This is a genomic window from Rhodococcus sp. ARC_M5 (genome assembly GCF_022810405.1).
Classification (GTDB): domain Bacteria; phylum Actinomycetota; class Actinomycetes; order Mycobacteriales; family Mycobacteriaceae; genus Rhodococcoides; species Rhodococcoides navarretei.
Genome location: NZ_JALGQE010000008.1, coordinates 1 through 230686, shown reverse-complemented (window position 1 = coordinate 230686; position 230686 = coordinate 1). Strand labels below are relative to the sequence as shown.

Below are 230686 nucleotides of genomic sequence, written 5' to 3'. Positions count from 1 at the left end.
ACTGCACGTACATCATCGATCCGCCGACGATGATCGGCCGCAGCCCCCGGGATCGGATGTCCTCGACGTCGGCGACGGCAGCTGCTTGGTAGCGCGCAACGGTCGCGATCTCGGTGACCTCGAGCACATCGAGTTGATGGTGTGGAATCCCCCGTCGCTCCGCGACGGTCAGTTTCGCGGTCCCGATGTCCATGCCCCGGTACTGCTGCATCGCATCGATGTTGACGATTTCTCCGCCGAGTTCCTCGGCCAGATCGAGGGCCAGATCGGATTTGCCCGCAGCCGTCGGCCCGATCACCGCGATGGGTGCGGTGGCCGAATCGCCCGCCCTGTCAGTCACGAGTCCAGGTTCCCACGAAGTACCCGACGCCGAAGGGCGCACCTCGGTAGAGCTCCGTCGCCGTTGCCGTACCGGTTCCCTCGAGCGCAGCCAGTACCTGCCACGCCGCTCTGCCGCCGACGCCGAGTGATGCGCACAGATCCGGATCCAGACCTGCCAATACATCGATGTCGGCCGTCGCGAGGGCATCGTCGACCCGCGTCTGGACCTCCTCGGCCCGCTCGTCGAACGACCCAGGAGCTTTCCGAGTCAAGGTGTTGGCCCCGTCCGCCAGCACCAGAACGCCCCAGCTCTCCGCCGAAGCGTCGAGCTCCCGGCGCAGTTCTTCACCGAACTCGGCGCACCACTCGGCGCTCGCATCGGTCGGGATCGTGCGGACCTCGATCGCATCGTCGGGTGCAGCCACCCCGCGCAGCCACCCGGCGATCAGAACGGCCAGCGGTAGGTCCGGATCCGGCGCAGTCGGCGCGGTGCCGCCGGACAGACTCACCACCACGTCGACTCCGAAGCCGCGCACAGTACCGATCGTGCTGTCGCCGTATGTCGCCCTGGTGTGATCGACGCCGAGGGCGAGCCATCGGTCGGCCACCGACGTCAGTCGCGTCATCGCGTCTACGGCGGCGGCTCGAAGATCGGCCGTCTCGGCCGCGCCGGCACCCGTCAGCTCGGGGATCAGCAACGGCGGAGTGGGCACCAGGGCCGCGACACGGAACACGAGCATCACGCTAGTCGGTGGCGCGACTTGGCCGGACGAGTCCACCTCGAGTCGTCTGAGCTGTTTCAATGGTCCGATCGGTCGTCACCTAGTTCAATGGTGTCCAGATCGCGAGTGAAGGCAGCCGTGACGCGCGGCAGAGATGAGGAACAATGACCGACCCGAACGCCGGCACCCCCACCGCCCCCGAGGCGGCATCGACAGATGCGCCCGACCGGACTCCCGGGGCGTCGAATCCCGACGGACCCAAGCCGAGCGGGGGGCCCAAGCCCGGCGGCGGCCCCAAGCCCGGCGGCGGCCCCAAGCCGGGTGCTGGAACCAAGCCAGGGGTACCCGGTCCCGGCTCTCCTCGTCCCGGTGGTTCGGCCGGAGCAAAGCCGCACCCGACTGCATCACACGTTCCCACCGTCGTTCCCACGGTTGCGCCGGCAAGCGATCCCAGCAAGTTCGGCCGAGTCGACGACGACGGCACCGCCTGGGTGAAGACCGCCGACGGCGAGCGGCAGATCGGATCCTGGCAAGCCGGCGACGCGGCCGAGGGGCTCGCGCACTTCGGTCGGCGCTACGACGACCTCGCCACCGAGGTAGGTCTGCTCGAAGCTCGCCTGACCTCGGGCACCGGTGACGCCAAGAAGACCAAGGCCGCAGCGTCGGCGTTGTTGGCGAGCCTGCCGACTGCGGCAGTGATCGGCGACCTCGATCTGCTCGCTCGGCGACTCGACGCGGTCGTCGAACACTCGGATGCAGCAGCGGCCGTGGCCAAGCACGAGAAGGAACTCGAACGCGCCGAGCACACAGCACGCAAGGAGGCGCTCGCGGCCGAAGCCGAGCAGATCGGCAGCGAGTCGACGCAGTGGAAGCAGGCCGGAGATCGGCTGCGCGAAATCCTCGACGAGTGGAAGACGATTCGCGGGGTCGACCGCAAGATCGACGATGCCCTGTGGAAGCGGTACTCGAAAGCCCGGGAGAACTTCAATCGTCGTCGCGGCGCGCACTTCGCCGATCTGGACCGCGAGCGCGGTGCCGCGAAGACGCGCAAGGAAGAGCTGGTCGAGCGGGCCAAAGCGCTGTCCTCGTCCACGGATTGGGGCCCGACCGCCGCCGCATTCCGCGATCTGCTGGTGGAATGGAAAGCGTCCGGCCGAGCCCCGCGCGACGCCGACGACGCACTGTGGAAGAACTTCAAGGCCGCACAGGACGTGTTCTTCTCTGCCCGCAACGCCGCGGCATCCGAGAGGGATGCCGAGTTCGAGGCCAACGCCGAGGCCAAGGAGGCCCTGCTGGCCAAGACTCACATCGATCCGAGCAAGGACCTCGACGCCGCTCGCTCGGCACTGCGTGATCTACAGGACAAGTGGGATGCGATCGGCAAGGTTCCGCGGGAGAAGATGCAAGACCTCGAGGGCAAATTGCGGGCGATCGAGAAGTCCGTGCACGACGCAGTGGAATCGCAGTGGCGTCGTTCCGATCCCGAGGCGGTCGCCCGCGCAGCTCAGTTCCGCGAGCGGGTCGCCCAGTTCGAGGATCAGGCCGCGAAGGCCACGGCAGCAGGCAAGACGAAGGACGCGGAACGCGCACTCGCACAGGCACAGCAGTGGCGCGAGTGGGCCGACGCGGCAGAAAGTGCCGTCGACGAGTTGTGATTCGCCGGCTCCACTCGTGAGTGGGGACGGTCGGCTCGGCCTACGGGGTCGAGCGGCCGTCCCACAGTCGCAGTTTCGGTTCGCCCGACGCAGCGGCAACACGGCGCTGCTCCTGCGCGGCGAGCTGCGAGTTGGTCTTGTTCCACACCGCTTTGAGCCAGTGGAACGTGAGCGCGATGACGGCGAGCCACGCGATGATCAGTCCGATTCCCGGCCCGGCACCTTGCAGGGTGTCCGGCACGGTCTGGCGTGTCCAGATCGACAGCATGCCGTACACCGACGACACTGCGCATCCTGCTAGGGCCGCCCAGGCCAGCGCCCAGATGCGGGTGACGAGTGCGAGGACCGACATCACCACACCGAACGTCAGCACCAGTACGACGAAGACGCGCGACGGGAGGGCGATCGATTCGGCCGCGGCTGCGTCGCTGCCCGAGAGCACATCGAATCCGCTGGCAGATCCGGTGTGCGGTAGCGCGAAGGTGACCAGCAGGACAAGCACCAGCCCGGCCACGACCATGGCACGTGCGCCGGGGTCCAGCTCGGTCATCACCGCTCTCTCGGTTCGTCCGAGTTCCTCGGCAGTTCGAGAGGGTACGACGCGATCGGGTCCGTCTTTTTCTGTCATGCGGTGCATCCTGTCTGTGCCGGTAGCGGCGCCGGTGCGCCGATCGAGGGAAGTCCGAGGCCGACGCCGATCGGTGCCGTCTTCGGCATCACGCCTCGTTCGTGAGCGTCTCCTGCAGCCGTACGGCGGTGAGTGAGCACTCCGGCGTCGGCGATCAAGTGGTACGGGGCTGCGGCGGTCAGTGTGGTCGTGACGACGTCGCCCGGGCGAATATCGCCCGCCCGCTCGGCATCGACGGCGAAGTGCACGAGTCGACCGTCCCTGGCTCGCCCGCTCATCCGATGGGTTGCCGCGTTCTTCCGACCTTCACCGGTGGCGACGAGCAGTTCTACGTCGGTACCGATCAGGGCCTGATTGGCCGCGAGAACGATCTCCTCCTGCAGGGCGATCAATCGCAGGTACCGTTCTTGCACAACCTCTTTGGGCACCTGGTTGGGCATGTCGGCGGCCGGTGTCCCCGGACGCTTCGAGTACTGGAACGTGTAGGCATTGGCGAACTTCGCCCGACGCACCACGTCGAGCGTCTGCTCGAAATCCTCTTCGGTTTCACCGGGGAATCCCACGATGATGTCGGTGGTGATTGCCGCGTGCGGCATCGCGGCACGCACCTTGTCGATGATGCCCATGAACTTCGTCTGCCGATAGGACCTGCGCATCGCCTTGAGGATTCGGTCCGAGCCGGACTGCAGCGGCATGTGCAACGTGGGGCAGATGTTCGGGGTGGATGCCATCGCGTCGATGACGTCATCGGTGAACTCGGCCGGATGCGGTGAGGTGAATCTCACTCGTTCGAGTCCCTCGATCGAGCCGCAAGCGGTCAGCAGCGAGGCGAACGCGCCGCGGTCACGAGGCATGTCCGGATCGGCGAACGAAGCACCGTACGCATTGACGTTCTGGCCGAGCAACGTCACCTCGAGTACACCCTGATCCACCAAAGCCTGTACCTCGGCGAGGATGTCGCCCGGCCTGCGGTCGATCTCCTTGCCGCGCAGGGCGGGGACGATGCAGAAAGTGCAGGTGTTGTTGCATCCCACCGAGATGGACACCCAACCGGCGTACGCGGATTCGCGCTTCGCGGGCAGTGTCGACGGGAAGGCCTCCAGGGATTCGAGGATCTCGACCTGCGCCTCGTCGTTGTGTCGGGCGCGCTCGAGTAGCACCGGCAGCGACCCGATATTGTGGGTGCCGAAGACGACGTCGACCCACGGTGCCTTCTGGACGACGGTGTTGCGATCCTTCTGCGCCAGGCAACCGCCCACCGCGATCTGCATGTTGGGGTTACGCGTCTTGGCCGGGCGCAGCATGCCGAGATTGCCGTACAGCTTGTTGTCCGCGTTCTCGCGGACTGCGCACGTGTTGAACACGACCAGATCTGCGTCGGTGCCCGCATCCGCTGGAACGTAGCCGGCCTCCTCGAGCAATCCGGACAGTCGCTCCGAATCGTGGACGTTCATCTGGCAACCGTGCGTACGCACTTCGTAGCTGCGGGGACTTGTCGCCGACCCGTCGGTGACCGGCACGGGCTCGGAAACCCCGTGTTCTGTCACGTCCACGGTCGGAAAAACACTCGTTTGCACCCCTCCAGGGTACGTCCATCGCGCGGACCGACACGCCGGGGTCACGAGGCTCACCGGTGACTGTCCAGGGCCGATGCCGACCCTCAGTAAAGTTTCCATTACATAATCGAAGATGGCGGGCGAAAACGCCGGTCGGCGAGGAAACTACGCATAGGGTTTCGAGCTATGACGCACGCCACCGACGCGCCGGCATCGACACCCCCGCCGGGCGCACCCTCGATGATCTCGCTCAAATCCGTCGACAAACATTTCGGTGATCTGCACGTTCTCAAGGACATCAACCTGGAAGTGCCGGCCGGTCAGGTCGTCATCGTCGTGGGTCCCTCCGGATCGGGCAAGTCGACCCTGTGCCGGACGATCAATCGGTTGGAGCCGATCGATTCCGGTGCCATCGAAGTCGACGGAGACCTGCTCCCCGCCGAGGGCAAGGCCCTCGCAGCACTGCGCGCCGACGTGGGCATGGTGTTTCAGTCGTTCAACCTGTTCGCACACAAGACGATTCTGCAGAACGTCATGCTCGCGCCGATGAAGGTCCGCAAGCAGAAGAAGGACGAGGCGGAGAAGAGCGCCCTGGCCCTCCTCGAGCGCGTGGGCATCGCCAACCAGGCAGACAAGTACCCTGCTCAGCTGTCCGGTGGTCAGCAGCAGCGCGTCGCCATCGCTCGCTCTCTCGCCATGAACCCCAAGGTGATGCTGTTCGACGAGCCCACCTCGGCCCTCGACCCCGAGATGGTCACCGAGGTCCTCGACGTCATGACCTCGCTCGCGAAAGAGGGAATGACGATGCTCGTCGTCACCCACGAGATGGGCTTCGCCCGAAAAGCCGGTGACCGCGTCATCTTCATGGCCGACGGTGCCGTCGTCGAGGACACCGATCCTGAGACCTTCTTCAAGTCCCCGAAGTCCGAACGCGCCAAGGACTTCCTCGGCAAGATCCTCGGACACTGACCCGATTCACCGCTCGTCCCCGCAAGAACGACCTATCCAAAGGACATTCACAGTGAGAATCACCCGACCGCTTCGCTTCGGTGTTGCCATCGCCGCTCTCTCCATCGTCGCCACCGCATGCGGCGGAGGCGAAGAGGCGCGCAGCGTCTCTTCCAGCGCCGAAGCCGGCAACCTCGTCGTCGGCATCAAGTTCGATCAGCCCGGTCTCGGACTTCGTAACCCCGACGGGTCCTTCACCGGATTCGACGTCGAGGTCGCCAAGTACGTCGCCGGCCAGCTGGGCGTCGATGAGGGCAACATCGAATTCCGCGAGGCACCGTCCGCTCAGCGCGAAACGCTGATCGAGAACGGCGAGGTCGACATGGTCGTCGCCACCTACTCGATCACCGATACCCGCAAGGAGAAGGTCAGCTTCGCCGGGCCGTACTTCGTGGCCGGACAGTCGCTGCTCGTCAGCGAGGACAACACCGACATCACCGGACCCGACACCCTCGAAGGCAGGACCCTCTGCTCGGTGACCGGATCCACTCCGGCACAGAACATCGCCGACGAGTACCCCGGAGTTCAGCTGCAGCCGTACGACACGTACTCCGCATGCGTCGAAGCACTTCGAAACGGCACCGTCGATGCGGTCACTACCGACGACATCATTCTTGCCGGCTACGCGGCGCAGTCGCCCGGACAGTTCAAGGTCGTCGGCGAGCCGTTCACCACCGAGAACTACGGAATCGGCTTGGCCCTGGACGACACCGAGGGACGTAACCAGATCAACGACGCGATCGAAGAGATGGTGTCGAGCGGTGCCTGGGAGCAGGCCTTCAACGAGACCGTCGGCGATTCCGGCTACGAACTTCCGGCCGAGCCCACCGTCGACCGCTACTGATCGATGACCCCGTCGGTCCGCTGCACTCGGTGTAGCGGACCGACGGGGTCGAACTCGCCGAGCCGTGAGGACCTGAAGCACCTTGAACCTACTGAGCAAATACGGCGATGAGCTGATAGACGCATTTCTCACCACCATCTATCTCACTGTGGCGTCGTTGATCGGTTCGCTCGTCATCGGAACCATCATCGCCGCGATGCGCGTATCCCCCGTTCCCATCGCCCGCGGCATCGCCACCACGTACGTCACCATCTTCCGCAACACACCGCTGACTCTGATCATCCTGTTCACATCTTTCGGCCTCTATCAGACGTTGGGTGTGTCGCTGGCCGAGGACGCTTCGCCGACGTTTCTCGCGGACAACAACTTTCGTCTCGCCGTTCTGGGTCTGAGCGTCTACACCGCGTCGTTCGTGGCGGAGTCGCTCCGATCCGGCATCAACACCGTTCCTGTCGGTCAGGCCGAGGCCGGACGTTCGCTGGGGATGACGTTCACTCAGAACATCTCGATCGTCGTACTCCCTCAGGCGTTTCGCGCGGTCGTCGGACCCTTGGGCAGCGTGGTGATTGCACTGACGAAGAACACCACGATCGCCTCCGTCATCGGTGTAGCAGAGGCATCGTTCCTGATGAAGGAAATGATCGAGAACGAGGCCGCGATCTTCGTGGTCGGTGGCATCTTCGCCCTCGGCTTCATGTGTCTGACACTTCCGACCGGGCTGCTGTTCGGTTACATCAGCAAGCGATTGGCGGTGTCCTGATGAGTGACGCAGTAGCAGTCCTCTATGACGTTCCCGGACCGAAAGCGATCCTGCGGTACCGCATTCTCACAGCTGTCGTGGCTGTGATCTCGCTGGTAATCGCAATCTTCATCTATCGGGCCCTCGATTCCCAAGGTCAGCTGACCGCCGAGAAGTGGGATCCGTTCCTCCAAGCGACGACCTGGACCACCTATCTCCTGCCCGGCATTCAGGGAACACTCATCGCTGCTGCGATGTCGATCGTGCTTGCGCTGATTCTCGGTGCGATTCTCGGCATCGGACGCTTGTCGGATCATCGCAGCGTGCGCGCGATCAGCGGTGCGGTCGTCGAGGTGTTCCGCGCTGTACCGGTGCTGATCTTGATGATCTTCCTGTACGCGGTATACGCGGACTATCAGGTCTTCAAAGTCCAGTACTTGGCGTTGGCAGCGGTTGTCACCGGATTGACCTTGTACAACGGGTCGGTCATCGCAGAAATCGTGCGCGCAGGAGTCAATTCGCTTCCCAAAGGTCAGCGTGAGGCTGCGTCAGCGCTCGGTATGCGTAAGAGCCAAGTCATGCTGTTGGTACTCCTCCCCCAGGCGGTGACGGCGATGCTACCGGCGATCATCTCGCAGATGGTCGTCGCGCTGAAGGATTCAGCGCTCGGTTACGTCATCGGATACATCGAGGTCGTGCGATCGGGACAGCAGGTAGGTGCGTTCTACAGCAACTACCTACCGTCGCTGATCATCGTCGCAATCATCATGATCATCATCAACTCCGCGTTGACGAAGCTGGCCACCGTGGTCGAACGTCGTTTGCGTTCGCGTAAGCGCAAGGCCGGCGCGACTGAAGTGGTTCCGGCTCTCGACGGCGGTCAGGCAGCCTGATCACGTATCGCTAGCAACAAGTAAGGCCCGCAACACCGATGGTGTTGCGGGCCTTACTTTTTCTCGACTGCACCGGCTCGAGGTGGACGATCACATCGAGTCGGGGCCGTCGAAGTCTTCGGTGTCGGCACCTGCGCGGTCGAGTTGTTCCTTGACCACCGCGAACGCCATTCCCTGGGAGTAGCCGCGACGGGCGAGCATGCCGACCAACTTGCGCACTATCTTGTCTCGCTCCACGCGGGCGTCCGGTCCACTCGGATCGGGTAACTGCAGTGAGCGACATCGCTTGCGTACCAACTCGGCTGCTCGCTGTCGCTCGTCGTCTGCATCGATCAGATCCAGTGCATGGACGGCGAGCTCGTTGCTGACACCCTTGTTGCGAAGCTCCATACTCAGTGCACGTTTGCCCTTGCCGGAGTATTTGTGTCGAGATTGGACCCACTGCTGCGCGAAAGACTCGTCGTCGACCAGTTTGGCCTTCTCGAGCCGGTCGAGAACGGCGTTCGCGATCTCAGTGGTGAAGCCCTTCTTGGCCAGGCTGGCTTCGAGTTCGTGCCTGCTGCGCGCTCGGTCGGTCAGCAGCCGGAGGCAGACATCTTTCGCCTGCGCCTCGGTGCCGCCGCCTTCGTCTCGCTGCTGCACAGCGACGACAAGTTAGAAGTCGACCGGAGCAGCTGCGGGCTCTTCTGCGGTGACGTCCGCGCCGATCTGCAGCTTCTCCATGATCTTCTTCTCGATCTCGTCCCGCACGTCGGGATTCTCGAGCATGAACTTGCGGGCGTTCTCCTTGCCCTGGCCGAGCTGATCGCCTTCGTAGGTGAACCACGAGCCCGACTTACGAATGAAGCCGTGCTCCACACCCATGTCGATCAACGAGCCTTCGCGGCTGATGCCCTTGCCGTAGATGATGTCGAACTCGGCCTGCTTGAACGGCGGCGCAACCTTGTTCTTGACCACCTTGACCCGGGTGCGGTTGCCGATCGCGTCGGTTCCGTCCTTCAGGGTCTCGATGCGGCGGATGTCGAGGCGAACCGAGGCGTAGAACTTCAATGCCTTACCACCGGTGGTGGTTTCGGGAGAGCCGAACATGACGCCGATCTTCTCGCGCAGCTGGTTGATGAAGATGACGGTGGTACCGGAGTTGCTCATGGCACCGGTGATCTTGCGCAGCGCCTGGCTCATCAGGCGGGCCTGCAGACCCACGTGACTGTCACCCATCTCGCCCTCGATCTCGGCGCGCGGTACCAGTGCCGCCACCGAGTCGATCACGAGGATGTCGAGAGCACCCGAACGGATCAGCATGTCGGCGATCTCGAGAGCCTGCTCACCGGTATCGGGCTGCGACACCAGCAGTGCATCGGTGTCGACACCGAGCTTCTTCGCGTAGTCCGGATCCAGAGCGTGCTCGGCGTCGATGAAGGCGGCGATGCCGCCGGCCCGCTGGGCGCTGGCCACTGCGTGCAGGGCGACGGTGGTCTTACCCGAGGATTCCGGACCGTAGACCTCGATGACACGTCCACGCGGCAACCCTCCGATGCCGAGTGCCACATCGAGCGCGATCGATCCAGTGGGGATGACGGCGATGGGCTGGCGGACCTCGTCACCGAGGCGCATCACCGAACCCTTGCCGAAGTTCTTATCGATCTGCGCGAGTGCGAGATCGAGTGCTTTGTCGCGATCGTATGCAGCCATCGTGAGCTCCCTGTGTCGTATCGTTCAGCTGTGTCGTGTCGATCAGCTTTGTCGTCGGTAACGCTAGATCGGGGTACCGACAAGAAGTTTCTCGAGACCGCCCGGCAACCGTTGACACAAGCATAGGGGAACACGTGTTCGAGTCAACTACCGCGGCTCTCGACACGCCGACAGGATCGAATCGACCCGGGAGCTACCAGCGTTCTCTCGGCACGTCGAACTCGTAACAGATCGATCGCCACACTTCCCGTGGATCGACGCCGTCCTCGATGGCCTGCGCCCCGGTGCGACCGATACCGGACAGCACGTGATCGGTCAGCAGGGAATCGCCTCGAACGGAGCCGAACTCGTCGGTGAGCAATTCACGAAATTCGGTCAGACGCACACCGACAACCCTAACGCTCGCGCTGTTGCGCTCCGCGGGCGAGCACCTCGTGACACACCGACACCGGATCTGCGACGGACCGTGCTCCGCCCGCCGCCGCCCTCGCCGCCCGGGCGAACTTCGGATCGGACAGTACGGTCGCCACCGCGTCGGCTATGGATGTTGCGGTCGGGGGTCGCACGATGACGGCACTCCCCTGCCTGCCTGCGCGATTCGCCAGTTCCCACTGGTCACCGCCACCTGGCACCGTCACCACCGGCACGCCGTGAATGAGTGCCTTGGCCAACATTCCGTGACCACCGCCGCACACCACCACATCGGCGCGACGTAGCAGTTCGTCCTGGCGGCCCAGGCCTGCGTTCGCCCAGTCCGGCAGCACGTCGGGGCCGCCATCGAGAACGGATGCCACCACCCGGACGCCTCTGCCGTCCAACCCTTTCAGCGCCATCTCGAGCATTCCCTCCGCACCGGTGAATGCGGTCGACGGAGCGACCATCACCACGGGCGACACACCGTCGGGAATATCGAGCAGGTTCTTCGTCGGCTCCCACAGCAACGGGCCGACCACGTGAGCGTCCTCCGGCCAGTCGGGGCGGTGCACCTCGAGCGCGGGAATGGTGGCGATGAGCCGAGCGGCCGGGCCCGGGTCATCGGCAGGCAGCCCGATGCTCGTCCGCGCGAGTGACCGTTGAGTTCGGCCCTGAGCGATCGAGCGTGACGTCAACGCGCGCATCACGGTATCGCGCAGCCTGCCGCGAACCCCGGTACCGGGAGCCAACCCACTTCCGATGGGCGGCAACCCTTTCGAGGGTGAATACAGCGGGTGGGGCGACAGCTCGACCCAGCTGATGCCGAGCCGCTCGGCGGCCATGCCGCCCCCTGCGGTCAGGATGTCGGATACGACGAGATCGACGTTCTCCCGCTCGAGGTCGGGCAGCAACTCGGTCGAGACGAACGCCGCCCGCGAGTGGATACGTTGCCCGGCATCGAGATCGTCGTCCTCCGGCCGCGGCGCAAGACCGCCCAACGGAAGCGCGCGCAGCCCCGCGGCGTGCGCGTCGGGCACCCACCTGCTACCGGTGAAGAGGACCGGTTCGTCGCCGGCCGCGCGGAAGAGCAGAGAGAGCGCGATTGCCGGGAAGGCATGCCCCGGATCGGGCCCGGCCACCACTGCTACTCGCATCGACCCAGCGTGCCACACTCGAGCCGGGCCGCCATCGACGCAGCCTCGGTCACTCGCTCTCGGGCCGCAGATACCTGTCGACTGCACACGCCATCTCGCGCACCACCTCGGGACCGGGCACGCGCTCGGACACCATCTCCGCGGACTGAACTGCGGACTGCACCATCAGCAGCACCAGGGTCGCCAGCGTGGTGGGATCCCCAGCACGAATCGACGAATCACGTTGCCCTGCAAGCACAAGCGAAGTCAACGCATCGATGATCAACGACTGGCTCGTGCCGAGTCGATGAAGAATGTACGTGGCGAGCACATCGGAATCGGACCGCAGAATTTTGACGAACAACGGGTGCAGACGAATACTGTCGGCAACGCCACCCACTGCCGTCACGATCTGATCGCGACCCGACGCCGTGTCGTCGAAACTCGGAATCAGGGCACCGATCTCGCGAGTGAGCAGACTCGACACCACTGCCCGCGTATCGGCCCATCTCCGATATACAGTGGGCCTGCTGACCTTGGCACGACGGGCGATCTCGGCCAGGGTCGTGCGCTTGACCCCGTGTTCGAGGATGCACGACCGAGCTGCGTCGAGAACATTGTCCTCGACCGACTTCTCGGGGACATCCGTCACGGACGCCGACAGCAAGGGCTCGGTCGAGGCTGGACTCGACACCGGCTGCTCGATCACGTGCCATCCTTCACAATTCGGACAAAGCGACTGTTCCGCGGGTTCAAGCAAACTTTTCGTTACAGTACCTCACGATTACGGGCACATTCGGCCGCCAAGACCCCGATAACACGCACTGAAAATGTACGCCGCAGCCGGCTGACGAGGAATCGACTCGGTCACCGACACGGCAATCGTCAACCCTGGCAAGCTGATCGATGTGACCGACGAATGGATACGACCATGACCCGTTCGGTGACGGTGTTGACCAATCCGGCGGCCGGTGGTGGGCGTGCAGCGCAGCTGGGACGGTGCGCTGTCGCACGCCTGCGTGAGCGCGAACTGAACGTCACGGCCATCGAAGGGCGCACGCCGGGGGACGCATTGGCATTGCTGGAGAAAGCCGTCGGAACCGGCACGGACGCCGTGGTCGCGGTCGGCGGCGACGGACTGGTCAACCTCGTGCTTCAGGTGCTCGCCGCCACCGATACCCCGATGGGTCTCATTCCGGCCGGCACCGGCAACGATCTGGCCCGAGCACTGGGACTGCCACGAGACGACGCTGCCCGCGCAGCCGACATCGTCGCCGACAACCTCACTCGCACAATCGACCTCGGTCGGATCGGCGAACGCTGGTTCGCCACCGTCCTGTCCAGCGGCTTCGACTCGCTGGTCACCGAGCGGGCAAGACTACTGCGATGGCCCCGTGGACCTCTGCGGTACAACGCCGCCATGGTCTTGCAGCTGGCTTCGCTCCGAAAGCTCTCGTACGTGATCGAAATGGACGATGCCGAGCTCCGTCTCGACGCCACCTTGGTGGCCGTCGGAAACGGCAGCAGTTACGGCGGAGGCATGGCCATCTGCCCGTCCGCGCGGCTGGACGACGGTCTCCTCGATATCACCGTCGTCCGCGGAGTGAGTCGAACCCGGCTGGTCGGACTGTCACCGACTCTCTACCGGGGAACACACGTCGACCTGCCGGAGGTCGACACCTACACCTCGACGCGAGTCACCCTGCGGTGCGAGGGCATCGTCGCGTACGCAGACGGTGAGCGCATCGCCGAACTGCCTGTCACCGCGTACTCCGTACCGCAGGCGCTGCGGGTGTTCGTCGCTCGGGGTTCCGCGCCCGGCGCACGATGAGCGGCTTGCCGATCAGAACTTCGAGGAGGAGCGATCGTTGTCGGACGAGATGACCCTGTACAACCACACCAGACCCAGCACGAGTGCGCCTGCCACCACCAGCCAGAACACACCCTTGATGATGCTGCCCAGAAGCGCGAGCGCAATCCAGATCAGAACGATGAATCCGAGTACTTTCCAGAACATGAAGTGCTCCTGCCGTCGCCGCGCACCGTGTCGTATCGCGTACTTCGATACTCGCACCGGAACCCGCCGACCACATCCGGGTGAACCCTGAAATCCTCAGCGGTGCCGCGAGCGGATCTCCTCGATTTCGGTGAGCGCCTCCGCCCATCCCTGCAGTCGATCCGTCGCGGACGACAGCTCACGTCGGTGCGATTCGACCACTGTCGTCGACGCCGATCCGGCCGGCCCGGTCATCCGCGCTGCTGCCGCGACGAGCTGTTCGTACTGATCGACTCCGGTCGCGAGTTGGGCTGCAGCCGAGGCGATTCCGTCACGCAGATGTTCACGGGTGAAGGCGCTCGCCGCACCGGCACGCTCCAGAGCCGCGATGTCGACAGCGACCCCTTCGAGACTCCGGGCCGCAGCGGAGGTCACACCGATCATCTCTTCGACATCGTCGGCCCCGATCGTCTCGGACCTGGCCAGGATTCCCAGCAGCTCGAACAAGCTCTGCTCGGCCCCGGCCAACCGGCTCATGGACCCGTACGCAGCAGATCCACGCTGCGGCAACGCGCGCTTGGTCGGTAGGCCCACGGGCACCGGTTGCGACCGAAGACGCCGCAACCGCGTGACAGCGAACGCCGCTGGGACGGCCATGAGCGCAGCGCCACCGCCGCCGACGAACAGAGTCCACTCCGGGGCCGACAGAACGGCCATCCCCGCGGTTCCCACTGCCGTCGTCGTGGACGCTGCCCCGAATCTGATTCCGCGGCTTCTGGCCCGACGGATCTTCTTCAGATGCTTGACGCGGGGGTCCTTTCGCCGACCGGCAGCGTCGAGAATCGAGGTGCCGACACTACGTGCGGACTCCGCCAAGGATTTCACCACTGCGCCGGACTCCGTGACCGCAGCGGTCACGGAGTCTCGATCGAGCGAAACGGCCGGCCGCTTACGCGACCGGCCGGGTTCGTGTTCTCTTCTACCCATGTCCGCGGTGCCGTCAGGAGGGCGAACTCTTCGTTCGATCGATCACGCCTGAGCCGGAGGCTCGGGCGTCGAGTCCGGGGACTTGGCAATCGATGGCTTCGCCGCGGCATTGCCCGACGGGAGAGAATCGCCTGCCATCGATGCACGGATCTGTTCCAGTCGACTGTGACCCGCCATCTGCACGGATGCCTGCTGGACCTCCATCATGCGACCGGACACCGTGTTCTGGGCCAGCTCAGCGGATCCCAGTGCATCTGCGTACCGACGTTCGATCTTGTCGCGCACAGCGTCGAGGCTCGGGGTGTTACCGGGCGCGGACAGGGTGCTGTCCATCGACCGCAGGGATTCGCTGACCTTCTCCTGCATCTTCGCCTGCTCGAGCTGGCTGAGCAGTTTGGTGCGCTCCGCGACCTTGGACTGTAGAGCCATGGCGTTCTGCTCGACGGCCTTCTTGGCCTGGGTGGCAGCCTGCAGAGACTGGTCGTGCAGGACTTTGAGGTCCTCGACGCTCTGTTCCGCGGTCACGAGCTGCGCGGCGAATGCCTCGGCGGCGTTCGTGTATTGCGTGGCCTTCTCGATGTCGCCTGCGGTGGCGGCCTGATCGGCCAGCGTCACCGCTTGTCGAGCGTTGGCGTTGAGCTTCTCGACCTCGTCCAGCTGCCGGCTGAGCTTCATCTCGAGCTGGCGCTGATTACCGATGACGGACGCGGCCTGCTGGGACAGAGCCTGATGCTGCCGCTGTGCGTCTTCGATAGCCTGCTGGATCTGAACTTTGGGGTCGGCCTTCTCGTCGATCTTGGAATTGAAGAGCGCCATCATGTACTTCCAGGCTTTGACGAAAGGATTAGCCATGGGGTGGTCCTGCCTCCATCTGTTGCGCCGCGGTGGCCGCGTACGGGTCGGCTGCTCTCGCAGTGACCGAAATTAACCTGTCCGTGCTGAGAAAAGTCGGGTGCGTGGTCTGAGTCGAGAATGGAAACTGGGTACTTTTCCGATCTTAGGCGGCAGCGAGAGCTCTGGCAGCAGGTGCCGGAATCACGACGCGAGTATCGCCATCGATGCGGGTCGCTACGACAGCCTCGTCGCGTAGTGCCGCGGCGGTGGATGCGTCGGACAGTGTCACGCTGACATCGCTCATGACATCCGCGAGCGGGACGGCGAGGGCATCGCAGATCGCGGCGAGGAGTTCGCTCGACGCCTCCTTGCGGCCACGTTCCACCTCGGAGAGGTAACCGAGGCTGACGCGCGCGGTGTTGGAGACTTCACGCAGGGTTCGGCTCTGTGCGACGCGAGTACGCCGCAGACTGTCGCCGAGTGCTTCACGCAATAGCAGCGCCATCTCGCTCCTCCTCGTTGGTGTTCGTGTCGACGGCTGTGCCGTCGCGACGACAACGTTCATATCTCGTTCGTCCGGAGCCGTCACGATGTTCAACGTCCCACTCGGTCCGATTGGTTCCCGACCCTATATCCCCATTCACTCCAACATGCGCCGAAGCTGCTCCGACACGGCTGTCACGACTGTATCCCGGCGAAACGTCCGACGGCGCGCTCGCACACACTCCGGCCGCCACCGCCGCTCCCCCACGTCCGCTCACGTCGAGGACACGCCTCGGCGCAAGCGAACCGCCTGCACCACGTAATCCAAGCCGGTGTAAGCGGTCAGCAGTACCGCCAGAGCCATCAGGGCAACCGCGACGGGATCGACGACGGACGGCAGCGGGCACAGATACACACCGATCGCGAATGTCTGCACCAGCGTCTTGACCTTCCCACCACGTCCTGCGGGGATGACGCCGTGGCGGATGACGGCGAACCGCACGGCCGTGATGCCGATTTCCCGCACCGCGATGATCACCGTCACCCACCAGGAGAGCTCGCCCAACATCGACAGTCCGACGAGCGCAGCACCGATCAAGGCCTTGTCCGCAATGGGGTCGGCCATCTTCCCGAAATCGGTGACGAGACCGTACTTGCGAGCCAGCTGGCCGTCGATGCGGTCGGTGATGGCGGCGACAGCGAAGATCGCGGTTGCGCCGAGCCGCCACGACGTGTCGTGGCCGTCGCCGACGAAGAGCGCCGCAAGAAAGACTGGAACCAAGGCGATACGGAGCACCGTCAGTACGTTGGCGATATTGAGCAACGGTACGTCTGTCACCGGTCCGGAGGTGGCGTTGCCGTGAGGTAGTTCCGAGCCTCGCGAGACACTTCCAGTACCGGGTTCACCGTTGCCTGGCACTTTGCCGCTGGTCGGGACACCGTGATCGGGCGCTACCGGCCCGTTCATCGCCGAACTCCCGAGCCGCGGACGGCGCATCCGCCGATGTGTCGGCTTTCGCGCAGCACCGACCCGCCGAGACGGGGACACACCTCACAGAACCACACACGAAAAGTTTATCGGTTGAGGGAATGACTACTGTTCACCACATGACTTCTGGGCCGAATCGGGCGAGTCGCGACACCGCGCATCCCGAATCCGACGTGCATTCCGACATCGCGAATCGTGGGTCCGCGCACGACGGCACCCTCGTCGTGCGCCGAGCCAGGACCTCCGACATTCCCGAGATCAAGCGGTTGATCGACATTTACGCCGGACGCATTCTCCTCGAGAAGAACCTCGTCACCCTGTACGAGGCGGTGCAGGAATTCTGGATTGCCGAGCGTGACGGCGAGATCATCGGCTGCGGAGCGCTGCACGTGCTCTGGGCCGATCTGGGCGAGGTTCGTACCGTCGCCGTCGACCCCGCAGCGAAGGGGCACGGTGCCGGCCACCTGATCGTCGCGAAACTCATCGAGGTCGCCCGGGAACTGGCGCTGCAGAAGGTGTTCGTGCTGACCTTCGAGGTGGACTTCTTCTCCCGGCACGGGTTCGCCGAGATCGACGGGACCCCCGTCACCGCCGAGGTATACGCGGAGATGTGCAGGTCGTACGACACCGGCGTCGCGGAATTCCTCGACCTGAGCTTCGTCAAACCGAACACACTGGGCAACACGCGAATGTTGCTGTCGCTCTGACAGAATTTTGCGGACCACCCCCGAATTCGGAAGAGAGCTCATGCCCCTGATCGCCGTCAGCTACACCTACTCGCCCACCACCACGGACGGTCGCGACACTCACCGCGCTGCCCATCGTGCATGGTTGGCCGACCTGCTCGAACGCAAGACCTTGGTCTCGAGCGGCCCGTACGCCGACGGCAGCGGAGCGTTGCTGCTGGTGGACGGCCCCGATGCCGCCACCGTCGAGACACTGTTCGCCCAGGACCCGTTCGCAGTCGAGAATCTGATCGAGTCGGCGACGTTCCACGAGTGGACACCTGTGATGGGCACATTCACGTCCTGATCGGCCTGCTCACCCGGCTCGGGTGAATGGACCACTGCCCCGCCGAGACGGCTGCAGTGGTCCATTCACCACGATCGAGGCGAGATCAGAACTCGTCGGACGCCGGTTGTTCGTCCGGGTCGCCGCCCTTGATCGACCACAGCAGACCGTCGAGCTCGTCGGGTTTGACGAGCACCTCGCGGGCCTTCGATCCCTCGCTCGGTCCCACCACTCCTCGGTTCTCCATCAAGTCCATCAATCGCCCGGCCTTGGCGAAGCCGACTCTGAGCTTGCGCTGCAGCATCGACGTCGAACCGAACTGACTCGTCACGACCAACTCGACCGCCTGCAACAGCACGTCGAGATCGTCACCGATGTCCGGGTCCACATCCTTCTTGTCGGAGACCTTCGCCGCGGTCACGGTGTCGTTGTACTCGGGCTCGGCCTGGTTCTTGGCGAAGTCGACGACGGCAGCGATTTCCTCGTCGGTGATGAACGCACCCTGTAGACGCGTCGGCTTGCCCGCACCCATCGGCAGGAACAGCGCATCGCCCATACCGATCAGCTTCTCCGCCCCCGGCTGATCCAGGATGACGCGGGAGTCGGTCAGTGACGAGGTGGCGAAGGCCAGACGCGACGGCACGTTCGTCTTGATCAGACCGGTGACGACGTCGACGGACGGGCGCTGGGTGGCCAGTACCAGGTGGATGCCGGCGGCGCGCGCCTTCTGTGTGATCCGCACGATCGCTTCCTCGACGTCGCGCGGGGCGGTCATCATCAGGTCGGCGAGCTCGTCGACGATCGCGAGGATGTACGGGTACGGCCGGTAGACGCGTTCGCTGCCCAGCGGCGCGGTGATCTCGCCGGAGCGCACCTTCTTGTTGAAGTCGTCGATGTGCCGAACCTTGTTGATCTGCATGTCCTGGTAGCGCTGCTCCATCTCCTCGACGAGCCAGGCCAGGGCCGCAGCAGCCTTCTTCGGCTGCGTAATGATCGGGGTGATGAGGTGCGGAATGCCTTCGTACGGCGTCAGCTCCACCATCTTCGGGTCGATCAGGATCATTCGCACTTCGTCCGGCGTCGCTCGCGCCAGCAGCGAGACGAGCATCGAGTTCACGAAACTCGACTTACCGGAACCGGTGGATCCGGCCACCAGCAAGTGCGGCATCTTCGCGAGGTTGGCGCTGACGAAGTCGCCCTCGATGTCCTTGCCCAGTCCGATCACCAGCGGATGGTGATCCTTGCGCGTGGACGGCGCAGTGAGCACGTCGGCCAGGCGGACCATCTCGCGATCGGAGTTGGGCACCTCGATCCCGACCGCCGACTTGCCCGGGATCGGCGCGAGCAGGCGCACGTTGTCCGTGGCCACCGCATAGGCGATGTTGCGCGCAAGCGCCGTGATCTTCTCGACCTTGACGCCGGGTCCGAGCTCCACCTCGTAGCGCGTGACCGTCGGTCCGCGGGTGAAACCGGTGACGGCAGCATCGATCTTGAACTGTTCGAGTACCTCGGAGATGGCCTCGATCATGGCGTCGTTCGCCTGGCTGCGGGTCTTGGGCGGGTCACCGTCGATCAGCAGCGACAACGACGGAAGCGTGTAATCACCGTCGACGACGCGATCGACGACGATCTTGTCGTCCTCGGCCGCCTGCTTCGGTTCGGCCGCCTTCACGATGGGCTTGGGCTTCGGCCGCGGGGGCGTGACCGGCTCGGGGGCAGGTGCGGGGACAGCGACGGCGGGCGCGATGACCTCGGTGGCGGCCTCGGGCGGCGGGGTCTTGCGCGCACGCGACGGCTTGGCGACCGGGATGTATTCCTCGGTCGGGTAGTTGTCGTGCGGGTCGACGGTGCCGTGGACCGGGTAGCCGTCGGCATCGAAGTTGCTGTCGTAGTCGCCGTAGCCTTCGTCACCGAACTCGGAGCCGAAGTCGGCCGGGTCGTACTCGTCGTATTCGTCGCCGCGGCTGTCGGTTCCGAACAGTGCACGCATCCGGTCAGGCACGTCGCGCACGGTGGTACCGGTGAGCAGGAGCACTCCGAACAAAGCGGCGAGCAGCAGCAACGGCACGGCCAGCCACACGGTGAGGCCGTCGGCGATGGGTCCGCCTGCGACGTATCCGATGAAGCCCGCGCCCTCGGATCGGCCTGCGGCGTCGGTCGGTGAACCGGCGGCCATGTGCCACAGTCCGAGGATCGGCAAGCCGAGCAGGATCGAGCCCAGGACCAGCCGCGGACGCACCTCGGGATTCGGTTCGGAACGCATCAGAACCACGGCGATTGCGACACCGAGCACGGGTGCGACGTAACCGGCCTCGCCGATGACGGCGCGGATACCCACCTCGATCCATGTGCCGACCGGTCCCCCGGCGCTCAACCACACACTCGCGGCGACGACCACACTGACGGCGATCAGTCCGAGAGCGATTCCGTCCCGACGGTGGCCGTGCTCGATGTCGGCAGCTTTGCTCACGGTCCGGGTCGTGGCACCGACTCCACGGGCCGCCATCGACCAGGTGGACGCAATGCCTCGCCCGATCGCATCGAGGGCACCGCGTGACTTCTTCTTCGCCGCAGGCCGCCGAGCCGTCGACGAGCCCCTGGCGGGGGCCTTGCCGCGGGAGGATGCGTTCGCCCGAGACGTCGCCGGGTTGCGCGGCGCGGTCGGCTTCTTCGGCGTGGTGACGGTGCGCGCGGTGCGTACACCGCCGGATTTACGGGCGGTGCCGGACGCGCGCGAGGAGCCGGATCCGCTGGATCCGGCCCTGGCGGTGGAGGTGCTGGTCTTTCCTGCCATGCCCCCAGGCTAGTCGCAACAGCCCCGTCGAAACCATCCGCAACACCAGTAACAGCGGAGGCGAATGTGTCAGAAGCTCAGATCGAGCGCCTTCACAGCGGCGACATCATCTGCCGAACCCTCGTACAGCACCTCGATCTGGTCCCGCCCGAACGCGTAGAGCAACAGTTCCGACGGCTCCCCCACCACGGTCACGCCCGGGCCCGACCCACCCTTGAACGTGGCGGTGCGGCCGTCCGGGGTGCGGACGTGCACCGGAATCGGCGCGGAGCGGTGTCCGGCCCGTCCTATCAAACGAACCTGCGGCCACAGACGCGTTTCCACCGCGGTCGGCAGTACTCGACGCGTCCAACTCTCGCCGGCCCGGCGCAGATCCTCGTGATGAACGAACATCTCACCGAGATTGATCAATGGATCGAGCAGTGCGAACGGCGACCACATGGGCGGCCCCGTCCGTACGTCCTCCACCACGGAGGTGAACGGCTTGTTCGCCACGGATCGCTGGACCCGCTCCGTGTACCCCGCGAGCGGCGACAGGAATATGCCCGGCGAGGCGTCCAGGCGTCGCTCCCGGACGACGAGATGCGCCGCCAGATCGGCCGCTGTCCACTCACCGCACAGCGTCGGCGCATCGGGACCCACGTCGAGAAGGGTCTGGACCATTTGAGAACGTTCATCCTGGGCAAGGCTCACGCGCTCCAGGCTACGGCCAGACGGAACCAGCGGCATCCTGCCGCGGGATCCCATCCTTTGTCTGGGTAACCTCCCAACAGTGCCGGTATCGGAAATTCTCGTCATCCTGCTCGCCGGACTCGGAGCCGGAGCGATCAACGCCGTCGTCGGCTCCGGGACACTGATCACGTTTCCGACCTTGGTCGCATTCGGCTATCCCCCGGTGGTCGCCACCATGTCCAATGCCGTGGGACTGGTCGCGGGAAGCGTCTCGGGTACGTGGGGATATCGCCGAGAACTGCGTGGGCAGTGGCATCGCCTGCGGTGGCAATTGCCTGCCTCGTTCTTCGGAGCGCTCGGTGGTGCCTGGCTGCTGCTGCATCTGCCCGAAACCGTCTTCGCCGCAGTGGTTCCGGTGTTGCTCATCGGCGCGCTGATTCTCGTTGTCACACAACCGCGAATTCAGGCCTGGGCCAAGCGGCGATCGGAAGCCGCGGGCAAGGCCGCGAACCACATAAGCCGTACCCGGATGGCGTTGGTCACCGGCGGCACCCTACTGGTCGGCGTCTACGGCGGCTATTTCACTGCTGCACAAGGCATTCTGCTCATCGGAGTGATGGGGGCACTGCTCCCCGAAACCATGCAGCGGATGAACGCAGCCAAGAATCTCTTGTCGCTGGTCGTCAATGTCGTTGCCGCAGTGACGTACACGATCTTTCGATTCGACGACATCAGCTGGCAAGCAGCCGGACTGATCGCCATCGGCTCCTTGATCGGCGGAGCGGTAGGAGCACGCTACGGCCGCCGGCTCTCGCCGGCGGCCCTGCGTGGTGCCATCGTCGTTCTCGGTCTGATCGGACTCTGGCGACTGCTCGTGCAGTAGATCTACTGCGGCTGCGGCTTGACCGCGATGATGGTCGGAACGATCATCGGCTTGCGGCGGTACTTGTCCGCTACCCACCGACCCACGACGCGGCGCACGGCCTGCGCGATGCGGTGCGTATCGGACACGCCGTCGGACGCCAGACGCTGCAACTCCGACTCCACGAGTTGCCCGGCTTCCTTGAGAGCGGCCGGATCGTCGGAGAATCCGCGACCGGACACCTCGGGTGCGGTCACCGCGCGACCGGTGGCCGAGTCGACGGCGACGCTGATCGCGATGAATCCACCCTCGCCCAGCACGAGCCGATCGGAGAGCGTCGAATCGCCCACGTCACCGACCGAGAGGCCGTCGACGTACACGTGCCCCACGGGCACCTGTCCGACGATCTCGGCGAGACCGTCGACCATGTCGACCACCACGCCGTCCTCGGCCAACACCACACGCTCCTCGGGGACACCCGTCGCCTTGGCCAGAGCCGCGTTGGCACGCAGGTGACGCCACTCGCCGTGCACCGGCATGGCGTTGGTGGGCCGTACCGCGTTGTAGAGGTACAGCAGCTCACCCGCCGAGGCGTGGCCCGAGACGTGGACTTTCGCATTCTGCTGCGTCACGACGGTCGCGCCGCGCTTGGCGAGGCCGTTGACCACCGCGAACACCGAATTCTCGTTGCCGGGGATGAGCGAGGACGCCAGCACCACGAGATCGTTCGCCTTGACGTTGATCTGGCGATGCTCGCCGCGGGCCATCCGGGACAGCGCCGACAACGGCTCGCCCTGCGAACCCGTGGAGATGAGCACCAACCGGTCGTCGGGAAGCGTTGCGGCAGTGTCGACAGTGACCTCGAGACCGTCGGGCACACGCAGGTAGCCGAGATCCTGAGCGATCTGCATGTTGCGGACCATCGACCGGCCGACGAACGCCACCCGGCGGTTGTACCGCTCGGCGACGTCGATGACCTGCTGAATGCGGTGCACGTGACTGGCGAACGACGCGACGATGACGCGCTGCTTCGCCTTGCCGATGACGGTGTCGAGCACGCCGCCGATCTCACGTTCCGGCGTGACGAACCCGGGTACCTCTGCGTTGGTGGAATCGACCAGAAAGAGGTCGACTCCCTCGTCGCCGAGCCGCGAGAAGCCGGCCAGGTCGGTCAGGCGACCGTCGAGCGGCAGCTGATCGAGCTTGATGTCACCGGTGTGCAGCACCAGACCGGCGTCGGTCCTGATGGCAATGGCAAGCGCATCGGGAATCGAGTGGTTCACCGCGAAGTACTCGCAGTCGAACGGGCCGTGCTGCGTGTGCTGGCCCTCGATCACCTCGACGAGGTTCGGACGCAACCGATGCTCACGGCACTTGGCCGCGACCAGAGCGAGGGTGAACTTGGAACCGACGACGGGTAGGTCGGGACGCAGGCGGAGCAGGAACGGGACAGCACCGATGTGGTCCTCGTGACCGTGCGTCAGCACCACGGCCTCGACGTCGGCCATGCGGTTCTCGATGTGCCGGAAGTCCGGCAGGATGAGGTCGACACCCGGCTGCTGGTCCTCGGGAAACAGGACGCCACAGTCGATGATCAGCATCTTTCCCTGATGCTCGAACACCGTCATGTTGCGACCGATTTCGCCGATCCCACCGAGTGCGACCACGCGCAGGCCCTTGAACGGGGCCTTCGGCGGCGTGCCGAGACGCTCCGTCGGGTCGAATTCACGACGCTTGTCGGGACGCTGTGTGCGCGCCGAGTTCTGCACCATCGGCTTGCCCTGCCGAGCTCCTGCCGGTTGGCCCTGCTTCGGGGCCGGACGCTCGGAGGGTGGTCCGGCGTTTCGGGTTGCGCGTCCGCGCGATCTGTTCGGTCGTGTCATACAAGAACTCCTGCCGCCCGCAGCTCCGCTGCGAGCAATTCGATGTGATCGATGCTCGGTGGCACCTGGGGAAGTCGTGGTTCGCCGACATCGAGTCCGATGAGGCGAAGGCCGGCCTTCGAGGCGCTGACGCCACCGAGGCGCGCGACCGAACGAATGACCGGAATGAGACTGACGTTGATCGCCTGTGCACGTGCGATGTCGCCCATCATGAAGGCGGTGTGCAACTCACGGAGCCGAGCCGGGACGAGGTGGCCGATGACGCTGACGAAGCCGGTCGCACCGACGGAGAGCCAGGGCAGGTTCAGTGGGTCGTCGCCGGAGTAGAACTGCAACCCGGTCGATGCGATCAGTTCGGCACCGGCGTTCAGATCGCCCTTGGCGTCCTTGACCGCGAGGATCCGCGGATGCTCGGCGAGCCGTCGCAGCGTCTCGGTCTCGATGGGAACGACCGAGCGCGGCGGAATGTCGTAGAGCATCACGGGCAGGTCGGTGGCATTGGCGACCGCGGTGAAGTGGGCGTACAGACCCGCCTGCGGCGGCCGGGAGTAGTACGGCGTGACGACCAGTAGACCGTGCGCGCCCGCACGGGCTGCGTCACGGGCGAGTTCGACGCTGTGCGCAGTGTCGTTGCTGCCTGCCCCGGCGATGATGCGAGCTCGGTGACCGACCGCTGCGATCACCGCGCGAAGCAGTTCGAGCTTCTCGTTCTCGGTGGTGGTCGGTGATTCACCCGTCGTGCCGGCCAGAACCAGTCCGTCGTTGCCCTGTTCGACGAGGTGATGCGCCAGGCGAACGCCTGCATCGATATCCAACTTACCGTCCGCTGTGAACGGGGTCACCATGGCGGTGAGCACCGTACCGAACACAGGCGCAACGGAAGGAGTGGCGTCACCGTAGGTCATGGCAGCAGATTACCCGGTGCTTTACCCACTCTCGCGCAGCGGGACTCCCCGCCGACACCGTGTTCCGAGACCCGCTCGCGGTCGCCACCGAACCTCGTCGTCAGACCTCGGTCACGAACGGGCTGCGAGCCACTTCCGTGCCGTCGTGCAGTGTCGAGATCTCGAAGTCACCGAATACGTCCGGCGCCACTGACACGAGCTTACGCAGACATTCCACGGCGACGCGTCGAATTTCGACGTCCGCATGCTCCGATGCGCGCATCGATACGAAATGCCGCCATGCCCGGTAGTTGCCGCTCACCACCACGCGAGTCTCGGTCGCGTTCGGCAGCACCGACCGAGCGGCCTGCCGTGCCTGCTTGCCGCGCAATGCCGCATTGGTGACCGATTCCAACTTGCCCTCGAGCGCACCGAGCAGTTCGGTATATGCCGCACGGCTCGCTTCGGTTGCCGATGCGAACAGCGCCTCCAGCTCAGGATCACCTTCGACAGCCGGTGGAAGAACCACGTTGGCGTCGTGCTCGGGAACGAATCGCTGCGAGAGCTGCGAGTAGGAGAAGTGCCGGTGCCGGATCAGTTCGTGCGTGCACGATCGCGAGATCCCGGTGATGTAGAACGTCACGCTCGCGTGCTCGAGAACCGAGAGGTGCCCGACGTCGAGCAGATGACGCAGATACGACGCATTGGTCGCGGTCCGAGGATTGGGCTTGGACCAGCTCTGATAGCACGCCCGACCGGCGAACTCGATCAACGCCTGCCCGCCGTCCGCGTCGGTTTCCCAGGGAATGTCGGCGGGCGGAACGAACTCGGTTCGGGCGACCAGCTGCACCTTCAGCGCAACCGTCCGCGGCACAGCTCTACCTTCGTTTTCTGCTGACACCGCACAACCCTAAACGCGGTATCGACGCTCGGCGAACGATGGCGTCACGGTGCTGTCACATGACGCCACCAGGGATGCTTGACCGACGTCATGTATGACGTCACACTGGCGTCATGGAACTCGACAAGTACACCGCGTCGCTACGGACGGATCTACTCGCGGCAGCCGCTCTGGGCGACGAGCACACTCGGCAGACTGCCGAAGCACTCGGCAAGACGGCGGAGGCCTCCGCCAGATTGATGCTGCTCACCGCGCTGTCGGACTTTGCGGCCGAGGTGTCGAACGACCTGGACGGTCATACGGTCACCGTCCGCCTCGACGGTACGCAGGCGCACGCCGATGTTCGACGCGACAGCCCGGTGCTCGGTCTGCACGACGGCGATCCGGCGGAGCACGTCACCGAGGACTACCCGACCATGGACGATGTGTCCGGTGAGGTGCGACGGGTCACGCTACGACTGGTCGAGCAGATCAAGGAACGCGCCGAGGACGCCGCGAACAACAGCGGAGTGTCACTCAATTCGTGGTTGTCGCAGGCCGTCCAAGGCGCACTACGTGATCAGATGCGCAAGGATCGCGGCTGGAACAACTAGCGTCTACTTCTTCTCGCGCCACTCCCGCTCGAACGGCAACCGCCATGCGTGTGGAGCGATGAGCTGGTGAATGGCGTTGGGCCCCCACGAACCCGGTGCGTACAGGCGCACCGGGGGCGGATCGGCGAGCAGCGGCTCGGACACCTTCCACAGCCGCTCGATGCCCTCGGCTGTGGTGAACAGTGTGTGGTCGCCGTACATGGCGTCGAGAATCAGCCGTTCGTAGGCTTCGAGTACGTCGCCGACTCGCTCGGTTTCGTGGACGGCGAACTGCATGCTGAGTTTGTCCAGGTGCATGCCGGGCCCCGGCCGTTTGCCGTAGAACGACAACGACACCTTCGATGCGTCCGCGAGATCGAAGGTCAGGTGGTCGGGGCCATGCGCTCCGACTCCCGAGCCCGCGGGAAACATACTCTTGGGCGGCTCGCGGAACGCAATGGAAATTATTCGTTGACCTTCGGCGAGGCGTTTTCCGGTGCGCAGGTAGAACGGAACGCCCGCCCAGCGCCAATTGTCGATCTCGCATTTGAGCGCCACGAAGGTGTCGGTATCGGAGTCGGGTGCAACACCCTCCTCCGCTCGATACCCTGTGTATTGGCCTCGCACAACGTTTTTCGGTTCCAGAGGCATCATCGACCGGAATACCTTGTTCTTCTCCTCGCCGATGGCGCGGGGCTCGAGCGCTGTCGGCGGTTCCATCGCCATGAACGCGAGCACCTGGAACAGATGCGTAACGACCATGTCCTTGTACGCGCCGGTGGCCTCGTAGAATCCGGCTCTACCGTCGAGAGCGAGTTCCTCCGGTATGTCGATCTGCACGTGGTCGATGAAGTTTCGGTTCCAGATCGGCTCGAACAACCCGTTGGCGAAACGGAAGGCCAGGATGTTCTGCGCCGGTTCTTTACACAGAAAGTGATCGATGCGGAAGATCTGGTCCTCGTCGAACGTCCCGTGCACCCGAGCGTTCAACGCGATCGCGCTCTCGAGGTCGGTGCCGAACGGTTTCTCCATGATGATCCGAGAGCGCTTCACCAGATCTGCCGATGCGAGCGTATCCACAACGGCCAGAGCAGCTCTCGGTGGAACGGACAGGTAGTGCAGGCGTTTGGCACTGCCGCCGAGTTCGATCTCGGCCTCGGCCACGGCCTCTCCCAGCGCCGCTGGTCCTGCCTTCTGCGACACGTACGTCAGTCGCGAGGCGAAACGACTCCATTGCTCGTCGCCGACTTTGCGACTCGAGTAGGTGTTGATCGATTCGCGAGCGAGAGCGCGGAATTCGTCGGTCGACATCTCTTCGAGCGACGTGCCGACGACGCGGATGTTCGGCGCGAGATCGGACAACGCCAGATGCATCATCCCGGACAGCAATTTTCTCTTGGCCAGGTCTCCTGTCGCCCCGAACAGGACGACGACCTGGGGTGGCAGTTCGGTGGCAGTATCCGTCCGGGGCGAAGTCACGGTTCGATAGTGGCACCGATTCTGCCCGAGTGCACGTCGGCAGAACGCCGGCCCTCTCGACAGAATTCAACGAAGCGCGGCAACGAGGTCTTTCCTGTCCCCCACCACCACACGTTCGAGTTCGAGCCAGTCCGCCATCTCCCGAAGCACGTCTCGCAGTCGAGGCGCAATGTCACCGGCATTGCGGTCGCCTTCGACGTACGCCGCGATCACGTGCAGTTCGGACTGCGCCCGCACCGCTTTGAGGTCGAGGCGGGCCACCAGATGCCCGTCGAGCAGGAACGGAAACACGTAGTACCCGTGAATCCTCTTGTGCTGCGGGGTGTATATCTCGATTCGATAGTGGAAGCCGAAGATTCTCTCCACTCGCGGCCGGTAGAAGATCATGGGATCGAAAGGACACAGCAACGCGGCAGCGGTGGCGGTTCGCGGAGTCCTGGCCTCGCGGTGGAGGTACGCCGGAGCGTTCCAGCCTCGGACGGTCACCTCCTCGAGAACGCCGTCCTCCAGGAGGTCGGCGACGGCCGCCTTGGCCTGCTTCTGCGAAAGCCGGTAGTAGTCTCTCAGATCCGGTTCGGTAGCGACTCCCAGTGCCCGAGAAGACTTCTCGATCAGTGCACGCACCGCGTCCGATTCGTCCACCCGTCTGAGCAGAACGTCCTCCGGGATCACCCGTTCGCTGAGCTCGTACCGACGCACGAATCCCGTTCGTGCCGGCACGGTCACCACGCCGGCCGCGAACAGCTGCTCGCAGACGACCTTGACATCACTCCGATCCCACCACGGCCCCTTGCCACCGGGCGTGTCCACCTCGAGGTGCTTCTCGATCTCACCCGCGCTGGCCGCACCGTTGTCGCCGATCACCGCGAGGACGTCGTCGACGAGCGTTGGTTCGCGCTCGAGAATGCGGGCAGCTCCGCCCCACCGCCCGTGCCGATACAACTCCATCCGCCATCGCATGAGTGGCCAGTCCTCGACGGGCAGCAGAGCGGCCTCATGAGCCCAGTACTCCACCAAACGACGAGGTCGACGCGGAGTGTCGGCCCACGCGGCGTCGTCGACGATCGTGCGGTCGTAGGCACCGACACGGCTGAACACCGGTGCGTAGTGCGCTCGGACCACCACCGACACCGAGTCGATCTGCAGCAACCCGGTGGTGTCGATGGCTGCGTGCACCGCGGCCTTGCTCGCCGGCCGAGTACGCGACCGCCTCGACGCCAACCCTTGGGCGGCCAGGGCGGTGCGACGAGCGGCGGCGGCACTCATCTCCTGCATCGGGCCAGCCTGTCACGGCCCACCGACTCGTCCACTCAGGTGCTGAACAGGTTCGCCGCCTTGAGGATCAATTCGTACAGTCCGTAGGCGAACGGCACGGCAACCCACGCCCATGCAACCGCCATCGTGACCTGCTTCTTTCCGCCGCTCATGCCTTCGCTCCTGTGGTGGCTGCCGAACCCGTGTGATCCGATTCGTGGTACTTCGAGGCAACCGGCTTGATTGCTTCGTTGGCCAGGAACCCGACCGCCAGCAGTCCGATCATCACGTAGAACGCCGGCAGGTACCGGCCGGTGGTTCCCGGCTCCCCGGCGTCGGCGATGGCATTGACGATCAGTGGTCCCAGTACACCGGCGACCGACCACGCGGTGAGGAGCCGTCCGTGGATTGCGCCTACCTGGTACGTGCCGAAGAGGTCCTTGAGATAGGCCGGAACCGTCGCGAATCCCGCGCCGTAGAAAGACAGGATCAGCAGGGCCGACACCATGAACAGGATCTTGTTGGTGTTCGTGAACAGAGCGATGTAGAGGTACAGCAGTGCGCCGACGCCGAGATACATCCGGTAGATGTTCTTGCGCCCCACCACATCGGATACCGACGACCAGACGAACCGTCCGATCATGTTGGTCAAGGAGAGGAACGCGACGAAGCCGGCGGCCGCGGCGGCCAAGGATTCGGGCGAGGTCGCGTCGGGAAAGAAGTCCTGGTAGATACCCGATCCGCGTTCGAGAATGCCGATCCCGGCAGTGACGTTGAAGCACAACACGACCCACAGCAGCCAGAACTGCGGCGTCTTCACCGCGTTCGCGGCCGAGACGTTGTGCGTCGACACCATCGCCGACGACGCGGGCGGGGTCCACCCGGCCGGAGTCCATCCCTCGGCGGGCACTCTGATGAGCACAACTCCCAGTGCCATGAACACCGCGTATCCGATGCCCAGCGCGAGGAACGTCTTGGCGATGGAACCGTCGGTGAAGCCGCCGAAATTCACCATCAGCTGGCTGGTGAGCGGGGACGCGATGAGTGCGCCGCCGCCGAAGCCCATGATGGCGATTCCGGTGGCCATGCCCGGCCGGTCCGGGAACCACTTCATCAGGGTGGACACCGGAGAGATGTAGCCGATTCCGAGGCCGATACCGCCGACGAATCCGTAACCGAAGATCACCAGCCAGAACTGTCCGAGCGCCATGCCGAGCGCCGACAACAGCAGTCCGGACACGAAGAACACCAGCGAGACTGCCATGGCCCACCGTGGGCCGTTCTTCTCGACACGAGTTCCGAAGATCGCGGCGGACAGCCCGAGCATCACGATGGCGAGCTGGAACGGGATGGCGGTCACGGTTCCGCTGAGTCCGAGCGCGTCGGGTTGGGAGATGGCGTTCTTGAACACGCTCCAGGCGTAGGCGGATCCGATCGCGAGGTGGATGGACAGCGCCGCCGGGGGTATCAACCAGCGACTCCACTCGGGTGTCGCGACGATGGCGGAGCGATCGAGAATGCGGAGGGTCATCGAAATCCCTTGGTATCGAGAGCGGTACAAACATCAACTATCTCCTGCAGTCAAACACGGCATCGACTTGCCTGCTCACATTCGGGAATAGTTTCTTCACCGAACTCACCGAATCGCTCGCGTAACCTCGAGAGTGTGGACATCGAGCGGTGGCGCAGCAGATTGCCGGTGAGACGAGCCTCCGACGGCGAGGTGATCGGATGGACCGTCGCACACGACACGAATGCACAGGACGAACACGACGAGAATTATCTGGTCGACGCCGTCAATCCCGTCGGAATCATCGTTGCGCGGGGCGTTCCGATCGAGACTGCGATCGACCACCTCGAGGATCGCGGTCTGGCATCGCTGTCGGCTCCACATTGGACGAAGGCACCCCTGCCCCTGGAGTCGATGACCGATTTGTCTGCACCGCAGGATGATTGGCCGTGGCGGCGGGTGCTGATGACGCAACTCGACGACAACCGGGTGTGGATTCGGCCCGCGTACCCGAGTTGGCCGGAACGTCTGCTCGAGATTCCGCTGCAGATTCCCGCCGACGACATTCTGCGCGCGGACTCCCCCGCCGAATCCGACTGAGTCAGTAGCTCCGAAGAAGTGCCCTCAGGGCGTCTGCGAGTTGGGTCGATCCGGGTTCCTCGACGGGGTGAGTCAGCACCGGCCGACCGTCGTAGTCCCCGGGGGCACCGATCGACACCGCTCGGGCAGGAACCGGGCGAAACGGTCGAAGTCCATGATGGAACGTAACCGTCAGTCGGACAGTCCGGCCGCGACTGTGCCGCCCAATTCGTAGCATCGCTCACGTGTGGGCTTGCCGCTCTCCGCGATATGCACGGTGCCGAAGACCTTCTCGAGACCCCAACCCGATGCGATCTTCTCGATGGCCCGTCCGGCACCGACGGTGTCGTCGTTGCCGTGAACCCAGGCGGCGTAGGGCTTTCCGGCCACGGCATCGAGGCACGGGTAGTACACGGTGTCGAAGAAGTGCTTGAGCGCCCCGCTCATGTAGCCGAAGTTCGCCGGTGTACCGAAGAGGAAGCCGTCGGCTTCGAGTACGTCCGGGACGGTCGCGCCGAGAGCAGGCACACTGCGCACGTCCACGCCGGTGATCTCGGGATCACGTGCTCCGGCGAGAACCGCCTCGAGCAGCTCGCGGGTGAGCGGGCTCGGCGTGTGGTGAACCACCAACAGGGTGCGCGTCACGCTACGTCAGCTCTCTGCACGTTCCAGTGCCACAGCACGTTTCATCGTCTCGCGCGCCCGTCCACGGTCGCCGGCGTAGTCGTAGGCGCGAGCCAATCGGTACGAGTTGCGCCAGTTGTCGGGATCCTTCTCCCACTCGGTCTTGATCTGCTGGAAAAGCTCGTCCGCCGCGTCGCGTTCGATCCGACCCGACGGCCTTCTCGGAAGCTCGGAAACGTCGAGTTCGAGGCCTTCGTCCCGGATGCGCGAGGCCAGTCTCTGATGGTCGAACCCCGCTTTGAGGGTGGCCCACACGATCCACAACCCGAGGATCGGTAGCAGCAGAACCCCGATGCCCAGGGAGATGCTCGCCACGCCACCGTTCTGGATAAGCGTCACACCGCGCTGGCCGAGCAGGAAGAAGTAGAAGCCGAGGATCAGCACCATCACCGTGATGATGGCGAGTACCTTCGTCGTTTTGTTCACCGTCGATCAGCTCACAGATCCAGCAGCGGATCGAGGCCGACGGTCAACCCCGGGCGTCCGGCGATCTCGCGGACTCCGAGAAGGACTCCGGGCGCGAAGGACGTTCGATCGAGCGAGTCGTGCCGAATGCTCAGGGTCTCCCCCTGCGTGCCGAGCAGAACCTCTTGATGCGCAACGAGTCCCGCGAGCCGGATCGAGTGCACACGCACGCCGTCCACATCGGCTCCGCGTGCGCCGTCGAGTTCGGTCGTCGTCGCATCGGGGCTCGGTGCAGTGCCAGCGGCGGCGCGCGCCTCGGCGATCAGGGCGGCAGTGCGATACGCCGTGCCCGACGGAGCGTCGGCCTTGTTGGGGTGGTGCAGTTCGATCACCTCGACCGAATCGAAGAACCGCGCGGCCTGCTGCGCGAATCGCATCGACAGCACCGCGCCGATGGCGAAGTTCGGTGCGATCAGGACACCCGTCTGCGGCGATCCTGCCAGCCATTCGCGGACCTGCTCGAGCCGCCGGTCGTCGAAACCGGTGGTGCCGACCACGGCATGAATGCCCTGCTCGATCAGGAACTGCAGGTTGTCCATCACCACGTCGGGATGGGTGAAATCCACGACCACCTGGGCGTTCGCATCGACCAAGTTCGCCAGCGGATCGCCCTGGTCGACAGTAGCCACGAGCTCGAGATCATCAGCTGCTTCGACGGCGGCACAGATGGCCTGACCGACCTTGCCGCGTGACCCCAGTACCCCTACTCGAACAGGTGCCGTTGCACTCACGTCGTACCCACACTCGTTTCGTCGTCTTGTCGGTTCTACCGACCTCAGAGCCTACTTCTCCGCGATCCACCCCGGCAGCTACGGTCGTCCGGTGACCTCCAGCGTCCTGTTCGCCGACCGAGTCGATCTCGTCCGCGGCGGCCGATACCTGCTCAGCAACGCCAGTGTGCGGGTGGAGGAGGGTGAACACTGGGTGTTGCTCGGTGCCAACGGCGCAGGCAAATCCACCCTCCTCGGCCTGCTGGGCGCGCTCGTTCATCCCACGCAGGGTTCCGTGCACGTCCTGGGTCATCGCCTCGGGCGGGTGGACATGCGCGAGTTGCGGACGCACATCGGCCACGTCGATCCCCGTCTGAAGGTCGAGGCTCCATTGACGTTGCTCCAGGTCGTGTTGACCGGACTGACCAACACCCCCGACCTGATCCCACGATGGTCGGCCACCGACAGCGAGATCGCACGGGCTCACCGGCTGATCGAGTCGCTCGGTGTCGCTCATCGACTCGACGCGTCGTGGCACACCCTGTCCCAGGGCGAGCGAGGTCGAGCGCTCATCGCGCGCGCTCTGCTTCCCGACCCCGCACTGCTGTTGCTCGACGAGCCCGCCACCGGGCTCGATCTCGCTGCCCGCGAACAACTTCTGAGTGCACTCGACTCGCTGCGCACCGAACACCCGACCCTGGCCAGCATCCTGGTCACTCATCACCTCGAGGAAATCCCGACCTCGACCACCCACGCCCTACTCATCCGCGACGGCGCAGTGCAGGCGCAGGGAACCGTCGACGCGGTGCTGACCACAGACAACATCAGTGAGTGTTTCGACCACCCCATCGACATCTCGAAGCAGCGCGGCCGGTGGGTCGCCACAGCAGCCCACCGCTGACGATCAGTCGAAGACGATGACCTGACGGATTGCGTTGCCGTCGGCCAATTCGTCCATGCCGCGGTTTATCTCGTCCAACGTGATTCGCGACGAGATCAACTTCTCGACGGGAAGCCTTCCCTCACGCCACATCTGGGCATAGGTCGGGATGTCGCGTGCAGGCACAGCGGAGCCCAGGTAGCTGCCGATGATCGTGCGAGCTTCCGCCACCAGGCCCAAGGGTGAGATGGACGAGCGGGCGTCGGGTGCGGGGAGGCCGACCGTGATGGTCTTGCCTCCCGGAGCCGTTGCCGCGACCGCAGTTTCGAAGGCGCGTGCGTTACCTGCCGCCTCGATGACGATGTCTGCCTTGATTCCCTTCTCGGCGAGCTCGGCGGGTGAGTAGACCTGTGTGGCACCGAGTTCGGTTGCAGTGGACAGCTTGTCCGGGACGCCGTCGACACCGATGACCTCACCGGAACCCACCGATACGGCCGTCAGAACGGCTGCCATGCCGACGCCACCGAGGCCCACCACCATCACCGACTGTCCGGGCTTCGGAGTTCCGGCGTTGAGCACCGCGCCGCCGCCGGTCAATACCGCACAACCGAGGACTGCTGCGATATCGGCCGGGATGTCGTCCTCGACCGGCACCACCGACTTACGGCTCACCACCGCGTGTGTGGCGAATCCGGAGACGCCGAGGTGATGCTTGACCTCTTCCCCGTCCCGGTGCAATTTGATGCCGCCGCCGAGCAGTGTGCCGGCATTGTTCGACGCACTTCCGGTGACGCAGGGCATCTGGCCGTCGGTGGCGCAGCCGGCGCATTCGCCACAGCGCGGCAGGAACGTCATGACGACCCGGGTGCCGACCGCGATGTCGTCGACGCCTGGTCCGACTTCCTCGACTCGGCCTGCGGCCTCGTGGCCGAGCAGCATCGGGACCGGACGAACTCGATTGCCGTCGACCACCGACAGGTCCGAGTGGCACAGCCCTGCGGCTTCGATTCTGATCAGCAGTTCGCCCTCGCCCGGCGAGCCGAGCTCGAGGTCCGAGACGGTGATGGGATGCGAGTCCGCGAAGGGACGTGATCGGCCGATTTCTTCGAGTACTGCGCCGCGAATCTTCATCCCGCCAGACTATGCGGCTCCGCCGCATGTGCGCGGAACTTCGTAGCCCACTACGAATTTTCGTGCACGTGGGCCGCAGGCCCTCACAGCGGCAGACGTGGCCTGAGCAGGTGCGCAACCAGAGCGGTCCAGCCAGTTTGATGGGTGGCCCCGAGTCCCTCGCCGGTGTCTCCGTCGAAGTACTCGTTGAAGCTCGGGTGCTCGCTCCACAGCGGATCGGCACTCGATTCGATGCGATTACCGTCGGCAGGTCTCTTGCCGTCCACCGGCCGGAACAGTCCGGCGAGACCGTTGTCGATCAGGTCGGCGGCGTCGGTGAGAGTGCGATGGTTTCCCGAGCCGGTGGGGATCTCGATGGTGAACGAGTCGCCGTAGTACCGGCCGTACGCGCGCAACTTGTCGGCCAGCAGCACGTTCACCGGGAACCACACCGGACCACGCCAGTTGGAGTTGCCACCGAACATCCCGGTACGCGACTCCCCCGGCTCGTACTCGATGGACAGGCTACGGCCGTCGACGTCGAAGGTCACCGGCTCGCGATACGAGGCCGAGAGCGAACGAATTCCGAAGTGCGACAGGAACTCCTCGGAGTCGAACATGCGGGCCAGGATGCGCTTGAGCCGTTCGGGTTGGACGAGTGTCAGCAACATGCGCACCTCGCCGCCCTCACGCCGAGCCAGCAACGGGCTGACCATCTCCGGTCGCCGGCGTTGGATCCATCGCAGGCGAGCGGTGAGGTCGGGGCATTCCTCCTCGACCCACGGCGGAATCTCGGTAGCACCGAGGATGGGCAGCAGACCGACCATCGACCGAACCCGCATCGGCACCGCGTCACCCTCGGGTTGAACCAGGACGTCGTAGAAGAACCCGTCCTCCTCGTGCCACAACGAAATATGCTGCGAACCGAACGAATTGACGGCTTTCGCGATCGAGAGGAAGTGTGAGAAGAACTTGGTCGCGACGTCGTCCCAGGCGCTGTCGTGACGCGCGAGTTCCAGTGCGATCTTGAACATCTGCTGGCAGTAGAACGCCATCCAACTCGTCGCGTCGGACTGCTCGAGCCGGAAGCCGGGAGGCAGCGGAGCAGAGCGGTTGAACAAGCCGATGTTGTCCATGCCGAGGAATCCGCCCTCGAAGATGTTCGAGCCCTCGGAGTCCTTGCGGTTGACCCACCACGCGAAATTGAGCAGCAGCTTGGTGAACACCCGCACCAGGAATTCGCGATCCCGATAGCCGTCGATGCGATAGACGTGCCACGCCGCCCACGCGTGCACGGGCGGGTTGACGTCACCGAACTCCCACTCGTACGCGGGCAGTTGGCCATTGGGGTGCATGGCCCATTCCCGGCACATGAGCACCAATTGTTCCTTGGCGAAATCGGCGTCGACGTGCGCCAACGGAATTGCATGGAAAGCCAGGTCCCAGGCCGCGAACCACGGGTATTCCCACTCGTCGGGCATCGAGATCACATCGGCCAGCGCCAGATGACGCCAGTGCGCATTGCGTCCACCCGGGTCCTGCCTCGAGTCCGGTGCCGGGGCGCCGACCTTGTCGCCCTCGATCCACTCCTCGACGTCGTATCGATAGAGCTGCTTGGTCCACAGCAACCCGGCATAGGCGCGCCGTGCCACATGTCGGTCGACATCGGTGAGGTCGGCACCGATCACCGCGCCGTAGAACTCGTCCGCCTCGGCCTGGCGATCGATGTTCACCGCATCGAATCCGGTCCCGAACGTCTGCTCGTCAGGACGGTTGGGCGACAATCGCAGCTTTACCGATTCGGTTGCACCAGGAGCGATATCGTCGAATCGGTACCAGAACGCCGCCTTCGTTCCGGTCTGCTCGGGGTTGACCGCATCGAGATCGTCGTCGACGACGCGGCGGCCGATGCCGTCCTTGGGATAGGCGGAGATGTTCTCCTGTCCCCACAGGGCTTCGGCATTGGTTTCGTTGTCGCAGAACAGAACTGCCGGCGTTCCTTCGGCACTGAGGTAGTAGCGACCGAGAAATCCGTGATCGACGGCGATGGCTTCGAGTCCACCTGCCATGAGGTCCGGTGGAGTCAGCTGAGCCAGTGAACCACCTCGGTCGTCGCGCCCCCACGACCACGTGTTGCGCAGCCACAGGTGCGGCAGTAGGTCGACCGAGGCCGATTCGGGTCCGTGGTTGGTGATGGAAATGGTGATGCAGATGTCGTCGGGCGAGGCCTTCGCATACGTGACCTGGACGTCGAAGAATCTGTTCTCGTCGAGGATCCCGGTGTCGGCCAACTCGTACTCGCGGTCGTCACGGCCGCGTCGGGCATTCTCTTCCCTCAGTTGGGCATAGGGATATTCCGCGTGCGGATAGCGGTAGAGCCACTGCATCCAACTGTGTGTCGGTGTTCCGTCGACCGCCCAGAAGTACTCCTTGACGTCCTCGCCGTGATTGCCCTCTTCGTTGGCGAGACCGAACAACCGTTCCTTGAGGATCGGATCCTTGCGATTCCACAGTGCGAACGAGAAATTCAGGAACCCGAAGCGATCGCAGATTCCCCCGATGCCGTCCTCACCCCAGCGGTAGGCCCGCTTGTGCGCCTGATCGAACGGGAACGACGCCCAGGCGTTTCCGTCTTCCGAGTAGTCCTCACGAACCGTCCCCCACTGCCGTCCCGCCAGGTACGGTCCCCACTGCCGCCACGGGCCGCTGACCCCGGGCGATTCCGCCAGCCGATGGTGTTCGACGGTGGACGGGATGGGAACGCTCACGGGATTGGTGGTCACGGCACACAGTCTGGTCGTTCGCGCTCAACGATGCACGCCGACGTTGGCCGCCAGATACCCGACGCGGCGCTGCACCGCGGCGATCTCGCGGACACCGTCGGTCAGCAGGCTTCGTTCGAGCGGCGACAGATCGGCCATGATCAGCACGTCCCCGGGGCGATGGCCTGCCGTGATCTGGTCGATCTGATGCGACAGTCGCAGCCGCTGCAGCAGGACGAACACCTCGGTCAGGGCGGCGACATCGCGTTCGGAGAGCATGCCGTTGCCCGACGCCGCCGCGAGCCGCGCGGGAGTCGAAGACGAGGCGATGCCGACCGACAACCCACCCCACCGAGCGAGGTTGACGATGGGAGTCAGCGCATGGGCCTTGAGGTCGAACGTGCCGCCGCGCCGAGCCAGCACGTCGCGCAGCGAACGCAACCGCGCGCGGCCGGCGAGCGCATCACGCAGTTGCAACCGCAATGCGTCGGGGTGATCGACCAGGAGTCGACGGTAGGCCTCGGGCACGGTGTGCAGTGCCCTCGGGCCGCACACCACTCTGCCGTCGATCATCAGAGAGGACATGATGAGGCCGGAGTCCCCAGCCGGAGTGAAGCCTGCGGAACGACCAGAGGTTCCTGCTTTTCCTCGATCGCCGAATGGGTTGCTGAGCCAGTGAGCCGCGGCCCTTTCCCACTGACCGGCCGAGCGTGCGAATCGGGGCGAGCTCGCGACCGCGCCGTTGGTATCCGACGGCAACCCGGCACCGTCGAGGCTCAGGTGCACGCGAGCCGCCAGATCCATCAGCGCCTCGTCGCGGGTTCTCGGCACCGCGTTCGATGTCCCTCGCACATCGGGGTCCGCGGTTGCATCCGACCAGGTCAATGCGCTGTCGACGTCCGAGGAGGGCATGGCTTCTCGACGGGCCACGCTGCCGAGCGTGATCCAGGCGAAGTGGTCACGGGGTACGTCCGGACGTGCGGTCCATTCGATCTCGACGGCCCGGCGGACGAGGCTGTCGACCACGACGGAGAGAATCGCGCTGACCGCCATCGCATCGGTTCCGCCCTTGAACAGATCCACCACCAGGCGGGGCACGAGCCTGCCTGCGTCCGCGAGTTCGGCGGAGGTCGATGCCGATGCCACCGCTCGACGGACCACAAAACTGCGTCGGGTGGATGCGGCGTGCAGATCCGAATCCTCGACGACGCCCAGCACCTCACCGCGAGCGGACACCACCGGCATGTGGCGCATGCCTCGCTCGAGCATGTCCATCAGCACGGTGCCTGCCAACCGGTCCGCAGTGACGGTCTCGGCGGGCGAGGTCATGACCTTCTCGATAGGAGTGTCGACGCCGATACCGGCGGCCACCACACGAATTCGGAGGTCGCGGTCGGTGAAGATGCCGTGGCGTGAACCACGCAGCGGAACCAGAACGTAGGAGCTGCCCTGCTCGGTCATCTGCCGGACGGCATCTCGAACAGTGGTGCCGACGGGCGTGAACACCGCGGGCGCAGAGACCAATTCGCCGACGGTCCTTCCGGCGCTGCCCTCCACCGGTCCCCCACGGTATGCAGAGGAGGAGTTGACGGCATCGGCCAGAAACGCCAGACCGGTGGGCGTTGCGAACAACGGCCGAACCAGCGCACCGGGTAACTGCAGAACGACACTCGGTTCTATTGCTCGCGCACAGAATTCGACCGTCCCGCCGGCAAGCAGCGCCGAGAAACCGAAGACTCCACCCGGACCGATGGTGTCGATCGGTACATCGGCGGGCGAGGTGTCGTCGGGGTGCACGATCACCACCAGACCGGTAAGCACCACCCATACGATGTCGGCCCCGTCGGGCTTCGACGTCGGGCCCACAACCCATGCGCCACCGCGGTACTCGCGTTCGACGGCGGCTGCGGCGATGTCGGTCAGTACCGCAGGTGACGCGCCTTGGAATGGTGGGTGCGCGCCGAGGAAGTCGGCAAGCTCCGATCTATCCGCCACGGATCAGGTCGGCGCACTTTTCCGCCATGGTCATCACCGTGATGTTGGGATTGACGTAGGGCAGCTTCGGCATCGCCGACGCGTCGACCACGCGTAGGTTCGAGATGCCCTTGACGCGCAACTCGGGATCGAGCACGGCCATGGTGTCGTCCACCGATCCCATCCGCGCCGTGCCTGCCGGGTGGTAGACCGTGTTGTGGGTCTTGTGTACGTAGTCCAGCAGGTCGTCGTCGGTCACGGCGTCGGGCCCGGGGGCGAGTTCGCGTTCGATCCACCCGGCCATCGGCCCATTCGCCGCAATCCGCCGGGCCAACTTCAGACCGGCGAGCATCACCGCGTCGTCGTGACCGTCGACGTCGGTGAAGTAACGCGGGTCCACCTTTGCCCGATCACGAAAGTCTCTGCTGCGCAGACGAACAGTCCCTCGCGAGCGCCCCTGTGTCACGTTGGGCGTCAGACAGAACCCGTTGTCGGTGGTCGGATAGCCCCAGCGGAGGGTGTTCATGTCGAACGGCACACTGCCGTAATGCATCATGATGTCCGGGTAGTTCAGCGACGAATCGGTCTGCGCGAACACCCCGATCTCCCACCATTGCGAGGACGTGGTGACCATCGGCTTGCTCGCCTCCCAGAACACCAGGCCTTCGACGTGGTCGTCGAGGTTCTCGCCCACTCCGGGTGAGTCGACCCGAACGGTGATACCCATCTCCTGCAGCTGGGCTGCCGGTCCGATTCCGGAGAGCATCAACAACTTTGGAGTGTCGATGGCACCGGCGGTGACGATCACCTCGCGCCGCGCCGAGACGGTGTCGTAGCCGGTCAGGTCGGGGCGCTGGTACCGCACTCCGGTCGCGGTCAGCGATTCGTCGATCAGGATCTCGCTGATCCAGCAGTCGGTGCGCACCTCGAGGTTCGGCCGCGTGCCGATGATCGGATGCAGGTACGCGTGGGAGGTCGACATCCGCGAGCCGTCCTCTCCCGCGTTGATCTGGAACCAGCCGGCACCGTTGAGTACAGGCGTTCCGCGGTTGAATGCGACCGTGGGAAGACCTATCCCGGCGGCCGATTCGAGCACTGCCGCGCCGCACGGATCGTTCGGTGGCACGTCGCGAATCCGCACCGGTCCGTCGTGTCCACGGCCGGTGTCGTTGTTCTCCACTCGGGCGACGAACGGCAGGATCTCCGACGCGCCCCACCCCGTCGCGCCCGCAGCCGCCCAATCGTCGAGGGTTTCGGCCGGAGGATGAAAGGCGATGCAGGAGTTGTGCGACGAGCAGCCGCCGAGCACTTTCGCCCGCGCGTGCCGCATGAAGCTGTTGCCGCGCTCCTGTGGTTCGACGGGATAGTCCCAGTCGTAGCCGGAGTCCAGCAGATGCATCCAGTCCACCAGTTCGAGAATCGCCTTGTCGCCGACGTCGGTCGGACCTGCCTCGACCAAACAGACACTGACGGAGGGGTCCTCGCTCAGCCGCGCAGCGAGGACACACCCCGCCGTCCCGCCACCTGCGACAACGTAATCGAACTGGGTGTCTGTCACTGCACGCTCCTTCTAGTCGCCCGTGGAGGCATGTGATTTCAGAGTGCCGATGTGCTTGCGTCCCTTGACTGCGTACCACAGCAGGCCTACGCCCAGGATGCCGCCGATGTAGACGAACGCACCGAACGTGTTGTACCAGGGGGTTCCGTACACGGCCTCGCGCGGCCAGGCGAGGTTGAGCGCCATCCCGGCACCCCACACCACCGCCGCAATGTTGACCGGCAGGCCGAACTTACCCATCGTGAAGTACCCGCCGGGTTTGAGATCCTCCGGCGGCCACTCGCCTTTGATGCGCTTGACCAACAATGGTCCGGTGACCATCAGATACGCGAGGTAGATCATGATGATCGCGATCGAGGTGAGGACCGTGAAGATCTGCGGCTGACCGATGTTGACGACGAGAATGACGATGGCCAGCACGCCGATGGTCACCGCGGGTACCACCGGGGTCTGGGTCTTCGGATTCACCTTGGCCAGACTCTCACCGAAGGGCAACGCGTTGTCTCGCGCCATGGCAAACGTGAGCCGGATCGCCGCGGTGTGCACTGCCAGTGAGCAGACGAAGACCGCAACGACGATGCAGATGAGGAAGACGGTGCCCAGCGGGCCCCACATCACCGCTTCGACGATCGACTGCAGGCTGCCGTCGGGGCTGCCGAGGGAAGGATCGTTCAAGTCCGGCGCGGCCATGACGGCGAACACCAGGATGGCTCCGCCGATGACGAACGAGGCGAGGATGGCGCGAAAGATCGCTTTGGGGGCGGTGCGCCGCGGTTCGACGGTTTCCTCCCCGAGCGAGCTCGCGGTGTCGAATCCGTACATGACGTAACCCGACGCCAGCGACGCGACCAGGAAGGCACCGAGGTAGCCGCCGCTCTCACCGGCACCGTAGCCGTTGGAGGAGAAGAACACCTCGGGCCCCCGAGTGATGTTGGCCGCGAGCAGGATCGCGATGAGAACGGCAGCAATCAGTTCGATGAACACACCCGCACTGTTGATCATGGCCATCAGTCGAACGCCGAGCGCGTTGATCGTGGTGGTGATGGCGATCAGAATCGCACCGAGCAGCACTGCGTTGGCCGCGAAGTCGGAGGCACCCGAGCCGTCCCCGATGATCTGGAACCCGCTCCAGATGCGTGGCAAGTTCAGCTGCAGAGCCAGGGCAACGGCGGCCAGTGTCACGATCGACGCCGTTAGCATCAACCAGCCCGCCGACCAACCGACGATTCTGCGGCCCAACAGCTTCGCCCAGTTGTACACCGATCCCGCCACCGGATACTTCGCGGCCAACTCCATGAAGCACAGTGCCACGCAGAGTTGGCCGACGAACACTGCAGGCCACGACCACAGGTATGCCGGCCCGGCGGTGCCGAAACCGAAGTAGAACAGTTGGAACGTGCCGGTGAGAATGGAGATGTAGCTGACGCCTGCGGCGAAGCTGGCGAATTTGCCGAGACTTCGATCGAGTGACTCCTTGTAGCCGAAGTCGTCCATTCCGCTCGAATTGTCGTTCAGTAGTGCCATGCCTGTGGCCTTTCCCATCGTGCTCTATCGGGTACCGAACCACCCCGCCGCCGTGGGTGAGGTGTTGTGCCAAATATGCTTCGCTTCTTGATATTCGGACATTCCGGACGGGCCGAGCTCGCGTCCGTTCCCGGACTGTTTGAAGCCGCCCCATTCCGCGGCCGCCGTGTAAACACCGAAGTCGTTGAGCCACACCGTGCCATGGCGCAGCCCACGTACCATTCTTTCGCCTCGTGCGGCGTCGGACGTCCGAACTCCCGCGGCGAGACCGTAATTCGTATCGTTACCCAACAGGAGTGCTTCGGCCTCGGTGTCGAAGCGCTCCACAGTGAGTATGGGCCCGAATGTCTCCTCCTGCACGATATTCATCGACCGATCGCAGTGGTCGAAAATCGTCGGTAGAAAATAGCTGCCCTCGTCCAGAGCCGAATTGTCCGGTTTCGTTCCGCCGATGACCAGTGTTGCGCCCTCCTCGATGCCGCCCGCGACGAAAGCTTCGATCTTCTCGCGCTGCGCCTGCGACACCAGTGGACCGGTCTCGCTCGCCGGGTCCATTCCAGGACCGATCACGATGGCCTTCGCGCGTTCGGCCACGGCTGCAACGAAGCGGTCGGCGACCGATTCTTCGATGATCAGTCGAGTGCCGGCCGAACACACCTGACCCGAATGCAGAAAGACTCCGGTCAGGACGTTGTCGACGGAGTCGGCGAAGGCCTGATCGTCGGCTACGGCGTCGGCAAAGACGATGTGCGGGTTCTTGCCGCCGAGCTCGACGGCCACCTTGGTGACGTTCTCGGCCGCCGCTGCCAAGATGTGCCTGCCTGTAGCCAGACCGCCGGTGAACGAGATGAAGTCGACGTCGCGGTTCCTGGTGAGTGCGTCCCCGAGAACGGCACCACTGCCCTGCAGCAGGTTCACCACACCCGCCGGCACTCCGGCTTCTTCCACCAGCTTGGTGAACGCGATGGTGCTGAGCGGAGTCACCTCACTCGGCTTGAGGACCATCGTGCAGCCGGCCGCCAGAGCGGGGGCGATCTTCCACGAGATCTGAAGCAGCGGATAGTTCCACGGCGCGATCATGACGCAGACGCCGATCGGCTCGTGTACGACGCGGCTGAGAATTTCGGGTCGGTCGACGTCGATCAGACGATCCGCCTGCACCACTGCAAGATCGGCGTAGAAGCGGAAGACCGACGTCACGTCGTCGATGTCGATTTCACTCTCGCCGAGGGTCTTTCCGGTATCGAGAGTCTCGATACGCGCGAGTTCGGCCTTGTCCCTCTGAAGTAGATCTGCGATGCGGTTCAGTAGATCGCTGCGCTCACCGACGGTCACCGACCGCCACGGTCCATCGTCGAACGCCGACCGTGCCACTGCCACCGCGCGTAGCGCATCGTCGGGGGTGGCCTCGTCGACGACGGCAACCGTGCTGCCGTCCGCGGGGTTCACGATGTCTCGGGTTCCACCGTCACTGGATCCCTGCCACTGCCCGTCGACGAACAACGACGGACGCAGCGACGTCGGGTCGAATCCTGCATCGGAGTCGGTCACTCCGCACCTTCTTCCGTGTGGGGGCCTGATCGTGTGTCTACGTTATGCCCTCAGCACCCGGTGGCTCCATCGATCTGTTCGCGAATGATGTTCGTGTGCCCGTTGTGCCGGTATCTGAGCCTGCTACACGACCAGCGCGAATCCGGGAGCGGAGCCCGAGCAATGACCCATTCGGACAATTCGCATTACGGTGGGGTGCATGACTATCGAAGATGTGGGCGGCAGACGGACGGTGACGGCGGACGAGCTTCTTCTCCTGGTGGGTGATCATCTGCTCATCGAGGAGGGTGTCGCGACCGGATTCATCGAAAGCGCGGGCCAGGTTGCGGAGAGCGTGGCGGTGACGGTGACCGATGGCGTCGACGGAACCACGACGACGGAGCGAGTTTTCCTTCCCGATGCCGAGGTGACCATCGAACCCGCCGATCGCGGACGCGCCCCCGTCAGTCTGTGACGGCAGAGTTCCTGTACAGAAGTACATTCGTGTAACTCGAACAACTCTGCTCACACCAGTCACACTGACCCCGAACTGAGCTAGGGTGACGGAAACCCGTCACCTTCGGAAGGACGTCAGTGGTGCGACAAGGCCGAGTACGCCCGACCGTTCGCGTTGCCGTCGTTGCTTGCGCCGCAGCGCTCGCTGTCGGTTTCGGCTCGATCACGGCGATGGCCGAGCCCGAGGCGTCGGCCCCGGCGATCGTCGCCGAGTCGGTTCGCTCGGCAGACGCGGACCAGTACAACGACGCACAGGATGCGTTGGTGAAGGGTCGCTACGACGCCGGGTTCGCCGCACTCGGTGCGCTCGAAGCCGCCGCTCCGGACGATGCCAATGTGGCAGCGCTGCAGACGTTCTATGCCAACGCGACCGCCGATACCGCCGCCCTGGCAGAGCATGGATCTCGCCTACGCGGCCTGTCTCCTACCGTCGCCGACGAAGTCGAACGAGCCATCGCCATCATCGACGAAGCCGCCACGGAGACAATCGACTTCGCGCCGACCACCGACGGACCCCGCACCGCGATCGTAGTACTCGGGCTAGGCTTGAACGGCGACGGCAGCATGACACCCGAGTTGGTGGCGCGTCTACGGTCGGCCGTCGCCGCGGCGGAGCGCTCCCCCGAGTCCCCCATCATCGTCACCGGCGGGAATCCGCAGAGCGGCATCACCGAAGCCGACGCGATGCAGCGGTGGCTCCTCGAAGAAGGCATCGCGGGCGACCGCATTCACACCGAATCGACCGCGAATTCGACGGTGCAGAACGCACAGCGCGCCACCGACCTGGCAGCCGAGATCGGTGCCCTGAATCTGATACTGGCAACGACCCCGAGCCATCTACGACGCGCAATATCCGACTTCGAGATCGCCGGCTCCGACGTGATCGGCGCTGCGACATCGACTCCCGACGATCTCCCGGATCTTCCTGCGCTCGCCCCGACGGCACGGTTGGGTATGACCGTCGACGCCACCAAGATCCTCGGGATACCGCGCACCTACTGACGCGTCCATCCTCGGAGCACCGACTCCGTCCCGGCGTCGAACATCGCTCCGCGAATCTCCTCGTCGGGGTTCGTGGGCATCGCCAACTCGAGCGACACCAACCCGTGCACGATCGCCCAGAACGAATGGCTGATCAAGTCGACCGACGCGCCGGTCATGATGCCGTCCGCGACGGCACGCGCTACCGCCGCCCGAAGCGGGTCCATCGCAGCCTCGGCGAGTTGCGCCTCTTCGGATACATCGACCGAACCGAGTACGCCGCCGAACATCACCGCGTACAGATGTGGGTTGTGCAGAGCCCAGTGCCGGTAGGCAACGGCAAGTGCGCGCAGATCGACCTCGGGGTCGCTGGTGACCGGCACCTGCCGCTGGGCGTCACCGAAACTCGAGAACGACGCAGCGAACAGGGCGACCAGCAACTCGGCGCGACCACCGAAGAGAGAATAGATCGCCGTGGTCGAGGTGCCCTGCGCAGCCGCCAGCTTACGTAGAGACAGCGAGTCGACGCCGTGTCGAGCAACGCCTTCCGCCGCGGCCTCGAGTAGCCGGGTCCGCAGTTCGGCATCGTGAATTCTCGGTCTCGCCACTTGCGAAACTTACCACAACAGTGTTTTATAACAGTGTCACAGAAAATGCTTCTTCCCCGAACTGACGGGAACACGTCATGCAACCCATCATCGACGGCCGCGCCACGGTCGACACCGAGCGAGACACCGTAGCGGTCTTTCTCATCGGAATGCGCATCAACAATCCGGTGGCCGTTCGTTCCTGGCTACCCGCGGTGCGCGCAATGCCGCGGATGCTCAGCCATCTCGAGCAGGATCCCGCCTCCGGGCTGCTCGGCTACCACTCGTGGTTGGGCCGCACCACCATGCTCGTCAGCTATTGGCGCAACGCCGAGGACCTGACACGATTTGCCTCCGATCCCGACGCACCCCATGCACCCGCCTGGCGCGCCTTCAACCGATCGGTAGCCGCAACCCGCAACGTCGGCGTGTGGCACGAAACCTATACCGCGACAGCACAGAACAGTGAGGCGATCTACGTCAACATGCCCAGATTCGGTCTCGCGGGAGCCATCGGTGGAATCCCGGTCGGCACAGGCTCACACACGTGGAAGCAGAGAATGAAGTCCGCGAAGTAAGGACTCGATGTTCACACGAAGTTTCCGGCACGCGAAGCAAGATCCAGAACGGGCTGCGGAAAGACTCCGAGCGCTACGGTGACCACAACCGAAACCCCGATCGCGCACGACACCGACGCGGTCGGACGCACGATCGTGGCGGTCCTCTCGCCCGGATCGGTGAAGAACATCAGCACTATCACCCGCACGTAGAAGAATGCTGCAATCGCGCTGCACACCACCCCGACGACGACCAGGGCCGCTCCTCCGGCACCCGAGGCAGCGCTGAACACCGCGAACTTGCCGATGAACCCACTGGTGAGCGGAATGCCGGCGAACGAGAGCAGGAACAATCCGAACACCGCAGCCACCAGCGGTGACCGACGACCGATTCCCGCCCATCGTTCGAGATCACTCACTTCACCGCGTTCGTCGCGAGCCAACCCGATGATGGCGAACCCCCCAAGAGTGCTGAAGGCATACGCCAACAGATAGAACATCGTGGCCGACACACCGGAATTACCCAGCGCGGTCACTCCGGTGAGGATGAATCCGGTGTGTGCAACGGACGAATACGCAAGCATGCGTTTGACATCCGTCTGCGTCACCGCGACAACCGAACCCAGCACCATCGTCGCGATGGCGACGACCCACAGCATCGGGCGCCAGCTCGATTCGAGACCGGGTAGCGCCATCCCGAAAATGCGGAGAATCGCACCGAATGCCGCGACCTTGGTCACCGTGGCCATCAGAGCCGTCACCGGAGTGGGGGCACCCTGGTAGACGTCGGGAATCCACGAGTGGAAGGGCACCGCGCCGACCTTGAACAACAGACCCACTGCGAGCAAGGCGGTTCCGATCAACGCAAGCGATCTGCCCTGACCGTCCACCGCGATGGCGTCGGCGATTCCGTCCAACCGAACGGTTCCGGCATATCCGTACAGGAATGCAACACCGAACAGGAAGAACGCGGACGAGAACGCGCCCAGCAGAAAGTATTTGAGAGCCGCTTCCTGCGAGAGCAACCGCCGCCGTCGGGCCAGTCCGCAGAGCAGATACAGCGGCAACGACAGCACTTCGAGCGCAACGAACATCGTGAGCAGATCCGTGGACGCCGGAAACAGCAACATGCCGCCGATCGCGAACATCGCCAGAGGAAACACCTCGGTCTGCGCGACGCCTGCATCGATGGCCTCCTTCTCCGCCACGCTGCCCGGAGTGGTCGACGCCTGCGAAGTGAAAGAATCGATGCGGCGCTCGGCACCGGCCCCGGTGACGGCAACGGTGCGCTCGGCCATCAGTGCTATGGCCGGAATCGAGACCAGCACAATGGTTCCCTGCAGAAACAGGGTCGGCCCGTCGATCGCGACTGCCCCGGACATCGCCGACGCCTCGGTGCCTACCAGACCGAGGATCGCCGCCAACGCCGCAACCAGTCCCCCGAGAGCAAGCCCCAGATGCGTGGCGCGGCGCGCCCGCGGCGGTACGAACGCCTCGACGAGTACGCCCAGAACTGCGACCGCGAACACGATCAACATCGGCGCGAGCAGACCGTACTGCACGTCTGGTGTGGTCATCGCTGACCTCCTGCATTGTCGACGATCGTGGATTGCACTGCTGGAGTGATGACATCGAGCGCTGGTTTCGGATACACCCCGAGGACGATCAGCAGCGCGATCAACGGCACCACCACGGTCAGCTCGCGGCGAACGAGATCGGACACCTTCCCGTTGCCCTCCCGGACCGGCCCGGTCATGACGCGCTGGTAGAGCCACAGTATGTAGATCGCCGACAGCACAAGGGCTCCGGCGGCAACGATCGCGGCGACTCCGTATCGACCGAACGTGCCGATCAACACCAGGAATTCGCTCACGAACGGGGCGAGACCGGGTAGCGAGAGCGTGGCGAGTCCCGAGATCAAGAAGGTTCCGGCAAGCACCGGTGCCACCTTCTGCACACCGCCGTAGTCGGCGATCTGTCTCGACCCTCGACGCGACACGAGGAAGCCCGCGATCAAGAACAGAGCGGCCGTGGAGATTCCATGGTTGACCATGTAGAGCGTGGCACCGGCCTGACTCTGACCGGTCATGGCGAAGATGCCGAGGATGATGAACCCGAAGTGCGAAATCGATGTGTAGGCAATCAGTCTCATCATGTCGGTCTGGCCGATCGCGAGTATCGCGCCGTAGACGATGCCGATGACCGCAAGAGTGATGATCCACGGGGCGAACGTCTGCGACGAGCCAGGGAAGAGTTCGAGACAGAACCGCAGCATCGCGAACGTGCCGACCTTGTCCACCACCGACATCATCAGCACCGCGGTCGCGGGTGTGGACTGCACTGCGGCGTCGGGGAGCCACGAATGGAACGGCCACAACGGTGCCTTGATCGCGAAAGCGAACATGAAGCCGAGGAACAGCGCGTTCAGCACCATCGGATCCACACCGAGCCCGCCCGATGCCGCCGCGTCGGCGATCGCGCGCAGATCGAACGTCCCACCTTCGAAAGGCCCGTCGGGTCGCGCGGTCACCACGTACAGGCCGATGACGGCCGCCAACATCACCAGACCGCCGAACAGGTTGTACAGCAGGAACTTCACCGCGGCGCGCGTGCGATGGACTCCCCCGAAACCACCGATGAGGAAATACATCGGAATCAGCATCGCCTCGAAGAAGATGTAGAACAACAACACGTCCAACGCGGTGAACGAGACGAGCACCATCGACTCGACCACCAGGATCAACGCCATGTACGTGTGCGACACCCGACGGGAGCCGTAGTTCGCGACGCGACTGCCGTCGTACCAGCCCGCGACGAGCAGCAACGGCGTGAGGACGGTGGTGAGCAACACCAGGACGAGGCCGATTCCGTCCAGGCCGAGGGTGTACCGCGCACCGAACGCCGCTATCCAGGCGTGGTCTTCGACGAACTGGTACCGATCACCACCGGAGTCGAACGACACCGCCAGTGCGACCGACACGACCAAGGTCCCGGCAGCGAAACCCACTGCGGCACTGCGCGCTACCGTCGGACGAGCGGCAGGCACCAGGGCGACGACGATCGCACCGAGCATCGGGAGCACCCACAGGACGGTCAACCAGGGAGTCGTCACAGAATCACCACCATCAGTACCACGAGAACGGCTCCGGCCAACATCGCCAACGCATACGACCGCACATATCCCGTTTGCAGCTGCCGGGACCGCGTCGATGCACCGCCGATCGTGCTCCCCACCCCGTCCACGACTGCGTCGATACCGTTGTCGGCGTGCACCAGTGCACGCGTCAGTGTCTGCCCGGGACGCATGAAGGCCGCCTCGTTGACGGCATCTCCGTAGAGATCGGCACGTGCAGCTCGGGTCAAGGGTGACACGTCCGCGGGTGGTATCGGCGGAACCTCACCCACGATGTACTTGCGGTAGGCGACGGTAGCGCCGGCCAGCACCACCACCAGCACGGCGACGGTGACCACCCACGCCGGAATCGCGTGCTCCTCGTGTGCCGATCCCACCACGGGTTCCAGCCATTCCTCGAGTCGTCCGCCCACCGCGAGGAAAGCTCCCGAGGCCACCGAACCGACGGCCAACACGATCATCGGGGCAGTCATCGTCGCCGACGCCTCGTGCGGATGTGCCTGTGCGGACCAGCGTTTCGGACCGAAGAACGTCATCAGCATCACCCGGGTCATGTAGAAGGCCGTCAGGCCTGCACCGAGCAGTGTCACGCAGCCGAGAATCGGACCGGCCACTCCCCCGGCGGCGAATGCGACTTCGATGATCGGGTCCTTCGCGAAGAAGCCGGAGAACGGCGGCAGTCCGATGATGGCCAGGTAGCCGAGGCCGAACGTGACGAATGTGATCGGCATCGCGGCGCGGAGTCCACCGAACTTCCGCATGTCGGTCTCGTCGTTCATGGCGTGCATCACCGAACCCGCGCCCAGGAACAGGCCCGCTTTGAAGAAGCCGTGCGAGATCAACAGCACGATGGCGTAGGCGTACCCGGAGGGGCCGAGGCCGGCCGCGAGCACCATGTACCCGATCTGACTCATCGTCGACGCCGCGAGCGCCTTCTTGATGTCGTCCTTCGCGCAACCGATGACGGCACCGAACAGCAGGGTGACCGCCCCGACGGCGACGGTCGCCGCGCGGGCGGCAGGCGACGCCTCGAACACCGGACCCGAGCGCACGATGAGATACACCCCGGCCGTGACCATCGTGGCCGCGTGAATCAATGCCGACACCGGTGTCGGGCCCTCCATGGCGTCGCCGAGCCACGACTGCAGCGGCACCTGCGCCGACTTTCCACACGCGGCCAACAGCAGCATCAGCGCCATGGCGGTGGCCACCGATTCACTCGCCTCGCCGATACCGGCGAACACGACGTCGTACTGCACGGAGCCGAAGTTGACGAACATGATCATCAGTGCGACGGCCAACCCGATATCGCCGACTCGGTTGACCACGAACGCTTTTCGGGCAGCCGATGCGGCCGACGGTTTGTGCTGCCAGAAGCCGATGAGCAGATACGACGCCAGACCGACACCCTCCCACCCGAGATAGAGACCGAGGAAGTTGTCGGCCAGAACCAGCAGCAGCATGGCTGCCAGAAACAGGTTGAGGTACGCGAAGAAGCGTCGCCGCTCGGCGTCGTGGCTCATGTAGCCGATGGAGTACACGTGAATGAGCGACCCGACCCCGGTGATCAGCAGGACGAAGCAGATCGACAATTGGTCTGCGCGCAAGCCGAATTCGACCTGCAGTTCGTCTACCGGAACCCACCGGAACAGTGTCTGGGTGAGAGCACGGCCGGACTCCGCGCGCCCGAGCATCGACCCGAACACCACTGCGGCAACAGCGAACGAGGACACCGCAGTTGCCGTCGCGACGAGGTGCCCCCACCGGTCGGTGCGCCTGCCACCGAGCAGCAGGAACGCCGCACCGAAGGCCGGCAGAGCCGGCAGAAGCCACAGTATCGACATCATTTCTGCGCCCCCGTCAATTCTTCATCAGGGAGTTCTCGTCCATCGAAATCGACCGACGGGATCGGAAGATGGCCATGATGATGGCCAGGCCCACCACCACCTCGGCGGCGGCGACCACCATGGTGAAGAACGCGAACAACTGTCCGTCGAGATTGCCGTGCATGCGGGAGAAGGTGACGAACGCGAGATTGACTGCGTTGAGCATCAATTCGATGCACATGAACACGATGATGGCGTTGCGTCTGACGATGACACCCGCCGCTCCGATCGTGAACAGCAGTACGGAGAGGTACAGGTAGTTCTCCGGATTCATCGCTGGTCACCCCCGTCCACCTTGTACTGGCTCCGAGGATCGGCGAACATGGCGTTGACGGAGGACTCGGATTCGGTTCCGTCCGGCAACAGGGCGCGGCGATCGACGCCGTTGTGTCTGGCGTAGACGCCTGGGCTCGGCAGCGGTGTCACTCTGGAGCCGTCCCGGAATCGGTCCTGCGACATTTCGCGTTGACCTTTGACCGGCCCCAAAGCTTCCCGGTGCGCCAGAATCATCGCTCCGATGGTCGCAGTGATGAGGAGCGCCCCGGTCAACTCGAATGCCCACACGTACTCGACGAAGATCAGCTCGGCCAAGCCCTCGACGTTGCCGGTGGAGTTGGCGGCGTCGAGCCCGGCGAAGTCGAGCCGCCCGCTCTGGACCGAATCGCGGAGCAGTACGCCGATGATCAACAGCCCGAAACCGATTCCGATGACTACGGCCGCGATGCGATGCCCGCGCAGGGTCTCCGTCAGCGATTCCGAGGTGTCGACTCCCACGAGCATCAGGACGAACAGGAAGAGCATCATGACCGCGCCGGTGTAGACGACGATCTGCACGACACCGAGGAACAACGCACCCTGCGCCATGTAGAACGTCGCCAGCACCACCATCGTGGCGGCGAGGAACAACGCCGAATAGACGGCCTTCGTGCTCATCACCACGCCCAGCGCGCCGATGACGGCGACGACACCGAGGGTCCAGAACTGCACGGCTTCACCGGTGGACGTGGCGTCGAGGGTAAGCAGCACAGTGGCGTCCCGGGTGCTCATCGCGCCGAGCCAGCCTCGGGTTCGGCTGCGGGTTCGGCAGCGGACTCGGCCGTGGCCTCGTGGCCGGTGACGGTGCCCCGGTAGTAGTCCTCGGCCGAAAGGCCCGGTGCCATCGCGTGCGGCGCTGCCGTCATGTCCGGCTCCAGCGGTGCCAGCAGCGCGTCCTTCTCGTAGATCAGATCGGCTCGGTTGTCACCGGCCAACTCGTACTCGTTCGTCATCGTCAGAGCGCGTGTAGGACAGGCCTCCACACACAAGCCGCATCCGATGCACCGGAGGTAGTTGATCTGGTACACCGCGCCGTATCTCTCGCCCGGAGAGAATCTTTCGGTCTCGGTGTTGTCGGCCCCTTCGACGTAGATGGCGTCGGCCGGGCAGGCCCACGCACAGAGCTCGCAACCGATGCACTTCTCGAGGCCGTCGGCGTACCGATTGAGCTGATGCCTACCGTGATAGCGAACCTCGGTCGGCTTTTTCTCCTCCGGATACAGCTCCGTCTCGGCCTTCTTGAACATCGTCGCGAACGTGACACCGAAACCGGCGATGGGACCGAGGAATTCAGGCATCTGCGTTCTCCTTCGGTGATCCGGCGGCGCGAGAGCGCACGCCGGCGTGCCGGCTCGGAACAGTCGAGCCCAGGCCGGGAATGGGGGGTACCGGGAAGCCACCTGCCAGAGCATCGAACTCGGCGACGGGAGCGGGAGGCGGCACGTTCCGCTCCCGTGCACGACGGCGCACCATGAGCAGCAGGGAACTCAGCACCGCCACCGCAAATGTCATCGACACGAAGAAGGTGACCAGAGGTACGTCGTACCGATCGGCCCCCAGCACCCGCACCGTCGCGATCACCATGACCCAGATCAGGGCAACGGGAATGAGAATTTTCCAGCCGAAGTTCATGAACTGGTCGTAGCGCAGCCTCGGCAATGTCGAACGCAGCCAGATGAAGACGAACAGGAACACCCAGACCTTGAGGGTGAACCACAGCACCGGCCACCACCCGGAATTGGCACCGCTCCACAGACTCAACGGAATCGGAGCCTGCCAGCCGCCGAGGAACAGCGTGGTCGCGAGGGCCGACACGGTGACCATGTTGATGTATTCGGCGAGCATGAACATCGCGAAACGCAGCGACGAGTACTCGGTGTGAAATCCGCCCACCAACTCGCCCTCCGCCTCGGGCAGATCGAACGGCGCGCGGTTGGTTTCACCGACCATGGCCGTGACGTACACCAGGAACGACGGCAACAGCAGGAAGATGTACCACGTGTTCTGCTGCGCTGCAACGATTCCAGACGTCGACATGGTGCCCGCGTACAGGAACACCGCAGCGAACGACAAGCCCATTGCGACCTCGTAGGAGATCACCTGCGCCGTCGACCGCAGTGCGCCCAACAACGGATACGTCGAGCCCGACGCCCACCCCGCCAACACGATCCCGTACACACCCACCGAGGTGACCGCGAGAATGTACAGAACTCCCACCGGCAGGTCGGTCATCTGCAGCGGCGTCGTCGTACCGAACACCGACACCTCGGGCCCGAACGGAATCACAGCGAAGGCCATGAACGCGGGAACCACCGAAATGATCGGAGCCAGAATGTAAATCGGCTTGTCGACGCCGGTCGGAGTGATCCCCTCCTTCAGCGCCAGCTTGATACCGTCCATCAAGGACTGCAACAACCCCCACGGACCCACTCGGTTCGGACCCACGCGCATCTGCATCCACGCCATGATCTTGCGTTCGGCATAGATCGCAACCAGCGGCGTCAGCACCAGAAACACGAAGACCGCCAAGGCCTTCCCGACAACCAACCACCACGGGTCGTTGCCGAACATCGACAGATCGGTCGGCGCGGCCACGATCATGACTGCCCACTTTCGGGTCGTTCCGCAGAACCGCGACGAATGCTCACCACCGCGCCCGACTGCACCCCGAGCGAGCGATACACCGCCGACCCGGGCGAGTTCATCGGTACCCACACCACGGCGTCGGGCAGATCGGTGATCGTCAGCGGCAACGTGATCGAGCCGCGGTCCGTCACAATGCTCACCAGGTCTCCGGTGTCGGCACCGATGGACGCGGCTGTTGCCGCCGACAATCGAATCGTGGGCATTCGACCGGTTGCGGCAAGGTTGTCCTCACCGTCCTGCATCCGTCCCGCATCGATGAGCATCCGCCACGTGGCCAGAATCGCCTCCCCTGGTCCGACGGTCGGAAGGTCCGCGCGGGGCGCAACCCGGGCCACCGCGGTGCGCGGGCCGTTCCACACACCGAGGCGAGCCAACTCGGCGCGTGCCGCAGCCGCGTCGGGCACGGACAGTTCGACGCCCATCTGTGCGGCGATGGCGTCGAGGATGCGTTGATCCGGCATCACCGCACCGGCACCGAGTGCGGTGTCGAACGTGCGAGGTCGTCCTTCCCAGTCGACGAAAGTTCCCGGTTTGTCGACGACCGGTGCCACCGGGAACACGACGTCGGCCCGGTCGGTCACAGCGCTGCGGCGAAGCTCGAGGCTCACCACGAATGCAGATCGGTCCAGTGCATCGAGCGCACCGCGGGGGTCCGGCAGATCGTCGACATCGATTCCGGCAGTGACCATGGCCCGATCCGGTCCCGCGTCGGCCAGGATCGCTGCGGTGTCACGGCCCACCCCCGCAGGCAGCTCGGGCACTCCCCACACCGCCGCTACCTCGGCGCGCGCAGCCGCGTCGGTCACCGGACGCCCGCCGGGCAGGACGTTCGGCAGCGCCCCTGCATCCAGGGCACCGCGTTCGCCGGCGCGTCGCGGAATCCAGGCCAGGCTCGCCCCCGTGTCGTCCGCCAGTTTCGAGGCAGCCGACAGACCCCCAGGAACGGAGCCGAGCCGCTCGCCCACGAGAACGATCGCACCGGGCTCTCGGAGGAGGTGCGCAATCGATTCGGTGTCACGATCGCCGACGTGCAACGCATCGAGCCACCCCGGTTCGTCACCGGGATACGCCTGCAGCAGGATGCCGTCGAGCTTCCGTAGGCCTCTACTGGAGAACGGCGCAATCGACGCCACCACGACTGTGCCTGCGCGGCGCGCCTTACGCAGCCGCAGGAACACCAGTGGTGATTCTTCCTCGGGCTCGAAGCCGACAAGGAGCACCAACGGGGCGTTCTCGAGGTCGGTGTAGGTGACCCCGAGCCCGGTCGCGGCGATCCGTCCGGCCAGGAAGTTCGCTTCCTCTGTGCTGTGACTGCGATTGCGGAAGTCGATATCGTTGCTGTGCAATACGGTTCGGGCAAATTTGGAGTATGCGTAGGAGTCCTCGAGAGTCGATCTTCCGCCGAGCAGTACCGCAGCTCGACCGACCGCTGCGGCCAGGCCCTTTGCCGCAGCGGCTACCGCAGCCGACCACGACGTTTCGATCAGTTGACCCGAGTCGTCTCGGATCATCGGGGCGGTGATGAGATCGGGTTCGGTGGCATATTTGAACGCCCACCGTCCCTTGTCGCAGTTCCACTCTTCGTTGACCTGCGGGTCGTCCCCCGCCAGCCGGCGCAGGACCTTGCCGCGTCGATGGTCCGTGCGTTGGGCGCAGCCACCGGCGCAGTGTTCGCACACGCTAGGCGACGACGTGAGGTCGTACGGCCGCGCCCGGAACCGATATTCGGTGTTGGTCAGGGCACCGACCGGGCAGATCTGCACGGTGTTGCCCGAGAAGTACGAGTCGAACGGCTCGTTGCCGAAGATGCCCACCTGTTGAACAGCACCGCGTTCGAGCAGATCGATCGAGGGATCTCCGGCCACTTGAGCCGCGAAGCGAGTGCATCGAGCGCACAGCACGCACCGTTCCCGGTCGAGCAGAATCTCGGCCGAGAGCGGAATCGGCTTGGGGTAGGTGCGTTTGGCCTCGGTGAACCTGGACTCGGTGCGGCCCGCAGCCATCGCCTGGTTCTGGAGCGGACACTCACCGCCTTTGTCGCACACCGGGCAATCGAGCGGATGATTGATCAGCAGCAATTCCATGACGCCGCGCTGCGCCTTCTCCGCCGACTCCGATGTCACCTGAGTGCGCACGATCATGCCCTCGGCCGCCGTCGTCGTGCAGGATGCCAACGGCTTGCGTTGGCCCTCCACATCGACGAGACATTGCCGGCACGCCCCCACCGGGTCGAGCAGCGGGTGATCGCAGAAGCGCGGGATCTGTACGCCCATCAGCTCGGCTGCGCGAATCACCAACGTGCCCTTCGGAACACTGATCTCGTGGTCGTCGATGGTCAGCGTCACCATCTCGACTGGAGTGACCGACTGTTCAGACTGTGCCGTCACGACGTCAGCTCCTCTGCCATCAAGGTCGATCGGTGTGGATCGAACGGGCAACCCTGTTCGGTGACGTGTCGGATGTATTCGTCGCGGAAGTACTTCAGCGAGGACACGATCGGGCTTGCGGCTCCGTCTCCCAACGCGCAGAACGACTTTCCGGCAATGCCGTCTGCAATGTCGAGCAGCGTCGTGAGGTCCGCTTCGGTGCCGGTTCCGCCGTCGAGGCGGCGCAGTATCTGCACCAGCCAGTAGGTTCCTTCTCGGCACGGCGTGCATTTGCCGCAGGATTCGTGTGCGTAGAACTCCGTCCATCGCAACACCGCGCGCACCACGCACGTCGTGTCGTCGAAGATCTGCAAGGCCTTGGTACCCAACATCGACCCGGCGGCACCGACGCCCTCGTAGTCGAGCGGAACGTCCAGGTGCTCGCCGGTGAACATCGGCGTCGACGATCCTCCCGGTGTCCAGAACTTCAGCTCGTGACCGGGCCGGATGCCACCCGCGTAGTCCAGGAGCTCCCGCAGGGTGATGCCAAGCGGGGCCTCGTACTGGCCGGGCCGACACACGTGGCCGGACATCGAGTACAGAGTGAATCCGGGTGACTTCTCGCTTCCCATCGACCGGAACCATTCGATTCCCTTGCGCAGGATCACTGGGACGCTGGCGATCGATTCCACGTTGTTGACCACGGTCGGGCGTGCGTACAGACCTGCCACCGCGGGGAACGGTGGACGCAGTCGGGGTTGACCTCGTCGCCCTTCCAGCGAATCGAGTAGCGCTGTCTCCTCGCCGCAGATGTATGCCCCGGCCCCCGCATGGATCACCAACTCGAGGTCGAACCCCGAGCCGAGAACGTCCTTGCCCAGGTAGCCCGCGGCGTAGGCGTCGGCCACCGCGGCCTGCAGTCTGCGCAGCACCGGTACCACTTCGCCGCGAACGTAGACGAATGCGTGCGATGCACGTATTGCGTAGGCCGCAATGATGATTCCTTCGATCAACGTGTGCGGGCTCGCCATCATCAGTGGCATGTCCTTGCACGTACCCGGCTCCGACTCGTCGGCGTTGACCACCAGGTAGTGAGCTTTTCCGTCACCCTGAGGAATGAAACTCCACTTCGTTCCGGTCGGGAATCCTGCACCACCGCGGCCGCGCAGGCCGGAATCCTTGACGAATGCGATGAGATCGTCGGGGTCCATGGCAAGGGCCTTCTCGAGCCCTCGATATCCGTCGTGGCTGCGGTAGGTGTCGAGAGTCCACGAGTCCTTCTCGCCCCAGAACTCGCTCAGCACCGGCGTCAGGGCCATGTTAGTTCCCCTTCGTCGGTGGCTCTGTTTCGGTGGTGTTCGGCTGCGGTGGAACGGTCGCCGAGGGTGCCGGAGCCGGTTTCTCGCGCACCGTCTCCGCCACGGCCTCGGCACCCAGATCGGGATGATCGTCCGGGTAGCCGGTGACGGCCTCGGGAGCAGACATCGAGTGCTCTCGGGCGTACCGCAGGCCGGCGAGAGTGGCTTCGCCTGCGCTGCCGGAGGATTCGAGTGCCCCGGGGCGGTCGTCGGCGAACCCGGCCAGAATTCGCTCGGTCTCGCGGAACGTGCACAGCGGAGCGCCGCGGGTCGGGGTCACCTGCGCACCGGATCGAAGCGCGTCGACCAGGTCCCGCGCCGACGCCGGAGTTCTGTTGTCGAAGAATTCCCAGTTGACCATCATCACCGGCGCGAAGTCGCACGCGGCGTTGCACTCGATGTGTTCGAGGGTGATGGCACCGTCGGCGGTGGTTCCGCCGTGGTCGATCTCGAGGTGGTCCCGCAGGGCGTCCATGATGGCGTCGCCGCCCATGACCGCGCACAGGGTGTTGGTGCACACTCCGACGCGATAGTTTCCGGTGGGCTCGCGGCGGTACATCGAGTAGAACGTCGCGACCGCGGTCACCTCGGCACCGGTGAGATCGAGGACGTCGGAGCAGAATTCGATTCCGGCCGGCGTCAGATAGCCGTCCTCGGATTGCACCAGGTGCAGCAGCGGTAGCAACGCCGATCGCGCCTGAGGATAACGAGCGAGGATGATATCGGCGTCTTCGCGCAGGCGTGCACGGACGTCGGCGGGATAAGACGCGCGTGCGTCGGGGCCGACCAGTTGTACGGCTTCTTCCGGGCGGGCTCCGAGTTGGACGAGCACCGGCTCCGAGCGTGGTGCGGTCATCGGTCCACCCCGCCCATCACGGGATCGATACTGGCGACGGCAGCGATGACGTCGGAGATCATGCCGCCCTCGCACATCGCGGCAACCGCCTGCAGATTGGTGAACGAGGGGTCTCTGAAATGCACTCGGTACGGCCGAGTTCCGCCGTCGCTGACGATGTGCACACCCAGTTCACCTCGCGGCGACTCCACCGTGGACAGAACTTGTCCTGCCGGCACTCGCATTCCCTCGGTCACCAATTTGAAGTGGTGGATCAACGACTCCATCGAGGTGTTCATGATGGTGCGCACGTGGTCCTGAGAATTGCCGAGACCATCGGGTCCGGAAACCAGTTCGGCCGGCCAGGCGATCTTCTTGTCGTCGATGACCACCGGTCCGGGCCGCAGGCGATCGAGGGTCTGCTCGACGATCTTGAGCGATTCCTTCATCTCTTCGACGCGAATCAGATAGCGCCCGTAGCAATCGCATCCGGTGTCGGTGACAACATCGAACTCGTAGTTCTCGTACCCGCAGTAGGGGTCGGACCGGCGCAGATCGTAGGGAAGTCCGGTCGATCGAAGCACCGGACCGGTGACACCCAGGGCCATGCACCCCGTGAGGTCCAGGTAGCCGACGTTCTCGGTTCTGGCCTTCCAGATCGGGTTGTCGTTGAGCATGAGTTCGAGATCGCGTAGCCGTCCGGGAAGAACCCGCAAGAGCTCGCGGACCTTGTCGATCGCGTCGGCAGGCAGATCCTGAGACAAGCCGCCGGGACGGATGTACGCGTGGTTCATGCGAAGTCCGGTGATGGCCTCGAAGACGTCGAGAATCAGTTCGCGTTCTCGGAAGCCGAACAGCATCGCCGTCACGGCACCCAATTCCATTCCACCCGTGGCCAATGCCACGAGGTGCGACGAGATCCGATTGAGCTCCATCAGCATCACCCGGACAACCGTCGCCCGCTCGGGAATGTCGTCGGTGATGTCGAGCAGCTTCTCCACCCCGAGGCAGTACGCGGTCTCGTTGAAGAAGGGTGACAGATAGTCCATACGAGTGACGAACGTGACGCCCTGAGTCCAGTTGCGATACTCGAGATTCTTCTCGATACCGGTGTGCAGGTAGCCGATTCCGCACCGGGCCTCGGTGACGGTCTCGCCTTCGATCTCGAGAATCAACCGCAGCACACCGTGCGTGGACGGGTGTTGTGGACCCATGTTGACCACGATGCGTTCGGTGGTGGACCCGCGCGCCAGTTCGACCACGTCGTCCCAGTCCTGGCCCGACACTGCATAGATGGTTTCGTCCGTTGCGCTCATCAGTTGTACGACCTGCGCTCGTTGGGAGGCGCAACCCGGGCACCCTTGTACTCGATGGGAATTCCGCCCAGGGGATAGTCCTTGCGTTGCGGGTGGCCGACCCAGTCGTCGGGCATCTCGATTCGCGTCAGTGCGGGATGACCGTCGAAGACGATGCCGAAGAAGTCGTAGACCTCGCGCTCGTGCCAGTCGTTGGTCGGATACACCGCGCAGAGCGAAGGTGTGTGCGGATCTGCATCGGGCACAGCCACTTCCAGTCGCAGACGGCGTCCGTGGGTGATGGACACCAGATGGTAGACCGCGCGCAATTCCCGGCCGATCTGATCCGGGTAGTGCACACCCGATGCCCCCGTGCACAATTCGAATCTCAGTTCCTCGTCGTCACGCAGAGCACGGGCCACAGCGGGCACATGCTCCCGAGAGAGATGCAGTGTCAGTTCATCGCGAAAGATCACCGCACTCTCGACGGCGTCCTCGAACGGCACGGCCGCGTCACCGGCCTGGAGAACAGTGGCCAATCGATCCACCAGTACGTCGAAGTAGCTGCCATAGGGCCGGACAGCCGTGTCCGCCGACGCCACCGGCGGCTGCAACCTGCCGTAGCCGGAGGTGTCGCCACTCCCCCGGACACCGAACATCCCGCGGGATCCGCGCGCCGTCATCGCAGCAGCCCCTTCAAGTCGATGGTCGGGGTTGACGTCAGCGCTGCAGCCTCGGCAGCCGCGCGTACCTGCTCGCGATTGACACCCAGTGGCATCTCCTGAATCTTTTTGTGCAGCTCCAAGATTGCGTTGAGCAGCATCTCGGGTCGAGGTGGGCAACCGGGGAGGTAGATGTCGACGGGAACGATGTGATCGACACCCTGAACCACCGCGTAGTTGTTGAACATTCCGCCCGAGGACGCGCAGACTCCCATGGCCAGGACCCATTTCGGCTCGGCCATCTGGTCGTACACCTGCCGCAGTACGGGCCCCATCTTCTGGCTGACACGGCCTGCCACGATCATCAGGTCCGCCTGGCGGGGAGACGCACGGAACGCTTCCATACCGAATCGCGCGAGATCGAACCGACCGGACGTGGTGGCCATCATCTCGATCGCACAGCACGCGAGACCGAAGGTCGCGGGCCACAACGAACCCTTGCGTGCGTAGCCGGCCAACCCCTCGACGGTGGTCAGCAGAAATCCGCTGGGTAGCTTCTCTTCGAGTCCCATCGATCACGCTCTTTTCGTATCCGCTCGAGGTGAGAACAGTGCATCGTGCCGTCGTCGATCAGTGTTCGTGCATCAATCCCATCCGAGCCCGCCTCGCCGCCACTCGTAGATGTAGGCCACCGACACGTTGACGACGAACAGGGCCATGGCCACCAGCCCGAATGCGCCCAGTACGTCGAGGTGGACGGCCCACGGATAGAGGAAGACGATCTCGATGTCGAAAATGATGAACAGCATGGCGGTCAGATAGAACTTCACCGGAAATCGTTGGCCCGTAGGCGCATGCATCGTGGGCTCGATGCCGCACTCGTATGCGTCGAACTTCGCTCGGTTGTGCCGCGCCGGCCCCACCATGGTTCCGACCATCACCGAGAACACTGCGAACAGGACCGCAATGGCACCGAGAACGAGGATCGGAACGTAGGCGTTCATCCCGGCATCTGCTCCCTCGATCGACTACCGCGCCGACGCGTAGTAAATGCGACGGCCGTACCAATGTGACCTGAACCACACAGTATGGGTTCGGTGTCGATCTCGCGGGATTTCGAGGAGTCCAGTTTCGTAATCCGTTGACGCGCATGGGGCACTCGATCTCGCCCACATGACAGCAGTGTGACTCAGATCACTCATTGCCCCCATGCGATCCGCTACCAGGAAAACGACAAACTTCCCGACGATCGAGGCCGGCCGAAACGAGGCCGCCGACATGAACCAGGAGAACTGATGAAGTCTATTTCCGTCTCGGCGCTCGCCGCCGAGGGACTGGGAACTGCCCTGCTCGTGATCTTCGGCGTCGGCACCGCCGTCATCGCGGGCGACACCGTCGGAACCCCGGGTATCGCCCTGGCGTTCGGGCTCACACTGCTTGCCCTCGTCTACGCGATCGGCCCGATCTCGGGATGCCACATCAACCCGGCCGTGACGATCGGAGCCCTGATAGCTCGCGCCATCACCCCGATCAAGGCTGCGTTCTACATCGCCGCCCAGGCCGTCGGTGCACTGATCGGCGCGCTGATCGTACTGGCGGTTGCGTCCGGCCGTCCCGGATACGACATGGCGTCGGACGGTTTGGGCACCAACGGATTCGGCGGCTCCTCGCCCGGAGGGTACGGGTTGGTATCGGTGGCGGTGTTCGAGACGATCGCGACCGGCCTGCTCGTCCTCGTCGTGCTGGCCACCACGGCCCCCACCGTTCACCCCGTCGTGGCGGCCGGCATCCCGATCGGCCTGACCCTGACCGTGGTTCACCTGCTGGGCATCGGAATCGACTCGACCTCGGTCAACCCTGCTCGGTCCTTCGGCCCCGCCCTCGTCGCCGGCGGCCCTGCCCTCTCACAACTGTGGGTGTTCGTGGTGTTCCCCGTGCTCGGAGCTGTTATCGCCGGCTCGATCCACCGGTTCGTGCTGACGGTGCCCGCATCGGAAAAAACGGTCTGATCTACCGCGATCGCAAGACCCCGGTACCGACGCGTCCCGAGTGCTGCCTCAGCAGATCGACCACCGCGCGCCCGAGCCGGATCGGATCCAGCGGGTGCGGAACCGCAGCCTCGGCGCGCGACCACTCGGCCAACCATGCATCGTCAGGACGTCCGATGAGCACCAACACCGGTGGACAGTCGAGGATCTCGTCCTTCAACTGTTTCGCCAGACCCAGACCGCCGACAGGTGAGGACTCGCCGTCGAGAATCGCCAACGAGACACCGCCTGCATCCATGTTCTCGATGACCACGGCTGCCGTAGCGATGTCCACGTACTCGATGTCACCGAGCGCGGGATCCGGCCGAGTTCCTACCGCAGAGCGCACCTGGGCACGGGTCGCGGCATTGCTGCTGTACACGAGCACGCGCACACGACCGGATGGACTCTCTCCAGCTGTGGCGTCGGACACACCGCGATGCTACCGCGCGTTCCCCGGGAAACGGATCGAAACAGCCACGGCCGAAGTGCATTCGACGTTCCAGCGCCGGTCAGGGCTCGACGGTGACGATCACGGCGGCGGGTTCCTCGGTGGTGACCACCGTGAAGTCGGGTCGATCGGCTGCAACTCCGATGAAGGCCTGCGAGATTCCGCCGGGATCGGCCAGAAAGTCGACCGAGACGACCCCGGAATCCGCATCGCCTCGGATCCGTTCGGGCCCGGCGTACAGAGAGAGGGTGTCGCCGGAGTCCGTCGACGTACCCGACAGATCCACCTGGAGAACGGATCTTCCCGGCACAGCCATCGGTTCACTCGTGGCGTAGCGGACGGCCTCGTCGACGCACCGCACGGTGTAGGACACGGGCCCGTTGCCCGCCAACCGGGATTCGACCGTCGACGACGCCCCCAACACCACGTCGGTGACACCGACCGGCGACGCCCCAGGGAATCGCGCGCCCTCGAGGCTCGGAGGTAGCTCTGCGACCGCGGGCGGCAGAGCTTCGGTGGGTGGCACTGGGCCGGACCTGGGATCACCGACGACCAACGATCCCGCGATCGTGGTGTAGTTCGTGCCGGCCGAGACCTCCTCGACCGGATCGCTGCCGTCGTCACCGGAACAGCCTGCGAGGACGCCGATCAGCAGTGATCCGACGGCCGAGAGCGCGAGTGAAGCCCTGCGGTGGCCGTCGTACATCGCCATACCGTACTGAACGAACCGATCGGTTCGGTAGTGCAGTCCCGACGCAATTCGGTCACTACTACGCAACCCTCCGATCCTGCTAGCGTCGTCGGGTATGGAGCCGAAGAGCTATTCGTCCGGTGAGCGTGTGTTCGGTCCACCCAACGGGACGTTCGATGCGGATTGGGCTGCGACTGCACTGCGCTCGAACCGCCCCGAGTTGGACCATCCCACCTCGGTGCGCCTGGTCGAACAGGCCTGGGAGCTACTCCGAACGCAGGGACTGCGCGGAGAACGACTCACAGCCGCACTGGACCTCGAGCCCGGTCTTGCCGCTGCAGTGTCCGCGGTCGCCACCGAGACCGCAGAGCTGTACCTGGATCCTCGGTAACTCCGGGTCTCAGCTCGGACCGAACTGAGCGACCGCGAAACCGGCCACGAGCACAGCTGTACCGCCGATTTCGCCGACGATCAACGACACCATGAACAGATGCGTGCCCGGGACGGGATCCACGAACTAGTTCTCGGTGTCCCGACGAAACCCGTGCACGGTGTAGCTCACGACGGCAGCGACGAAGAACACCAGCACCACCGCTGCGGCGATCAGATCCACCGCGACCGACCACGCGCTGAACTGCGCCAACACAGCAAGCACCAGGGCGGCGAACGAGTACATCAGTGCCGCCCGATGGGCGATGTCGACATAACGATGCGCAGTGCCATCCGGCGACGTCGACATCTGGTGATACTTGACGACCCCCAACCCCAATGCCCACAGCAGCAGGAGACCGGCCACGAGGACGATCACCTTGGTGTCGAGCTCCAACTGCATGTCTACCTCCCCCACTCGATCCCGCGCCGGCGGTATCACCGGCACCGGACTTGCTACCGTTCCGCAATGCCGGCCGACTCCGTACTGTCCCAGAACGCATTCGGCCTCCGCTTCGACTGGGGTCTTGCTGGAGCCGACGCCATTGTCGACGGCGCGGACATCGCCGTCGTCGTGGACGTCCTGTCTTTCACGACGACTCTCACGGTTGCTGTGGACGCGGGCATCGACGTCATCCCCAGTCAGTGGCGCGACGACCGAGCCACACAGTTGGCCGAGCAGTTCGACGCAGTCCTCGCAGTCGGCCGATCGGCCGCCGCACCGGGCCGGATCAGCTTGTGCCCGGCCACCGTGCGGGCCGCGCCTGCCCCCGCTCGGCTGGTACTGCCGTCACCGAACGGGTCCACCATCGCCCACGAGCTCGCGAGCACGGCCCCGCTGTGTATGGGAGCGTCGCTGAGGAACGCATCCGCGGTAGCGCGGTGGATACGAGCCGACAACCGAAGTGCCGTGACAACCGTCATAGCGGCCGGAGAACGGTGGCCGGACGGATCCCTCCGGCCTGCAGTCGAGGACCTGTGGGGTGCGGGTGCAGTCATCGCCGCCCTGCTCGATGCCGGAGCTTCCGATGCCTCCCCGGAGGCGCGAACGGCCGCGGCCGCGTGGCGAGCCGTCGAGCACGACGTGGGCTCCGAGCTGCAGCAATGCAGCTCCGGCCGCGAATTGACCGGGATGGGACACCCCGAAGATGTAGCCATTGCAGCCGAGGTCGATTCGAGTTCCTGCGTCCCGATTCTGCGCGACGGCGTATTCGTCGACGCGACTCGGTCATGAATCGACGGGCGCTCGAAAACGACCCACGATGCCGACCCGACACGGCCGGTCGTGTCCGATATTTGGATCGGACACCCGAATCACGGATCATACGGTGGTGAGTACGGAACGAGTCGCCCCGAAGACCACCGTCGTTGTGCCGACGTACAACGAACGTGAGAACCTGCCCAAGCTCGTCCAGCTGCTGGCCGGGTTGCAGGTAGAGGGGCTCGGTGTGCTGGTGGTCGACGACAATTCGCCCGACGGCACCGGGGACATCGCCGACAAGTTGGCCATAGACGGCCCCATCGACGTCAGCGTCCTACACCGCACCGAGAAGAACGGTCTCGGACGCGCATACGTCGCAGGCATGACGAGGGCGCTCGACGAGGGTGCGGACATCGTCATTCAGATGGACGCCGATCTTTCGCACCCCACCGAGGTCATCCCGGCGATGATCGACAAACTGAACACCACGGATGCGGCCGTGGTGCTCGGATCGCGATACGTACCCGGCGGGGCGGTCGCCGCCGATTGGCCCTGGCACCGCAAGGCCCTGTCCGCGTGGGCGAACTTCTACGTCGACACCATCCTGCGCCTCGGCGTCAAGGATGCGACAGCGGGATTCAAGGCGTGGCACGCGCGCACCCTGCGCACCATCGATGTGGCCTCGGTCGAGAGCAACGGATACGCATTCCAGGTCGAGATGAACTACCGAACCGTCAAGCACGGCCTCACTCTCGCCGAAGTGCCGATCACCTTCGAAGAGCGCAGCGAGGGCGAATCCAAGATGAGCCTGTCGGTTCAGCTCGAGTCGGCGCTGGTGCCCTGGAAGTTGTTGCTGCGCAAGAAGAAGCTCTGACCGAAGCGTCACGGCGTGAAGCGTCGGAATCCGCCTTCGGCACCGATGACCTGACCGGTGATCGAGCCGGAATCGGGCGAGAGCAACATCGCCACGACGGCCGCGGCCTCGTCCGGTGAGTTCCACCGACCGCGCGGCATGTGGCGTGAGACGAACTCGTCCAGATCGGCACTCGCCCAACCGGTGTCGGTCGGACCCGGATTGATCGTGTTGACGGTGATGCCCCGTTCGATCAGCGAATCGGCCAAGGTCGGTGTGATCGCGGCGACGGCCCCTTTGGTCACCGCATACGGAATTTCGGTCGGCATCGGCCCCTCTCCCTGCCCGGACGTGAACAGCACGACGCGTCCGCCGTCTCGGTGATCGACGTACCGTTGCGCAAATTCCTGCACCAGAAGCAACGACGCGCGCACGTTCACCGCCCACGTCAGGTCGAGGTTCTCTGCCGTCAGAGAACCCAGGTGGCCAAGCTGTGATCGCGCATGGTTGATCACCAACGAGTCGAGGGCACCGAACCTGGATTCGGCAGCATCGAACAGGGCGGCAGGTGCGTCGGCATCGGAGAGATCGATGTCGAGATGCCCGAGTTCATCTGTTGTGGTGGACAACTCGGCGAGTACCTGCACTGCTCCCGGCGTCCCTGCTCCCCACGGTTCGCTCGCGTCGTAGGCATCGCAGGATTGCGCAAAGACGCGAGTGCTCTCGTCACGTAACAGCCGGCGGGTGATGGCGTAGCCGATACCGCGGCGTCGACCCACACCGGTGACAAGGACGGTACGCCCATCGCTCATGCTGCATTGTCGACCGTACGGGCATGCACGTCAACGTCGAATGCGCGGTCCATGCCGTCGCGCCGGAGAATCCACAGTTCACCGCCCTACGACTGTGGACCTCCGTGCACGGAATAGCGGCGCTCAACTCCACTCACGCATTCGAGCCGATCGTCTCCCCGCCGCGCAGTGAGCGACGTCATCGCCTGCGCTAGCGAACCAGAGACTTGACCGACGCCGGCAGCTGGCGGACGTTCTTGTAGGGGCCGACCACCGCGGCACCGAAAGGACGGTCGAGCAACACGGCAGCGACCTCGCGTACCTCGTCGTTGCCGACACTGTCGATCCGCGCCAACGTGTCGGTGATGTCGCGGTGATTGCCGTAGTTCAGTTCACTACGACCGATCCGGTTCATCCGAGAGCCCGAATCTTCCAGTCCCAGAACCAACCCACCACGCAACGAACCCTTGGCCCGCGCACACTCCGCGTCGGTGATGCCCTCGGAGGCGACCTTGGCCAGCACTTCCCTGATCACCGTGGTCACTTCGCCCAAGTTCTCGGGCTGACAACCGGCGTAGACGGAGAAAGCGCCACTGTCGGCAAACGTGTCCACCGACGAGTACACCGAGTACGCCAGGCCCCGCTCTTCCCTGATCTCCTGGAACAGACGGGAACTGAGCCCGCCTCCCACTGCGGAGTTCAGCACGGACAACGCCCAGCGATGCCCTTCGTGCCGGCCGAACGCCCGCACACCCAGGCACAGGTGCGCCTGCTCACTGTCGCGAGTGGTCAGGCTCAACGTAGGAGCAGTACGCAATCGTGCTGTGCCGGACCTTCTTTCGGCCGGTCGTACGCCCTTGACCAGATGGCCGGAGAACGCTCGGCGCACGAGCGAGACGATCTGCTTGTGATCGACATTGCCCGCAACCGCAACGACCATGCGCTGCGGCGTGTATCGGCGAACGTGGAACGAGTGCAATTGTGCACGGGTCATCGACTCGATGGATTCGACGGAACCGATGATCGGGCGTCCGATCGGATGATCGCCGAACATCGCTTCCAGGAACGCATCTCCCAGGAGATCCTCGGGATCGTCGTCGCGCATGGAGATCTCTTCGAGGACCACCTGACGCTCGACGTCGACATCTGCCGATCGGCATCGGCCGCGTAGCACCACATCGCTGACCAGATCGATGGCAAGCGCTACGTCCTCGTCGAGCACGTGCGCGTAGAAGCAGGTGCTCTCCTTCGAGGTGAACGCATTCAGCTCTCCGCCGACACCGTCCATCACCTGAGCGATCTCGAGTGCACTGCGTGTGGGAGTCGACTTGAACAACAGATGTTCGAGGAAGTGAGCTGCTCCGGCAACACTGGGTTGCTCGTCCCGTGAACCGACTCCGACCCACACACCGACCGAGGCCGAGCGAACGCCGGGCACGAACTCGGTGACGACCCGAAGACCGCCGGGCAAAGTGGTGCGTTGCACGCCGGTGTCGATACCAGTGCTCTCTGGAACGGCCGAACGGTACGTCCCGAGGGGACGTACCGTTCGGCTCGGTTGCTTCTTACTCAGCGCTGACCTCGGCGGGTGCCTCGGGAGCGTCGGCGGGAGCAGCCGCGTTGTCGTCTTCGACGGGGACGAGGCTGATCTTGCCGCGGTTGTCGATATCGGCGATCTCGACGCGCAACTTCGATCCGACGCTGACGACGTCCTCGACCTTGTTGATGCGCTTGCCGTTACCGAGCTTCGAGATGTGCACCAGTCCGTCGCGGCCCGGGAGCAGCGAGACGAATGCACCGAAAGCCGTTGTCTTGACGACGGTTCCGAGGAATCGCTCGCCGACCTTCGGCAGCTGCGGGTTGGCGATGGCGTTGATCATGTCGATCGCGGCCTGTGCGGACGGGCCGTCCGCTGCACCGACGTAGACAGTGCCGTCATCTTCGATGGAGATGTTGGCACCGGTCTGCTCGGTGATGGAGTTGATCATCTTGCCCTTGGGCCCGATGACCTCGCCGATCTTGTCGACCGGCACCTTGATCGCGGTGACGCGAGGTGCGTACGGGCTCATCTCGTCCGGGGTGTCGATGGCCTCGGCCATGACCTCGAGGATCGTCGTGCGTGCATCCTTGGCCTGTGACAGCGCGCCGGCGAGCACCTTGGAGGGGATGCCGTCGAGCTTGGTGTCCAGCTGCAGTGCCGTGACGAAGTCCTTGGTTCCGGCGACCTTGAAGTCCATGTCGCCGAACGCATCCTCGGCACCGAGGATGTCGGTGAGGGCGACGTAGCGGGTTTCGCCGTCGACCTCGTCGGACACGAGGCCCATGGCGATTCCGGCAACCGGGGCACGCAGCGGCACACCGGCATTGAGCAACGACAGGGTCGATGCGCAGACCGAGCCCATCGAGGTCGAGCCGTTGGAGCTCAGTGCCTCGGAGACCTGGCGGATGGCGTACGGGAACTCTGCCTGGCTGGGCAGAACCGGCAGCAGGGCGCGCTCGGCGAGTGCACCGTGGCCGATCTCGCGACGCTTCGGCGAACCGACGCGGCCGGTCTCACCGGTGGAGTACGGCGGGAAGTTGTAATGGTGCATGTAGCGCTTGGACGTCTCGGGTCCGAGCGAGTCGACCTGCTGCGCCATCTTGACCATGTCGAGGGTGGTGACGCCCAAGATCTGGGTCTCGCCGCGCTCGAACAGGGCCGATCCGTGGGTACGCGGGATGATCGCGACCTCGGCGGACAGCGACCGGATGTCGGTGATGCCGCGGCCGTCGATGCGGAAGTGATCGGTGAGGATGCGCTGGCGAACCGACTTCTTGGTCAGTGCGCGGAATGCGGCGCCGATCTCCTTCTCGCGGCCGGCGAAGCTGTCTCCGACCGAGGTGAGGACCTGAGCCTTGACCTCGTCGAGCTTGCTCTCGCGCTCGGCCTTGCCGGCAATGGTCAGTGCCTCGTTCAGCGGGATCTTCGCGGCGTTCTCGACGGCCTCGAAGACGTCCGTCTGGTACGCCGGGAACACCGGGTAGTCGCCGGTGGGCTTGGCAGCCTTGGACGCGAGCTCCTGCTGTGCGGTGCACAGGGCGGCGATGAAGGGCTTCGATGCCTCGAGGCCCTCGGCGACGACCGCCTCGTTGGGGGCGGTGGCACCACCCTCGATGAGCTCGATGACGTTCTCGGTGGCCTCGGCTTCGACCATCATGATCGCGACGTCTGCGTCGGCACCGGAGCCGGAGACGATGCGACCGGCGACGACCATGTTGAACACGGCCTTCTCGAGCTGCTCGTTGGTCGGGAACGCGACCCACTGCTTGTCGATCAGTGCGACGCGAACGCCGCCGATCGGGCCGGAGAACGGCAGTCCGGCGATCTGCGTCGAAGCCGAGGCCGCGTTGATCGCGACGACGTCGTACAGATCGGCCGGGTTGAGGCTCATCACCGTGATGACGACCTGGATCTCGTTGCGCAGTCCGTCGACGAAGGTCGGACGCAGCGGCCGGTCGATCAGTCGGCAGGTGAGGATGGCGTCGGTGGACGGACGGCCCTCGCGGCGGAAGAACGATCCGGGGATTCGTCCCGCGGCGTACATGCGCTCTTCGACGTCGACCGTCAACGGGAAGAAATCGAATCCCTCGCGGGGGTGCTTGCCTGCGGTCGTAGCCGACAGCAGCATGGTGTCCTCGTCGAGGTACGCGGCGACTGCGCCTGCGGCCTGCTGTGCGAGGCGGCCGGTCTCGAAGCGGATGGTCCGCTTGCCGAACGTGCCGTTGTCGATGATCGCAGTTGCTTCGTAGACGCCTTCTTCGACGTCCACGGTTGTTGTCTCTGTCATATGTTCTGTTCTCGTCCTCTCGTCTTTGCCGTGCCCGCGCGGACACACCACGAGCCCTCCTGGCTGTGGCGGCATACCTGTGCCGTCCATCCGACGAGATCTTCTCTCGGGACGCGGCTGCGCGGAGGCGGCCATCGATCGAAGCCCACCGGATCTCGTATCCGAAAGGCCACTACCGAAGACCGTCACCACGGCGTGACAGGCATACACGGCGGTGTGCGGATGCCGTGCATCCACTTTGTTCTGCTGGCGTAACTGTTCTTGCGGTACAAACACAGATAGCCAACGAGGAACAGTCTAAGCACTGCCTCGTTGGCTACTGCACTATTGCTGCGAGTCGGGTGCGCACCGGCGCGTCGAACCGTGCATCGGTGACATCCTCGCGTCGATGCGAATTATCGACGCAGACCCAGACGCTCGATGAGCGAACGGTAGCGGGTGACGTCGACCTTCGCGATGTACTTGAGCAGGCGACGACGACGTCCGACCAGCAGCAGCAGGCCGCGGCGGGAGTGGTGGTCGTGCTTGTGCATCTTGAGGTGCTCGGTCAAGTCGACGATGCGCTTGGTGAGCATTGCAACCTGCGCCTCGGGCGAGCCCGTGTCGGTGGGGTGCAAGCCGTACTCGCCGAGAACGGCCTTCTTCTGTTCGGTGGTCAATGCCACTGGTACTACTCCTGATCAATGACGTCCGCGTGAAAGGAAGCAACGCGCCCCGTGGTCGAGACCACGGGATGGAAGCCGGTACAGCCGCCGCGGACCGCAGCGAGCACCGAGGGGACAGCCTATCAGGCCGTGCTGGTCGCCAGGATCGAGCGGGCTCGCTCGGCGTCGCGTCCCATTTCCTCCACGAGCGCTTCCATCGAGTCGAACTTCTCCATTCCACGCAGCCGGTCGACGAAGTCGACTGCCACATGTTGCCCGTAGAGGTCGGCCTCGCCGTCGAGCACGAACGCCTCGACGGTCCTGGTACGACCCGAGAACGTGGGATTGGTGCCCACCGACACGGCGGCCGGATGCCGCTCCCCCGGCGTCACGGTCCCCATGATCGGCCCGGGCCCGAGCACGGTGAACCACGCCGCATAGACGCCGTCCGCTGGGATGGCGGAGTACATGGGCGGCGCGACATTGGCTGTGGGATAGCCCATTTGACGACCTCGGCCGTCGCCGTGCACGACGACACCCTCGACGCGGTGCGGTCGCCCGAGCGCGGCAGTGGCCGCGGCGACGTCTCCGGCGTCCACGCACGATCTGATGTACGTCGAGGAGAACGTCACGGCATGCTCGGCGAGCAGATTGACTCCGTCCACTGCGAATCCGGACCGCTCGCCGATCTTGCGCAGCATGGGCACGGTGCCGAGCGCCTTTTTTCCGTACGTGAAGTTCTCGCCGACGACGACCTCGGCAACGTGCAGGCGTTCGATCAGGATCTCGTGCACGTATCGCTCGGGGGTGAGCTTCATCAGCTCGGGCGTGAACGGCATCACGCAGAACACGTCGATTCCCAATTCCTCGGCCAGTTCGGCTCGCCTCGTCAGGGTGGTCAACTGAGCAGGATGGCTCCCCGGCCGCACTACTTCCATCGGATGGGGATCGAATGTCATGAGCACGCTGGGAACGCCGCGCTTCTTCGCAGCGGCCACCGCTCGCCCGATCAGTTGTGCGTGTCCGCGATGAACGCCGTCGAAGACGCCGATCGTCAGCACGCACCGACCCCAGTCGGCAGGTACATCGTCGAGACCTCGCCATCTCTGCACACTGCGAAGCCTACGGCCCGACGGCCGCTCGGTCACTCTCGGACAGGCGTGTCGCATGTGGCGGGTATGGACAAAAAGGTATCCCCACGGTAAATATTTCGGGGTGCCTAACTTATTTCTTCGCCTGCAAGGATCTCGCACTCGGCGGATCCTCGCGAGCTGGGCCGTGGTGGGACTACTGGTAGCGGCGTCGACCAGCTGCGCCCGCGCTGTCGGAGAAGAAGATCCGCCGTTACTCGACGACGGCAGACCTTTGGTGCTGACGACCTTCACCGTTCTTGCCGACATGGCCGCCAATGTCGCCGGTGACCACCTTCGAGTGGAATCGATCACAAAAGCCGGTGCCGAGATCCACGGCTACGAGCCGACACCCGGAGACTTGCGCACCGCAGAGCAGGCCGACCTGATCCTGGACAACGGTCTCGGGCTCGAGGCCTGGTTCGAGAAATTCGTCGAGCGCATCCCCGCACCCCACGCCGTGGTGAGTGCGAACGTGGACCCGATCTACATCCGCGACGACGCCTACGCGGGCAAAGCGAACCCCCATGCCTGGATGTCCCCCGTCGTCGCCGAGACGTACGTCGAGAACATCTCCGACGCGTTCGTCGCGCTCGACCCCGCCAACACCGACGACTACCGCGCGAACGCAGCCGCGTACATCGAACAGCTCCGCGAGGTCGGTGCCGAACTGGACGCAGATCTCTCCGGGCTGCCCGATCGTCAACGTGCGCTCGTCACCTGTGAGGGCGCATTCGGTTATCTGGCTCGTGACTTCGATCTACAGGAGGCCTACCTGTGGCCGGTCAACGCCGAGCAGGAAGGAACGCCGAAGCAGGTGGTCCGCACCATCGACTTCGTCCGTGACAACGAGGTACCCGCCGTGTTCTGCGAGTCGACCGTCTCGGACAAGGCGCAGCTGCAGGTCGCCGAGGACACCGGGGCTCGGTTCGGCGGACAGCTCTACGTCGACTCGCTCAGCGACGCGGCCGGCCCCGTCCCCACATACCTGGATCTACTGCGCTACGACGCACGGTTGATCGCCGACGCACTGGTAGGAGAACGATGACCCCGCACACCGGTGCACCACACCACAGGGCCCCACACGAGACCGGGGCAGCGCTGACGGTGGACACCGTCAACGTTCGATACCGCGACGTCGTGGCTCTCGTCGATACCAGCCTGACGCTCGCACCCGGCCGGGTGTGCGGACTGGTGGGCATGAACGGATCGGGCAAGTCCACGCTGTTCAAGGCGGTCATGGGCGTGGTCAAGCCGAACTCCGGCTCGATCACCGTGTTCGGCGGCGACCCGGCCCAGGCGCGCAAGGCAGGCACGGTCAGCTACGTGCCCCAGGCGGAATCCGTCGACTGGACGTTCCCGATCAGCGTGCGCGACGTGGTGATGATGGGCCGATACGGGAAGCAGAACTTCTTTCGTACTCCCCGAGCAGCCGATCGACTGGCCGTCGACGAGGCTCTTCAGCGCGTCGACCTAGCTCAACTCGCGGACCGACAGATCGGCCAGCTCTCCGGCGGTCAACGCAAACGTGCGTTCGTCGCCCGCGCCATCGCCCAGGAGGCGTCGCTGCTCTTGCTCGACGAGCCCTTCGCCGGCGTGGACAAGAAGACCGAAGCCACCATCACCCGACTGCTCCGCGAGCTCGCCGCACACGGTGCCTCGGTTCTCGTGTCCACCCATGATCTTCATGCCCTACCGGAGCTGTGCGACGAAGCGATCCTGCTGCAGCAGCGGGTGCTGATGCACGGCAGTCCAACCGAAGTACTGCGACCGGAGAACCTGGCTCTGGCCTTCGGCATCGACCCGTCGAAGGTCGACCAACTGGGTGCGGGCACGCGAACTCCGGCAACCCGAACTCCGGAAGCGAGCTGAACCGTGTACCTGATCGACTTTCTCGTGGACCCACTCGAATACACCTTCATGCAGCGGGCGCTCCTGGTGACCGTCACCGCCTCGATCGTGTGCGCGGTACTCAGCTGCTGGCTCGTCCTCATCGGCTGGTCACTGATGGGCGACGCCGTCTCGCACGCAGTCCTTCCCGGCGTTGCGCTGTCGTACCTGTTCGGGGCACCGTTCGCGATCGGAGCTCTTCTGTTCGCTCTCATCGCGGTCGGTGCCATCGGAGTGGTCCGCAACACCACCATCGTCAAGGAGGACGCCGCGATCGGCGTCGTCTTCACCACTCTGTTCGCGCTCGGCGTCGTTCTGATCTCGAAGTTTCCGAGTCAGATCGACCTCAACCACATCCTGTTCGGCAATCTGCTCGGAGTCTCGCAGGCCGACATGGTCCAGGTGTTCGTCCTCGGCGGAATCGCGCTGGCCGTCATGATCGTCAAGCGTCGCGACTTCACTCTCTTCGCCTTCGACCGCACCCAGGCGCGCGCCGTCGGCATCAACCCGACGGTGATCTCGGCCGTGATGCTGACCCTGCTCGCGCTGACCACCGTGGTCGCACTTCAGGCCGTGGGCGTCATCCTCGTGGTGGCGATGCTCATCACTCCCGGTGCGTCCGCCTATCTGCTCACGCACAGCTTCGGCCGGATGCTGGTGCTCGCACCGCTCATCTCGGTGGGTTGCGCGCTGGTGGGGATCTACGCCAGCTTCTATCTCGACGTGTCCTCCGGCGGCAGCGTCGTGCTGACCCAGGGACTCGTCTTCGTGCTCGCGTACCTCTTCAGCCCCTCGCAGGGCATCGTGGTCCGCGCTCTCCGGCAACGCGGACAGGTGCCGGTAGCTCCGGCCGGGTGAGGTGTCTTTTTCCATTGGATTGCCTAAGCTCGGCGACGTGGCGCAACAAAAAACCGATTCCGCACCGGCCGACGAGGGCGTCCAGCTGTCGGCGGTTGCGCAGGATTACCTCAAGGTCATCTGGACGGCCAGCGAGTGGAGCGAGGACTCCGTCAGCACCAAGATGCTCTCCGAGCGCATCGGTGTCTCGGCATCGACGGTGTCCGAGGCGATTCGCAAGCTCGCCGACCAGGGCATGGTCGACCACGCCCGGTACGGGGCGATCTCGCTGACCGAGAAGGGTCGTCTGGCTGCCATCGGCATGGTTCGTCGGCACCGTCTGATCGAGACCTACCTGGTTCGCGAACTCGGATACGGATGGGACGAGGTGCACGACGAGGCCGAGATCCTCGAACACGCCGTCTCCGACCTGATGATGGACCGCATCGACGCGAAACTCGGCCACCCCGAGCGAGATCCGCACGGCGACCCGATTCCCTCGGTCGACGGCGCAATAGACACACCGTCCGCAACCCGCCTGAGCGAGTACATCGACGGACAGTCCGGCCGCGTTGCCCGAATCTCCGATTCCGACCCGGCAATGCTTCGCTACTTCGATTCCGTCGGCATCACGCTCGACCTGCCCATCACGGTGGTCGAACGACGCGACTACGCCGGTACCGTGGCCATCGAATTGGCCCGCACCGACGCCACCGATTCCATCGACCTCGGCCACCGTGCCGCCGAGGCGATCTGGATGGTTCCGGCGAACTGATCTTCGGGTCCGTGCCGCACCCGTGCCGAATGTTTCAGTGCCCGCGCAACGTTGCGGGCCGCACGACCATGACCGAACTGGCGCGCTTGCCCTTCTCCTGGAGCAGAGCGATGGTGTGACCCGTGGGATCGACGGCCGCGTACACCCCGTCGATTCCGATCGGATCCAGCCACCGTCCCTGGCTCAACGATTCAGCTTCCGAGGCGTCGATCTGCCGGTGTGGAAAGGCCGTTCGCGCGGCCTCGTCGATGTCCAGGCTCACGGCTGGATTGTCGGCCAGTTCCTCGAGTGTGCGTGCGTGCTCGAGAGTGAAGGGCCCGACACGAGTGCGACGCAGCACTGTCAGGTGCCCACCCACTCCCAGCGCCGCACCGAGGTCGCGTGCCAGGGCCCGAACATACGTCCCCGACGTGCACTCCACCTCGATATCGAGGTCGACGAACGCGGATTCGCCGTCGGCCACATCACGTCTGGCCATCACGTCGAATCGGGTGACGCTGACCTTCCGGGCGGCGAGGGTGAACTCCTCGCCGGCTCGAGACAGCTTGTGGGCTCGCTGTCCATCGACCTTGATGGCGCTGACACTGGCAGGCACCTGCTCGATGTCACCGGTGAGGGCGGCGATCGCGGTCGAGATTTCCGAATCGGAGACGTGCGCGGCCGAGGCATCGGCCAGGACGTCACCCTCGGCGTCGTCGGTCGTCGTGCTCCGGCCGAGCCGGACGGTCGCGGTGTACGACTTGGTGGTCAGCGAGAGCAAGCCCAGCATCTTGGTCGCACGCTCCACGCCGAGCACCAGCACGCCGGTCGCCATGGGGTCCAGCGTCCCCGCATGGCCGACCTTTCTGGTGCGCAACAGTTTTCGGCACGAGGCCACCACATCGTGGCTCGTCACTCCCGGCCCCTTGTCGACCACCAGCAGGCCGGCACCGACGAGACCGGACGAGATCTTTTCGCGAGCACTCACGAGAGAGCATTGTGCCAGGCTCGCGGAGCCGGTCGTCACATCACCGAGATCGCGGTCATCACCAGACCGCCCGCCACCATCCATCGACCGTCGAAGGCCCGCAACGGCGGCCCGGACACCGTATCCCCGGGCACCAGCAGCTCGGAGTGGAACGTTCCCGAGATGTCGTCACCCGAGCCGGTGCGCTCGAACGTGATGTGCGCGTCCTCGAAGCCGAGCCACCGTCCGGTCAACGGCTCCCAGGCCTTGTACGTGGCTTCCTTGGCGCAGAACAACACTCGATCCCAATGCACGTCCTCACGGCCTGCGGTCTCGAGCCAGTCCCGTTCGGCCGCCAAGCTCACCGCCTCGAGCACCCCGTCGGGCAAGGGTCCGTGCGGCTCGGCGTCGATCCCCACCGAACGCACCTGCATCGAGTACGCCAATACCGCACCGCGATACCCGTCGCAGTGCGTCAACGATCCGACCACACCCTTCGGCCACTGCGGTGCACCGGACTTGCCGCGCATGATCGGTGCCGGCTCCACACCCAGCTTCTCCATCGCCACCCGTGCGCAGTGTCGAGCCGAGGTGAACTCCCGCTTGCGTTTGTCCACCGCCTTGGCGACCAGCGGCGCTTCGAGCGGATGCGGCGTCAAACCCGGCGGATCGGCGAACAACTCGGCCGAGACTACGCCGTCGGGAAGTATGGATTCGATCACTTGCCGGCCCTCATCTTCTCGACCTCTGCCTCCATCTCGGGCGTCACGGTGAAGTGTCCGCCCCACTTGTTCAACGCGCCCGGCGGATACTCGGGGACCGGAAGGATCTGTCGCAGAACGTTGTTCGGCAGTCCACGCCGCTGCCATTCGCGCGGGTAGCCCACCGACACCTCCTCGAAGCGAACGCCGTCGTAGTAGGTGGTCCGCGGGATGTGCAGGTGCCCGTACACCGAGCAGATCGCGTTGTACCGCGTATGCCAATCCGCCGTGAGGGTGGATCCACACCACAGCGCGAATTCCGGGTAGAACAGCACCTCGGTCGGCTGCCGAACCATCGGGAAGTGATTGATCAACACGGTCGGAACAGAGGTGTCCAGCGTGTCGAGGCGCTCCCGGGTGGCCTCGATCCGCGCATGACACCAGGCGTCGCGCGTCGCGTACGGCTGCGAGGACAGCAGGAATTCGTCGGTGGCGACGACGTTCTTCTCACGTGCGATCGCCAGCCCGTGCTCCTTGTCGCGCGCTCCCTGCGGCAGGAACGTGTAGTCGTAGAGCAGGAACATCGGCACGATCGTCGCCGGGCCACCCTCACCCTCCCACCGCAGGTACGGGTCTTCCGGGGTGACGACGTCGATCTCGCGGCACAGGTTGACCAGGTACTCGTACCGAGCGGCTCCGTGAATCTGGACGGGGTCTTTCACCGTCGTCCACAGTTCGTGGTTTCCGGGAACCCAGATGACCTTCGCGAAGCGGCTACGCAGCAGTTCGAGCGCCCACTTGATGTCGTCGGTCTTCTCCGATACGTCGCCGGCCACGATCAGCCAGTCGTCGGGCGACTCGGGAAAGATGTCCTCGGTGACCGGTCGGTTGCCTCGATGTCCGACGTGTATGTCGCTCACTGCCCACAGCTTCGCTGCCACTGAAAATCCTTTCGATGCGCTCGGCCGCCGGCTTCGAATCGCCAGAACCGTCCGAGAACGTACCAACGTCCAATACTCCCCGCAGATTCCGCGGCGCCTCCCGGCGGGGTGACGCGGCTACCCGGTCGCCGGCCGGGTGGTTCCGGTCGTCGAAGACACAATCGGGTCGGTATCTCCGCAAATTCGGGTATATGGTGCTCCATATGACTTGTTTGCGGACATCTGCTCTGTCGGCGCTTCGATGACAGTGCCCCCGGTTCGCGTTCGAGATGCCGCAGCGCTCCTCGGCGTCAGTGACGACACCGTGCGCAGATGGATCGACAGCGGCGCGCTCCCCTCGCTCGAGGACGAGACCGGACGCAAGGTCATCGCCGGCCGGGACCTGGCCGACTACGCACGCGAGCATGCTGTCCCCCCGCCGGAGATCTCGTCGGGCGGCAGCTCTGCCCGCAACCGGCTCGTGGGTTTGGTCACCGAGGTCGTCTCGGACGCGGTGATGAGCGAGGTGAGCATGCAGTGCGGGCCGTTCACGATCGTGTCGTTGATGAGCACCCGATCGGTTCGCGAACTGGGGCTCGAGCCCGGCAAGGTCACCGTCGCCGTCGTCAAGGCGACCACCGTCATCGTCGAGACACCGTAGAACGCTGGAGATGTTCATGAAGACAATGCGCTCGGCATCCGCAGTTCTGGTTGCAGCCACCCTGATGCTCGTGGGGTGCAGCTCGCAGTCCGACCCGGGCACACCCGATGCGGCCTCGGACGGCAACGCGGTCGGAGGCGAGATCACCGTCTTCGCCGCGGCATCGCTTCGCGCGACGTTCACCGATCTCGGTGCTCGATTCGAGGCCGAACACCCCGGCACGTCGGTGGAGTTCAGCTTCGCGGGCTCCTCCGATCTGGCCGCACAGCTGATCTCCGGTGCTCCGGCCGACGTCTTCGCCTCGGCAGACACGAAGAACATGACCGAGACGGTCGACGAGGGCCTGGTCGCGGGAGAACCGGTCGACTTCGCCTCCAACACGCTGACCGTCGTCACCGCCCCCGGAAATCCGTTCGGCATCGCATCCTTCGCCGACCTGACGAACCCCGACGTCCTCACCGTGATCTGCGCACCCCAGGTGCCGTGCGGCGCGGCGACGGCAACCGTCGAGTCAGCGACGGGTAGGACGATTCCGGCGGTGAGCGAGGAATCTTCGGTCACCGACGTGCTGGGCAAGGTCACCTCGGGGCAGGCCGATGCCGGACTGGTCTACGTCACCGATGCTTCCGGGGCAGGCGCAGCCGTGACCACGGTGCCCTTCGAGGAGTCCAGTGAGGCCGTCAACACCTACCCGATCGCGACGTTGAGCGGTTCCGGCAACCCGGACACAGCGCGAGCATTCACCGAGTTCGTCGCCGGACCCGTCGGGCGAGATGTGCTCGGTCGAGCCGGCTTCGCGGCACCGTGACCGCTCGAGCCGCCGACGGCGGGCGGTCCACCGCAGGGCACCGTCCGACCGTCGGAGTACCGGTGTGGATATTCGCACCGGCTGCTGTGGGAGCACTCGTCGTCGTTCTGCCGCTGGCCGCGCTGTTCACCCGAATCGACTGGTCGAACTTTCTCGAACTCGTCACCTCCGAATCGGCGGTTGCAGCACTGATTCTCAGTCTGAAGACGGCGACGACCAGTACCGCTGTGTGCGTGCTTCTGGGCGTGCCGATGGCCATCGTGCTCTCGCGCAGCTCGATTCGTGGCCTCTCGATCCTTCGCTCCCTCGTCGTACTGCCCCTGGTTCTGCCACCGGTGGTCGGCGGCATCGCGCTGCTCTACACCTTCGGACGCCAAGGGCTGCTGGGCGAACATCTCGAGGCCTTCGGGATTCGGATCGCCTTCACCACCTCGGCCGTGGTGCTTGCGCAGGTCTTCGTGTCGCTTCCGTTTCTCGTCGTCAGCGTGGAGGGCGCGTTGCGCACCGCCGGTGACCGCTACGACGTGGTGGCTGCCACCCTGGGAGCCACACCGACGACCGTCCTACGGCGAGTGACCGTTCCGTTGATTCTTCCCGGGCTGATATCAGGAACCGTTCTCGCCTTCGCGCGCGCACTCGGAGAATTCGGGGCGACGCTGACTTTCGCCGGCTCCCTCGAAGGCGTGACCAGGACACTGCCTCTGGAAATCTATCTGCAGCGCGAGAGCGACCCCGATGCCGCAGTAGCGCTGTCGCTGGTGCTGATTCTCGTCGCGGCACTCGTCGTCGTGACCGCGCGCGGCACACGGTCGTCGGGAACGTTGTGAACTCACTCCACCTCCGGGCCACCCTCGGCAGTCGCGGCATCGATCTCGAACTCGATGCACTCGAGGGTGAGACGGTCGCCGTCCTCGGGCCGAATGGGGCAGGCAAATCGACACTGCTGCAACTGATCTCGGGCGTCGTGGCACCCGACGACGGTATGGTCCGACTCGGCGAGGACGTGTTGACCGACACCGCCTCGAACACCGTAGTGCCGATTCACGCCCGAGGCGTCGCGACCCTCGCTCAGGAAGCTCTGCTGTTTCCTCATATGGACGCGCGCACGAACGTGGCTTTCGCACCACGAAGCACCGGCGCGAACCGCGCCACCGCGCGGGCCGTCGCCGATACCTGGCTGGATGCGGTCGGAGCCTCCCACCTGGCAGATCGCCGCCCTGCGCAGCTGTCGGGCGGTCAGGCCCAACGTATCGCCATTGCGCGCGCTCTGGCGGCCGATCCACGACTGCTGTTGCTCGACGAACCGCTGGCGGCGCTGGATGTGGACACGGCACCGGGCATTCGGCGAGTGCTGCGCACAGTGTTGCGCGAGAGCGGCCGCACGGCCCTGATCGTGACCCACGATCTGCTCGACGTCGTTGCCCTCGCAGATTCCGTCGCGGTCGTCGATGGTGGACGCGTCGTCGAGCGAGGGTCGGTCACCGAGGTACTGACCGCCCCTCGCAGCGAATTCGGTGCCCGCATCGCCGGGGTGAACCTGATCTCGGGACGGGCGGTCGATGCCGAGGACTCGACGTCCCTGACCACGAACTGGGGAGTGTCCGTCCATGGCTCCGGGCGGCACACCACCGGAACTCCATTGGTAGCGGTGTTCTCCCCCGCCGCCGTCTCGGTACACCCGACTGCACCGCACGCCAGCCCCCGGAACGTATTCGAGGTGGTGATCGAGGAGATGGAGGTACAAGGCTCCGGCATACGCGTCCGCTCACGTCCACAACCCGACGGGTCTCCCGGCATGGCCGCCGACATCACCCCTGCTGCAGTCTCGGATCTCGGGCTCGAGCCCGGCCGCAGCGTGTTCTTCGTCGTCAAGAGCCGTGAGGTGGCATTGCACCCCGCATTGCCGTCGGCCGCCAGGACCGGTGGCTATCGGCGTAGTTGACGGTCGCTGCCGATGACCAACCATTTCCCGGACAGCACCCGGCCTGCGACGGCGAGCATCCGAAGGCCGACGAAGACGCCGAGGCCTGTCCAGATGCCGACCAGCCCCCAGTCGAACACGAGCGCGCACCAGATGAACGGCAGAAAGCCCACTACTGCACACGCCAGGGTCGCGTTCCGCAGGAAAGCCGCGTCACCACTGCCGAGCAGCACTCCGTCCAACGCGAACACCACCCCCGCAATGGGAATGATCGCGACGAAGATCCACCAGATCGCATGCATCTCACCGATGACCGACGCGTCGGTGGTGAACAGCTGCGGGACGAACGATCGCCCTACTGCGAACACGCCGGCGAGGACGACCGCGAACACCGTCGACCACGCCGTCAATCGCCACGCGAGTGCGCGCGCGTCGTCGATCCTGCTCGCTCCCAGGGCGGCTCCCACCAGCGTCTGAGCGGCGATCGCCAGAGAATCGAGCATCAACGACACCAGGTTCCACACATGCAGAACCACCTGGTTCGCGGCAACCGAGGCCGCTCCGAACCTCGATGCGACCGCAGCAGCCGAGAGGAAGCAGGCTTGAAACGCGAGGCTGCGCACGATCAGGTCACGGCCCAGTACCAACTGCGCGCGCATCACCGACCAGCGCGGGCGCAGCTCGTCGCTCGCCCGCACTACCGCGACGACGAACAACGCACCGGCAACGCCCTGCCCGATCACGTTCGCCACGGCAGATCCCACCAGCTCCAGACGCGGAAATCCGAGCAACCCATGGACCAGAAGCGGACACAACACCGCCGACACCCCGAAACCGAACACCACGAAACGCAGTGGCGCCACCGTGTTCTGGACACCGCGCATCCATCCGTTTCCGGCCAGCGACACCAGGATGAACGGCACACCCAGCAGAGCCACCCGCAGCCACGCGACGGCCTCGACGGCGATGTCGCCGCCGCCGGTCAGCACCGACACCACGGGCTCGGCGGCGAACTGCATCACCGCGACGATGCCGAGCCCGATCGCGAAGGCCAACCAGGTTGCCTGCACACCCTCACCGACGGCATCGCGTTCCCGACCGGCACCGTGCATGCGGGCCGCTCGCGCGGTCGTTCCGTAGGACAGAAAGGTCAGCTGGGTGCTGACCTGGGCCAGCACGAGACCACCTATCGCCAGGCCTGCGAGGGCCAAGGCACCGAGCCTGCCGATCACGGCGGCGTCGAACAACAGGTAGAGGGGTTCGGCGGCGAGGACGCCGAGGGAGGGCAGCGACAGGCCGAGAATTCTTCGAGCGGTGACCGGAGTGGAACTCACGATGCCGAGAGGGCCCCGCGCAGCGCATCGATCACATCGGGCAGGTCGCCGTGTGCGGTGTAGCCGGCCGCATTGCGGTGTCCGCCGCCGCCGAGTTCGCACGCCACCGCCGAGACGTCGACCTCGGTCTTCGAGCGCAGGGAGACCACCCAGACCGAGCCGAAGTCCTGTTGCTTGAGCACTGCGGCAACCTCGGCTTCGGACGTGGTGCGCACGATGTCGATCACGCTCTCGACCTCCTCCGACCGCAGTCCGGCCGAATCCTCGCTGCGAATGACGGCGTACACCAGCCCTCGCCCGTCGGCCGCGTCGGGAATCAACGTTGCCGAACCGAGTACGGACCCGAGCATCGGCAGCCAGTCGAACGGATGGGTGTCTAGGAGCTTGCGGGCGATGTGAGCGCCGTCGATCCCCGTGGCCAGCAATCTCTCGGCCAGCAGATGAGACCCCGGACGAACCCAGCGGAACGATCCGGTGTCGGTGACCAAGCCTGCGAACAGCAGGTGGGCCAGATCGGCATCGATCTCGACGCCCCACTGGTCGAGCAGTCGCGCGATCACGGCGGTGGTCGACTCCGCGGACGCATGCACCACGTTCACCGTCCCGAAGCGAGTGTTGCTGCGGTGGTGATCGATGACAAGGGTGGCCGACGCGGTATCGAGTCGGTCGCCCAGTGAACCCAGCCGACCCCGACTGCCGGCGTCGACCGTGACCACCAGGTCGACGGTGTCGGTGACCTTGTCGGCGTCGACCAGAAGGTGCCTACCGGGCAACTCGTCCATGGACTCGGGCAACGACGCCGGTGCTGCGAATGCCACCTGAACCGTCGCGCCGCGACGTTCGAGTACCGAACCGAGCGCAAGCCCACTCCCGATCGTGTCGGCGTCGGGCTGAACGTGGCACAGAACGGTCACCGAGGATGCACGTTCGAGCATCTCGATCGCCTGCGCCAAGCCCTGTACGGTCTCCGACTCTGTCCCCGAACCAACGGACATGTCAGTCGGCTTCGGCAGGCTCGACGTCTGCAGGAGTGGAGCCTGCGGAACGACCATCCAACCCAGGAGTGGAGCCTGCGGAATGACCATCCAAGTCTGCGACTTCGCGTGGGGCCTTGTACGGGTCCGGGTCCCCGGCGGGCTTGGCGTTCGCTCGGGCGCGTGCCAGTTCCTCGTCGGCCACGCGTGCGCGTTCGAGAAGGTCTTCCATGTGGCGCGCGGTGTCGGGCACAGTGTCGGTCACGAACGTCAAGGTCGGTGTGTACCGCACACCCGTTCCGGCTCCGACTTTCGAGCGCAGAACACCCTTGGCCTTTTCCAGTCCCGCTGCGGCAGCCTGCAGATCCGGCGGAGTGTCGAGGTCTTCACCCATGACGGTGTAGTACACCGTGGCATCGTGCAGGTCGGCGGTCACCTTGGTGTCGGTGATGGTCACGAAGGCCAGCCGCGGATCCTTGATCTCGTGATCGATCGCCGTCGCAACGATGGCGGCGATTCGCTTGGACAACTTACGAGCCCTGGCCTGGTCCACCACGACAATCACACTCCTCTTTCATGGCCGATGCCCGATCTGATCCGACGCATCGGCGGTTGTGCACGTCACATCCGCCGACAGTGCTCGGCGGATCTTCCGGATCAATCCTCGGGTCCGAAGATTCTCCGGCGTACTGCCAACAGTTCCAGATCGTGGCGTTCGGCGACGTGCCGTTCGCACTCGTCCAGCTTGTCGTGCAGCAGGTCTACATCGGTACCGGCCGCGGCAACCCCCAACAGGGACCGCCGAATACGTTCTCGCTCACCGGTTTCGGCGGCCGAGACTCCCATCCTGTGCAAATCACCGAGCACCGGTTCCATCATCGACCGTTTCTCGGCGAGCGAACGTACATCCCCCAACAACACGTCCAACTCCAGAGCACCCAGATACACGCTGACGTCCTTCGATCAGCTTCGACGACAAAGCCGGTGGCGGTACATCTGTCGTACCACCACCGGCTCGAAAGTCGGAGCGCAGTGTCACTCCCCTGGCTTCACCACCGAGCCGACGCGACCGGATGCGGAGCCGAACGGCTCCGCATCTGTTCTAGTCGCGCGGCTTTTCACGGAGTTCGTACGCCTCGATGACATCGCCCACCTTGATGTCGGAGTACGTCACCGTCAAACCACACTCGTAACCTTCACGGACCTCCGTCGCGTCGTCCTTCTCACGGCGGAGCGAGGAGATCGTGACGGTTTCCGCAACGACAGCGCTGTCTCGAATGAGTCGCGCCTTCGCGTTGCGACGGATCGTACCGGAGGTGACGAGGCAACCGGCGATGTTTCCGACCTTGGAGGAACGGAACAGCGCGCGGATCTCGGCCTGCCCGAGGGCGACCTCCTCGTACACCGGCTTGAGCATGCCCTTGAGGGCCTTCTCGATCTCGTCGATCGCCTGGTAGATCACCGAGTAGTACCGGATGTCGACGCCTTCGCGGTTGGCCAGCTCGGTGGCCTTGCCCTCCGCTCGAACGTTGAACCCGATGATGATCGCGTTGGATGCCGACGCCAGGTTGACGTTGGTCTCCGTGACACCACCGACACCGCGGTCGATGACGCGCAACTCCACCTCGTCGTCGATCTCGATACCGAGCAGCGCCTCTTCGAGCGCTTCCACGGTTCCCGAGTTGTCGCCCTTGAGGATCAAGTTGAGCTGTGAAGTCTCCTTCAGAGCTGCATCGAGATCGTCGAGGCTGATGCGCTTGCGGCTCTTGGCCGCCAGAGCATTGCGCTTGCGCGCATTGCGACGGTCGGCGATCTGACGGGCGATCCGGTCCTCGTCGACGACCAACAGGTTGTCGCCTGCACCGGGCACCGACGTGAAGCCGATGACCTGGACGGGGCGCGACGGCATTGCCTCGGTGACGTCGTCACCGTGCTCGTCGACCATTCGCCGGACGCGTCCGTATGCGTCGCCGGCGACGATCGAGTCACCGACGCGCAGGGTTCCGCGAGCGATGAGCACGGTCGCGACCGGGCCACGTCCACGGTCGAGGTGCGCCTCGATGGCGACACCCTGGGCTTCCATGTCCGGGTTCGCTCGCAGATCGAGCGATGCGTCGGCCGTCAGCAGTACCGCTTCGAGGAGGGCATCGATGTTGGTGCCCTGCTTGGCGGAGATGTCGACGAACATCGTCTCGCCGCCGTATTCCTCGGCGACCAGACCGTATTCGGTCAGCTGCTGCCGGATCTTGTCCGGGTTCGCGCCTTCCTTGTCGATCTTGTTCACCGCGACGACCATCGGAACGTCGGCCGCCTGAGCGTGATTGATGGCCTCCACCGTCTGCGGCATGACACCGTCGTCGGCCGCGACCACGAGAATCGCGAGGTCGGTGGCCTTGGCACCGCGGGCACGCATGGCCGTGAAGGCCTCGTGACCGGGGGTGTCGATGAACGTCACGAGGCGTTCGTTGCCCTCGAGCTCGGTCAGCACCTGGTACGCACCGATGTGCTGCGTGATTCCGCCTGCCTCGCCTTCGCGCACCGTGGTGTTACGAATCGAGTCGAGCAGTCGCGTCTTACCGTGATCGACGTGGCCCATGACGGTGACCACCGGGGGACGCTGTTCCAGATCTTCTTCGCCGCCGGCGTCCTCGCCGTAGGTGAGGTCGAACGAATCGAGCAGCTCACGATCTTCGTCCTCGGGGCTGACGACCTGGACGACGTAGTTCATCTCGCCGCCGAGAAGCTCCAGCGTCTCGTCGTTGACGGACTGGGTCGCGGTGACCATCTCGCCGAGGTTGAACAGGGCCTGCACGAGAGCGGCCGGATTCGCGTCGATCTTGTCCGCGAAGTCCGACAGCGATGCTCCGCGGGCGAGACGGATGGTCTCACCGTTACCGCGGGGCAGCCTGACGCCGCCGACTGCGGGAGCCTGCATGCTCTCGTACTCGGCGCGTTTTGCCCGCTTCGACTTGCGACCACGACGAACTGCTCCGCCGGGACGACCGAATGCACCTGCGGCTGCGCCGCGCTGACCGGGGCGTCCACCGCCGCCGGGACGGCCACGGAAACCACCTGCGGGAGCGCCGCCTGCGGGGGCACCGCCGGGAGCACCGGGGGCGCCACCACCGCGGTAGCCACCGCCACCGCCGCCACCCGGACGTCCGCCGGGAGCGCCGCCGGGACGACCCGGCCGACCTGCAGCGGGACCTGGACGTGCCGAACGGGTCGGCATCGCACCCGGGTTGGGGCGAGGAGGCATCGAGCCGGGGCTCGGACGAGGTCCGGCCTGACCCGGTGCGGGACGAGGCCCACCCTGCCCGGGTGCCGGACGACTACCGCCGGACGGTGCGGCGGGGCGAGGCCCACCCTGCCCGGGAGCGGGGCGTCCGCCTGCGGGACGTGGCGCACCGGGAGCGGGCCGGGGAGCCGGTCGTTCCACGGGTGCCGAGGAGTACGGGTTGTTGCCCACGCGCGGTGCCTTGGGACCGGGCTTGGGGCCGGGACCTGCGGGCTTGGGAGCTGCCGGGGCCGGAGCGGCGTCGCTGCTGGTGGCCGACGCGGCCGGAGCCTGCTCGACCGGAGCAGCGGGCGCTGCGGGCGCGGGGGTGGGAGCTGCCGGGGCCGGAGCCGGAGCGGCAGCGGGAGTTGCGGGTGCAGCCGGTGCAGCCTCCGCGGGAGCTTGCGCTGCGGGTGCTTCCGGCTCTGCCGGACGGGGGGCCGGCTTGGGGCCGGGACGGGGTCCGCCCGGTTTCGCTGCACTCGGCTTCGCGGTGCTGCCTGCAGCGCGATCGGCCGCTGCGCGGCCGTTCGGTGCAGATGCGGTCGCCGCCGGTGCGTCGGCGTTGTCGGACGGGAAGGATTCACGCAGTCGACGGGCCACGGGGGCTTCGACTGTGGATGATGCGGACTTGACGAACTCGCCTTGCTCTTTGAGCCGTGCGAGTAGTTCCTTACTGGTGACACCGAGTTCTTTAGCCAACTCGTGCACGCGGGCCTTGCCTGCCACTGCTCTCCTCACTGAGAGGCCGAGCGAGGCTTGGTGCCCGCACGACCTCGGGTTATCTCCGATGGACGTTCATCGTTGGTGCTTCACGGTGTGCTCATCAGTGCTGTTGCCTGTTCTTGTCGACGGGTGTTGCTCTTGTCGTGACCTCGGCCTGCAGCTTCTCGTACTCGTCGAGCACGACTGCCACTGCGGACGATTCCACATTTCCCGATATCCGAAACGCACGACCGAAGACTCGGCGTCGTTCCGCATTGTGCAGGCACTCTCGGCTGTAGTGCAACCACGCACCACGGCCGGACATCGAATGCCGGACGTCGGGGACGAGAGCGAATTCGTGCGAACCAGCTTCTCGAACCACGATCCTCAACAGATCGGTGGCCGGCACTCGCTCCCTGCACCCGACGCATGTGCGAATCGGCCGGCTTGTCACTACCGGATTCTCGCGTTCATACCCCTGGGCGGAGAGGTCGTTACCGAACCATCGACCACTCTACCGCTGTATTGCCTCGAACTCCGCATTCCGGCCCTACGCGCTGGTCGTCTCGGGTGCCGCCGCATCGCTGCGGATGTCGATACGCCAACCGGTCAATCGAGCGGCCAGTCGCGCGTTTTGCCCTTCCTTGCCGATTGCCAAGGAGAGCTGGTACTCGGGAACCACGACACGGGCCGCCCGTGCAACGGCGTCGACCACCGTCACCGAGACAACCTTCGAGGGGGAGAGAGCATTCCCGACGAACGTGGCCGGGTCCTCGTCGAAGTCGATGATGTCGATCTTCTCGCCCGCCAGTTCGCTCATCACGTTGCGCACGCGCTGACCCATCGGTCCGATGCAGGCGCCCTTGGCGTTGAGACCGGACACGGTGGACGCGACGGCGATCTTCGAGCGGTGCCCCGACTCGCGGGCCACTGCCACGATGTCGACCGAACCGTCGGCGATCTCGGGCACCTCGAGGGCGAACAACTTGCGCACCAGATTCGGATGGGTGCGCGAGAGGGTGATCTGCGGGCCGCGATTGCCCCGGGCGACTCCGACGACGTAACACTTGATGCGCTCGCCGTGCTCGTAACTTTCGCCCGGCACCTGCTCGGCGGGTGGGAGGAGGCCGTCGGCACCGTTGGCGTCACTGCCGATGCGGACGATGACCGTGCCCTTGGCGTTGGCGCGCGTGTCGCGCTGAATGACACCGTTGACGATCTCACCCTCGTGCGTGGAGTACTCGCCGAACGAACGCTCGTGCTCGGCGTCGCGTAGGCGTTGCAGAATGACCTGGCGCGCCGTGGTCGCTGCAATTCGTCCGAAGCCCTCGGGGGTGTCGTCCCACTCGGAGATCAGATTGCCGTCGGCGTCGAGCTCCTTGGCCATCACCCGAACGGATCCGGTCTTGCGATCGACGTCGATCCACGCGTTGGACTGGTGCCCTTCGGTGTGCCGGTAGGCCGTCAGCAATGCGGTCTGAATCGTCGAGATCACCATCTCGATCGGAATTCCCTTGTCCGCCTCGATGGCACGCAATGCGGCAATGTCGATATTCACTTGTCCGACCCTTCTTCCGGTGCTTCCACATCCACGATCTCATCGGTGTTCGCGGGCGACGGCCGACTGCCGACCACACCACCCGCCAGGTCCATCTCCTCAGCGCTGGGACGCAAGAACTCAACCTGCACAACAGCTTTCACAACATCGGCAAGCGCGACCGACCGCGTCGACAGAATGCCTTTCTCCTTGACCACCACGGTCACCGAATCGCCGTCGAGGACACCGACGCGACCGTCGAACTTGCCGTCGGCGAGTTCGACACGCACCTTGCGCCCGCGGGCCCGACGCCAATGCCGTGCCTCGGTCAGCGGGCGATCGATTCCGGGGGTGGTGACTTCCAACGTGTAGGGCGCTTCCCCGAAATCCGTCACGGCATCGAAGGCATCCGAGATCTCGCGGCTCAGTTCCGGGAGCGCGTCGAGGTCGATTCCCTCTTCGCGATCGACCATGATGCGCACTGCACTGTGCTTTCCTGCGGCGACCACGTTCACGTCCTCGAGGTCGTAACCCTGATCTCGAACGAGGTCGGCGAGCAGTTCGACAACCCTTTCCTTGGACGGAACAGGCATGTCGCGAACTCCTCGTGTGTAGTTGTGGGCGACCCGGCGTAGGGCAGCCGGACTGCGTTTGGTGAACCAACAGCCTACCGCCCCGCAGACAGTGCTCGTGACCACGATCGGCCGACGCGACACACGGGCACGGCGAGTGCAAGCGCTGCGGTCTGGCACGATATCGGAGTGCCAACGCCGACCGTCCCCTTCGCGCTCAGTCGCCGTGGGCTGTTCCGACTCGCCGGTGTGGCCGCTCTGTCCGCGGCCACCGTGTCGAGTGTTGCGGCCTGTGGCCAGGAGACGATCTCGGGTCCTGCCCTCGATACCCTGACCGCGCAGTTGCGCGCTGCCCGCGCGGATGCGGCGGATGCCACCGCGGCAGCGACGGTGATCGCCGATTACGCAGCCGCACTGGGGATCGTTGCGGCGCAACGGACCGAGCACGCCGATGCGCTCGAAACCGAGATCGCCCGCGCCACCGGTGCCTCGACCGGTACGTCCACTACTGCGAGCACCACAACGCCCGCTCCCACGACGCCGCCGCCCGATCTCGCGGCCGTGCGGGAGATGTTGACCTCCTCTGCCGACAGTGCAGCGAATGCGGCTCGTAACGAAAGCGGTTACCGGGCCGGCCTTCTCGGTTCGATCAGCGCTTCGTGCACGGTCTCGGCCCTGGTGGTGCTGGCATGAGCGATCTCGGTCCGGAACAGCAAGGCCTCGTCGATGCACTCCACGCCGAATATGCGGCGGTGTTCGCCTACGGCGTCGTGGCGGCGTTCTCCAACCCCACGCGCGCCGAGGTGGTGGCGTCGAACACCGCTGCCCATCGCGCGCGTCGAGATTCGACGATCGACGCCCTTCAGGCGGCGAGCGTTTCTGTGCCGCTGCCCGATCCGGCGTATGCGTCCCCGTTTCCCGTGACCGACGCGATCTCGGCTGCGCAGTTGGCCGCGCAGGCCGAGATCGACACGAGTATCGCGTGGCGTTCGCTGATCGAACGCAGCCAGTCCGGAGCCACTCGCGAGATGGGGGTGCAGGCACTGACCGACGCCGCGGTTCGCCTCGCGACGTGGCAGCAGATTCTGGGCGTCAGTCCGTCGTCGACGGCATTTCCCGGCCAACCGTGAGCGCTTCCACCGGTCCGACGGAACGCCCCGGCATGAACAGCGCCGCCACCAGTCCGATCGCCACTGCGCCTGCGCCGACGAGCAGAGCGGGTGCCAAGGCGTCGGTGTAACCGGTGGGCGTCAGTGATCCACCGGCCCCGATGAACACCGCTGTCAGTACTGCGATGCCGAGTGCGATACCCACCTCTCGCACAGTGGAGTTCGCACTGCTCGCGGTGGCGTGATCGTCGTCCTTCATGTCCCGCAGCACTGCGGTGGCGGACGGAGCGAACGTCAGTCCCATGCCCACTCCGGCCATCAGCAGCGCCGGGACCATCGACGGATACTCGGTGTCGGGGCCCAGAATCAGCGCCATCCACACGAGCGAGACCGACTGCAGCGACAAGCCGGCGACCAACAGTCCACGCAGCCCGACGCGCTCGGCGAGCACACCTGCGATCGGTGCGACCACCATCGGTGCCGCAGTCCACGGCAACGTGCGTAGGCCTGCCTGGAACGGCGTGTAGTTCATCACGATCTGAAGGTATTGCGCGAGGAGGAACACAGCCCCGAACATGCCGAGCGAGAACGTGATTCCAATGATGTTGGCGATGGTGAAGCTGCGCGAACGAAAGAGCGCAAGCGGCAACACCGAGTGCCTGGTGCGCGATGCACGCAGAACGAAGGCGACGAGCAGCACCGCCGAGCCGATGAAGCCGGCGAGCACCGTGGCCGACGCCCACCCGTCGTCGTTGCCGTGAACCACCGCCCACACCAGAAGGAAGACACCGCCGCCTGCGAGGACCACGCCGGGCAGATCGAGCGGTTGGATGCGGCCTGCTGTTTCCTTCAGCGCGACGTACGCCAGCGGAACTGCGACGAGGGCCACCGGAACGTTGATCCAGAAGATCGCCTGCCAGGAAATTCCGTCGACGACGGCTCCGCCGACCACCGGCCCCAGCGCGACGCCGAGTCCGGAGACTCCACCCCAGATCCCGATTGCCATCGCGCGCTTGCCCACCGGCACCACCGCGGCGAGCAGCGCAAGGGACAACGGCATGATCGCGGCGGCACCGATTCCTTGCACGGCCCGCGCCGCGATGAGCATCGCTGGGCTCGCAGCGAGCGCGCTGGCCACCGAGGCGGCAGTGAAAACGGTGATCCCGCCGAGGAACACCGTGCGTCTGCCCCATCTGTCGCCGAGCGTCGCCGCTGTGAGCATGAACGTGGCGAAGCTCAGGGTGTAGGCGTTGAGGAACCACTGCAGCTGGCCGACCGACGCGTTCAGATCCTGCTGAATGACCGGTAGCGCGCTGGTCATCACCAGATTGTCGAGTGTTGCCATGAACATCGGCAGGGATGCTGCGAGGATGCCGAGCCACACGGGAACGTTCCGATTGGCGGGCTGCACTGCAGGTGGAGAGGCTGTAGCGGTCATTGTGGCCGTCCCGTCTCGGGCTTGTAAGCATCGAATGATTACTTATTCGAGCACCGTAAGTTATCGACTGATAACCTGTCAACATGTCCGACACGTCAGCACCCAAGCCCAGAGCCACCCGGATGGATGCGGCCGACCGCCGAGAGCTCGTCCTCGACGCGGCAATGCGAGCGTTCGCACGCGGGGGCTACGCGGGCACCAGTACCGATGCGGTCGCAAGGGAAGCAGGGGTCTCTCAGCCGTACGTGGTCCGCATGTTCGGCACCAAGGTCGAATTGTTTCGCCTGGTGTTCCAACGCTCCATCGACGGCATCATGGCTGCGTTCGATGCCGTGCTGGCGGCGGGCCCGCTCGATCCCGAGGACGACAGCACCTGGGCGAATCTCGGCTCTGCCTACGCGGATCTGGTGGCCGATCGCGACCTGCTGATGGTCATGATGCACGGATTCGGCGCAGGCGCGGTGCCCGAGATCGGCCGCCAGGCACGAGAAGGAATGGGCGCGATCTACAGCCAGATCCGCAACGGAACCGAGTGTTCGGAAGATCAGGCTCGACAGTTCATCGCGCACGGAATGCTGCTCAACGTCTTGATATCGATGCAGGCACCGGAGCATCCGGAGGACAGCGCCGGACTGCACGAGATGACGATGTGCGCGTTCGGAACCACGCTCGTTCCAGCCGATTCCGGACAGCTGTGACGACTAGGGACGCATCTCGTACCGACCGTCGTAGGTGACGACCTCGTCCCAGACCGTCTCGAAACGGCCCTCATCGACCACCGGCTTACGAATGGCATCGAGCGCCCATTGTTGTTGCGCCGCGGTCGACGACGGCTTTCCGTACAGCGCGACGGCGTAACCCGAGAAGTCCCTGATCTGGAAATCGAAGATCTGGTCCATCATCTCGGTCGAGATCTCGTCGGCCTGCTCGAGCAGGAGGTGACCGTAGACGACGAGCGAGAACAGGTGACCCACCACGAGCAGGAAGTCGAGGTCCTTCTGCTGCGCTTCGTCGGGCGCGCACTCGGCGAGAAATGTCCTGAACGCCTGCGCCTGCTCGTAGAACCGTCCGACGTTGGGTGTGCCGGAATGCTTCTGATACACCGGATTCCAGTCGTGGAAGCGCACCGAGCTCGCACCTCTGGCCGGGCCTTGAGCGAAGAAGAAACTGTCGTCCACCGGCTCGGTCCGAGTGCCGACGTCGGGGTAGTCGGTAGGCGAGAACATGTACGCAGGCATGAACTTGAGCATGAGTGCAACGTTGACGTGCACGGTGCCCTCGAGCTTGGGAAGCGTTCCGATCAACTGGGCGGCCTCGCGGAAGTAGGTGTTCTTCTCGTACCCCTTGGCTGCGATGACGTCGTGCAACAGCCGGACGACGGTTTCGCCCTCCGAGGTGACCTTGGCCTTGGTCATCGGATTGAACAGCAGGTAGCGCCGGTCCTCTGGTCCGGCAGCGCGGAAGTAGTCCACCGCCCGGGCGCTGAAGAGCTTCATCGCGATCAGGCGCGAGTAACCGTCGACGAATGCGCTGCGCACGTGCGGAAAGTCGGTGACGCGATTTCCGTAGAGGATCCTGTTGTTGGCGTGCGTGATCGCCTCGTAGAACGCGTGCTCGCAGATCCCGATCGAACCGGTACAGAGATTGAACTTGCCGACGTTGACCGTGTTCAGTGCCGCCGAGAAAGCATCGGCCCCGGTGTGCAGGATGTCCTGCTTGCGGACGGGGTAGTTCTCGAGCGAGAACGTGCTGACGTACATCTGACCGTGCACGACGCTGTCGCGGAGTCGATAGGCCGGGTGCCCACTGTCGGCCACGAAGAAGACGTACGAATCGGGCCCCTCGATGTCGGTGCGTCGACCGAACACCGACACCATGCCTGCCACGTTGCCGTTTCCGATGTAGTACTTCTCCCCCGACGCGGTGAACTCGACGTCCGCGTCATCGGTCGAGGGCGTCAACAGCATGTCGGTGGAGTACACGTCGGCACCGTGCGCCCGCTCGGACAGGCCGAAGGCCATCACTCCGCCGCGGTTCAGTTCGGTCGCTGCGCGCCGCTTGGCGTCGTCGTTGGCGCTCATCCAGATCGGGCCGAGACCGAGGACCGTGACCTGCCAGGTGTACCAGTACGCCAGACCGTAGAACCCGAGAATCTCGCTGAGCGCGGCATTGCGTGCAGCGTCCCACCGCGTGTTCGGCACACCATCGGCGAAGGCGGCGGGCGTGGAGAACGTTGCGAACAACTTCTGCTCGGCGACGAATTCGAGGAAGTCGGCGGGCCAGACGCCGTCGAGGTCGTCCGCCAAGAGCCTGCCTTTGCCGCGACTCTCGAACCACTCGATCAATGCACGCAGTTGCCGGCGAGATTCCTCGTCGAGCTCGGCGGGATCGAACGTTGTCGGATCGAACAGCGCATACTGAGCCACGGTGTGACCTCTCCTAGTCGTTGACCCGAAGCTACCAGCGGGTACACGACCGCGCAGAGAGATCGACGGACTGTTCTACGGGGTGTTCCGCACTGCCTTCACGATCTCCTCGACCGCCGAGTCGATGTCCAGTTCGCGGCTCTCACCGGAGAAGCGATCGCGGATCTCGACCTTGCCGTCGGCCCAGCCGCGGCCGAGGACGACCACCAGTGGAACACCGATCAGCTCCGAGTCCTTGAATTTCACTCCCGGCGAGGCCTTGCGATCGTCGAAGAGCACCTCTATTCCCTGCGTATCGAGTTGTGTCGCAATCGATTCCGCGCCGGCACGAGCGGCGTCGTCCTTGTTCGCGATCACCAGGTGAACGTCGGCGGGCGCCACCTCCGACGGCCACCGCAGGCCCTTGTCGTCGTGCATCTGCTCGGCGATCACAGCGACCAGACGAGAGACACCGACTCCGTAGGAACCCTGGACCAGACGGACGGGCTTACCGGTCTCGCCGAGTACGTCGACCGAGAACGCGTCGGTGTACTTGTAGCCGAGCTGGAAGATGTGCCCGATCTCGATTCCGCGTGCACTGACCAGCGGACCACGACCGTCGGGAGACATGTCGCCGTCCCGCACCTCGGCCGCTTCGATGGTGCCGTCGGGAACGAAGTCACGACCGGCGACGAGGTTCACCACGTGCTTTCCCTTGACGTCCGCGCCGGTGATCCACGACGTGCCGTCGACCACCCGCGGGTCCACGAGATAGCGAACTCCGTTCGCCTGCAACCCGCGAGGTCCGATGTAACCCTTGACCAGGAACGGGTTGGCAGCGAAGTCGGCGTCGGTCAGCAGAGCGAACTCGGCGGGCTCGAGCGATGCTTCGAGCCGCTTCTCGTCCACCTCGCGGTCACCGGGCAGCCCGATCGCCAACAGCTCCCACTCCCCCTCGGCGCCCCGAACCTTGAGCAGAATGTTCTTCAGCGTGTCGGCCCCGGTGACGGTGCGGCCCAGATCAGCGCCGTTGGCCCATTCGACCAACGTCGCGATGGTCGGAGTCTCACCGGTCTCGTAGTCGACGGCGGCCGGTTGGCCTTCGATCGGAAGCGGCTCGGGCGCAGGCGTGGTGACTGCCTCGACGTTTGCGGCGTAACCCGATTCGACGCATCGGACGTAGGTGTCCTCGCCGATGTCGCTCTCGGCCAGGAATTCCTCGGATGCGCTGCCGCCCATGGCACCCGACGTCGCGGCGACGATGACATACGAGACGCCGAGCCTGGCGAAGATGCGCTGGTATGCCTCGCGGTGGGCGTCGTAGGACTTCTTCAGACCGTCCTCGTCCATGTCGAAGGAGTACGAGTCCTTCATGACGAATTCGCGGCCGCGAAGGATGCCCGCGCGGGGACGCTCCTCGTCCCGATACTTGGTCTGGATCTGGTACAGCGTGACCGGCAGATCCTTGTACGAGTTGTACTCGGCCTTCACCGTCAGTGCGAAGAGCTCTTCGTGGGTGGGCCCCAGCAGCATGTCGTTGCCCTTGCGGTCCTGCAGGCGGAACAGCGCGTCGCCGTATTCGGTCCACCGGTTGGTGGTCTCGTAGGGCTCGCGCGGCAGCAGTGCGGGCAGCGATATCTCCTGCGCACCGATGGCGTTCATTTCTTCACGCACGACGCGTTCGACCTGCCGAAGCACGCGCAGTCCGAGCGGCAGCCAGGAGTAGACACCCGGCGCGATACGACGAACGTAACCGGCGCGAACCAACAGCTTGTGGCTGTCGACCTCGGCGTCGGCCGGGTCGTCGCGAAGGGTGCGGAGGAACAGCTGCGAAAGACGGGTGATCACGGGTTGTCAGACTAGTCGGTTGCGCAGCGCCTGTGAGCAGGCGGCCGTGCAGTGAGTAGCCTTGACGATCGTGTTGATTCTGCTGCCTCCCTCCGAGACGAAGTCCGACGGCGGTTCCGGGGCACCTCTCGATCTGGACCGACTGTCGTTGCCGTCGCTCCTTCCGCTTCGCCGAAAGCTCGCCGATGCGCTGGTCGAGCTCGCCGACGACGTCGACGCGTCCGTCACCGCACTCGGACTCGGTCCCACCCAGGTAGACGCGATCGAACGCAACGCCCGGTTGTGGACCTCACCCACCACGCCTGCCTCGCAGCGGTACACCGGGGTGCTCTACGACGCTCTCGACGCGGCGTCGTTCACCCGAGCCGGTCGCGCCCGGGCGGACGCGCGGCTGTGGATCGGCTCGGCATTGTTCGGAGCCGTCCGCGCATCGGACCCCATCCCGTCCTACCGACTCTCCGGCGGATCGACCATTCCGAACTTCGGCACTCTGCGATCACACTGGAAGCCGGAACTCTCCGATGCCATCGAAGCCGAGGACGAAGGGGTTGTCGTCGACCTCCGATCGGGCAGCTATCAGCAGCTCGGGCCCGTCCCCGGCGCGATCACCGCGACGGTGCTCACCGAGAAGCCCGACGGCAGCCGATCGGTGGTGAGCCACTTCAACAAGCATCACAAGGGCCTGCTCGCGCGCGCGTTGACCCTGACCACCGCCGAGCCGAAGGACGTGAAAGCCGTTGCGCGCGTGGCATCGAAGGCGGGCCTACGCGTCGAAGTGGCGTCGAGCACCGAATTGATCGTGCTCACCGAATGAGCGAGATTCCGGGACTGCTCCGCCGCGGTGCCGATGCCTCGGTCGGCAAGACCAAGAGCCAACGCGTCGCCGACGACGTCGCAGATCGACTGGTGTCGATGGACGCGACCGAACTCGGCTCTCGGGCGCTGACGAACATGATCGAGACGATGTACGAAAACGGCTGGCAGCCCTTGGATCTGGTGCACGTCGTGCGGCGTCAGCACACGGTGGGCGTGGCCGATCTCGCTGCCGCGGTTCTGCTGCATCAGGCCGATCTCACCGACGCCGACTCGCGGGCCCCGCAGGACTGGGTGGACCAGATGTCCACTATCTGTGAGCAGTTCCCCCGGGTTGCGGCCCGGGTCGAGGCCACACCCGACTTCCTGACCGCGTACCTGATCTCCTCCGGCAAGTCCGATTACATCGCTGCCAGTGATCAGTGGCTCGACGTGCTCACCCTGCTCGGTCGATGGCAGACACTCCCCCGGTGGCCTCGGCTCGGCCCCACGCCGTCCCAGTGGCCGCGCACGCGTCCCACAGTGACGGGTGCCGCCGGCTCCGACTCACCGAACACCAAGATGCTGAGCAAGATTCGCGGCCTACTTGCCAAGGCCGATGCGACGGACTTCGAGGAGGAGGCCGAGACGCTGACGGCCAAGGCACAGGAGTTGATGACGCGCTACTCCATCGACACCATGCTGCTCTCGCAGGGCCACATCGATATTCACGGCCGACGCGTTCATGTCGACGGCCCGCACGCCCCGGCCAAGGCGCAGCTGCTGCATGTGGTCGGAACCGCCAACCGTGTGAAGGCGATCTGGGACCCGGAATTCGCCGTCGCAACACTGGTCGGAGCTCCGGTGGACGTGGAGCAGACCGAGTTGCTGTTCACCTCTCTGCTGGTCCAGGCAACTCGCGCCCTCGGCCATTCGCCGGAAGCGAAGAAGCGCAAGAAAGCCGGCTCGGCTGCCTTCGGTAAGGCATTCCTGTACGCGTATGCCATCCGTATCGGAGACCGTCTGACCGACGCCGATGCGCACGCCCTGGAGGAGGCGCGTCACGAATCCGGTGATCTGCTACCGATTCTCGCCGCGCAGACCGTCGCCGTAGAAGCCGAATTCGATCGATTGTTTCCGACGGCGAAGCCGATGCGGGGTCCACGCCTGGACGCCGAGGGCTGGGACTCGGGCCAGGCAGCTGCCGATCGCGCCGACCTCTCGCGCTGAGGTGTGATGTCACTGCTGGTTCGCAAGGCAAAATGATTCTGTGCCCGAAACTCTCGACGACATCATGACGCGAACGTCCGAACTCCTGACCGACCGCGACATGGCCGCACTGTCCACTCTGATGGCCGAGCTGTCTACGACCGATGCGGTGCGCGTGCTCGAGCGTGTCGACTCGTCTCGACGCGCGGTGTTGTTTCGGCTTCTGCCCAAGGACGAGGCGGTGGCGGTCTTCGAGCGCTTCGACGCCACGGTTCGCGGTGAGTTGTTCGAGAGTCTTCGCAGCTACGATGTGATCGCTCTGTTCGAGGAACTCGACCCGGACGACCGTGTCGAATTGCTCGACGAACTCCCTTCCAACGTCGCGCATCGACTGCTGGTGGGCTTGTCCCCCGACGAACGCGCACTCACCGCCCCCATGCTGGGATACGACCGCAGATCGGTCGGCCGCCGCATGAGTCCGGAGTTCGTTCGGCTACGGACCGCTGCGACCGCCGGCGACGCCCTCGATGCCGTGCGTCGTACCGGCTCGAACGCCGAGTCGGTGTATCTATTGCCGTTCACCGACGATCACCGCACTCTGTTGGGGGTGGTGACGCTCGCCGATCTGGCGACAGCGGCACCGAGCACTCCGGTCGGCGATCTGTCCTCGGATCATCCGGTGGTCGAGGCCGATTCGTCGGCGGAGGAGACTGCACGGCTGTGCTTCGAGCACCGTAGTCCCGCGGTGGTGGTGGTCGACTCCGAGCAACGGCTGATCGGGATACTCACTCTCGAGCAGTCCGCGCGCATCCTCGAGGAGGCGGAGGACGAGGATGCCGCCCGGGCGGGCGGCTCGGAGCCGCTACGGCGCCCCTACCTGTCCACGCCGGTGCTCGCCATCGTTCGCTCCCGTGTGGTGTGGCTGCTGGTGCTGGCGTTGTCGGCGATTCTCACGGTGCAGGTACTGGAGATCTTCGAGCATGCCCTTGCCGCCGTGGTCACTCTCGCCCTGTTCATCCCTCTGCTGACCGGAACCGGAGGCAACACCGGCTCGCAGGCCGCGACCACTGTCACGCGGGCACTCGCGCTGGGTGACGTGCGACCGCGGGACATCGCCGCGGTGCTGTTCCGCGAGGTTCGGGTCGGAGCGACGATGGGTGCGATGCTCGGCACGTTGGGCTTCGTCATCGCCGGGCTCGTCTACGACTGGCACCTCGGCGTCGTCATCGGAACGACGCTGCTGTCGATCTGCACACTTGCGGCCACAGTCGGCGGCGCGATGCCGCTGATCGCGAAGAAGATCGGTGTGGACCCGGCGGTCTTCTCGACACCTTTCATCTCCACCTTCTGCGACGCGACGGGGTTGATCGTCTACTTCCTCATCGCGAAGGCCGTGCTGGGCGTGTGATCAGCCCTGCTCATCAGCCTTTCTGAGCGTCTTCCTGCGCAGCCTGGGCCTGAGCGACCTCCTGCGGGGTGAAACGAATGAACACCGCAGCGATTCCCGCGACCACGGCGCAGACGGCGCAGCAGAACAGCGCGAACATGTAACCCGAGCTCAATGCATCGAGCTGATTGTCGTTCATCAGCGTCGCCGGTCCCGAGATGCCGCCCAGCGAGAGGGTGCGCGAGGTGACCAGAGCGCCGATCACGGCCAGCGCAAGCGGTCCGCCGAGGGTCTGAGCAACCAGGGCGATAGCGGTCAACGGACCGATCTCGGTGGGGCTCACTCCGGCGATGGCGCACAGCGGGAGCGGCACCACCGTCAGGCCGACACCGAAGCCGATGCCGATGACGGGGAAGAACAGTCCGGGGAAATACGACGAGTCCGCGTTCATCGTCGCAACCGACACCATCAGCCAGCCGACCATGATGACGGCACCGCTCAGGATCAGCCAACGAGGAGCGATGCGCGTCACCAACTGCGAGGCCAGGAATGCGGCGGCTCCGAGTCCGAAGGCGAACGGCACGAAAGCCAGGCCCGCGTGCAGTGGGCTGTATCCCAGGATGTCCTGAACGAACAGTGCCACGTAGGCGGCGAGGCAGAACATCACGCCACCGGCGAAGAAGATGGCCACGAAGGTCGCGACCCGATCCCGGTTGCGGAACAGCGAGAACGGGAGCAGCGGATTGTCGGCGCGCCGCTCGACCAGCAGGAACAGCCCGAGGAAGAGCAGACCGGCGAGCAGCGAGACGACGACGATCGGATTGGTCCAGCCCAGCTCGGTACCCTCGCTCAGCGCCAACACCACGCCGGTGCAGCCGAGCGTCGCCAGAATCGCTCCCGGAACGTCGAGAGGCAGCCGCGTCCCCACCGTCTCCTGCAAGGACACGACTGCGAGCACCACGATGACGGCACCGATCGGCACGTTGATCAGGAAGATCCATCGCCACGACACCTCGGTCAGCGCACCGCCGATGATCAACCCGGCGATGGAGCCCACACCCGTCATGGCCGCATAGATCGCGATGGCCTGGTTCCGGACCGGTCCCGGCGCGAACGTGGTGGCCACCAACGCGAACGCCGTGGGCGACGCCACCGCGGCTCCCACGCCCTGAAGCGCGCGGGCCGCTACCAGCGTGGCCTCGTTGACCGCAAGCCCGCACAGCAGTGACGCGATCGTGAACAGCACGACGCCGGCCAGGAACATCTTCTTGCGGCCGAACGCATCACCGAGTCTGCCGCCGAGGAGCATCAGTCCGCCGAACGCGAGTGCATACGACGTGAGCACCCAGTTGCGTCCGGCATCGGACAGGCCCAGATCGGCCTGCAAGGGTGCCAGGGCCAGGTTGGCGACGGTGCCGTCGAGCACCACCATCAGCTGCAAGCCGCTCAGGACGATGATCGCCAACCCGAACGCTCGGGTCGTGACCGGGTACTTGACCTCGGTGCTGGAGGTATCGGACATCGATGATTCAGGCACGGGCGTTCACGTTACCGGCGTGTACAGAGAAACCGGCAACGGTTCCGATGACCACGATGGCCGGAGGCCTGATCTCTGCGTCACGAACCGCGTCGGCGACGGTGCTCAGGGTCGCGCGAACTTCACGCTGGGTGCGCATGGTGCCCTCCTGAACGACGATCACCGGAGTGTCCGACGGTCGACCCCCGGCGATGAGAACGTCGGCGAACAGGCCGATGCGCTCGACGGCCATCAGCAACACGATGGTGCCCTTGAGCTTGGCCAGCGCGTTCCAGTCGACGAGCGAATCGGGATGGTCGGGTGCCACGTGACCGCTCACCACGACGAACTCGTGGGTGACGGCGCGGTGCGTCACCGGGATCCCGGCGGACGAGGGCACCGAAATGGCACTGGTGATGCCCGGCACCACGGTGACCGGAATGCCCTCGGCGGCGAGTGCTTCGAGCTCCTCGTATCCCCGACCGAACACGTAGGGGTCGCCGCCCTTGAGCCGAACGACGAACTTGCCCGCTTTCGCACCGTCGATCAACGCCTGATTGATCGCCTCCTGCGCCATCGCGCGGCCGTACGGAATCTTCGAGGCGTCGATCACCTCCACATGTGGACCCAGTTCGGCAAGCAGCTCGGGCGGTGCGAGCCGGTCGGCCACCACGACATCGGCGTACGCCAGCAGCCTGCGGCCACGGACTGTGATGAGGTCCGGATCGCCGGGTCCGCCGCCGACCAGTGCGACGCCGGTCAACGGAGCATGAGCGGAGTCGGCGACCACTCCCGACTGCAGCGCCTCGATCACGGCATTGCGTACCGCGGCCGACCGGCGGTGCTCGCCGCCCGCCAGCACACCGAGAGTCAGCCCGTCCCATTCGGCCGACGCCGGGGTGACCGCGGTGCCGTCCTTGGCGATGTCGGCTCGCACACAGAAGATCCTGGACGCGGTGGCCTCGGCGACGATGGCGATGTTGGTGTCGGCCTCGTCGGTGCACGCGACGGCGTACCAAGCATCGGCGAGGTCGCCCTCGCGATAGTCGCGCAACTCGATCGTCACCTGACCGCTGGTGGCCATCGCTTCGACAGCGGGCGTGGCCTCGCGAGTGATGACGTGCACCACGGCACCGCAGGAGATCAGCAGCGGCAATCGACGCTGCGCGACGGTGCCTCCACCGACCACGACGACGCGTCGACCTTCCAGATTGAGGCCGACCAGATAGGGAGAGTCAGTCGCGTTCACGAGAGGGAACGCTACCGCGCGCGCTGCACCCGCTTCTCGTCCCATACGGGCTCATCGGACTCGTAGGCCTGGCCGGTGCTGCCGAACACCAGGAATCGATCGAAACTGCGCGCGAACCAGCGGTCATGGGTCACGGCGATGACCGTGCCGTCGAACGCTGCGATCGCGTCTTCGAGTGCGTCGGCGGACATGAGATCGAGGTTGTCGGTCGGCTCGTCCAACAGCAGCAGGGTGGCACCGGACAATTCGAGCAGCAGAATCTGCACGCGCGCCTGCTGGCCGCCGGAAAGGTTGTCGTAGGACTGTTCGGCGGCGCGCGCCAGACCGTAGCGGTCCAGTGCCCTCCCGGCGGCCTCTCGCCCCATGCCGTCTCGGTGCTCGTTGCCCATGTGCAAGATGTCGAGGAGCGTGTTGCCCGCGAGATCCGGACGTGTGTGGGTCTGCGCGAACAGGCCGGGCCTGACGCGAGCCCCGAGCACCGCGGTGCCGGTGTGCGGCACCGGATCGAGAGCCAGTTCCTGAACCGGCTCGTGCTCCTTCTCCGGATCCGTGCCACCGTTGGCGAGCAATCGCAGGAAGTGCGATTTGCCGGAACCGTTGGAACCCAGCACGGCGACGCGATCTCCGTACCAGATCTCGGTGTCGAACGGCTTCATCAGTCCGGTCAGTTCCAGACCCGTACAGACCAACGCACGCTTGGCTGTTCGGCCGCCACGCAGACGCACGGTGACATGCTGCTTCAACGGCACCGCTTCCGGCGGTCCTGCCTCCTCGAACTTCGCCAACCGAGTCTGGGACGCGTGGTAGCGAGCGGCGACCCCGTCGTTGAATTTGGCCTTCTCCCGCAGGCGAAGCACCAGCGCACGCAGTTTGACCAGTTCCTCGTCCCACCGTCGACGCAGTTCGTCGAGCCGAGCATTCCGGTCCTCGCGCGCGGCGTGATACGTCGCGAACCCGCCGCCGTGCACCCAGGAGGTGGCACCGCTGACCCCTGGCTCGAGTGTCACGATCCGGTTCGCGGCATTGGCGATGAGCTCCCGGTCGTGGCTGATGAACAGGACGGACTTGTCGGAATCGCGAATGGTCGCTTCGAGCCATCGCTTGCCCGGCACATCGAGGTAGTTGTCCGGCTCGTCGAGAAGCAACAGATTGTCCGAGCCGGCGAACAGCGCTTCGAGTACGAGACGCTTCTGCTCACCGCCACTGAGGGTCGACGCGGCGCGCCACTTCGCGCGGTCGAACGGCATTCCGAGTGCTGCCGTGGTGACCTTGTCCCAGAACGGCTCGAGGTCGTAACCGCCGACATCGCCCCAATCCGACAGGGCCTGCGCATATTTCATCTGGGTCTTCTCGTCGTCGACCTCGATCATCGTGTTCTCGGCGGCGTCGAGGGCGGCAGCGGCCGTCTGCACGGCCGGGGAGGCAACGGACAGCAGCAGATCACGCACGGTCGAGTCGTCTCGCAGCTGGCCGACGAACTGCCGCATCACCCCGAGCGAGCCGGAGCTCGACACCGACCCCTCGTCCGGGGTCTCGTCCCCCGCGATGATGCGCGTCAGCGTCGTCTTGCCCGTCCCGTTGGGCCCGATCAGGGCAGTCTTGGCACCGTCGCCGACGCGAAACCCGACACCGTTGAGCAACTGCCGTCCGTCGGGCAGGAAGTAGACGATGTCGTTCAGTTCGAGGTGGGCCACAACGAACCAGCCAACCTCATCGGCCCGGCGATGGCCAATCGTTTACCCGTCGGCCAGGCGAGTGCCCGCGTCTTCTCTAGGCGAGGGCCAGGGTCGACGTCTCGGTGAGAACCTGTGTGCCCGCATCGTCGACGTGGGCGTGGTGCACTCGCAACCGAGCCGAGTCGCCGTGCAGGGTCAGCAGCATGACGCCGTTGTCGAACCACGGGCCTGCCTCGGCCTCCCATTCGACACCGGAGGGGCCCACGTGTGCGGCTCGAGCGAGTTTCGACAGGATTCGGGCTGCCGGACGTTTGATGGCCAGCTTGTTGACCGCGCGGATAGGGAGATCGAGCGGATTGCGGAACGGCGACATGGTCAGTTGATACGTGGCAGGTACATCGCGCCCGCCGACCCCGAAATTCGCGTTCGCCACGTACGAACAGTGCACGTCACCCGAGAGCCACATGATCGAAGCAGGCTTGTTCTCACCGCGCGAGAGCTCACGCGTCAGGGCGGCCATGTCGTTGAACGAGTTGGTGAAGGCTGCCCAGTGTTCGAGGTCGAGGCCGATCCGCATCTTCTCGGCCACCTTGGCCGGCATGGCACCCCAACTCCCCTGCGCCACAGCCTCGTTCCATTGCTCCAGGTAGTGCAGCGCGGGCAGCATGAGGTAGGGCAGCGACGAACCGAAGAGCAGGTGCCGCGGGCTCTGTTCGAGCGCCCGTTCTCGTACCCACGCCCACTCCTTCTCGTCGACCATCTCTCTGTTGTTCGGATCCAGGTTTCGCGAGCAGCGCGAATCGATCATGATCAGCCGCGTATCGCCGAAATCGCGGTAGAAGCTCCACCGTCCGGTTTCGGGTTTCCGGTCGACGCGTAAAGCGAAGTCGGACAACAACTTCTCTCGCTCGGCATCGGTGTCGGCAGACCGAACGGCGGCGTACATCTCGTCCTGCGCCAGTTCCTTGGGCGAAAGGTTACCCAGGTGCTGGTACACCCAGTACGACGAGTACGCGCCGACCACACGATCGTTCCACCAGGGCCGCGTCACGATGTCCCGCCGCCACGACGCGGACGAGTTCCAGTCGTCGCGCAGATCGTGGTCGTCGAGGATCATGCACGACGGGATACTCGACATCAGGGTCCGGACCGGCTCGAGTCCCCACGATTCTCGGTACAGCCAGGAGTACTCCTCGAAATCGCAGATCTCGTTCTCGGCGTCGGTTCCGATCGCACTGGAGGGACCATCGCCCGAGCGTCGGCGCGCCTGGAGCCGTTCGACGATCTCCGGCGACGGGTCATCGGCGTACACCTGATCACCGAGGAGCAGCAAGGCCTGCGGCCACCGACTCGGATCCTGCTCGATCAGCGCGTTCCCCAGCCCGGCCAAGGCGTCGGCGCCGATCTGTTTGAGGGATTCGTCGCTGTAGTTGTCGCCGCGTCGACACGATCCGAAGGCGAGTGTGACAGGCCCTTCGGCGTCGACCGTGTGGATGGCGGCCGTCCGCCCCTCCGGCGGCCACACCCGACTGTCGTCGACGAACACCTCGTAGTGCACCGTCGAATTCGCCGGCAGGCCTTCGAGCGGCACCAGCGCGTAGTGGTGGCCGTGCACTCCCCACGTTTGTTCGGAACCCTGGACGCCTACGTCGGTCACGACCGAAATCTTCGACGATTCGGCCATCTCGAACCACAGGGTCGCAGTCTCGGTACCGACGTATCGAACGATCGGGCCGAGCAGGACAAGGCTGTCGGAGGTCATTCGATCCACAGTGCCCGCGTCGGCCGGCTTTCGCCAGTCAGTCGAGCAGATCGGCCGTCACCGGCGGGCAGCGACCACGACCTTCCCCCGTACGTGCCCGGTCTCGACCAACCGATGTGCTTCGCGAAGTTGCTCGGCATCGATCGGAGACAGAACCGTCGTGGCAGTGGTGCGCACCGAACCCGCATCGACGAGCTCGGCCACCCTGGTCAGTAGCTCGTGCTGACGAATCAGGTCCGCAGTCTCGTGCATCGGGCGAGCGAACATGAACTCCCAGTGCCACGAGATCGCCTTCGTCTTCAGCGGGAGAACGTCGAGCGTCTCGGGATCGTCGATCGCCACTATGTGCCCGAACGGTGTCAACAGGTCTGCATAGATCTCGACCTGGCCGGCGGAATGGGCAGTGAACACGTAGTCGATGCCGTCCGGTGCCACTCGGCGTACTTCGTCGCGAAGATCGCGGCGGTGATTCACCACCTCGGCTGCACCGAGAGAACGAACCCACTCCACTGCGTCCTCGTCCGCTGCCGTCGCGATCACGCGCACACCGGGAACGAGTTCCCGAACCAGCTGCAGCACAACAGATCCCACGCCTCCGGTGGCCCCCACCATCAGCAAGGTCCCGGTGGTCTCGGCAGTGATGCCGAGCTTGTCGAACAGTCCTTCCCAGGCGGTGATCACGGTCAGCGGCAACGCCGCAGCATCGGCGAAATCGAGTGTCGTCGGCTTCTTCGCCACAATGCGTTCGTCCACCGCATGAAACTGCGAGTCGGTGCCGGGTCTGCCGATGTCTCCCGCGTAGTACACCTCGTCCCCCGGTGCGAACATGGTGACGTCGGCACCGACGGCGCGCACCACACCTGCCGCGTCGAACCCGAGAACCTTCGGGACGCCCTGCGGATCGTTGCCGGCACGGACCTTGACATCCACCGGGTTCACCGACACTGCTCTCACGTCGACCAGCAGGTCTCGCGGCCGCACGGTGGGCACGTCGACGACCACGTCCGTGAGGCTGGCGGAATCGTCGATCGGAAGCGAGCGGGTGTAGGCAACGGCTTTCATCGTCTCGGTCATACCTACAGGATGGCCCGAACCCCCTGTCCACCGTCAAGGCAGAGCTCGACAACGGCAACAGTGACACCGTCCAGACCGAGCCTGGGTACCGTCAACTCCGTCGAACCGCCGGCCAGTAGTGCCGCTGCTTCGGCGACGCTGGCACTTCCGACGGCACGGAGCACTCGGACCGACACGGTGGGCGTGACGACGGTCGACAGTTCCCTCGCCGAGTAGGTCACGCCCCGAACCCCCATGCTCGACGCCACCGCGACCACCAGTTCTGCTTTTCGGTCGATCGAGGCGATGGCCTCGACATGCCAGTCCGGTTGCAGCACTGCGGAGATCGCGGCCACGACGTCGGCGGCATCGACGCCGGCTCGCGCACCTATTCCGACGACCACCCGCATTCTGGGCCGGCTCTACACGCGCGCGTAGTCGACTGCGGCGGAGACGAATCGGGTGATCGACTCGGGATTGCCCGCGGCATGGGTGTGCAGGTAGGACGCGTGCACTCCGCCGCGGACGAAGCCTTCGCGAGCGGCGGTTCTGCCGTCCGATCGCTGCCGATGCCAACCCCAGGCCGCCGACGCCGCCTCGCGCACTGCGACGAGCTTCGTGCGATGGAACTCGTGACCGGTGACACGGGTGCCCGCGTCGAACAGTGTCGACGGTTCGAGGGCAACCGCATCGCGGTATCCCAGTGTGAGGGTGTTCCCGAATTCCGCGTCCACGTCGATGACTCCGGCCATGGCGTGACCGTCCAATCGCCCTGCTAGATAGAGCAATCCGGCGCACTCGGCATGGATCGGCAATCCCTGGGCTGCCGCTGCTCGAATGTCCGCGAGCAGTAGCTCGTTCGCCGACAGTGCGGCCGCGTGTTCCTCCGGGAATCCGCCGGGGAGGACGACTCCTGCTGTGCCGGGTGGTAATCCGTCACGCAGCGGATCGAACACGGCCACGTCGGCCCCCGCCGCGCGGAGCAGTTCGACGTGTTCGGTGTATCCGAAAGTGAATGCCGGGCCACCGGCCACAGCGATCACGGGCGATCCGGCGGAGATGCGTACCTCGTTCTCCGGCGACCACGGCGGCGCAGTCACCGACGATCGAGCCAAGGCGCTCACGGCCTCGATATCGACGAACCGAGAGACGAGGGCGCTCATCGCGTCGACGGCATCGGTTGCGGCACCACCGTGTTCGACTGCGGTGATCAGCCCCAGGTGCCGTGACGGGACCACCAGTTCGCTCATGCGCGGCAACGCGCCGAGTACCGGAACTCCCACCCGTTCGCACGCTTGACGCAACACGTCCTCGTGCCGCTGACTGCCGACGCGATTGAGAATCACTCCGCCGATGCGGACGCTGGCGTCGAACGTCGAGAACCCGTGCAGCACAGCGGCAAGCGATTGACTGTGTCCGCGGGCGTCGACCACCAGGATCACCGGGGCACCGAGCATCGCGGCCACTCGTGCGGTCGATCCCTCGGCGGAGGCCTCCCCCGGTCCGGTCATGTCGATCTTGCCGTCGAACAGTCCCATGACGCCCTCGACGACCGCGATGTCGCACCCCCGACTGCCGTGTCGGAACAGGGGCCCGATGCGGTCGGCGCCGACCATCACGGCGTCGAGGTTGCGGCCCGGGAGCCCGGCCGCGAGCGAGTGATATCCGGGGTCGATGTAGTCCGGCCCCACCTTGAACGGTGCGACGGTACGGCCTGCGCTGCGCAGCGCACCCATCAGCCCGGTGGCCACCGTCGTCTTTCCGCTGCCCGACGCGGGGGCCGCGATCACCACTGCGGGACAGGACTGGTTCACCATTCGATGCCTCGCTGACCCTTGCGTCCCGCGTCCATCGGATGCTTGACCTTGGCCATTTCGGTGACCAGGTCCGCCGCCTCGATCAGTTCACGAGGTGCATCGCGTCCGGTGATGACGACGTGCTGATTTCCCGGTCGATGGGTCAGGACGTCCACCACTTCGGCAACGTCGACCCACCCCCACTTGAGTGGGTAGGTGAACTCGTCCAATACGTAGAAACGGTGCGACTCCTGCTCGATTCGCCGAGCGATCTCCTGCCAGCCCTCTGCAGCGGCCTCGGCATGGTCGATGTCGCTGCCCTTCTTGCGAGTCCACGACCACCCCTCGCCCATCTTGTGCCATTCGACGGCTCCGCCGACCCCGGTGCTCTCGTGCAGTTCGCCGAGTGTGCGAAACGCCGCTTCCTCGCCGACCTTCCACTTGGCACTCTTGACGAACTGGAACACTCCGACATCGAACCCTTGATTCCAGGCGCGCAACGCCATTCCGAATGCGGCCGTCGATTTCCCCTTGCCCGGTCCGGTGTGGACGGCGAGCACAGGCAGATTGCGGCGCTGACGCGTCGTGAGGCCGTCCTGCGGAACGGTTCCGGGAGCGGGTACACCCTGAGGCATCGCGTACCCCCTACGCCGCTGCGCGAACGACTGCGGCGACCTGCTCCGCCGACAGATCCGCGAGGGCCACGTAACCGCCGCCGAGGCACGCCGCGAAATCGGCAGCGAGTCCGAGGCGGACCATTCCCGATTCGCAGTCGACGACGACGGAGGCGATCTTGTCCGACGCGATGCGTCCCGCGGCAATGCGGGCCCGGCCGACGGGATCGGTGCCTCCGGTGGCCCGTCCGTCGGTCAGTGCAACCACCAGAGCACGGCGCAGCGGATCGCGAACACGTTCTCGCACAACCAGATCCCGGGCCTTCAGAAATCCCTGTGCCAAGGGTGATCGACCACCGGTCTTCATGTTGCGCAGCCGCGTCACGGCCACGTCCACCGACGACGTCGGCGGCAACACCGTCTCGGCTTCCGTACCGCGCACGGTGATCACGGCGACCTTGTCGCGGCGTTGATACGCATCACGCAGCAGCGACAGCACCGCACCGGTCACCGCGGAGAGTCGATCTCGTGCAGCCATCGATCCCGAGGCGTCGACCACGAAGACGATCAGGTTGCCCTCGCGCCCCTCCTTGATCGCGCCCCGCAGGTCTGCGGGCTCGAGCTTCAACCGGCCGGCGGTGCGGCCGCGAACGACCTGCTGCTCGGCCGCGGCGAACAGGGTGCCCACCAGGTGCAGACCCTTGCCTGCCTCGGCGGTGGGCCGTACCGACCGTCCGTGCGAGGACCGTGACCGCGAGCGCCGACCCGGCGCTCCCTCGCCCACTCCGGGAACCTCGAGCAACCGCGCTCTGAACTGTGCTCCAGGGGTACCTGCCTGCTTTTCGCTGCCGGTACCCGAGGGCGGCGGTGGTTGCGTCGATTCGCCGTGCGGATCGGAGGACTGCGGATCGGAGGACTGGGACTGGGAGGCGTCGCCGGGAGCTTCGGGCTCGGGCGCTCCCCCGCCGCCGTCGGGGTCGGGCTCCGGGTCGGGTTGCTGTTCGGCCTGTTCGGCGGCGTCCCGCATGGCCTCGTCCAACTGTTTGTCGTCGATGCCCGGCTCGTCGAAGGGGTCGCGCCGACGCCGGTGCGGCAGTGCCAGTTCGGCGGCGATCCGCACGTCCTCCTCGGCCACGTCGCTCGCGCCTCGCCAGGCTGCGTGGGCGGACGCGGTACGAGCCAGCACCAGGTCGGCGCGCATACCGTCGACGTCGAAGGACGCGCACAGAGCGGCGATACGCCGAAGTTCCTTGTCGCTCAACACCACATCGTCGAGAATTTTCCGGGCGGCCAGAATCTGCTCGGCCACCGCGATGTCGTCGTCGCGGTATGCGGCGGCGAATGCATGCGGATCGCGCTCGTAGTTCATCCGGCGGCGGACGACGTTCATTCGGACGTCCACGTCGCGTGATGCGGTCACTTCGACTGCCAGACCGAACCGGTCCAGCAGCTGCGGACGAAGCTCACCCTCCTCGGGATTCATCGTGCCGACCAGGACGAATTGCGCTGGGTGTGAATGAGATACGCCGTCCCGTTCGACGTGAACCCGACCCATCGCGGCCGCGTCGAGCAGCACATCTACCAGATGATCGTGCAGCAGGTTCACTTCGTCGACGTAGAGGACACCACGGTGCGCGGCTGCGAGGAGACCGGGTTGGAACGCACGTTCACCGTCGCGCAGAACCTTCTCGAGGTCGATGGAGCCCACCACTCGGTCCTCGGTTGCCCCCACCGGAAGTTCGACGAGCTTCGCCGGGCGCGAGCCGTTCTCGTCCTCCACCGCGGGTAGCAGTGTCGCGAGTGCGCGCACCACCGTCGATTTCGCGGTGCCCTTCTCTCCGCGCACCAGTACACCGCCGATACCGGGGTGCACGGCGCACAGAATCAACGACAACCTCAGCTGATCCTGGCCGACGATCGCACTGAACGGATATCCCGGTTCGGGAACACTCCCACTTCGCTGCACAGCCAATTCCCTTCGTGCCCGGAGTTCCGCGCCGGACGTTCGGTCGAGATACGCGAAGCCGGGCGGCGATCTGGCTGACAGGGGAATCTCCTGATCGAAGAAACTCCTGAACACAGTGGCGGGACCGCGCCTGATTGACACAGGACTTCTCCGCGACCGACTTCGAACGGAACACTACCGCCGAACGAACGAATGCCACACACGGTAGGGCCGTGTGTGGCATTCGTTCCGGGAGTGGAGCCTGCGGAATGACCTCACTGGTAATCGATTACTGCAGGAGGTCAGGTCTCGCTCCAGGCGGTGCCGCCGCCCCGACGCATCGGCGTGTGCGGAATGCCGTCCTCGAGAACTTCCTCGCCGTCGGGCAGGAAGCCGTGCTTGGCATACATGTCGACGAGGTAACTCTGAGCGTTGATCCGGCACGGCGCAGAACCGACCTCGGCAAGCGCGGCCCGCAGAATCCGGGTGGTGTGGCCCTGCCCCCTGGCCGAGCGCTGCGTACACAGTCGGCCGATACGGAACGCCTTCTCGCCGTCGTCGTGCTCTTCGAGCAGGCGGAGTGTGCACACCACTTCGCCGTCTCGCTCGAGCCAGAAGTGCCGTGTCTCGGTCAGCAGGTCACGCCCGTCCAACTCCGGGTACGCACACGCCTGCTCGACCACGAACACCTCGACACGCAGCTTCAACAGGTCGTACAACGTGCTGTTGGACAGGTCTAGTGCCCATGATCGTTTGAGAGCTGCTGCTTGCGTATTCATACCTTTTGCTATCACACACCCGTGGGCTGTGCGAGCTCACGCGAGTTTTCCAACTCCAGTGTCTTCGAGGTCCAGGCCCAGACCTCGTCGAACAACGAGCTGTTCTGGGCCAGCTTGACCCCGAGCGACGGGACCATTTCCTTGAGCTTGGGCTGCCAGGCGTCGTACTTGTCGCCGAAGCACCGCTGCAGTACGTCCAGCATGGCGGGGACCGCGGTGGATGCGCCGGGAGAAGCACCGAGCAGTCCCGCGATCGAGCCGTCAGCAGCGTTGACCACGGCCGTTCCGAACTCGAGCACGCCGCCGCGCCCCTTCTTGCGGATCACCTGGACGCGCTGACCCGCGGTGACCAGCTCCCAGTTCTCGCCGAGCACCGAGGGCGCGAACTCGCGCAGCGTCTCGACACGATCTGCCTGTGACTGAGCCAGCTCACTGACCAGGTACTTGACGAGTCCGAGTTCGGTCACCCCGACTCCGAGCATGGACATCAGGTTGCCTGGCTTGACCGAGCTGGGCAGGTCGGTGATCTTGCCCTGCTTGAGGAACTTGGGCGACCAGCCGGCGTACGGTCCGAACAGCAGACCCTGCTGGCCGTTGATCACGCGAGTGTCCAGGTGCGGCACCGACATCGGCGGAGCGCCGACCGACGCCTTGCCGTACACCTTGGCCGAATGCTGCTCGATCAGTGCGGGGTCGGTGCACCGCAGCCACTCGCCGCTGACCGGGAAGCCGCCGAATCCCTTGATCTCCGCGATCCCGGACTTCTGCAGCAGGTGCAGTGCGCCGCCGCCTGCGCCGACGAACACGAACTTGGCGTTGACGGTCTTCTTGACTCCGGTGCGATTGTTGGCGACCTTCACGTCCCAGGTGCCGTCGGACTGCTTGGTGATGTTGCGCACATCGTGCCCGAAGTGCACGGTGGCACCCGCGGACGACAGATAGTTCAGCAACTGCTTGGTGAGCGCCCCGAAGTCGACGTCGGTGCCTTCCTGGCTCCAGTTCAGTGCCACGGGGTCGGAGAAGTCTCGGCCCTTCGCCATCAAGGGCAGCCGCGCCGAGAACTCGTCCTGGGAGTCGATGTACTCCATGCCCGCGAACAACGGGTTCCCCACGAGCGCCTCGTAGCGCGCCCGCAGGTACTTCACGTTCTCGTCCCCGTGCACAAAGCTCACGTGTGGAATCGGATTGATGAAGTTCTTGGCGTCGGAGAGGACGCCGGTCTCGATGCCGTGGGCCCAGAACTGCCGCGAGACCTGGAACTGCTCGTTGACGTTGAGCGCCTTGGCGATATCGACGCTGCCGTCCTTGTTCTGCGGCGTGTAGTTGAGCTCGCAGAGCGCCGAGTGGCCGGTGCCGGCGTTGTTCCACGCGTCGCTGCTCTCGGCCGCTGCGGCGTCGAGACGTTCGTAGACGTCGATCGACCAGTTCGGCTCGAGCTGACGGAGCAGCGCACCGAGGGTGGCGCTCATAATTCCGGCACCGACCAGAACGACGTCGGTCTTGATCCGCTTACCCTGCTCTTCTGTGGACACTGGAGAATCGACTTCCTTGTCTGTAAAGGTCTCGGCCGGTGGCGGTATCGGTCCGAGAACTCTTCTGTAGAGGGCTACTCACCCGATGCGGTCAGGTTACTAGCTGGGCCTACCCCATCGGACACCACGTCAACCTGCTCACGATTGTGCTCCTCGGACGCTGTCGGCGGCGCCCACTACAGTTGTGATCTGTGACTACCTGGGTTCCCGATGTCCTCGGCGACGGCTACGAACAGACGACCATTCCACTCGGTGACGATCCGGACGGCGAGGGCCAGGTCGAGGCCACTCTGGTGCGGTACCAACCGCCGGGTGTCGCCAACTTCGACCGAGCTGTGATCTACGTCCACGGATTCACCGACTATTTCTTCCAGCGACACATCGCCGAGCATTTCGCCGCCAAGGGATACGCGTTCTACGCGCTCGACCTGCGCAAATGTGGACGATCACGCCGCGAGGGGCAGACCGCACATTTCGTGACCGATCTGGCGATGTACGACGCCGAGCTGAACGAGGCGCTGAGCCTGGTGCGCGCCGAGCGCGCGGACGCCCCGGTACTGCTGATGGCGCACTCCACCGGTGGCCTCGTGTTGCCGCTGTGGCTCAACCGGCTCAACCGTCGGGAAGGCGGCTCGTCAGGGCTGGGCTTGGCAGGCGTCGTCCTCAACAGCCCCTGGTTCGACCTGCAGGGTCCGCCGGCCATTCGCAGCGTCGGCACCGCGGCGATCGGCGTCATCGGCAGATTTCGGGCGAAGACACCGGTTCCCGGGGGCGGCTTGGACACCTACGGGCTTTCCCTCGCGGCATCGGAGCAGGGCGAGTGGGACTACGACCTGGACTGGAAACCCCTCGCCGGCTTCCCCATCACCTTCGGCTGGATCCGTGCGGTCCGGCACGGGCACGCGGAACTGCATCGGGGCCTCGACATCGGCATCCCCTCGCTGATCCTCCGCTCCAAAGTGACCCACTTCTCCCGCCGCTACAGCTCGGCCGTCGACGCCGCGGATGCCGTTCTGGACGTTCGCCAGATTGCCCGATGGGCCGGCTGCCTGGGCGACCGCACGACGATCGTGCCCATCGAGGGAGCCCGCCACGACGTGTTTCTGTCCACCGAGGACCCTCGGGCGCGCGCCTTCGAGGAAATGGACGAGTGGCTCGAGTGGTTGCACCGAGGCGACAGCACCGACCATGCGTCGGGCAAGGACCACAGCGAAAGCGGGCATATTTCATGAGCGAGCATTTCGACGTCGCGATCATCGGCTCCGGATCTGGCAACTCCATCGCCGATTCGCGCTTCGACGACAAGAAGATCGCTCTGATCGAAGAGAACTCGACGTTCGGTGGCACCTGCCTCAATGTCGGCTGCATCCCCACCAAGATGTTCGTCTATGCCGCCGAGGTCGCTCGCACAGTGCGTGATTCGGCCAAATACGGCGTCGACGCCCACGTGGACGCTGTGCGCTGGCCGGACATCGTCGACCGCGTGTTCGGACGGATCGACCCCATCTCCGAGGGCGGCAAGCGCTACCGCGCCGAGGGCAGCCCCAACGTCACCCTCTTCGAAGGCCACGCAACGTTCGTCGGCCCGCGCACCATCGATACCGGCACTGGTACCGTCATCACCGCCGACCAGATCGTGATCGCTGCCGGATCACGTCCAACAGTGCCGGAATCCATAGCCGACTCGGGTGTCACCTACCACACCAACAGCGACGTGATGCGCCTGCCGGAGCTGCCCGAGCACCTGGTGATTCTCGGATCCGGTTACATCGCAGCAGAATTCGCGCACGTGTTCTCGGCCCTCGGCTCGAAGGTGTCCATCATCGCCCGCAAGGACGCGCTGCTGCGTGCGCTCGACGCCGACATCTCGAAGCGATTCACGTTGCTCGCCCGCGCCAAGTGGGACGTCCATCTCGACTCCGGTGATACCCGCGCCGCATCGGAGGGCTCATTGCACGGCGTCGAACTGGCCGACGGCACCAGGGTTCTAGGCGACGCGTTCCTCGTCGCCGTGGGCCGGGAACCGAACGGTGACCGTCTGGATCTCGGCACCGCAGGCATCGAGCTCGACGACGAAGGCCGCATCGTGGTCGACGAATTCGGGCGCACCACGGCCGAGGGAGTGTTCGCGCTCGGTGACGTCTCGTCGCCCTACCAGCTCAAGCATGTGGCCAACCAGGAAGCACGGGTCGTCCAGCACAACCTGCTGCAGGACGCGTGGCACGGTGACACCTCGGCTCTGCGCAAGAACGATCATCGATTCGTTCCCGCGGCCGTCTTCACCGATCCGCAGATCGCCGAGGTCGGCATGACCGAGGAACAAGCCCGCGACGCGGGGCTGGATATCACCGTCAAGGTCCAGAACTACGGCGATGTCGCCTACGGCTGGGCCATGGAGGACAGCGAAGGTCTGTGCAAGATCATCGCCGAGAAGGGCACCGGAAAGATCCTCGGCGCACACATCATCGGCGCGCAGGCCCCGACCCTGATTCAGCCCCTCATCCAGGCAATGAGCTTCGGGCTGTCCGCCCAGGACATGGCACGTGGCCAGTACTGGATTCACCCCGGCCTGCCCGAGGTCGTCGAGAACGCTCTGCTGGGGCTCGACCTGTAGTTCCGATTACCAGGGGCTGGTGCGGAGCACGATCTCGGTAGCCAGCGCGGCCGGCTCGGCGGCGACGACATTCGCGCTGCCGTCGAGTTGGACCACCCGGAAGTCCGAGTAGACGAACCGACCGCTCGCGTCGGCGGATGCGCGCCGCAACGAGGACCCCACGACCAGTGTCGTCGGCAACTCGACCGGCGGGCAGTCCGCGGCGCGCACGGTGCCCTGCTCGTCGGCGATCGCGGGGTGGCAACGGTTCACCACGATCAGACTCGCGAAGCGACCGAAAGTCTTGGCAGCCAGCGTCCAGGCCGACTCGGCACCCGCGCCGCTGCCGACGAGATGCACCCACGACAGCTTCAGCTCGTCGAGAACCGTCAGGATCGCGTCGTCGCTGACACCGTCGATGCTCTCCAGCGCAACGGTTTTCAGATCCGAATTGTGCAGCCGTTCACTGACGGCGTCGTACACATCCACCGGATCGCCTGCATCGGGCAGCAAGAGAACGGCGTGCCTGCTGTCCGGGCCTGCGACCCGTACCGAACATTGCCCACCCGCAGCACTCACATGCGTGAACTCCATGGGGACGACGGTACTGCCTCTTGCGCCGACCCCACATCGGTTCTATGGTTAGTTACATGAGTAATGAACCAGTGAGGCAACCAGCCTCGACGCACCGGCGGTGGTTCTGATGGACGAGGGCAGGCCGATCTTCCTGCAGATCGCCGAGATGGTCGAGAACTCCATCATCGACGGCTCTCTCGCAGAAGAAGAACAGGTTCCCTCGACCAACGAACTGGCCGCATTTCATCGAATCAATCCGGCCACTGCGGGCAAGGGACTCGCCAAGCTCGTCGCCGACGGCGTCGTCTACAAGAAACGAGGAATCGGAATGTTCGTCACCACAGGCGCTCGGGACGCTCTTCGCTTCCGTCGCCGCGACCTCTTCGCTCGCCAGTACATCGATCCACTCGTCACCGAGGCTCGCAAGCTCGGCATGACCGTCGACGAACTCAAGACCTTGCTCGACAACTGGGAGGAAGCACGATGAGCGTCCACACTCTCGGCTCTATCGGCGAATCCGGCACCATAGCCGCGTCGGCCACTCACCTGACCAAGAAGTTCGGCTCGTTCACGGCTGTCGACGATGTCAGTTTCCAGATCGAACAGAACAAGATCTACGGCTTTCTCGGCCGCAACGGCGCGGGCAAGACCACCGTCATGCAGATGATGACCGCACAGATGCGACAGAGCGCGGGTGAGGTTTCGATATTCGGGCAACGTCCGTGGGAGAACCCGCTCGCACTGAGTCACATGTGCTTCGTCAAGGAGAGCCAGAAGTACCCCGACGACCTGAAGGTCAAGAACGCCATCTCGCAGGCTTCCCACATCCTTCCGCACTGGGAAAACGACTTCGCCGCCGAATTGCTGCGCGACTTCGACCTGCCCCTCGGCCGCAAGATCAAGAAGCTTTCGCGGGGAATGACGTCGGCTCTCGGAATCGTCATCGGACTCGCATCGCGCGCACCACTGACCTTTTTCGATGAGCCCTACTTGGGACTGGACGCGGTCTCTCGACACATGTTCTACGACAGATTGCTGGCCGACTACGCCGAGCACCCGAGGACCGTAGTTCTGTCCACTCACCTCATCGACGAGGTCAGCGATCTGATCGAACACGTGATCCTCATCGACAAGGGCAAGATCGTGCTCGACGCCGACTCGGATACGCTGCGCGAGAGCGTATTCGAGATCACCGGACCGGCCCGAGCGGTCGACTCGTTCGCCTCGGGACACCGAACCCTGCGCCGAACCGCACTCGGCGCGAGCGCGCGGGCGACGATCGACGGCCGACTCATCGAAAGTCAGAAATCGGACGGTGCCGCAGCAGGGCTCAGCATCGAACCGGTTCCGCTGCAGCAGTTGATCATCGAACGCACCACCGCCGAAACCGAGGAGGCAGTGTCATGAAACGAATACTGGACGTCGCTCGAATCCACAACACCTCCTGGGCAACCACATTCGCGTGGCCACTCGGCATTCTCGCCATAGTTTTCGTCGTCACGTACGGCCTGTTCTCCGTGGTCCCGGACACCGAATCGGAATCCAATTTCACCGGCGGAGTCTTCGCGGTGTATGGCTTCGCCCTCGCTTTCTACCTCTCTGCCATCACCCAGGTCTTTCCGTACGCGCTCGGCTTGAGCATCACCCGGCGCGAATTCCTCACGGCGACCGCGTTGGTGGGTATCGCACAATCCGTCGCGATCGGCACGATCGTCTACGTGCTGTCGCTCATCGAGTCCGTCACGGGTGGTTTCGGTAAGAAGATCCGAATGTTCGGCATTGCCCGCTCTGCCACGGACAACCCTGTGCTCCAGTGGGCGGCACTCGTGACGGGACTGCTGGTGATCGGCGGCATCGGCGCATTCATCGGCGTCGTCTATCGGCGGTACCGCGTCAATGGATTGTTCACCCTCGGACTCGGTACGCTCGTATTCTTCGGCGGCGGATCGATTCTCGTGACCTGGCAACGGTGGTGGCCCGATATCGGCAGCTTCTTCACCGACACTCCGCGCATACTTCTGCTCGTGGTCATCCCCTTGGTCATCACCGGCGTGTTGGCGGCCGCCAGCTGGGTCGGCCTACTCAAAGCATCTGCGTGACAATCTTTTTTGTCACAGAATCGACGCCGTGCTCGATGAGATCGAGCACGGCGTCGACGTCGACGTTGCGCTCCACCAGATCCGCCAGCAGATTCAACTGCTGCTCCCGCAACGCCGCGACCGACGTATCGGGTGCCACCTCGAACCCTGCGCGACCCGATTTCTCCGCCACCCAGGTGAGAAACGAACGCCGGAAGTCGTCGGATTCGAGCAGGCCGTGCCAGTGCGTTCCCACGACACTGCCGCGCACACTGCCCTCGCGAACGCCCGAAGACGCAGTCAGCAATGCATCGTCCCCGCTACGAACAACCCGACCATGATGAATCTCGTACCCGGACACCGAATATGCATCGAACAGCTCTGCCCGACCCGACACCTGCGCGAGTACCTTGTCGGCTGCGAACTCGATATCGAGATCGAACAGACCGAGTCCCTCGACCACACCGACACCCGACTCCACCGCGTCCGAGATGGTTCGGCCGAGCATCTGGTAGCCGCCGCAGATACTCAGAACCGGCCGACCCGCCGCCGCGCGCTCGGAAATGGCACGAGCAAGACCGGTGCGCCGCAACCAGTCCAGATCCGACACCGTGGACTTGCTGCCCGGAACCACCACCAAATCCACGTCCTCGAGCCGGGACGGCTCGGTGACCCAGTGCACCGACACCCCGGGCTCACACGCCAGCGCCTCTACATCGGTGGTATTGGAGATTCTCGGCAACCGCACCGCCGCCACCCGTAACCACTGGGATCCGACGGGAGGACGCGGCCTTCCCACCGGAGCATCGGCAACTGTTCCGAGTGAATCCTCGGCGTCCATCCACAATCCGTCGGCGAACGGAACGACACCGTATGTCGGACGTCCCGTCAACGCGCGCAACTGATCGAGACCGGGTGCCAGCAATGCAGGATCACCGCGGAACTTGTTGATCACGAACCCGGCAACGAGCGCCTGATCCTCCGGAGACAGCACGGCCACGGTGCCGAACAGATGAGCCAGCACTCCCCCGCGATCGATGTCCCCCACCACGATCACCGGAAGCGCTGCCGCCGTCGCCAACCCCATGTTGGCCAGGTCGGTCGCGCGAAGATTGATCTCGGCGGGCGAGCCCGCCCCCTCGCAGATCACCACGTCGTATTCCGCACGTAGAGAGGCCAATTCGTCTGCCACCACGGCGCGCAACGACTGTCGATGCTCGATGTAGTTGCTCGCACTCACCTGCGCCACAGCCCGCCCGCGCACCACCAACTGCGAGGTCCGATCACTTCCCGGCTTCAACAACACCGGGTTGAACCGCACACTCGGCTCGAGGCCACAGGCCGCCGCCTGCATCGCCTGGGCTCGACCGATCTCGCCGCCGTCGAGCGTGACCACAGAATTGTTGGACATGTTCTGCGCCTTGAACGGAGCCACCCGCACGCCCCGCCGCACCAACATCCGGCACAAACCGGCAACCAACACACTCTTTCCTGCGTCCGAGGTGGTCCCGGCGACCAGCAGAGCGCCTTTCACGGCAGTGTCAGGATCTCGCTACCTGTCTCGGTCACCACGAGGGTGTGCTCGAACTGCGCAGTCCACTTTCGATCGTGCGTGACCACCGTCCAGCCGTCGTCCCACATCTCGGCGTTGATCGTGCCCAGGTTGATCATCGGTTCGATCGTGAACGTCATTCCCGGCTCGATGACGGTGTCCACCGACGGCTGGTCGTAGTGCAGAACGACCAGACCGTTGTGAAAGGTCGTACCGATGCCGTGGCCGGTGAAATCCTCCACCACGCCGTAGCCGAACCGGTGCGCATACGACTCGATGACGCGGCCGATCACGTTGAGCGCGCGCCCCGGCTTGACCGCCTTGATGGCACGCATGGTGGCCTCGTGCGTGCGTTCGACCAGCAGGCGGGCTTCCTCGGAGACGTTGCCGGCCAAGAAGGTTGCGTTGGTGTCACCGTGGACACCGTCGATATACGCGGTGACGTCGATGTTGACGATGTCGCCGTCCTGAATCACCGTGGAATCCGGGATTCCGTGGCAGATGACCTCGTTCAGGGAGGTGCAGCAGGACTTCGGAAACCCTCTGTAGCCCAACGTGGACGGGTACGCGCCGTGATCGATCATGTACTCGTGGGCGATGCGGTCGAGCTCGTCGGTGGTCACTCCCGGTGCCACTGCCCGGCCCGCTTCCTGCAATGCTCCGGCCGCAATCTTCGACGCCACCCGCATCTTCTCGATGACCTCGGGGGTCTGCACCCACGGTTCGCTGCCTTCGGCGACGGTCGACTTCCATGCGTACTCGGGGCGCTCGATCGACGTCGGCACTGCGAGCACGGGCGATACGACGCCGGGTACGAGTGGCTGACGGGGCTTGCTCTCGGCGGTCACAGACATGAGGCCCAGAGTAGTCGGCCGGTCCTCGGCACCGGACCACAGCGCGGTGCCCGTGCCAGTCGAAACAGCGTCCACCGGTGCGGATATGATCTGGATCACGTTCGTCGCTCGTGCACCCGACACGAGGAAGGAAGCACCGTGGTCCATTCGAATCTGTTGCGGCCCCGTGACGGCGATGCTCTGCGCGCAGAACTGCGCCAGGTGGCAGCGACGTCCGACGTCCCCGTCGTGTTCGGCGGCGAGGTCTCCTCGGAGACCCTGTACCTGAGCGAATTCCACGGGACCAGAACCCGCGGTCTGGACGGACTCGCCATTCCACCCCGGTCGGGTCTCGGCGGACGCGTCATGGAACAGCGCAGACCGGCGGCCGTGAGTGATTACGGATCGTCGATGTCGATCACCCATCACTTCGATCGACCGGTGCTCGGCGAAGGCCTCAAATCGATCCTCGCGATGCCCGTGGTGGTGGCGGGAGTCGCTCGGATAGTGATGTACGCAGCGGTACGCGAGCGCGGCCCGCTGGGCGATCGGGTCGGCGACATCATGACAGCGGCCGCGCGACGCCTCGGCCAGGAGATCGCCGTGCGCGACGAGGTCGATCGCAGAGTCCGTCTGTTGGCGACCACCCGTTCGATGCTCGACTCGGATGTTTCGCGTACGGCCGAGCTGCGCAGCGTCCACGAGGAGCTGTCCGATCTCGCCCGGTCGATCGGTGACGCAGCGATCCGGCGCAGACTCGACGCGGTCGCAGCGCGGGTGGCCGCGTCACTCGGTCAGGAGATGCCCCACGACCCACGGACCCTGGAGGTGTCGCAGTCGTTGACGCCACGCGAGATCGACGTCATCTCGCAGGTTGCTCTTGGCTGCACCAATATCGAGGTCGCCGCGCGCCTGTCGATCGGTGCCGAGACGGTCAAGTCGTACCTGCGCAGCGTCATGCGCAAAACCGAGTCGCACACCCGGTACGAGGCCGTGGTGGCGTGCCGTCGGCTCGGCGTGCTGCCGTCCTGAACCAAGCGCCGCAGCGCGGTCAGTACCCGGGCGGCAGTTGCTCGAACATCTCGCGGGTCACCGCGACCGCGTTGTCCGAGCTGCCGCCGCGCACCACGAGGGTGGCGAAGGCGATGTCACCGCGGTAACCGACGAACCACGAGTGCGAACCGCCGTCGACCTCCGCTTCGCCGGTCTTGCCGTAGACCTCGCCCTGGTCTGCGATGCGTTCGGCCGTACCGCTGGTGACCACCGAACGCATCATCCCGCGCAGTCCGTCGACCATCGCCGGTTCGATCGGAGGATGATCTCCGTCGATCACGGTGTCTCGTCCGATCAAGAGGTTCGGCACCGGCGTCGAGCCATGGGCCACCGTCGCGGCGGCCAGGGCCATACCGAACGTCGACACGACCACTCTGCCCTGACCGAAGCCGTCCTCGGTCCGCTGGACGAGCTCTTCGGCCGGTGGCACCGAACCCGAGTCGGTCGGCAATCCGACGACGTCGTAGTCCGGGCCGACGCCGAACTGAGAGGCCGCGACGGTCAATGCGTCGGGGGCCATCTCGCTGGCCAGCTTGGCGAACGAGGTGTTGCACGAACGAGTGAACGCAGTACTCATCGTCACGTCACCCAGGGCGAACTCGTTGTAGTTGGGCACACTGCGCTCGCCGATCACGATGCGACCCGGACACGGGACGGTGCTGCCCGGAGTCGCGAGTCCACCGGAGATGGCGGCACCGGCGGTGACGATCTTGAACGTCGAGCCGGGTGGGTACAGGCCTGCCGATGCGACCGGCCCGTCCCGATCGGCAGCCGGGTTCTGTGCCACCGCCAGGATGGCACCGGTCGACGGCTGGATGACCACGGTCATCGCCTGCTCGGTGCGCGCATTCACCGCTCGCTGCGCCGCGACCTGAATGTTGCGATCGAGACTGATCGAGAACGACGGAGAGGGCTCCGGCGGGGTGTCGGTGAGGACATCGATGTCGACGCCGTTGCGGTTCGTGGTGACCACGCTCCACCCCGCCTTGCCGTCGACCTCGTCGATGACGGCCTTCTTGACCTGGCCCACCAGGTCCGGCGCGAACGTGGGGTCGGTGGACACCAGATCCGACTCGTCGGACGCGGTGACTCCCGGGATCTCGGTCAGTGCGGCCGAGATCGGCTGGTAGTCACTGTCTCGAAGCAACACCACCGGGTAGTCGCCGTCGATGGAGGTGGCGGATTCGACGATGGACTGCGCGGTGATGGACGCGTCGAACCGCGTCAGCAATGTCGACAGCGCCGTCGCGGAGGCCACTACGTTGTTCGCTTCCGCCGCGTCGAACGTGATTCGGTGTACCACCCCGGGCACCAGCACATCGGTCCCGGAACGCTCGTTGACTCGCGCGCGCGGAGCGGCCGTCGACCGCAGGGACATGGTCTGGGTGTCACCGAGCTTGGGATGGATGTCCGATGCCGTCCAGCGCACCACCCACTCGCCCTCGCTCCGGCCCATGTTCAGCTGACCGTCGTACGTCCACACCCGATCCTTCGGCAACTGCCACCGGTAGGTGTAGCCGACCGTGGCGGTGTCACCGTCGACCTGTACCGACGTCGTCTCGGCATCCAGAGCCTCGGCCTGCAGGTTGGTCCACGCCTCGGTCAGTGCAGCGGCCGCCGCATCGGGCTTGTCGGTGTCGGCCGCTGCCGTCGCGATGTCATTGGACTCGAAGGCGGCCAGAAAAGCCTGGGCCGCCGGCTCCGGGCCGTCGGGCTTCGGGGTGCATCCGGTGAGGGCGGCAGCAATGACGGCTCCGACCACCGATACCGCTCCGACTCGATACCGCACTTCGGTTGCACCACGTGATCTCATTGCGCCCCATCGTAATAGGGCATCGCCTTGTGCTGCGGCAACGAATCGCGGTTCGCCACAACCTGATCGAGTGGAAGTGCCCTAGTCCAGAAGCACTGTGGTGAAAGTTGCGACCTGGGTCAGGCCGATCTTCGCGTAGGCCCGTCTGGCGACGTAATTGAAGCTGTTGACGTACAAGCTGGCGGTGCGGCCCTGGCGGACCACCGAGTTCACCACCGCGGCGGTACCGGACGCGCCGAGACCGTGACCGCGTCGGTCGGGGTCGACCCACACTCCCTGAATCTGCCCCACCGTCGCCGACTGCGATCCGATCTCCGCCTTGAACACCACCCGGCCGTCCTCGAATCGGGCCCAGGCACGCTGCGCGGCAATCAGACTCGCGATGCGCCGACGATACCCGCGACCGCCGTCGTTCAGCCGCGGATCCACACCGACCTCCTCGATGAACATCGCGACGGCCGCAGTGAGGTACACATCCAGTTCTTCGGGGCGAACGAGGCGTACATACGGATCCGGCGTGATGGACGACCGAACGGACGTGGCCAGCAGCGGTTGCTCGCCGCGGACCTCGCGCGCCGGGCCCCAGTCCGTCTCGAGCATCTCCCACAGCGGCAGTGTCAGTTCGGCCCGACCGACCAAGGACGAACACAATCGTGGGCCGCGGCACGCACGATCGGCGAACGAACGCAGATCGTCACTGGATCCGAGCAGAGGGACGAGGTTGGCACCGTAGAAACACAACGACTCGTCCGGGCCGCCTCGGCTCCACATCTCACCGTGAAACGACTTCGGATCCAGTCCGGATTCCTGCACCCGAGCGGCGACCATGCAGGTCGCAACCGGGTCGGCGTCGAGCACCCGTAGGACATGCGCAACGTCTCGATTACCGAGAGGCTTCGCACCGAGGAGCTTGAGCACCTACCGACCTCCTGACCACCTACCGCACACACACCGACCGAGCGTGTACCGAATCATTCCAGAGAACATGTTCCCCCGGTGGCAGAGCGGCAAACCGGACACCGAACCGGTCGAACCGGATCAGCTGACGGTCACGACCGGTGCGCCACCGTCTGCAGTCTCATCCTTCTCGAATTCCTCGGCGATGCGCATCGCTTCCTCGATCAAGGTCTCGACGATCTGTGCCTCCGGCACCGTCTTGATGACCTTGCCCTTGACGAAGATCTGGCCCTTGCCGTTGCCCGACGCCACTCCGAGGTCGGCGTCGCGCGCTTCGCCCGGACCGTTGACGACGCATCCCATGACGGCGACGCGCAGCGGGATCTCCATACCCTCCAGGCCTGCGGTGACCTCGTCGGCGAGGGTGTACACGTCCACCTGCGCCCGTCCACACGACGGGCAGGAGACGATTTCGAGCTTGCGGGGACGCAGATTGAGTGACTGCAGAATCTGGTTGCCCACCTTGATCTCCTCGGCGGGCGGGGCCGACAGGGAGACGCGAATGGTGTCGCCGATTCCCCTGGACAGCAGTGCACCGAATGCCACCGAAGATTTGATGGTGCCCTGGAACGCGGGGCCTGCCTCGGTGACGCCGAGGTGCAGCGGGTAGTCGCACTGTGCAGCGAGCTGCTCGTAGGCAGCGACCATGACGACCGGATCGTTGTGCTTGACGGAGATCTTGATGTCCCCGAATCCGTGTTCCTCGAACAGGCCCGCCTCCCACAGCGCGGACTCCACGAGTGCCTCCGGCGTCGCCTTGCCGTACTTCTTCATCAACCGAGGATCGAGCGATCCGGCGTTGACGCCGATACGGATCGGAATGTTCGCGTCGCCGGCGGCCTTGGCGACCTCCTTGACCCGTCCGTCGAATTCCTTGATGTTGCCCGGGTTGACGCGCACCGCGGCGCAACCGGCGTCGATCGCGGCGAAGATGTACTTGGGCTGGAAGTGAATGTCGGCGATCACCGGGATCTGGCTCTTCCTGGCGATGATCGACAGCGCATCCGCGTCGTCCTGTGTGGGGCATGCCACACGAACGATGTCGCAACCCGACGCCGTCAGCTCTGCGATCTGCTGCAGCGTGGCGTTGATGTCATGGGTTTTGGTGGTGCACATCGACTGCACCGAAATGGGGCTGTCGCTGCCCACTCCCACCGACCCGACCTGCAGTTGCCGCGTCTTGCGGCGAGGCGCGAGTACGGGCACCGGCGGTGCCGGCATTCCCAATCCGACTGACACGGTCACGAGTGGCCTTCTTTCCTAGCTACGACTGACGAGTCTACTGATAGATCTGGATCGGGTTGACGATGTCCGCGGTAAGCGTCAACAAGGAGAACCCGATGAAAACAATGATGACCACATAGGTGACCGGCATGAGTTTCATGTAGTTCACCGGCGCACCGTCGGGCAGGCCACGGCGGTTGCGGAAGATGTTACGAATCCGCTCGTAGATCGTCACGGCGATGTGGCCGCCGTCCAACGGCAGCAGCGGCACGATGTTGAACGCACCGAGGAAGAAATTCAGCGACGCCAACAGTCCGACGAACGTCACCAAGTCGTCACGCTCCACCGCTTGGCCGCCGATGACGCTGGCTCCGACGACGCTCATCGGAGTGTCGAGGCCACGCTCACCGCCGAAGATCGACTCCCACAGCGCCTGCACCTTCGTCGGCAGTTGCACCAGAGCCTTGCCGGTCTGCACGAAGATGTCGCCGGTGAAGACGAACGTCTCGGGCACCGCTTCGATCGGGTTGTACATGATGTTCGGCGGAGGACCACCGGTAATGCCTACCGCCCCGACCGTCGTCGATTCTTTCGCTCCGGTGTCAGGATCGATGACGTATCGCTGAACCTGAAGGATCGGAACATCGAGAGTCTGCGAAACACCGTCGCGATCGACCGTCAGCTCGACCGACCCGGTCGAGTCCCGGATGGCGAGAACCACCTCGGACCAGACCTCGGTCGGCTCACCGTTGACTGCGGTGATGATGTCGTCCGTTTGCAGTCCGGCTGCTGCCGCAGGACCGTCTCCCGAACACGGCGCAAGTTCACCGTCTTCGGTCTGTGTCGTACTGACACAGACGACGCCTTGGACCGTCGTCGTCGGCGTCACCCGATCCGGCGTTCCCCACCCGAGGACCAATGTGTAGACCAACACGATTCCGAGCACGAAGTTCATGGCAATTCCGCCGACCATGACGACGATGCGCTTCCACGTCTTCTGCCGGTACATCGCTCGTTCGACCTCGTCGGGGGCGAGCTCGTCGATGGCCGTCATTCCGGCGATGTCGCAGAACCCGCCTGCCGGAATGGCTTTGAGACCGTACTCCGTCTCGCCGCGTCGGAAGGAGAAGATCTTCGGGCCGAAACCGATGTAGTACCGGCGAACCTTCATGCCGAGCGCTTTCGCGGTCCACATGTGTCCCGCCTCGTGCAGTGCGATCGACACACCGATACCGACGGCGAACAGCACGACACCTATAGCGAACGCCATGTGAGTCAGAGACCCTTCTGTTTCAGGAGCTCACGCGCACGAGCGCGAGCCCAGGAATCCGCCGCCAGAACGTCGTCCACGGTAGTCGGCACCGCAGACCAGTCCCCGCCGCCGTCACTCAGAACCGCCCGTACCGTCTGCACGATCTCGGGGAATTCGATGCGGCCGCCCAGGAATGCGTCGGCGGCGATCTCGTTGGACGCGTTGTACACCGCCGTCATGCACCCGCCCATGATTCCGGCCTCGCGGGCCAGCTGCACGGCAGGGAACACTCGATCGTCGAGTGGCTCGAAGTCCCAGGAGAACGCTGCGGTGAAATCGAGGGCGCGCGCGACGTCCGGCACCCGATCGGGCCAGCCGAGCGCAAGTCCGATCGGCAGCTTCATGTCCGGTGGGCTGGCTTGAGCGATGGTGGAGCCGTCGACGAACGTGACCATCGAATGCACGATGGATTGCCGATGCACGGTGACGTCGATCTTCTCGTAGGGCACGCCGAACAACAGATGCGCCTCGATCAACTCGAGGCCCTTGTTGACCAGGGTTGCCGAGTTCAACGTATTCATCGGACCCATCGACCAGGTGGGATGAGCCGCGGCTTGGGCAGGGGTCACCGACTTCAGTTCCGCTTCGCTCCAGCCCCTGAACGGTCCACCCGATGCGGTGAGGATCAGTCGATCCACCTCGCCTCGGTTGCCGCTGCGCAGGCACTGCGCCAGCGCAGAATGCTCCGAGTCCACCGGAACGATCTGTCCTGGCGCGGCGGCAGCGAGCACGAGATCTCCGCCTGCCACCAGCGATTCCTTGTTGGCCAACGCCAGCCGGGCTCCGGTCTTCAGGGCCGCCAACGTCGGTTCGAGACCGAGCGAGCCCACGAGCGCATTGAGCACCACGTCGGCCTGCGTCGACTCGACGAGCTCGGTCACCGCACGGGGCCCGCTCAGGACCCCGGGGAAGTCGAGCTCGGCGGCCGCGGCGGGGTCGGCCACGGCAACCCGCCGAACACCGGTCTCGGCGATCTGACGGCGAAGAAGGTCGATGTTCCCACCGCCCGCCGCAAGACCGACGACCACAAAACGGTCGGGGTCGGTGGCGATGACGTCGAGCGCTTGGGTACCGATCGAGCCGGTGCTCCCCAACAGCAACACGCGAATCGGCTCGGGACGATCCGAGGAGGTCGTTCGCTCACGATGGTCTGGCACCGGTCCATTGTTGCCTACCGAGGCTGAGAAACTCCTATGCGCCGCCGTAGCTGGCACGCTGGAGGCCATGGACGTCTCGAAGTATCGCGCGGCATCGTTCAATTACGCCGATGTAGGGGCAACGAGGGACACGCTCCCGGCCGGCTACCACCACGTCGAGAAGTCGAGGGTCATCGGATCCGGAGTCGAGGACTTCGTGGCCGCGGCCGATGCGCTGATGCGCTGGGACATGCATCGCGGTGCCGGCCTGACCGTCCACTCCAGCGACGACGCCGTCCCCGACGCCGTGGTCGTTCTCACGCTCGGGCCCATCCGTATCCCGTGCCGAGTGGTGTACGTCATCGACGAAGCCAACCGGCAGGGCTTCGCCTACGGCACCCTCGACGGCCATCCCGAGTCCGGCGAGGAACTGTTCCACGTCGACTACTCCCCCGCCGACGGGACCGTCACCGCGCACATCACGGCGTTCTCGAAACCCGGCCGCTGGTACACCAGGCTCGGCGGTCCGGTGGGCCGGCGGGTCCAAGCGCTGTTCACCGACCGGTATCTGACCGCGTTGGCGAAGGTGTGCACGTCGCCACGCAAGAGCTAGGAACCGGGCGGGTGCACGGCGCGCCAATGCTCGGCAATGTCGATCCGCTTTGCGACCCACACCTTCTCGTGAGATCCGACGTGATCGAGAAAGCGTTCGAGGGCAGCGATGCGAGCCGGTCGGCCGACCAGCCGGCAGTGCAGTCCCACCGAGAGCATCTTGGGGCTGCCTTCCTCCCCCTCGGCATAGAGCACGTCGAAGGCGTCCCGTAGATGTGCGTAGAACTCGTCTCCGGTCGAGAAACCCCCGGGCGAGGCGAAGCGCATGTCGTTGGTGTCGAGCGTGTAGGGCACGACCAGGTGATCGACCACCTCGGTGCCACGAGAGACCTTCTCCCAGTAGGGCAGATCGTCCGCGTAGGAATCCGAGTCGTACACGAAGCCGCCGTGCTCGACCACGAGCGACCGGGTGTTCGGTGAGTCGCGCCCGGTGTACCAGCCCTGCGGGGCCGAACCGGTCAGATCCCGCAGGATCGCCACGGCCTCGGCCATGTGCTCACGTTCGACGTTCTCGTCGATCTGCTGATACGACAGCCAGCGCAGCCCGTGACAGGCGATCTCGTGGCCCAACTCTGCCAGTGCGGCAACCACTTCCGGGTTCCGTTCCATGGCCTTGGCGACGGCGAACACCGTCAGTGGCAGGTCCCGTTTCTCGAACGCCCTGAGCACCCGCCACACGCCGGCCCTCGAACCGTATTCGTAGAGCGACTCCATACTCATGTGGCGGTTCGGGAACGCCTGTGCCCCGATCATTTCCGATAGGAACGTTTCGGACTTGGTGTCGCCGTCGAGGACGTTGTTCTCCGCACCCTCCTCGTAGTTCAGGACGAACTGCACGGCGATGTTCGCCTCGCCCGGCCACTGCGCATGCGGTGGCGTGCGGCCGTAGCCGACCATGTCTCGGGGGTAGTTCATCGGAAACCGGCTCAGCGGATGAGGAAGGCGCTCGGACGTCACCGCCGCAGTCTCTCACCGAAGCCGACACCTGCGCCGAGTGAGCACGCAACCCTGATGGCTACGACGGGCGGTCGTATGCCAATATTGTCGCAACGCGGCAGTCTCGACGCCTCGTGAAGGACGACTACGAGATTCATCACCCGAGAGGACCGACCGGTGGCAAATACCGAACTGGAATCCGCTTCGTACGACCCGGTCGTCGATACCCGCAACGAGGTGCCGGACGTGCCGTCCGCCGAGTGGGGCTGGAGTGGTGAATCGAACCGCGCCATGCGCGTGGCCGCCATTGTCGTCGCCGTGTTCCTGCTGTTCATGATGATCGGCAACCACACCGGCAAGGTCGAGGATCTGTGGCTGATCGGGTTTGCTCTGACGCTGGTCGGCCTCGTCGTGCGAGACGTGATCGTCCGCCGCAAGCCCCGCTGACAGCGTTTTCAGCTCTCGGCTGCCAGCTGACCGCACGCCGCCGCGATTTCCTGACCGCGGGTGTCGCGGACGGTGCACGACACACCCTGCGCAATCACTCTTCGAACGAATTCTCTCTCCACCGGCTTCGGGCTGGCATCCCACTCGCTACCCGGAGTCGGATTGAGCGGAATCAGGTTCACGTGCACCCGAGATCCGAGTGCCTTGTGCAACTTCTTGCCCAGCATGTCTGCTCGCCACGGCTGATCGTTCACGTCTCGGATCATGGCGTATTCGATCGACACACGCCGACCGGTCTGGTCTGCGTAGTACCTTGCTGCCGACAGCACCTCGGCCACCGACCAGCGGTTGTTGACGGGAACCAGCGTGTCGCGGAGCTCGTCGTCGGGCGTGTGCAACGACACCGCCAGCGTCACCGACAGTCCCTCGTCCGCCAGCTTCCGAATTGCCGGTGCCAGACCGACCGTCGACACCGTCACCGAGCGCTGCGAGAGGCCGAGTCCGTCGGGTGCGGGTGAGACGATCTTGCGCACTGCGGCGACGACGCGTTTGTAGTTGGCCAGCGGCTCGCCCATCCCCATGAACACCACATTCGACAGTCGGCCTTCACCGCCGTGCACCGCGCCGTCACGTAGATCAGCGGCGGCCGAACGGACCTGGTCGACGATCTCGGCCGTCGACAGGTTCCTCGTCAGACCGGCCTGACCGGTCGCACAGAATGGACAGGCCATTCCGCACCCGGCCTGACTGGAGATACACAGTGTCGCCCGATCCGGGTACCGCATCAGGACACTTTCGAGAAGCGTTCCGTCGTTGGCCTTCCACAGCGTCTTTCGGGTGTCACCGTCGTCACAGGCGAGGTGATTGACGGCCGTGAGGAGGGTCGGAAAGAGGTCCGCGCCCACCTTCTCGCGCGCCTCGGCGGGGAGGTCGGTCATCTTCGTGGTGTCGGCCTCCAGACGCCCGTAGTAGTGCCGGGCCAACTGATCGGCGCGAAACGCGGGCAGACCGAGCGCCTTCACCGCATCCTGCAGACCCTGTTTGTCCAGGTCAGCCAGGTGACGCGACGGCATACCGCGACGCGGCGCAGTGAAGACCAGGGGCAGATTGGGCCTTTTCTGCTCGGTCGACGTGTTCGTTGCCTCTGCGGAGTCACTCATGCTCCACCCCACATCTTTCGCTGACGCTGCATATTTCCATTGTCCACCCGATTGCCTCGCAGTCCTATTCGCGCCGGTTTCCGTCCGTTACCCGATGGGTATCGAGGTCGTGGCCGGATGCGCGTGCATTCGGCCTTCACGTGCGGAAGGATCATCGACATGGGCACCAGAGCTGACGACAGTCACGAGACATCGCTGGACACATCAGGCGCGGTTCACCCCGGCGACCACAGCGCCTCGGGTGACCTCGCTCCCATCACGACTCCGGATTCGGACGGTCATTCCGCGCCGGATCCCGAGTTCGTTCCGGAGTCGCAGACAGGTAGCCCCACCGACATCGCCCACACTCGCACTGCTGCGCTGTGGACCGGTCTGGTGGTCGGGGCCGTGGTCCTGGTAGTTCTGCTCGTGTTCATCGTGCAGAATCTCGACTCCGTCACCGTACAGATCTTCGCCTGGCAGCTCGATCTGCCACTGGGCATCAGCATGCTGCTGGCAGCGATCGCAGGCGCACTGGTGATGGCGATGGTCGGCGGAGCTCGGATCCTTCAGGTCCGACGCGCAACGAAGAAGAAGTAGCAGCAGCACCGGTCGTGAACACTATGCACAGAAGGTGGCGCGCAGCGACTGAATCGATCAGGATCGAGGTGCCCCACTTCACTCGAGGAGCATGACGTGACAACTTTCATGGAGACACCAGTGGCATCCGGCGTTGCCCCCGACCGTGCACGGTCCTGGCTGCTGGTACCGGCCACCAAGCCCGATACCTTCGACGATGCGGTTGCGTCGGGAGTCGACGCTGTCATCCTCGACATCGAAGACGCAGTCGCGCCGGCCAAGAAGCCGGCCGCACGCGAGGCCGTCGTGCGGTGGCTCGGCGAAGGAAACTCCGCGTGGGTCCGCATCAACGATGCAACGACCCCGTACTGGGCCGATGACCTCGCCGCGTTGTCCGGTCTGCCCGGACTGGTCGGTGTCATGCTCGCGAAGACCGAGAGCGGCGGCCAGGTCGAGGCCACAGCTGCTCGCCTGGCACCCGGTACACCGATCCTGGCACTGGTGGAATCGGCGATGGGCCTCGAAGCCGCGACAGAGATCGCTCGCGCAGACTCGACGTTCCGTCTCGCCTTCGGCAGCGGCGACTTCCGCCGCGACACCGGCATGAGTGACGACCCCCTGGCGATGGCGTACCCCCGTTCGCGCCTCGTCGTCTCCTCCCGCGCAGCGCGCATTCCAGGACCGATCGACGGACCGACACTGACGGCCAACGACAGCATCCTCGGACGTGACGCAGCGCTGACCCTCTCGATGGGGATGACGGGCAAGCTGTGCATGCACTCCGAACAGGCTGCCATCGTCAACCGCGAGCTCGCCCCGTCGCCCACCGATGTGTCGTGGGCTCGCGATGTCATCGATGCCCTCGGTGCCGACGGAGCGCACGTCAAGGACGGGAGCGACCTGCCTCGTCTTGCGAAAGCACTCAAGATCAACGAACTGGCCGAGATCTTCGGGATCCCAGCCGCCTCCTGACACCGCCCGCAGTCGAGGTGCGTCGGCCGAGTCCACCGGATCGCTAACGCAACTCGATTCCGGTCGGCTTGTATCGGACGTGGACTCGGTATCGGACGTCGAACGAGACACCGTCCACCGACTTCATGGCATCGCGCGCAACGCGTGGGCCGAATTCGATTCCCAGCACATCGCGCAGTATGCGTCGATTCGGGAACGACCACCTCGTGTCGACGCGGGTCAGTGCGAAACCCTGCGCCTCGAAGAACGCCTCGACGGTGGACGGGTCGTAGTGCGGTAGATCGGCCCGCATCCAATCCCCGTACGGCGACGCCGTTGCGTCCAGATCCACCACCACCAACGCGCCTCCCGGCGCGAGCACTCGCATGGCGTCGACGATTCCCGGCCCACAGCCCGGCCCGAAGAAGTACGCCGTCCGTGCATGGACGACGTCCACGGTGCCATCGCCCACCGGGAGGGAATCCGCCCGGCCGGTCCGCACCTCGACGTTCGGTAGCTCGGCGACGCGCTCGCGAGCCGAGGCAGCGAGCGGCGCGTGCGGTTCGACGCCCAGCACCCGTTCGGCGTCGACTGCGAATGTCGGGAGGTGAAAACCGCTGCCACAGCCGACGTCCACGACCGTCTTCGATGCCCAGTCCGCAACCGAACGGATCGCGTCGAAGAGAGCACCGTGGACGTCCTGGGCGCGATTCTCTGCCTCGTACAGGTGCGGCCAGTTCCAGATGTTCGGGCTCGGGATCACCCCGGTGACATCTTTGCGCACGCCTGCGGTCGGTCGGCTCAGAGGAGCACGGTGAAGACGAGCCACGCCACGAACGCTGAGGGCAGCAGAGAGTCGAGCCTGTCCATGATGCCGCCGTGGCCGGGCAACAGGGTGCCCATGTCCTTGATGCGAAGATCGCGCTTGACCTGCGACTCGATCAGGTCGCCCAAGGTTCCGGTCACCACCAGCACCACACCGAGCAGGATTCCGATCAGCGAGTTGGCTTCGAGAATGAGCGTCACCGTCAGCAGACATCCGATGATGCAGAAGATCAGCGAGCCGACGAGTCCCTCCCAGGACTTCTTGGGACTGATCGCCGGGGCCATCGGGTGTTTTCCGAACAACACCCCCGCGATGTAGCCGCCGATGTCCGAACATACGACACCTATGACGAACACGAGGATACGGCCTGCTCCGTTGTCCTGGAGCACCATCAGGACGGTGAACGAGGCCAACAGAGGCAACCAACATGCCACCAGAACGGTGACGGACAGTTCTTCGAGGTAGTTCTTCGGAGCGGTGCCGAATCCCTGCCGCAGCAGCAACCACACCATGCACACCACGACCGTGCCGACCGCTGCACTGAGTACGCCTACCGCCCCGAACGGCCACCCGAGCCAGATCATCGCCTGACCACCGAGAATCAGGGGAATGCGCGGTACGAGTACGCCGCCCTCGCGCAGTCGCTTCGACACCTCGTAGGTGGCGACGGCCAACGCGACGGCCACGACTCCGATCCAGACCAGAGGCACGAAGACCAGCACGAGAATCAGCCCGATCCCCAGGGTCCCGCCGACGCCGATCGCAGCGGGTAGATTCCGGCCGGCCTTGCCTGCCGACTTCGCGGCGGCGACCCCGGACGGCGCGGCGGGCGTACCGCTGCCCTCCTGCCGCTCCGGTCCCACCACTGTTGTCATCTCCTCGAAAATCATCGTCGTCCGTTGTGAAAAGCAGCCAGAGAGGTCCGATCAGACCTCCATCAGCTCGCCCTCTTTGCGCTTGACGAGTTCGTCCACGGAAGCGGTGTACTTGGCGGTGGTCTTGTCGAGATCGTTCTCGGCGCGGACGACCTCGTCCTCGCCTGCTTCGCCGTCTTTCTGGATCCGCTTGAGCTCTTCCATGGTCTTTCGGCGGACGTTGCGAATCGACACCTTCGCGTCCTCGCCCTTGCCCTTCGCCTGCTTGACGAACTCCCGTCGACGTTCTTCGGTGAGCTGCGGAACCCCGATGCGAATGAGGTTGCCATCGTTGGTGGGGTTGACCCCGAGGTCGGAGTTGCGGATGGCGGTTTCGATCGGTCCGAGCTGACTCGACTCGTACGGCTTGATGACCACCAGACGGGCTTCGGGAACGCTGATGCTGGCCAGCTGAGTGATCGGTGTCAGAGCACCGTAGTACTCGATGACGATGCGGGAGAACATTCCGGGGTTGGCACGTCCGGTACGAATGGAGGACAGATCGTCACGTGCAACCGATACGGCCTTTTCCATCTTCTCTTCGGCATCGAAGAGAGCTTCGTCAATCACGATCTGTCCTCCATCGTCTTCGTCTTCGATTCGCTTGCGTCCCTGTCGGCCTCGATCACGACGTGACCAGCGTGCCGATCTTCATGCCGGACACAGCGCGAGCGATATTTCCCTGGATCAGCAAATTGAACACCAGCATCGGCATCTGATTGTCCATGCAGAGGCTGAACGCGGTCGCGTCGGCGACTTTCAGTCCCTGCTCGATGGCTTCGCGGTGGGTGATCGTATCGAACATCGTCGCATCGGGATCGAGGCGCGGATCGGCCGAGTAGACACCGTCGACTGCCTTGGCCATCAACAGCACCTCGGCTCCGATCTCGAGTGCGCGCTGTGCGGCAGTCGTGTCGGTGGAGAAATACGGCATTCCCATACCGGCTCCGAATATGACGACACGACCTTTTTCCAGGTGCCGCCGCGCGCGGAGCGGAAGGTAGGGCTCTGCGACCTGCCCCATCGTGATCGCGGTCTGCACCCGAGTGGCCACGCCCTGCTTTTCCAGAAAATCTTGCAGTGCAAGACAATTCATCACAGTGCCGAGCATGCCCATGTAGTCCGAACGAGATCTGTCCATCCCACGCTGCTGCAGCTCCGCACCACGGAAGAAGTTGCCGCCACCGATCACCACGGCGACCTGAACCCCGGTGGCCACCACCTCGGCAATCTGCTCGGCAACGTTGTTCACGACATCCGGATCCAGACCGACCTGGCCGCCTCCGAACATCTCCCCACCCAGTTTGAGCATCACGCGTCGGAACCCGGGACGGTCAGGGGCCGGATCGGTCATAGCTCTCCTCGGTACTCGTCGAACACTACGGTTTCCTCTTCGATCATCCTGCCCTATCGAGGCCCGGGCGGTGGACAGGGCTCCGGCCAGTGCATGGACCTGCCCCGCGCACGAGCGATGCCGCCCACTCGATGGAATCGAATGAACGGCATCGCCTCGACCGAAACGGTGTGCAGACTAGCCTGCACCGACCTCGAACCGGGAGAAGCGCGTGATGGTCACGCCTGCCTCGTCCAGGATGGCCTTGACGGTCTTGTTCCCGTCCTGCACCGACTTCTGCTCGGTGAGAACGACATCCTTGAAGAAACCGTTGACGCGACCCTCGACGATCTTCGGCAGCGCCTGCTCCGGCTTGCCTTCTTCGCGAGCGGTCTCCTCTGCGATGCGACGCTCGGCAGCCACGAGGTCCTCGGGGACCTCGTCGCGCGTGACGTACTTCGCCTTGAGCGCTGCGATCTGCATCGCAGCTGCGCGTGCGGCCTCGCCTGCGGCGTCACCGTCACCGGAGTACTCGACGAGTACGCCGACAGCAGGCGGCAGGTCCGCGCTGCGCTTGTGCAGATAGGTAGCGGTGTTGCCGTCGTAGGACACGACGCGACGCAGCTCGAGCTTCTCACCGATCTTGGCCGACAGCTCGGTCAGGGCCGTCTCGACCGTCTTGCCGTTCAGGTCGAGAGCCTTCAGCGCCTCGACGTCGGCAGGCTTGCCTGCCGCTGCCGTCGCTGCGACGGACGCAGCGAAGGTCTGGAATTCCTCGTTCTTGGCGACGAAGTCGGTCTCGGAGTTGATCTCGACGAGCACTCCACCCTCGGCGACCACGAGGCCCTCGGCGGTGTTGCGCTCGGCGCGCTTGCCGACATCCTTGGCACCCTTGATGCGCAGGTGCTCGACGGCCTTGTCGAAGTCGCCATCGGTCTCGGCGAGCGCGTTCTTGCAGTCCATCATTCCGGAGCCGGTGAGCTCACGGAGCCGCTTGACGTCGGCGGCAGTGTAGTTCGCCATCGTGGGCGAGCCTCCTCAAAAGTCTGGGTACGGGCGTTGACGAAAAATGCTGATCTCAGGCCGTGATCGACAGGCTCACTGCGGAGCCGTACCGACCACAACCCTGACATACCGAAGCGGCCCCGGCCCACCCCTGAGGGTGAACCGGGACCGAATTCGATCAAGACTGAGCGGCCGGTGCTTCTTCTGCTGCCGGTGCATCGGCTGCGGGAGCCTCTGCTGCCGGAGCGTCCGCTGCGGGAGCCTCTGCTGCCGGTGACGCCTGAGCGAGCTGCTCGAGCTCCCACTCGGCGAGGGGCTCGCCTGCGCCGACCTCGGGCTTGGCGTCGGATGCAGTGTTCTGACCCGCGCGAGCCTGCACGCCCTCGGCGACTGCGGATGCGACGACCTTGGTCAGCAGCGCAGCGGAACGGATCGCGTCGTCGTTGCCCGGGATCGGGTAGTCGACCACGTCGGGATCGCAGTTGGTGTCGAGGATCGCGATGACCGGGATGTTCAACTTACGAGCCTCGGCAACCGCGAGATGCTCCTTGTTGGTGTCGACGATCCAGATGGCCGACGGAACCTTGGACATGTCCCGGATGCCACCGAGGGTGCGGTCGAGCTTGGTCATCTCACGCGTGAGCATGAGGATTTCCTTCTTGGTGCGTCCCTCGAAGCCACCGGTCTGCTCCATGGCCTCGAGCTCCTTGAGGCGGAGGAGGCGCTTGTGCACCGTCTGGAAGTTGGTGAGCATGCCACCGAGCCAGCGCTGGTTCACGTAGGGCATGCCCACGCGGGTTGCCTCAGCGGCGATGGACTCCTGCGCCTGCTTCTTGGTGCCGACGAACAGAACCGTGCCATTGTGGGCAACGGTCTCCTTGACGAACTCGTAGGCCCTGTCGATGAAGGTCAGGGTCTGCTGCAAGTCGATGATGTAGATGCCGTTGCGGTCGGTGAAGATGAATCGCTTCATCTTCGGGTTCCAGCGACGGGTCTGGTGTCCGAAGTGTGTGCCGCTGTCGAGCAGCTGCTTCATTGTTACTACAGCCATGGCTGAAGAACTCTCTTTCGATGGTGCGGTTGACGCAGAGTGTCGGTGACCTCTGCCCTGGCGTCCGCTGAAGTTGCCGGACCTGACATCGAGGAGATCTCAGGACCGCCGACAACCGGTTCTCGTATCGGTGATTCTGCGTGAAGCAGACGATACGATGAGGCGGACGCGCGAAGTCGACCCGTGCACGCACAGGCCGCAAGTGACGAGTGTAGACCTGCCGCGGCCCCCGTCATAACCAGGGCCGACTGTCAAGAGATTCCGTCACCTGTGGACAGAGTTTCCACTTGTCCACAATCGACGGTCGTCGTCGTTTCCACGTCCGAATCCACGAGATGGTCGACGGGTGAACGTCTCACTCAATCGCCGCACACTCGCGATCTGCGTCGCGACCTCGGTAGCACTCTCGACGCCGGTCGCATCGGCGCGGCCGGATGCGTTCGGCTGGCCGCTGCAGCCGAGGCCGCAGGTCGTCACCTCGTTCGACCGGCCCGAGCAGAACTGGCTGCCCGGCCACCGTGGTGTCGACCTCGCCGCGCGGGAAGGCCAATCGGTACTGGCCGTCGCCGACGGCATCGTGGTGTTCGCCGGGCCGGTCGCGGGCAAGCCCGTCGTGTCTGTCGACCATTCGAGCGGACTGAGATCGACCTACGAGCCGGTGGTGGCATCGGTCGCCGCCGGCAGCCGGGTTCGCCGCGGGACGATACTGGGATCGGTGGCCGGAAGGCACGAGAGTTGTTCGGCCACATGCCTGCACTGGGGTATCAGACGTGGCCGCGAGTACCTCGACCCCACGGCACTGGTGCGTGCGAGTCCGATCAGGTTGAAGCCGCTGGAGGCAGCGCCTCGCTGATCCCTACCGCTGTGGGCCGGAGTGCCTGCCCGACGCGGCAGGGAAATCGTCGGCCACCATGGCGGCAAGCTCGACGAAGGCGTTTCGCGTCTGGGGCCGCAACAGCTCGAGATCCACCACGGCACCCTCGGCCAGGTGCTCGTCGAACGGGATCACCAGCACGGCGCGGCATCGCTCGAGGAAGTGCTGCTGCAGCAGATTCATGTCCACTGCCGACGAGCCCGGCCGAACAGAGCTGATCACGACGACCGTTCGCTCGACCAGATGTCCGTAGCCGTGCAGCTCCAACCAGTCCAGCGTGGCCGCTGCACTGCGAGCACCGTCGACCGCCGGAGAGCTGACCAGCACCAGAGCGTTCGCCAGCTGCAGTACTCCGTTCATCGCCGAGTGCATGATGCCGGTACCGCAGTCGGTCAGAATCAGGTTGTAATAGACCTGCAGCATGTCGATGACTGCGCGGTAGTCCTCTTCGCCGAACATTTCCGACGCGGCGGGGTCACGCTCGCCGGCCAGTACTTCGAGTCGACTCGGTGCCTGCGAAGTGTGCTCGCGAATGTCGGAATAGCGACGAATACGCGGGGCGGCGGCCAAGAGATCGCGGACCGTCGACGACGTCTGACGCGGCACACGCTCGCCCAGGGTGCCGAAGTCGGGGTTCGCATCCACGGCTATGACGCAATCTCCGCGCAGCGACGCGAAGGTCGAACCGAGGCCGAGCGTGGTGGTGGTCTTGCCGACGCCGCCCTTGAGCGACAGAAACGCGATCCGATAATCGCCGAGCACCGGCTGCCGGATGCGCTCGACCTGGTTTCGGTACCGCTCCTCCGCCGTCGATTCGCCAGGATTGATGACGCCGCCGGTGAGCCTGTGCACTCCGCGTCGCCACCCCGAATTCGAGGCCCTCTTGGGACGCTTGAGCAGCGAATCCGCGCCCAGTTCCTGGCTGGCGGGTCGATAGGCGTTGGGTCCCCCCGCCCACGGCTGCGGCGACCCACGATCGGGGTATACGGGGAAGTCGTCGGACTGCGGCCGGACGGGCTCGTGCCGATCGGAGGGCGGACCGGGCTGCAGCGGCACCGGTGGGTTGTACCGCGGCAGGAGGGGCTGCCGGCCGACAGAATCGGGCGTCTGCCAGGGGGGCGGCTGCCGCGGCGTCGAGCGGGGAGTCTCCATCGGATCCGACGATACGGCTGTGCCGGACTCGTCGCGTGCACTGTCGGACGACACAGGAGAGTTCCGATGGTCGGCGGTCGAGCCGCTACGGACATGCATCGACCACGTTTCCGAAGTACCTTGCGGTCGGTCGCGGTCCACGGTCCCCCGTATTCGGTGTAGTCAGTCGGTCATGACGCTACCAAACGTTGCGCAGTGGACGCTCGGCTCAGGCTCGGGGGTGAGCCTGATCGTGCACAGCCCGTAACCGCTCGACGGATACGTGCGTGTAGATCTGAGTGGTTGCCAGAGAGGCGTGGCCGAGCAGCTCCTGCACCACTCTCAGGTCGGCTCCCCCCTCCAGGAGATGGGTCGCAGCGGTGTGGCGCAGGCCGTGCGGACCGAGGCTGGGACCACCGGGGACGGTCTCGAGAATCTCGTGAACGGCCGTTCGGGCCTGCCGCTGGTCGAGCCGTCCACCCCGACGCCCCAGCAGCAATGCCGCACCGGATCGGTCACCGGCCAGTTCGGGCCGGCCGCTGACCAGCCACTTCTCGACCGCCTGCCCTGCCGGTGCACCGTACGGAGCAGAGCGTTCCTTGTTGCCCTTGCCGACCACACGGATCAGGCGACGCTCGGTGTCGACATCGTCGACGTCGAGTCCGCACAACTCTCCGACACGGACTCCGGTTGCGTACAGCAACTCGACGATCAACCTGTCCCGCAGCGCGATCGGATCGAGCTCGGCGGCGCCCGATTCGGCAGCGGCCAGCGCGCGAGTCGCTTGACTGTGGCGGAGAACACCAGGAAGCGTGCGATGTCCGATGGGCGCGGTCAAGCGTTCCGCCGGTGCCACCTGCACCGCACCGACCCGTTCGAGCCACTTCCCGAAAGTCCGCGCCGACGAGGTTCGCCTCGCCATCGACGTCCTTGCCGCTCCGGCCGCCGAATGCGTGGCCAACCACGAGCGCACTGCGCGAAGGTCGAGATCGGCGATCGTCGCACCCGGCGACGACTCGGCGAAGTGCGCGAGCAAGGAGCGAGCGTCGGCCACGTACGCGCGGACAGTGTGCTCGGAGCGCTCTCGACCGAGTCGAAGGTGTTCGGCGAACTCCTCGACGTGTATGCCGAGATGAGGCGGCAGCGAATCGGTCATCGTCTCAGCTTGGGCGCTCGTACCCGGTGCGACAACCGGACACGCCGACCGAGACGCGTTGTCGCCGGATCAGGCGTCGACTCCGGATTCGGCTTGTGCGAGTTCGCGCTTCCACACTCGGAACGTCTCTTCGGTTCGGCCGCGACGCCAGTAGCCCGAGATCGAGGCCCACTCGGCCCCGACCCCGCGCTCCTTGCGGATGTAGGGCCGGATGTTGTGCATGACGGCCTGCGCTTCTCCGTGTACGAATACCTGGGCTTGCCCCGGCAGCCACTCGGTTCCCTTCACCGCTGCGATCAACGGTGCGTTGTCTCCGGCCCGATCGTCCCCGACCTCGTTCGAGGACGCACCCCGGTGGACCCAGGTCACATCGACGACGGCGAGCGTCTCCATGTAGATCTCGTCGTGCCGGTCGGCGACTTCGATGAAGACCTTGGCGATGGCGTCTTCCGGGAGCGCCTCGACGGCAGCCGAGATCGCCGGAATCGCCGATTCGTCGCCGGCGAACAGGTGCCAGTCCGCGTCGGGGCGCGGGGCGTACCCACCGGAGGGGCCGAAGAACGACATCTCGTCTCCCGGCTTCGCCCGGGTGGCCCACGGCCCGGCGACTCCCTCGTCTCCGTGCACCACGAAGTCGATGGCGATCTCCCGCGCGTCGGTGTCGACCGAACGAACGGTGTAGGTGCGCATGATCGGTTCGTCATCGGTTCCGAGGAACAACTTGACGTAGGCGTCGGTCTCGTCGATCGCATCGAAGTCGTCGAAGTTGGCCCCACCCAGGTAGACCCGGTGCATGTGCGGGGTGAGCGCTTCGGTGCGCAGTACGGACAGGGTGGTTTTCTTGCGTGGCACTTCGGACCCCTCTTCGAGCGAACGACGCCGATACCCGATGCATCGACTAAGCATTACCTAACACCCTACCGTTCGGGCTCGTGAATACTGGCGCGCTCATCCACGCACGACCCGGAACCAGCCGGTCTCGTCGCTGGCCACGAATCCGTCCATCTCCAACACCGGCAGCGATGCACGCACCTTGCTCAACGGCACACCGGAGTTCTCGGACAGCTCACGACTGGACAGCGATCCCGTTGCCGGCAGCGCGTCGTAGATCAGCAATGCGGTTTCCGAGAGTGCATCCGTCTCACGGAAGAGGTCCGGTCGAGACTCCTCCGTGGACCCGAGAGCGCCCGCCTCGGCGACCACGTCGTGCGAGCTCGACACCAGAACCGCCTCACCGTCGCGGATCATGCGGTGACACCCTGTGGACGTCGGCGAGGTGACCGGACCGGGTACCGCGAGCACCGGGCGGCCCAGTTTGGTGGCCCACGCCGCAGTATTGCGAGCTCCGCTGCGCCACCCGGCCTCGACGACCACCACGGCCGATCCGAGTGCGGCGACGAGTCTGTTGCGAGCGAGGAAGCGATGCTTGGCCGGAGTGGTACCCGGCGCGTATTCGCTCAGAACCAGCCCGCGAGCGGCGATCTGCCGCAGCAGCCGAGAATGTCCCGCGGGGTACGCACGATCGACGCCACAGGCGAGCACAGCCATGGTCGTACCCTCGACGCCGAGAGCCGCGCGATGCGCCGCTGCATCGATACCGAAGGCCGCGCCCGAGATGATCGTCCAGCCGTCGAGAGCCAGATCGGCGGAGATCTCGGCCGTCACATGGTCGCCGTAGGGACTCGACGCGCGGGTCCCGACGATCGAGACCGATCGTTCGGTGACCGCATCGACCGGCTGTGTTCCCAACGCCCACAACGCGATCGGCGGACATGTGTCCACCCCTGCGGACAGACCCGAACCATCGAATCCGAGGAAGCGCCATGCCGGCCACTCGTCGTCGTCCGGCGTGATCAAGCGGCCACCGAGCGCCGCGATGTGATCGAGATCTGCTGCGGCGGTATCGATGTGGGCGCGAACTGCCAGCCGCTCCCCCAACCCGCCCGCCTGCACTGCTTCTGCCGTCGATTCGGGACCGTGAGCTGCGGCGTGATCGACCACCGGTCGGTGCGGGCCCTGCGCCACGCGAGAGAGATACGCCCAGGCGAGCCGGCGCGGGTCGTGCGTCGTCATGCCACTCCCCTGTCACGGAAGTCCAACGCGGCCCCGACGTCGTCTGCACCGGGGACCGAACCACCGGCCAGATCGTTCAGCGTCCACGCCACCGCCAGCGCACGCGCGTGGCAGTTGTCAGGGGCGGTACGGAGCGTCGGAGGTGAGTACGTCGACGTCGAGGTGTCCGAACCTCGCCAACGCATGTTCAGCCATCAGGACGCGCAGGGGTGTTTCTTCACCCGGCCCGACGCGCACGCACGCAATTGAATCCTTTGTAAGCTTTAGCCGGATAAATGGCAAAATTCCGCCTACACCACCGGGCCGAAAATCCCCTAAATACTCTCCTGTATCTCGACTTTCTGAAAAAATTAAACGCCATTCCCGCTCGTCCGAGAATGCCTCATGTTTGACCGTTGCCAACTCAGAGAGATTGGGAGCAACACGATGAGAAAATTTGGGAATCGAAGATGATTTTTCCTGAGAATCTTTGGTCGCCTCTAACTCCTTCGCCTTTTCTACTGAAGATATCAACGCTCCCGCAAATTCCCGATAAAATCGAGCAACTTCTTTTTTACCACCACCTTTGCCATACGCGACCTGCCTCGGCTCACCAACCACTAGCTCGGTCCCTTCAACCCCAAGTTGAGACAAAGTCTCGTAACGAAATCCGATGGCATAGCCCCCTCCACCAGCATATCCGCGCCACTGTCCCAGCGAATCGGCCTGGGTCGTGAAGCACGCCGCGTATGTGTCATCCCTATTCGTATTGTATTTTGAATTTGCGACACTGACGAACAGTGAGGCAATCGAGTACAGCACCCAGGCAACATTAGGTACAGCATCTTTCCTATCATCGGCTGGCTTGTTGACCCTCAGCCATTCATTAATTGATTCGAGACTTTCCGGTGGAGATAGGTCGGGATTTTCACCACGCAGAAGCTCGTTTCCCATCTCTCTAGATTCCTCGGCGACAATCATCGCCGCGTATTCTATTTCTTGAGCGTCATTCATGCATCTGACCTCGGTGGCCCACAGCTCACCGTACTTAAGGATTCCAAGAAATCCGGCAGCGTCGGTGTAGTGGTACAAAATTTCCGGCTTTTCCGTTTTCACCTCTGGCAGCTCGTCTGAGAGAGTGTCGACGTTCTGTTCTGGAATCACGGTGTAAGTGCCCTTCGATAAGCCCGGTCGGTTGACGACAGTCTCCCCGACTGCACACCGCCTAGGGCCAACGACACGGACCAACGGCCCCCGCCCTGCTTTGCAAGGTGGGGGCCGTTGGCCTGTGCCTTCTCAGGCTTATGCCCTCGTGCCCACCTCGACGACGCCGAGGGGGCTTGTGAGGTTGACGCCGATACGCGTCTCGGTGCGCACCTCGACCTCGTTACGAGAGAACCCGGCGTAGGGGTTCCAGTCGACCGAGATACGCCCGTCACCGACGAACTCGATTGCGGTGGTGTCGAGCACAGTGCCGGTCTTGGCCGGTAGGACGTTGCTCGTGACCGTCGGCACGCCCCACACGAGACGCTTGGCGCGGTCGACCGGGAGGTTGGCGGGGCCGAGGTCGAACGCACCGTCACCCTCACGGCGGGTAAGTTCGAGCATTTCCCAATCGTCGGGTGAGAGCACGATCCCCCGCGCCACGTGGCCGAGGCGTTCGAGGTCGGTGATTGCCCTACGCAGCGTGGTCAACAGGTCGACCGCAAACGGCCTCGTTTGGATGCCCGACTGATTGAGGATGCCGCGCACGTTGTCGACCCGAGGCGGCCCCGCCGACACGGCACCGTCACCGACCAACACGGCGTCCTCGATACCGAGGCGCAGGCCGTGCAACATGCGCCGTTCTAGGAACGCCTGCACCGCCGCCGAGTCTTCGAGCACGTACTTGTCGACCGGCCCCGCTAGGTGCGCCACGACGCGCAGGTGATCCTCGACCCGCTCGATTGCGTAGTCGGATCGGGGCTTTTCCTCACCGACTGCGACGACCCCGGCGTTGTCTTCGCGGCTCACCTCACGCATGTACGAGAAATGAGACGCCACCGGACTCATCGGCAACAGGTCGAGGATCGTGGTCGGCAGGTCGGGCCGCTCGTAAATACCGATCATCGGAATGTCGCCGGTGGCGCTGCCCGCCGGTACGAGGGCCTTGGCCATCGGATCGGGGCCAGCCATGCCCTTGACGAGGGTGGCCGCCGCCGCCTTGACGCCACCCGGCGTCGTGAGGCCGAGGTACTGCACACCGGCGTACCTGTTCCCGCTCTCGGGGTTGGACTTACCGAGGCGGTGCATGACGTCAGACGACTTGAGGGCGGCCTCGATCTTGCCGTCGATGCGGGTAATGGCGTCGGCCCCCGCCTTGGCCGCCTCGATTGCCTCGGGTTCGGGGTCGTCGAGTGACTTCAGTTCGGCCAACACCTTTTGACCCTCGGTGATAAGCGCCGACCGGCGTTCGACGAGGCTTCCCGCCGAATTGTCGTCGGCGGCCTTGATTGCGGCGCGTAGTGCGTCGAGCTTGATTCTCATGGGAGACGTCCTAAGGACTCACGGCCACTGTTGTGGCACAACGGTTTTGAGTGAATCCCCACGGCCCACCTATGCCCCCGCCGCCAGCACCGGCGGCGTGACCCTGGCGTATGGCAGGGGCGTCGATACCCACGGCCCGCCGATGCCCCCGCCGACGATCCGGCGTGACCCTTGCGTATGGCTTCGATCAACGCACCGTCGACACTACAGGTCCAATCCCGTTGTGCTGCAAGGGTAACGCTACCCCCCGGTGACACGGCGGTGACACCGCAGTGACGCCTAGAACCCCCGCCGTTTCCACAGCGTCTCGTCCCAACCGTCGGCGGCGGCGCGTGTGGTGCCCTCGTGGGTGTCGTCGTCGAGCACGTCACTACCGCGCATCGGAACCTCGACCGACTCGTTGCCGGGGCGCACCTCGGGCGGTGCGGTCGGCCAGGGCGGCACACCGATTGTGCCGCCCTCGTTGGCCCGCTGTGCGGCGGCCCTGGCCGCCCCTGCCCCGTTCGGCCCGCCACCGAACCGGTAGGCCGTGGCCCCGTCGGGTGCGGTGACCCACCACCGGCCAGTGCGGTCAACACCGGCGGCGTAGACCGCCTCGGTGACGTCCTCGGTCGTCGTCTCACTCATCGGTCGGCCCCTCGTCGTCGGGTGTGGGCAGGGCGTCCTCGACGCTCTCGGCGTCGAAATCCCACCCGTCGGGTAGGTCGGGCTTGGCGGCCTGCGTAGCCCGTTTCGGCACCTCACCGAACAGGTCACGGTGATAGCTGGCGCACAGGCCCTCGGGGCGGTCGACGTGCTTGCCCAACAGGGCCACGCACCGCTCGAAATCACCTTGGTACCCCCACGCAATCTTGACCGCGCCGAGGCCCAACGTGGCCCACACGCGTGGGTTGTCGGCGTTGGGGTCGGTGTTCTGGCCGTCGAACTTGAGGGCCAGGGCCGCCGCCTCGTATCGGCGCGCCACGTCGTCGAGGGCGGTCACGTCGTCGACCCGTAGGCAAACGGGTTGACCGCGCCGCCGTCGCCCATGGCCGCCGTGGTCTGCGCCGAGGCGTATGCCTTGGCCTCGGTTGCCGGTGACAACCCGAGTTCACCGGTGAGGCGGTGCACCTCGGCGCGCGCCTCGGCCAGCATCTTGACCTCAGGGCGCACCACACGTTTCGTCGTCTCGTCACCGGCACTGTTGCGCACGGTGACCCACTCGGTACGGCCCTGCGTGGCCACGTCGACGCGCAGCTCGTGGAACTCGGCCCACGCGGTGCAGTACCGCACGAGCACGCCTCGGTGCAGATCACCGGCCAACACGCGCAGCTTGTCGAGCAGGGGCACAACGCGTTTCCACTCGGCCTGCGCCTCACGAGGTAGGCCCTTGGGCATCGGCGGGGCCTCACGGGCCGACGGGACGGTGACGACCTTGCGGCCCGCCGAGTCTTGGCCGGGGCCTCGACCGCCGATCAACTTGAGGGCGGTGGGCTTGGCGGGAGCGGCCATGTGGCACAACCCCTTTCGCGTGGACGTCGAAAGCAGAAACGCCGGGGTCGTCTCCACAAACGACCCCGGCGTACCTGTTGGCGCGCAAACACCTAGTGACTCAACAAACTGTTCGTGAAAGGAACAGCCTCGAGTGTACCCGATAGTCATGCATGAAAATGGATTTCCATGCAGTCGTTGTGACGCCCGGTGCCAAGTCGACGAATGTGCCGACTTGACATTGCGCGGTGCGTGCGATTCACATTGCCGCGCCAATCTGTGCACGCGGACAAAGCCCGAGAGAGGGGGGTGCACCAGCGACTAGACGCCAACAATTCCGACCCCCGTCCCCGCGAGGGCCGTCGAGACGCCCGTACCGAAGGTGTGACGCTTCTCACATGACCGTCGACCGGGGCACCGTGCTCCGCGATCGGTTAGGTTATGCATGTTTATGCACCGAGGTCGTCACCCTCGGGCCAGGGTGCCACGGCGTCGGGGCCGTGTTGCTGGACGAGGATACGCCGGATAGCCCTACGGGCCTCGTCCCGGCGGGCTACTAACCGGGCATCCTTGGCGTCGAACCGATCCTCACGCGCCGTGCCGCTGTACCCGCGATTCTGTGCCCTGCGTTGACGCTGACGCTTGATCTTGCCGTCGAGGGGGTCGTGTGTGCGCCGCGCCATGGTCACGCGCCCTCGCCGAGGTGCGTGGCGGCCAACTGTGCGCGCAGTATGCGCCACGCACCACTCTCACCGTGTGCGTGGCGCAGGGCGGCCAGGTACCGACGCGCCAGGGCCACGATCACCTCACCGTGCGGCACGTCGCCGGTCGAGAGTTGGTCGACGGCCTCCTCAAGCACGGCGGGGTCGTCCTCGGTGGCGGCGTCGGACATACCGAGTGCGATGAGTAGGCCGAGGCGGTCGGCCTCGTTGTTGATGGTGACGCTCATGGTTGGTTCCTGTCGTTCGGTGGTGGGTTGTAGGCGTGTCTCTCGGTGGACACGTGAGGCACGGATCGGACAGTGCCCCGAGGTGGTCTCGATACCGGTGCCGTGGGCGGTGATCGACCGGTGCCAGCGCCCCGCCGACGGGTTCGATTTCTCAATCGAAACCGTCGATGCCCCATTGCCCGCCCCCTGTAAGAGAGGGGGCGCGGGCACTTTTGGCGGGCATTGCCATGGGGCACTAGCGGGCAACGTGCGGGCAACCCACTTGAGCTGCACAGATACACCGACCACAGAACCCAAGCGGGCACTAGCGGGCACAGGCGGCGGGCAATGCCATGGGGCACCCAATGGGGCACCCTCGGCGTAGCCGTTCTCACGCGTCACCGAGGTCGAGTTCGGCGGCATATTCGTCGGTGATCTTGTACCGCATGACCGGGTTGCCGTTGGCGGCGCTGGTCATCTGTTCGAGGCGGCCACGGCTTTCGAGGGTCGACCACGCCTGCGGGAATCGCTTGCCCACGGCGCGGGGGTCACCGGTGATCTTGAGTTCGTGGTCGGCCTGTAGTGCCGCCTTGGCCTCGACCTTGGTGCACCCGGTGGTGCCGTGGTTGAACGCCTCGAAAACGACCCTTGCGAGTCGCTCGTGGATCGGTGACGAGGCGTTGACGCGTTCGGGTGCCGGTAGGTCGAGCGGGTCGAGCCCGAGGTCGGCGGTGTCGAGCACAATCGACGAGGTGCCCTCGACGGCCACGGCGTGCAACTCGATTGGGTCGGGTTCGGCTGTGTCCTTTTGCTTTTCGGTCTTGAGCTTGACCGTGCCTTGTTTGCCGGGTGTCATCACGAGTTCGGTCTGCACGCCGCCCTCGATAGCGGTCGACCCGCGCCCGTGTTCGGTTCCCCTCGTGGTGTGGTGCACGAGCAACACGCACGCCCCGGTGAGCCGACGCAGGGTGTCGAGGTTGTCGACGAGGATGCCCATATCGGTCGAGCTGTTCTCGTCGTGGCCGGGTGTGTAGCGGGCTTGGGTGTCGATCACGATCAACGCGGGCTTACGTTGTTCCATGGCGCGGCCCAACACGACCCACTCGGCGGCATCGGTGTTGGGCGCGGCAAGGTCAACGATGCCGTCGAACACCTCGACCTCGGCGGGTTTGCCGTCGAGGCGGCGGCGTTCCCACGCCGTCAACCGGGCGTCGATCCCCCGCACGCCCTCACCCACGAGATACACCACGCCGCCCTGCGCCACGGCCTGGCCGTGCCACGGTGTGCCGGTCACGACCGAGGCGGCCCAATCGAGGGCCAGAAACGATTTGTAGCTGCCCGGTGGGCCGACGAGGCGGGCCACGGTGTCGAGGTACAGGAACCCGTCGACCAACGGATCGAGGGCGGGCATGGCACGCAGGTCGTCACGATTGCGGAACGCGGCACCCACCCGTTCCTCGGTGGTGATCCCATCCTCGGCCCCGGTGTCGGTAACCGCCGCGTCGGCCAGCTTCCGCCCCACTACGTTGGCCAGGTTCCTACCGAACGACGCCCGCACACTATCGGGCGTGATGCCGTACTGCGCCGCCGCCGAGGCGATGGCTTCCTCACGCGCACGCCCCCGCCGCCACTGGTTGTCGTCGGCGGCCTGTTCGGCATGATCGGCGGCCCACTCGGTGTTGAGTCGGGCCTGCGCCTCGTGCCAATCCAACTCGGGCGGCGCGCCGGTGATCGACTGCACCCACGACGGGATCAACGACGGGTCGGGCGCGTCCTCGACCAGTTCGCGTGCCTCGTTGCGCTGCCCGAGGGATAGCTCGGCCCACGACTGGCCCAACGGCACCACGGTGGTCACCGCTTGCCTGCGCGCCGCTGGCGCATCTGTCGGCGGGCGGCACGGTTGCGGCGCGGCACAACCGGGCAATTGTCCTCGTGCACGACCGTGAGGTGCGACAGCCCCGGCTCGTCGTCAACGAACACCTCGACACGCACATGCGCGTTGCACTCATCGCACCCGGCCACCGCCTGCGTCTTTTCGGCTTGGCGTAGCAGGTCGGACAGGGTATATCCTTGGGTCATCATTTTGTTTGCCGTTCTGTGCAGTGCGTGACCCCGGTGTGGTGACCGGGGTTTTCGCGTTTCTAGGGACGTTGGCCGTGAGCGGTCGGTCGTCCTAGTGCGCTCGGTGGACACGTCTGGCCTCGGCGGCGTACTCGACGAGGTAGCCGAACCCACTGCCCCACAACGCAATTGCGGCGTACACGGCGGCGGTCATGCGGCGGCACCGACTTTTGCCGGCCGAGGTGTCGAGGTACGCGTTATGGCGCGCAGGCGGTCACGTTGGGCGGGCGTGAGCGGCGGGGCCTTGTCGACGACGGCCCGCACCACGGCGGGGTCGATCACGACGCCAGGCCGAACACGCGGTCAACCTCGTCGAGGTCGACACGGACGGTGCGCGGCCCGAGGCGGTGGCGCGTGAGGGTGCCGTCGGCCAGTCGGCGGGCAATGGTGGCGGTGCTCGTGTTGAGGTAGGCCGCCGCGTCGGTGATGGTCACGAGGCGGCGGGTGGTGGCGGTTGTCGCCATGGGTTCTCTCCCAGTCGGTCACGGAACAGGACTCGTGACTCGTCTGGAGGAATCGAACCTCGCGCCGCCGGGGTGTCAGCCGACTAGCGCCGTGGTGTCAGACGCTACAGGGCCGACACCGTCGTCGGCAACTGTTACCCCTTGGGGCACAACATCTTTGATCGTGCATGACACGTGAGGGCTACTCGGCCCGCCACGCGATGTCGACGGTGGCGGCGAACGTCTCGGGCGTGAACCGGTGGCGGCCACGGCCTAGCGGGTTCAACGTCACGACGGCCAGGGCGTCGATCACTGCCCGCTTACGCGGGGTCGTGAGGTCGGCCCAAGCCGCCGCCACGTCGCCACTCGTGACGAGGGGTGCCACGAGGTCGGCGGCCCCGGCGGTGGCCATGTCGGCCTCGATTGCGCCGAGGCGTGCACGCACCCGCTCGTTGGCCGTGCGGAACTGTGGGCGGGTCATGGTGCCGTCGGCGTAATCCTCGGCAAGGTCGTCGAGGCGGCGGCGCAACGTGTCGGCCTCGGCACCGAGGTCTCGGGTGTCGGCCTCGACGTCGGGTGCGAACACCGCCAGGGCGTCGTCCCTCGACAGACGCTCGACCATGACGGCCTCGACGAACGCCTCGACGGGATCGGCCTGGCGCGCCATGTGGCCGGGTGTGTGAGCGCACCGGTAGGTGCGATAGTGCCGCCGCGCTCCCCCGGTGTGCACCGAGGACTCGATGCCCTCGGCGGCACACCGCCCGCACCGGGCCACGCTCGTGAGTAGGGCCTGTGGGTTCGTGGCGGGCCGCCGCCGATCCGGTGACACCAACACACGCACCGCCGCCCGCCACGTGTCCTCGTCGACTATGGCGGGCCATTCGGCACGGCCTACGACGAACGCCTCGGGATCTTTGCGGAAATCGCCCTGTGCCCCCGTGGGCCGGTGCCGCCGCAACGCGGCGTTGCGAGGGTTCAACAGAATGTCGCGCACGCCCGACCGGTGCCACACGGTAGCCGCGCCGGTGCGGGTGCCCTGCGTCGTCGATATGCCCGAGGCGGTCCACTCACGGGCCACGGCGGCCACCGGCTCACCGGCCAGCACGGCGGCGTACCCGGCGCGGATCAACTCGGCCTCGTCGGGCCGGATCGTCACACCGTCGGACTCGTAACCGAACGCACGGCGGCCACCGACCCACCGGCCCTGTGCCGCCGCCTGCGCCATGGCCGACCGTTGACGGGCAGACTTACGCTCGACCTCACCCTGCGCAATCGAGGCCAGGATGCGGGCGTTCGTGCGGCCCCCGTCGTTCGATGTGTCGATGCCGTCGTTGGACGTGACCACACTGACACCGGTGCCCTCACACACTTCGAGTACGCGTTCAAGCTCGACGAGGCGGCGCAGCAAACGGTCGAGGTGCCGGGCCACGATCACGTCGAACGCCCCCGCCTCGGCGGCGGTCAACATACGCTCGAATGCGGGCCGTGGCCTGCGTGAGGTGGCACTCACGTCGTTGTCGACGAACGTCTCGACCACGGTCCACCCGCGTTGCTCGACGTGGCGTTCGACGTCCTGGCGTTGGCGGTCGATGCCGTACTCGTTGCCGTCACGGTCCATGGATTGGCGCAGGTAGACCGCCACACGCCGTGTGTCTGTGGCCGATTTCATAACCGCTATCGTAATGCGCTAGCTACCCGAATGGCGCGGTCTGCGCCGCGTGCGGTCAGCGATCCGTTGCGCAACGCGCGCTCGACCGGAGCGAGCGTCGAGCGCGCCAACCGAAATCGTTGACGCAGAGCGGGTCCCGGAACCTCCGCATTGGTTCTCCAGCCGAACTCCCGCCACCGCTGCGCAGCGGCGTCTCTGGCTCCGGTGACGCGTGCGCGGATCTCGCTCGTACCCTCCCCCACCTCGTCGACCAGTGCACCTGTCGCGACACCCATCATCTGAATGCGCAGATCGACACGGTCGAGCAAAGGCCCGGACAGCTTGCCGAGATATTTGCGCCGCGCCGTGGGCGGGCAGACGCAGTCGACCTGCCGCGCAGGCGCACACGGGCACGGATTCGCCGCCAGTACCAACTGAAATCTGGCCGGGTACCTGGCAACACCGTCGCGACGAGCGATGCGAATCTCGCCGTCCTCCAACGGAGTACGCAAGGCCTCGAGGACGCGAACGCTCATCTCGGCGCACTCGTCCAGAAACAGGACTCCACGATGCGCTCGACTGACCGCTCCCGGCTTGGCCATTCCGGTTCCGCCCCCGACCAGCGCACTCACCGACGTCGAATGATGCGGCGCGATGAACGGCGGTGACGTGATCAGCGGCCGGGTGGTGGTCAACAGCCCTGCCACCGAGTGAATGGCCGTCACTTCCAGCGCCTCGGACTCGGTCAGCGGCGGGAGAATCCCCGGCAGACGTTGCGCCAGCATCGTCTTTCCGATACCCGGTGGCCCGGTCAGCATGATGTGATGTGCGCCCGCGGCCGCTACTTCCAGAGCCCATCGCGCATCCGCCTGTCCCGCGACGTCGCTGAGGTCCGGATACAGCTCCTCGTGCCATTCGGTCGGACAGGGCGACTCGAGAGCCTGTTCACCGCGAAGCCAGGCCACCACCTCCCCGAGCGAGCCCGCACCCAGCACCTCGATCCCGTCCACCAGACCGGCTTCCGGCAGACACTGCAGCGGAACGACCACCCGCTGCCACCCTGCACCCTTGACCGCGAGCACACCGGGCAGTACCCCTCGAACTGCCCGCAGCCTGCCGTCCAGTGCCAACTCGCCCAGAAACACCGTCTCGGCAAGACAAGAACGCGGAATCGCTTTCGCGGCATCGAGAACCGCCAATGCGAGAGCGAGGTCGTACACCGATCCGCCCTTCGGCAGGGTCGCAGGAGACAGAGCGAGAATCACTCGGCTGTCCGGCCAGGTACCGCCCGAATTCTTGACGGCGGCTTTGACTCGGTCACGCGATTCGTTCAAAGCAGTGTCCGGCAAGCCGACCAGATGCGTACCGGGCAGGCCCTGACCGATGTCGGCTTCGATCTCCACCAGCACACCATCGACTCCGTTGACCGCAACCGAGTGGGCTCGTCCGAGGGGCATCAGAACGCAGCCCGAACGTGCGTGATGACCGGGCTGCCGTCACGACCGACCACGATCGCGATGACATCGAACCTGATCTGCACCCAGGGGCCCTGTTGCAGCGACAACCAGTGCAACGCAAGTCCTCTGATTCGGGTCTGTTTGGTATACGTCACCGCTTCGGCGGGCGTTCCGTATCCGATTCCCGAGCGAGTCTTCACTTCGACGAACACCACCGTGTCGCCGTCGCGCGCAATGATGTCGAGTTCCCCGGTTCGATGCCGCCAATTCCGCTCGATCACCTCCAGCCCGATGTCCTCGAGATGGCGCACCGCGAGCTGCTCACCACGCGCCCCGAGTTCTTGGTTGGTCGCCATGTCCGCATTCCTCCACTCTCCGGCCGTGCATTACGGCCGATTCGGTCGTACCGACGGTGACACGAACGAATCGAGGAGAAGCCGAGAAAGCGCAGGTGGGACATTGCCCTGTGGACAACCCCTCCACGTGTGGAGCAACGGGCTCGTCACCTGTGCAGAACGACCACTCTGTCGGACCGCTGTGTTAGGGCTCGGGCACGTTCGGCGGCGACGCGGGAATGGCTCCGAACATGAGAAAAGCTCCGTCCGAATTCGGAATTCGGACGGAGCTGATCAAGACATCGGGGTGTGAACACGCTGCCGATGTGGCAGAACGCGGCCGAGACGACAGTCTCGGCGCTTGAGCAAGGTCAGTGAGCAGCCTCGTAGGCTGCCTGCACGTCCTGACTGATGCGGCCGCGGGCACTGACCTCGTGGCCGTTTTCGCGTGCCCATGCGCGAATGTCCTGCAGATCGACCTTGCCGCGAACCGGTGCTGCGCTTGCCCCACCCTTGCGAGTGCGACGACCGGAGATCTTCTCGGCGTGCTCGATCCAGAATGCCAACTGTTCGTGCAATTCGTTGGCGTGTTTGAGATTCAAATCGATGCGGTACTGGTTTCCACCGATGCCGAATTCGATGGATTCACCTTGGCCGTCTTTGATGACCGACCCATCCACGTCGTCGATCATCTGCACAAGCGTCTTGCGTGCCATCTCGTACCTCTTACACGTCGGGGAGTGTGATATTCAAGTTCTACCACCCATTCTCGTTTGGACGCAAAGAACTGATGGCGTTTCGGGACATGTCGAAACGACGAATATGGGTGCAGAATTTCCGTCGCTTTCGAGATATCGACCGATAAAGCCGAATCATGTTGTCGTACAATTGATTTCGCACATCCGATTTCCTCGCACGATTCAACCGAGCACAGCAATGGCCGGCACCGAACGCGAAACAGAACACCCGGACCGATTTGGTCGGGTATCCAATTCGTGTGGAGCGATACGGACGGAATCGAGATGAAGGTTCGAATCATGCGGTGCGCAACCATGGCGACGGCGCGGGACGAAGGTACCTTCGCCTAGGACCACGGCGACCGCACCAGGACCCCGGCTCCGTGAGCCCGACCCTATTCGGGAAGTCGAAGATCCGGTTTGTCGAGCTCCTCGATGTTCACGTCCTTGAAGGTGATCACCCGGACATGCTTGACGAAACGAGCGGGACGATACATGTCCCACACCCAGGAATCCGACATTCGCAATTCGAAGTAGATTTCACCGTCGACGTTGTGCGGAATGAGTTCGACGGAGTTCGCCAGATAGAACCGACGCTCGGTTTCGACGACGTAGTTGAACTGACCCACGATGTCCCGGTACTCGCGATACAGCGAGAGCTCCATCTCGGTTTCGTACTTTTCGAGATCTTCGGCACTCATCGGTCTCTTTCATCCTCCAGTCGGGCGTGAGAAGCAATCATCGCGCACCTGCGTCGCGGCAGTCCATTCGCCCCAGCGCGTCGACCCCGGGAGTGGAGCCTGCGGAACGACTCACGGACAAATCGCGCGACATGCCTGCGGCCGCGGCGGCAACGTTGGCGTACGACATGCGGTGTTCTCTGCTCGGCCCGAGTGCCGTCATCGCGGCGGAATGCGCGCGGGTGCTGTAGCCCTTGTGCACGGCGAATCCGTAGCCGGGAATCGTCTCGTCCAGCTGCACCATCAATCGATCACGGGAGACCTTCGCCAGCACACTCGCCGCGGCGATGCACGCTGCGGTGGCGTCGCCGCCGATCACCGGTAACGACGGGACCGGAAGACCGGGTACTCGAAAGCCGTCGGTGAGGACGTAACCCGGGGTCATGCCGAGCCCGGCAACCGCGCGTCGCATCCCTTCGATGTTCGCCACATGGACTCCGATGCGGTCGACCTCGGCCGCATCGACGAACACCACACTCCATGCCAGTGCCAGCCTCTGGATCTTGGGAAAGAGCTCCTCACGTCGCCGCTCGGTCAACTTCTTCGAGTCGTCCAGGTCCACGAGAGCTGCATGTGCCCGCGCGCCGAGAACACACGCCGCAACCGTCAGCGGCCCGGCGCATGCTCCTCTTCCCGCTTCGTCGACTCCCGCGACCGGCCCGAGACCACCCCGCTCCAGCGCCGATTCCATCGTTCGTAAGCCGGCCGCCCGTCGGATGATCGGACGCGGCGGCCACGACGATCGGGTCAGGGTTGCGCGCGCACGCGGCGCACGTCGGGGGGTCGCCGTCATCGACCCTGGATGTCGGGCGAATCCAGAATGCCGGTTCGTGACGGCGGCAGAGCGATGAACACGGCCTTGCCGATCACGTTGTCGAGGGGAACGGTGCCGGTGAACTCGTCTGTGACGTGATACCGAGAGTCTCGCGAGTTGCTCCGGTTGTCACCCATGACCCAGACGTTGCCGTCCGGCACGGTGACGGGGTCGAAGCATCGTCCGGACTTCAATTCGGTGTCGCACGTCATCGTCCCCGGAGTGAAGGGGAAATCCATCTGTATGTACGGCTCGTCCAACGGCTTTCCGTCGACGAGTACTCGCCCCTGCTCGTCGCAGCATTCGACGGTCTGACCGCCGGTGGCGATGACTCGTTTGACGAGATCGTTCTCGTCCGGAGCCACAACCCCGATCAACGAGCCGACTTCCTGTGCCCCCCGAATCACCGAGTTGTCGGACCGCTGTGACACGAATTCGTCGTTCCACGAATCCGGACCACGGAACACCACGATGTCACCCGGCTTCGGGTCGCCGAATCGGTAGCCGATCTTCTCCACCACGATGCGGTCACCGGTGCAGCCGGTGCAGCCGTGCAGAGTCGGCTCCATCGATTCGGACGGGATCAGATACACCCGAGCGACGAATGTCTGGAGCAGGAAGCTCAGTACCAGCGCTACCAGAATGAGAATGGGGAGCTCCCGCCAGAACGAGCGGGGCTTGCGTTCCCGACGGTTCTTCCGTGAAGACTCGTCGTCGGGCTCGTCGGTTGGATCCTGTGGGGACTGCGTCACGTGATCAGGTTAGCCGGAACCGTCGCCCGCACGGCCGGACGGTCTGCGCATGGGTGGGTCGCGGCTGTCGATCCACTTGTCGGCCAGGTCGACCGCGGGTCGATCGAGGGCAGAACGCACCATGCCGCGCCGCCCGTGAGGGCGACGCGGCATGGTGTGAACTGATGTGTGTCCGGGCGGAACCGGTCAGCGCTTTTCCTTGATCTTGGCGGCCTTGCCACGCAGATCGCGAAGGTAGTAGAGCTTGGCGCGACGGACGTCACCGCGGGTGAGGACCTCGAACTGAGCGATGTTGGGGCTGTGCACCGGGAAGGTGCGCTCGACGCCGACGCCGAACGAGACCTTACGAACGGTGAACGTTTCGCGAACGCCGCCGCCCTGGCGTCGGATCACGACGCCCTTGAAGATCTGTACGCGCTCCTTCGAGCCTTCGATGACCTTGACGTGCACGTTCAGCGTGTCGCCGGGGCGGAAATCGGGAATGTCGCTACGCAGCGACTGATTGTCGAGAAAGTCCAGTGTGTTCATCGGTTGTGCCATCCTTGCGTTCTGCGCATGAGCAGAGGAACCGAGCGGCTCGCCGATACAGCGGCTCGACTGGTTCGTACTCCGAGTGAGGTCTGTGCCTGCCAGAGGCAACCCGACCATTGTGCCAGACCGTCAGGCGTTCGACGAAATCGCCTCTGCTGGGCTTGTGCCCGTGCCGCCCGCCATCGGCGCAGGTAGCACCGTCCGCGCCAATTCCTGCTCGGTGGCCTCGCGTGCGTGGACGATGCTCGGCTTTCCGGCGATCGCGTCCTGCACGTAGATCTTGGCCCGGATGAGCGGCCGTCGCCACCGCTTCTCTCGGCGCAGAGCGCGTTCCATCTTCTTCGGCCTGGTGGTGTAGCGCCACCTCGCCCACGGCGCACTCGGCCTGCTCAGCCGCACTGCTGCCAGCACGAGGATCGGGAGGACGAACAGCCCCAGCAGGCCGGTCCAGATCTTTCCCTTGAGCAGGACGACGACACCGAGCGCAAGGTTTGCCAGTGCCAACACAGCCAGTGTGCCGCGGACCCACGGGTCGGGATCGGCCCGGAAACTCGCCGGGCTCAACAACTCCAACGGGTGGAGGCCGAGAAGCAGCAGTCCGGTGAACGCCACCGCGGCGAAGACTGCATCGACCGAAGTACGTCCTTGTTCGGACCAATAGACGTCACGCAGGTAGAAGATCAACGCGAACTCGTCGAGAACGAGCGCTGCACCTATCCCGAAAATCGCTGCCAACACCGCACCGATGGACTCGGAACCATCGACGTACACCGTGATCAAGCCGATCCCGGCCAGCAGCATCAACACGATTCCGAACACGACATGGTGGATGTGTTGACCGCCGGGAGTGATGTTTCCCGGCCACCACTTCACGTCTGCGCGAATCATCCTGACGCTGAGCCGGATCAGCACGAAGCCCGCCAACAGTCCGAGCAGGAAGCACAGCAGCGGCAGGCGCCCGTGATCGATGACCCCGTTCTGCAACCACCTCACGTGTGCCTCACGTCCTTCCTGCCGATCAGCGGGACGAGCTGTGACCTGCGCTTCAGCCTATTCGCGTTCGGCATCGCTCAGGACGGCATCGGCGAAGGAACCTCTCACTGTTTCCCGAATCCCGCCTTTCGTAGCGCGTCGGCCATCGAACCGGCTGCCGGTGCCGCCGTCGCGCCACCGGCCGTTCGGCGATCGCGTTGCGGTCGAGCACCTTGACCACGACCACCCTGGTTGCCGCCCGAGCCCCGCCCTTGGCCCTGATTTCGCGGGCGATCACCCTGCTGCCCGCGGGTGGAATCCTTGCCGCCCGGCGCACCGGGCTCGTCGTCGAGTCGCAGGCTCAGACCGATGCGCTGGCGCGGGATGTCGACCTCCATGACCTTGACGCGCACGACGTCGCCGGACTTGACGACCTCACGGGGGTCCTTGACGAAGTTGTGCGACATCGCCGAGACGTGAACGAGCCCGTCCTGGTGCACCCCGACGTCCACGAAGGCACCGAACGCCGCGACATTGGTCACGACGCCTTCGAGAGTCATACCCGGCTTCAGGTCGGCGACCTTCTCGATACCGGCGGCGAAGGTCGCGGTCTTGAACTCGGGACGCGGGTCGCGTCCCGGCTTCTCGAGTTCGGAAATGATGTCCGTGACGGTGGGCAGACCGAATCGATCGTCGGCGAACTCGGCCGGATCGAGACCGCGCAGCAGCGCCGTGTTGCCGATGACCTCACGCACTCCGACACCGGCCTTGCCGACGATGCGCCGCACGACGGGGTAGGCCTCCGGGTGCACACTCGACCGGTCGAGCGGATCATCGCCCCCGGAGATGCGGAGGAATCCGGCGCACTGCTCGAATGCCTTGGGCCCCAGTCGAGGTACGTCCTTGAGTGTGCTGCGTCGCGAGAACGGACCGTTCTGGTCGCGGTGCGCCACGATGCTCTCGGCAAGAGAGCCGGCGATACCGGAGACCCTCGACAGCAACGGCACCGACGCGGTGTTGACGTCGACGCCGACGGCGTTCACCGCGTCCTCCACGACGGCACCGAGGGAGCGGGCCAGCAGGGTTTCGGAAATATCGTGCTGGTATTGCCCGACGCCGATGGACTTGGGATCGATCTTGACCAGTTCGGCCAGCGGATCCTGCAACCTGCGGGCGATCGAGACGGCACCGCGGATCGAGACGTCGAGTTCGGGTAACTCGCTCGAGGCGTACGCGGAGGCGGAGTACACCGACGCTCCGGCCTCGGACACCACCACCTTGGTCAGGTTGGCGGCAGGGAACTTGGCGATCAATTCTGCTGCCAGCGAGTCGGTTTCACGCGATGCGGTGCCGTTGCCGATAGCGATCAGTTCGACCTTGTGCTTTGCCGCGAGACCGGCGAGGGTGGCCACCGCCTGATCCCACTTGCCCTGCGGCTTGTGGGGGTAGATGGTGTCATAGTCGACGACCTTGCCGGTGGCGTCGACGATGGCGACCTTCGTGCCGGTACGGAAGCCGGGGTCCAGGCCCATCGTGGTGCGGTTACCCGCCGGAGCGGCGAGCAGCAGGTCCTTGAGGTTGCTCGCGAACACGTCGACGGCGTCCTTCTCGGCGGACTGACGCAGGCGCATCCGGGTATCGAGGGAGACGGTGACCAGCATCTTGGTGCGCCACGCCCATCGGACGGTATCGAGGAGCCACTTGTCGGCCGGCCGTCCTCGATTCGCGATTCCGAACTTGGTGGCGATCCGACCCTCGTAGACGCTCGGCACCCCGGGGGTCGGTTCGTCACGCTCGGGCTCGAAGCCGAGCGAGAGCACCTCTTCCTTCTCGCCTCTGAGCGTGGCGAGGATGCGGTGCGAGGGCAGGCTCGTGAACGGTTCCGAGAACTCGAAGTAATCGGAGAACTTGGCACCCTCCTCTTCCTTGCCCTTTCGGACCGTCGCGACGAGCTTGCCGGACGTCCACATCAGTTCTCGCAGTTCACCTACGAGGTCCGCGTCCTCGGCGAATCGCTCGACGAGAATCGCCCGCGCCCCGTCGAGTTGCTCCTGATCGAACTGGGCCGGGTCGGTGGTGGGGTCGGAGAACAGGGCATCGGCGACGGGCTCGTGCCCGGCCTCACGCGCGATCTGAGCCTTGGTTCGGCGCTTGGGCTTGAACGGCAGATAGATGTCCTCGACGCGCGCCTTGGTGTCGGCCAGCAGCAACGACCGCTCCAGTGCGTCGTCGAGCTTGCCCTGCGAGCGAATGGACTCGATGACGGCGTCTCTGCGCTCGTCGAGCTCGCGGAGGTACCGCAGCCGCTCGTCGAGCTGGCGCAGTTGCGCGTCGTCGAGGGTGCCGGTGACTTCCTTGCGATAGCGCGCGATGAACGGGACCGTCGACCCTCCGTCGAGCAGTTCCACGGCGGCGCGAACCTGTTCTTCACGAACGTCGAGTTCTTCGGCTATGCGCTTGTTCACAGATTTCAGAGCAGTGGTCACGGCGATGGACCCTACCGCTACTGTGAGACACGTCGGTCAGCGGTTCAACGTGTGGGAGAGATACGCGGATGGTCAGGGGCCCTCGATTCCTGGCTGCGGTCTGCGCCTGCGTGCTGTTGGCCGGCTGCTCGGCTCCCTCGGACGACCAGATCGGTGACCTCGCCTCGAAGGCGACCGCCGAGACGTCGGCATCGCCCTTTCCCGATATGAAGAAGGTCGACGGCGTTGCCCTCGGGTCTCGTATCCCGATGGCGATCGCGTCGGCCCAGGCCCGTGGTGCCGATGTGGATTTCGCGCTGTTGGATCGCCGGACAGGCTCGTACTACAGCAGCAACGCCGACCTCCAGGTCGAAACCGCGTCGGTGTCCAAACTCTTCATCGCCGACGAGGTGTTGTTCCGAGCTCAGTCGGAGAACCGTCCGGTCTCTGCCGACGAGCTGGCCGTCATGACCAACATGCTGGAGTTGTCCGACGACAATGCCGCGTACACGCTCTGGTATCGCTACGGCTCGTCCGAGATCGTGCGCACGGTCGCGGCGCGTTACGGCTTGACCAACACCACGGCACCCGGCGACGACCAGTGGTACAACACCGAAACCACGCCCAGCGACCTGGTCGGCTACTACGCGGGGTTGCTCAATGGCAGCGGCGGTCTGACGACTGCGTCGACGGACATCGTGATCGGCATGCTGCGGCGTTCGGCACCGATTGCCGCGGACGGCTACAAGCAACATTTCGGGATCGTCGACGGTCTGCCCGGTGAGAGCGTGCACGCTGTCAAGCAGGGCTGGATGTGCTGCGTATCCGATAGGTGGGTACATCTGTCGACCGGCACGATCGGGGTGGACAACCGCTACGTTCTTGCTCTGTCGTCTCGCGAGGACATCTTCTACGCAGACGACATGGAACAGTATCCGGACACCGCTGTCGTCGACGTCAGCGACGACGCCAGCGCTCTGCATGCCAGGGAGACACTCACCGGCTTCGTGTCGATGCTCTTCCCCGACGGTGCCATCGGCTGAATTCGTCAGTCCTGCAGCAGGTCCGGCCGACGCTCGGCGGTCCTGGCGAGCGATTGCTCGCGGCGCCATGCAGAGATCTTCGCGTGATCGCCCGACAGCAGTATCTGCGGAACGTCGAGATCGCGCCACTGTGCGGGACGCGTGTAACTCGGCCCTTCGAGCAGACCGTCGGAGAACGAATCCTCCTGGTGAGACTGCTGATTGCCGAGAACCCCTGGCATCAGCCGCACCACGGCCTCGGCCATGACGAGGACGGCCGCTTCGCCGCCGATGAGCACGTAGTCGCCGATGCTGACTTCCTCGACACGGACGCGGCGTGCGGCGTCGTCGAACACCCGTTGATCGATGCCTTCGTACCGACCGCAGGCGAAGACGAGGTGCTCTTCGGAGGACCACCGCTCGGCTGTGCGCTGGGTGAACGGCACGCCGGCAGGCGTCGGGACAACGAGGAGGGAATCTTGTGTCAGGACCTCGTCGAGGGCGTCACCCCAGACGGTCGGCTTCATGACCATTCCCGGCCCGCCGCCGTAGGGCGAGTCGTCGACGGCCTTGTGCACGTCGTGAGTCCACGATCGTAGATCGTGAACCTCGACCGAGACGAGGCCACGGTCGATTGCCTTGCCCAGCAACGCAGTTCGGAGAGGTGTGAGGTATTCGGGGAAGATGGTGACGACGTCGAGGCGCACGATCTACTCCGGATCCAGCAGACCCTCGGGCGGATCGATCTCGATCGTCTTGTCGGCCAGCGACACCGAGGTCACGATGGCCGCGACGAACGGTACGAGGATTTCGGCACGGGTGGCCTCGCCGAAATCCGGACTCGGCGTGATGGAGAGCAACTCTCCCGCTGCCGAGTGGAGGACCTCGCGGACCGTTCCCACCACGGTGCCGCCGGTCAGGATCACCGTGAGGCCTTCGAGTTCGTGGTCGTAGTACTCGTCCGGGTCGTCGGACGGCGGGAGGTCGGTGGATTCGACGACGAACAGAATGCCGCGGAGTTGGTCGGCGGCCGTCTTGTCGTCGATACCGTTCAGACGCAGCAGAAGCCGCCCGGAGTGTTCCCGGACGGCATCCACTGTGTACGAGGCCGGTGCAACGTTCGATCGGGGCTTGCGGCCCGAGAGAACGGTTCCCTCGGCGAAGCGGTCGTCGGGGTTGTCGGTGCGAACCTCGACGACGACTTCGCCTTTGATGCCGTGCGACTTCGCAACACGACCGATGACCAGCTCCATGATGTGTGCGTGACCTACTGGTCCGTGTCGACCACGTCGACGCGGATGCCGCGACCACCGATTCCCGAGACGAGTGTGCGCAGCGCCGTAGCGGTGCGACCGCCACGGCCGATGACCTTGCCCAGATCGTCGGGGTGCACGTGGACTTCCACGGTGCGGCCACGACGGCCGGTGATCATCTCGACGCGAACGTCATCGGGATTGGCGACGATGCCACGAACGAGATGTTCGACGGCATCGGCGACAACGGCACTCACTTCTCAGCAGCCTCGGCGGCCGGCGCGTCTGCCGTCTCGGTTGCTGCAGCGTCGGTGGTCTCCGCGGCGGAGTCGTCGGCCTTCGGAGCCTTCTTCTTCTTGGCGGTGGTGGCCTCACCCTGGGGCTCGGAGTCTGCCTGCGCCAGAGCGGCGTTGAACACGTCGAGCTTGGACGGCTTGGGCTCGGCTACGCGGAGAGTTCCCTCTGCGCCGGGCAGGCCCTTGAACTTCTGCCAGTCACCGGTGATCTTGAGCAGTGCCTCGACAGGCTCGGTCGGCTGTGCGCCGACGCTCAGCCAGTACTGCGCCCGCTCGGAGTTGATCTCGATGATGCTGGGGTCCTGCTTCGGCTCGTACGTGCCGATGGTCTCGATCGCACGGCCGTTACGACGGGTGCGGGCATCGGAGATGACGACGCGGTAGTGCGGGGTGCGGATCTTGCCGATACGCATGAGCTTGATCTTGACAGCCATGTTCTGGTGGAGCCTTTCGAAAGTTGGTCACGGCGCAATTCAGCGGTCCGCACGGCATGCGAACCCGGTTTTGCGTTGAAGGTTGTTGTGACCGCCGCTCGGTACGTAACCGGATGACGGGCGAACAGCTGTTCATTGTGCCAGACGGGCACCACGATCGGTGAATCGGGCCCGCAGAACCGCTCCCGTCACGCCAGCAGGATCACCAGGGCAGGGAGGGTGTTGTTCATCGAGTGCGCCGTGGTCGACGCGACGATCGAACCGGAGCGCATTCGCGCGATGCCGATCGCGAACCCTCCCCACAGCAGCACCACGAAGCGCCACCACTCGCGGTGCCAGACCGCGAACAACACCGCGGTGATCGCCAGCACGACCCAACGATTACCCAACCAGGCCAACGGCATCGGGCGGGTGCGTTTCTCGAGCGCCCCCCACAGCATGCCGCGGAACATCGTTTCCTCGCAGATCGGCGCACCTATCCAGATCCACACCGCCAGAACAATTTTCCAGCCGATGGCCGTGTCGGTGACGTTGCCCAGCGGCGTCGGATCGTCCAACTCGATACCGGACAACAGAATCAGCGCCAGCAGGAGGCCACCGACCACCGCAACGCCACCCCACGCCAACCCGGATCGGACGTGACCGAGGAATTCGGGGGTGGACCTGGGGAGGCCGAAGTCGACGACGGGGCCGTTACCCCGTGACTTCGAGATCGCCACCGCCAGCCCCGCAGCGAGCAGGCTCGGAATCATGATGCCCACCACGAAGACGGCCGAGGCGTCCGACGTCACGACGAGACCGAGCGCGAGGAATCCCACCAGATTGAGCCCCAGCACCAGCGCCGCGGCGGGGAGTCCCCACCGTTGGCCACTTCTGCGTTCGAGTGCGGCCTGCTCGGCCCGCCAGTAGGTTTCGGACAGTCCCGACCCCTGTTGCTGAATGTGATTCATCGGTGCCATTCCAGCCCAGCTGGGACGTGTCGGGTCGGACTGTCCTGCACCGCTTCTCGGATCGGTCACCCTCGGGACGCCGATCCACTCGTCGTGCGGCCGCGCCGGTCGGTCACGCGTCCGCGCAGAATCACCAGATCCGGGTTGGACAGCACATCCGGTCCCCCTCGCGGATCCTCGGAGTAGACGACGAGATCTGCGGGCGCGCCGTGCTCCAGCCCCTGGCGACCCAGCCATGACCGGGCGTCCCAGCAAGCAGCACCGAGTGCGTCGGTCGACGAGAGCCCGACGGCAGCGAGTGCGGCGACCTCGTCGGCGATGCGGCCGTGTGCGATCGAACCACCTGCGTCGGTGCCTGCGTAGATGGGAATGCCTGCATCGTGAGCTCGTCCGACGGTATCTGCAACGCGCTCGTGCAGCGCCCGCATGTGCCGTGCATAGACGGGATACCGGGTGGCGGAATCTGCGATGCCGGGAAACGTCTCGATGTTGATCAGCGTCGGTACGAGGGCGGTGCCGTGATCGACCATCATCTCGACCGTCTCGTCGGTCAGACCGGTGCCGTGTTCGATGCAGTCGATTCCCGCCGCGATCAGTCCGGGCAGGGCATCCTCGCCGAACACGTGGGCGGTCACCCGCGCACCCTCTGCATGGGCAGCAGCGATGGCGTCGACGAGGATGGAGTCGTTCCACAGCGGACGAAGATCACCCACCGAGCGATCGATCCAGTCGCCGACGAGTTTGACCCAACCATCGCCGAATCGAGCTTGCTGAGCCACCGCCTCGGGCAGTTGCGACTCGTCCTCGATGTCGATCGCCAGACCCGGGATGTATCGCTTCGGCGACGCGATATGGCGGCCCGCTCGGATGATGCGAGGAAGGTCCTCGTACTCGTCCAGTGCCCGGGTGTCGACCGGGGACCCGGCGTCGCGCAACAGCAGTGCGCCGACGCCTCGCTCGGTCTCGGCCTGCCGGATCGACCCGGTCAGGTCGGTGTGTCCCCCGCCGTATTCGATTCCGACATGGCAGTGGGCGTCGACAAGACCAGGCAGAATCCAGCCGCCGTCGTGCAGTACTTCTGCGTCCGCAATCGGTTCGGTCGACAGAACCTCGCCGTCGATCCAGAGGTCGATCTCTGTCCCGTCCGGCAGTCCACGGCCCCGCACCCGCATTGCCGACACGTGCGCGCTTACTTCTTCGGCAGTTTGAGCTGCGAGAGGTCGATGCCTTCGAGCCCGGGCGGCAACTGGTCGAGACCCTTGGGCATGGACGACAGATCGGGCATTCCTGCAGGCATTCCACCCGGCATACCGGGGAATCCGCCGCGCATCTTGGGCTGCGTAGGGCCGCGGGCACCCTTCTTGCCCTTCTTGCCCTTCTTGTTGTTCCGCACCTGCTTGCGTGCGCCCGGCATACCCATTCGGCCGGCCATGGCCGACATCATCTTGCGGGCCTCGAAGAACCGATCGACCAGCTGATTGACATCGGAGACCTTCACGCCCGAACCGTTCGCGATACGCAACCGACGTGACGCGTTGATGATCTTCGGGTCGGTCCGTTCCTGGGGCGTCATGCCGCGAATGATCGCCTGAACGCGGTCGAGCTGCTTCTCGTCGACGTCGGCGAGTTCCTTCATCTGGCCGGCACCGGGCAGCATGCCCAGCAGGTTTCCGATCGGCCCCATCTTGCGGACGGCCATCATCTGCTCGAGGAAATCGTCGAGCGTGAGCTGGCCCGAGCCGATCTTGTTGGCCGTCGCCTCGGCCTGCTCGGCATCGAAGTGCTGTTCGGCCTGCTCGATCAGGCTCAGCACGTCGCCCATGCCGAGGATGCGGCTGGCCATACGATCGGGGTGGAAGACGTCGAAATCTTCGAGCTTCTCGCCGGTCGACGCGAACATGATCGGCTGGCCGGTGACCTCGCGGACGCTCAGCGCGGCACCGCCGCGAGCATCGCCGTCGAGCTTGGTGAGCACAACGCCGGTGAAGCCGACGCCGTCGCGGAACGCCTCGGCCGTGCTGACGGCGTCCTGGCCCACCATCGCGTCGAGAACGAACAGTGTCTCGTCCGGCTCGACCGCGTCACGAATTCCCGCGGCCTGACTCATCAGCTCGGTGTCGATGCCGAGGCGACCGGCGGTGTCGACGATGACCACGTCGTACTGCTTGCTCCGAGCCTCGGCGATGCCGGCCCGGGCGACCTCGACGGGATCCGCTGCCGAGACGCCGAGTGCATTCTCGCCGCCGCCGATGGACGTGCCCGGATGCGGCGCGAAGACCGCGGCACCGGCGCGCTCGCCCACGATCTGCAGCTGACTCACGGCACCGGGACGCTGAAGGTCGCACGCGACGAGCAGGGGGGTGTGGCCCTGGCCCTTGAGCCATTTCGCGAGCTTGCCCGCGAGCGTCGTCTTACCCGAACCCTGCAGACCGGCGAGCATGATCACCGTTGGCGGGTTCTTGGCGAAGACGAGCCTGCGAGTCTCGCCGCCGAGGATGCCGACCAGTTCCTCGTTGACGATCTTGACCACCTGCTGGGCGGGGTTGAGCGCGCCGGAGACCTCGGCACCCTTGGCCCGGACCTTGATGCGGTTGATGAATTCACGTACGACGGGCAGTGCCACGTCCGCTTCGAGCAGGGCCAGACGGATCTCACGGGCGGTGGCGTCGATATCCGCGCCGGACAGTCGACCTTTGCCACGCAGGTCCTTGAGAGTCCCGGTCAACCTGTCGGAAAGGGATTCGAACACCGATTGCACTCCTGAGCTAGCCGATCACCGAAAACGAGCCGAATCCGGCACGGTCACCAGACTAGCGTCAGCGCGCCGCGTCGGCGCTGGGGAGTTCGACAGTCGTGTCGAACACGGCGATGATGCCCGGTCAGGCGCTGATTGCGGGATCGGTCCACGTCACTGCCACGCCGCGCGTCGCGAGCCACTGCGCGGGATCGACCTTGACGCCGGCCGAATCGTGTACCTCGAAGTGCAGATGCGGACCTGTCGACTGACCACGGTTGCCCACGGTCGCGATCTGTTCACCGGCCACCACGCGCTGGCCGGCTCGAACGGAGAAGTCGTTGACGTGCCCGTAGACCGTCTCGGTCCCGTCGTCGTGCAATACCTTGACCCAGAGACCGAACCCGGCCGCAGGTCCGGCATCGGACACCGTGCCGTCGGCGGCGGCGTAGATGGGCGTCCCGATGGGTGCGGCGATGTCGAGTCCGCTGTGCTGAGTGCCCCATCTCGATCCGAAGTTGGACGTCAGCACCCCTGCCACGGGCTGCACTGTCGCCTTCTTCAGCGAGCGCAGACTCTCGAGAGGCGATGCCACTCCTGCACCCGATCCACCGAGGCCGACGTCGTCGAGCCACTGCTGGGCTGCAGCTCCCACCTCGGGGCCGAGGGCGGCCAGCGGCTCCGGAGTCGGTACCTGCGTGACGGCATCCGACGGGACTCCGGACAGATCACTCGGCGGGGCCGGAGCCAGGTCCGGTGCGGCCTGCGGCGGCGCACCGACAGGCGGCGCGAACGTCGGTAGCTCGAACTGCGGTGGCGTGAACTGGGGAAGCTCGAATCCTGCCGGCAGCAGACCCTCCGGGATGGCGAAAGGGAATCCGGCCGTGGGCGGCTCCGGCACCGGTGCCGCGCCTGCGGTACCTGCTCCCATCGTCGTGGCACCGACGACGAAGGCACCGGTGGCGGCCACGATGGTGGCCGCACGCCGACCGGTCTCCTGAACGTCCTCTGCGGCGCGATGTTTGCCGCCCGATGCAGCCGATGACGTGTCGGCCGGTACGTAGATGTTCGACCGTCGGTGTGATCCCACAGTTCGTGCCTCTCGAAATATAAGAATTGGTGCCTGCACGAACGCCGAGACGCTCGAGCAGCGGAGCCGGCAGTCCGACCCGAGGGGCCCGCTGCGCCAGGTGACGAACATAACAAATCGGTATCGAGGGTAAACCCATCGGCCGATAGTTCGTGAAATGTCACCACGACATGTCGATACTCGACGTGCTTCCGACCAGCGGTCAGGTGCCCTCCGGCTTTTCCGGGGGTTTCGGCGGTTCCGGTGCCGGGACGACCGCGAGGATGGCGCGCTCGAGGTCCTCGCGAACCGCCCTGCTGTCTGCTCCCGCCAGATCGATGCAGAACGAGTCGACCACCGAGCTGCCCAGCGTCGAGACGCGGGCCCAACGGATGTCCGACCCCTGCTGTTCGATCGCACTGGCCAGCCTGCAGAGCAGACCGAGCCGATCCTCGGCTCGCAGTTCGAGTACCACCTGACCGGGTTCGTTGTCGTCGAACCACAGCACGCGAGGCGGAGCCTGGGCGTAGAGAACAGGCACTGCGGATTCCTCGCCGTCGTCCTCGACAGCTTCGGCGCGGGCGTCGCGTTCCTTGGCATCGAGCACGGCAACGAGGTCCAGTTCACCGGCCTGAGCGCGAATGATCTCCTGCCGAAGCAGGCCTGCCTGTGGCGGCGCTCCGAAGAGCGGCGCAACATCGAACGAGTTGATCGCCGACCCCTCGTGACTGCCGAGAGAGGCCGAGAGCACTCGTAACGAATGCAGAGCCAGGACTCCCGCGGCATCGGAGAGCAGTCCTGGGGTGTCGGGCGCGATGACCGTGACGACGAAGGTGTGCAGGCCCTCGGTCGGCGCGATGTCGACGTGAACGCCTCCTCTCGACGCGAGTTCGATGTGCGCCGGGTCGAGCGGATCCGGGGAGGGCAGGGACTCCCCCGCCATCACCAATCGGCAGCGACGCACGAGCTCGCGAATGAGCGAGGCCTTCCAGTCGCCCCACACCCCGGGTCCGGTGGCGAGCGAATCCGCCTCGGCCAGAGCATGAAGCAGCTCGAGCAGGATGGTGTCGGCACCGAGCGCGTCGACGACGGTTTGCACGGTTGCGGGATCGTCGAGGTCGCGCCGGGTTGCGGTCTCCGGCAGCAGTAGGTGGTATCTCACCATCGCTGTCAGCAGCGCCACATCGGAGGGCCACAGCCCGAGCCTGTTACCGATCTGGATTGCCAGATCGGCACCGACGACGCTGTGGTCGCCACCGCGTCCCTTGCCGATGTCGTGAATCAACGCACCGAGCACCAACAGGTCCGGTCGGGCGACACGGGTGGTCAATGCGCTTGCGTAAGCTGCAGTTTCGACCAGATGCCGATCGACCGTCCAGGTGTGCACCGCATCTCGCGGCGGCAGATCTCGAACCGCACCCCATTCCGGAATCAGCCTGCCCCACAAACCGGTTCGATCCAGTGCTTCGATCGCTGCGATGGCCTTGCGACCCGATCCGAGCAATACGAGCAGATCGTTGAGGGCTTCTTTGGGCCATGGTTCCCGAAGTTCGGGAGCGCTGTCGGAGAGCCGATTGAGGGTCGACGCAGACATCGGCATTCCGGTCTGGGCCGACGCCGCAGCGACGCGCATGATCAGACCTGGGTCCTTGTTCGGTCGAGCGTCGCGGGCGAGAACGACTTCGCCGCCGTGCTCGACGACACCCTCGTCCAGCGGCCGCCTGACCGGGACTCGACGCAGTCGCGAAAGACCCCGCCTCGGAAGCGAATTGCCTGCGGTTCGCAATCCGACGTCGACCGAATAGCTGATGGTGCGGGCCGAATCGCTCAGTACGCGAGCAAGATCGAAGCGGTCACCGATGCGCAGCGCGGCACCGATCTCGTCGGCGTCCTGTGCGCGCAATTGATCCCGTGCTCGACCGGCGACGCGATGCAGCTCGGTGCGCACATCGAGCAATCGCCCGTGAGCGAATGCCAGACCGCCACCGGGTGATTCGGGCCCGAGACCGGGCATTCCGTCGGTCAGTTGGGCAATGGACAGTGCGTCGAGCAACTGCACGTCGCGCAGTCCGCCGCGGCCGCTCTTGAGATCGGGTTCGGCACGGTGCGCGATCTCACCGCTACGCGCCCACCGACCGCGGGTCTGCTCGATCAGCTCGTCGAATCGTCCGCGAATGCCGTTGCGCCACTGACGTCGCACGCCGCCGATGAGGAGGTTGCTCAATTCCACGTCACCGGCGATGTGACGCGCTTCGAGCATTCCGAGCGATGCCGTCATGTCGGCTGCGGCGACCTGCAGGGCCTGCGGCACCGTTCGCACGCTGTGATCGAGCTTGATGTGCGCGTCCCACAGCGGGTACCAGAGCTTGTCGGCAACGTCGGAGACGATGCGAGGTTCCAGATCGTCGTGCAGAAGAATCAGGTCCAGATCGGAGTACGGCAGCAATTCACGGCGTGCCAGTCCGCCGACTGCGACGATCGCGAACCCGGAGTCGGGCTTGATCCCGAGCTCTGCACCTTTGGTGGTCAACCAGAATTCGTGAAGATCGACGAGAGCCTGTCTGAGGGAGGGTGCATCGAGACGACGGTTGCGTGTTCCTCCGTCGAGTAGTTGTTTTCTGGCTCGAGCGAGATCCGCTGCAGCATCGCTCGTGCCCTTCGATGCGGAGCCCGTGGAGACCGAAGGCCCCGATCCTGACGCTTTCGCGCCAGAACCGGGGCCCCCGGCCCGAGACCCTTTGGGGTCAGAGTGCATCGGCGCCACGTTCTCCGGTGCGGACTCGGATCACCGAGTCGACCGGGGAAACCCAGACCTTGCCGTCACCGATCTTGCCGGTGCGTGCAGCCTCGACGATGACCTCGACGACCTTCTCCACAGCGGCGTCGTCGACTACTACCTCGACACGTACCTTCGGGACGAAGTCGACCGAGTACTCCGCACCACGGTAGACCTCGGTGTGGCCCTTCTGACGACCGTAACCCTGAACTTCACTGACGGTCATTCCGAGTACGCCGGCCTGCTCCAGCCCCGTCTTGACGTCCTCCAGGGTGAACGGTTTGACGATTGCCGTGATCAGCTTCATTTTTGCTTCCCTTCACAAGACCTCGAGTGCCCGTTGTCGTACGGTGCAGCGTTCACGTCTATCTCTACCTTGTCAGGCGAAATCATATGCAGTCTCGGCGTGCTCGGCTTCGTCGATACCGTTCGCCTCCTCCTCGTCGGTCACACGCCAGCCGAGAGGCTTGAGGGCGAGCGCGATGACCGCGGTGACGATGGCGGTGAAGACCAGTGCGAACAACGCGATGACGATCTGCACGACGAGCTGCTTGTAGTCACCGCCGTAGAACAGGCCGGTTTCGGATGCGAGGAAGCCGATTCCGATCGTTCCCCAGAGACCTGCGACGAGGTGAACGCCCACTACGTCGAGTGAGTCGTCGTAGCCGAACTTGAACTTCAGGCCGACAGCCAGTGCGGAGAGCACACCGGCGATGACGCCGAGGATCATGGCGCCGACCGGCGTGAGTGCACCTGCGGCCGGGGTGATGGCGACGAGACCGGCGACGATGCCCGAGGCAGCGCCGAGGCTGGTGGCGTGACCGTCACGGATGCGCTCGGTGATGAGCCAGCCCACGATGGCGGCGGCAGTGGCTGCGGTGGTGTTGACCCAGGCCACCCCGGCGATGCCGTCGGCGGCGAATGCGGAACCGGCGTTGAACCCGAACCAGCCGAACCAGAGCAGTGCTGCGCCGAGCATGACGAACGGCAGGTTGTGCGGGCGGTAGGCGACCTTGCCGAAGCCGGCACGCTTGCCGATGATGATCGCCAGAATCAGGCCTGCGATACCGGCGTTGATGTGCACCACGGTGCCACCGGCGAAGTCGATCGGAGCCACACTGGCGACGAGTCCCCCGTCACCGTCATCCGTGGTCCCGAAAATCATTGCGGCCAGACCGTTCTCGGATCCGGAGAGCAGTCCGCCGCCCCAGACCATGTGTGCCAGCGGGAAGTAGGCCAGGGTGACCCAGATACCGGCGAACGCGAGCCAGGTGCCGTACTTGACACGACCGGCGATCGAACCACTGATCAGTGCGACCGTGATGATGGCGAAGGTGACCTGGAATGCCACGTCGATGACGTTGGCGTAACCCCATGCGCCGGCGATGTAGTTACCGTCCGCATCGGTGATCGAATCCTTGAGTCCGAAGAACTCGAACGGGTTGGCGAAGACACCGCCGATGTCCTGGGTTCCGTAGGACATCGACCAGCCCCACAGGAAGTAGATGATCGAGACGACGGCCATCGCTCCGAACGACATCATCATCATGTTCAACACGGACTTCGACTGCGACATACCGCCGTAGAAGAACGCCAAGCCCGGCGTCATCAGCAGTACCAGCGATGCTGCCATCAGCATCCACGCGGCGTTGCCGGAGTTGGCCAACATATCCTCGGGACTCACGTACACCCTCCATTCTCCTGCACACCGGTTGGCGCGCCGTTACGCAAGAAGAGTGGTTTCACGAGGTTTCATCCGTGACACTCGGGTGTTTCGGACATGTGAACGGATGACCGAATTCTGTTGCTAAAAGGTTTCGTGCTGGCGTTTGTGCTTTTTCCCCGGTTCGTAGGCCACCCGCCGGGAGACGTCAGCCCAACAGAGCATCGACGAAAGCGCCCGGCTCGAACGGAGCCAAATCGTCGGCACCTTCACCGAGCCCGACGAGCTTGACGGGCACCCCGAGTTCGCGCTGCACCTGAAAAACGATGCCACCCTTCGCGGTTCCGTCGAGCTTGGTCAGCACGACCCCCGTGATGTTCACGATCTCGGCGAACACCCGGGCCTGTGTCAGTCCGTTCTGGCCGACGGTTGCGTCGAGAACGAGCAGAACGTCGTCGACGTGAGCCCGCTTCTCGATGACTCGCTTGACCTTGCTCAGTTCGTCCATCAGACCCGATTTGGTGTGCAACCGTCCCGCGGTGTCGATCAGAACCACATCGACGCCGTTCTCGATCCCCTTGCTCACCGCGTCGAAGGCGACAGCGGCCGGATCTGCGGCCTCCTTGCCGCGCACCACCTCGGCACCCACGCGCTCGGCCCAGGTCTGCAGCTGATCGGCCGCAGCGGCGCGGAACGTGTCGGCGGCACCGAGCACCACCCGCCGACCGTCCGCGACCAGCACGCGAGCCAGCTTGCCGGTGGTCGTGGTCTTGCCGGTGCCGTTGACCCCGACCACCAGCAACACGGCCGGCGTGCCCTCGTGCGGCAGCGCACGAATCGACCGATCGAACTCGGGGTGCAGCTGGGCCACGAGAATCTCGCGCAACAGGGCTCTGGCATCGGCCTCGGTGCGGATACTGCGCGCGGCCATCTGCTCACGCAGGGTCCGCATGATCTCCGCAGTCGTAGCCGATCCGATGTCGGCGATCAGCAGGGTGTCCTCGACCTCTTCCCAGGAATCCTCGTCCAGGTCACCGCCGCCGAGCAATCCGAGCAAGCTCTTGCCCACCGCGGACTGAGACCGCGCCAGTCGACCGCGAAGACGATCGAGCCGACCCTCGGTCGGATCGATGGTGTCGAGTGCTCGAGGCGCGGGATCAGCCGTCTCGGGGGCGGTCGGCTCGGCGACCGGCTCCTCCAACACGGCAGGCTCGGGTTCGAGCACCTCCGGCTCGATCCGAACGGAGTCCGATTCGACAGGTTCGGGTGCGGCCACCACCGGCGGCGGCTCGATCGGCGTGGTCTCGCCGGGGACGTCCTCGACCGGCTCGATCTCGGCAGGCTTCGGCTCGGCAGGCCTGGGGGCCTTCGGGACGACGGGCTCGGCTGTTGCCGTTCCTTGGCTGAACGAGAAACCGCTGCCCGCGGTGTACCCACCGGATCTGTCCTTGGTGGCCGCGTCCTCGATCCGCGCCGCCTCGTCCGACTTGAGCGACACTCTCCGTCGGCGGGAGAGCACCAGCCCGACGACGAGAACGACCAGTAGGACAGCGGCGATCGCCGCGACGATGATCCACGCTTGGTTACTCACGTACCCCATCCTGTCAGGCGTTCACGGCCGTTCGTCACCGGTGGTGCTCCGCCCGAGAAAAGCACTGTCCCTCACCCGAGCCGTGTCGATAGCATCGACGCCCATGGAGTGGACCACGGTGCGCGACGCCGCCGAACTGACCGAGATGTTCGGAGAGCCGAGCTTTCGAGCCGCGAACAAGGACCGCAGCACACTGCACCCGCTGGACGTGCAATGGCTCGCGGCCTCACCTTTCTGCTTGCTGGGTACTTCGGACGCAAGCGGACGATGCGACGTCTCCCCCAAAGGTGACCCGCCCGGCAGCCTGGTGCACGTCCTCGACGACGCCACGATCGCTCTCGCCGAACGCCCCGGCAACCGCCGGATGGACGGCTATCGCAACATTCTGGAGAACCCGTTCGTCGGGCTGAACTTCTTCGTCCCCGGTCGCGGCGACACCCTCCGAATCAACGGCCGAGCCTCCCTGGTCACCGACGCCCCGTTCTTCGACGAACTTCAGGTCAAGGGGCATCGCCCGATCATGTGCCTCGTCGTCGACATCGAGCAGGTCTTCCACCACTGCGCCAAGGCGTTCATGCGGTCCAAGTTGTGGCAGCCGGAGACGTGGGGTGCGGAGTCCATTCCCGATGTCGCGTCACTGACGAAGGCGCTGATTCCGCAGGCCCCCGAGACCGTCGAGGAGCTGCGCGAGTACTACGGGCCGTCCTACGCCGAGCAGCTCTACCCGAAGCAGTAGCTCAGCAGCTCGAACCTCAGCTGTCGGATTCGGCGGCAGGTGCCGCATCCGGCTCGATCGCATCCGGCCCGGTCGCGTCCACTGCGACGCGTTCTCGGTTCAACCGCTGCGAGATGACCGTGGTGATGCCGTCGCCGCGCATGCTGACGCCGTACAGCGCGTCGGCCACTTCCATCGTCGGTTTCTGGTGCGTGATGACGATCAACTGCGACTTCTCCCGGAGCTGCTCGAACAGGCCGATCAGTCGACGCAGGTTGGTGTCGTCCAGTGCAGCCTCGACCTCGTCCATGACGTAGAACGGTGACGGGCGGGCGCGGAAGATGGCGACCAACATCGCCACCGCGGTCAGCGATTTCTCGCCTCCGGAGAGCAACGAGAGCCGCTTGACCTTCTTACCGGGTGGCCGCGCCTCGACCTCGATTCCGGTGGTGAGCATGTCCGACGGGTCCGTCAGAATCAGCCGGCCTTCGCCGCCGGGAAAGAGTTTGGCGAACACTCCGGTGAATTCTCTTTCGACGTCCAGCCAGGCCTCGGTGAAGACCTGCAGAATGCGCTCGTCGACGTCGGCGACCACGCCGAGCAGGTCCTTGCGCGCGGATTTGACGTCTTCGAGCTGAGTGGACAGGAAGTTGTAGCGCTCCTCGAGGGCCGCGAACTCCTCCAGGGCGAGCGGGTTCACCTTGCCGAGGGTGGCGAGGTCACGCTCGGCGCGTTTGGCGCGCTGCTCCTGCGCCGCTCGATCGAACGGCATCGGGGCCGGTGCCACCACCTGCTCGCCCCGCTCCTTCGCCGCTTCGTACTCCGCCATCTCGAGTTCGGTGGGAGGCAGCGCCACATCGGGCCCGTACTCGGCCACCAGGTCGTCGAGGCCGATGCCGTGTTGCTCGAGAATCGTCGTCTCGAGTTGTTCGATCCGCAGCGCTGCCTGTGCGCGGGCCACCTCGTCCCGGTGCACGGCGTCGGTGATCGACGCCAGCTGCCCCTGCAGGGCTCGAACCTGCTCCTTCACTTTGTCGAGTTCGATTGTGCGCGTTGTTCGTTCGGCGGAGAGCTCGTCACGCCTACGGGCAGCAGCAGCAACGACCGTGGCCAACCGCGCGGCGACTTCTTCACCCGATTCTCCGACGGCCGCTGCCACTGCGGCCGCATGCCGGCGCGCTGCGCTCTCGCGTTCGGCTCGAGCTCTGGCCTCACGTTCGGCTCGCGCCGCACGTCGAAGCGAATCCGCCCGGCCTCGCACGGACTGTGCGCGCTCTTCTGCGGTCCGCACGTTCAGCCGGGCTTCGACCTCCACTGCGCGCACTTCGGTGAGCGCAGCTGCTGCCATCTCCCGTTCCATGGTGATTGCTGCATCACCGTCTTCGCCCTCTCCCGCGAAACCGGACTGTTCGTTCTCCGCCGTCCGCACGCTCTCCTCCAGCTCGGCCAGCCGCTCGATCGCGTCTTCGCGACTCGCTTCGGCAGAGCTACGCTGCGTGGACAATCGCGCGGACTCCGCATGCGCCGAGCGTGCGAGCTGACCCAACCGGCCCAACTGCTCGTACACCGCGGCCATCGCGGCATCGGATTCGTTCAGCGCTGCGAGCGCTTGTTCAGCCGATTCGCGCCGGTCACGCTGCTCCTCCAATGCTCCCGAGAGTGCTGCATCGAGCTCCTCGGAACGGCGCACGGCCGCAGCCAACTCGACCGTCGACGTATCGATCGCCGACTGAACTTCGAGAGTGCTGGGTCGACGGTCCGAGCCGCCGGTGACCCAGCCGGGTTCGACGACATCGCCGTCCTTGGTCACCGCGCGAAGCTCACCGGCGTCCGAGACGAGCCGGTGCGCTGCATCGAGCGAATCGACGGCCACCACGCCGTCGAGCAATGCCTCCATCGCCCCTGCCAGCCGATCCGGATACTCGATCAAGTCGAGAATCCACCGAGCGCCACTCGGGAGGTCTGGACGTCGAACCGATTGTGCTGCAACGACACTGCCGTGCACGATGGACGCGCGGCCGCCGTCGGCCGCACGCAGAGCGAGCACGGCATCGCGCGCGGCATCGAACGATTCGGCGTGTGCGGCATCGGCAGCCGGACCCATGGCCACTGCCACCGCGATCTCGTATCCCGGTTCGACCGTGAGGTGGCCTGCGAGCAGACCCGACAGACCGTCCTGCTGGTTCTCCACCAGCCACCCGGCACCGTCCTTGCGTTCGAGGCCCATCGTGAGCGCTTCGATCCTGGCCTCGAACGACGCCACCTTCTTGCCCGCGATGCGTTCTTCGGCCTGCAGTTCGGTCACTCGGGCGTCGGCATGTCGAAGCGCGGCGACGGCTCGTTCGTAATTGGTGTCGAGGCTCAGTTCACTCGCATCGAGGGTGCCGATCTGATCCTGCACACTCTCGAACTCACGCTGAGCCGATTCGCCCCGCTCTCGGGCCTCGTCGATGGCCACCGACAAGCGCTCCACCTCCGCGTCGATCGACTCGACCTTGGTTCGGAAGGTGTCGACCCGGCCGGACAGGCGCGCGAAACCCTCGCGGCGGTCGGCCACTGCGCGCACCGCGGCGAGGTGGGCACGCTCAGCGGCCGCAGCAGCCGCTTCGCGCTCGGCCAGCTGCTCACGTGCCGCCTCGAGGGTTTCGCGCGCCATCTCGACGGCCTCGACGAGTTCCATCTCTTCCTCGGCGACTCGTTCGGCCTGCGCTTCGAGCTCGTCCGGATCCTGTCCGCGACCGGTGCTCTGAACGGCGTCGAGATGTCGAGCGCGTTCGTGCGCGATGCGCACCGTCGCATTCACGCGTTCGGCCAACGCGGAGAGGCGAAACCACGTCTGCCCGGCCGCCTCGGCGCTGGGGGTCAAACGGGCGACGGCCTGCTCGTGTTCTCCGAGCGCAACGGTCCCGGCTTCGAGTGCGTCCTGCACCATCGCGTACTGCTCGCGCGCCGCTTGCTCGTCCTGGGTCTGATTCGCGAATTCCTCGCGTCTGGCCACCAGATCGTCGGCCACCAGTCGCAACCGGGCATCGCGCAGGTCGGCCTGGACGGTCTGCGCACGACGCGCAACCTCGGCTTGCCTACCGAGAGGCTTGAGTTGACGGCGCAATTCGGTCGTGAGGTCCGTCAGCCGCGCCAGATTGGCCTGCATCGCGTCGAGCTTGCGGACGGCTTTTTCCTTGCGCTTGCGGTGCTTGAGCACCCCGGCTGCTTCTTCGATGAAGGCTCGGCGGTCCTCGGGGCGCGATTCCAGGATCGCTGCGAGTCGGCCCTGGCCCACGATCACGTGCATCTCGCGGCCGATACCGGAGTCGCTGAGCAGTTCCTGGACGTCCATCAAACGGCACGAGCTGCCGTTGATCTCGTACTCACCGGCACCATCGCGGAACATACGCCGGGTGATCGAGACCTCGGAGTAGTCGATCGGCAACGCGCCGTCCGAATTGTCGATGGTCAGAGTCACCTCGGCTCGGCCGAGCGGGGCTCGACCCGACGTGCCGGCAAAGATGACGTCTTCCATCTTCCCGCCGCGCAACGCTTTGGCACCCTGTTCACCCATCACCCAGGTCAGGGCATCCACGACATTGGATTTGCCGGAGCCGTTGGGACCGACGACACAGGTGATTCCGGGCTCGAAACGAAGAGTCGTCGCCGAAGCAAAGGACTTGAAGCCCTTCAGCGTCAGACTCTTGAGATACATAGCGTCCGTACTTTACCGGCACGCTGCCCGAAAGTGCGCCGAGCCTCCCGCAACGGACGATCAGCGTTCGACGAAGCCCGTCAGATCCCCGCGGGCCGCGTCCCAACTCTCCACGACAAGGGTGACGGTGCCCGGGGTCCGATCCCCTCGGAGCAAAGCGAGAAGTGCCTCGAGACGCTCACGTGGGCCCTCCGCTATCACCAGGACTCGTCCGTCCGCGTGGTTGGTCGCGTGACCGACAAGTCCCAGTTCGAGCGCGCGCGAGCGAGTCCACCACCGGAAGCCGACGCCCTGAACCAGGCCGTGCACCCATGCCGTCAGCCGTTCGTCGCTCACGAGCGAGCCAACTTTCGGACGGTTCCGTCGAAACTGGTGGCGTACAACGCCGTCTCGTCGAATCCGACCCCGCCGAAGGCGACCGACGAGGTCAGCGGGACACCGGTGGCTATCACGCAGGTTCCGCCGGATTCCGGGTCGATACGGACCACCCTGCCGGCGAGATTCTGTGCGAGATAGATACTTCCGTCGTCGCCGACGGTCAGGTCGTCCGACATCGCCAGTGTTCCGACACCGTCGATGCGAATGCGCGCGAACGGCCCGGACGGGTTCTTCTCGTCGAGCACGGTGAGCGTCGTCTCGAGATCGAACGTGTTGGCCACGTAGATCTTTCCCCCGCCGATACCGATTCCGTTGGCCGATCCCAGGTCGGTACGCACCGTCGACACCGAACGGTCGACCGCAACGCGCGTCAGGCCGGAGCTGCTACCCAGATTGCGGGTGGTGAACAGATCACCCGACTCCGATCGCGCCAGCCCGTTGGGCATCGGCAGGCCCGACGCATACGTCGACCGAGTCCCCGTACCGAGATCGATGGTGTCGACGGTGCCGGTTCGGGTGTCGAGAAGCCCTGCGGCAGCGCTGTTTCCGGTCGTGAAATACAGCGTGTCATCATGGGCGACCAGTCCGCCAGGCGAATCGACGTCGGCCACGAGTGTGCCCCGGTCACCGTTCGGCGCGACGGTACGCAGAGCGCCGGGTCCGATGGGAGAGGTCTCGGACACGATCATCGAACCGCGGCCGTCGAACTCCAGATTCTCGAGCATGCCGAATCCCGACGCCACCGTGCTCACCGACCACGGAGCGCAGCTGCTCGACGCCTCCGCGGTGGGAGCCAGGGCGGCCGACGCCGCGAGAACAAGGCCCGCCACGACGGCCGCTGCCCCCACCTTCATCAGGCGTCCACGTCGATGTCCAGGTTGATCGTCGTACCGGCCTTCAGGGTCCGCCCGACGGTGCACACCTTGTCGATGGCGCGCTGGACGACCGTGAGCAGACGCTCCTGAGCCTCGGGGTCCATTGCGCTGAGGTCGACTCGGAGAATCTCGTTCAGTTCCGGATACCGCTCGTTCTCGCGATCGGCGGCACCGGAGACTTCGACGGTGGCGGAGTAGTCATCGCCCAGTCGACGCGAGAGCGGTAGGTCCGAGCTCATGCCGGTGCAGGCGGCGAGTGCGATTTTCAGCAGCTCGCCGGGGGTGAAGACGCCTTCCACCGACTCGGACCCGATGAGCACTTCGGCTCCTCGGGAGCTGCGGCCGGTGTAGCGACGGGTGCCTGTGCGCTCGACCCAGAGGGTGGTCGGCGTGCTCTGTTCTGCCATGACGGAGATACTAGGCGGGTCGTTCAGGAGTGGAGCCTGCGGAATGACCCGTGTACTCAGGAGTGGAGCCTGCGGAATGACCTGTTGACTGTCAGCCGCGTACGTGTCGGGGTCGCGGCTGGCAGGTGGGGCAGCTGAACGAGGAGCGGTTCATGAACTTCTCCCGCCGGATCGGTGCTCCGCATCGCGAGCAGGACAGACCCTCCTGGCCGTAGGCGTCGAGGGAACGATCGAAGTAACCGGATTGTCCGTTGACGTTGACGTACAGGGCGTCGAACGAGGTTCCGCCCTGCGCCAGGGCCTCGCCCATCACCGCGTGCACAGCGGTGAGAAGGCGCCGCAGCGCCGGCCGCGTCAGAGTCTCCGCGATTCGATTGCCGTGGATCTTCGCGCGCCACAGCGCCTCATCGGCGTAGATGTTGCCCACGCCCGAGAGCACGGTCTGATCGAGCAACGCCCGCTTGATCTCGGTGTGCTTGCCGCGCAACACGTTCACCACGGATTCGGCGTCGAACAATGGATCTATCGGGTCGCGGGCGATGTGTGCGACCGGTTCGGGTACCTCTGTGCCGTCCACGGTGACGATCGGGGCGAGCGCCCAGCCGCCGAACGTGCGCTGGTCGACGAAGCGCAGATCGGTGCCGTCGTCGAGTCGTGCACGAATTCGCAGGTGCTTCTCGTCCGGGGCGGACGGCGGCTGCACCAGCATCTGACCGCTCATACCCAGGTGCACGACGGTCGCGAAATCGCCGGGTTCCATCACCAGCCACAGGTACTTTCCGCGCCGTCGAGCGGAGGAGATGCGCTGACCGCGCAGCTGGCCGATCAGGTCCAGGCCACCGAGATCGTGACGCCGCACGGCGCGGGGGTGCAGCACCTCCACCGACCGCACCGTCCTGCCGACGACATGAGATTCCAGACCGAGCCTGACGACCTCGACCTCGGGCAGTTCCGGCATCAGGATTCGTCGGGTGCCGACTCGGCCGGAATCGCAGTGTCGTTGTTCGACAGCGTGTTCCACGCCAGACTGGCAGCCTTCTGTTCGGCTTCCTTCTTCGACCGACCGATACCGACACCGCGCGGGAATCCACCGATCAACACGGTCGCTGTGAATTCCTTGTCGTGATCGGGCCCGGTGGACGAGATCTCGTACGCGGGAACGCCGAGTGAACGTTCGGCGGTCAGTTCCTGCAGGCTCGTCTTCCAGTCCAGGCCTGCGCCGAGCTTGGGAGCTCGGTCGAGTAGGCCCGCGAACAGCGTCAGAACAACGGTGCGCGCGACGTCGATGCCGTGCTGGAGGTGAATTGCACCGAGCATCGATTCCATGCCGTCCGCGAGGATGCTCGGCTTGTCGCGTCCACCGGTCTGCTCCTCGCCCTTACCCAGCAGCAGGTGACGGCCCAATCCGCCGTCACCGAGACCGCGCGCGACCTCCGCCAGGGCATGCATGTTGACCACGCTCGCCCTGATCTTGGCCAGCTGCCCTTCTGACTTGTCGGGATGAACCGTGTAGAGATGCTCGGTGACCGCGAGACCGAGAACCGAGTCCCCCAGGAACTCGAGGCGCTCGTTCGTCGGCAGACCGCCGTGCTCGTACGCAAACGACCGGTGTGTCAGAGCCAGGGTCAACAACGGCTCCGATAGAGAAACACCGATAGCGGCGAGGAGCGACTCTCGGTCGTCCCCGCCGCTGACGGCAGTGGAGCTATTTTTCTGTGAACCGCTGTTGTGCCGATCCACTACTTCGTGTGTCACGTAAGCGGAAATCAGACCGCTGCGACGACCTGGCGGCCCTTGTAGGTGCCGCACGAGGGGCATGCGATGTGGGGCAGAGTCTTCTCGCCGCAACCGCGGTTGGGGCACGTCACGAGGGTGGGCGCAGTGGTTTTCCACTGTGCACGACGCGACCTCGTGTTGGAACGCGACATTTTGCGCTTCGGGACAGCCACTTACTTCTCCTCGGCTTCGTTGTTCACAAGTTCTGTGCTCGGTTCTGGATCCACGCCAAATTTGGCTGCAAGACCAGCCCAGCGAGGATCAATTGTAACGTGACTGTGGCCGGATTCAGCAATCGCCAGGCGAACGCCGCATTCTGGGCACAATCCCTCGCATTCGTCACTGCACACGGGGTGGAGTGGAAGCTCCAGACCGACCGCGTCGACAATGACGGGTTCGAGATCTATCAGGTCGTCGACGATGCGGTGGATCTCGTCCGCATCGGTGGTCTCCTCGGTGATGCTGTTCGGGTAAGCGAACAACTCGGTCAAGTAGACGTCGACGGTGCCACCGACCGGATCGAGGCACCGTGTGCACTCTCCGGCGGTGACTGCTCGTACGGAGCCGGTGACGAGAACGCCCTCCGAGACCGCCTGCAACTGCAGATCGAGCGAAACCGGGACACCGGCTTCGATGGCAATGGCATCGAGGCCGATTCGGGAAGGAGCAGGAACCGTCCGCTCGACGGCCTTCGTCGACCCGGGTCGACGACCGAGGTTGAGAATGTCCAGAACGAATCCGTCGTCCAGTTCCGGACGGGTCGTTCTCTTGGGCGGGGGCACGGCTGATCTTCCTTACTGTCGGTATGCCTACTGTCGGTAAGCAATCCCACAACGGTACGCATGCGTGCATACGAGGGCAAATCGCTGCCGTTCAGTGTCGGCTGCGACGCCCCTGCTCCTGGTTTCCGTACGCGGATTCGCCGTACGGTTCGCTGCCGTATTCCGGCACACCGGAACCTGTTCGCAGTTGCTGACGCCCACGGCCGACCGACCGAATGGTGCCGCTGAGGAACTCCTCGAACTCGGCCAGCTTGGTGTCGACGTACACGTCGCACTCGCTGCGCATCCGATCGGATTCGGCGTGAGCACTGTCGATCACCCGAGCCGACTCGGCGTGGGCTGCCTGGACGACCTCGGTTTCCGAGACGAGCCGGTTCTGTTCGGCGGTGCCGTCTGCGACCGACCGCTCGTACGACGCCGTGCCGGACTCGATCATCCGGTCGGCCTCGGTGCGAGCGCGAACGGTGAGGCCCTCGTACTCACGCTGGCCTTCGAGCACCGTTCGCTCGGCCTCCGCCTCGGCATCGGCCACGAGCTGGTCGGCATGCGCGGACGCCTCGGACACCATGCGATCTGCCTGAGCCTTGGCGTCGGCGAGAATGCGATCGGCAGAATCCCGAGCGTTCTCCACCGTGTCCTGGGCCTCGGCATTGGCGGTGCTGACCGTCTTCTCCGCAGAGGCCCTGGCATCGCCGACGAGCTTGTCGCGATGGTCCAGTACGTCCTGTGCATCGTCCAGTTCACCGGGGATGGCGTCGCGGACATCGTCGAGCAGTTCCAGTACATCTCCGCGAGGGACGACGCACCCGGCAGTCATCGGAACGCCGCGCGCCTCCTCGACAATGGCGACGAGCTCGTCGAGCGCCTCGAATACGCGGTACACCGGTTACCCCAATCGTCGAATCTGCCACTGTCGATCCCGCCCGCGTCGCGGTCGAGACCCACAGCTCTCTACTGCTCAGTCTGCCCGGCGATGCGTGCGTCTGCGCTATACCTGCTCGGTGTGTCGCTGCGCGAACTAGTCTGCTGCCCTCTCGGCGATCCGGGCCAGCAACCGTTCCTGGACGAACGGCGGTAGCATCCCGGTCACGTCTCCCCCGAAGGTTGCGACCTCCTTGATCAACGAACTCGACAAGAAGCTGTGCGCAGGATTCGCCGGCAGAAACAGCGTGTCCACGCCGGTCAACGTTCTGTTCATCTGCGCCATCTGCAGCTCGTAATCGAAGTCGTTGGCGCTGCGCAGACCTTTGACGATCGCCGACAAGCCCTCTTGCCGAGCGTAATCGACCAGTAGGCCGTACCAGGAACCGATTCTCACGTTGGGCAGGTGATCCGTCGCGACCTCGAGCATCTCGATGCGCTCGTCGACGCTGAACATGCCCTTCTTGCTCTTGTTCACCATCACCGTCACGACGACCTCGTCGAATGCGGCGGCAGCCCGCTCGAAGATGTCGATGTGACCGGTGGTCACCGGGTCGAAGGATCCAGGACACAGTGCGCCAGTCATTCCGCGAACCTATCAGCCGATCCCGGGTTCGATCGCTACGATCGTGCCGCGATCTCGATTCGACTCTCGCCGTACTTCTTCGACTTCTCCGGAACCAGCCCGGTCGGCCATTCGGTTTCCGGCGAACGCGACGATCGCTCGAGCACGACCACCGCGTCGGGCGCGAGCCATCCCCCGGTGACGAGCCTGTCCAACAGGCCGGCGACCGCGGCGTCCGTGACCGCATACGGCGGGTCGGCCAACACCAGGTCGTAGGCGGTGTCCGCCGCCCCGGCCAGCACCGAGGCCACCGCGGCACACCGAACCGAGGCGCCGGGTAGACCCACCGATTCGATGTTCTTTCGCAGCACTGCCGCCGCTCGGGCGTCCGATTCGACCAACAACGCCGACGTTGCTCCCCGCGAGATCGCCTCCAGCCCCAGCGCTCCCGATCCCGCGAACAGATCCAGTACCGCAGCACCATCGAGTTCCATCCGACTCTCCAGCGAGCTGAACAGAGCTTCCCGAACTCGCTCGGAGGTGGGGCGGGTGCCCTGGCCCGGAACCGACAATCGTCGACCGCCCGCGACACCCGCCACGATCCGCGTCATTCGCTGCCTGCCTCTTCGCCCGTCGACCCCCCACCGATGACGACGAGCAGATCTCCGCCCTCCACCTGCTGCACGCCCGAGATCGCCAAGCGTGTCACGGTGCCGCCGCGAGGAGCAGTGATCGCGGCTTCCATCTTCATCGCCTCGATCGTGGCGACGGTATCGCCGGCCGAGATCTTCTGTCCCTCTTCGACGGAGAGTGTCACGACACCCGCGAACGGTGCCGGGATGTGACCGGAATTCGATCGATCCGCCTTCTCGACCGTGGGTGCCTCACTCGAGATCGACCGATCGCGTACCGACACCGGACGCAACTGTCCGTTGAGGATGCACATCACGGTGCGCATACCGCGCTCGTCGGGGTCGGAGATCGCCTCCAGCCCGATGAGCAGTTCGACGCCCTTCTCCAGTGCCACCCGATGCTCCTCGCCCTGCCGCAGCCCGTAGAAGAACTGATTGGCCGACAGCCGCGTCGTATCGCCGTATTTCTCGCGGTGAGCAGCGAGTTCGGCAGTGGGACCGGGAAACAGCAGACGGTTGAGAGTCTGCCGACGCTGAGCCGAGGTGCCGTCGAGGTTCTTCTCGTCCTCGTCCGTGAGCGGTGTCACCGGCTTGCCCTCGCCGCGACCCTCCAGCGCCTTCGTCCGCAACGGTTCCGGCCATCCACCCGCAGGAGTACCGAGATCGCCGCGCAGGAATCCGATCACCGAATCGGGGATGTCGTAGCGACCGGGATTCTCGGCGAATTCCTCAGCGGACGCACCAGCACCGACCAGAGCCAGAGCCAGGTCGCCGACTACCTTCGAGCTCGGCGTCACCTTGGTCAAACGGCCCAACATGCGGTCGGCCGCAGCGTAATTGGCCTCGACGGTCTCGAACCGATCACCGAGCCCGAGCGAAATAGCCTGCTGCCGTAGGTTAGAGAGCTGTCCGCCGGGGATCTCGTGGGTGTAGACGCGGCCCGTCGGTGCCGGCAGCCCGGACTCGAACGGCGCGTACACCTTTCGCACGGCTTCCCAATACGGCTCGAGGTCGCAGACGGCCTGCAGATCCAAGCCGGTGTCACGCTCGGTGTGCGCGGCAGCCGCGACGATCGCGGACAACGCAGGCTGGCTGGTGGTGCCTGCCATCGCCGCGCTGGCACCGTCGACGGCGTCGGCCCCGGCCTCCCACGCCGCCAGGTACGTCGCGAGCTGTCCACCGGGCGTGTCGTGCGTATGCACGTGCACGGGTAGATCGAAGTTCGAGCGCAACGCCGTCACCAGCGTCTTGGCTGCGGGTGCACGGAGCAGCCCTGCCATGTCCTTGATGGCGAGGACGTGCGCGCCTGCGTCGACCATCTGCTCGGCCAGCTTCAGGTAGTAGTCCAGCGTGTAGAGGTTCTCGTTCGGGTTCGACAGATCACCCGTGTAGCTCAGTGCTACCTCGGCGAGCGCCGTGCCGGTCTCGCGCACGGCATCGATGGCCGGACGCATCTGATCGACATTGTTCAGCGCGTCGAAGATACGGAAGATATCGATGCCGGTGTCGGTGGCCTCGGCGACGAAGCTACGGGTCACCTTCTCCGGATACGGGGTGTAGCCGACGGTGTTCCTGCCGCGCAGCAACATCTGAATTGCGATGTTCGGCACGGCCTCTCGCAAGCTCGCAAGTCGCTCCCACGGATCCTCGTGCAGGAATCGCAGTGCCACATCGTAGGTGGCACCGCCCCACGCCTCGATGGACAGCAGCTGCGGCGTCGTGCGGGCAACGTACGGGGCGACGCCGAGCAGTCCGCTCGTGCGCACTCGCGTCGCGAGCAACGACTGGTGTGCGTCACGGAACGTGGTGTCGGTGACACCGAGGGCCTTCTGGTTGCGCAGATCGCGGGCGAAGCCCTCGGGCCCGAGTGCGAGCAGACGCTGCCTCGAACCATCGGGAATCGGAGCCGAGAAGTCCACCGCGGGGAGCTTGTCGTGCGGGTACACCGGGGACGGACGCTCGCCGTGCGGCTTGTTGACCGTCACATCGGCCAGGTACGCGAGAATCTTCGTGCCGCGGTCGCCCGAGGATCGCGAGGTGAGCAGTTCCGGGCGCTCCTCGATGAACGAGGTGGTGACGCGACCGGCGGTGAAGTCGGGATCGACCAGAACCGCCTGCAGGAACGGGATATTCGTCGCGACACCGCGAATTCTGAACTCTGCCAACGCTCGTCGAGCACGCGCCACGGCCGTGTCGAAGTCTCGACCGCGGCAGGTGAGCTTGACGAGCATCGAGTCGAAGTACGCGCCTACCTCCGCGCCGAGCGTCGTACCACCGTCGAGGCGAACGCCTGCACCGCCCGGCGTGCGATACGCGGTGATGCGTCCGACGTCCGGTCGGAATCCGTTCGCCGGATCCTCGGTGGTGATGCGGCACTGCAGAGCCGCTCCGCGCAGCACGATGTTCTCCTGCTGCAGACCCAGATCCGCCAGTGTCTCGCCCGACGCGATCCGCAGCTGAGACTGCACCAGGTCCACATCGGTCACCTCTTCGGTGACGGTGTGCTCCACCTGGATTCGAGGGTTCATCTCGATGAAGACGTGATTGCCACGGGTGTCGAGCAGGAACTCGACGGTGCCGGCGCACGAGTAATCGATCTGCTTGGCGAACGCGACGGCGTCGGCGCAGATCTTCTCACGCAATCCTTCGGGCAGGTTCGGAGCCGGAGCGAGCTCGATGACCTTCTGATGCCGACGCTGCACGCTGCAGTCACGCTCGAACAGGTGCACCACGTTGCCCTGACCGTCGGCGAGGATCTGAACTTCGATGTGCCGGGGATCGATCACGGCCTGCTCGAGGAACACCGTCGGATCGCCGAAGGCCGATTCCGCCTCGCGCGCAGCAGCTTCGATGGATTCGCGCAGCTGCTCGGGCTCGGCAACTCGGCGCATGCCTCGACCGCCGCCGCCGGCGACCGCCTTGACGAACAACGGGAACGTCATCGATTCCGACGCGGCGACGAGCTCGTCCACATCGGACGACGGTTCCGACGACGCCAGAACGGGGAGCCCTGCGGCCTTGGCCGCCGCAATGGCCCGCGCCTTGTTGCCGGTCAGTTCGAGCACGTCGGCGGACGGGCCGACGAAAGTGATGCCGGCCTCGGCGCACGCTGCGGCCAGATCCGGGTTCTCCGAAAGGAATCCGTACCCGGGGTACACCGCGTCCGCTCCGCTGCGCTTGGCGGCGGCGACGATCTCGTCGACCGAGAGATAAGCGCGAACGGGATGCCCCTTCTCCCCGATCTGATAAGCCTCGTCGGCCTTCGTCCGGTGCACCGAATTTCGGTCCTCGAACGGGAACACCGCAACGGTCGAGGCCCCGAGTTCGTAGGAGGCGCGGAAGGCACGGATCGCGATTTCACCGCGGTTGGCAACCAAAACTTTGGAGAACATTGGCTCAACTTACCCGGCGGCATGAGCCACCGAGGTGTACTGATCCCACGATGCGGGACCAATTGCTCGATTTCGCCGACTGAAACGGTGCAGTGAGTCCCTACGGTCGTTCCTGATCGTTCCCGGTCATTCCTGCAGGCTCCACTCCTGCCCCCGTCAGGACTTCTGGAGGTAGTCGACTCGATCCGATCGCCAGGCCGACCGCATCATCGATGCGATGCCGGGATTGTTCGCCAGCGACGGGTCCCGCGCGAACAGTGACCGCGCACAGTCCTGCGCGTCGGCGATGATGTCCTCGTCGTCGATGAACGACAGCAGCCGCAACCCGCTGACCGTGCCCGACTGCGCAGCTCCGAGAACATCGCCTTCACGACGAGTGGCCAGATCCAGTTTGGCCAACTCGAACCCGTCGTTGGTGGCTGCCACCGCTTCGAGTCGGGCGAAGGAACCGCCCCCAGGGCTGAGGTAGCTGATCATGATGCACAGGCCCTGATGCCCGCCTCGGCCGATCCGGCCGCGCAGCTGATGGAGTTGGCTCACGCCGAAGCGGTCGGCATCCATGATCACCATGACCGTGGCGTTGGGAACGTCGACGCCCACTTCGACCACCGTGGTGCAGACCAGAACGTCGATCTCGCCGGAGTTGAACTCGGACATGGTGATGTCCTTGTCGTCACCCGGCAGCCGACCGTGCAGCAGGCCCACCCGCAGATCGTGCATGGGACCGGTCGAGAGAGTCTCGTACAGGTCCACCGCAGCTGTCGTCTCGGGGCCGTCGTCCGACGTCGCTTTCTTCTTCGTAGCGCCCTTCTTGCCGGTCTCCGAATCCTCGTCGTCGCCGATGCGTGAGCACACCACGTAGGCCTGGCGACCGGCCGCGACCTCCTCGTGAATGCGCTGCCACGCGCGGTCCACCCAACCCGGTTTGCTTCGGGCGGGCACCACGTTGCTGACGATCGGCGATCGGCCGCGAGGTAGTTCGGTCAATACCGAAGTCTCGAGGTCGCCGAGGGTCGACATCGCAATGGTGCGCGGGATGGGTGTTGCCGTCATGACCAGCAGGTGCGGACTGGTGTTCTCACGAGCCTTCGCGCGCAGCGCATCTCGTTGCTCGACGCCGAACCTGTGTTGTTCGTCCACGACCACCATCGCAAGATCGAGGAACTCGACCCGGTCCTCGATCAGCGCGTGCGTGCCGATCACGATGCCCGCGTCACCGGTGACGGCGTCGAGCAGCGCGGACCGCTTGGCCGCAGTGGACATGGAACCGGTCAACAAGGCGACCTTGGTTGCCAGCTCATGCGATCCGAGTTCCCCACCCGCTGCCAGGCTGCCGAGCATCGACCGAATCGACCGTGCGTGCTGGGATGCGAGAACCTCCGTCGGTGCCAGCAACGCACACTGGTGTCCGGCATCGATCACCTGCAGCATTGCCCGCAACGCAACGATCGTCTTTCCTGAGCCCACCTCGCCCTGCAACAGCCGTGACATCGGATGTGGTGCCGACAGGTCGTTGGCGATCTCGGCCGCGACCTCGTGCTGCCCGGCCGTCAACTCGAACGGCAGGCGTCGATCGAACTCGGCGGCGATTCCGTCGGTGATCGGTGGGCAGCGCGCTGCCACCCGGGTGGACGCATCGCGTCGTCGGTCGGCGAGGACGAGCTGGACGGCGAGTGCCTCGTCGAACTTCAACCGCTCCCGCGCGGAGTCCTTGTCCGCCGCAGTGTCCGGGAAGTGAACCGATCGCAGCGCGGTGTCGATGTCGACGAGACCACGCTCGGCGCGTACCGACTCGGGTAGCGGATCGACCACGTCGTCGAGCTGATCCAGCACGTTCCGTACGCAGCGCATGAACGTCCAGCTCTCGACGTCCTTCGCGGCCGGGTAGATGGGCACGAACGCTCTGTCGAAGACCGACATGTCGACCGCACCCGAGGCGTCGACAGATCCGCGAGCGAGTCCGGCAAGCGTCCCTCCGCCGACGATGCGACCTGCGGGTACGACGGCACCGTCGTTGCCGTCGCCACCGAGAATCACGTAACTGGGGTGCGTGAGATTCCACCGCTTGCCGAAGTACTTGACCTTGCCCGAGAACATTCCCCGGCGACCGGGCACGACGACGTGCTTGAGCTTGTGCGGACTGAAGAACGTCGCTTCGATGCGCTGTCCGTCGGCGGCGAGGGTCACGGCGAGGAACTGACCGTTGCGGTTCTTCATCGAACGCAGAGTCGCGGACTCGACCGTGGCGACGATGGTGATGTGCTCGCCCTCGGGCGGCTCCTTCTCCCCCAGCTCCGAACCGTGCGTCATGTATCGGTGTGGATAGTGCCGAAGCAGGTCCTCGACGGTATGTATTCCGAAGACGTCTGCCAGCGGAGTTGCCGCCGCGGCTCCGAGGACGTCGTCGAGTGGGTCCATCAACGTTGCCATTGTCCGAAATTCCTTATTCCACTCCGAATTGCACGAGATCTCCCGGCTGTCCACCTGCGTAGACGACCACGTCGACACCGGGATGCGCGCCCGTCACGTACTCCGCCAGCTGGGCACCGAAGTCCTGCGATGCCTGGGCCCCGACGAGCACCGTCACCATCTCTCCACCGGTGGCCAAGAGCTGATCCAGCAACCGACATCCGGCGTCGAGCGGCCGAGCGGCAACGATCACCACTTCCTGCCCCGCCAGCCCGATGCTGTCCCCCGGCTCGCACATGCCGACCCACGTCAACGAACGCTCGTGGGCGATCCGAAGAGAACCCCACCTCGTCCCCGCAGCTGCCTCGGACATCGTGAACGCATCGTCGACCGCTGCTCTGGCGGCATCATGGACCGCGAGCGCGGCCAAACCCTGCACCATCGCCGAGCACGGCAACATCACCACGTCCTTACCGTCCGCTCGGGCGGCTGCGCCGACGGCAACCAGCTCCTGCGCCGACAACGCGCCGTTCGGCAGCACCAATACCTCGCGATGCTTCATCCCGACGATCGCTCGATGCAGCACCGAGGAGTCGATCGCCTCGTCGCACCGGACCACCGTTGCGCCTTCCTGAACGTAGAGATCTGCGGCACCGTCACCGGCAACCAGTGCCAAAATATCGCGACCCACCGACACTGCTGCTCCGCCGCGAGCGCCGGGGAGCGGCGATTCGGCGAACTCGACCGCACCGAAGCACGAGATACGCACCCCGCGAACATCTCCGGCAGCGATACCGCGATCGACGGCACCGCCCGGATCGGTGGTGTGCACGTGCGCGGACCACGCTCCGGAACCGTCACCGGCGACCACGACCGAGTCTCCGAGGTCTGCCAGAGCTCGGCGCAGTTCCGCCGCCGTCGCGTCGTTCGGACCGTGCACGACGTAGACCACCTCGTACCCGAGCGGGCGTCCCGCCGCATACCCCGACGTCGCCGGCGCACCGCCGCACTCCGAGGTCGGAGTAGACACGTCGGTGCCTGCCTGCCGTTCGGGCTCGCGTGGGCGTCGGTACCGTCGCCGCGGCGGAGTGCGACCGATCACCACCTCCACCAACGCATCGACGATGACCGACAGGCCGAGAGCACCCGCGTCGACCACACCCGCCTCACGGAGGTCGACCAGCTGGTCCGTCGTACTGTCCACAGCGCGGGCCGTGGCCTCGGCTATGTCGACCACCAACGTGGAGAGCGCGACGTTGGCATCGTGAGCCGAGGCCTCACGATCGGCGGCGGCCAGAACGGTGAGCATCGTGCCCTCGACCGGAACGCTGACCGCGTCCGCGACCAGCACTCTCGCGCGGCGCAGCATCGCCTGGATCGACACCGTGTCCAGTGGTCCGTCCGCCGCGGCCTCGGCGACAGCACGCAGCAGCTGGGACACGATCACCCCCGAGTTCCCACGTGCACCCGCAACGGCCCCCACGGCGAGTGCCCGCCCCACCGTGCGGGCGTCGGCATCCGGTCCGGCAGCGCGCATCGACTCGACCGCCGCGCGAAGGGTGAACATCAGATTGGTGCCGGTGTCCGAGTCCGGGATCGGGAACACGTTGAGCGCATCGATCTCGTCGCATCGAGCGGTGAGGGCATCGACGCAGCGGTAAGCCCACCGTCGCAGGGCCCCGGCATCGATCGAATCGAGAACGTCGACCACCTCGAGCAGCCTCCCCCCGCGTGACTTCCGGTACCTCGTCCGCACTCGCGCCCGGACAGTGCCAGAAGCTTAGTCGCGCAGGATCCGTGGCGCGCCGCGCGTGAGCCGTCGCGCAGCGTCTGTCGTGGCAGTTTGGTGATTGCGTGTGACGCCGCTATTCTTGCAGGGTTGCCTCGAGGCGATCTTCACGCATTGCAATCCTTGCATCTGCTCGTAGTTCGTTTCGATGTCTTCGACCACATGTATCGATCAACATCTATCAAGGAGTTCGCGACTATGGCTGCCGTCTGCGACGTATGCGCCAAGGGGCCCGGCTTCGGTAAGTCGGTCTCGCACTCGCACCGACGGACCAACCGTCGTTGGAACCCGAATATCCAGACCGTTCACGCTCAGGTTGCGCCTGGTAACTCCAAGCGCATGAACGTGTGCACCTCCTGCTTGAAGGCAGGCAAGGTGGTCCGGGGCTGATTTCGGCCTCGCTCTTCGATTTCCTCCACGGCTTGTCTCCGCGTGCGAGAACTGTGCCCCGCTCCGTATTCGGAGGCGGGGCACAGTTGTATGTGCTCCCGGATCCGTTCTGTTCTATTACACAACCGGTCGGGACCGTGACGAACATGGCGAATCACGGGCACCGGCCGGTGACACCGGCCGAGCAGTCTCGAACGCATGGCGACCACACGCACACTCCTCGTCACTGCGCTCGCAGCGCTCACGCTCACGGCATGCTCGAACACAGTGCCCGACACGCCGACTGCCGCGCGCTATCTGGCCAGTCAGCCCGACTCGGGGCCGGCCGGCGGTGAGATAGACGACCGGATAGGCCTCGACAACACCGATCTTCCCGCACTGGCCCGTCTCGACCACGGCCTGCTGATGGCGCTGCAGGCTGCTGCCGCCGACGCGAGATCGTCCGGAGTGGATGTGTACGTCACCTCCGGATGGCGTTCCGCGGCGTACCAGCAACGCTTGTTCGACGAGGCCGTGACCCGCTACGGCAGCACCGACGACGCAAGACGCTGGGTGCAGACCCCCAACAATTCCAAGCATGTCACCGGTCGAGCGGTGGATGTCGGACCGACGGATGCCGCCGACTGGATGATCCAACATGGCAGCGACTACGGCCTGTGCCAGACCTACTCCAACGAAATGTGGCACTTCGAGATGGCGACCACTGCCGGCGGTACCTGCCCGGTCCCACTCGACGACCCGTCCGCCGAACGATCGGTGGGCTGACGATGACACGGGTAGAACCGAGGCGACTGGTCGCGTCGCTGGCACTGCTGAACCTGGGAGTTCTCGTCTACTGCCTGTGCGTAATGACGACGACAGGCCAAACGGTGGATCAGAAACTGATGGTGAGCGCCGAATCACTGTCCGGTGACCTCGTCGAGATCTGCGCCGAATTCGTCGACCTCGTCGCACCGGTCTCGGCCGCAGGAACGGTTCTCGTCGCATGTCTGATCATGTTCAGTGGCAACAGGATTGCCCTTTCGCTGCGAGTGGGAATCATGACACTCGGACCGATTGCGACGGCCTGGATTCTCAAGTACTCGCTCGAACGACCGAACCTGGACGGCCTCGTCCAGCACAATTCCTTTCCCAGCGGCACCCTCACCTGCGTCACAGCTGTCGTCTGTGCGGTCTACCTCGCAACCGCTCGCCGCTGGCGGATCGTCGTCGCGATCAACGGAGCACTGCTCGTCCTCGGAACTGCCGTGTCGGTCGTCGTCCTGAAATGGCACCGCCCCAGTGACGCGCTCGGCGCGCTGCTGCTCGTCGGATGCTATGCCCTGGCGGTCTCAGCATTTCCGATCAGGATCTCCGACCCCCGACATTCGACGCTGGCCGACCCCGACAACGAACGTCTCGCGCAGGTGTGAGCCCTGTACCCTTGGCCGATCGCGATTGCCCCTACTACTCAAGGTCTTCGACATGGTGAACATTCTCTTCGTGGAGGACGATCCAGCGGTGGCCGAAGCAATGACGTTGGGGCTGAACCGACTCGGTCACCGCGTCGACCACCGCCCCGACGGCAACGGTGATCTCGACAACGCGCTCACCTCCGCCGAGATCGTCCTGCTCGACCTCGGTCTCCCCGGAGCAGACGGCTACGAGATCTGCCGACGGATCCGCGCGCAGAGTTCGATCCCGATCATCATCCTCACGGCCCGCTCCGATGACATCGACACCGTAGCGGGTCTGGAAGCCGGTGCAGACGACTACGTGGTCAAACCCGCAAGCCCACGAGTCCTGGACGCTCGCATCAAAGCTGTGGTCAGACGATCGACCGACACGACAACCGCCGCGGCAACGGCGGCGGCAATCGTCGAACAGTATCGCGATGTGACCGTCGACCGTTCGTCGCTACAGGTGAGGAAAGGCGGTGCTCTGCTGACGCTGACACCGACCGAGCTTCGGCTCCTGCTCGCCCTGACCGAGAACGTGGGTCACGTGCTCAGCCGAGGCCAATTGTTGTCTGCAGCATGGGATCAGGACTACCTCGGTGACTCCCGAATCGTCGATGCCGCGATCCAGAGACTGCGCGGAAAAATCGAGGACGATCCCGCTGCACCGGCCACCATCGAAACGGTGCGCGGGTTCGGATATCGATTCGATCCCGGTCCGGTTCGTTGATGCGGTCCCGGCTGCGAGTCGCCGGCCTGCGTACCCGACTCGTCCTCGTGTTCATCACCATCGTCGTGATCATCGCCGGCGCAACAGCCGGTGTGGTGTCGTTCATGGCGCGGTCGTGGATCTACTCCAACGCACAGGATGTGGCGACGGCGCAGTTCCGCGACGAGCTCCGGGATGCCGACGGGGCCCAGGTGACCCGAACGACAGCATCCGAACTGATTCAATACTTTCCGTCCGACACGACGTTGCTCGTCGGCGATGACGAAGTACGACGGGGATCCGTCGACCCGACCACGCTCTCCCCCGACTTTCTGGCCGGGGTCGGCAGTCGCGGAATCATCCGTTTCGTCCGACTCGACTCCGAACGGATCATGCTGGCCATGTCGGTCCGTGTGTTCGAGGCGACCGACTCGGACGGCGGCGAAACCCTGGTCACGGCGGTCGCCATTCGGCCGCTCGATGGCGTGCAGGACAAGTTCGACGACCTTCTGCGCGCCGTGGCCCTTACCCTGGCGGGCGGAGTGTTGGTCAGTGGGCTGCTCGGAATGTGGATCGCCTCGACCCTGGTGAGTCCACTGCGACGCATCGATCGGGCCGCTGCCCGCGCCGCCGATGGTGATCTGAGTGTTCGACTCTCCGAAGAGGGCGTGACCGAACTCGCCGAGCTGACGACGACCTTCAACACCATGATCGCCAGAAACGAGACGGTCATTCTGGAGGAGTCGGAAGAGCAGGCGCGCAGGTTCGTCGCCGACGTCTCCCACGAGCTGAGAACTCCACTGGCAGCACTCGTTCCGGTCGGTGAGATACTCCGAGAGGAAATCCCCCAACTGTCGCCCGATGCGGGAGCAGCCGCCCGGATAGTCAGCGGTGAGATCGGGAAGCTCACTCGGCTCGTCGAGGATCTCATCGAGATGTCTCGTCACGACGCACTACAGGCGCGCCTCGTTCTCGACGATGTGGACCTCGTCGAACTCGTTCGACAATCACTGACCCGCCGCGGATGGGGAGAGAGCGTCGAACTACGTGGGCCGGACAGTATCGACGCGACCGTGGATCCGCGACGCATCGACGTGGTGGTCGCCAACCTCGTGGGTAATGCACTTCGTCACGGCGAGCCCCCGGTACGCGTGGAGCTGCACGCTCGTCCCGAGTGGGTGGACGTGTCGGTGGTGGACCACGGGCCCGGGATATCACCGGAGGACAGCCACGCGATCTTTCGTCGGTTCTACAAGGTGGACACCGCTCGTGGCCGCAGCGAGGGCAGCGGCCTCGGACTGTCCCTCGCCGTAGAGAACGTGCGCCTGCACGGCGGCACCATCACCGTCGACCGGGTGGATTCGAGCACGGTATTCAGCGTCCAGCTGCCCCGTCTGCGACCCCGGTAGCGGTCCTGTCAGTGGGCTCGCGCATCCGTGCCCGAGCACGGCGGCCCCACGGCGGAACGGAAGAGTCGGTTAGAGTCCCGAACGTGACTTATTCGGACGCAGACATTTCCAGCAAGGTCAGCATCGAGGACGGTGTACTGAGAATTGTCGTCGCCACCGAGGACGGGGGTGCCTCGCTCGACCTACAGGGCATCGAGGAGGGAACGGCCGCACTTCGGTCCGTCCATTCCGGCACCACCGCGATCGGCAGCGTCCTACTGATCAGCCGCGGACCCAACTTCTGTGCGGGCGGAAACGTACGCGATTTCGCCGGAGCCGCCGACCGCGGCGCTTTCGTCGGATCCGTTGCCGACGCGTTCCATGCTTTCGTCCGCGAGCTGGCCGCGGTCACCGTCCCGGTCGTTGCCGGTGTGCACGGGTGGGCGGCCGGTGCAGGCATGAGCCTGGTCTGCCTCACCGACATCGCGATCGGCGGGCCGTCGACCAAGCTGCGCCCCGCGTACCCCTCGATCGGTTTCACCCCGGACGGCGGCATGTCGTGGACGCTCCCCCGCATCGTCGGTTCGGGACGTGCGATGGACATCCTCCTCAACGACTCGATCATCAACGGAGAGGAAGCGGTTCGCCTCGGGATTCTCAGCAGACTGGTGGGCGACGACATCGTCGACAGCGAGGCCGAGCGCCTCGCCCGAACCCTCGCCATCGGGCCGACATCGGCGTACCAGGGCATCAAGACGCTGCTTGCGAACTCCGAATCGGCAACTCTGACACAGCAATTGGATGCCGAGGCCGCATCGATCTCGGAAGCTGCCTCGTCACCGGCCGGACGTGAAGGCGTCGACGCGTTCGTCGAGAAGCGTCGTCCCGATTTCTCCTGATCCGATCACGGCAGCGATCGATCACGGCAGCGTCCAATCGATCGGCTCGTCACCGCCCTCGACCAACAACTGGTTCACACGACTGAAGGGCTTGGAGCCGAAGAACCCGCGTGATGCGGACAGCGGTGACGGGTGCGCGGACTCGATGTACGGAACCGATCCGAGCATGGGCTTCAGAGTCGCGGCGTCACGTCCCCAGAGGATCGCGACCAGCCCGGTCGCGTCGGGATTCTCGGCACGGGCAACGAGTGCTCGAATTGCCTGATCTGTGACCGCTTCCCATCCCTTCTTCCGGTGCGACGCCGCCTGCCCTGGCTCGACGCTGAGCACCCTGTTGAGCAACATCACACCTCGGTCCGCCCATGGTGTGAGGTCACCGTTGCTCGGCGTGGGTAGACCCAGATCGTCCGAGTACTCCTTGAAGATGTTGTTCAGACTTCGCGGTACCGGCCGCACATCCGGTGCTACGGAAAAGCTCAGCCCCACTGCATGTCCCGGCGTCGGATACGGGTCCTGGCCGACGATGAGCACCCGAACCCGGTCGAAGGGGTAGCGAAACGCCCGTAGTACGTTCTCGCCTGCAGGTAGGTAGTGCCGTCCGGCGGCGAGTTCGGCTCGCAGAAAGTCGCCCATCGCAGCAACATTCGGCTCGACCGGAGCCAGAGCACGCGCCCATCCCGACTCGACACTCTCGGCGAGTGGCCGGGGCGTCACCGGTCGATCCGACGCAGCGCATCGCGGTAGTACGCGGCGTTGGCCGAGTACATCTGCACGTTGATGTCGACATGTCCTTCCGGAACCTGGTAGCCCTCGCGAATCTTCGCGGGTACGCCGAGCGCCATGGAGCGTTCCGGCACAACGAACTTGAACGGCACGACAGCGCCTGCACCGACGATCGAGCCCGCCCCGATCTTCGAGCCGTTCAGCACGACCGAGCCCGACGCGATGAGGCAGTTGTCGCCGATGGTCGCGCCCTCGACATGCGCGTTGTGGCCGAGTACGCACCCGGAACCGATGACCGTTGCGTCTATCGGGGTGCAGTGCACCACAGTTCCGTCCTGCACGTTGGTGCCCTCGCCGACCGAGATGGTGCCGTAGTCGGCTCGCAGAACTGCCGTGGGCCACACCGACGATCCGGCCGCCAAGGTCACCGCCCCGATGACGACCGCGTCGGGATGAACGTAGGCGTCGGGGTGGATGTCGGGTTCTCGATCACCGAGTGCATAGATAGCCATCTCTGCAACTTAGCCGACACGATCGACCCGACCGTGTTCACTCGCTCTCGAAACTCGACCATCCCGACCGACCTGCGTGGACGCGTCCACCGACCGTCACTCGCCCCGCCTGTTCACCGTCCTGGTGCTCGACCCGGCCGATCACCGTCCAGCCCTGCGGAACGGCGGCAGCATCGGGGAAGGTGCCGACGAGGGCATGATCCTCACCGCCGGTGAGTACCCAATCCAGCGGATCGTGCCCCACCTGCGTTGCCGCCGACTGCACTTCATAACCAACCGTCACCAAGGCCGGATCGACATCCAGCCGAACGCCGGACGCCTCTGCGATGTGGCCGAGATCGGCCAACAGCCCGTCGGACACGTCGGTCAGACTGGTCGCACCCGCCTCGGCGGCATCGATCCCGGCGCGATACGGAGGGACGGGCACTCGGTGCGCGTCCACCACGGCGTCGTGGCCGGTTCTGTCCCCGTCCCCGAGCAGTAGTGCCAGTCCTGCCGCCGACCAGCCGAGCCGTCCCGCGTACGCGATCACATCACCGGCCCGCGCTCCCGATCGAAGCACCGGGGCCCGGCCCTGAAGATCGCCGAGCGCAGTGATCGAGATCACCAGTTCCGGCGATTGCACCACATCGCCGCCGACGATGGCCGATCCCGCAGCAACTGCTTCGAGCCACATGCCCTCGTTGAGTCCGTCGGTCACACTCACCGGTGTGTCGGCCGGGCATCCGAGCGAGACGAGAAAGCCCGAGCACTGCGCGCCCATTGCGGCGATGTCCGCGCCGTTCTGCGCTATCGCCTTGCGCCCGATCTGTATCGGACTCGACCAGTCGAGCCGAAAGTGCCTGCCGTGTACCAACATGTCGGTCGACGCCGCGATCCGGCCGTCGGACGCAGCGACGACGGCCGCGTCGTCGCCCGGCCCGACGATGGTCGACGGTGGTTGCACACGGTCTGCGATGGCGCGGGCGATCACGTCGAATTCGCCGACCTGAGCTACGGTGCGCTCGCTGCCGGTGTCCGAGTCGATGACGGTGTCGTCGATGATGTTCCTCCCTGAGAACGCAGTACGTGCGCGACGGTCTCACGCGGAGCACGCGCCGCGCCTGCGGTACCTTTTAGCGGCGGTCGGGACAGTACCGATGCAGCAGGTTACGTGCGAAGAGAACGTAGTCGACTCAACCTACAGTCGAGAAGTCCGGCAGGGGAAAGGGACCACCGATGGTGCAAGCATTCGTTCTCGTTCAGACCGAGGTCGGCCGTGCGACGGCCGTCGCACAGCAGATCGAGGCCGTAGACGGCGTCGTGTCGGCGGAGGCAGTGGTCGGGCCCTACGACGTGATCGCGCGCACCGACGGTGCCTCCGACGCCGAGATCGCCGAGATCGTCTCCCGCATCCAGAAAGTCGATGCCATCACTCGCACCCTCACCTGCCCCGTGGCCCCGCAGTCGACGACGTCCATCGGATAGATCGTGAATTCACCCGACACCGGCAACGACGCCGGCACCGAAGACAGCCCGGCCGAGACCGAGGGCACTCGCGAACAGCGCCATCCTGCAGTCATCGCCACCGCTATCGCGTTACCCGTCGCGCTGGTCGTCGGAGTTCTGGTTGCTGCCATCGCGGTCAACCGGTCACCCGTCCAGGATCCGGTCGCTCTGGGCCCGGTCGATTCCCCCGAAGCCGCGAGTGAGCAGTGCACGACACTGCTCGACGCCTTGCCCGAGAACCTTGGCGACTACACGAGAGCCGAGTTGGCCGACCCGGCCCCGGTCGGAGTCCGCGCGTGGGTCTCGGCCGAGGAGAACGCCGAACCGGTCGTGCTGCGCTGCGGCCTGCCCCGGCCGATCGGGTTCGACGTGGCTGCACCCTTGCAGGTGATCAACGGCGTTCAGTGGTTCGAGGTGTCCGGGGAGGACGACGGGATCGACGCCAGCACATGGTTCGTCGTCGATCGCGGTGTCTACGTCGCGTTGACCATTCCGGGCGACTCGGGCCCCACCCCGTTGCAGGACGCGTCCTCGGCCGTGTCGGACGCGCTGCCCCAACAACCTCTCGACCCGGCGCCGCTGCAGTGAGCGCTGAACCGCAACAGCTCTAACGCAAACCGGTACCGCGGGCGAGGGCGGTGTCGATCAAGGTGGCGATGAGCGTCGGGTAGTCGACGCCGGATTCGGCCCACATCTTGGGGTACATCGAGATCGAGGTGAACCCGGGCATCGTGTTGATCTCGTTGATGACCGGACCGTTCTCGGTGACGAAGAAGTCCACTCGCGCCAGCCCTTGGCAGTCCAGCGCCCGGAAGGCAGCGACGGCGAGTTCCCGAATGCGGTCGCTCGTTGCGTCGTCGAGGGCCGCCGGGATGTCGAACTCGCTGACATCGTCGAGGTACTTGGTGTCGAAGTCGTAGAAAGCATGATCGTCGATGTCCGCGTCGGGAATGCGGATCTCGGCGATGGCGCTCGCCCGCACCGTGCCGTCGGGGAACTCGAGTACCCCGCACTCGACCTCGCGGCCGTGGATCATTCCTTCGACGATCACCTTGGGGTCGTGTTCGCGCGCCGCGGCGATCGCGGTCGGGAGTTGGTCCCATGCAGTGATGCGCGAGATTCCTATGGACGATCCGCCACGGGCCGGTTTGACGAAGGCGGGCAGGCCGATTCGGTCACGCTCGGCGGCCGTCAGGTCGTCGACTGCGCGCCGCAGTACGACCTGACGACCGATCGGCAGTCCCTCCGCACCGAGCAGCTTCTTGGTGAATTCCTTGTCCATCCCCGCGGCACTGGCCAACACACCCGGCCCGACATACGGAACGCCGGCCAACTCGAGCAGGCCCTGCAGGGTGCCGTCCTCGCCGTACGGTCCGTGCAGAACCGGGAACACGACGTCGACGGATGCGAGCACCGTCCCGCCTTCCCCCTCGCCGAGGGCGAGCAGCGCGCCTGCGTGGCCCGGGTCCGTACTGAGCGCAAGCGCTGCTCCGGTCTTGTCCACGGTCGGCAGTACCCGGTCGTGAATGCTCAGCGCATCGATGTCGGAGGAGCCCAGTACCCATTTCCCCTCCGGGGTGATCCCCACGGGAACCACCTCGTACGTGGCCGGATCCAGGTTCTGCAGCACGCTACCTGCCGATACACAGGACACAGCGTGCTCGCTGCTGCGGCCACCGAAGACGACGGCAACTTTGATACGGGGAGTACTCACGATGAGAAACCGTACCGTCGCGACCGGCCGAACGCGGATTCGCCCTGTTGGTCACGAGACCGCGAACACTGGATCACTCGGGCTTGATACGTCTTCCCAGGAGGTGACCGACCGCCTCCGGAACGGACATGCCGCCGTGGCACACGCGGTGCACGGCATCGGTCAGCGGCATCTCGACGTCGTAGCTCTCGGCGAGCGCACGCACCGACGTACAGGATTTGACGCCCTCGGCGACCTGCCCGTGCGCTGCTTCCTGCGCACTCTCGAGGGAGCCACCCGAACCCAGTCGTTCTCCGAACGTGCGATTACGTGAGAGGGGTGACGAGCAGGTGGCAACCAAATCGCCTACGCCGGCCAAACCGGACAGCGTCGACGGCGTGGCACCGAGTGCTACTCCGAGGCGGATGATCTCGGCCAGGCCCCTGGTCATGATCGACGCGAGGGTGTTCTCGCCGTATCCGACGCCGCTGGCCATTCCGCATGCGAGGGCGATCACGTTCTTGCAGGCACCACCGATCTCGGCACCGATGACGTCGGAATTCGTGTACGGCCTGAAATAGCCGGTGGCACAGGACTTCTGAATCTCGAGGGCTCGTTGGGAATCGGAACACGCGATGACAGTGGCGGCCGGCTGGCCCTCGGCTATCGGACGAGCCAGGTTGGGTCCGGACAGACACGCGACCCGGCTGGGATCGGCTCCGGTGACCTGAGCGATCACCTGGCTCATTCGCATGAGCGTTCCCGTCTCGATTCCCTTCGCCAGGGAGAGCAGTGTCGCGTGCGGCGGAATCGACTCGGTCCACGCCTCCAGGTTGGCCCGCAGACTCTGCGACGGCACGGCCAACACCACGATGTCGGCCCCCTCGAGTGCACGAACGGGATCACTCGTCGCGCGGATCGCCGACGGCAGCTCGATTCCAGGCAGGTAGTCCCTGTTCTCGTGGTGGTCGGTGATGGATGCAGCGAGTTCCTCGCGGCGGGCCCACATGGTGACGTCGGTGCCGGCATCGGCCAACACCTTGGCGAATGCGGTTCCCCACGAGCCCGACCCCAGTACCGCTGCTCTGCTCATTGCCGCCAACCCCTCGCTACTTCGCCGATACCCTGTCCACGCGCGCATCACCCTAACTCGCAGACCTGCTCGGGCGGTCGGAGTCGGCACAGATCGGTGACGCTGGCAGGATCGAGCGCCATGGGTGCATCACGAAGTGACGGCGGCGACGCAGTGGCCGCGTCGCCCGACCCCGCCCGCCGCGTCGTCAGGGTTCTGATCGCGGTGAAGGATCTCACCGCTGCGAAGTCGCGCCTGGCGGCGGAGTTCTCGACACTCGATCGGTCACGATTGGTGCTCGCGATGCTCAGCGACACCGTGACGGCGGCGAAGGCGGTGTCGGTGGTGGAATCGGTCACGGTGGTCACCCCCGATCCTCTCGTCGCACGGACCGCGCGCGACATCGGCGCGCGGGTGTTCGATGAACCGACCGGCGATCTCAGTCAGGGACCGGACGAACGCCTCAACCACGCATTCACGGCCGCGGCGCAGGTACTGCGTCACGGTCACGGCGTCGGGGACATCCGCAGGGGTGCGAGCGTCACTGCAGAACACGTCGACATCATCGCCTTGCAAGCCGACCTTCCGGCGATGCGTTCGGCCGAGCTCGCCCAGGCCTACACCGCTGCCCGTCGTGGGGGCAGGTCGCTGGTGGTCGACCATCACGGAACGGGGACCGCGGCACTGATCCTCAAGGACTCCCCCGAGGAACTGGCTCCACTGTTCGGCGGACACTCCGCGCGGCGTCACACCGATTCGGGCGCACAGGAACTCGACGGCTCATGGCCGGGCCTTCGACTGGACGTGGACACCGCCGACGACGTCAGGCGAGCACACCGTCTGGGAGTCGGACCGGCCACCTCGGCCGTGCTGCACTCGCTCGGGTGGAGTGGAGAAGCGTCCGCGACGACTGCGTGAGGAGGGCGGACAACGGCGCGTGCCGGTGAACACGGCACCGAGTTCGGCCATCGGAGTTTCACCGACGCCGGGTATGGGGGATGATCGTGCGGTGAGCAAAGAAGACGCGCAGCCAGCGATGGAAGATCCGCCGATCGAAACCGGAAAGGGCACCGGTTCGGAGACGGCGTGGAGCGCTCCGATCGCGTCTACGATGCCCGACATCCCCCAGGCGCTACCGGCTGCCACACCGGAGTCCGTCGATGCCGCCACTGTTCTCCCCGAAAATCGCTATCTCAACCGAGAATTGAGCTGGCTCGATTTCAACTCGCGTGTCCTTGCGCTCGCCCAGGACTCGTCGCTGCCCCTGCTCGAGCGCGCGAAGTTTCTCGCCATCTACGCGTCCAATCTCGACGAGTTCTACATGGTTCGGGTTGCCGGCCTCAAACGCCGCGACGAAACCGGCCTGTCGGTTCGGTCAGCCGACGGGATGACCCCTCGTGAGCAGCTCGCGGTGATCGGTCAACGCACCCAGGAGCTCGCGCTCAAACATGCGCGAGTGCTGTTGGATTCGATCCTGCCCGAGCTCACCGCCGAGGGCATCGCGATCATCCGGTGGTCCGACTTGGACAGCGACGAGCGCACGCGGCTTTCGGAGTATTTCACCGAGCAGGTCTTTCCGGTTCTGACGCCGCTGGCCGTCGACCCGGCTCACCCTTTTCCGTACATCAGTGGCTTGAGCCTCAATCTCGCTGTGACGGTGAAGGATTACTCCACAACGGGCGAGCACTTCGCCCGCGTGAAGGTTCCCGACAACGTCGATCGCTTCGTGCGGGTCAAGCGCGGCGAGGGCAATCACCGCATCGACGCCTTCCTCTCGATGGAGGAATTGATCTCGGCGCACCTCGACGTGCTCTTCCCCGGCATGGAGGTCGTCGAGTCTCACGCGTTCCGCATCACGCGCAACGCCGATTTCGAGGTCGAGGAAGACCGCGACGAGGACCTTCTGCAGGCCCTGGAGCGCGAGCTCGCGCGCAGGCGATTCGGATCGCCCGTCCGCCTCGAGATCGCCGACGACATGACCGAGCACATGCTCGAATTGCTGCTTCGTGAACTCGATGTCGATCCAGGAGACGTCATTCAGGTTCCCGGACTGCTCGACCTGTCGTGCCTGTGGCAGGTCTACGGTGTCGACCGCCCCAACCTCAAGGATGCCCCCTTCGTCCCGGCGACTCACGCGGCCTTCGGTGAGCGCGAGACACCCAAGAGCGTCTTCTCCACCCTGCGCGACGGCGACGTCCTGGTACATCATCCGTACGATTCCTTCTCCACCAGCGTGCAACGCTTCATCGAGCAAGCAGCGGCCGACCCGCAAGTACTCGCCATCAAGCAGACGCTCTATCGAACCTCGGGTGATTCCCCGATCGTCAACGCGCTCGTCGATGCTGCCGGAGCGGGCAAGCAGGTCGTTGCACTGGTCGAGATCAAGGCGCGATTCGACGAACAGGCCAACATCGAGTGGGCACGCAAGCTCGAAAAGGCGGGGGTGCACGTGGTGTACGGCCTCGTCGGCCTCAAGACGCACTGCAAGACCTGCCTGGTCGTACGCAGAGAGGGGTCCGTCATCCGTCGGTACTGCCACATCGGTACCGGCAACTACAACCCCAAGACAGCGCGAATCTACGAGGATGTAGGCCTGCTGACGTCATCGCCCGAGATCGGGGCCGACCTCACCGATCTGTTCAACTCGCTCACCGGATACTCGCGAAAGTCCAAGTACCGCAACCTTCTCGTTGCTCCGTACGGAGTGCGCCGCGGGATCGTCGAGCGCATCGAGGCCGAGGTCGAACACCTCAAGGACGGCCGTGCGGCCGGAATTCGCCTCAAGGCCAACGCCTTGGTCGACGAGCAGGTCATCGACGCGCTCTACCGAGCGTCGATGGCAGGAGTTCCGGTGAAGGTGGTGGTGCGCGGAATCTGCGCACTCAAGCCAGGAGTTCCCGGTCTGTCGGAGAACATCGAGGTTCGTTCCATCCTCGGCCGATTCCTGGAGCACTCCCGAGTTCTGCACTTCCAGGGTGCCGACGAATTCTGGATCGGTAGCGCAGACATGATGCACCGCAACCTCGATCGTCGAGTCGAGGTGATGGCGCAGGTCAAGGATCCGCGACTGGCGAATCAACTGGGCGACATCTTCGATTCGGCGCTCGATCCCACCACGCGGTGCTGGGAGTTGGGACCGGACGGCGGCTGGGTCGCGTCTCCGGCTCGGGGTGAAAAGGTTCGTGAGCATCAGGTGGACCTGATGCGCAGTCGGAGGAATCAGGCGTCTTGATGGGCGCTTCCGACGGCTCTCCCCGCGCCAATATCTTTGCGGCGGGCTCGATCTTGTGGCGACGTTCACCGAGCGCCGACTCGGCCGTCGAGGTCGCATTGGTCCACCGGCCGAAGTACGACGACTGGTCGTTCCCCAAGGGGAAGCTCGATCCCGGTGAAACAGCCGTCGACGCCGCGGTCCGAGAGGTCAAGGAAGAGACCGGATTCGAATCTCGACTCGGACGGTCACTGTCCTACGTGACGTATCCGATCCCTGGGCACCGACGGGTCAAGAAAGTCCTGTACTGGGCCGCCGAGGTCACCGGCGGCGAGTTCGTCCCCAATGCCGAGGTGGACGAACTGCGTTGGATCGCACCGGAGGCCGTCGGTCGCGAACTCTCGTATCCCATGGACCACAAGATCCTTCGTCGGTTCGTGGCCAAGCCCGCCGACACCTCGACCGTGCTGTTGGTTCGGCACGGCAGCGCGGGATCGCGGTCGAGGTTCAAGGGCAACGACGTCGATCGCCCTCTCGACAAGACCGGACGACGGCAGGCCGAATCGTTGGTCGCGTTGCTCCGCGCCTTCGGCGGTGATGCTGTGTACGCAGCCGACCGCGCGCGATGCGTCCAGACGGTCGCCCCCTTCGCAGAATCGTTGGGAGTGGACATCCTTCCCGAGCATCTGTTGTCCGAGGAGGGGTACGCCGATGACCCACGCAAAGGCCGTCATCGCGCACGAGAGATCGCCGAACTACCCGGCACCCCGGTGGTCTGCAGCCAAGGCAAGGTGATCCCGGACCTGATGCGCTGGTGGGCAGACAAGGACGGAATCACGTTGCCTGCCAACAGAAATCGCAAGGGAAGCGTGTGGGTGCTCTCGCGTCACGACGGCAGGCTCGTGTCGGCCGACCACATCGCCAGTCCCCTACCCACCCTCACTGCGGACGGCTGAACGCGCAGGCACGAACCGCAGAATGGCCCCCGACTCGATTCTCGAGTCGGGGGCCATTCTGACGACTTCACAGCCGCACTGCCGTATTCACCGCTGTGTCGAAGCGGTGGGAGCAGGCAGGCTCTACTTCTTGGCTGCGCGCTTTGCCGGAGCCTTCTTCGCGGGAGCCTTCTTGGCCGGGGCCTTCTTGGCGACGGTCTTCTTCGCTGCCGTTTTCGCCGGAGCCTTCTTGGCGGGGGCAGCAGTCGTTGCAGCCTTGCGCGCTGTCGTCTTGGCCGGAGCCTTCTTGGCAGCTGCCGCGGTGGTCTTGCGCACGGTGGTCTTGGCCGGTGCCGCCTTCTTGGCGGCGGTCTTGGCCGGTGCAGCCTTCTTGGCAGCCGTCTTGGCCGGAGCAGCCTTCTTGGCAGCTGCGGTGGTTGCCTTACGGGCAGTCGACTTCACGGCCGCCTTCTTGGCAGCCGTCTTCTTCGCAGCGGCAGTCTTCTTGGCCGGAGCCGCAGCCGAACCGCGCTTCACGGCAGGACCGCTGGCGGGCAGCTTCTGTCCGCCGGCGATGACAGCCTTGAACTGAGCACCCGGACGGAATGCCGGAACATTGGTCGGCTTCACGCGAACGGTCTCACCGGTGCGGGGGTTGCGGGCGACACGCGCTGCGCGACGACGCTGTTCGAACACGCCGAAGCCCGTGATCGTGACGCTCTCGCCGCGGTGCACTGCGCGCACGATGGTGTCGACGATGTTCTCGACAGCCTCTGTGGCGCTCCGCCTGTCAGACCCCAACTTCTCGGTCAGGGCGTCGATCAGCTCTGCCTTGTTCATGGATTTCCTCCGCTATATTGTGGCCCATCGTCGGACCGACTACTACAACGGTAAACCCCAAGTCGTCAAGAGTCTATGCGCCACGCCAATTTTCATTCCGGCGTCGCGGAATGCTTCACGGCCGCAAAGCGTGTCGGACCCCCACCCGGTCAGCTTTCGGAGGGCGTCTCGATCCGCGCCGGAAGCGTCAGGGGTTTGTATGAAGGCCTTGACTTTTCGTACTCCGTAATGGCCTCTACCTGGCGTAATGTCAATCCGATGTCGTCCAGACCTTCCAGCAGACGCCACCTCGTGTAGTCGTCAATCGCGAAGCGCACCACCAAGGTTCCAGCCGTGACGGTCTTGTCGACGAGGTCGACGATTATCTCCAGACCGGGCTGTTCTTCTAAGGCTTTCCACAGCAATTCGACGTCCGATTGCTCGACCTCGGCCGCCACCAAGCCGGCTTTGCCCATGTTTCCGCGGAAGATATCGGCAAATCTGGATGCGATGACGACCCTGAAACCGAAGTCCGACAGCGCCCAGACAGCGTGCTCGCGTGACGATCCCGTGCCGAAGTCCGGCCCGGCAACGAGAACCGATCCACGGTCGTAGGGCTCGAGGTTCAAGATGAAGTTCGGATCGGATCGCCAACCGGCGAACAACCCGTCCTCGAATCCGGTGCGGGTCACTCGTTTGAGATAGACCGCCGGAATGATCTGATCCGTGTCGACATTGGACCGCCGGAGCGGAACGCCGATGCCTTTGTGTCGAGTGAAAGCTTCCATCGAAATTTCTCCTGTGAGTTCGATCGATCCGGGCGGGGGACTCGCTGCTACGCGAGATCCGCCGGAGAGGACAGGGTTCCGCGAACTGCAGTGGCCGCCGCGACCAAAGGCGACACGAGGTGAGTGCGACCGCCCTTGCCCTGACGTCCCTCGAAATTGCGGTTTGACGTAGACGCCGAACGTTCTCCCGAAGTGAGCTGATCGGGGTTCATCCCCAGACACATCGAGCAGCCGGCCTGCCGCCACTCGGCCCCTGCTGCGGTGAAGATCTCACCGAGCCCTTCCTCTTCGGCCTGCGCGCGCACCCGCATCGACCCGGGTACCACCAGCATTCGCACGCCGTCTGCGACGCGACGCCCCTCGAGGACGGACGCCACTGCGCGAAGATCCTCGATGCGGCCGTTGGTGCAGGAGCCCACGAACACGGTGTCGACGGAAATCTCGCGGATCGGTGTCCCTGCTTCGAGACCCATGTACTGCAAGGCCTTCTGGGCCGACACACGCTCGCCCTCGTCCAGCATGGCCTCCGGATCGGGCACGGTGTCCCCCAACGGGGCACCTTGACCCGGGTTCGTCCCCCAGGTGACGAACGGCGTCAGGGTGCTCGCATCGATGTGTACCTCGTTGTCGAACACCGCATCCGCGTCGGTCGCCAGTTCGTTCCACGCGGCCACCGCAGCATCCCACTCCGCCCCCTGGGGCGCGTGTGGCCGTCCCTTCAAATATTCGTACGTGATCTCGTCGGGTGCGATCATGCCCGCGCGCGCCCCGGCCTCGATCGACATGTTGCAGATGGTCATTCGGGCTTCCATCGACAACTTGCGGATGGCCTCACCGCGATACTCGAGCACGTATCCCTGACCGCCTCCGGTGCCGATCTTGGCGATCACCGCGAGAATCAGATCCTTGCTCGTCACGCCCGGAGCCAATTCTCCGTCGACGGTGATGGCCATGGTCTTGAACGGTCGCAGAGACAGAGTCTGGGTCGCCATCACATGCTCGACCTCGCTGGTGCCGATTCCCATTGCGATCGAACCGAATGCGCCGTGCGTCGAGGTGTGACTGTCTCCGCACACGATCGTCATACCCGGCTGGGTCAGACCGAGCTGCGGGCCGATGATGTGGACGATGCCCTGATCGAGATCTCCCATCGGGTACAACCGAACTCCGAACTCCTCGCAGTTGCGGCGAAGGGTGTCGACCTGGGTGCGTGAGACGAGATCGGCGATGGGCGCGAAGATGTCGGCCGTCGGGACGTTGTGGTCCTCCGTTGCGATCGTCAGGTCCGGGCGTCGAAGCTCGCGGCCGGCCAACCGCAGACCATCGAATGCCTGCGGGCTGGTGACCTCGTGCACGAGGTGCAGATCGATGTAGATCAGATCCGGCTCACGTGCACCGCCTTCTCCCCCACCGGGGACGACCACATGTTGGTCCCATACCTTCTCCGCCAGCGTCTTCGGCGCTTGCGCCACAGACGCATCGGATTTCGTCGTTTCGGACATCGCTGTCGCAGACCTCGTCTTCCCTGTCGTCGCGCCGGCGGACGGGCTGGTCCACCTCGCGTGATCGTCTCGCCATCATCCCCCGCGGCACGCTGGACTTCTCGCAGTTGTGCAATCTCAGCATTCGGGAGGCTAATATCGTTCTATGAGACAGCATAGCCTGGGCGGCCTCGTCGACAAATCGAGTGGCATCGGCGTACTCGACAAGGCGATGGCAGTGCTGCACGCGGTGGCCGAGAAGCCATGCAATCTGGGCGACCTGTGCGCTCGAACCGGCCTGCCCCGCGCCACCGCCCACCGCCTCGCTGTCGGCCTCGAGTCCCACAGACTTCTCGTTCGCGATGCCGACGGCCTGTGGCGCACCGGTCCGGCACTCGGGGAACTGGCGGCCAGCGCGTCTGACGCGTTACTCGAGGCCGCCGCATCGGTACTGCCTCGGCTTCGCGAAATCACCGGCGAGAGCGTGCAGATCTACCGCCGCGAGGGGACCGTACGCGTCTGTGTCGCATCCATGGAGCCCCCGACCGGTCTCCGAGATACCGTGCTCGTCGGTGCCCGGCTACCCATGACAGCCGGCTCCGGTGCCAAAGTGCTTCTTGCGTGGGCAGATTCGCAGACCCAACGCACAGTGCTGCCGGACGCCGAATTCGGCGAACGGGTCCTGCTGGAGATCCGCAGGCGAGGGTGGGCACAGAGCGCAGGTGAACGTGAGCCGGGCGTCGCCAGCGTCGCCGCGCCGGTGCGCGACAGCAACGACACTGTGGTGGCCGCGATCTCGGTGTCCGGCCCGATCGACCGCATCGGACGCAAGCCGGGCGCACGCTGGGCAGCAGACCTGCTCGCCGCAGCCGACGCGCTGCACAAGCGCCTCTGAGCACCGCACCGAGGCCGATCGACTGCAGCACGAAAAAACCGGCTGAAGAGGCCGCGGAAGTGGAGTACGTTCGTCTCGAACGGCCCACCCGGCCGGTCGCCGACTGCGAGGAGTGCCCCATGTCAGAATCCGGCAGCGAAGAATTGAAGAAGAAGTTCCGCGAGGTTCTCGAACAGAAGAACAGCAGATCGCACAATTCCGTCGATCACAAGGACGGTGGCCCCAAGGTGAACAACGTCCACGGTCCGGCCGATCACCAGAAGATGTTCCGTCGCAAGAGCGTCTGACGCGAAGCGAGACCACCGCACAGCCGAAACGACGGTCACACCGAAACGACAGCACCCCCTCGATCCGGAGATCGAGGGGGTGCTGTCTTCGTAGCCCCGACGGGATTCGAACCCGCGCTACCGCCTTGAGAGGGCGGCGTCCTAGGCCGCTAGACGACGGGGCCAGGAACTTCACCTGCATTGTTGACGCTGTATCGAACACGTGATGCTGAGGTAGCTTAACTGCCTCGGCATCGGCGGCAAAATCGCCGCTCACCTGCTCGCTGGGGTACCAGGACTCGAACCTAGAATGGCGGTACCAGAAACCGCTGTGTTGCCAATTACACCATACCCCAATGGACTTGAATCGAAATGCGCATCCGATCGATGTGCACTGCGTTTCGAGCCGGGATAGAGACTATCAAAGGTCACTACCCATTCTCCAAATCGGCTGCTCAGAGCCCTGGTAACCGCCCTCGACTGCCCGCGATACCGGCTCGAACACCACCGCGTGAACGCAGAACCCGCGCACCGTCCGCCGCCGAGCATGAAGCAGACTTCAGTTTCGTGAGCGTTCTCGAAGTTCGCAGACGCCGATGAAGGTGCTGCTCGTTCCCCAGGGCAACCGTGCGGTGCTGATCCGCCTCGACGAGGACGGCTCTCCGTCCGGCGGCAGTTCCCCTGCCGAAGAGGTCACCGACGATCTGGTGGGCTCCGTGGCCGCCATCGAGCGAGAGCACGCTCCCCGTTGGGTGTGGGAGGACACGAGCCGCATCTACCCGCGACTGCTCGACGGTGGGGTGCGGGTGCGGCGCTGCCATGATCTCGCCCTCGTCGATGCCATTCTCGCGATGCGAACGGGGCGCACTACGGTGCCGTCGACACCCGCAGACCTTCGACCCGGATTGTTCGACGCCGACCCGCAGGCCGATCCCGTGGCAGTGCTCGCCGACTATCGCCGTCAGAGCGAGGAGATCGGTGACGATCGGGCGCTGCAGCTGTTGGCGGCCGCCGAATCGGCCGGAGGTCTGGCCGCGGCGGAGATGACGTTCGACGGATTGCCGTTCTCGGCCGCCGCGCATCGGCGGCACCTCGACGCGACGCTCGGTGCGAGGCCGGTCGACGGTTCGACTCCCCCTGCATTGGTGAAGCTCGAGAACGAGATCTCGTCGGCGTTCGGGCGCCGCGTGAACCCTGGCTCACCCGCGGAGGTGGTCGCCGCTTTCGCGCGCGCCGGGATCGAGCTCACATCCACTCGTGCACACATGATCCGAGACATCGACCATCCTGCGGTGCCGCTGCTGCTTCGCCACCGAGATCTGTCGAAACTACACAGCACCAACGGGTGGGCATGGCTGGACGCGTGGGTTCGCGAGGATCGTTTTCGACCGGTCTACGTCCCCGGGGCCGTCGTCTCCGGCCGCTGGGCGAGCCGCGGCGGTGGGGGGTTGCAGATCCCGAAACCGCTGCGCGCCAGCGTGATCGCCAACCCCGGGCACACCTTCGTTGCGGCCGACGCCGGCCAGTTGGAACCCCGCATTCTCGCCGCGATGTCGGGTGACCCACGCATGGTCGCCGCTGCGGGCACAGCGGATCTCTACGCCCCCGTCGCGGCCGAGTCGTTCGACGGTGATCGTGCGCACGCCAAGGTCGCGGTTCTCGGAGTGCTGTACGGCGCGACGTCGGGCGAGGCTCGTTCGTTGCTGACTCGCCTACGCGCGAGATTTCCCGATGCGGTGGCGGTCGTGGAAGAGGCAGCGCGGGCCGGTGAGCGCGGCGAGGTGGTCCGGTCATGGCTGGGCCGGGCCTGCCCTCCCCCTACGCCGCAGTGGTGGTCCACCGGTGACGCCCATGCCCGTGGCCGATTCACCCGCAACTTCGTGGTGCAGGCGACCGCAGCCGAATGGGCTTTGTGTCTGTTGGCAGATCTACGCGGACGGTTGTGGTCGAGCAGAAGCGAGTTGGTGTTCTTTCAACACGACGAAGTGGTGGTGCATTGTCCACTCGACGACGCACCGTGGGTATCCGAGGCCGTTGCGGCGGCGGCGGACTCGGCTACGCGCCTGATGTTCGGTGACACGGCGGTGCGCTTTCCGATGGAGACCAGGATCGACCGCTTCTACGGTGCCCCGGCTGCCGAGCCGGACGCCGAGTCGGAGTCCGACTGAGCGCTCGGTGGATCCTCGAACGTCACATCGATTTCCTCGAACGCAGTACTGCGCTGCGCTTCTGCCTGCCCGGTGTAGGTGAGTTTGTCACCTTCGGTCAGTTCGACGTCGTCGGTGAACGGACCCAGCAGAGCGCGCGGGAACAGCCTGTCGACACGAACCACGTTGATCTCGATGCAGATCACAATCGATATCGAGGTCACGTACAGAAAGGCCAACAGCCCGAGCACGACTGCAAAGACACCGTTCGTCACGGACGCACTCCCGGCTACGTACTTCACGTAGACACTGCCGAAGGTCTGCAACAGCTGCCACGTCAGGCCGGCCGCGACGGCACCCGGCCACACCTGTCCGATCGACACCGGACGCACTGTCGCGAGCCTGAACGCAACGATGAACACTCCGACGTAGAGCAGGGTGCCCATCACGAACACCACCAGGCCGGATTCCGGGCCGAAATAGCCCGCGGCACTGAGCACATTGACTGCCGTGATCCCCAGGACAGCCAGACCGACTGTGCTCAGCAAACCCAATCCACGCACCCGGGCCCGAATGGGATCGGGCCGTATGTTCTTCGGCACGGCCCATGCGGTGTTCATCGCGTTCTGCAGCGCAACCGACACACCGAGCCCGCCGTACAGCGACCCGAGGATACCCACCGTCAGACCCACCGTGCCGCCACCGATACGTTCGGGACGCCCCAGTTCGTCCCCGATCGCCGGGATCTGACCGAGAGCCGAGTTCAGGATCTGTTGTTGCAGCTCCGGATTGCCCATCAACACGATGCCCAGAATCACGGAGAAGAGCAGCAGCGCAGGAAAGAGCGAGACGAACGCGTAGTACGTGATCAGAGCAGCCAGGTATCCACCCTGATCGTCGACGAACTTGTAGACCACCGCTATGGGAAAGCCGAGGACCGGACGCCTGCGCTGAAGCCGATCCAGTCGGTCGGCGACGCTCATTCGCGGTGTTCCTGGACGACCTGTCTGCGTCGGCAGCAGTGCGCCGTCACGCCGTCACACCGTCTGCGCGCGTGCCGCTGCCAGCCGAGCGAGGGTCTTCTCGCGGCCGAGCAGCTCCATCGACTCGTACAACGGCGGGCTGATGTGCGATCCGGTCACTCCCACTCGCACCGGGGCAAAAGCCTTGCGCGGCTTCAACTCCAGCTTCTCGATCAACGCATCCTTCAGAGTCGCCTCCAAGTCCGCCGTGGTCCACGTCTGCAACGCCGTCAACGCCTCGATGGCGGCATCGAGAACGGGTGCGGCATCGGCACCGAGGTTCTTGGCCGCGGCCGCGGGGTCGATCTCGAAGTCTGCCTCGTCGACGAACAGGAACTTCAGCAGTCCCCAGGCGTCCGACAGGACGACGATGCGGGTCTGCACCAGATCGGCTGCGACGGCGAATGTCGCCTCGTCGATCGGCTCGGTGAGATGTCCTCGAGCAACCAGGTATTCCCGTAGTCGTGCCGCGAAATCGTCGGCCGCAAGCAACCGGATGTGCTCGGCGTTGATGGCGTCGGCCTTCTTCTGGTCGAAGCGCGCGGGATTGGAATTGACCGAAGAGATCTCGAACGCCGCGACCATGTCGTCGAGCGAGAAGACATCGTGATCGTCCGAGATGCCCCATCCGAGAAGAGCAAGGTAGTTCAGCAGCCCCTCCGGAATGAATCCCCGATCGCGGTGGATGAAGAGGTCTGCTTCGGGATCGCGCTTGGACAGCTTCTTGTTGCCCTGGCCCATCACGAAGGGCAGATGACCGAACTCGGGGGTTCGATCGGCCACGCCTATCCGGATCAACGCCTCGTAGAGGGCCAGCTGACGGGGCGTCGACGACAGCAGATCCTCGCCGCGCAGAACGTGGGTGATCTTCATCAGGGCGTCGTCGACCGGATTGACCAACGTGTACAACGGAACTCCGTTGCCGCGGGTCAACGCGAAGTCGGGAACCGTCTCCGCCTTGAACGTGGTCTCCCCGCGTACGAGGTCGTTCCACGCCAGATCGTGATCGGGCATACGCAACCGAACGACGGCTCCGCGCCCCTCGTCGAGGAAACCCTGCCGCTGCTCCGGGGTCAGATCGCGGTCGAAGTTGTCGTAGCCGAGCTTGGGGTCGCGTCCGGCAGCCTTGTGCCGAGCTTCGACCTCCTCCGGCGTGGAGAACGATTCGTAGGCCTCGCCTGCGTCGAGCAGCTGCCGAACGACGGCCGTGTGCTGTTCGCGACGCAACGACTGGCGGTATGGCTCGTACGGGCCACCCACCTCGGGGCCCTCGTCCCATTCGAGTCCGAGCCAGCGCAGTGCGTCGAGCAGGGCGGCGTAGGACTCCTCGGAGTCGCGTGCGGCGTCGGTGTCCTCGATACGGAAGACGAATTTTCCGCCGTGGTGGCGAGCGAAAGCCCAGTTGAACAGCGCGGTTCGGACCAGACCGACGTGCGGGGTACCAGTGGGCGACGGGCAGAACCGAACGCGCACATCTGTTGCTGTGGTCATCGTTGTCCTACTTCTTCGCTGCGACTGGGTTGGTCAAGGTTCCGATTCCCTCGACGGTGATCGACACACTGTCTCCGTCGGTCATGGGTCCGACTCCTTCCGGAGTTCCGGTGAGAATGACGTCTCCGGGGAGCAGCGTCATCACCGCGGACACCCATTCGATGATCTTCGGAATATCGTGCAGCAGAAGCGAAGTGCGGCTCTGCTGCTTGACGACGCCGTCGACCTCGGTCTTGATCTCGAGATCGGAAGGGTCGAGGGACGTCTCGATCCACGGCCCGAGGGGGCAGAACGTGTCGTGCCCTTTCGCCCGGGTCCATTGCCCGTCGTGCTTCTGGTGGTCGCGTGCCGAGACGTCGTTGGCGACGGTGTATCCGAGCACCACGTCGTATGCCTTCGAGGCAGGCACGTCCTTGCACGGACGACCGATCACGATGGCCAGTTCACCCTCGTAGTGCACCTCGTTCGACGACGGCGGCAGCACGATGGACGCACCGGGCCCGACGATGGAGGTGTTCGGCTTGATGAAGATGACGGGATCCTTCGGTGCCTCACCGCCCATCTCGGCCACGTGCGCGGCGTAGTTCTTACCGATGGCGATGACCTTGCTGGCGAGGATCGGCGCGAGCAGCCGAACGTCGGCCAGTGGCCACGATCGACCGGTGAACGTCGGTGTGCCGAAAGGATGTTCGGCAATTTCCTTCGCCGTCCGGGCATCCCCCTCACCTTCGATACTCACGAATGCCACACCATCAGGACTTGCAATTCGACCGAGACGCATGTCGAAAGTCTATCGACCGCCATTCTCCGTACGTCGATGCCGTCCGATCCGCCGATCTTTCGCCGGTGTAATGTTCCCGGTCATATCCATATAGCAAGATTTGAAGTCCATATATTGAGACGGGAGGCCGGAATGAGCGCCACGAACCAGTTGTCCAGTATCGGCGAGACGCGACGGTGGTTCATGCTCGTGCTCGGGATGCTCGCGCAGACTGCAGGTGCCGTCTTCATCAACGGTGCTGCATTTCTCATTCCCGCCCTGCACGACGACCGAGGACTCGGCCTTGCGACCGCAGGATTCGTGGTTGCGATGCCCACCGTGGGCATCATGCTGACCCTCATCGCATGGGGCGTGCTCGTCGACCGCATCGGCGAACGACTCGTCCTGGCGATCGGGCTCGGACTCACGGCCGCAGCCAGTCTCGCCGCAGTGGTCAGCACCTCCATCCCGGTGCTCGCGGTCCTGCTGTTGATCGGCGGTATGGCAGCGGCCAGCGCGAACAGTGCGAGCGGACGCGTGGTGGTGGGGTGGTTCCCGCCGCATCGTCGTGGACTGGCCATGGGGATCAGACAGATGTCGGTGCCCCTCGGCGTGGCCGTCGCGGCACTGACCATCCCGCCCATCGCTCGTGACCACGGCGTCGGAGCGGCACTGCTCGTCCCCGCTGCCGTGTGCGCTGCGAGCGCCCTGCTGTGTCTCGCGGTCGTCGACCCGCCCCGTCCGAACCGCGTCGATGCGGCGGCGCAGGGTCTGCTGGACAATCCGTATCGCAGCAGCAGCCAACTGTGGCGCATTCATGCCACGTCCATCCTGCTGGTGGTACCGCAGTACGTGGTCTGGACGTATGCGCTCGTCTGGCTGATGACCGACCGAGGGTGGACCGCCGCGGCCGCGGGCGTCCTTGTCACGGTGACCCAGATTCTCGGTGCACTGGGCCGGATGAGCGTCGGCGCGCTGTCCGATCGTGTCGGTAGCCGCATGCGGCCGTTGAGGTGGGTAGCCGTGACTGCCGCTGCCAGCATGCTCGGGCTCGGCATCGCCGACTGGTTCGACTCCCCCGCCGCCATCGTCCTGCTCGTCGTCGCGTCGGTCGCCACCGTTGCCCCGAACGGCCTCGCGTTCACTGCGGTCGCGGAAATCTCGGGACCGTATTGGAGCGGACGCGCTCTCGGGGTGCAGAACACGAGTCAGTACGTGTTCGCCTCGGCTGTACCGCCGGTGTTCGGCGCAATCGCGGCGATCAGCTTTCCCGTCGCATTCCTGGTATCTGCGGTATTTCCCGCGCTCTCCCTACCGATCGTGCCCGACGATCCGGCACCCCAGCCCACGGACGAGACGTCCGACCAGGGTGCAGACCGCACCGTGTGACATGCCGAAGGTGACGTGGCCGCGATACACGACATGCCACGGTGGGCTGTCGGCCCACCGTGGCATGTCGTGATGTGAGGGTTACAGGCGAGCGGCGATTCGAGCGCCGATCTCTTTCGTCGACGCAGTAGCGGTTCCCCGCTCGGCGAGATCCGCTGCAACAGCAGCCTCGACCCGTGCAGCGTTCGATGCGTCGCCGAGGTGCGCCAGTAGCAGCGATACCGACAGGATCGCGGCCGTCGGATCGGCCTTCTGCTGCCCGGCAATGTCCGGCGCGCTGCCGTGGACCGGCTCGAACATGCTGGGGTTGGTACCGGTGGCGTCGATGTTTCCACTTGCGGCCAAACCGATTCCGCCGGTCACCGCTGCCGAGAGATCGGTCACGATATCGCCGAACAGATTGTCGGTGACGATGACATCGAATCGGCCCGGGTCGGTCACGAGGTGAATCATCGCGGCATCGATGTGCTGGTACGCGACCTCCACGTCCGGGAACTCGGACGAGACCTCGTCCACCGTGCGGGCCCACAGGCTGCCCGCGAAGGTCAACACGTTGGTCTTGTGCAGCAGTGTCAGATGCTTCTTGCGAGTGAGCGCCCGCTCGAAACCGTTGCGCACCACCCGTTCGACGCCGTAGCGGGTGTTGACGCTGACCTCGGTGGCCACCTCGTGCGGCGTGCCGACACGAAGCGCACCACCGTTTCCGGTGTACGGACCCTCGGTGCCCTCACGCACGACGACGACGTCGATCTGCTTGTCACCGGCCAGCGGTCCGACCACGCCTGGGTACAGCTTGGCGGGGCGCAGATTGATGTGATGGTCGAGCTCGAACCGAGCTCGCAACAGCAGTCCACGCTCGAGCACGCCGCTCGGCACCGACGGATCTCCGATGGCTCCCAACAGAATTGCATCGTGCTCACGCAGTTCCGCCAACACGGAGTCCGGCAGCAGCTCCCCGGTGGCGTTGTAGCGACGCGCACCGAGGTCGTACTCGGTCTTCTCGGCACCGGGTGCAACCACGTCGAGCACGGCGAGTGCCTCGGTGACGACCTCGGGTCCGATACCGTCTCCGGCGATGACGGCCAGCTTCATCTCACTCCTCGTGATTCTTCGAATTCGTTCGATCGACGGCGAGCGATGCTCAGGACAGGTCGACCAGCTCGATGGTGGACGCGCCGACCGCGGTGGCGATGCTCGCGCTCAACTCCGCCGGAACGTCCTTGTCGACGCGCAGCAGAATCGTTGCACCGTCACCCTCGGAGTCCTGGCTCAGTGCGGCGGCCTGGATGTCGATGCCGGCATCGCCGAGCAAGGTGCCGATCCGGCCGAGGCTGCCGGGCTGATCCGCGTAGTTGACGATGAGGTTCTTGCCTTCGGCACGCAGGTCGAAGTTGCGGCCGTTGATGTTGACGATCTTCTCGACCTGCGTGGTGCCGGTCAGAGTGCCGGCGACGTTGAGCACCGAACCGTCGCCGTAGACGGCGCGGATGTCGACGACACTGCGATGGTTCTCGCTTTCGGACGCCGTGGTGACCTCGGCGGTGACGCCACGCTCCTCGGCGAGCGACGGGGCGTTGACGAACGTGACCGAATCCTCGATGACGGCGGAGAACAGTCCGCGCAGCGCCGAGAGCTTGAGGATCTCGACGTCCTCCCCGGCCAGTTCACCGCGAACGTCGACCGACAACGACGTGGGAAGTTCGGTGGACAGAGCGCCGAGCAGCACACCCTGCTTGCGCACGATCTCGAGCCACGGCGACACCTCTTCGCCGACGGCACCACCCTTGACGTTGACCGCGTCGGGCACGAATTCGCCTGCGAGAGCGAGCAATACCGACTTGGCCACATCGGTGCCTGCGCGGTCCTGGGCCTCGGTGGTCGACGCGCCGAGGTGCGGGGTCACGACGACCTGCGGCAGCTCGAACAGGGGGCTGTCGGTGCACGGCTCGGAGGCGTAGACGTCGATTCCGGCGGCGAAGACGTGGCCACTGGTGATGGCGTCGGCCAGGGCATGCTCGTCGACCAGTCCACCTCGAGCGGCGTTGACGACGATGACACCGGGCTTGGTCTTGGCAAGAGCTTCCTTGCCGATGATTCCCTTGGTCTCCGGGGTCTTCGGCAGGTGCACCGAGAACATGTCGGCGCGCTCGAGCAGCTCGTCCAGGCTCACCAGTTCGATGCCGAGCTGAGCGGCCCGAGCAGACGAGACGTAGGGGTCGTACGCGATGATGTGGGTCTCGAATGCGGCGAGACGCTGAGCGAACAGCTGACCGATTCGGCCGAGTCCGACGACGCCGACGGTCTTGCCGAAGATCTCCACACCGTTGAACTTGCTGCGCTTCCACTCGTGCTGACGCAGTGTGGCGTCGGCAGCGGGGATCTGGCGCGCGGCCGACAGCAGCAGCGTCACTGCATGCTCCGCCGCCGTGTGAATGTTGGAGGTCGGTGCGTTGACGACGAGGACACCGCGCTCGGTGGCTGCAGGTACGTCGACGTTGTCCAGGCCGACACCGGCGCGGGCGACGATCTTGAGGTTGGTTCCGGCGGCGAGCACCTCGGCATCGACCGTGGTCGCGGAACGCACCAGGATCGCGTCGGCCTCGGGAACCGCGGCGAGCAGCGCGGGGCGGTCCGGGCCGTCGACCCAACGGACCTCGACGCCGTCGCCCAATGCCTCGACGGTGGACGGCGCAAGTTTGTCGGCGATCAGAACGACAGGACGGCCTGGCTGGCTCACGTGAAGAACTCCCTATGTCGGTTCGAGACTGTTTGTCGGTGAAAGTCGGAGCTGGTGCAGCAGAAACAGTTTAGAGGTCGGGGACGTCGAGCTGTGACGCCACCTGATTCACGCGTCGAAGGGCACCCCTACCGGCGCAGGAGTGCCCTTCGATCAGCGTGTGCGAGAGCGTGATTCGATGAGAATCAGGCCGTTTCGGTGATCGGGCGATCGACCCAGCTCATCAGGTCGCGCAGCTTCTTGCCGGTGACCTCGATGGGATGCTCGGCGTTTGCCTTGCGCAGGCCTTCGAGCTCGGTGTTGCCGTTCTCGACGTTGGCGACCAGACGACGGGTGAACTCACCCGACTGGATGTCGGCCAGGATCGCCTTCATGCGCTCCTTGGTGCCTGCATCGATGACGCGCGGTCCGGAGAGGTAGCCGCCGAACTCCGCGGTGTCGGACACCGAGTAGTTCATCCGAGCAATGCCGCCCTCGTACATGAGGTCGACGATGAGCTTGAGCTCGTGCAGCACCTCGAAGTACGCCATCTCGGGCGCGTAGCCGGCCTCGACCATGACCTCGAAGCCCGTCTTGACGAGCTCCTCGGTGCCGCCGCACAGCACGGCCTGCTCGCCGAAGAGGTCGGTCTCGGTCTCTTCCTTGAACGTGGTCTTGATGACGCCTGCGCGCGTTCCACCGATGCCCTTGGCCCAGGACAGCGCCAGTGCCTGGCCCTCGCCCTTGGGATCCTGGTCGATGGCGATGAGCGCGGGAACGCCCTTGCCGTCGACGAACTGGCGACGCACCAGGTGGCCGGGGCCCTTGGGAGCGACCATGCCGACGGTGACGAACTCGGGAGCCTTGATCAGGTCGAAGTGAATGTTGAGACCGTGGCCGAAGAACAGCGCGTCGCCGTCCTTCAGTTTGGGCTCGATCTCCTCGGAGAAGATCTTCGCCTGCGCGGTATCGGGCGCGAGCACCATGATCACATCGGCCCACTCGGACACCTCGGCAGGAGTGCCGACCTTCAGGCCCTGCTCCTCCGCCTTGGCACGGGACTTCGAGCCCGCCGCCAGGCCGATGCGCACATCGACACCGGAGTCGCGCAAGCTCAGCGAGTGAGCGTGGCCCTGGCTTCCGTAACCGATCACAGCGACCTTGCGGCCCTGGATGATCGACAGATCAGCATCGTCGTCGTAGAACATCTCGACTGCCACTGTTTGTAACCTTTCCTCTTCGATTTCGCTGAATGTCACCGCCGTCGCTCAGCGCGACGCGGTGATCGATTTCGGTCCACGTCCGACGGCAACGACTCCCGACTGAACTATTTCTCGAATTCCATAGGGGTCCAACATCTTCAGCAACGCGTCGAGCTTCGAGCGGGTGCCCGTCGCTTCGACCGTCACGGCCTCGGGAGACACGTCGATCACCTTGGCGCGGAACAGGTTCACCGTTTCGATGACCTCGCTGCGCACGCTGGCATCGGCGCGAACCTTGATCAGCACCAACTCGCGGGCCACCGAGGAATCGTCGTCCTGCTCGACGATCTTGATGACGTTGATGAGTTTGTTGAGCTGCTTGGTCACCTGCTCGAGCGGGAACTCGTCGACGGTCACCACGATCGTCATGCGGGAGATCTCGGGGATCTCCGTGCCGCCGACGGCGAGCGAGGAGATGTTGAATCCACGGCGCGAGAACAGCGCAGCGACGCGGGCCAGCACACCTGGCTTGTCCTCGACGAGGACGCTGAGGGTATGGCTCGTGCTCACTTGTCGGTGCCTTTCACGTCGTTGTTCATCGGGTGCGGCGCCTGCTCGCGTTCCATCGCGTCGTCGATACCGGGCTCGGTGCCCACGGTCTCGTCGTCGTCGAACAGCGGTCGAATTCCACGCGCGGCCATGATCTCGTCGTTGCCCGTTCCGGCCGCGACCATCGGCCACACCTGAGCGTCTGCTCCGACGATGAAGTCGATGACGACCGGACGATCGTTGATGGCCCGGGCCTCCGCGATCACCGCGTCGACGTCCTCTTCCCGCTCGCACCGAAGCCCGACGCAACCCAGTGCCTCGGCGAGCTTCACGAAGTCCGGGATGCGGACCGCACCGTGGGTGCCGAGATTGGTGTTGGAGTATCGCTCCTCGTAGAACAGGGTCTGCCACTGGCGAACCATGCCGAGGTTGCCGTTGTTGATGAGCGCAACCTTGATCGGGATGCCCTCGACCGCGCAGGTAGCCAGCTCCTGATTGGTCATCTGGAAGCAGCCGTCGCCGTCGATGGCCCACACCTCGGCGTCGGGAAGGCCCATCTTGGCACCCATCGCGGCCGGGACCGCGTATCCCATCGTGCCGAGGCCACCCGAGTTGAGCCACGTGCGCGGCTTCTCGTAGTTGATGAACTGGGCAGCCCACATTTGGTGCTGGCCGACGCCCGCACAGTAGATCGCGTCGGGACCGGCGAACTTCCCGACCGAGGAGATGACGAACTCGGGCGACATGGAACCGTCGGACGGACGGTCGTAGCTCAACGGGTACGTCTTGCGGATGCCGTCGAGGTAGACCCACCACTGCTCGAGATCGAGAGTCGTTCCGGTCGCGCGATCGGCCCGCAGAGCCTCGATCAGCTCGGTGATGACCTCGCCGCAGTCGCCCACGATCGGCACGTCCGCGTACCGGTTCTTACCGATCTCGGCCGGGTCGATGTCGGCATGGATGACCTTGGCATCCGGCGCAAAGGACGAGAGCTGACCGGTGACGCGGTCGTCGAACCGAGCACCGAGCGTGATGAGCAGATCACTGCGCTGCAGTGCAGCCACCGCGGCCACGGTGCCGTGCATACCCGGCATGCCCAGGTTCAGCTGGTGGGTGTCGGGGAACGCCCCGCGCGCCATCAGCGTGGTGACGACCGGGATGCCGGTCAGTTCTGCCAGCTCGAGAAGTTCTGCCGAGGCATTGGCCTTGATGACGCCACCACCGACGTACAGCACCGGCTGCTTGGCGTCGGCGATGTACCGCGCTGCCTCACGAACCTGCTTGCCGTGCGGCTTGGTGACCGGACGGTACCCGGGCAGACGCATCTCCGGCGGCCACGAGAACGTGGTCTGCGCCTGCAGCACATCCTTCGGGATGTCGACGAGCACGGCACCGGGACGACCCGAGGCCGCGATGTAGAAGGCCTCGGCCATGATGCGCGGGATGTCCGCGCCGTCGGTGATCAGGAAGTTGTGCTTGGTGATGGGCATCGTGATGCCCGAGATATCGGCTTCCTGGAAGCCGTCGGTGCCGATGAGGCTGCGCGCGACCTGACCGGTGATCGCGACGATGGGCACCGAGTCCATCTGTGCATCGGCCAACGGGGTGACGAGGTTGGTCGCACCCGGGCCGGAGGTCGCCATGCAGACGCCGACCCTGCCGGTCGCCTGGGCGTAGCCGGTGGCTGCGTGGCCTGCACCCTGCTCGTGACGCACCAACACATGGCGCACCTTGACGGAGTCGAAGAGCGGGTCGTAGACCGGGAGGACCGCGCCACCGGGAATTCCGAATACGGTGTCGACGTCGAGTTCCTCGAGGGCTCGAACGACCGACTGTGCGCCGGTGACCTTCTCCGGTGCGACATGACGTCGCGATCCGTCGGTCGCCGCTTCAGCGGACGAGCTGGAGGTGGACGGGCTGGAGGCTGTCCCCGACCTGCGGGTCGTGGGCCCTGGGCGTGCGGTTGGTGCGCTCACTGATTGCTTCCTCAGGAATGTGAAAGTGCTGGGCGATCTCTGGGCAAGAAAAAACCCCCGTCAGCATGTGCTGTACGAGGGTGGCGCGTCGATGCGAGTTTGAACAACCGGCTCAGGCGTTGACGCGCCGGCCGATTACGAGTATCCAATTCCGCTTCACGCGCTCGACGGTAGGCGCGCGCACAGGGAAGAGTCAAACTCGTCACGACGCAATCCCATTATGTGAGATCGCGTAGATGCAATGCGAAGATGAATGGGTGTCGTCTTCGCAGCAGTCCGAACCACCTCGGCCATCATCCCACACTGCCCCTGAGTCACCGAACGGTGCCGAGGCACCGCAACCGTCGACCAGGCAGGTCATTCGCGTCCCGCGTCTCGCGCTCCTCGGCGTGGGACTGCTGTTGTTCGGCACGGGACTGACGGCCGCCAGCTGGCCTGTGGCCATGGGTTGGCTGCTGATTCTGCCCATCGTCGCGGGCATCTGGGTCTTTCGAGTGCGCACCGTGATCACCCCCGAGGCGATCACTGCTCGACGGTTCGTGGGTTCCGACGTGATCGCATGGGAATCGGTCGTGGGTCTCCACTTCCCGGATCGCCGGTGGGGGCGCGTGGTGCTCACCGACAAGAGCGAGAAGTCGCTGCCGTTGGTGCGTTTCGATCTCCTCCCCCAACTCGCCGCGGCCAGCGGCGGCCGCATCACGGATCCCTACGCTGCGGCCGCGGCCGCAGCCGAAGCCGAGGATCGAGACCGGGAGGAAGCCGAGAACGCCGAGAACGACGGCGAGCAGGCACCGAAGGAGCAGTAGCCGGCGGCGAGTAATCTCGTCGATGCGAGAAACCGCTGCAACGAACGAGGACTACGCACTATGCCGCCGCTACGCTCACGGGTCACCACTGTCGGACGCAATGCCGCGGGCGCACGCTCGCTGTGGCGCGCCACCGGAATGACCGATTCGGATTTCGGAAAACCCATCGTCGCCATCGCGAACTCCTACACCCAGTTCGTTCCCGGCCACGTGCATCTGAAGAACGTCGGCGAGATCGTCGCCGACGCCGTCCGAGCTGCAGGCGGCGTTCCCCGTGAGTTCCACACCATTGCCGTCGACGACGGTATCGCCATGGGGCACGGCGGCATGCTGTACTCGCTGCCCAGCCGCGAGATCATCGCCGACTCCGTCGAGTACATGGCCAACGCCCACACCGCCGATGCGCTCGTCTGCATCTCCAACTGCGACAAGATCACTCCCGGCATGCTCAATGCCGCGATGCGCCTGAACATCCCCGCCGTGTTCGTCTCCGGTGGGCCGATGGAGGCAGGCAAGGCCGTGGTCGTCGACGGCGTCGCACAGGCACCGACCGACCTGATCACCGCCATTTCGGCCAGCGCGAACGACGCGGTGTCCGAAGAAGGCCTCGACGAGGTCGAGCGCAGCGCGTGCCCCACGTGCGGTTCCTGCTCGGGCATGTTCACTGCGAACTCGATGAACTGCCTCACCGAAGCCCTCGGCCTGGCATTGCCGGGGAACGGATCGACTCTCGCCACGCACGAGGCCCGCCGAGCGCTGTTCACGCGCGCAGGCACCACCATCGTCGAGGCCGCGTTGAAGTACTACCGCGACGAGGACGAATCCGTACTCCCCCGCAACATCGCCACACCGGCCGCATTCCGCAACGCGATGGCTCTCGACGTGGCGATGGGTGGATCGACCAACACGGTGCTGCACACCCTCGCGGCCGCGCAGGAGGGTGAGGTCGACTTCGACCTCGACACCATCGACGCCATCAGCCGCAAGGTCCCGTGCCTGGCAAAGGTCTCCCCCAACTCCGACTACCACATGGAAGACGTGCATCGCGCCGGCGGAATCCCGGCTCTCCTCGGCGAACTGCGGCGAGCGAACCTGCTCGACACCGACGTCTCGACCGTGCACACCAAGAGCTTCGACGAGTGGCTCGACACGTGGGACATCCGATCCGGTGCTGCGACCGACGAGGCGATCGAGCTGTTCCATGCCGCTCCCGGCGGCGTCCGCACAGTCGAACCGTTCTCCACGACCAACCGCTGGTCCTCGCTGGACACGGACGCCGCGGGCGGCTGCATCCGCGATCTCGAGCATGCCTACACGGTCGAGGGCGGTCTGGTGGTGCTCCGCGGCAACATCGCACTCGACGGTGCGATCCTCAAGACTGCAGGCATCGACGAGGACCTGTTCTCCTTCCAGGGGCCGGCACTGGTCGTCGAATCGCAGGAAGAGGCCGTCTCGGCCATTCTGCAGAAGAAGATTCAGCCCGGTGACGTACTGGTCGTTCGCTACGAGGGACCCAAGGGCGGTCCCGGAATGCAGGAGATGCTGCATCCGACGGCATTCCTCAAGGGTGCCGGTCTCGGCAAGGTCTGCGCACTGATCACCGACGGCCGCTTCTCCGGCGGAACGTCGGGGCTGTCCATCGGACACATCTCCCCCGAGGCCGCGGCGGGTGGTGTGATCGGGCTCGTCGAGAACGGCGACCAGGTGCGCATCGACGTCGCCACTCGAACCCTCGAAATCCTCGTCGACGACGAGACCCTCGACACACGCCGCGCGAAGATGAACGCGTCGGAGCGTCCGTGGCAGCCGGTCGATCGCCAGCGCACGGTGACCACTGCGCTACGCGCGTACGCCGCGTTGGCGACATCAGCGGACAAGGGTGCTGTTCGTTACGTCCCGTGACCGGGTGTGTGGAGCCTGCGGAACGCAGGCAGGTGAGCGGAAGTTCGTAGTCTGCTACGGGCGGATTCGAGCGGTGGTTGCAACGTGCCTGATCATTAGGGATGTTTGCGATGGTTCACCCGGGTTTCTCTCATCAGGTTCGGATGGCGTTCTGGTCACTGCGTAGCAGTGGCGTGACGG

General features: G+C 65.1%; 224 protein-coding genes, 2 tRNA genes, 2 pseudogenes and 1 riboswitch (1 of these 229 cut by a window edge). Of the genes and pseudogenes, 64 read left to right on the top strand and 164 right to left on the bottom strand.

Going from position 1 to position 230686, the window contains the following annotated elements:
• Together miaA and MTX34_RS15055 are read right to left on the bottom strand one after the other, a co-directional pair.
• Nucleotides 1-340: the 5' portion of a tRNA (adenosine(37)-N6)-dimethylallyltransferase MiaA gene (gene miaA / locus MTX34_RS15060; protein WP_243609885.1), read on the bottom strand. It extends 590 nt beyond the left edge of the window; only the first 340 of its 930 coding nucleotides appear in the window; the start codon lies at nucleotides 338-340; the stop codon falls past the left edge of the window.
• Entirely contained in the window at nucleotides 333-1061 is a 729-nt protein-coding gene (locus MTX34_RS15055) for a class III extradiol dioxygenase subunit B-like domain-containing protein (protein WP_279393290.1), read from the bottom strand. Before MTX34_RS15055 ends, miaA begins: the two co-directional genes overlap by 8 nt.
• 146 nt (nucleotides 1062-1207) lie before the next feature.
• Here MTX34_RS15055 and MTX34_RS15050 point away from each other — a divergent pair, with 146 nt between their 5' ends.
• Nucleotides 1208-2698 carry a DUF349 domain-containing protein gene (locus MTX34_RS15050; RefSeq protein ID WP_243609883.1) on the top strand — a complete coding sequence of 497 codons (1491 nt, stop codon included), beginning with the start codon at nucleotides 1208-1210 and terminating at the stop codon, nucleotides 2696-2698.
• A 40-nt stretch (nucleotides 2699-2738) separates the two neighbouring features.
• Here MTX34_RS15050 and MTX34_RS15045 read toward each other — a convergent pair whose 3' ends face one another.
• Together MTX34_RS15045 and miaB are read right to left on the bottom strand one after the other, a co-directional pair.
• Entirely contained in the window at nucleotides 2739-3326 is a 588-nt protein-coding gene (locus MTX34_RS15045; RefSeq protein ID WP_243593248.1) for a hypothetical protein, read from the bottom strand.
• Nucleotides 3323-4846 (bottom strand): tRNA (N6-isopentenyl adenosine(37)-C2)-methylthiotransferase MiaB, encoded by a 1524-nt coding sequence (gene miaB, locus MTX34_RS15040; protein ID WP_308198535.1) that lies wholly within the window; start codon nucleotides 4844-4846, stop codon nucleotides 3323-3325. The genes MTX34_RS15045 and miaB overlap by 4 nt, the downstream gene beginning before the upstream one ends.
• Before the next feature lie 276 nt (nucleotides 4847-5122).
• On the opposite strand from miaB, the gene MTX34_RS15035 reads away from it, so the two are divergent.
• The 4 genes from MTX34_RS15035 (at nucleotide 5123) to MTX34_RS15020 (ending at nucleotide 8366) form a co-directional block, all read left to right on the top strand.
• Complete coding sequence (locus tag MTX34_RS15035) at nucleotides 5123-5851, top strand: amino acid ABC transporter ATP-binding protein (RefSeq protein WP_243593611.1); 729 nt, start codon at nucleotides 5123-5125, stop codon at nucleotides 5849-5851.
• A 52-nt stretch (nucleotides 5852-5903) separates the two neighbouring features.
• Complete coding sequence (locus tag MTX34_RS15030) at nucleotides 5904-6734, top strand: glutamate ABC transporter substrate-binding protein (protein WP_243609881.1); 831 nt, start codon at nucleotides 5904-5906, stop codon at nucleotides 6732-6734.
• An 82-nt stretch (nucleotides 6735-6816) separates the two neighbouring features.
• Nucleotides 6817-7494, top strand: coding sequence for an amino acid ABC transporter permease (locus MTX34_RS15025; RefSeq protein ID WP_243593251.1), 678 nt, complete (start codon nucleotides 6817-6819; stop codon nucleotides 7492-7494).
• Nucleotides 7494-8366, top strand: coding sequence for an amino acid ABC transporter permease (locus MTX34_RS15020; RefSeq protein WP_243593252.1), 873 nt, complete (start codon nucleotides 7494-7496; stop codon nucleotides 8364-8366). The genes MTX34_RS15025 and MTX34_RS15020 overlap by 1 nt, the downstream gene beginning before the upstream one ends.
• Before the next feature lie 90 nt (nucleotides 8367-8456).
• Here MTX34_RS15020 and MTX34_RS15015 read toward each other — a convergent pair whose 3' ends face one another.
• From MTX34_RS15015 to MTX34_RS14995, 5 genes are all read right to left on the bottom strand, one after another.
• The gene (locus MTX34_RS15015; RefSeq protein ID WP_243609880.1) at nucleotides 8457-9008 is read right to left on the bottom strand and encodes a regulatory protein RecX; all 552 of its coding nucleotides are present in this window, start codon (nucleotides 9006-9008) and stop codon (nucleotides 8457-8459) included.
• A 12-nt stretch (nucleotides 9009-9020) separates the two neighbouring features.
• Nucleotides 9021-10058 carry a recombinase RecA gene (recA, locus tag MTX34_RS15010; protein WP_008716921.1) on the bottom strand — a complete coding sequence of 346 codons (1038 nt, stop codon included), beginning with the start codon at nucleotides 10056-10058 and terminating at the stop codon, nucleotides 9021-9023.
• 193 nt (nucleotides 10059-10251) lie between these two features.
• Nucleotides 10252-10443: a DUF3046 domain-containing protein gene (locus MTX34_RS15005; protein WP_243593254.1), complete on the bottom strand. Its 192-nt coding sequence runs from the start codon at nucleotides 10441-10443 to the stop codon at nucleotides 10252-10254.
• A 10-nt stretch (nucleotides 10444-10453) separates the two neighbouring features.
• Entirely contained in the window at nucleotides 10454-11626 is a 1173-nt protein-coding gene (locus MTX34_RS15000; protein WP_243593255.1) for a glycosyltransferase, read from the bottom strand.
• A gap of 49 nt (nucleotides 11627-11675) precedes the next feature.
• The gene (locus MTX34_RS14995) at nucleotides 11676-12269 is read right to left on the bottom strand and encodes a TetR/AcrR family transcriptional regulator (RefSeq protein ID WP_374230227.1); all 594 of its coding nucleotides are present in this window, start codon (nucleotides 12267-12269) and stop codon (nucleotides 11676-11678) included.
• 267 nt (nucleotides 12270-12536) lie between these two features.
• Between MTX34_RS14995 and MTX34_RS14990 the strand changes: the two genes are divergently transcribed.
• The gene (locus tag MTX34_RS14990) at nucleotides 12537-13436 is read left to right on the top strand and encodes a diacylglycerol kinase (protein ID WP_243593257.1); all 900 of its coding nucleotides are present in this window, start codon (nucleotides 12537-12539) and stop codon (nucleotides 13434-13436) included.
• 12 nt (nucleotides 13437-13448) lie between these two features.
• Here MTX34_RS14990 and MTX34_RS14985 read toward each other — a convergent pair whose 3' ends face one another.
• The 5 genes from MTX34_RS14985 to pgsA form a co-directional block, all read right to left on the bottom strand.
• Complete coding sequence (locus tag MTX34_RS14985) at nucleotides 13449-13622, bottom strand: hypothetical protein (RefSeq protein ID WP_243609879.1); 174 nt, start codon at nucleotides 13620-13622, stop codon at nucleotides 13449-13451.
• A 96-nt stretch (nucleotides 13623-13718) separates the two neighbouring features.
• A complete protein-coding gene (locus MTX34_RS14980; protein WP_243609878.1) occupies nucleotides 13719-14519 on the bottom strand; it encodes a hypothetical protein in 801 nt (266 codons plus the stop codon).
• Between the two features lie 111 nt (nucleotides 14520-14630).
• A complete protein-coding gene (locus MTX34_RS14975; RefSeq protein ID WP_243593260.1) occupies nucleotides 14631-15440 on the bottom strand; it encodes a PspA/IM30 family protein in 810 nt (269 codons plus the stop codon).
• Between the two features lie 145 nt (nucleotides 15441-15585).
• Nucleotides 15586-15927, bottom strand: a complete 342-nt coding sequence (locus tag MTX34_RS14970; protein WP_243593261.1) for a helix-turn-helix domain-containing protein — start codon at nucleotides 15925-15927, stop codon at nucleotides 15586-15588.
• A gap of 252 nt (nucleotides 15928-16179) precedes the next feature.
• On the bottom strand, nucleotides 16180-16872 hold the full coding sequence (gene pgsA, locus MTX34_RS14965; protein ID WP_243609877.1) for a CDP-diacylglycerol--glycerol-3-phosphate 3-phosphatidyltransferase: 693 nt from the start codon (nucleotides 16870-16872) through the stop codon (nucleotides 16180-16182).
• A 140-nt stretch (nucleotides 16873-17012) separates the two neighbouring features.
• Here pgsA and MTX34_RS14960 point away from each other — a divergent pair, with 140 nt between their 5' ends.
• A complete protein-coding gene (locus MTX34_RS14960) occupies nucleotides 17013-17600 on the top strand; it encodes an amino-acid N-acetyltransferase (protein WP_243593263.1) in 588 nt (195 codons plus the stop codon).
• Between the two features lie 40 nt (nucleotides 17601-17640).
• Nucleotides 17641-17925, top strand: coding sequence for a YciI family protein (locus MTX34_RS14955; protein WP_243593264.1), 285 nt, complete (start codon nucleotides 17641-17643; stop codon nucleotides 17923-17925).
• 85 nt (nucleotides 17926-18010) lie between these two features.
• Here MTX34_RS14955 and MTX34_RS14950 read toward each other — a convergent pair whose 3' ends face one another.
• Both MTX34_RS14950 and MTX34_RS14945 read right to left on the bottom strand, forming a co-directional pair.
• Nucleotides 18011-20698: a DNA translocase FtsK gene (locus MTX34_RS14950; protein WP_243609876.1), complete on the bottom strand. Its 2688-nt coding sequence runs from the start codon at nucleotides 20696-20698 to the stop codon at nucleotides 18011-18013.
• Nucleotides 20699-20767: 69 nt separating this feature from the next.
• Entirely contained in the window at nucleotides 20768-21391 is a 624-nt protein-coding gene (locus tag MTX34_RS14945) for a TIGR03085 family metal-binding protein (protein ID WP_308198532.1), read from the bottom strand.
• 79 nt (nucleotides 21392-21470) lie between these two features.
• Between MTX34_RS14945 and MTX34_RS14940 the strand changes: the two genes are divergently transcribed.
• Nucleotides 21471-22253 (top strand): sulfite exporter TauE/SafE family protein, encoded by a 783-nt coding sequence (locus MTX34_RS14940; RefSeq protein ID WP_243593267.1) that lies wholly within the window; start codon nucleotides 21471-21473, stop codon nucleotides 22251-22253.
• Nucleotides 22254-22255: 2 nt separating this feature from the next.
• Here MTX34_RS14940 and MTX34_RS14935 read toward each other — a convergent pair whose 3' ends face one another.
• From MTX34_RS14935 to thyX, 3 genes are all read right to left on the bottom strand, one after another.
• Nucleotides 22256-24004: a ribonuclease J gene (locus MTX34_RS14935; protein WP_374639717.1), complete on the bottom strand. Its 1749-nt coding sequence runs from the start codon at nucleotides 24002-24004 to the stop codon at nucleotides 22256-22258.
• Between the two features lie 107 nt (nucleotides 24005-24111).
• The gene (gene dapA, locus MTX34_RS14930) at nucleotides 24112-25020 is read right to left on the bottom strand and encodes a 4-hydroxy-tetrahydrodipicolinate synthase (RefSeq protein ID WP_243593269.1); all 909 of its coding nucleotides are present in this window, start codon (nucleotides 25018-25020) and stop codon (nucleotides 24112-24114) included.
• A 100-nt stretch (nucleotides 25021-25120) separates the two neighbouring features.
• Nucleotides 25121-25873: an FAD-dependent thymidylate synthase gene (gene thyX / locus MTX34_RS14925; protein ID WP_243609913.1), complete on the bottom strand. Its 753-nt coding sequence runs from the start codon at nucleotides 25871-25873 to the stop codon at nucleotides 25121-25123.
• A gap of 140 nt (nucleotides 25874-26013) precedes the next feature.
• Here thyX and MTX34_RS14920 point away from each other — a divergent pair, with 140 nt between their 5' ends.
• On the top strand, nucleotides 26014-26493 hold the full coding sequence (locus MTX34_RS14920; protein WP_243593270.1) for a hypothetical protein: 480 nt from the start codon (nucleotides 26014-26016) through the stop codon (nucleotides 26491-26493).
• A 3-nt stretch (nucleotides 26494-26496) separates the two neighbouring features.
• On the opposite strand, the gene zwf is transcribed toward MTX34_RS14920, so the two are convergent.
• The 3 genes from zwf to MTX34_RS14905 form a co-directional block, all read right to left on the bottom strand.
• Nucleotides 26497-27951 (bottom strand): glucose-6-phosphate dehydrogenase, encoded by a 1455-nt coding sequence (gene zwf, locus MTX34_RS14915; RefSeq protein ID WP_243609873.1) that lies wholly within the window; start codon nucleotides 27949-27951, stop codon nucleotides 26497-26499.
• Nucleotides 27952-28017: 66 nt separating this feature from the next.
• The gene (locus tag MTX34_RS14910) at nucleotides 28018-29226 is read right to left on the bottom strand and encodes a winged helix-turn-helix domain-containing protein (protein WP_243609872.1); all 1209 of its coding nucleotides are present in this window, start codon (nucleotides 29224-29226) and stop codon (nucleotides 28018-28020) included.
• Between the two features lie 148 nt (nucleotides 29227-29374).
• Nucleotides 29375-30736 carry an OFA family MFS transporter gene (locus MTX34_RS14905; RefSeq protein WP_243609871.1) on the bottom strand — a complete coding sequence of 454 codons (1362 nt, stop codon included), beginning with the start codon at nucleotides 30734-30736 and terminating at the stop codon, nucleotides 29375-29377.
• 135 nt (nucleotides 30737-30871) lie between these two features.
• On the opposite strand from MTX34_RS14905, the gene MTX34_RS14900 reads away from it, so the two are divergent.
• Nucleotides 30872-31315: a hypothetical protein gene (locus MTX34_RS14900; protein ID WP_243609870.1), complete on the top strand. Its 444-nt coding sequence runs from the start codon at nucleotides 30872-30874 to the stop codon at nucleotides 31313-31315.
• A gap of 171 nt (nucleotides 31316-31486) precedes the next feature.
• Here MTX34_RS14900 and MTX34_RS14895 read toward each other — a convergent pair whose 3' ends face one another.
• Genes MTX34_RS14895 through dapB form a run of 3 tightly spaced genes read right to left on the bottom strand, consistent with a single transcriptional unit; the run spans nucleotide 31487 to nucleotide 33174 of the window.
• On the bottom strand, nucleotides 31487-31939 hold the full coding sequence (locus MTX34_RS14895; protein ID WP_243609869.1) for an NAD(P)H-dependent oxidoreductase: 453 nt from the start codon (nucleotides 31937-31939) through the stop codon (nucleotides 31487-31489).
• Between the two features lie 6 nt (nucleotides 31940-31945).
• The gene (locus MTX34_RS14890) at nucleotides 31946-32365 is read right to left on the bottom strand and encodes a hypothetical protein (protein ID WP_243593613.1); all 420 of its coding nucleotides are present in this window, start codon (nucleotides 32363-32365) and stop codon (nucleotides 31946-31948) included.
• 50 nt (nucleotides 32366-32415) lie between these two features.
• Nucleotides 32416-33174 (bottom strand): 4-hydroxy-tetrahydrodipicolinate reductase, encoded by a 759-nt coding sequence (gene dapB / locus MTX34_RS14885; protein WP_243609868.1) that lies wholly within the window; start codon nucleotides 33172-33174, stop codon nucleotides 32416-32418.
• A 91-nt stretch (nucleotides 33175-33265) separates the two neighbouring features.
• On the opposite strand from dapB, the gene MTX34_RS14880 reads away from it, so the two are divergent.
• On the top strand, nucleotides 33266-34054 hold the full coding sequence (locus tag MTX34_RS14880) for an ABC transporter ATP-binding protein (RefSeq protein ID WP_243609867.1): 789 nt from the start codon (nucleotides 33266-33268) through the stop codon (nucleotides 34052-34054).
• 3 nt (nucleotides 34055-34057) lie between these two features.
• Here the strand turns inward: MTX34_RS14880 and MTX34_RS14875 are convergent, their stop codons facing one another.
• The 6 genes from MTX34_RS14875 to MTX34_RS14850 form a co-directional block, all read right to left on the bottom strand.
• Nucleotides 34058-35164, bottom strand: a complete 1107-nt coding sequence (locus tag MTX34_RS14875) for an alcohol dehydrogenase catalytic domain-containing protein (RefSeq protein ID WP_243609866.1) — start codon at nucleotides 35162-35164, stop codon at nucleotides 34058-34060.
• A gap of 83 nt (nucleotides 35165-35247) precedes the next feature.
• On the bottom strand, nucleotides 35248-37926 hold the full coding sequence (locus MTX34_RS14870) for a glucosidase (protein ID WP_243609865.1): 2679 nt from the start codon (nucleotides 37924-37926) through the stop codon (nucleotides 35248-35250).
• A gap of 24 nt (nucleotides 37927-37950) precedes the next feature.
• The gene (locus tag MTX34_RS14865) at nucleotides 37951-39900 is read right to left on the bottom strand and encodes a putative nucleotidyltransferase substrate binding domain-containing protein (RefSeq protein ID WP_243609864.1); all 1950 of its coding nucleotides are present in this window, start codon (nucleotides 39898-39900) and stop codon (nucleotides 37951-37953) included.
• Nucleotides 39890-41437 (bottom strand): GMC family oxidoreductase, encoded by a 1548-nt coding sequence (locus MTX34_RS14860; protein ID WP_243609863.1) that lies wholly within the window; start codon nucleotides 41435-41437, stop codon nucleotides 39890-39892. Before MTX34_RS14860 ends, MTX34_RS14865 begins: the two co-directional genes overlap by 11 nt.
• A gap of 12 nt (nucleotides 41438-41449) precedes the next feature.
• Complete coding sequence (locus tag MTX34_RS14855) at nucleotides 41450-42961, bottom strand: APC family permease (protein WP_243609862.1); 1512 nt, start codon at nucleotides 42959-42961, stop codon at nucleotides 41450-41452.
• 24 nt (nucleotides 42962-42985) lie between these two features.
• A complete protein-coding gene (locus MTX34_RS14850; protein ID WP_279393326.1) occupies nucleotides 42986-44476 on the bottom strand; it encodes an aldehyde dehydrogenase family protein in 1491 nt (496 codons plus the stop codon).
• 235 nt (nucleotides 44477-44711) lie between these two features.
• On the opposite strand from MTX34_RS14850, the gene MTX34_RS14845 reads away from it, so the two are divergent.
• Nucleotides 44712-44966, top strand: a complete 255-nt coding sequence (locus tag MTX34_RS14845) for a hypothetical protein (protein WP_121872464.1) — start codon at nucleotides 44712-44714, stop codon at nucleotides 44964-44966.
• Between the two features lie 119 nt (nucleotides 44967-45085).
• A complete protein-coding gene (locus MTX34_RS14840) occupies nucleotides 45086-46009 on the top strand; it encodes a YdcF family protein (RefSeq protein WP_243609860.1) in 924 nt (307 codons plus the stop codon).
• Here the strand turns inward: MTX34_RS14840 and MTX34_RS14835 are convergent.
• Nucleotides 46003-46596, bottom strand: coding sequence for a TetR/AcrR family transcriptional regulator (locus tag MTX34_RS14835; RefSeq protein WP_243609859.1), 594 nt, complete (start codon nucleotides 46594-46596; stop codon nucleotides 46003-46005). The genes MTX34_RS14840 and MTX34_RS14835 overlap by 7 nt on opposite strands.
• Nucleotides 46597-46673: 77 nt before the next feature.
• Between MTX34_RS14835 and MTX34_RS14830 the strand changes: the two genes are divergently transcribed.
• The gene (locus tag MTX34_RS14830; protein WP_243609858.1) at nucleotides 46674-47153 is read left to right on the top strand and encodes a DUF4188 domain-containing protein; all 480 of its coding nucleotides are present in this window, start codon (nucleotides 46674-46676) and stop codon (nucleotides 47151-47153) included.
• An 11-nt stretch (nucleotides 47154-47164) separates the two neighbouring features.
• Here the strand turns inward: MTX34_RS14830 and nuoN are convergent, their stop codons facing one another.
• The 14 genes from nuoN to MTX34_RS14760 all read right to left on the bottom strand — a co-directional run bounded on the left by nuoN (nucleotide 47165) and on the right by MTX34_RS14760 (nucleotide 62632).
• Nucleotides 47165-48709, bottom strand: coding sequence for an NADH-quinone oxidoreductase subunit NuoN (gene nuoN, locus MTX34_RS14825; protein WP_243609857.1), 1545 nt, complete (start codon nucleotides 48707-48709; stop codon nucleotides 47165-47167).
• Entirely contained in the window at nucleotides 48706-50205 is a 1500-nt protein-coding gene (locus MTX34_RS14820) for an NADH-quinone oxidoreductase subunit M (RefSeq protein WP_243609912.1), read from the bottom strand. The genes nuoN and MTX34_RS14820 overlap by 4 nt, the downstream gene beginning before the upstream one ends.
• A 35-nt stretch (nucleotides 50206-50240) precedes the next feature.
• Nucleotides 50241-52112: an NADH-quinone oxidoreductase subunit L gene (gene nuoL / locus MTX34_RS14815; protein ID WP_243593288.1), complete on the bottom strand. Its 1872-nt coding sequence runs from the start codon at nucleotides 52110-52112 to the stop codon at nucleotides 50241-50243.
• A gap of 13 nt (nucleotides 52113-52125) precedes the next feature.
• Nucleotides 52126-52425: an NADH-quinone oxidoreductase subunit NuoK gene (nuoK, locus tag MTX34_RS14810; RefSeq protein ID WP_008717020.1), complete on the bottom strand. Its 300-nt coding sequence runs from the start codon at nucleotides 52423-52425 to the stop codon at nucleotides 52126-52128.
• Nucleotides 52422-53198, bottom strand: coding sequence for an NADH-quinone oxidoreductase subunit J (locus tag MTX34_RS14805; protein ID WP_243609856.1), 777 nt, complete (start codon nucleotides 53196-53198; stop codon nucleotides 52422-52424). Before MTX34_RS14805 ends, nuoK begins: the two co-directional genes overlap by 4 nt.
• Nucleotides 53195-53764 carry an NADH-quinone oxidoreductase subunit NuoI gene (gene nuoI / locus MTX34_RS14800; RefSeq protein WP_243609855.1) on the bottom strand — a complete coding sequence of 190 codons (570 nt, stop codon included), beginning with the start codon at nucleotides 53762-53764 and terminating at the stop codon, nucleotides 53195-53197. The genes MTX34_RS14805 and nuoI overlap by 4 nt, the downstream gene beginning before the upstream one ends.
• Entirely contained in the window at nucleotides 53757-55037 is a 1281-nt protein-coding gene (nuoH, locus tag MTX34_RS14795) for an NADH-quinone oxidoreductase subunit NuoH (protein ID WP_374639713.1), read from the bottom strand. The genes nuoI and nuoH overlap by 8 nt, the downstream gene beginning before the upstream one ends.
• 26 nt (nucleotides 55038-55063) lie before the next feature.
• The gene (locus MTX34_RS14790) at nucleotides 55064-57499 is read right to left on the bottom strand and encodes an NADH-quinone oxidoreductase subunit G (RefSeq protein WP_308198529.1); all 2436 of its coding nucleotides are present in this window, start codon (nucleotides 57497-57499) and stop codon (nucleotides 55064-55066) included.
• Nucleotides 57496-58797 carry an NADH-quinone oxidoreductase subunit NuoF gene (gene nuoF, locus MTX34_RS14785; RefSeq protein ID WP_243609853.1) on the bottom strand — a complete coding sequence of 434 codons (1302 nt, stop codon included), beginning with the start codon at nucleotides 58795-58797 and terminating at the stop codon, nucleotides 57496-57498. The genes MTX34_RS14790 and nuoF overlap by 4 nt, the downstream gene beginning before the upstream one ends.
• A gap of 1 nt (nucleotide 58798) precedes the next feature.
• Nucleotides 58799-59692 carry an NADH-quinone oxidoreductase subunit NuoE gene (gene nuoE / locus MTX34_RS14780; protein WP_243609852.1) on the bottom strand — a complete coding sequence of 298 codons (894 nt, stop codon included), beginning with the start codon at nucleotides 59690-59692 and terminating at the stop codon, nucleotides 58799-58801.
• Nucleotides 59689-60987 carry an NADH dehydrogenase (quinone) subunit D gene (gene nuoD, locus MTX34_RS14775; protein WP_243609851.1) on the bottom strand — a complete coding sequence of 433 codons (1299 nt, stop codon included), beginning with the start codon at nucleotides 60985-60987 and terminating at the stop codon, nucleotides 59689-59691. The genes nuoE and nuoD overlap by 4 nt, the downstream gene beginning before the upstream one ends.
• Nucleotides 60987-61649: an NADH-quinone oxidoreductase subunit C gene (locus tag MTX34_RS14770; RefSeq protein WP_243609850.1), complete on the bottom strand. Its 663-nt coding sequence runs from the start codon at nucleotides 61647-61649 to the stop codon at nucleotides 60987-60989. Before MTX34_RS14770 ends, nuoD begins: the two co-directional genes overlap by 1 nt.
• Entirely contained in the window at nucleotides 61646-62200 is a 555-nt protein-coding gene (locus MTX34_RS14765; protein ID WP_243609849.1) for an NADH-quinone oxidoreductase subunit B family protein, read from the bottom strand. Before MTX34_RS14765 ends, MTX34_RS14770 begins: the two co-directional genes overlap by 4 nt.
• Nucleotides 62201-62272: 72 nt before the next feature.
• Nucleotides 62273-62632, bottom strand: a complete 360-nt coding sequence (locus tag MTX34_RS14760) for an NADH-quinone oxidoreductase subunit A (RefSeq protein ID WP_243609848.1) — start codon at nucleotides 62630-62632, stop codon at nucleotides 62273-62275.
• A 291-nt stretch (nucleotides 62633-62923) separates the two neighbouring features.
• On the opposite strand from MTX34_RS14760, the gene MTX34_RS14755 reads away from it, so the two are divergent.
• The gene (locus MTX34_RS14755) at nucleotides 62924-63637 is read left to right on the top strand and encodes an aquaporin (protein WP_243593298.1); all 714 of its coding nucleotides are present in this window, start codon (nucleotides 62924-62926) and stop codon (nucleotides 63635-63637) included.
• Nucleotide 63638: 1 nt separating this feature from the next.
• On the opposite strand, the gene MTX34_RS14750 is transcribed toward MTX34_RS14755, so the two are convergent.
• Together MTX34_RS14750 and MTX34_RS14745 are read right to left on the bottom strand one after the other, a co-directional pair.
• Complete coding sequence (locus tag MTX34_RS14750) at nucleotides 63639-64088, bottom strand: hypothetical protein (RefSeq protein ID WP_243609847.1); 450 nt, start codon at nucleotides 64086-64088, stop codon at nucleotides 63639-63641.
• A 79-nt stretch (nucleotides 64089-64167) separates the two neighbouring features.
• Complete coding sequence (locus MTX34_RS14745; protein ID WP_243609846.1) at nucleotides 64168-64884, bottom strand: hypothetical protein; 717 nt, start codon at nucleotides 64882-64884, stop codon at nucleotides 64168-64170.
• Nucleotides 64885-64912: 28 nt separating this feature from the next.
• Between MTX34_RS14745 and MTX34_RS14740 the strand changes: the two genes are divergently transcribed.
• A complete protein-coding gene (locus tag MTX34_RS14740; RefSeq protein ID WP_057477670.1) occupies nucleotides 64913-65188 on the top strand; it encodes a hypothetical protein in 276 nt (91 codons plus the stop codon).
• A gap of 9 nt (nucleotides 65189-65197) precedes the next feature.
• Here MTX34_RS14740 and MTX34_RS14735 read toward each other — a convergent pair.
• Nucleotides 65198-65629 (bottom strand): annotated as a pseudogene (locus tag MTX34_RS14735) (hypothetical protein).
• Nucleotides 65630-65695: 66 nt separating this feature from the next.
• Between MTX34_RS14735 and MTX34_RS14730 the strand changes: the two are divergent.
• The gene (locus tag MTX34_RS14730; RefSeq protein WP_243609845.1) at nucleotides 65696-66460 is read left to right on the top strand and encodes a 2-phosphosulfolactate phosphatase; all 765 of its coding nucleotides are present in this window, start codon (nucleotides 65696-65698) and stop codon (nucleotides 66458-66460) included.
• A 97-nt stretch (nucleotides 66461-66557) separates the two neighbouring features.
• Complete coding sequence (locus MTX34_RS14725; protein ID WP_243609844.1) at nucleotides 66558-67301, top strand: polyprenol monophosphomannose synthase; 744 nt, start codon at nucleotides 66558-66560, stop codon at nucleotides 67299-67301.
• An 8-nt stretch (nucleotides 67302-67309) separates the two neighbouring features.
• Here MTX34_RS14725 and MTX34_RS14720 read toward each other — a convergent pair whose 3' ends face one another.
• A complete protein-coding gene (locus tag MTX34_RS14720; RefSeq protein WP_243593304.1) occupies nucleotides 67310-68092 on the bottom strand; it encodes an SDR family oxidoreductase in 783 nt (260 codons plus the stop codon).
• 23 nt (nucleotides 68093-68115) lie between these two features.
• Here MTX34_RS14720 and MTX34_RS14715 point away from each other — a divergent pair, with 23 nt between their 5' ends.
• On the top strand, nucleotides 68116-68286 hold the full coding sequence (locus tag MTX34_RS14715) for a hypothetical protein (protein ID WP_243609843.1): 171 nt from the start codon (nucleotides 68116-68118) through the stop codon (nucleotides 68284-68286).
• Here the strand turns inward: MTX34_RS14715 and MTX34_RS14710 are convergent.
• The 4 genes from MTX34_RS14710 to MTX34_RS14695 all read right to left on the bottom strand — a co-directional run bounded on the left by MTX34_RS14710 (nucleotide 68283) and on the right by MTX34_RS14695 (nucleotide 73654).
• Nucleotides 68283-69569, bottom strand: coding sequence for a pitrilysin family protein (locus MTX34_RS14710; RefSeq protein ID WP_243609910.1), 1287 nt, complete (start codon nucleotides 69567-69569; stop codon nucleotides 68283-68285). The genes MTX34_RS14715 and MTX34_RS14710 overlap by 4 nt on opposite strands.
• Before the next feature lie 67 nt (nucleotides 69570-69636).
• Nucleotides 69637-71898: a polyribonucleotide nucleotidyltransferase gene (locus MTX34_RS14705; protein WP_243593306.1), complete on the bottom strand. Its 2262-nt coding sequence runs from the start codon at nucleotides 71896-71898 to the stop codon at nucleotides 69637-69639.
• A 395-nt stretch (nucleotides 71899-72293) separates the two neighbouring features.
• Nucleotides 72294-72563 carry a 30S ribosomal protein S15 gene (rpsO, locus tag MTX34_RS14700; RefSeq protein ID WP_027496764.1) on the bottom strand — a complete coding sequence of 90 codons (270 nt, stop codon included), beginning with the start codon at nucleotides 72561-72563 and terminating at the stop codon, nucleotides 72294-72296.
• Between the two features lie 122 nt (nucleotides 72564-72685).
• Nucleotides 72686-73654, bottom strand: a complete 969-nt coding sequence (locus MTX34_RS14695; RefSeq protein ID WP_243593307.1) for a bifunctional riboflavin kinase/FAD synthetase — start codon at nucleotides 73652-73654, stop codon at nucleotides 72686-72688.
• Nucleotides 73655-73757: 103 nt separating this feature from the next.
• Between MTX34_RS14695 and MTX34_RS14690 the strand changes: the two genes are divergently transcribed.
• Genes MTX34_RS14690 through MTX34_RS14675 form a run of 4 tightly spaced genes read left to right on the top strand, consistent with a single transcriptional unit; the run spans nucleotide 73758 to nucleotide 77174 of the window.
• Nucleotides 73758-74720 carry a metal ABC transporter substrate-binding protein gene (locus MTX34_RS14690; RefSeq protein ID WP_374639675.1) on the top strand — a complete coding sequence of 321 codons (963 nt, stop codon included), beginning with the start codon at nucleotides 73758-73760 and terminating at the stop codon, nucleotides 74718-74720.
• Nucleotides 74717-75544 (top strand): metal ABC transporter ATP-binding protein, encoded by an 828-nt coding sequence (locus MTX34_RS14685; RefSeq protein WP_243593308.1) that lies wholly within the window; start codon nucleotides 74717-74719, stop codon nucleotides 75542-75544. Before MTX34_RS14690 ends, MTX34_RS14685 begins: the two co-directional genes overlap by 4 nt.
• A 3-nt stretch (nucleotides 75545-75547) precedes the next feature.
• Nucleotides 75548-76420: a metal ABC transporter permease gene (locus MTX34_RS14680; protein WP_243593309.1), complete on the top strand. Its 873-nt coding sequence runs from the start codon at nucleotides 75548-75550 to the stop codon at nucleotides 76418-76420.
• A gap of 37 nt (nucleotides 76421-76457) precedes the next feature.
• The gene (locus MTX34_RS14675) at nucleotides 76458-77174 is read left to right on the top strand and encodes a metal-dependent transcriptional regulator (protein WP_243593310.1); all 717 of its coding nucleotides are present in this window, start codon (nucleotides 76458-76460) and stop codon (nucleotides 77172-77174) included.
• A gap of 34 nt (nucleotides 77175-77208) precedes the next feature.
• Here MTX34_RS14675 and truB read toward each other — a convergent pair whose 3' ends face one another.
• From truB to MTX34_RS14660, 3 genes are read right to left on the bottom strand one after another with little or no spacing between them, the layout of a single operon-like run.
• Nucleotides 77209-78141 (bottom strand): tRNA pseudouridine(55) synthase TruB, encoded by a 933-nt coding sequence (truB, locus tag MTX34_RS14670; RefSeq protein ID WP_243609842.1) that lies wholly within the window; start codon nucleotides 78139-78141, stop codon nucleotides 77209-77211.
• 35 nt (nucleotides 78142-78176) lie between these two features.
• A complete protein-coding gene (locus MTX34_RS14665; RefSeq protein ID WP_243609841.1) occupies nucleotides 78177-78842 on the bottom strand; it encodes a 4'-phosphopantetheinyl transferase in 666 nt (221 codons plus the stop codon).
• On the bottom strand, nucleotides 78839-79762 hold the full coding sequence (locus MTX34_RS14660) for a metallophosphoesterase (RefSeq protein ID WP_243609840.1): 924 nt from the start codon (nucleotides 79760-79762) through the stop codon (nucleotides 78839-78841). The genes MTX34_RS14665 and MTX34_RS14660 overlap by 4 nt, the downstream gene beginning before the upstream one ends.
• Nucleotides 79763-80003: 241 nt before the next feature.
• Here MTX34_RS14660 and MTX34_RS14655 point away from each other — a divergent pair, with 241 nt between their 5' ends.
• The 4 genes from MTX34_RS14655 to MTX34_RS14640 are packed head-to-tail and all read left to right on the top strand — an operon-like array spanning nucleotide 80004 to nucleotide 83152.
• The gene (locus tag MTX34_RS14655) at nucleotides 80004-80402 is read left to right on the top strand and encodes a molybdopterin-binding protein (RefSeq protein ID WP_243593314.1); all 399 of its coding nucleotides are present in this window, start codon (nucleotides 80004-80006) and stop codon (nucleotides 80400-80402) included.
• A gap of 16 nt (nucleotides 80403-80418) precedes the next feature.
• Nucleotides 80419-81210: a molybdate ABC transporter substrate-binding protein gene (modA, locus tag MTX34_RS14650; protein WP_374639671.1), complete on the top strand. Its 792-nt coding sequence runs from the start codon at nucleotides 80419-80421 to the stop codon at nucleotides 81208-81210.
• Complete coding sequence (locus MTX34_RS14645; RefSeq protein ID WP_243609839.1) at nucleotides 81207-82037, top strand: ABC transporter permease; 831 nt, start codon at nucleotides 81207-81209, stop codon at nucleotides 82035-82037. Before modA ends, MTX34_RS14645 begins: the two co-directional genes overlap by 4 nt.
• Nucleotides 82034-83152, top strand: a complete 1119-nt coding sequence (locus tag MTX34_RS14640; protein ID WP_243609838.1) for a sulfate/molybdate ABC transporter ATP-binding protein — start codon at nucleotides 82034-82036, stop codon at nucleotides 83150-83152. The genes MTX34_RS14645 and MTX34_RS14640 overlap by 4 nt, the downstream gene beginning before the upstream one ends.
• On the opposite strand, the gene MTX34_RS14635 is transcribed toward MTX34_RS14640, so the two are convergent.
• The 8 genes from MTX34_RS14635 to rimP all read right to left on the bottom strand — a co-directional run bounded on the left by MTX34_RS14635 (nucleotide 83137) and on the right by rimP (nucleotide 91551).
• Nucleotides 83137-84465, bottom strand: coding sequence for an MATE family efflux transporter (locus tag MTX34_RS14635; RefSeq protein ID WP_243609837.1), 1329 nt, complete (start codon nucleotides 84463-84465; stop codon nucleotides 83137-83139). The genes MTX34_RS14640 and MTX34_RS14635 overlap by 16 nt on opposite strands.
• Nucleotides 84462-85460, bottom strand: a complete 999-nt coding sequence (locus MTX34_RS14630; RefSeq protein WP_243593319.1) for a bifunctional oligoribonuclease/PAP phosphatase NrnA — start codon at nucleotides 85458-85460, stop codon at nucleotides 84462-84464. Before MTX34_RS14630 ends, MTX34_RS14635 begins: the two co-directional genes overlap by 4 nt.
• 1 nt (nucleotide 85461) lies before the next feature.
• The gene (gene rbfA / locus MTX34_RS14625) at nucleotides 85462-85995 is read right to left on the bottom strand and encodes a 30S ribosome-binding factor RbfA (protein WP_243609907.1); all 534 of its coding nucleotides are present in this window, start codon (nucleotides 85993-85995) and stop codon (nucleotides 85462-85464) included.
• A gap of 101 nt (nucleotides 85996-86096) precedes the next feature.
• Nucleotides 86097-86387, bottom strand: coding sequence for a DUF503 domain-containing protein (locus tag MTX34_RS14620; protein WP_243593320.1), 291 nt, complete (start codon nucleotides 86385-86387; stop codon nucleotides 86097-86099).
• A gap of 154 nt (nucleotides 86388-86541) precedes the next feature.
• The gene (infB, locus tag MTX34_RS14615) at nucleotides 86542-89445 is read right to left on the bottom strand and encodes a translation initiation factor IF-2 (RefSeq protein ID WP_243593321.1); all 2904 of its coding nucleotides are present in this window, start codon (nucleotides 89443-89445) and stop codon (nucleotides 86542-86544) included.
• Nucleotides 89446-89542: 97 nt separating this feature from the next.
• Nucleotides 89543-89875 carry a YlxR family protein gene (locus MTX34_RS14610; protein ID WP_243593322.1) on the bottom strand — a complete coding sequence of 111 codons (333 nt, stop codon included), beginning with the start codon at nucleotides 89873-89875 and terminating at the stop codon, nucleotides 89543-89545.
• A gap of 96 nt (nucleotides 89876-89971) precedes the next feature.
• Nucleotides 89972-90979 carry a transcription termination factor NusA gene (nusA, locus tag MTX34_RS14605; RefSeq protein ID WP_068050201.1) on the bottom strand — a complete coding sequence of 336 codons (1008 nt, stop codon included), beginning with the start codon at nucleotides 90977-90979 and terminating at the stop codon, nucleotides 89972-89974.
• The gene (rimP, locus tag MTX34_RS14600) at nucleotides 90976-91551 is read right to left on the bottom strand and encodes a ribosome maturation factor RimP (protein WP_243609836.1); all 576 of its coding nucleotides are present in this window, start codon (nucleotides 91549-91551) and stop codon (nucleotides 90976-90978) included. Before rimP ends, nusA begins: the two co-directional genes overlap by 4 nt.
• A gap of 168 nt (nucleotides 91552-91719) precedes the next feature.
• Between rimP and MTX34_RS14595 the strand changes: the two genes are divergently transcribed.
• On the top strand, nucleotides 91720-92223 hold the full coding sequence (locus MTX34_RS14595) for a hypothetical protein (RefSeq protein WP_243609835.1): 504 nt from the start codon (nucleotides 91720-91722) through the stop codon (nucleotides 92221-92223).
• Nucleotides 92220-92660, top strand: coding sequence for a ferritin-like domain-containing protein (locus MTX34_RS14590; RefSeq protein WP_243593326.1), 441 nt, complete (start codon nucleotides 92220-92222; stop codon nucleotides 92658-92660). Before MTX34_RS14595 ends, MTX34_RS14590 begins: the two co-directional genes overlap by 4 nt.
• On the opposite strand, the gene MTX34_RS14585 is transcribed toward MTX34_RS14590, so the two are convergent.
• Nucleotides 92623-94077, bottom strand: coding sequence for an MFS transporter (locus MTX34_RS14585; RefSeq protein WP_243593327.1), 1455 nt, complete (start codon nucleotides 94075-94077; stop codon nucleotides 92623-92625). The genes MTX34_RS14590 and MTX34_RS14585 overlap by 38 nt on opposite strands.
• A gap of 83 nt (nucleotides 94078-94160) precedes the next feature.
• Between MTX34_RS14585 and MTX34_RS14580 the strand changes: the two genes are divergently transcribed.
• Nucleotides 94161-94775, top strand: coding sequence for a TetR/AcrR family transcriptional regulator (locus MTX34_RS14580; protein WP_243609834.1), 615 nt, complete (start codon nucleotides 94161-94163; stop codon nucleotides 94773-94775).
• A 3-nt stretch (nucleotides 94776-94778) separates the two neighbouring features.
• Here the strand turns inward: MTX34_RS14580 and MTX34_RS14575 are convergent, their stop codons facing one another.
• Nucleotides 94779-96503 (bottom strand): acyl-CoA dehydrogenase family protein, encoded by a 1725-nt coding sequence (locus MTX34_RS14575; protein ID WP_243609833.1) that lies wholly within the window; start codon nucleotides 96501-96503, stop codon nucleotides 94779-94781.
• Between the two features lie 75 nt (nucleotides 96504-96578).
• A complete protein-coding gene (locus tag MTX34_RS14570; protein WP_243593330.1) occupies nucleotides 96579-98330 on the bottom strand; it encodes a proline--tRNA ligase in 1752 nt (583 codons plus the stop codon).
• A 70-nt stretch (nucleotides 98331-98400) separates the two neighbouring features.
• On the opposite strand from MTX34_RS14570, the gene yaaA reads away from it, so the two are divergent.
• From yaaA to mgtE, 3 genes are read left to right on the top strand one after another with little or no spacing between them, the layout of a single operon-like run.
• Nucleotides 98401-99144: a peroxide stress protein YaaA gene (yaaA, locus tag MTX34_RS14565; protein WP_243609905.1), complete on the top strand. Its 744-nt coding sequence runs from the start codon at nucleotides 98401-98403 to the stop codon at nucleotides 99142-99144.
• Nucleotides 99141-100352: a DUF2786 domain-containing protein gene (locus MTX34_RS14560; RefSeq protein ID WP_243609832.1), complete on the top strand. Its 1212-nt coding sequence runs from the start codon at nucleotides 99141-99143 to the stop codon at nucleotides 100350-100352. The genes yaaA and MTX34_RS14560 overlap by 4 nt, the downstream gene beginning before the upstream one ends.
• Nucleotides 100353-100392: 40 nt before the next feature.
• Entirely contained in the window at nucleotides 100393-101739 is a 1347-nt protein-coding gene (gene mgtE, locus MTX34_RS14555; RefSeq protein WP_243609831.1) for a magnesium transporter, read from the top strand.
• Between the two features lie 13 nt (nucleotides 101740-101752).
• Here the strand turns inward: mgtE and MTX34_RS14550 are convergent, their stop codons facing one another.
• The 11 genes from MTX34_RS14550 to mqo all read right to left on the bottom strand — a co-directional run bounded on the left by MTX34_RS14550 (nucleotide 101753) and on the right by mqo (nucleotide 115640).
• Complete coding sequence (locus MTX34_RS14550) at nucleotides 101753-103240, bottom strand: MFS transporter (protein WP_243609904.1); 1488 nt, start codon at nucleotides 103238-103240, stop codon at nucleotides 101753-101755.
• A 7-nt stretch (nucleotides 103241-103247) separates the two neighbouring features.
• The gene (cobA, locus tag MTX34_RS14545; RefSeq protein ID WP_243593334.1) at nucleotides 103248-104528 is read right to left on the bottom strand and encodes a uroporphyrinogen-III C-methyltransferase; all 1281 of its coding nucleotides are present in this window, start codon (nucleotides 104526-104528) and stop codon (nucleotides 103248-103250) included.
• Nucleotides 104495-106177, bottom strand: a complete 1683-nt coding sequence (locus MTX34_RS14540) for an ATP-binding cassette domain-containing protein (protein ID WP_243609830.1) — start codon at nucleotides 106175-106177, stop codon at nucleotides 104495-104497. The genes cobA and MTX34_RS14540 overlap by 34 nt, the downstream gene beginning before the upstream one ends.
• 76 nt (nucleotides 106178-106253) lie before the next feature.
• Nucleotides 106254-107921, bottom strand: coding sequence for an alkaline phosphatase D family protein (locus tag MTX34_RS14535; protein WP_243609829.1), 1668 nt, complete (start codon nucleotides 107919-107921; stop codon nucleotides 106254-106256).
• Between the two features lie 57 nt (nucleotides 107922-107978).
• Complete coding sequence (locus tag MTX34_RS14530) at nucleotides 107979-108995, bottom strand: zinc-binding alcohol dehydrogenase family protein (protein ID WP_243593337.1); 1017 nt, start codon at nucleotides 108993-108995, stop codon at nucleotides 107979-107981.
• Between the two features lie 2 nt (nucleotides 108996-108997).
• Nucleotides 108998-109384: a cobalamin biosynthesis protein gene (locus tag MTX34_RS14525; RefSeq protein ID WP_243593338.1), complete on the bottom strand. Its 387-nt coding sequence runs from the start codon at nucleotides 109382-109384 to the stop codon at nucleotides 108998-109000.
• Between the two features lie 12 nt (nucleotides 109385-109396).
• The gene (locus MTX34_RS14520) at nucleotides 109397-110791 is read right to left on the bottom strand and encodes a cobyrinate a,c-diamide synthase (protein ID WP_243609828.1); all 1395 of its coding nucleotides are present in this window, start codon (nucleotides 110789-110791) and stop codon (nucleotides 109397-109399) included.
• A complete protein-coding gene (gene cobO, locus MTX34_RS14515; protein WP_243609827.1) occupies nucleotides 110785-111405 on the bottom strand; it encodes a cob(I)yrinic acid a,c-diamide adenosyltransferase in 621 nt (206 codons plus the stop codon). The genes MTX34_RS14520 and cobO overlap by 7 nt, the downstream gene beginning before the upstream one ends.
• Before the next feature lie 10 nt (nucleotides 111406-111415).
• Nucleotides 111416-113356: a magnesium chelatase subunit D family protein gene (locus tag MTX34_RS14510; protein WP_243609826.1), complete on the bottom strand. Its 1941-nt coding sequence runs from the start codon at nucleotides 113354-113356 to the stop codon at nucleotides 111416-111418.
• 40 nt (nucleotides 113357-113396) lie between these two features.
• A riboswitch (cobalamin riboswitch) is annotated at nucleotides 113397-113547 on the bottom strand.
• An 84-nt stretch (nucleotides 113548-113631) separates the two neighbouring features.
• Entirely contained in the window at nucleotides 113632-114108 is a 477-nt protein-coding gene (locus MTX34_RS14505) for a GNAT family N-acetyltransferase (protein WP_243593342.1), read from the bottom strand.
• A gap of 11 nt (nucleotides 114109-114119) precedes the next feature.
• Nucleotides 114120-115640 carry a malate dehydrogenase (quinone) gene (gene mqo, locus MTX34_RS14500; RefSeq protein ID WP_243593343.1) on the bottom strand — a complete coding sequence of 507 codons (1521 nt, stop codon included), beginning with the start codon at nucleotides 115638-115640 and terminating at the stop codon, nucleotides 114120-114122.
• Nucleotides 115641-115831: 191 nt separating this feature from the next.
• Between mqo and MTX34_RS14495 the strand changes: the two genes are divergently transcribed.
• Both MTX34_RS14495 and mtr read left to right on the top strand, forming a co-directional pair.
• Nucleotides 115832-116872 carry an alpha/beta hydrolase gene (locus MTX34_RS14495; RefSeq protein ID WP_243609825.1) on the top strand — a complete coding sequence of 347 codons (1041 nt, stop codon included), beginning with the start codon at nucleotides 115832-115834 and terminating at the stop codon, nucleotides 116870-116872.
• Nucleotides 116869-118254, top strand: coding sequence for a mycothione reductase (gene mtr / locus MTX34_RS14490; RefSeq protein WP_243609824.1), 1386 nt, complete (start codon nucleotides 116869-116871; stop codon nucleotides 118252-118254). Before MTX34_RS14495 ends, mtr begins: the two co-directional genes overlap by 4 nt.
• Before the next feature lie 6 nt (nucleotides 118255-118260).
• Here the strand turns inward: mtr and MTX34_RS14485 are convergent, their stop codons facing one another.
• A complete protein-coding gene (locus tag MTX34_RS14485) occupies nucleotides 118261-118827 on the bottom strand; it encodes an alpha/beta fold hydrolase (RefSeq protein ID WP_243593346.1) in 567 nt (188 codons plus the stop codon).
• A 106-nt stretch (nucleotides 118828-118933) separates the two neighbouring features.
• On the opposite strand from MTX34_RS14485, the gene MTX34_RS14480 reads away from it, so the two are divergent.
• From MTX34_RS14480 to MTX34_RS14470, 3 genes are read left to right on the top strand one after another with little or no spacing between them, the layout of a single operon-like run.
• Nucleotides 118934-119296 carry a GntR family transcriptional regulator gene (locus tag MTX34_RS14480; RefSeq protein ID WP_243609903.1) on the top strand — a complete coding sequence of 121 codons (363 nt, stop codon included), beginning with the start codon at nucleotides 118934-118936 and terminating at the stop codon, nucleotides 119294-119296.
• Nucleotides 119293-120216 carry an ABC transporter ATP-binding protein gene (locus MTX34_RS14475; RefSeq protein WP_243609823.1) on the top strand — a complete coding sequence of 308 codons (924 nt, stop codon included), beginning with the start codon at nucleotides 119293-119295 and terminating at the stop codon, nucleotides 120214-120216. The genes MTX34_RS14480 and MTX34_RS14475 overlap by 4 nt, the downstream gene beginning before the upstream one ends.
• Entirely contained in the window at nucleotides 120213-120908 is a 696-nt protein-coding gene (locus tag MTX34_RS14470; RefSeq protein ID WP_243609822.1) for an ABC transporter permease, read from the top strand. Before MTX34_RS14475 ends, MTX34_RS14470 begins: the two co-directional genes overlap by 4 nt.
• On the opposite strand, the gene MTX34_RS14465 is transcribed toward MTX34_RS14470, so the two are convergent.
• Together MTX34_RS14465 and map are read right to left on the bottom strand one after the other, a co-directional pair.
• Nucleotides 120892-122421: a cobyric acid synthase gene (locus MTX34_RS14465; protein ID WP_243609821.1), complete on the bottom strand. Its 1530-nt coding sequence runs from the start codon at nucleotides 122419-122421 to the stop codon at nucleotides 120892-120894. The two genes, MTX34_RS14470 and MTX34_RS14465, sit on opposite strands and share 17 nt — an antisense overlap.
• Nucleotides 122418-123293, bottom strand: a complete 876-nt coding sequence (map, locus tag MTX34_RS14460) for a type I methionyl aminopeptidase (RefSeq protein ID WP_243593350.1) — start codon at nucleotides 123291-123293, stop codon at nucleotides 122418-122420. The genes MTX34_RS14465 and map overlap by 4 nt, the downstream gene beginning before the upstream one ends.
• Nucleotides 123294-123431: 138 nt before the next feature.
• Between map and MTX34_RS14455 the strand changes: the two genes are divergently transcribed.
• A complete protein-coding gene (locus tag MTX34_RS14455; RefSeq protein ID WP_243593351.1) occupies nucleotides 123432-124304 on the top strand; it encodes a helix-turn-helix transcriptional regulator in 873 nt (290 codons plus the stop codon).
• A gap of 19 nt (nucleotides 124305-124323) precedes the next feature.
• On the opposite strand, the gene MTX34_RS14450 is transcribed toward MTX34_RS14455, so the two are convergent.
• The 5 genes from MTX34_RS14450 to dxr all read right to left on the bottom strand — a co-directional run bounded on the left by MTX34_RS14450 (nucleotide 124324) and on the right by dxr (nucleotide 130857).
• A complete protein-coding gene (locus tag MTX34_RS14450) occupies nucleotides 124324-126138 on the bottom strand; it encodes a penicillin-binding transpeptidase domain-containing protein (protein WP_243609820.1) in 1815 nt (604 codons plus the stop codon).
• 81 nt (nucleotides 126139-126219) lie between these two features.
• Entirely contained in the window at nucleotides 126220-127056 is an 837-nt protein-coding gene (locus MTX34_RS14445) for a GNAT family N-acetyltransferase (protein WP_243609819.1), read from the bottom strand.
• 120 nt (nucleotides 127057-127176) lie between these two features.
• Entirely contained in the window at nucleotides 127177-128340 is a 1164-nt protein-coding gene (ispG, locus tag MTX34_RS14440; protein WP_243609818.1) for a flavodoxin-dependent (E)-4-hydroxy-3-methylbut-2-enyl-diphosphate synthase, read from the bottom strand.
• 34 nt (nucleotides 128341-128374) lie between these two features.
• Nucleotides 128375-129589, bottom strand: a complete 1215-nt coding sequence (locus MTX34_RS14435) for an RIP metalloprotease (protein WP_243609817.1) — start codon at nucleotides 129587-129589, stop codon at nucleotides 128375-128377.
• A 5-nt stretch (nucleotides 129590-129594) separates the two neighbouring features.
• Nucleotides 129595-130857, bottom strand: a complete 1263-nt coding sequence (gene dxr / locus MTX34_RS14430; protein ID WP_279393287.1) for a 1-deoxy-D-xylulose-5-phosphate reductoisomerase — start codon at nucleotides 130855-130857, stop codon at nucleotides 129595-129597.
• On the opposite strand from dxr, the gene MTX34_RS14425 reads away from it, so the two are divergent.
• Nucleotides 130856-131380, top strand: coding sequence for a DUF1990 family protein (locus tag MTX34_RS14425; RefSeq protein WP_243609816.1), 525 nt, complete (start codon nucleotides 130856-130858; stop codon nucleotides 131378-131380). The two genes, dxr and MTX34_RS14425, sit on opposite strands and share 2 nt — an antisense overlap.
• Here MTX34_RS14425 and puuE read toward each other — a convergent pair.
• Nucleotides 131377-132294 carry an allantoinase PuuE gene (gene puuE / locus MTX34_RS14420; protein WP_374639709.1) on the bottom strand — a complete coding sequence of 306 codons (918 nt, stop codon included), beginning with the start codon at nucleotides 132292-132294 and terminating at the stop codon, nucleotides 131377-131379. The genes MTX34_RS14425 and puuE overlap by 4 nt on opposite strands.
• A 198-nt stretch (nucleotides 132295-132492) precedes the next feature.
• Between puuE and MTX34_RS14415 the strand changes: the two genes are divergently transcribed.
• A complete protein-coding gene (locus MTX34_RS14415; RefSeq protein ID WP_243593357.1) occupies nucleotides 132493-132762 on the top strand; it encodes a DUF2631 domain-containing protein in 270 nt (89 codons plus the stop codon).
• Between the two features lie 8 nt (nucleotides 132763-132770).
• Here MTX34_RS14415 and rlmN read toward each other — a convergent pair whose 3' ends face one another.
• A complete protein-coding gene (gene rlmN, locus MTX34_RS14410; RefSeq protein WP_243609815.1) occupies nucleotides 132771-133922 on the bottom strand; it encodes a 23S rRNA (adenine(2503)-C(2))-methyltransferase RlmN in 1152 nt (383 codons plus the stop codon).
• Between the two features lie 159 nt (nucleotides 133923-134081).
• Between rlmN and MTX34_RS14405 the strand changes: the two genes are divergently transcribed.
• Complete coding sequence (locus MTX34_RS14405) at nucleotides 134082-134501, top strand: lipopolysaccharide assembly LapA domain-containing protein (protein WP_243609814.1); 420 nt, start codon at nucleotides 134082-134084, stop codon at nucleotides 134499-134501.
• Between the two features lie 108 nt (nucleotides 134502-134609).
• On the top strand, nucleotides 134610-135452 hold the full coding sequence (locus MTX34_RS14400; protein ID WP_279393306.1) for a CoA ester lyase: 843 nt from the start codon (nucleotides 134610-134612) through the stop codon (nucleotides 135450-135452).
• A gap of 43 nt (nucleotides 135453-135495) precedes the next feature.
• On the opposite strand, the gene MTX34_RS14395 is transcribed toward MTX34_RS14400, so the two are convergent.
• The 6 genes from MTX34_RS14395 to rpsB all read right to left on the bottom strand — a co-directional run bounded on the left by MTX34_RS14395 (nucleotide 135496) and on the right by rpsB (nucleotide 140560).
• Nucleotides 135496-136194, bottom strand: a complete 699-nt coding sequence (locus MTX34_RS14395; protein WP_243609901.1) for a class I SAM-dependent methyltransferase — start codon at nucleotides 136192-136194, stop codon at nucleotides 135496-135498.
• A 38-nt stretch (nucleotides 136195-136232) separates the two neighbouring features.
• Nucleotides 136233-137132, bottom strand: a complete 900-nt coding sequence (locus tag MTX34_RS14390; protein WP_243593361.1) for a phosphatidate cytidylyltransferase — start codon at nucleotides 137130-137132, stop codon at nucleotides 136233-136235.
• A 51-nt stretch (nucleotides 137133-137183) separates the two neighbouring features.
• A complete protein-coding gene (gene frr / locus MTX34_RS14385; protein WP_243593362.1) occupies nucleotides 137184-137741 on the bottom strand; it encodes a ribosome recycling factor in 558 nt (185 codons plus the stop codon).
• A gap of 55 nt (nucleotides 137742-137796) precedes the next feature.
• The gene (gene pyrH / locus MTX34_RS14380; RefSeq protein ID WP_243593363.1) at nucleotides 137797-138525 is read right to left on the bottom strand and encodes a UMP kinase; all 729 of its coding nucleotides are present in this window, start codon (nucleotides 138523-138525) and stop codon (nucleotides 137797-137799) included.
• A gap of 177 nt (nucleotides 138526-138702) precedes the next feature.
• A complete protein-coding gene (gene tsf, locus MTX34_RS14375) occupies nucleotides 138703-139527 on the bottom strand; it encodes a translation elongation factor Ts (RefSeq protein WP_243593364.1) in 825 nt (274 codons plus the stop codon).
• Between the two features lie 160 nt (nucleotides 139528-139687).
• Nucleotides 139688-140560, bottom strand: coding sequence for a 30S ribosomal protein S2 (gene rpsB / locus MTX34_RS14370; protein ID WP_243609813.1), 873 nt, complete (start codon nucleotides 140558-140560; stop codon nucleotides 139688-139690).
• A 346-nt stretch (nucleotides 140561-140906) separates the two neighbouring features.
• Here rpsB and MTX34_RS14365 point away from each other — a divergent pair, with 346 nt between their 5' ends.
• Nucleotides 140907-141413 (top strand): M23 family metallopeptidase, encoded by a 507-nt coding sequence (locus tag MTX34_RS14365; protein WP_374639651.1) that lies wholly within the window; start codon nucleotides 140907-140909, stop codon nucleotides 141411-141413.
• Between the two features lie 3 nt (nucleotides 141414-141416).
• Here the strand turns inward: MTX34_RS14365 and MTX34_RS14360 are convergent, their stop codons facing one another.
• The 25 genes and pseudogenes from MTX34_RS14360 to MTX34_RS14245 form a co-directional block, all read right to left on the bottom strand.
• Nucleotides 141417-142586, bottom strand: a complete 1170-nt coding sequence (locus tag MTX34_RS14360; protein WP_308198094.1) for a MinD/ParA family protein — start codon at nucleotides 142584-142586, stop codon at nucleotides 141417-141419.
• A gap of 208 nt (nucleotides 142587-142794) precedes the next feature.
• Entirely contained in the window at nucleotides 142795-143721 is a 927-nt protein-coding gene (locus MTX34_RS14355; RefSeq protein WP_243609812.1) for a tyrosine recombinase XerC, read from the bottom strand.
• Nucleotides 143722-143790: 69 nt separating this feature from the next.
• Nucleotides 143791-144573: a siderophore-interacting protein gene (locus tag MTX34_RS14350; protein WP_308198095.1), complete on the bottom strand. Its 783-nt coding sequence runs from the start codon at nucleotides 144571-144573 to the stop codon at nucleotides 143791-143793.
• Between the two features lie 96 nt (nucleotides 144574-144669).
• Complete coding sequence (dprA, locus tag MTX34_RS14345) at nucleotides 144670-145794, bottom strand: DNA-processing protein DprA (protein ID WP_243609811.1); 1125 nt, start codon at nucleotides 145792-145794, stop codon at nucleotides 144670-144672.
• Nucleotides 145795-145911: 117 nt separating this feature from the next.
• A complete protein-coding gene (locus MTX34_RS14340; protein WP_243609810.1) occupies nucleotides 145912-146937 on the bottom strand; it encodes a DUF2971 domain-containing protein in 1026 nt (341 codons plus the stop codon).
• 138 nt (nucleotides 146938-147075) lie between these two features.
• Nucleotides 147076-148299 (bottom strand): phage major capsid protein, encoded by a 1224-nt coding sequence (locus MTX34_RS14335; RefSeq protein WP_243609809.1) that lies wholly within the window; start codon nucleotides 148297-148299, stop codon nucleotides 147076-147078.
• A gap of 279 nt (nucleotides 148300-148578) precedes the next feature.
• The gene (locus MTX34_RS14330) at nucleotides 148579-148926 is read right to left on the bottom strand and encodes a hypothetical protein (protein ID WP_243609808.1); all 348 of its coding nucleotides are present in this window, start codon (nucleotides 148924-148926) and stop codon (nucleotides 148579-148581) included.
• Nucleotides 148919-149281: a hypothetical protein gene (locus MTX34_RS14325; RefSeq protein ID WP_243609807.1), complete on the bottom strand. Its 363-nt coding sequence runs from the start codon at nucleotides 149279-149281 to the stop codon at nucleotides 148919-148921. Before MTX34_RS14325 ends, MTX34_RS14330 begins: the two co-directional genes overlap by 8 nt.
• Nucleotides 149278-149790 (bottom strand): phage terminase small subunit P27 family, encoded by a 513-nt coding sequence (locus MTX34_RS14320; RefSeq protein ID WP_243609806.1) that lies wholly within the window; start codon nucleotides 149788-149790, stop codon nucleotides 149278-149280. Before MTX34_RS14320 ends, MTX34_RS14325 begins: the two co-directional genes overlap by 4 nt.
• Nucleotides 149791-150218: 428 nt before the next feature.
• A complete protein-coding gene (locus tag MTX34_RS14315; protein WP_243609805.1) occupies nucleotides 150219-150452 on the bottom strand; it encodes a hypothetical protein in 234 nt (77 codons plus the stop codon).
• A 2-nt stretch (nucleotides 150453-150454) separates the two neighbouring features.
• The gene (locus MTX34_RS14310; protein ID WP_243609804.1) at nucleotides 150455-150718 is read right to left on the bottom strand and encodes a hypothetical protein; all 264 of its coding nucleotides are present in this window, start codon (nucleotides 150716-150718) and stop codon (nucleotides 150455-150457) included.
• A 370-nt stretch (nucleotides 150719-151088) separates the two neighbouring features.
• Complete coding sequence (locus MTX34_RS14305) at nucleotides 151089-152552, bottom strand: AAA family ATPase (protein WP_243609803.1); 1464 nt, start codon at nucleotides 152550-152552, stop codon at nucleotides 151089-151091.
• Nucleotides 152549-152779 carry a hypothetical protein gene (locus MTX34_RS14300; protein WP_243609802.1) on the bottom strand — a complete coding sequence of 77 codons (231 nt, stop codon included), beginning with the start codon at nucleotides 152777-152779 and terminating at the stop codon, nucleotides 152549-152551. Before MTX34_RS14300 ends, MTX34_RS14305 begins: the two co-directional genes overlap by 4 nt.
• 189 nt (nucleotides 152780-152968) lie before the next feature.
• Complete coding sequence (locus MTX34_RS25760; RefSeq protein ID WP_279393284.1) at nucleotides 152969-153100, bottom strand: hypothetical protein; 132 nt, start codon at nucleotides 153098-153100, stop codon at nucleotides 152969-152971.
• The gene (locus MTX34_RS14295; protein ID WP_094675002.1) at nucleotides 153097-153282 is read right to left on the bottom strand and encodes an AlpA family transcriptional regulator; all 186 of its coding nucleotides are present in this window, start codon (nucleotides 153280-153282) and stop codon (nucleotides 153097-153099) included. Before MTX34_RS14295 ends, MTX34_RS25760 begins: the two co-directional genes overlap by 4 nt.
• A gap of 181 nt (nucleotides 153283-153463) precedes the next feature.
• Nucleotides 153464-154930, bottom strand: a complete 1467-nt coding sequence (locus MTX34_RS14290; protein WP_243609801.1) for a recombinase family protein — start codon at nucleotides 154928-154930, stop codon at nucleotides 153464-153466.
• 20 nt (nucleotides 154931-154950) lie between these two features.
• Nucleotides 154951-156366 (bottom strand): annotated as a pseudogene (locus MTX34_RS14285) (YifB family Mg chelatase-like AAA ATPase); the annotation flags it as partial.
• A complete protein-coding gene (locus MTX34_RS14280) occupies nucleotides 156366-156722 on the bottom strand; it encodes a YraN family protein (RefSeq protein WP_243609799.1) in 357 nt (118 codons plus the stop codon). The pseudogene MTX34_RS14285 and the gene MTX34_RS14280, both read right to left, overlap by 1 nt.
• 350 nt (nucleotides 156723-157072) lie before the next feature.
• Entirely contained in the window at nucleotides 157073-157417 is a 345-nt protein-coding gene (locus MTX34_RS14275; protein WP_243593371.1) for an Lsr2 family protein, read from the bottom strand.
• Nucleotides 157418-157833: 416 nt separating this feature from the next.
• Nucleotides 157834-158139, bottom strand: coding sequence for a DUF2469 domain-containing protein (locus tag MTX34_RS14270; RefSeq protein WP_243593372.1), 306 nt, complete (start codon nucleotides 158137-158139; stop codon nucleotides 157834-157836).
• 37 nt (nucleotides 158140-158176) lie between these two features.
• Nucleotides 158177-158971 carry a ribonuclease HII gene (locus MTX34_RS14265; protein ID WP_243593373.1) on the bottom strand — a complete coding sequence of 265 codons (795 nt, stop codon included), beginning with the start codon at nucleotides 158969-158971 and terminating at the stop codon, nucleotides 158177-158179.
• Complete coding sequence (gene lepB, locus MTX34_RS14260) at nucleotides 158968-159744, bottom strand: signal peptidase I (RefSeq protein WP_243593374.1); 777 nt, start codon at nucleotides 159742-159744, stop codon at nucleotides 158968-158970. Before lepB ends, MTX34_RS14265 begins: the two co-directional genes overlap by 4 nt.
• Before the next feature lie 186 nt (nucleotides 159745-159930).
• Nucleotides 159931-160272, bottom strand: coding sequence for a 50S ribosomal protein L19 (gene rplS, locus MTX34_RS14255; RefSeq protein ID WP_243593375.1), 342 nt, complete (start codon nucleotides 160270-160272; stop codon nucleotides 159931-159933).
• Between the two features lie 132 nt (nucleotides 160273-160404).
• Nucleotides 160405-161259, bottom strand: a complete 855-nt coding sequence (locus tag MTX34_RS14250) for a hypothetical protein (protein ID WP_243609899.1) — start codon at nucleotides 161257-161259, stop codon at nucleotides 160405-160407.
• A 113-nt stretch (nucleotides 161260-161372) separates the two neighbouring features.
• The gene (locus MTX34_RS14245; RefSeq protein ID WP_243609798.1) at nucleotides 161373-163733 is read right to left on the bottom strand and encodes a Tex family protein; all 2361 of its coding nucleotides are present in this window, start codon (nucleotides 163731-163733) and stop codon (nucleotides 161373-161375) included.
• A gap of 68 nt (nucleotides 163734-163801) precedes the next feature.
• Here MTX34_RS14245 and MTX34_RS14240 point away from each other — a divergent pair, with 68 nt between their 5' ends.
• Nucleotides 163802-164755 (top strand): serine hydrolase, encoded by a 954-nt coding sequence (locus MTX34_RS14240; protein WP_243609797.1) that lies wholly within the window; start codon nucleotides 163802-163804, stop codon nucleotides 164753-164755.
• Nucleotides 164756-164760: 5 nt separating this feature from the next.
• Here MTX34_RS14240 and trmD read toward each other — a convergent pair whose 3' ends face one another.
• The 12 genes from trmD to ftsY all read right to left on the bottom strand — a co-directional run bounded on the left by trmD (nucleotide 164761) and on the right by ftsY (nucleotide 177509).
• Nucleotides 164761-165441 (bottom strand): tRNA (guanosine(37)-N1)-methyltransferase TrmD, encoded by a 681-nt coding sequence (gene trmD / locus MTX34_RS14235; RefSeq protein WP_243609796.1) that lies wholly within the window; start codon nucleotides 165439-165441, stop codon nucleotides 164761-164763.
• Between the two features lie 3 nt (nucleotides 165442-165444).
• Nucleotides 165445-165987, bottom strand: a complete 543-nt coding sequence (gene rimM / locus MTX34_RS14230) for a ribosome maturation factor RimM (protein ID WP_243609795.1) — start codon at nucleotides 165985-165987, stop codon at nucleotides 165445-165447.
• Nucleotides 165988-166001: 14 nt separating this feature from the next.
• Nucleotides 166002-166244, bottom strand: coding sequence for an RNA-binding protein (locus MTX34_RS14225; RefSeq protein WP_027496687.1), 243 nt, complete (start codon nucleotides 166242-166244; stop codon nucleotides 166002-166004).
• Nucleotides 166241-166717 (bottom strand): 30S ribosomal protein S16, encoded by a 477-nt coding sequence (gene rpsP, locus MTX34_RS14220; RefSeq protein WP_243593380.1) that lies wholly within the window; start codon nucleotides 166715-166717, stop codon nucleotides 166241-166243. Before rpsP ends, MTX34_RS14225 begins: the two co-directional genes overlap by 4 nt.
• A 188-nt stretch (nucleotides 166718-166905) precedes the next feature.
• Nucleotides 166906-167667: a CPBP family intramembrane glutamic endopeptidase gene (locus MTX34_RS14215; protein ID WP_243609794.1), complete on the bottom strand. Its 762-nt coding sequence runs from the start codon at nucleotides 167665-167667 to the stop codon at nucleotides 166906-166908.
• A 65-nt stretch (nucleotides 167668-167732) separates the two neighbouring features.
• Nucleotides 167733-168839: an amidohydrolase family protein gene (locus MTX34_RS14210; protein WP_279393299.1), complete on the bottom strand. Its 1107-nt coding sequence runs from the start codon at nucleotides 168837-168839 to the stop codon at nucleotides 167733-167735.
• 17 nt (nucleotides 168840-168856) lie between these two features.
• Complete coding sequence (gene ffh / locus MTX34_RS14205) at nucleotides 168857-170416, bottom strand: signal recognition particle protein (protein WP_243609792.1); 1560 nt, start codon at nucleotides 170414-170416, stop codon at nucleotides 168857-168859.
• A 130-nt stretch (nucleotides 170417-170546) separates the two neighbouring features.
• A complete protein-coding gene (locus tag MTX34_RS14200) occupies nucleotides 170547-171491 on the bottom strand; it encodes a M23 family metallopeptidase (protein WP_243609791.1) in 945 nt (314 codons plus the stop codon).
• 202 nt (nucleotides 171492-171693) lie between these two features.
• Nucleotides 171694-174225 (bottom strand): [protein-PII] uridylyltransferase, encoded by a 2532-nt coding sequence (locus MTX34_RS14195; RefSeq protein WP_243593384.1) that lies wholly within the window; start codon nucleotides 174223-174225, stop codon nucleotides 171694-171696.
• Nucleotides 174215-174553: a P-II family nitrogen regulator gene (locus tag MTX34_RS14190; protein WP_019664269.1), complete on the bottom strand. Its 339-nt coding sequence runs from the start codon at nucleotides 174551-174553 to the stop codon at nucleotides 174215-174217. The genes MTX34_RS14195 and MTX34_RS14190 overlap by 11 nt, the downstream gene beginning before the upstream one ends.
• A 72-nt stretch (nucleotides 174554-174625) precedes the next feature.
• Nucleotides 174626-175915 carry an ammonium transporter gene (locus tag MTX34_RS14185; RefSeq protein WP_243609898.1) on the bottom strand — a complete coding sequence of 430 codons (1290 nt, stop codon included), beginning with the start codon at nucleotides 175913-175915 and terminating at the stop codon, nucleotides 174626-174628.
• 202 nt (nucleotides 175916-176117) lie between these two features.
• The gene (ftsY, locus tag MTX34_RS14180) at nucleotides 176118-177509 is read right to left on the bottom strand and encodes a signal recognition particle-docking protein FtsY (protein ID WP_243609790.1); all 1392 of its coding nucleotides are present in this window, start codon (nucleotides 177507-177509) and stop codon (nucleotides 176118-176120) included.
• Between the two features lie 94 nt (nucleotides 177510-177603).
• Between ftsY and MTX34_RS14175 the strand changes: the two genes are divergently transcribed.
• On the top strand, nucleotides 177604-178236 hold the full coding sequence (locus tag MTX34_RS14175) for a pyridoxamine 5'-phosphate oxidase family protein (protein WP_243609789.1): 633 nt from the start codon (nucleotides 177604-177606) through the stop codon (nucleotides 178234-178236).
• A gap of 16 nt (nucleotides 178237-178252) precedes the next feature.
• Here MTX34_RS14175 and smc read toward each other — a convergent pair whose 3' ends face one another.
• The 14 genes from smc to MTX34_RS14105 all read right to left on the bottom strand — a co-directional run bounded on the left by smc (nucleotide 178253) and on the right by MTX34_RS14105 (nucleotide 195763).
• A complete protein-coding gene (smc, locus tag MTX34_RS14170; RefSeq protein WP_243609788.1) occupies nucleotides 178253-181915 on the bottom strand; it encodes a chromosome segregation protein SMC in 3663 nt (1220 codons plus the stop codon).
• Between the two features lie 60 nt (nucleotides 181916-181975).
• Nucleotides 181976-182251, bottom strand: a complete 276-nt coding sequence (locus tag MTX34_RS14165) for an acylphosphatase (protein ID WP_243593388.1) — start codon at nucleotides 182249-182251, stop codon at nucleotides 181976-181978.
• On the bottom strand, nucleotides 182248-183147 hold the full coding sequence (locus MTX34_RS14160) for an SMP-30/gluconolactonase/LRE family protein (protein WP_243609787.1): 900 nt from the start codon (nucleotides 183145-183147) through the stop codon (nucleotides 182248-182250). Before MTX34_RS14160 ends, MTX34_RS14165 begins: the two co-directional genes overlap by 4 nt.
• Nucleotides 183147-183575: an OsmC family protein gene (locus MTX34_RS14155; RefSeq protein ID WP_243593390.1), complete on the bottom strand. Its 429-nt coding sequence runs from the start codon at nucleotides 183573-183575 to the stop codon at nucleotides 183147-183149. Before MTX34_RS14155 ends, MTX34_RS14160 begins: the two co-directional genes overlap by 1 nt.
• 91 nt (nucleotides 183576-183666) lie before the next feature.
• Entirely contained in the window at nucleotides 183667-184533 is an 867-nt protein-coding gene (gene mutM, locus MTX34_RS14150) for a bifunctional DNA-formamidopyrimidine glycosylase/DNA-(apurinic or apyrimidinic site) lyase (RefSeq protein WP_243609786.1), read from the bottom strand.
• Nucleotides 184533-185315: a ribonuclease III gene (rnc, locus tag MTX34_RS14145; protein WP_243609785.1), complete on the bottom strand. Its 783-nt coding sequence runs from the start codon at nucleotides 185313-185315 to the stop codon at nucleotides 184533-184535. Before rnc ends, mutM begins: the two co-directional genes overlap by 1 nt.
• A gap of 26 nt (nucleotides 185316-185341) precedes the next feature.
• Nucleotides 185342-185524 carry a 50S ribosomal protein L32 gene (gene rpmF / locus MTX34_RS14140; protein WP_032397784.1) on the bottom strand — a complete coding sequence of 61 codons (183 nt, stop codon included), beginning with the start codon at nucleotides 185522-185524 and terminating at the stop codon, nucleotides 185342-185344.
• Entirely contained in the window at nucleotides 185525-186133 is a 609-nt protein-coding gene (locus MTX34_RS14135) for a DUF177 domain-containing protein (protein ID WP_243593392.1), read from the bottom strand.
• Nucleotides 186134-186224: 91 nt separating this feature from the next.
• Nucleotides 186225-187016, bottom strand: a complete 792-nt coding sequence (locus MTX34_RS14130; protein WP_243593393.1) for a DivIVA domain-containing protein — start codon at nucleotides 187014-187016, stop codon at nucleotides 186225-186227.
• A gap of 135 nt (nucleotides 187017-187151) precedes the next feature.
• Nucleotides 187152-187640 carry a pantetheine-phosphate adenylyltransferase gene (coaD, locus tag MTX34_RS14125; protein WP_243609784.1) on the bottom strand — a complete coding sequence of 163 codons (489 nt, stop codon included), beginning with the start codon at nucleotides 187638-187640 and terminating at the stop codon, nucleotides 187152-187154.
• A 35-nt stretch (nucleotides 187641-187675) separates the two neighbouring features.
• A complete protein-coding gene (gene rsmD / locus MTX34_RS14120; protein ID WP_243609783.1) occupies nucleotides 187676-188230 on the bottom strand; it encodes a 16S rRNA (guanine(966)-N(2))-methyltransferase RsmD in 555 nt (184 codons plus the stop codon).
• A complete protein-coding gene (locus MTX34_RS14115) occupies nucleotides 188227-191643 on the bottom strand; it encodes a pyruvate carboxylase (protein WP_243593396.1) in 3417 nt (1138 codons plus the stop codon). Before MTX34_RS14115 ends, rsmD begins: the two co-directional genes overlap by 4 nt.
• Before the next feature lie 156 nt (nucleotides 191644-191799).
• Nucleotides 191800-194073, bottom strand: a complete 2274-nt coding sequence (gene recG / locus MTX34_RS14110; RefSeq protein ID WP_243609782.1) for an ATP-dependent DNA helicase RecG — start codon at nucleotides 194071-194073, stop codon at nucleotides 191800-191802.
• A gap of 13 nt (nucleotides 194074-194086) precedes the next feature.
• A complete protein-coding gene (locus tag MTX34_RS14105) occupies nucleotides 194087-195763 on the bottom strand; it encodes a DAK2 domain-containing protein (RefSeq protein WP_243609781.1) in 1677 nt (558 codons plus the stop codon).
• 276 nt (nucleotides 195764-196039) lie between these two features.
• Here MTX34_RS14105 and rpmB point away from each other — a divergent pair, with 276 nt between their 5' ends.
• The 6 genes from rpmB to MTX34_RS14075 all read left to right on the top strand — a co-directional run bounded on the left by rpmB (nucleotide 196040) and on the right by MTX34_RS14075 (nucleotide 200663).
• The gene (rpmB, locus tag MTX34_RS14100; protein WP_008717389.1) at nucleotides 196040-196231 is read left to right on the top strand and encodes a 50S ribosomal protein L28; all 192 of its coding nucleotides are present in this window, start codon (nucleotides 196040-196042) and stop codon (nucleotides 196229-196231) included.
• Between the two features lie 198 nt (nucleotides 196232-196429).
• Entirely contained in the window at nucleotides 196430-196996 is a 567-nt protein-coding gene (locus MTX34_RS14095; protein WP_243609780.1) for a M15 family metallopeptidase, read from the top strand.
• Between the two features lie 2 nt (nucleotides 196997-196998).
• Nucleotides 196999-197643, top strand: a complete 645-nt coding sequence (locus tag MTX34_RS14090) for a phosphatase PAP2 family protein (protein WP_243593400.1) — start codon at nucleotides 196999-197001, stop codon at nucleotides 197641-197643.
• Nucleotides 197644-197695: 52 nt separating this feature from the next.
• Complete coding sequence (locus tag MTX34_RS14085) at nucleotides 197696-198397, top strand: response regulator transcription factor (RefSeq protein ID WP_243593401.1); 702 nt, start codon at nucleotides 197696-197698, stop codon at nucleotides 198395-198397.
• A complete protein-coding gene (locus MTX34_RS14080) occupies nucleotides 198397-199785 on the top strand; it encodes a HAMP domain-containing sensor histidine kinase (RefSeq protein ID WP_243609779.1) in 1389 nt (462 codons plus the stop codon). Before MTX34_RS14085 ends, MTX34_RS14080 begins: the two co-directional genes overlap by 1 nt.
• An 83-nt stretch (nucleotides 199786-199868) precedes the next feature.
• A complete protein-coding gene (locus MTX34_RS14075; protein ID WP_243609778.1) occupies nucleotides 199869-200663 on the top strand; it encodes an enoyl-CoA hydratase/isomerase family protein in 795 nt (264 codons plus the stop codon).
• A gap of 21 nt (nucleotides 200664-200684) precedes the next feature.
• Here the strand turns inward: MTX34_RS14075 and MTX34_RS14070 are convergent, their stop codons facing one another.
• From MTX34_RS14070 to MTX34_RS14060, 3 genes are read right to left on the bottom strand one after another with little or no spacing between them, the layout of a single operon-like run.
• Nucleotides 200685-201377 carry a uracil-DNA glycosylase gene (locus tag MTX34_RS14070; protein WP_243609777.1) on the bottom strand — a complete coding sequence of 231 codons (693 nt, stop codon included), beginning with the start codon at nucleotides 201375-201377 and terminating at the stop codon, nucleotides 200685-200687.
• Entirely contained in the window at nucleotides 201374-201898 is a 525-nt protein-coding gene (locus MTX34_RS14065) for a gamma carbonic anhydrase family protein (protein ID WP_243593405.1), read from the bottom strand. The genes MTX34_RS14070 and MTX34_RS14065 overlap by 4 nt, the downstream gene beginning before the upstream one ends.
• Nucleotides 201899-201935: 37 nt before the next feature.
• Nucleotides 201936-202871 carry a thiamine-phosphate kinase gene (locus tag MTX34_RS14060; protein WP_243609776.1) on the bottom strand — a complete coding sequence of 312 codons (936 nt, stop codon included), beginning with the start codon at nucleotides 202869-202871 and terminating at the stop codon, nucleotides 201936-201938.
• A gap of 245 nt (nucleotides 202872-203116) precedes the next feature.
• Between MTX34_RS14060 and MTX34_RS14055 the strand changes: the two genes are divergently transcribed.
• Both MTX34_RS14055 and MTX34_RS14050 read left to right on the top strand, forming a co-directional pair.
• Nucleotides 203117-203365: an Lrp/AsnC ligand binding domain-containing protein gene (locus MTX34_RS14055; RefSeq protein ID WP_243593406.1), complete on the top strand. Its 249-nt coding sequence runs from the start codon at nucleotides 203117-203119 to the stop codon at nucleotides 203363-203365.
• Between the two features lie 3 nt (nucleotides 203366-203368).
• Nucleotides 203369-203974, top strand: a complete 606-nt coding sequence (locus MTX34_RS14050; RefSeq protein ID WP_243609775.1) for a DUF3515 domain-containing protein — start codon at nucleotides 203369-203371, stop codon at nucleotides 203972-203974.
• A 19-nt stretch (nucleotides 203975-203993) separates the two neighbouring features.
• Here MTX34_RS14050 and MTX34_RS14045 read toward each other — a convergent pair whose 3' ends face one another.
• Both MTX34_RS14045 and MTX34_RS14040 read right to left on the bottom strand, forming a co-directional pair.
• Complete coding sequence (locus tag MTX34_RS14045; protein WP_243593408.1) at nucleotides 203994-205100, bottom strand: D-alanine--D-alanine ligase family protein; 1107 nt, start codon at nucleotides 205098-205100, stop codon at nucleotides 203994-203996.
• A gap of 73 nt (nucleotides 205101-205173) precedes the next feature.
• Nucleotides 205174-206172: an NAD(P)H-dependent glycerol-3-phosphate dehydrogenase gene (locus tag MTX34_RS14040; RefSeq protein ID WP_243593409.1), complete on the bottom strand. Its 999-nt coding sequence runs from the start codon at nucleotides 206170-206172 to the stop codon at nucleotides 205174-205176.
• A gap of 120 nt (nucleotides 206173-206292) precedes the next feature.
• On the opposite strand from MTX34_RS14040, the gene cofC reads away from it, so the two are divergent.
• The 3 genes from cofC to MTX34_RS14025 all read left to right on the top strand — a co-directional run bounded on the left by cofC (nucleotide 206293) and on the right by MTX34_RS14025 (nucleotide 210318).
• Entirely contained in the window at nucleotides 206293-207069 is a 777-nt protein-coding gene (gene cofC, locus MTX34_RS14035) for a 2-phospho-L-lactate guanylyltransferase (protein ID WP_243609774.1), read from the top strand.
• A gap of 193 nt (nucleotides 207070-207262) precedes the next feature.
• On the top strand, nucleotides 207263-209383 hold the full coding sequence (locus tag MTX34_RS14030; RefSeq protein ID WP_243593629.1) for an RNA degradosome polyphosphate kinase: 2121 nt from the start codon (nucleotides 207263-207265) through the stop codon (nucleotides 209381-209383).
• Nucleotides 209383-210318: an NUDIX hydrolase gene (locus tag MTX34_RS14025; RefSeq protein WP_243593411.1), complete on the top strand. Its 936-nt coding sequence runs from the start codon at nucleotides 209383-209385 to the stop codon at nucleotides 210316-210318. The genes MTX34_RS14030 and MTX34_RS14025 overlap by 1 nt, the downstream gene beginning before the upstream one ends.
• A 123-nt stretch (nucleotides 210319-210441) precedes the next feature.
• On the opposite strand, the gene MTX34_RS14020 is transcribed toward MTX34_RS14025, so the two are convergent.
• The 3 genes from MTX34_RS14020 to leuC all read right to left on the bottom strand — a co-directional run bounded on the left by MTX34_RS14020 (nucleotide 210442) and on the right by leuC (nucleotide 213406).
• Complete coding sequence (locus MTX34_RS14020) at nucleotides 210442-211137, bottom strand: HU family DNA-binding protein (RefSeq protein ID WP_243609773.1); 696 nt, start codon at nucleotides 211135-211137, stop codon at nucleotides 210442-210444.
• A gap of 149 nt (nucleotides 211138-211286) precedes the next feature.
• Nucleotides 211287-211904 carry a 3-isopropylmalate dehydratase small subunit gene (leuD, locus tag MTX34_RS14015; protein ID WP_243593413.1) on the bottom strand — a complete coding sequence of 206 codons (618 nt, stop codon included), beginning with the start codon at nucleotides 211902-211904 and terminating at the stop codon, nucleotides 211287-211289.
• Nucleotides 211905-211951: 47 nt separating this feature from the next.
• Nucleotides 211952-213406, bottom strand: coding sequence for a 3-isopropylmalate dehydratase large subunit (gene leuC, locus MTX34_RS14010; RefSeq protein ID WP_243609772.1), 1455 nt, complete (start codon nucleotides 213404-213406; stop codon nucleotides 211952-211954).
• A 145-nt stretch (nucleotides 213407-213551) separates the two neighbouring features.
• Here leuC and MTX34_RS14005 point away from each other — a divergent pair, with 145 nt between their 5' ends.
• Complete coding sequence (locus tag MTX34_RS14005) at nucleotides 213552-214280, top strand: IclR family transcriptional regulator (RefSeq protein WP_243593415.1); 729 nt, start codon at nucleotides 213552-213554, stop codon at nucleotides 214278-214280.
• 119 nt (nucleotides 214281-214399) lie between these two features.
• Complete coding sequence (locus MTX34_RS14000; protein WP_243609771.1) at nucleotides 214400-214567, top strand: DUF5302 domain-containing protein; 168 nt, start codon at nucleotides 214400-214402, stop codon at nucleotides 214565-214567.
• 91 nt (nucleotides 214568-214658) lie between these two features.
• Here the strand turns inward: MTX34_RS14000 and MTX34_RS13995 are convergent.
• Nucleotides 214659-214731, bottom strand: a tRNA-Glu gene (locus MTX34_RS13995).
• Nucleotides 214732-214830: 99 nt separating this feature from the next.
• Nucleotides 214831-214902, bottom strand: a tRNA-Gln gene (locus tag MTX34_RS13990).
• 240 nt (nucleotides 214903-215142) lie between these two features.
• Between MTX34_RS13990 and MTX34_RS13985 the strand changes: the two genes are divergently transcribed.
• Complete coding sequence (locus MTX34_RS13985) at nucleotides 215143-216714, top strand: bifunctional 3'-5' exonuclease/DNA polymerase (protein WP_243609770.1); 1572 nt, start codon at nucleotides 215143-215145, stop codon at nucleotides 216712-216714.
• Here the strand turns inward: MTX34_RS13985 and MTX34_RS13980 are convergent.
• From MTX34_RS13980 to MTX34_RS13970, 3 genes are read right to left on the bottom strand one after another with little or no spacing between them, the layout of a single operon-like run.
• The gene (locus tag MTX34_RS13980; RefSeq protein WP_243609769.1) at nucleotides 216666-217676 is read right to left on the bottom strand and encodes a YihY/virulence factor BrkB family protein; all 1011 of its coding nucleotides are present in this window, start codon (nucleotides 217674-217676) and stop codon (nucleotides 216666-216668) included. The genes MTX34_RS13985 and MTX34_RS13980 overlap by 49 nt on opposite strands.
• A 54-nt stretch (nucleotides 217677-217730) precedes the next feature.
• A complete protein-coding gene (gltX, locus tag MTX34_RS13975) occupies nucleotides 217731-219206 on the bottom strand; it encodes a glutamate--tRNA ligase (RefSeq protein WP_243609768.1) in 1476 nt (491 codons plus the stop codon).
• A 7-nt stretch (nucleotides 219207-219213) separates the two neighbouring features.
• Nucleotides 219214-219987 (bottom strand): fumarylacetoacetate hydrolase family protein, encoded by a 774-nt coding sequence (locus MTX34_RS13970; RefSeq protein WP_243593419.1) that lies wholly within the window; start codon nucleotides 219985-219987, stop codon nucleotides 219214-219216.
• 132 nt (nucleotides 219988-220119) lie between these two features.
• Here MTX34_RS13970 and MTX34_RS13965 point away from each other — a divergent pair, with 132 nt between their 5' ends.
• Nucleotides 220120-221355 (top strand): MFS transporter, encoded by a 1236-nt coding sequence (locus tag MTX34_RS13965; RefSeq protein WP_243593420.1) that lies wholly within the window; start codon nucleotides 220120-220122, stop codon nucleotides 221353-221355.
• An 81-nt stretch (nucleotides 221356-221436) separates the two neighbouring features.
• Here the strand turns inward: MTX34_RS13965 and MTX34_RS13960 are convergent, their stop codons facing one another.
• The 5 genes from MTX34_RS13960 to MTX34_RS13940 all read right to left on the bottom strand — a co-directional run bounded on the left by MTX34_RS13960 (nucleotide 221437) and on the right by MTX34_RS13940 (nucleotide 227798).
• Nucleotides 221437-222447: a 3-isopropylmalate dehydrogenase gene (locus tag MTX34_RS13960; protein WP_243593421.1), complete on the bottom strand. Its 1011-nt coding sequence runs from the start codon at nucleotides 222445-222447 to the stop codon at nucleotides 221437-221439.
• Between the two features lie 49 nt (nucleotides 222448-222496).
• Nucleotides 222497-224092 (bottom strand): phosphoglycerate dehydrogenase, encoded by a 1596-nt coding sequence (serA, locus tag MTX34_RS13955; RefSeq protein ID WP_243609767.1) that lies wholly within the window; start codon nucleotides 224090-224092, stop codon nucleotides 222497-222499.
• 185 nt (nucleotides 224093-224277) lie between these two features.
• Entirely contained in the window at nucleotides 224278-225279 is a 1002-nt protein-coding gene (gene ilvC, locus MTX34_RS13950) for a ketol-acid reductoisomerase (protein ID WP_243609897.1), read from the bottom strand.
• Nucleotides 225280-225339: 60 nt separating this feature from the next.
• Nucleotides 225340-225843, bottom strand: coding sequence for an acetolactate synthase small subunit (gene ilvN / locus MTX34_RS13945; RefSeq protein ID WP_032397758.1), 504 nt, complete (start codon nucleotides 225841-225843; stop codon nucleotides 225340-225342).
• Nucleotides 225840-227798, bottom strand: coding sequence for an acetolactate synthase large subunit (locus MTX34_RS13940; protein ID WP_243593423.1), 1959 nt, complete (start codon nucleotides 227796-227798; stop codon nucleotides 225840-225842). Before MTX34_RS13940 ends, ilvN begins: the two co-directional genes overlap by 4 nt.
• Before the next feature lie 257 nt (nucleotides 227799-228055).
• On the opposite strand from MTX34_RS13940, the gene MTX34_RS13935 reads away from it, so the two are divergent.
• Both MTX34_RS13935 and ilvD read left to right on the top strand, forming a co-directional pair.
• On the top strand, nucleotides 228056-228604 hold the full coding sequence (locus MTX34_RS13935) for a PH domain-containing protein (RefSeq protein WP_243609766.1): 549 nt from the start codon (nucleotides 228056-228058) through the stop codon (nucleotides 228602-228604).
• A 60-nt stretch (nucleotides 228605-228664) separates the two neighbouring features.
• Nucleotides 228665-230506 carry a dihydroxy-acid dehydratase gene (ilvD, locus tag MTX34_RS13930; protein ID WP_243609765.1) on the top strand — a complete coding sequence of 614 codons (1842 nt, stop codon included), beginning with the start codon at nucleotides 228665-228667 and terminating at the stop codon, nucleotides 230504-230506.
• Nucleotides 230507-230686 lie beyond the last annotated feature (180 nt).

What these genes read in the sequence shown, in the direction of transcription:
- MTX34_RS15055 (WP_279393290.1), bottom strand. Translation starts at nt 1,061, where the DNA reads ATGCTCGTGTTCCGTGTCGCGGCCCTGGTGCCCACTCCGCCGTTGCTG.
- MTX34_RS15050 (WP_243609883.1), top strand. Translation starts at nt 1,208, where the DNA reads ATGACCGACCCGAACGCCGGCACCCCCACCGCCCCCGAGGCGGCATCG.
- MTX34_RS15045 (WP_243593248.1), bottom strand. Translation starts at nt 3,326, where the DNA reads ATGACAGAAAAAGACGGACCCGATCGCGTCGTACCCTCTCGAACTGCC.
- MTX34_RS15035 (WP_243593611.1), top strand. Translation starts at nt 5,123, where the DNA reads ATGATCTCGCTCAAATCCGTCGACAAACATTTCGGTGATCTGCACGTT.
- MTX34_RS15020 (WP_243593252.1), top strand. Translation starts at nt 7,494, where the DNA reads ATGAGTGACGCAGTAGCAGTCCTCTATGACGTTCCCGGACCGAAAGCG.
- recA (WP_008716921.1), bottom strand. Translation starts at nt 10,058, where the DNA reads ATGGCTGCATACGATCGCGACAAAGCACTCGATCTCGCACTCGCGCAG.
- MTX34_RS15000 (WP_243593255.1), bottom strand. Translation starts at nt 11,626, where the DNA reads ATGCGAGTAGCAGTGGTGGCCGGGCCCGATCCGGGGCATGCCTTCCCG.
- MTX34_RS14990 (WP_243593257.1), top strand. Translation starts at nt 12,537, where the DNA reads ATGACCCGTTCGGTGACGGTGTTGACCAATCCGGCGGCCGGTGGTGGG.
- MTX34_RS14985 (WP_243609879.1), bottom strand. Translation starts at nt 13,622, where the DNA reads ATGTTCTGGAAAGTACTCGGATTCATCGTTCTGATCTGGATTGCGCTC.
- MTX34_RS14975 (WP_243593260.1), bottom strand. Translation starts at nt 15,440, where the DNA reads ATGGCTAATCCTTTCGTCAAAGCCTGGAAGTACATGATGGCGCTCTTC.
- MTX34_RS14970 (WP_243593261.1), bottom strand. Translation starts at nt 15,927, where the DNA reads ATGGCGCTGCTATTGCGTGAAGCACTCGGCGACAGTCTGCGGCGTACT.
- pgsA (WP_243609877.1), bottom strand. Translation starts at nt 16,872, where the DNA reads ATGAACGGGCCGGTAGCGCCCGATCACGGTGTCCCGACCAGCGGCAAA.
- MTX34_RS14960 (WP_243593263.1), top strand. Translation starts at nt 17,013, where the DNA reads ATGACTTCTGGGCCGAATCGGGCGAGTCGCGACACCGCGCATCCCGAA.
- MTX34_RS14955 (WP_243593264.1), top strand. Translation starts at nt 17,641, where the DNA reads ATGCCCCTGATCGCCGTCAGCTACACCTACTCGCCCACCACCACGGAC.
- MTX34_RS14950 (WP_243609876.1), bottom strand. Translation starts at nt 20,698, where the DNA reads ATGGCAGGAAAGACCAGCACCTCCACCGCCAGGGCCGGATCCAGCGGA.
- MTX34_RS14935 (WP_374639717.1), bottom strand. Translation starts at nt 24,004, where the DNA reads ATGGTGCAGAACTCGGCGCGCACACAGCGTCCCGACAAGCGTCGTGAA.
- dapA (WP_243593269.1), bottom strand. Translation starts at nt 25,020, where the DNA reads ATGACCTACGGTGACGCCACTCCTTCCGTTGCGCCTGTGTTCGGTACG.
- MTX34_RS14920 (WP_243593270.1), top strand. Translation starts at nt 26,014, where the DNA reads ATGGAACTCGACAAGTACACCGCGTCGCTACGGACGGATCTACTCGCG.
- MTX34_RS14910 (WP_243609872.1), bottom strand. Translation starts at nt 29,226, where the DNA reads ATGCAGGAGATGAGTGCCGCCGCCGCTCGTCGCACCGCCCTGGCCGCC.
- MTX34_RS14905 (WP_243609871.1), bottom strand. Translation starts at nt 30,736, where the DNA reads ATGACCCTCCGCATTCTCGATCGCTCCGCCATCGTCGCGACACCCGAG.
- MTX34_RS14890 (WP_243593613.1), bottom strand. Translation starts at nt 32,365, where the DNA reads ATGGTGCTGATCCTCGGCTTCTACTTCTTCCTGCTCGGCCAGCGCGGT.
- MTX34_RS14875 (WP_243609866.1), bottom strand. Translation starts at nt 35,164, where the DNA reads ATGAAGATTCGCGGCGCAGTACTCGAAGAAATCGGCCGATCACGTCCC.
- MTX34_RS14855 (WP_243609862.1), bottom strand. Translation starts at nt 42,961, where the DNA reads ATGGCACTACTGAACGACAATTCGAGCGGAATGGACGACTTCGGCTAC.
- MTX34_RS14845 (WP_121872464.1), top strand. Translation starts at nt 44,712, where the DNA reads ATGACTATCGAAGATGTGGGCGGCAGACGGACGGTGACGGCGGACGAG.
- MTX34_RS14830 (WP_243609858.1), top strand. Translation starts at nt 46,674, where the DNA reads ATGCAACCCATCATCGACGGCCGCGCCACGGTCGACACCGAGCGAGAC.
- nuoN (WP_243609857.1), bottom strand. Translation starts at nt 48,709, where the DNA reads ATGACCACACCAGACGTGCAGTACGGTCTGCTCGCGCCGATGTTGATC.
- MTX34_RS14820 (WP_243609912.1), bottom strand. Translation starts at nt 50,205, where the DNA reads ATGCTCGGTGCGATCGTCGTCGCCCTGGTGCCTGCCGCTCGTCCGACG.
- nuoL (WP_243593288.1), bottom strand. Translation starts at nt 52,112, where the DNA reads ATGATGTCGATACTGTGGCTTCTGCCGGCTCTGCCGGCCTTCGGTGCG.
- nuoK (WP_008717020.1), bottom strand. Translation starts at nt 52,425, where the DNA reads ATGAATCCGGAGAACTACCTGTACCTCTCCGTACTGCTGTTCACGATC.
- MTX34_RS14805 (WP_243609856.1), bottom strand. Translation starts at nt 53,198, where the DNA reads ATGAGCACCCGGGACGCCACTGTGCTGCTTACCCTCGACGCCACGTCC.
- nuoI (WP_243609855.1), bottom strand. Translation starts at nt 53,764, where the DNA reads ATGCCTGAATTCCTCGGTCCCATCGCCGGTTTCGGTGTCACGTTCGCG.
- nuoH (WP_374639713.1), bottom strand. Translation starts at nt 55,037, where the DNA reads ATGTTCGGCAACGACCCGTGGTGGTTGGTTGTCGGGAAGGCCTTGGCG.
- nuoF (WP_243609853.1), bottom strand. Translation starts at nt 58,797, where the DNA reads ATGGCCCTGACGCCGGTGCTGAGCGAGTTCTGGGGCGAGAAGGACTCG.
- nuoE (WP_243609852.1), bottom strand. Translation starts at nt 59,692, where the DNA reads ATGACCGCACCACGCTCGGAGCCGGTGCTCGTCCAACTCGGAGCCCGC.
- nuoD (WP_243609851.1), bottom strand. Translation starts at nt 60,987, where the DNA reads ATGAGCGCAACGGACGAAACCATCTATGCAGTGTCGGGCCAGGACTGG.
- MTX34_RS14770 (WP_243609850.1), bottom strand. Translation starts at nt 61,649, where the DNA reads ATGACGGCGCGCGGATCCCGCGGGATGTTCGGTGTCCGGGGGAGTGGC.
- MTX34_RS14765 (WP_243609849.1), bottom strand. Translation starts at nt 62,200, where the DNA reads ATGGGACTCGAAGAGAAGCTACCCAGCGGATTTCTGCTGACCACCGTC.
- MTX34_RS14760 (WP_243609848.1), bottom strand. Translation starts at nt 62,632, where the DNA reads ATGAACGCCTACGTTCCGATCCTCGTTCTCGGTGCCATTGCGGTCCTG.
- MTX34_RS14755 (WP_243593298.1), top strand. Translation starts at nt 62,924, where the DNA reads ATGAAGTCTATTTCCGTCTCGGCGCTCGCCGCCGAGGGACTGGGAACT.
- MTX34_RS14740 (WP_057477670.1), top strand. Translation starts at nt 64,913, where the DNA reads ATGGAGCCGAAGAGCTATTCGTCCGGTGAGCGTGTGTTCGGTCCACCC.
- MTX34_RS14730 (WP_243609845.1), top strand. Translation starts at nt 65,696, where the DNA reads ATGCCGGCCGACTCCGTACTGTCCCAGAACGCATTCGGCCTCCGCTTC.
- MTX34_RS14720 (WP_243593304.1), bottom strand. Translation starts at nt 68,092, where the DNA reads ATGAGCGATGGGCGTACCGTCCTTGTCACCGGTGTGGGTCGACGCCGC.
- MTX34_RS14715 (WP_243609843.1), top strand. Translation starts at nt 68,116, where the DNA reads ATGCACGTCAACGTCGAATGCGCGGTCCATGCCGTCGCGCCGGAGAAT.
- MTX34_RS14705 (WP_243593306.1), bottom strand. Translation starts at nt 71,898, where the DNA reads ATGACAGAGACAACAACCGTGGACGTCGAAGAAGGCGTCTACGAAGCA.
- MTX34_RS14685 (WP_243593308.1), top strand. Translation starts at nt 74,717, where the DNA reads ATGACCCCGCACACCGGTGCACCACACCACAGGGCCCCACACGAGACC.
- MTX34_RS14655 (WP_243593314.1), top strand. Translation starts at nt 80,004, where the DNA reads ATGACAGTGCCCCCGGTTCGCGTTCGAGATGCCGCAGCGCTCCTCGGC.
- modA (WP_374639671.1), top strand. Translation starts at nt 80,419, where the DNA reads ATGAAGACAATGCGCTCGGCATCCGCAGTTCTGGTTGCAGCCACCCTG.
- MTX34_RS14630 (WP_243593319.1), bottom strand. Translation starts at nt 85,460, where the DNA reads ATGTCCGTTGGTTCGGGGACAGAGTCGGAGACCGTACAGGGCTTGGCG.
- rimP (WP_243609836.1), bottom strand. Translation starts at nt 91,551, where the DNA reads ATGCCTGTTCCGTCCAAGGAAAGGGTTGTCGAACTGCTCGCCGACCTC.
- MTX34_RS14590 (WP_243593326.1), top strand. Translation starts at nt 92,220, where the DNA reads ATGAGCGATCTCGGTCCGGAACAGCAAGGCCTCGTCGATGCACTCCAC.
- MTX34_RS14585 (WP_243593327.1), bottom strand. Translation starts at nt 94,077, where the DNA reads ATGACCGCTACAGCCTCTCCACCTGCAGTGCAGCCCGCCAATCGGAAC.
- MTX34_RS14580 (WP_243609834.1), top strand. Translation starts at nt 94,161, where the DNA reads ATGTCCGACACGTCAGCACCCAAGCCCAGAGCCACCCGGATGGATGCG.
- MTX34_RS14560 (WP_243609832.1), top strand. Translation starts at nt 99,141, where the DNA reads ATGAGCGAGATTCCGGGACTGCTCCGCCGCGGTGCCGATGCCTCGGTC.
- MTX34_RS14550 (WP_243609904.1), bottom strand. Translation starts at nt 103,240, where the DNA reads ATGTCCGATACCTCCAGCACCGAGGTCAAGTACCCGGTCACGACCCGA.
- cobA (WP_243593334.1), bottom strand. Translation starts at nt 104,528, where the DNA reads ATGGGACGAGAAGCGGGTGCAGCGCGCGCGGTAGCGTTCCCTCTCGTG.
- MTX34_RS14535 (WP_243609829.1), bottom strand. Translation starts at nt 107,921, where the DNA reads ATGACCTCCGACAGCCTTGTCCTGCTCGGCCCGATCGTTCGATACGTC.
- MTX34_RS14530 (WP_243593337.1), bottom strand. Translation starts at nt 108,995, where the DNA reads ATGACCGAGACGATGAAAGCCGTTGCCTACACCCGCTCGCTTCCGATC.
- MTX34_RS14525 (WP_243593338.1), bottom strand. Translation starts at nt 109,384, where the DNA reads ATGCGGGTGGTCGTCGGAATAGGTGCGCGAGCCGGCGTCGATGCCGCC.
- MTX34_RS14520 (WP_243609828.1), bottom strand. Translation starts at nt 110,791, where the DNA reads ATGGTGAACCAGTCCTGTCCCGCAGTGGTGATCGCGGCCCCCGCGTCG.
- cobO (WP_243609827.1), bottom strand. Translation starts at nt 111,405, where the DNA reads ATGCCTCAGGGTGTACCCGCTCCCGGAACCGTTCCGCAGGACGGCCTC.
- MTX34_RS14505 (WP_243593342.1), bottom strand. Translation starts at nt 114,108, where the DNA reads ATGAATACGCAAGCAGCAGCTCTCAAACGATCATGGGCACTAGACCTG.
- mtr (WP_243609824.1), top strand. Translation starts at nt 116,869, where the DNA reads ATGAGCGAGCATTTCGACGTCGCGATCATCGGCTCCGGATCTGGCAAC.
- MTX34_RS14485 (WP_243593346.1), bottom strand. Translation starts at nt 118,827, where the DNA reads ATGGAGTTCACGCATGTGAGTGCTGCGGGTGGGCAATGTTCGGTACGG.
- MTX34_RS14475 (WP_243609823.1), top strand. Translation starts at nt 119,293, where the DNA reads ATGAGCGTCCACACTCTCGGCTCTATCGGCGAATCCGGCACCATAGCC.
- MTX34_RS14470 (WP_243609822.1), top strand. Translation starts at nt 120,213, where the DNA reads ATGAAACGAATACTGGACGTCGCTCGAATCCACAACACCTCCTGGGCA.
- map (WP_243593350.1), bottom strand. Translation starts at nt 123,293, where the DNA reads ATGTCTGTGACCGCCGAGAGCAAGCCCCGTCAGCCACTCGTACCCGGC.
- MTX34_RS14450 (WP_243609820.1), bottom strand. Translation starts at nt 126,138, where the DNA reads ATGAGATCACGTGGTGCAACCGAAGTGCGGTATCGAGTCGGAGCGGTA.
- MTX34_RS14435 (WP_243609817.1), bottom strand. Translation starts at nt 129,589, where the DNA reads ATGGCGTTCGCTATAGGTGTCGTGCTGTTCGCCGTCGGTATCGGTGTG.
- MTX34_RS14425 (WP_243609816.1), top strand. Translation starts at nt 130,856, where the DNA reads ATGGACGTCTCGAAGTATCGCGCGGCATCGTTCAATTACGCCGATGTA.
- dxr (WP_279393287.1), bottom strand. Translation starts at nt 130,857, where the DNA reads ATGGCCTCCAGCGTGCCAGCTACGGCGGCGCATAGGAGTTTCTCAGCC.
- puuE (WP_374639709.1), bottom strand. Translation starts at nt 132,294, where the DNA reads ATGAACTACCCCCGAGACATGGTCGGCTACGGCCGCACGCCACCGCAT.
- rlmN (WP_243609815.1), bottom strand. Translation starts at nt 133,922, where the DNA reads ATGAGTGACTCCGCAGAGGCAACGAACACGTCGACCGAGCAGAAAAGG.
- MTX34_RS14405 (WP_243609814.1), top strand. Translation starts at nt 134,082, where the DNA reads ATGGGCACCAGAGCTGACGACAGTCACGAGACATCGCTGGACACATCA.
- MTX34_RS14400 (WP_279393306.1), top strand. Translation starts at nt 134,610, where the DNA reads ATGGAGACACCAGTGGCATCCGGCGTTGCCCCCGACCGTGCACGGTCC.
- MTX34_RS14390 (WP_243593361.1), bottom strand. Translation starts at nt 137,132, where the DNA reads ATGACAACAGTGGTGGGACCGGAGCGGCAGGAGGGCAGCGGTACGCCC.
- pyrH (WP_243593363.1), bottom strand. Translation starts at nt 138,525, where the DNA reads ATGACCGATCCGGCCCCTGACCGTCCCGGGTTCCGACGCGTGATGCTC.
- tsf (WP_243593364.1), bottom strand. Translation starts at nt 139,527, where the DNA reads ATGGCGAACTACACTGCCGCCGACGTCAAGCGGCTCCGTGAGCTCACC.
- rpsB (WP_243609813.1), bottom strand. Translation starts at nt 140,560, where the DNA reads ATGGCTGTAGTAACAATGAAGCAGCTGCTCGACAGCGGCACACACTTC.
- MTX34_RS14360 (WP_308198094.1), bottom strand. Translation starts at nt 142,586, where the DNA reads ATGGAGACTCCCCGCTCGACGCCGCGGCAGCCGCCCCCCTGGCAGACG.
- MTX34_RS14355 (WP_243609812.1), bottom strand. Translation starts at nt 143,721, where the DNA reads ATGACCGATTCGCTGCCGCCTCATCTCGGCATACACGTCGAGGAGTTC.
- dprA (WP_243609811.1), bottom strand. Translation starts at nt 145,794, where the DNA reads ATGACGACGCACGACCCGCGCCGGCTCGCCTGGGCGTATCTCTCTCGC.
- MTX34_RS14335 (WP_243609809.1), bottom strand. Translation starts at nt 148,299, where the DNA reads ATGAGAATCAAGCTCGACGCACTACGCGCCGCAATCAAGGCCGCCGAC.
- MTX34_RS14330 (WP_243609808.1), bottom strand. Translation starts at nt 148,926, where the DNA reads ATGAGTGAGACGACGACCGAGGACGTCACCGAGGCGGTCTACGCCGCC.
- MTX34_RS14320 (WP_243609806.1), bottom strand. Translation starts at nt 149,790, where the DNA reads ATGGCCGCTCCCGCCAAGCCCACCGCCCTCAAGTTGATCGGCGGTCGA.
- MTX34_RS14315 (WP_243609805.1), bottom strand. Translation starts at nt 150,452, where the DNA reads ATGGCGCGGCGCACACACGACCCCCTCGACGGCAAGATCAAGCGTCAG.
- MTX34_RS14310 (WP_243609804.1), bottom strand. Translation starts at nt 150,718, where the DNA reads ATGAGCGTCACCATCAACAACGAGGCCGACCGCCTCGGCCTACTCATC.
- MTX34_RS14300 (WP_243609802.1), bottom strand. Translation starts at nt 152,779, where the DNA reads ATGATGACCCAAGGATATACCCTGTCCGACCTGCTACGCCAAGCCGAA.
- MTX34_RS14295 (WP_094675002.1), bottom strand. Translation starts at nt 153,282, where the DNA reads ATGGCGACAACCGCCACCACCCGCCGCCTCGTGACCATCACCGACGCG.
- MTX34_RS14290 (WP_243609801.1), bottom strand. Translation starts at nt 154,930, where the DNA reads ATGAAATCGGCCACAGACACACGGCGTGTGGCGGTCTACCTGCGCCAA.
- MTX34_RS14280 (WP_243609799.1), bottom strand. Translation starts at nt 156,722, where the DNA reads ATGGCGACCAACCAAGAACTCGGGGCGCGTGGTGAGCAGCTCGCGGTG.
- MTX34_RS14275 (WP_243593371.1), bottom strand. Translation starts at nt 157,417, where the DNA reads ATGGCACGCAAGACGCTTGTGCAGATGATCGACGACGTGGATGGGTCG.
- MTX34_RS14270 (WP_243593372.1), bottom strand. Translation starts at nt 158,139, where the DNA reads ATGAGTGCCGAAGATCTCGAAAAGTACGAAACCGAGATGGAGCTCTCG.
- MTX34_RS14265 (WP_243593373.1), bottom strand. Translation starts at nt 158,971, where the DNA reads ATGACGGCGACCCCCCGACGTGCGCCGCGTGCGCGCGCAACCCTGACC.
- rplS (WP_243593375.1), bottom strand. Translation starts at nt 160,272, where the DNA reads ATGAACACACTGGACTTTCTCGACAATCAGTCGCTGCGTAGCGACATT.
- MTX34_RS14240 (WP_243609797.1), top strand. Translation starts at nt 163,802, where the DNA reads ATGGTCAGGGGCCCTCGATTCCTGGCTGCGGTCTGCGCCTGCGTGCTG.
- rimM (WP_243609795.1), bottom strand. Translation starts at nt 165,987, where the DNA reads ATGGAGCTGGTCATCGGTCGTGTTGCGAAGTCGCACGGCATCAAAGGC.
- rpsP (WP_243593380.1), bottom strand. Translation starts at nt 166,717, where the DNA reads ATGGCTGTCAAGATCAAGCTCATGCGTATCGGCAAGATCCGCACCCCG.
- MTX34_RS14215 (WP_243609794.1), bottom strand. Translation starts at nt 167,667, where the DNA reads ATGAATCACATTCAGCAACAGGGGTCGGGACTGTCCGAAACCTACTGG.
- MTX34_RS14210 (WP_279393299.1), bottom strand. Translation starts at nt 168,839, where the DNA reads ATGCGGGTGCGGGGCCGTGGACTGCCGGACGGGACAGAGATCGACCTC.
- MTX34_RS14195 (WP_243593384.1), bottom strand. Translation starts at nt 174,225, where the DNA reads ATGCACTCTGACCCCAAAGGGTCTCGGGCCGGGGGCCCCGGTTCTGGC.
- MTX34_RS14190 (WP_019664269.1), bottom strand. Translation starts at nt 174,553, where the DNA reads ATGAAGCTGATCACGGCAATCGTCAAACCGTTCACCCTGGAGGACGTC.
- MTX34_RS14185 (WP_243609898.1), bottom strand. Translation starts at nt 175,915, where the DNA reads ATGTTGGCCAACTCCGGCAACGCCGCGTGGATGCTGATGGCAGCATCG.
- ftsY (WP_243609790.1), bottom strand. Translation starts at nt 177,509, where the DNA reads ATGGGGTACGTGAGTAACCAAGCGTGGATCATCGTCGCGGCGATCGCC.
- MTX34_RS14175 (WP_243609789.1), top strand. Translation starts at nt 177,604, where the DNA reads ATGGAGTGGACCACGGTGCGCGACGCCGCCGAACTGACCGAGATGTTC.
- smc (WP_243609788.1), bottom strand. Translation starts at nt 181,915, where the DNA reads ATGTATCTCAAGAGTCTGACGCTGAAGGGCTTCAAGTCCTTTGCTTCG.
- MTX34_RS14160 (WP_243609787.1), bottom strand. Translation starts at nt 183,147, where the DNA reads ATGAAGGTGGGGGCAGCGGCCGTCGTGGCGGGCCTTGTTCTCGCGGCG.
- MTX34_RS14155 (WP_243593390.1), bottom strand. Translation starts at nt 183,575, where the DNA reads ATGGCAGAACAGAGCACGCCGACCACCCTCTGGGTCGAGCGCACAGGC.
- mutM (WP_243609786.1), bottom strand. Translation starts at nt 184,533, where the DNA reads ATGCCGGAACTGCCCGAGGTCGAGGTCGTCAGGCTCGGTCTGGAATCT.
- coaD (WP_243609784.1), bottom strand. Translation starts at nt 187,640, where the DNA reads ATGACTGGCGCACTGTGTCCTGGATCCTTCGACCCGGTGACCACCGGT.
- rsmD (WP_243609783.1), bottom strand. Translation starts at nt 188,230, where the DNA reads ATGACGCGGATCGTGGCGGGTGTCGCGGGCGGTCGACGATTGTCGGTT.
- MTX34_RS14115 (WP_243593396.1), bottom strand. Translation starts at nt 191,643, where the DNA reads ATGTTCTCCAAAGTTTTGGTTGCCAACCGCGGTGAAATCGCGATCCGT.
- recG (WP_243609782.1), bottom strand. Translation starts at nt 194,073, where the DNA reads ATGGCAACGTTGATGGACCCACTCGACGACGTCCTCGGAGCCGCGGCG.
- rpmB (WP_008717389.1), top strand. Translation starts at nt 196,040, where the DNA reads ATGGCTGCCGTCTGCGACGTATGCGCCAAGGGGCCCGGCTTCGGTAAG.
- MTX34_RS14095 (WP_243609780.1), top strand. Translation starts at nt 196,430, where the DNA reads ATGGCGACCACACGCACACTCCTCGTCACTGCGCTCGCAGCGCTCACG.
- MTX34_RS14090 (WP_243593400.1), top strand. Translation starts at nt 196,999, where the DNA reads ATGACACGGGTAGAACCGAGGCGACTGGTCGCGTCGCTGGCACTGCTG.
- MTX34_RS14085 (WP_243593401.1), top strand. Translation starts at nt 197,696, where the DNA reads ATGGTGAACATTCTCTTCGTGGAGGACGATCCAGCGGTGGCCGAAGCA.
- MTX34_RS14080 (WP_243609779.1), top strand. Translation starts at nt 198,397, where the DNA reads ATGCGGTCCCGGCTGCGAGTCGCCGGCCTGCGTACCCGACTCGTCCTC.
- MTX34_RS14065 (WP_243593405.1), bottom strand. Translation starts at nt 201,898, where the DNA reads ATGGCTATCTATGCACTCGGTGATCGAGAACCCGACATCCACCCCGAC.
- MTX34_RS14055 (WP_243593406.1), top strand. Translation starts at nt 203,117, where the DNA reads ATGGTGCAAGCATTCGTTCTCGTTCAGACCGAGGTCGGCCGTGCGACG.
- MTX34_RS14040 (WP_243593409.1), bottom strand. Translation starts at nt 206,172, where the DNA reads ATGAGCAGAGCAGCGGTACTGGGGTCGGGCTCGTGGGGAACCGCATTC.
- cofC (WP_243609774.1), top strand. Translation starts at nt 206,293, where the DNA reads ATGGGTGCATCACGAAGTGACGGCGGCGACGCAGTGGCCGCGTCGCCC.
- MTX34_RS14030 (WP_243593629.1), top strand. Translation starts at nt 207,263, where the DNA reads ATGCCCGACATCCCCCAGGCGCTACCGGCTGCCACACCGGAGTCCGTC.
- MTX34_RS14025 (WP_243593411.1), top strand. Translation starts at nt 209,383, where the DNA reads ATGGGCGCTTCCGACGGCTCTCCCCGCGCCAATATCTTTGCGGCGGGC.
- MTX34_RS14020 (WP_243609773.1), bottom strand. Translation starts at nt 211,137, where the DNA reads ATGAACAAGGCAGAGCTGATCGACGCCCTGACCGAGAAGTTGGGGTCT.
- leuD (WP_243593413.1), bottom strand. Translation starts at nt 211,904, where the DNA reads ATGGAAGCTTTCACTCGACACAAAGGCATCGGCGTTCCGCTCCGGCGG.
- leuC (WP_243609772.1), bottom strand. Translation starts at nt 213,406, where the DNA reads ATGTCCGAAACGACGAAATCCGATGCGTCTGTGGCGCAAGCGCCGAAG.
- MTX34_RS14005 (WP_243593415.1), top strand. Translation starts at nt 213,552, where the DNA reads ATGAGACAGCATAGCCTGGGCGGCCTCGTCGACAAATCGAGTGGCATC.
- MTX34_RS14000 (WP_243609771.1), top strand. Translation starts at nt 214,400, where the DNA reads ATGTCAGAATCCGGCAGCGAAGAATTGAAGAAGAAGTTCCGCGAGGTT.
- MTX34_RS13985 (WP_243609770.1), top strand. Translation starts at nt 215,143, where the DNA reads ATGAAGGTGCTGCTCGTTCCCCAGGGCAACCGTGCGGTGCTGATCCGC.
- MTX34_RS13980 (WP_243609769.1), bottom strand. Translation starts at nt 217,676, where the DNA reads ATGAGCGTCGCCGACCGACTGGATCGGCTTCAGCGCAGGCGTCCGGTC.
- gltX (WP_243609768.1), bottom strand. Translation starts at nt 219,206, where the DNA reads ATGACCACAGCAACAGATGTGCGCGTTCGGTTCTGCCCGTCGCCCACT.
- MTX34_RS13970 (WP_243593419.1), bottom strand. Translation starts at nt 219,987, where the DNA reads ATGCGTCTCGGTCGAATTGCAAGTCCTGATGGTGTGGCATTCGTGAGT.
- MTX34_RS13965 (WP_243593420.1), top strand. Translation starts at nt 220,120, where the DNA reads ATGAGCGCCACGAACCAGTTGTCCAGTATCGGCGAGACGCGACGGTGG.
- MTX34_RS13960 (WP_243593421.1), bottom strand. Translation starts at nt 222,447, where the DNA reads ATGAAGCTGGCCGTCATCGCCGGAGACGGTATCGGACCCGAGGTCGTC.
- ilvC (WP_243609897.1), bottom strand. Translation starts at nt 225,279, where the DNA reads ATGTTCTACGACGACGATGCTGATCTGTCGATCATCCAGGGCCGCAAG.
- ilvD (WP_243609765.1), top strand. Translation starts at nt 228,665, where the DNA reads ATGCCGCCGCTACGCTCACGGGTCACCACTGTCGGACGCAATGCCGCG.